Below are 230686 nucleotides of genomic sequence, written 5' to 3' on the forward strand. Positions count from 1 at the left end.
AGTTGCTATGATAATCCTTATCTAAAACTTCGAACCATATTAGACAATGAGGAGAAAGGATGGGGGAGCAATGAGCAAGAGAGCTTACAACTTTAACGCAGGACCGGCGGCCCTGCCACTTGCTGTGCTGGAACGCGCGCAAGCGGAATTTGTCGATTTTAAAGGTACCGGAATGTCCATTATGGAGATGTCGCACCGCGGCAAGGTATATGAAGAGGTTCATAATGAAGCCTCAAGCCGCTTGCTGAACCTGTTGGGGAATCCGGAGGGATACAAGGTATTGTTCCTGCAAGGCGGAGCTACGACGCAATTCGCTATGCTTCCGATGAACCTTTTGACGGAAGGCAAAACGGCCGGCTACGTGAAGACGGGAAGCTGGGCGAACAAGGCGCTCAAGGAAGCCAAGCTGATCGGGGATACCTTTGTCGCAGCTTCTTCCGAAGAAGATAAATATATGTCGGTACCGGATCTCAGCAAGCTGAACCTTCCTGAGAACGCAGCTTACCTGCATGTTACTTCCAATGAAACGATCGAAGGAACTCAATTCCAAAGCTTCCCGGATACCGGCAGCGTGCCTTTGATTGCGGATATGTCGAGCGATATTTTGTGCCGTCCTTTTGATTTGACCCAGTTCGGCGTCGTTTATGCCGGCGCACAGAAGAATCTGGGACCATCCGGCGTAACGGTGGTAATCGCCCGCGAGGAGCTTCTTCAGAACTCCCCTAAGCACTTGCCTAGCTATTTCCGTTACGATACCCATGCCGAGAATAACTCGCTTTATAACACGCCGCCATCCTTCTCGATTTATATGGTGAACGAAGTGTTGAAATGGATCGAAGAGCAGGGTTCCCTGGCAGGAATCGAGCAGAAGAACAAGGACAAAGCGAATCTTCTGTACCAGGCGATCGATGGCAGCGGCGGATTCTACCGCGGATGCGCGAATGCGGCAGACCGTTCGATCATGAACGTGACCTTCCGTCTTGCTTCCGAGGAGCTGGAGAAGCAGTTCATCAAGCAATCGGAACTGGAAGGTTTCGTAGGCCTGAAGGGTCACCGCAGCGTCGGCGGGCTTCGTGCCTCCATTTATAACGCAGTGCCTTATGACAGCGTCAAAGCACTTGTTGACTTCATGACCGAGTTTCAAAAAGCGAACGGATAAAAATTAATTAAGCAAGCTTGAAGCGGCAGCGGAGGACAATCCTCCGGCTGCCGTTTTTGTTGGCGCTTAGCTACAGACCATTCTTTTTGATGCGGCTTTTCCGGATAAACTGTTATAATAAAGAGATTGAGTTCAAAAAAGACATATAGAGGTGTTGATCAACATGGCATTGCATATTGTACTCGTGGAGCCGGAGATTCCGGCGAATACCGGGAATATTGCGAGAACCTGCGCGGCGACCGGCATTCACTTGCATCTGGTGCGGCCTCTCGGTTTTCGAACTGATGACGCTACGTTAAAAAGGGCGGGACTTGATTACTGGTACGCCGTAAATATCGAATATCACGATTCGTTTGCCGAGGTAGAAGAGAAATACAGCGGCAGCCGGTTTTTCTTCGCTACAACTAAAGCCAAGAAGCGTTACACGGATTTCGAATACCAAGATGGAGATTTCTTTGTGTTCGGTAAAGAAACCAAGGGGCTCGCGCCTGAAATTTTGGAGGCCCACCCCGAGACGGTGATGCGGATGCCGATGACCGACAAGGTCCGCTCGCTCAATTTATCGAATTCCGCGGCGATTATCGTTTACGAAGCGCTGCGGCAGCTGGATTTTCCGGGGATGGAATAACGGGAAATTGCGAGGAATAGCGGTATATAAATTGTGGAGGTACTGAACATGTCTCAACTTAGAACAGAAAAAGAAAAAATGCTCGGGGGCGAGTGGTATGACGCCAGCGATGCGGAGCTGGTCGCTGAACGGTTAAAGGCCCGCCAACTGACCCGCCAATACAATCAGACGCTTGAGGATGAAAGAGAGCAGAGAACGGCCATTCTGAAGGAACTATTCGGATCTACCGGGGAGCATATTTATATTGAACCGACATTCCGGTGCGACTATGGATCGAATATTTACGTCGGGGACCAATTTTACGCCAACTTTGATTGCGTGATACTGGATGTTTGCGAAGTGCGGATCGGGGACTTTTGTTTCATGGCGCCGGGTGTTCATATCTATACGGCGGCGCATCCTTTGAATCCGAACGAGCGGAACTCCGGGGCCGAATTCGGGAAGCCGGTGACCATCGGCAATAACGTCTGGATTGGCGGCCGTGCTGTTATTGTGCCGGGCGTCACGATCGGCGATAACGTAGTCATCGCGGCGGGGGCGGTAGTCACGAAGGATGTACCTGATAATGCGGTTGTCGGAGGGAATCCTGCGAAAATAATTAAATACGTTGAGATTTAGCGAATCAGCAGGAATCCTGAAAAAAATAGCGAATTATAAAATAGGAATAGGTATTTGGTTCTATTTTACATAATATTTTTTCAGGAGAGGTGTACGTTTTATGAAACCTGCTGGTGTGGTCCGCAAAGTGGACCAGCTGGGAAGAATTGTCTTGCCCAAATCGCTGCGAAAGAGATATCAGATGAACGAGGGGGATCCTGTAGAAATTTTGGTGCAGGGTGACCACATCATTTTAGAGAGATATCGCCCAAAATGTGTGTTCTGCGGTTCCATGGAACAAGTGAGCGACTTCAAGGAACGTTCCATTTGCCATCAGTGTCTGCTGGAAATGAACCGGTTGTCCTAACCCGTTCGGAGTGGCGAGCTGCCCGGCGGTTACGCGGGGAGACTTGCCTGCGATGCGGTCTGAAATAAATAAGCCTCCCCAGAAGGGGAAGCTCATTTATTTACAGGCCTTTTGTTTTGTCATCATTGTAGGATGAAGTCAGAATGCCGCACAGGAACATGGCCAGCACCACAGTAATAATCCAAAATGTTAGCGAAAAACTCATAGCGGAACACCTCCACGTTATACTCCTGCTCCTATTATACCCATCTCTCCATTAAAAATAAATCAAATTATGATCTATTTCATAGACAAAATAAAAGAGTCTCGTGATTACCTATTTAAAAAACAGAAAATGCGTTGGAACCGGACGGAGCTGCCCGTCGGACGGCTTGTTGACGACCCGGCCGTTCACGATCAGGGAAGAGGATCCACCTCCATCCAGGTTATAAGCGTCCTGAACGCCAAGTTTGTACAACTTCTCCTGCAACTCGGTCAACGTGGCGCCGGAGCTTCCGTTCTCATCCCTGCCGTCAATGACGAGAATCAGGAGCTGATCGTCCTTGTAGTTGCCGATGACCGTGCGGGGAGCCCGCAGCGGGGAAGTCTTCCATTTTTGCGGAATGGTCGTTTTCACGCCGTTATTCAGCAAAATCGGGACAAAGGACGCACCGAACGAAGGCTGCAGCTTGTCCAAATCGGCTTTGTTTTTATACTTTCCTCCGATCAGCTTGCCGGATTTGCTGAGACCTACAAAGAATAAATCCTTAAAGGTCGGTTCGAATCCGGTCAAATACTCCCCGTTTAATACGGTAGTGCTAAGCGGGTATCTCTTCCCTTGCGAATCTGCAAATCCTCCGGCATTGATCCCGGCTACGGCTCCATGCCGCTGAACAGCCCGGAGCGTCGTTTCCGCGCCGCCCAGCTTGTCCTTACCGAGCGACATTTTCATCGCATCCGGCGATTTCAGCTTCACCTTCATGGCGTAGCCTTTATAAGTGCCGGGATTGACTTTGTACAATTCGATCCGGATTTTATCGCTTTGAATGGTCTGGAAAGGCGTGCCCAGCTTTACGGTAATTCTTTTGTTATAAATGACCTCCGGACGGTTGGCCGACTGTTGAGCCGTCTCAACGATCGTTGACATGGTGGAAGTCGTTTTATGATAGAGTTCGGCAGTTTCCTTGATGGAGGAGGCCGTCAGTTTGGCCGCTCCTTCGGCTGCATCCAGCTTTTGGGCGATTTGCCCGGTAACCTGGGGAATCTCAGAATCCGGTGCAAAGCTTACTTTGTCCCGGTTCAGATCGATATTGGCTCCCCCGATGAACAGCGCAATTAACAGTCCCAAGAGGGGACCGGTCGCCAGCAGAAAAAAACGGTTGATTTGTTTGGTCGGTGTTATCATTTCAGCAAATCCATCTTCTTTTGCAGCTCGGCCAGCTGTTTTTTCACTTCGCTTAATTGAGTGTAGAGCTTGTTGCTGTTGTCCGTCTTATCGGTGGTGTTGTCCTTCGTGAATTCCAGGAGCTCATTAAATGTCTCCACTTTGCTTTGCAAATTGTTTACCTCGGTACTAAGCGCGGATAGCTGGGCCGTATAGTCGGTCTTGAGTTCCTCGGTCTTGGCTTGAAAATTGGCTTCCAGCTGCTGCATCATGGATTCCTTCAAATGATTGCTGTATAAGTAAGCGGAAGCGCCTCCCGCACCTATTAACAATATCCAGATCAGAACGATAAGTTTGGCGGATGGCTTGCGTGACGTTCTTCTGGCGCGAGAGGTCTCAGTTGCGAGTTCAGTATTGTATGACATGTGATCACCTCTGGGTCTTTATTTCCAGACTACATTCTATCATGTGGTTTCTATTATCGCAAAATACACTAGATTCTGACAAAGCGGCGTAAATTTAACTTCGGAAAGTGAATTGCGAACCTAATTTGTCCTCAGGTACAATCGCCTTAAAGTTGAATAACGGGGGGCGCTGACATGGAGCTATGGCTCGGAGAGATGATTCGCAGCTTGCCGGCAGGCCTGAAAAATGAGGTTGATGGTTATTTAGATGAAGGAACGTTTATTTCATTTGCCGGGCAGGTAACGGTCGGAGAAGCAAGCGACAGCGAAAACGGAATCGAGCAGAAAGGACGGGCAGGAAAGGAGGCTATTCAGGATTTGCTGAAACAACCGGCTTGGAAGGAGACGGAGTGGCGGATCCATCAGAACGGCAACTATGTAACTTTCGTCCTGCCTCCCGGACTACATGCGGAGTCGTTGTTAAGGGCTTCGTTGCTTAAGGGAACGGCATTTTGGCCGGGCTCGGTCCTAGAAAAGGATGAGGGGAAGGACGGCCCTGCCATAGAGCTGGTCCGTGATCCCGAGGTCTTTACCGTTGTTTTTGGAGGACATGACGCCTCGGCGATCCGCACGGGGCTGGACCGGATCGCCGAGGCGTTGTCGGAGTTTACCGCACGTTTCGAGTGTTGAAACCGGTGCTCGTTCTCCGGGATATCGCGAATTTATTATTCATGCGGGGATCTGTCATCAGCCGCCGGCGCAGCCTGGTGCCATCCGTCGACCACGCCCTGATAGAGCGCAATTCCTTGCTCGCCTTCGGGCGTCAGGACATAGCGGCCTCGCGCAACCCGGCGGAACCAGCCATAGTAGTTCCGCTGAAGGAATGCGGCGGCGTTGCCGATGCCGCTCCGGTCGCGGACCTCGCGCGGCGCCATCTCTCCGCCTGCCTGAAGGGCTAGGGCGACCCGTAGCGCCTTTTCGCGGTAGGCGGTGACCAGCTTCGTTCCGTTGCTGCCGCCGACATTGTAATCTCCGCTGCGTTCGTTGAACTCGTAAAGCAGCTTGGAGGCCCGTGCTTTGATCACTTTAGGTGATGGCACGATAACTTTGTCGCCCGGGGAACAGAGAATCTCCACAAAGGGCGGTTTTGTTTTATAGCGCGTTACGGTGATCAGGCCTAGACCCAGCCTGCGGCAAAGGATCGTAATTTCGTTCCAGCGCTGATTGTGGGCCCCGCGTTTGGCGCGGTTGCGTTCCACGGCGAGATAGACGTCGCTGCTTAGCTTTTGTCTTTCCAGCCCTTGCAGCAGCAGGTGGAGATTGAATGTCTTTTTCATTTCCACGATGAGAGGCTGCTCACTGTACGGCGAAATTCCAACCAGATCGCAGTGTCGAACCTCGCTTTTGACACTGTAGCCCCGCTCCTCGAAAAATGCCTTAAGCGGCGCATACAATTCCGTCTCATGCTGTACTGCCATCACGATCTTCCTTTTCAAGAAAATTTGCTTACCAAAAAATTATATCATATCCGAAGGTCAACTTATCCGCTCCCTCCGCATAGGTATGTAATACACTTTTTCCAAAAAGCGCGGCGATGTAACGCCGCATTCACACCCGGTGTAAAGAGCCGACGGGACAAAGAGCAAGGCATGAGCCCAGCGTTTCAGCCAGGATCACTAACGGGGGAATCAGAACACACCAAGCGGAGTACAGGAGGTACCGAATATGGATATTTTTGAACGTATAGCGGCATACCGGGCGGAGAGCGATTCGCTTGTCTGGAACGGAACATTCAAGCAATATATCGAATTGCTCGCCACAGACCCTGCGCCTGCCATGACAGCCCATGCCCGGGTATATGAAATGATCGAATCTTATGGCGTAGAAGAAGTGAACGGCCGGAAAAGGTATAAGTTCTTTGAACAGGAAATTTTCGGGCTCGATCGTGCGGTGGAGAAGCTGGTGGAGGAATATTTTCATTCGGCGGCAAGACGACTAGATGTTAGGAAGCGGATCCTGCTGCTGATGGGGCCGGTCAGCGGCGGCAAATCGACACTGGTGACGCTGCTAAAAAGAGGATTGGAGAAGTTCTCGCGTACCGACAAAGGGGCTGTCTATGCCATAGCGGGCTGCCCGATGCATGAAGACCCGCTACATTTGGTGCCTCATGAGCTGCGGTCCGAGGTGGAAAAGGCGCTTGGCGTGCGGATTGAAGGTAATCTTTGCCCGGTATGCCAGATGAGATTGAAGACGGAATATGACGGGGACATTGAACAGGTTGCTGTTGAGAGAGTGCTGTTGTCGGAAGATGGCCGGGTCGGTATCGGCACGTTCAGTCCTTCGGATCCGAAATCACAGGATATCGCGGACTTGACGGGAAGTATTGATTTTTCCACTATTACGGAATATGGTTCGGAATCGGACCCCAGAGCTTATCGTTTTGACGGGGAGCTTAACAAAGCGAACCGCGGTTTAATGGAATTTCAGGAAATGCTGAAATGCGACGAAAAATTCCTCTGGAACTTGCTGTCCCTAACCCAGGAAGGCAATTTTAAAGCGGGGAGATTTGCGCTCATAAGCGCGGATGAGCTAATCATTGCTCACACTAACGAATCGGAGTATAAAGCGTTTATTGCCAACAAAAAAAATGAGGCTTTGCAGTCACGGATGATTGTAATGCCGATTCCATACAACCTCAAAGTGTCCCAGGAGGAGAAAATTTACGCCAAGCTGATCGGACAGAGCGATATGAGCCATGTGCACATTGCCCCGCACGCCCTGCGTTCCGCGGCTATTTTTTCTATACTTACCCGGCTCAAGGAGACCAAGAAGCAGGGCATCGATCTCGTCAAGAAGATGCGGCTGTATGACGGTGAGGAAGTTGAAGGCTACAAGGATGCCGATTTGAAGGAGCTGCAGAACGAATATTTGGAAGAGGGCATGTCCGGGGTGGATCCGAGATATGTCATCAACCGGATTTCCAGCGCGCTGATCAAGCAGGATCTGCACTGCATGGGGGCGCTGGATATCCTCCGCGCCATCAAGGACGGCCTGGATCAGCACGCTTCTATCACGAAAGAGGAGCGGGAACGCTACCTCAATTTCATCAGCATCGCCCGCAAAGAGTATGATGAGCTCGCTAAGAAAGAAGTGCAAAAAGCGTTTGTGTATTCTTTTGAAGAGTCGGCCAGAACCTTGTTCGAGAATTATCTCGACAATATCGAGGCTTTCTGCAATTGGACCAAAATCCGCGATCCACTGACCGATGAGGAGATGGACCCGGACGAACGGCTGATGCGCTCGATCGAGGAGCAAATCGGCATCTCGGAGAATGCCAAAAAGGCGTTCCGCGAGGAAATTCTGATTCGGATCTCCGCCTATTCCCGCAAGGGCCGAAAGTTTGAATACAATCATCATGACCGGCTGCGCGAGGCGATCGAAAAGAAGCTGTTCGCGGACCTCAAGGATATCGTGAAAATCACGACCTCCACCAAAACGCCGGATGAAAACCAGTTGAAACGCATCAACGAGGTCAGCAAGCGGCTGATTGACGAGCACGGCTACTGCCCGGTCTGCGCTAATGAATTGCTGCGATATGTGGGCAGCTTGCTCAACCGTTAATCTAATGGAGTACTATGAGAGTGAGAGCCTGACGACGCTTTTTGTCGCCGGGCTTTATTTATTTGACTATAGATGTGGAATCGGGGAAATCGAAATTGGTTAAGTTATGAGGGATAAGATCGTTCACACTAAGGAGGAAATCTGTTCATGGCAAATATAAACTTGGCAGTTATCTATTACAGCTCGACGGGAACCAACCATCAATTAGCGAGTTGGGCAGCAGAAGGGGCAAAGGCGGCGGGGGCCGAAGTGAAACTGTTGAAGGTCGAGGAATTGGCGCCGGAAGCCGCGATCAACAGTAATCCAGCCTGGAAGGCGCATGTGGAATCTACCAAGGATGTCCCGGTTGCTACATTGGACGATCTGGTTTGGGCGGACGGAATTATTTTCAGCGTGCCGACCCGCTTCGGGAACGTCCCTTCCCAGATGAAGCAGTTCCTGGACACGACCGGCGGTCTGTGGGCTCAAGGAAAGCTCGTCAACAAAGTGGTCAGCGCCATGTCCAGCGCAAGCAACCTGCATGGCGGACAAGAGGCCACCATCTTGTCGCTATATACGACAATGTATCACTGGGGTGCGATCATTGCTGCTCCGGGCTACACGGACCCGGTTACCTTCGCATCCGGAGGAAACCCCTACGGTATGAGCGCCACAGTAGGCCAGGACGGCAAAATCCAGGAGAATCTTCGCGACGGCGTGATCTACCAGGCCAAACGCACCGTGTCCGTGGCGGAGTGGGTGAAGAACGGGAAGTCACAGTAAGAAGTAACTGATGTTGGTAAAGGGCTAAGGTACGAAGGAGCCAAAGTCCAAAGTGTATAATGAGTAATAAAGTGTCACGGAGCCAAAGTGTCGAGGTGCTAAGTGAATTCAACGTGCTAGGGCGCCCCAATGGGCCAAAGTGACAAGTGATGATAGATTGGTGATAGAATTAACTGTAAAACCTACAGCTAATTTTCTGGAATTCCCGGTTTGATGTGAAATAACTGTAAAACCTACCGTTAATTTAGCCTGAATGTGGTGATTTCGCCGAAAAGGGTGAATTTAGCGGTAGGTTTTACATCTAATTTATCTAAAAAGGCTAAGTCGATACATTTAACTGTAGAATTTACAGTTAATTTAACGGCAGCAAGGGTATAGCTCTTTCTTAAGTCAAGGGAAAGCCACAATGGATCAAGTGTCAGGATAGGAACGCCGAATCACGAACAAAGAAGCAGCCTTTCCGCTCTTTTAGGCGGATCGGCTGCTTCTTTGCCAGTAATTAGTTTATAGACTTATAGAATCTTCCGGTAATGCTTTTCCCCGTCATAACTGAACAGCGCGGTTTTGCCCTCCACGACAGTTTCCAAGTGGACCGGTCTGCCCCAGAGACGGAATACGTAGGGCAGCGTACGCTCCAAGTATTTCAAATCCAGCTCAATTCCTTCATACTGGTGCTTCAGCAGCAGTTCTCCGCTTCGCTGATGATCGCCGTCCTTGACGACGATATAAGGCGAGCCGCCGTTGACGCGGGAGGCGACCAGCTGGTCGCGGATGTTCTCCCACGATTTGTCGGTAATTTTCCATTCCGGGCCCTGCTTCTCAAAAATATACAGGTCCAGATCGCGCACCAGTTCTTTCGTTAAATAACTGCGAAGGAACGAAAGATCAGAGTCTAGCTCACGCACCTCGAATATCTTCTCCCTGCCTTTGCCGGGTTCCCGCCCGAACCTCTTCATTTCCTCTTCCGTCGGTCGATCCCAGCGCCGCTCGATATCCTCGAATATCTTAAGCCCGAGGTAGTATGGGTTCAGGCTTTGGCGGGACGGCTGAACGACCGAGGCGTTCAGCTTGGCGAATTCGATCGTTTCGTCGCTCGTTAAGTCCAGCTCGCGCAGGATCCGCTGATGCCAGTAGGAAGCCCAGCCTTCGTTCATGATCTTCGTCTCCATCTGCGGCCAGAAATACAGCATTTCCTCGCGCAGCATGCTCATGATGTCACGCTGCCAGTCTTCCAGCGTTTCGGAGTATTCCTGGATGAACCAGACGATATCCTTTTCCGGCTCAGGCGGGAATAAGCTCACAATATCGGCTTTTCCCTTTTTCGCCCCGCTCGCCGACTCCGCCGCCGATTCATCCAATGCCCACAAATCGTCGTAGACGCCGCGCCCGGGAGCATCACTCCGGCTGCGGTTTTCCTTCGCGCGACGGAGCTTTTCTTCCGTTTGTCTGCGCTTGTCGTACCGCATCGGCTTGATCAACTGCGGGTCCACATGCTCCTGAATGCCGAGTACGGAATCGATGAACGATTCCACGGTTGCGGCGCCATATTCCAGCTCATATTGACTGATCCGTTCCGCAGTCGCCGACATGCTCTCCACCATATTTCGGTTCGTATTGCTAAATCGCATATTGTTCTTGAAGAAATCGCAGTGGGCGAGCACATGCGCGACGATCAGCTTGTTTTGGATCAGGGAATTACCTTCCAGCAGGAACGCGTAGCAGGGATTTGAATTGATGACGAGCTCATAGATTTTGCTGAGGCCGAAGTCGTATTGCATCTTCATTTTATTGAACATTTTTCCGAAGCTCCAATGAGAGAACCTGGTGGGCATCCCGTAAGCCCCGAATGTGTATATGATGTCGGCCGGGCAAATTTCGTAGCGCATCGGATAATAATCGAGTCCGAAGCCGTCGGCGATTTCCATAATTTCCGCGATTGCGTATTCCAGCGCAGTGAGTTCCTTTGTCACGATTGGACCCCCTTTTCCCGTTTATGGAAAAAACGCTTCAAAGCGCTGAACACTTCCCCTTTTTCCTTAATGACATAGTACAAGAACCGGTCCTGCTTCAAATTCCGGTAAGCCGACATTAACGTGCTGCCCCGATTGTATTGGTTCACTTCCCCGTAACCGAACATATTGCTGCGTTTGAGCAGTTCCCCGATCAGCCGGGTGCACCGCTCATTATCTGAAGTAAGGTTATCTCCGTCCGAGAAGTGGAAGGGATATATATTGTAGCTGGAGGGAGAGTAACGCTCATCGATGATCTCCAGCGCTTTTTGATAGACAGAGGAACAGATCGTGCCTCCGCTTTCCCCGCGGGTGAAGAAGTCCTGCTCGCTAACCTCTTTGGCCTCCGTATGGTGGGCGAGAAAAATAATCTCCACCTTCTCATACTGCCGCCGCAAAAACCGCGTCATCCAGAAGAAGAAGCTGCGGGCGCAGTACTTCTCAAAGGCTCCCATCGAACCGGACGTATCCATCATGGCAATAATGACCGCATTGGATTTCGGAATACGCACGTCCTCCCACGTTTTATAACGGAGATCGTCCGGTGAAATGCCATGGATACCCGGCACGCCCGTGGTGGCGTTGCGCCGGAGGTTTTCCAGGATGGTACGCTTCTTATCGATGTTGGACATCAGTCCTTTTTTGCGGATATCGTTGAAACGGAAGGAGACCGTCTCCATTTCTTCCTTATCCTTGTCTTCGATAAAAGGGAGTTCAAGCTCATCGAACAGCAGATCCTCCAGATCCTCGATGCTGATCTCCGCCTCCACATAATCGGTACCGGCCTGGTCCCCGGCTTTTCCCCCTTTGCCCGGTTCTTTGGGACTGTCCTGCGCGAGCACATCGCCTACTTCGCTGTCCCCGTCTCCCTGACCGACATGCTTTTGCTTTTGAAAATTATGAATAAACCGGTATTCCTCCAAATTGCGGAGGGGGACCTTAATGATCTGTTTACCGTCCGACATGATGATATTCTCTTCAGTGACCAGGTCCGGAAGGTTCTGTTTAATGACTTCCCGCACCTTTTCCTGGTGGCGCTGCTGATCCTGATAGCCTTTGCGGTGCAGCGACCAGTCCTCTTTCGACACTACGAAGTTTCCTTTGTTCGGATCAAATGACGACAATGATAAGCACCTCCCCAATTGGCTTGCTTGAACGGCGAGAGTAGTTGTAAATAAAGTATATTCACGGGGACTCGCGATATGTGAGAAGGCATAGGGCGGAAATCCATAAAAGGGTGCCTGAAGTAGTATATTTGCAAATAGTTTGTTGAAAATAGGAATATAATCCCATGCGCGTTTTCCTGATACGGGAAAAATATGGTTGGGAACTGGGTGAGTGGGTATGGTAATAGAAGAAACAACCGCCTAAGGAGGAATTATATGGTTAAAAGAATGCAGCTGCCTCTTCAAACGTTAAGTCTGGTTGTTTCCTTTATGGCCTGGGTACTGATTTCCTCGTTGATTGCGTACATAGGAAGTGATATTCCGCTGACCTCGGGGGAAAAAGCCTGGACCACGGCGATACCCGTGATTTTAGGATCCTTGCTGAGAATCCCGGCAGGCTTCCTGACCAACAGATATGGCTCCAGATGGATGTATACGATCAGTTTCTTCGTTCTTTTGCTGCCGGTGTTTTATTTGAGCCGGGCCGATTCCTTTCTCGATCTGGCAATCAGCGGCTTTTTCCTGGGGATCGGCGGGGCTACCTTCTCGATCGGGGTCACTTCTCTGCCGAAATATTATCCCAAGGAAAAACAGGGGACCGTCAACGGTATATACGGGATAGGCAACCTGGGTACCGCCATTTCGACGTTCGGAGCGCCATTGCTGGCTGATGCCGTCGGCTGGAAGATGGCCGTAACCTGGTTTCTGGTCTTGCTGGTCCTTTTTGCCGCGCTGAATCTCTTGTTCGGAGACAGGAAGGAAGAAAGAACCCGCAGTTCTTGGATCAGCCAGTTCAAGCAGGTGTACCGGAATGAAAAATTGTGGTTTTTCAGCATTTTCTATTTTATTACCTTCGGCTCGTTTGTGGCCTTTACGATTTATCTTCCTGGCTTCCTTGTGAGCTATTTCGAGCTGGACAAGGTGGATGCCGGCCTCAGAACGGCAGGATTCATTGCTCTTGCAACCTTGCTTCGCCCCGCAGGCGGAGTGCTCTCGGATAAAACCAATCCATTTAAAGTTCTCATGTTCGTGTTTGCCGGTCTAACGGTATCGGGCGTGCTGTTGTCATTCGGCCTGACTATGCCGTTGTTTACAGCAGGCTGTTTTGTCGTGGCTATCTGCGCCGGGATCGGGAATGGGGCCGTCTTCAAGCTGGTGCCTTTGTACTTCTCCAAACAGGGCGGAATCGCAAGCGGGGTCGTGTCTGCGGCCGGGGGCCTTGGCGGCTTTTTTCCTCCGCTTCTCTTGACCCTGCTGTTTAATTGGACGGGCCATTATGCGATCGGCTTTATGGCTCTGTCGGAGGCCTCTCTTGCCAGTTTCATTCTTGTTCTGTGGGTATTCTTCAATAACAAACTGGAATTTTCGGCTGACATTATCAGGTCAACGGCGGATGCCATCATGGTGACCGATACGAAAGGCGTCATTCAATCCGTGAATGCGGCATTTACGCGGGTCACTGGGTATTCCAAGGAGGATGTCCTCGGTAAAAACCCAAGCTTGTTAAGCTCCGGTTATCACGACAAAGCTTTTTATGATTCATTTTGGTCCACCCTGCAGGCGACCGGCAAATGGCAGGGCGAGATCGTCAACCGAAGGGCGAACGGGGATATTTACCGGGAATGGCTCTCCGTTACCGCACTGAAGGACGATCAGGACAGCGTAAAGCAATATGTTGCCATTTTCAGCGATTTATCGCAGGCCGACTCCGTGCTTCGATCGGATACAGAGGACGCGAATGCTAGCATTGGCAACCGAATTCCAAAACCAGGAGAAAGGAAGTGAGCGGTATGTCAGGACCGGCATTAAGGAAGGTTGACAGTCATTCATCCATTCATGAAGCAGCGTTGGAGGAAGCCAGAGAGCTGACCGAACTGTTTGGACGCGCTTTGGAGCTGGGTGAAAGGGAAAGAGCCCTGGAGCTTGCATACATTACCGTGGAGCATTGGGAAACTCGTACGCTTCAGCATGCTTTAAGTGAGGAAGAGGGTCTATATATTGAAGCTTTAAATATGAAACCGGAGCTCCAACCGGTCATCATTGCCTTGACCAGAGATCATGATTTGCTGAGGGAAATTGTTCAGGAGGTCAAGATTATGCTGGCTGGCGGAGAGGTATCCAGAGAAATTCTTTACCGTTTTCAATCCCTGATCGTGCTGGATCAGCTTCATAATCGGGATGAGATGGAGATGCTGGAAAAAGAAATCGAGGGGGTGGTGCATCATGACCATCATTGAGAACAACTACTCTCTGGCTGCTATGCTGCCCGACAAGCCTTTGCAATTAATCGAACCGAGGCTGTATAACCTGCTGGTACGCGAGCTTGAGCTGCTGCACCTGCATCCCTATGACGTCAAGGCCGGGGGGAGCGCGGACGAACGCGGGGTGACCGTCAATCTGCGGTTCGGCGAACAATTGGGGCAGTTCACCAGCCGGAAATTCTCTTGGGAAGCCATTGAGACAGGCGATGACGAAATCGCTACTCATTTTCGGGAGACGGCCGAATTAATGAAGAAAACACTGATCGCGGATTATTTTAAGATGATGAAGTCTGAATCCTAGGCGCATCCAAATTACGGAAGATAGGCTGAAGTGCATAAATCCTTACGGAAGAGGTGGACCCGGATGAATCAAGCGGAAATGGAACAGTTTGCTCAGAATGATCGGGAAGATTTGCTCGCGTTATTGGAGATGCGGTTCGGCCCGGTGCCGGATGACGTTCGAGAAGTAATCGGCCTGAATGAAGACCTGAACGATCTTCAGCGCCTGATTATTGCGGCTTGTAACGCCGCGGAGTGGGAGGTTTTTGTTGAGGAACTGCATGCCGGCCAGGGCAGTTTTAAGCTGACTGGCGAAAGATTTAATCCGGTGGCTAATTCAAGCGGGAAAGGGGCGTCATTGTGAGCGATAAAAAAAACAAGCTGTTCGAGACCCTCAAGTATTTGAAGCGCGGGGAGACCATCAATGACGGTTGGACCGAGGAAAGCCCGAGAGATCGCGATTGGGAAGGCCTGTATCGGGGCCGCTGGCAGCATGACAAGGTCGTAAGATCGACGCATGGCGTCAACTGTACCGGATCATGCAGCTGGAACGTTTTTGTCAAGGACGGCATCATCACCTGGGAAACGCAAAAGACCGACTATCCGACGACCGGCGCCAATTTCCCGGAATACGAACCCCGCGGCTGTCCCCGTGGCGCGAGCTTTTCCTGGTATACCTACAGCCCGATTCGAGTGAAGTATCCATATATCCGCGGTGATCTGTACGAGATGTGGCAGCGGGAGATGGAGACGGTGCAGGATCCGGTCATCGCCTGGGAGAACATCGTCAGCGACCCGGAGAAACGGGAGAGATATGTCACGGCAAGGGGGAAAGGCGGATTCGTACGGGCAGACTGGGATACGGCCTGTCAGATGATCGCCGGAGCCACGATTCATACGATCCGTAAATACGGGCCGGACCGGGTGGTGGGCTTTAGCCCGATCCCCGCGATGTCCATGGTCAGCTATGCTGCGGGAACCCGCTTTTTGTCCTTGATCGGGGGAACTATACTCAGCTTCTACGATTGGTATGCGGATCTCCCGCCGGCTTCGCCGCAGGTCTGGGGCGAACAGACCGACGTTCCGGAGAGCGGGGACTGGTACAACACCAAATATTTTATTATCTGGGGAACCAATATCCCGCAGACCCGCTCTCCTGACGCCCATTTCATGGTCGAAGCCAGATATAACGGAACTAAGGTAGTCGGGGTCAGTCCCGATTATTCCGAGTACGAGAAGTTCGCCGATATTTGGCTGCCCGCCAGGGTAGGGACGGATGCCGCTCTCGCCATGGCGATGACGCATGTCATTCTTAAGGAATTTTATGTGGACCAACAGACTCCGTATTTCACGGACTATGTGAAGAAGTTTACCGACTTACCGTTCCTCGTTGTTTTGGAGGAGCAAGGCGGCAGCCTGCGCTCCGGCCGGTTTCTGCGGGCTTCCGATCTAGACGGGGCTTATGAGCTGGCAGAATGGAAAACCGTGGTTTGGGATGTCTCCACCGGCACGCCTGAAGTACCGAACGGCAGTCAGGGATTCCGCTGGGATCAAGGCAGCGAATGGAATCTGGATCTGGAGAAGCCGGACGGCACCACGATCGATCCTCAGCTGACGTTTATCCAGGAGGCGGACGAGTTCGGACTTGTCGACTTTCCTTATTTTGCGGAAGAAGAGGGAGCCGTGGTACAGCGCGGCGTACCGGTCAAATACCTGCAGAATGCTGAAGGCCAAACGATCAAGGTGGCAACCGTCTATGATCTGATGATGGCCCATGTAGGTGTTCCACGAAATCTGCCCGGTGATTATCCCACCGATTATGATGATATGAAGCCTTATACCCCAGCCTGGCAGGAAGCCATCACGGGCGTAAAAAAATCGCACTGCATCCAGGTCGCGAGGGAGTTTGCCGACAATGCCGCCCGTACGGGAGGCAAGTCGATGATTGCGATGGGCGGCGGAACTAACCACTGGTACCATAGCGACCAAATATACCGGTCGATTCTGAATCTCGTTCTGCTTACGGGAACACAGGGCGTGAACGGCGGCGGCTGGGCCCACTATGTTGGACAGGAGAAGGTCCGTCCGCTTGAAGGCTGGCAGCAGGTAGCGTTTGCCGGGGACTGGATCAAACCGCCCCGGTTGCAGAACGGGACTTCATTCTTTTATTTCGCCACCGAGCAGTTCCGGTATGAAACCAGAGTGAATGAAGAGCAGGAGTCGCCTTGGGGCGGACGGTTCAACAAAATGCATCCGGCGGATGTGAATGCGTTAGCCGCGAGACTGGGATGGCTGCCGTCATTCCCTCAGTTCAGCCAGAACTCCATTGACGTGGCCAAGCAGGTCCGGGAAAAGGGATTCACGGATGACCGGGATGCGGAAGCGGAAATAGCGAGAATGTTCAAGGAAGAGGAGCTGGATTGGGCGATCGAACACCCGAACGATCCGGCTAATTTTCCCCGTGTCTTCTTCAACTGGCGGTCGAATTTGTTGGGCGACAGCGGTAAAGGCCACGAGTATTTTGCCAAGCACCTCATTGGAGCGGACAACCAGGTACTTACCGATCCGAGCCATTCCTGGCAGCCGGAAACGGTGCACACCGACGAAGTGCCGCCTGAGGGCAAAACGGATTTATTCGTCAGTATGGACTTCCGTATGACCAGTACCGGTCTCTTCTCGGATATCGTGCTGCCGGCCGCAACCTGGTACGAGAAATTCGATTTGAGCAGCACGGATATGCATCCGTTCGTGCATCCGTTCAATCCGGCGATTGAGCCGCCATGGCAAAGCAAGAGCGACTGGAATGCTTTCCGGGAAATCGCGAAATACTTCTCCGAATTTGCGAAGAAGCACCTTCCGGTTTGCGAAGATGTAGTGATGACCCCGCTCGGCCATGACAGCCCGGATGAGATTGCCCAGGTTCACGGGAAGATCAAGGATTGGCGCTCCGGTGAGACGGAGGCTATTCCGGGCAAGACGATGCCGCATTTTCAATTCGTGGAACGGGACTATCCGAATGTCTACGGCAAGATGATTACGATCGGTCCGAATATTAAAAAAGGCTACGGCGCCAAGGGCGTGAAGATCCCGGGCGAGAAGGTATATGCCCAGTTGCTGGATCGGCTTGGCGTATCGAAGCGCGAGGGCATCGGCAAAGGCCAGCCGGATTTGTATGATGACCGGCAGGCGATCGAAGCGATTCTGCTCATGTCGGGAGCTACGAACGGAGAACGTGCGGTAGAGGGCTGGCGGTCCATGGAAGCGAAGACCGGCAAGCAGCTCGCCGAAATCGCGGAGCCGCGGGAGGAGGATGCCTTTACGCTGCTGGATATAACGGCGCAGCCGCGACAAGCCATTTCGGCGCCGGTATGGAGCGGACTCGAGAAGGACAATCGACGCTACTCGCCGTTTACCTTGAATACGGAATACAGCATTCCTTGGCGAACGTTGACCGGCAGGCAGAGCTTCTATCTCGATCATGAGATGATCCTCGATTTTGGGGAAGCCTTGCCGCTGTATCTGCCGCCGCTCGCGCATGTTCCTTTTCTCAAAGGGGAAAAGGAAGTTCCGAACAACGGTAAATCATTGACGATCCGATACCTGACCCCCCATCAAAAATGGGGCATTCATACGATGTTCACGGACACGAACCAGATGTCGACCTTATTCCGCGGCTGGCAGGTGGTTTGGATGAACGAGAAGGACGGGGCATCCATCGGAATCAAGGACAATGATTGGATCGAAGTGTATAACCGCAACGGGGTTGTTGCCGCAAGAGCGGTGCTGACCTACCGGATTCCGCAAGGGATCGCGTATATGTATCATGCGCAGGACCGCACTCTCGGCGTCCCCGGCACATCGATTACCAAACAGCGGGGCGGAACCCATAACAGCGTCACGCGGATTACGCTGAAGCCGACGCATATGATCGGCGGTTATTCACAGCTCAGTTATGGATTTAACTATTACGGTCCGACTGGGAACCAGAGGGATACAATGACCATCATCCGTCCGCTAAAGGAGGTCGATTGGCTTGAGAATTAAAGCGCAGGTCGCTATGGTAATGAACCTTGACAAGTGCATCGGGTGCCATACCTGCTCCGTGACATGCAAGAATACCTGGACCAACCGCCCCGGTACGGAGTACATGTGGTACAACAACGTGGAGACCCGCCCTGGCCCGGGTTATCCGAAGGAATGGGAAGACTTGAAGAAATTCAAGGGCGGCTGGGTGCTGCGGAACGGCAAACTCACGCTGCGGGCGGGAGGGCCGATCACGAAGCTAGCCAACATTTTTTACAATCCGAACATGGCGAGTCTGGACAGCTTCTATGAACCTTGGACCTATGATTACGATAATCTGATCCATAGTCCGAAAAGCAAACACCTGCCGGTCGGACGTCCCGTCTCCCTTATTACCGGAGAGTTTATGGACAAACCGGAGTGGGGGCCGAACTGGGATGATGATCTGGCCGGCGGCAGCGAAATCGTTCCGCTCGATCCAAACGTCAAGAAGCTCCAGGAGCATATCGCGATGGAGTATGAGAAGACCTTCATGATGTACTTGCCGCGCATTTGCGAGCACTGCCTGAACCCTTCCTGTGTTGCTTCCTGCCCGTCGGGAGCCCTATACAAACGGGATGAGGACGGTATCGTGCTTGTGGATCAGGACGCTTGCCGGGGCTGGAGATTCTGCATGAACGGGTGCCCTTACCATAAGGTGTATTACAACTGGAATACCCATAAAGCGGAAAAATGCAATTTTTGCTATCCGCGGACCGAAGCGGGCATGGCGACGATCTGCTCTGAAACCTGCGTGGGAAGAATCCGTTATATCGGCGTAGTGTTCTATGACGCCGATCGCGTCAAAGAAGCCGCCTCCGTGGAAGATCCACAGGCCTTGTACGAATCCCAGCTTTCCGTGTTCCTGGACCCGTCCGACCCGGAAATTATCAAGGAGGCAAGGAAAGCGGGAATCAATGATTCCTGGATCGATGCGGCCCAGCGTTCGCCGATTTACAAAATGGCCGTGAAATGGAAAGTGGCTCTGCCGCTGCACCCGGAATATCGTACGCTTCCGATGGTTTGGTATGTGCCGCCGCTCAGCCCGATCATGAATCATATCGAAGAAAACGATCTGCAGACGGACCATTACATTCCCGCAGTAGATCAGATGCGAATTCCTATGGAATACCTGGCTTCCTTGCTGTCGGCGGGGGATACCTCGGTGATTCGGAGGGTTCTGCTGAAAATGACCGCGATGCGCGTGCATATGAGAAACCAGGCCGTCGGCGGAATGGACGAGCTGAGACACAGCAAATTGCTGGAAGAGGCCGGAATTACGGTGGATGAAATCGAAGATATGGCCAGATTGTTTGCCGTCGCAAAATACAATGAGCGGTTTGTAATCCCTACGGGCAGAAGAGAAATGGATGGCGAGGAAGGACTGCATTACAAACAGGGGGCTTGCAGCATAGAATCGATTACTCCATCCTCCGACTTCATGTCGCATCTATTCGCTAAGGAGGAGTAAGAATGGACACAAAATCTATGATGCTGGCCGTGACGTCAAGAATGCTTGGCTATCCGGACGATCAATTTCTAGAGACGCGCCCGGAAATGCTGGAGGCCATTCGCTCCGGCATTGACGACCCGGTTCTGCGGGGACGCGTGGAGCAGGCGCTGGAGTCGCTCTATGCCATACCGCTTAAGGAATTGAGGGAGCTTTATGTATGGACGTTTGACTGGAAGGACAAAACGGGACTGTACCTGACCGCTCATGAGCTGGGTGACAGCAGGGAGCGGGGAGCGGCGCTTATATTGCTGCAGCATATCGTGCAGGATGCCGGATTCAGCCTGACGAACGGGGAATTAAGCGATTATATCCCGATGCTGTTCGAACTGCTCGCGGTAAGATCCGACCATATCCATGTGCGTGCGCTGGAGCTTCGACTGGCGGTAGCCAGCAAGCGGATTCGTGACAATTTGGCAGAAGACAGCCCCTATCGGGAGCTGTTCCGGATTCTCATGTCCGAAGTATTTAAGGAGCCGTCGGAAGAAGATGTCCGCAGGCTGGAAAGTAAACGGGAAGTAGCCGACCTGGACGAGCTCCCGTATCCGATTTTGTTCGGCATGGACGGAACCGCCCGCAGTGATACCGGTCTGCCGGTATACAAAATGTGCAATTGAATGGAGGTACATCGATGACCGGTATTTTCTGGTGGGTCGTGTTTCCGTATATCACCTTGGCGGTAATGATCGTGGGCCTGTTGTACCGTTTTGCCTTTCGTCAAGTTAGCTGGACTGCGCCTTCCACAGAAATTTTCGAGAAAAAATGGCTTAGAGTCGGTTCGACCGTTTTTCACTACGGGATTATATTCGCGTTCATCGGTCATGTTATGGGGGTTCTGATCCCGAGAAGCGTGTATCATTCACTTGGCGTCTCCGATGAGACCTATCACGTGTTTGCGATCGTGGGCGGAGGCCTTGCCGGGCTGATGGTCGTCGGTGGGCTGGTGCTTCTTCTGATCCGAAAAATGACCAACCGGCGGGTGCGCGTTCATACCGGGTTCGGCGATTATTTTGCCGTTATCCTGGTGTTGATCGTAGCGGCTATGGGAACCTATATGACGCTTATATACAATACAACGGTGGTTGCTTATGAATATCGAACCACGATCGGTCCCTGGTTCCGCAGTCTGTTCACGTTTAATCCGCAATATCATCTGATGGAAACCGTTCCCTTTCTGTTCCAGTTCCATATCGTTCTTGCTTTCCTGCTGTTTGCGTCAATTCCGTTCACCCACCTTGTGCACATGTTCTCTCTGCCGGCAAGGTACCCGGCAAGAGCACCTCAACAATACCGGTCCCGAGCTAACTATAAGAAACGCGAGAGAACCTGATTTTATGATAAGAGACAGCGCCCCGAAACCTGCGGGACGCTGTTTTCTATTACATGAGTTCTAGGCACAAGGACCCTATTCACCGTTTCCAGGAATCGGGTAGAATGGATGGTGATAAAGATCATAACTTGTCCACTCTACCTTAGAAGTAAAGGAGCCTTAGCCGTGGCCTATGATAAAAGCCGACTTCTGAAACAGCTCATTTCCGAGGATAGCACATACAAGTTACTGTACGAGAATCTGCCTGATGCGATCTGCATCATTGATGTGAACGGTAAATATGTGGAAGTGAATCCGGCGACCGAGAAGCTGACCGGGTACCCGGCTACGCATTTTATGCAACTGAGTCTGGATCAGCTATTTTGTGAAAAAGGGCAGCAAAAGAAGGAAGAATATTTTAGAAAAGCGTTACGCGGAGAAACGGGAAGTTTTGAAATCGCCTTTCGGCGAAAGGACGGGGAAATTCGCGACGCCTATTCAACATATATTCCGATCATTCATGATACTGGAGTGGTCGGTGTTTTTTCGATTACCAAGGACATTACTGCGGAAAAAATAAACCAGGCCCGTGGAATTACGGAGAGAAACCGGATAGAGGAAGCGCTCCGGGAAAGCGAGGGACAATACCGGCTCATTTCAGAGTATTCCATGGATTTGATCTCCAGGCATTCTGCGGATGAGAGCAACAGGTATATTTATGTTTCTCCATCCTCCACTACGCTGCTGGGGTATGATCCGGAGGAATTGATCGGAACCAGCGCTTATGACTATGTGCATCCCGAGGATGTGCAAATGGTAAAAGAGCGGATGAAAATCCAGATGAATTCCAGGAGCGTCTATACGATCACCTATCGAGTCCGTCATAAGGACGGGAGGTACATTTGGTTCGAAAGCACCGGGAGGTACCGATATTTGGCGTATTCCGGAGAGATCGGCGAAATTATCTCCATTTCCCGCGACGTAACAGAGCGCAAAGAGAGCGAGCGGCGACTTCAGGAGAGCCAGCAGCGTTATCGTTCGCTGTTCGAGTATAGTCCGTTCAGTGTGTATTCCATGGATTTAGACGGCAAATATACCTCTTTGAATTCCAATCTGGAAGCATTGATGGGTTATTCCGGGGAAGAACTTCTGGGGATGAATTCCCAGCAGATTATCGACCGGGAAGATTTGGCTCATACGCTGCATCATTTTGAACAAGCCCGAGAAGGCATCCCGCAAAATTATGAGACGACCGTGACCCGCAAAGATGGTAGCCGTCTGGAGATTGCGGTAACGAACGTACCGATTATCGTGGATAAACAGGTGGTCGGCGTATATGGAATCGCCAGCGATATAACGGAAAGAACACGGTATGTCGAACAAATTGAGAAGCTGAGCTATCTCCATTCCCTGATTCTGGGCTCCGTTTCCGAAGGGATTTACGGGCTGGACGAGAATGGCAAAACCGTGTTCATCAACCAGGCGGCCTCGGACATGCTTGGCTACGATATGGAGGAATTTATCGGCCAGTCGAATCATCTTCTGATTCATCACACCAAAAGCGACGGAGCCGCTTACCCTTTGGAAGAATGTCCGATCATCCAGACGATGCGCGACGGTACTCCGCGTATTGTGAAGGAGGACGTATTCTGGAGAAGGGACGGTTCCAGTTTCTTGGTGGAATATCGCGTCAATCCGATGATCGAGCGGGGGCAGCTGATCGGCGCGGTCGTCGTGTTTAACGATATTACCGGGGAACGGGAAATCTTGAGAGCCAAAGAATCGGCGGAGCGTGCGACCCAGGCCAAATCGGAATTCCTTGCGATGATGAGCCATGAAATCCGCACGCCGATGAATGGCGTGATCAGCATGACCGACCTGCTGATGGATACGAATTTGAGCGAGGATCAGCGTTACTATGCGGAGATCATTTCCAGCAGCAGCCGGGCGCTGTTATCCATTTTGAACGATGTTCTGGATTTCAGCAAAATTGAGGCCGGAAAAATGGCGCTGGAATACGAAACCTTCCATTTGGAGAGCTGTGTGGCGAGCGCGGTCGATTTGTTCCTGCCGGAGGCCGACAAAAAGGGACTCGAAATCAGTTATTTCATTGCACCTGATGTCCCTGACTATTTATATAGCGATCCGTCACGGGTGCGTCAAATTCTGGTCAACTTGATCGGCAATGCCTTGAAATTCACGGACCGAGGGCAGGTCAGCGTGCGTATTCAGCGTGCTCCCGGATATGGTTCGGCGGATCTGCTCGAATTCAGCATTACCGACACGGGGATCGGGATTCCCGCGGACAAGCTGCATAGGCTGTTTCAATCTTTTTCCCAGGTTCATCCGATTATGAATCGCAAGTATGGGGGAACCGGGTTGGGGCTGGCCATATGTAAAAAAATCGTTGAAATGCTGGGCGGCCACATTTCCGTGGAAAGTATAGAAGGGGAAGGTTCCGTCTTCCGCTTTACCCTGGTTTGCGATTCATCAAACAAGGAGTTGCCGGAAAGTCTCCAAAATGAGACGGGGAATTTGGAAGAAATCGCGGTAAGCAGAGAAGCAGCGGGAAGCCTGCTTCTGGAACCTTTGGAATCGTCGGAGGAGGACCTTCAGAACCGCGGATTATCGGTTCTCATTGCGGAGGATCATCCGGTAAATTGCCAGGCCTTCGTTCAGATGTTGGAGAAGCTGGGATATCAGCCGGATGTAGCTCATAATGGTATGGAAGTGATTGAGGCTTTGATCGGAAGGAAGTACGATCTCATCTTTATGGATATCGAGATGCCCGTAATGGATGGGATCAAAACAGCCAGGCTAATTCGTCAGCTGTTGCCGCTGGACAGGCTCCCTGTCATTATCGGCGTGAGCTCCTGCGGCGGAGTTGAAAACCGTGAAAGATGCATGGCGAGCGGCATGGAAACGATCATCACCAAACCGCTCAAACAGCGGGATATTCGGCAGCTGCTGGATACATGGGGCGCGGAGCTGCTCTCGCGTGAGGGCTCCCGGAAGCATTAGAGCTTACGGTTCCGCAATGCGCGAAGCGCTCGGGGCTCTGCTTCGGCGTCACAAGACGGTGATCAACCGTAATGGAATATACCAAAAATGAACGCGGCCCTTGGCTGCGTTCATTTTGCTATCCGCCTTTTTCGTCATTAGCCTGCTAACGGACATCAGTGCCGTTATTTCCATCGAATCCTCTGTTTTGAAATTCTAACGGACACAGAAGGCCTTATCCGGAGAAAAAGGGACTTTGTTCCGCAAAAAGCACCATGATAAGTGCCGTGATGTCCGTTAAAATTCAAAACCTGCTTAAATCGTCCAAATAGCGGCTTATGTGTCCGTTAGAGAAATGAAAACCCGGGCCAACCTCCGTCCGATCGGTTCGAGAATGATTTATCCGAGTGGTATTAATTAAAAATCCCCCGCCAAAGGCGAGGGATTTTGAGACGTAAATTAATGCTGCGGTATAATTAATTTAATGATTTTGTATATAGAATGCCGATGGTCTTGGCGCCGCAATGGCTTGAAATGACGCAGCCGGCGTTGGACACGGCAACTTCTCTTGCCCCTGTCTTAGCCTGAAGAACTTTTTGCAGCTGGACCGCATCCGCATCGGCTAAAGAATGCGTGATGAAAATAAGATCACGGTCCATTTCGGGGATGCGGCTAATGGCGTTCTCCAGCAGTTGGTCCAGCGCTTTCTCCCTGCTGCCGCGGACTTTATATGCCGGAGTCATTTTGCCGTCAGTCACCTTGATGACCGGGCGAATCCGGAGCAGGCTGCCGACCAGGTTTTGCATGCCGGAGCATCGGCCGCCCTTATATAAATAGTCCAGCGAGTCAATGACAAATTCGGTTTCGACATGAGAACGAACCACTTCGAGCAAGGCTATGATCTCGGTAACGCTCTTGCCATCTGCGGCTGCCCGAACCGCCTTCATGACCTGAAGGCCGATCCCGGTGGACAGATTGAGCGAGTCGAATACCGTTACTTGGCCTTCGCTAAATTCCTCCGAGGCAATCAACGCATTCTGATAGGTTGAAGACAGCTCTGAAGACAAGCTTATGTAAAGAACTTGCCGACCTTCTTCAATGAACGGCGCAAATGCCTGCATGAAATCGGCCGGAGACGGGGCGGCGGTTTTCGGGAGCCGCCCGGTTTCGTCCACTTTTTGATAAAGCTGAGGGGGTTGCAGGTCGACGCCGTCGCGGTAATTGGTATCCCCAAACGTAACGTACAGCGGGACAATGCCTATATCATATTTCTCAATCCATGCCGGCGGCAGATCGCAAGTGCTGTCAGCAAAAATTTTAATGGCTCCCATGATTCAAATCCTCCCTTGAATTCGGATATGCGGGTGCTTTAGTCGGATGCTTTCTTGGTATACATAATTGCTACGGTGTGCGGGCCGCAATGGCTCGAAATAACGCACCCGGCTTCAGCGACGGCCACTTCGCGCGCGCCGGTCTGTTCTCTAAGAATCGCGGCCAGACGCAGAGCCTCCTCTTCGGCAAGCGTGTGGGCGACGATGATTAAATCTTTATCCATCTCTCCAACGTTGGCGAGCGCATTGTCCAGCATTTGCTGAACTGCCTTCTCTTTCTTGCCGCGTACTTTATAGGCCGGAATGATGTTCCCGTCGACCACTTTTAATACAGGACGAATCTGCAGCAGGCTGCCTATGAAATTTTGCATACCTGAGCAGCGTCCGCCTTTATATAAATATTCCAGAGTATCGATGACGAATTCCGTTTCGACCAAAGGCCGGCATGTTTCCAGCAAGGACACGATTTCGGTTGCACTCATTCCCTGTTCGGCCGCTCTTACGGCTTTCATTACAAGCAAGCCGATACCACTGCAGAGGTTAAGAGAATCGACGATATGCACACGGCCTTCGGGAAATTCGGAAGCCGCTATCAGGGCGTTCTGGTAGGTGGAAGACAGCTTTGAGGACAGGCTGATATAAACGATATCCTCACCATGCTCAATATGCGGAGCAAATTGCTCCATAAAGTCTCTGGGTGACGGAGCCGTTGTTTTTGGCAAGCTTCCGCCGGATTCCACCTTAGAGTAAAGATCCAAAGGGGTAATATCCAATCCGTCCCTGTAAGTCTTGTCTTCAAATACGACGTAAAGCGGAATAATTCCGATTTGATATTGACTCTTCCATCCCGCCGGCAGATCAGAAGTGCTGTCTGCGAAAATTTTGACCTTTGACATAAGTATCTCCTTAAATTCAGATAGTCCAGCTTATATTTTATCAAAAACCTCATCTATTTAACATCGTTTTAATAAAGCGTTTCAAAAGTCGACCTTTTGATCGCAGTCTCTCGTTCGTATAGAAAAAGATCCCCTCAAACCGGGCCGGAAAAACCGCTGGTACAGGGGATCGGTGCAGAAGTGAAATCATAGGATCAAGAAGTAATGCAAGAGATACATTATAGTGAGCCTAAAGCAAACAAAATGATGAGCAGAATCAATATGCCTCCCGAAAAGGATAAGCCGAGAATAGCGAAAAGCTTTTTGCGGTTTTTAATCAGCAGGCCTATTATGCCTAGAATGAGTGCGACTAAATGAAGGATGGCGGCGACCATCATTAACAGGATGCCGAGAATCGCTCCGGCTTGCTCCATCAGGCTTTCGGTGATGGCTTCAATTGGCTGGTCCACGATGCCGATAACGGCAGCGGTGATCATTGCGATGGAAAAAATGTAGCCGACAATAGCCACTAAAATAATGATGAAAGAAGCGATGCCGGGGCCGGAATGCTTGAGCTCGGCGACAGGGGAGGCATTAGGTTCCCGGTAAGGGGGCATCCCGTTCATATTGCCTTGTTCAAATGAATTCATTTTTCGTTAGACTCCTTTTTTGAGAAAATCATCCTTTTGTTTAATTCTTCACATATTTCAGTAAAAATCAATAACTACATTTTATTAGACGGAAAAGCTCGTTGCCGCATGAGCCGCCGGTTCTCTGGATTGAACGACGATCCTAGGTTATGATAGTAGAAGTTCATCTTCTTACAAGGAGGAAAATAGATGCAGCGGAAATTTGCCGGAACCGGTGCGATTGTGATGCTGGTTGCCGTAGCGCTTGGAGCCTTCGGAGCACATATTTTGGAGCCTCAGATCGGGGAGAAGGCGATCGGTACATATGAAACCGGGGTACATTATCATATGATCCACGGGATTGCGATGATATTGGCGGCATTCGCAGCCGGTCTGGGACTGGATCAGAAACGCCTGCTGTGGGCAAACCGGTTATTCCTGACGGGAATCATCCTGTTCTCGGGCAGCTTGTATTTGCTCGCCGTTACCGGCTGGAAATGGTTTGGACCGATTACTCCGCTCGGCGGCGTAGCGTTTATCGTCGGCTGGTTGATGTTTGCATTGGCTCTGCTAAAAAAAGAAAAGTAGTAGAGGATATAAGAGGAACCTATGATAAAGAAAACGGCTGGCCCGTCTGCAAGCAGACCAGGTCCAGCCGTTTTTGTAATATAAGGGAAACTAAGTATCCCTTATTTATCGATAAAATCGATAATCTCGCTAAGGTTGAAAGTATATACCTGCTTCTCATCCACATGGTACACATTGATCGTATAAGTCTCCGGCAGGAAATTCAAGATCCGGCAGGGGATGCTCATTCGCTCTCCATTCCGGTTGACCAGCAAGCGAACCAGACGATTACCGGAAATATATTTCTTAATCCAGTTTTCAAAATCGCCGCTCTTGGCGATTTCTTCAAAGCGGGCGGATTCCACCGGAGCCGCAGCTTCTTTGACGGCAGGCTTTGGTTTCGCCGTCTGCGCTTCCGCAGGCTTCTTAGCTTGATCGGTCGCGGTGAGTCTTTTATAGGATTTGGAGATAATGGACTGTTTTTTTGCGGTGAGTAAGGATTCGATAATTTCTCCCAATTCGATCCCTGAGTTAATTCTGTAATCAATGATACTTTCGCCGGCGTTAAGTACCTGAAGCAAAGATTGCAGCGCCTTGGCATTGGAGTCGTTTCTTACAAGGATTTCTACATTGAATAAATAACCTAAATCTTCTTTCTTGTGATGATCGTTCTGATTGTCCATATAGCCCCCAAAAACACGTGTTAAATATCGTTGCATTAACCATCATAGCACCGGAGGGGGGACAAGCATAGTCCTAAACCGTTCTGATTTCGGATTATTTACTTGGAAATATATGACGGAAAGCCTGTTTGTTCAGGTTTGATCGGGTTTCTTTTCCATTTTTGCAGACATCAGTTATAATAAGAAGGACAAGCAACTTGTTTCGGCAAAACTTGGCTCGGGTAAAGTTAGAATATTGGCGTAACATACCTTTATAGAAAGCGAGGGTTTATGATGGCTAAAACGGACTCTAAAACATCCGGCAAGACAAAGAAATCCAGTTTGGAACAAGTACTTAATGAGCAGGTTGCGAACCTGAACGTGCTTTACGTGAAAATTCACAACTATCACTGGTATGTGAAGGGGGAAAACTTCTTCACTCTGCATGTTAAATTTGAAGAGCTGTACAACGAGGTTACGGAAAAAATGGATGCGGTAGCCGAGCGTCTCCTTACGATCAAGGGCAGCCCTGCGGCAACCATGAAGGAATATCTGGAGATCGCCACGATCCAGGAGGCAACCGGCAAGGAAGATCCACGAACAATGGTTCAGAATCTGATCGAGGATTTTGCAACCTTGTCCGAATCGTTCCAGGAAGGTATTGAGCTTGCCGACAAGGAAGGCGATGAGGCGACGAGCGACTTGCTGACCGGGTTTAAAGGCGAACTTGAAAAACATATGTGGATGCTGCGTTCTTATTTGGGGTAATATTTTCAAAAAGAACGACTTACATGACACGGGCTTGGCCATCATGGCCAGGCCCGTTCCTGTTTTCGACAATATCTGCAAATTCCAAATGTCTGTGACAAAGCTTATGGAAACGGCGGTTCTCCGCCAAGGTACGTTGATTAAGCTTTGAAAGTAGGTTAGAATGTAGTGAGAATCAGTGAGAATCACTTAGAATAATTCTAAAGTGATAATTAGTATGGTATAATGGCAACAGAATAAAGGCATAGATTTTAACGACTAATGGAGGGAGCAGTAAAAACATGGCTACACATTTCGTTGTTGAGGGACTTAAAGCGACAATTGAGGGCAAAGAGATTCTGAAAGGGATCGACATTGAAATAAAGGGCGGAGAAATTCACGCGATCATGGGACCGAACGGAACCGGGAAAAGTACGCTGGCTTCCGCACTGATGGGTCATCCCAAGTATGAAGTTACGGACGGCAAGGCTACTCTGGACGGCGAGGACTTACTGGATATGGCTGTTGACGAGCGTGCTCGCGCCGGCTTGTTCCTGGCGATGCAGTATCCGAGCGAAATCGCCGGGGTTACAAACTCCGACTTCCTGCGCAGCGCGATCAATGCCCGCCGCGGTGAAGGCAATGAAGTTTCGCTGATCAAATTCATTCGCCAAATGGAAGGCAAAATGAAGGATCTGGAAATGAACCCTGAGTTCGCACACCGTTATTTGAACGAAGGCTTCTCGGGCGGGGAGAAAAAGCGTAACGAGATTTTGCAAATGATGCTGCTTGATCCGAAAATCGTCATCTTGGACGAAATCGATTCAGGCCTTGACATCGATGCGTTGCGGATCGTGGCGAACGGTGTAAATGCTATGCGCAGTGAAGAGCGCGGCTTCCTGATCATTACTCACTATCAGCGTTTGCTGAACTATATTACTCCGGATTATGTCCATGTTATGATGCAAGGCCGTATTGTGAAATCTGGCGGGCCTGAACTGGCTGAACGCCTGGAGCGCGACGGTTACGATTGGGTTAAAGAAGAATTGGGCATCGTGGATGAAACCGTAGGTCAAGAAGCCTAGGCGGAAGGAGGAGAACCAAAGATGACTACACAAACCGTTCTTCCGGTAGAACCAGATGCGCTTCAAAGCACATCCGTGAACAACGGGGAACCGGCCTGGTTGACCGAAAGCCGCGTTAATGCGCTTCGGCTGGCCGCGGAACTGGATTTGCCGAAACTGGAAAAGACTAAACTCGAACGTTGGGACTTGAGCAATTTCGGAACGCTTCGTACGGAGCGTCCGTCGGTAACACAGCAGCTTCCGGAAAGCGTCGCTTCCTTGGTCGATTTGAAGGAAGACAGCAATTTGATCGTTCAGCACAATAGCGCAGCTGTATATGCGAGCCTGTCCGCCGAACTGGCGGCAAAGGGTGTTATTTTCACCGATCTCGAAACGGCGGTTCGCGAGCATGAGGATTTGGTAAAACCTTATCTTCATACTTTAGTCAAGCCGGAAGAGAACCGATTGACGGCATTGCATGCGGCACTTTGGAACGGCGGCGTATTCCTGTACGTGCCGAAAAATGTGGAAGTGGATATTCCGCTGCAAAGCATTTTCCTGATCGACGATGCCGCGTCTTCATTCGCTCCGCACGTATTGATCATTGCCGAGGCGAACAGCCGTGTTACTTACGTCGATAATTATATTTCCGGACAATACGACAACAAAGTCGTGCATAACGGCGCTGCGGAAGTATTCATTAAAGCAGGGGCCAAGGTGCAATTTGCTTCGGTCCATCATTTAAATGAACAAACGACAGATCTGATCAACCGCCGTTCGATCGTCGACAACGACGGCAGCATTGAATGGATCGTCGGTGAAATGAACGCCGGGGATTCCGCCAGCGAAACCTTGTCCGTGCTTCAAGGCAACGGTTCCTTATCCGACGCTAAAGTTATCGCTGTTGGTTCCGGTTCTCAGAAACTGAACTATACGACCAAAGCGGTACATTTCGGCAAGAGCTCCGATAGCCAAATGATTACCCGTGCGGTAATGCGGGAGCAGTCTACCGCGATTATTAACGGGATCACCAAGATCGAGAAAGGCGCAACGAAGGCGAACGGAGAGCAAACAGAGAAAGTGTTGATGCTTAGCCCGAAAGCACGCGGGGACGCCAATCCGATTCTATTGATCGACGAGGACGATGTAACGGCAGGCCATGCGGCTTCCGTAGGTCAGGTCAATCAGGAGCAAATTTATTACTTGATGTCGCGCGGGATTTCCCGCGAGCAGGCTGAGCGTTTGATTATCTACGGCTTCCTCGCTCCGGTCGTTTCCGATATTCCACTGGAGCAACTGCAACAGAAATTGCAGGGACTGGTGGAAAGGAAGTTAGGACAATGAACGCGGAACTGATCAAAGCACAGTTTCCTATATTAAATCAAGAGATTAACGGCCATCCGCTCGTTTATCTCGACAGCGCGGCAACTTCACAGAAGCCGCTCGCCGTACTGGAAGCACTTCAGCGTTATTACGAATGGGAAAACGCAAACGTGCACAGGGGCGTTCATACGCTGGGCAGCCGGGCTACGGATGCCTACGAAGGCGCCCGGGAGAAGGTTGCACGGTTCATCGGAGCTAATCGTACCGAGGAGATTATTTTTACCCGTGGTACGACAACCGCACTGAACCTGGTGGCCTCCTCCTATGGCCCCTCGGCCTTATCGGCCGGGGATGAAATCGTAATTACCCAGATGGAGCACCATAGCAACTTCATTCCTTGGCAGCAACTTGCCAAACGGACCGGGGCGACCTTGAAGTTCATCCCGATGCAGCCTGACGGCAGCATTGCGTTGGAGGATGTGGAGAAGACGGTCACCGACAAGACGAAAATCGTCTCCACCGCTTATGTATCCAACGTGCTCGGCGTGGTAAATCCGGTGAAGGAAATGGCCGAGATCGCCCATCGCCACGGGGCCGTTATGGTTGTGGACGGTGCGCAAAGCACGCCGCACATGAAGGTGAACGTACGGGACCTGGATTGTGATTTCTACGCATTCTCCGGACATAAAATGTGCGCTCCGACCGGGATTGGGGTACTATATGGTAAGAAGCAACTGCTGGAATCGATGGAACCCATTGAGTTCGGCGGCGAGATGATCGACGATGTCGGCCTTTACGAATCGACATGGAAAGAGCTCCCTTGGAAATTCGAAGGCGGAACGCCGATTATTGCCGGAGCTGTCGGTCTTGCGGCAGCCATTGATTTTCTGGAAGAGATCGGTCTGGATGAAATCCATCGGCATGAAACGAAGCTCGCGGCATATGCCATGGGCAAGTTGTCGGAAATTGAAGGAGTTACGGTGTACGGTCCCCGCGAACGCGAGGTCGGCCTGGTTACCTTTAATCTGCTGGACGTTCATCCGCACGATGTGGCCACTGTACTTGATGCGCAGGGGATCGCCATCCGGGCGGGCCATCACTGCTGTCAGCCATTGATGCGCTGGCTTCAGGCGAGCTCGACGGCGAGAGCCAGCCTGTACTTGTACAATACGGAGCAAGACATCGACCGATTGGCGGAAGCTCTAATCCAAACAAAGGAGTACTTCGCGTAATGCAATTGGATGATTTATACCGCCGCGTTATTATGGATCATTATAAAAATCCGCGCAATCGCGGAAAATTCGAAGACGGTGGACTAACGGTGGATTTAAACAATCCAACCTGCGGTGACCGCATATCGCTTCAGCTTAAAGTCGAGGACGGCATCGTGAAGGATGCGCGGTTTACAGGCGAGGGCTGCTCGATCAGTATGTCTTCCGCTTCGATGATGACGGAGGCCGTCAAAGGCCGCACTTATGAAGAAGCAATGGATCTGGCGAACCGCTTTTCTTCCCTCATGAAGGGCGAGTCGGCGGAATTCGAGGATTATGAAGATATTGAAGCATTATCGGGTGTCAATAAATTTCCTGCCCGCATCAAGTGCGCTACGTTAGCATGGAACGCGCTCAAGAAGGGCATCAACGAGGAATCATAATATTTAAGGAGGTAATGCAGCCATGGCAAAGAAAGCGCCTGAAATGGAAGAGTATAAATATGGCTTCCGGGATGAGCATAAGGCGGTTTTTCAATCGGGTAAAGGCTTGACCCGCGAAATCGTCACGGAAATCTCCCGCATCAAGAACGAACCGGAATGGATGTTGAACTTCCGGCTGAAATCCTTGGAGCAATTCGAAAAAATGCCGCTCCCGCGTTGGGGCGGAGACCTGGATGAACTCGACTTTAACGATATCCAATACTATGTAAGACCTTCCGAAAAGCAAGGGAAGACTTGGGAAGAGGTTCCTTCCGAAATTAAGGAAACCTTTGACAAGCTCGGTATCCCTGAAGCTGAACAGAAGTTCTTGGCCGGGGTATCGGCGCAGTACGAATCCGAGGTCGTATACCACAGCATGCAAAAGGATCTGGAAGATCAAGGCGTTATTTTCACGGATACCGATACCGCGCTCAGAGAGCATCCGGAAATTTTCCGCGAATACTTCGGAACGGTCATTCCACCGGCGGACAACAAGTTTGCTGCGTTGAACAGCGCCGTATGGTCGGGCGGAAGCTTCATCTACGTGCCGAAAGGCGTGAAATGTGAAGTTCCTCTGCAAGCTTACTTCCGGATCAATTCGGAAAATATGGGCCAATTCGAACGGACGCTCATCATCGCCGACGAGGACAGCTTCGTGCACTATGTGGAAGGCTGTACAGCTCCGATTTACAGCACGAATTCCCTGCACAGCGCCGTCGTTGAAATCATCTGCAAAAAGAACGCTCGCGTTCGTTACACGACGATCCAGAACTGGGCTCCGAACATCTACAACCTCGTTACCAAACGGGCGGTAGCTGAAGAGAACGCCACAATGGAATGGGTCGACGGCAACATCGGTTCCAAGCTGACGATGAAATACCCGGCTGTTATCTTGAAAGGCCGCGGCGCGAAAGGCAGCGTGCTGTCGATCGCGGTAGCGGGCAAAGGACAGCATCAGGACGCAGGGGCCAAGATGATTCACCTTGCACCGGATACCACGTCCACGATCGTTTCCAAGTCGATCAGTAAGCACGGCGGTAAAGTTACCTACCGTGGTCTGGCATCCTTCGGACGCCAGGCGGAAGGCGCCAAATCGAACATCAAATGCGATACGCTCATTCTCGATAATGAATCAACGTCAGATACGATTCCATATAACGAGATCATGAACGATAACATCATGTTGGAGCATGAAGCTACCGTATCCAAGGTGTCCGAGGAGCAGCTCTTCTATCTGATGAGCCGCGGGCTTTCCGAAGCCGAAGCGACGCAAATGATCATCATGGGCTTCATCGAGCCGTTCACCAAGGAACTGCCGATGGAATATGCTGTGGAAATGAACAGATTGATCAAGTTCGAAATGGAAGGTTCCATCGGTTAAGGAAAAGCTAATAAAAAGCCCGCTGTCCATTTAGGTCAGCGGGCTTTTCTTTGCCTCAAATTCTTCCTGAGTAGCTAGAATTGCAACGGAATAATCCGTGTTACATGTTTAATTTCGTCCAACATTACCCAAGCAGCGCCATCAATGGTTCTGATCTGAACCTTTTCCGGTTTACGCCCCCATTTAGGTAAACCCACGATGGAATTCCCGTCTTCCAGCGTTAGTACAACTTGGTGTTCCAAGGTTACTGCCATTTTTAGTTCATGCATGTTACCCATTTAAGCCACCCTTCTAAATCTGCCTTCATACTATATCGGTAGTTAAGGTGTGAAACTAAACCAGTTTTGAAAATTATGAAGACATTTTTTGTATATGAGAGGCCTCAATATTACAAGTAAACTTCCGCAATCGCGGTATCCCGCTCTTTGGACAAATCGACGAAACGGGAATCGGTCTGGACGAGCGGTCTGAAGAAATCGGACTGATTGGTCATAACGATGGAGCCGACTTCTCCGGAGCTGAGCAGTACTCTTTTGCCGATAAAATTAGGAAGTAAGTGATTGATCAGTGCTTGGGTCGGTTCCGGACTCAGTTTGCCGAAGCTGAGACTGTTCAATTCCCGCAGAACGGACAGCAGCTCCTGCTTCGACTGGTACACCCGATTGGAGGTCATGGCGCTGTATACGTCCGCTACGGCCGCAATCTTGGCGAAGGGGTGGATCTCCTTTTCCGTAAGACCCTTAGGATAGCCGCTTCCGTCATCACGCTCATGATGCTGCAGCGCTACGAGTGCCGACAATTCGTCGCCGGTCGATTTCAATATAATATCGTGTCCGTAAGTGGTATGCCGCTTGACCTCATCGAATTCTTCAGGCGTCAGCTTACCGGGTTTATGTAAAATGTCTTGAGGGATCTTGCTTTTGCCGATGTCGATTAAATAACCGGCCTTACCCGCCGCATAGGCTTCCTCTTTGGGATAACCAAGCCAGGAGGCGATATAATAAGATAGCATTCCAACCTGCATGGAATGATTATATGTATAATTGTCACTGTCGTTCAGCATCAACAGCAGAGATACCACGTCTTTTTGGACAACCAGCTGTTCGACCATGGGCTCAAGCAACTCGTCGACCTGTTTATCTTCAAAGGCGCCTGTAGTTAGCGCTTCCAGGAAAATCGATTCAAATCCGTCAACCGCGTTATCGAAGTAGGGTTTAACTTTCTGGACACTCTCCGAAAACGATTGAGCTACGGGGATTTGAACTTGAGGTGTAAAGGGTACGACATCTACGTAATCAATGCCATGCTGCATGAGTTTTACGATTGCATCACTTGTTAATTCTTTTTCCTGCTGAAGAACTAGTACCCCAAATTGATTGAAAACATCGGATTCTAAACGGTCGCCGGGACTGAGATCCATAATGTGTACTTTCAAGGAAGATGACACCTCGTTATTCTGAAGTTTCTTTCATCATAACAGGGAATAAATGGATTGACAATGCTAATTCAGGACTTGCGATCCGGTTACTTAGGAGAGCTCTCCCGGAGCCGATGGGTCCCAAGGTCCCAGTCCGTGACCCTTCCATTCGGTACCGTCTTCCCAGGATTCTTTTTTCCAAATAGGTACGATCTGTTTCAGACGTTCGATGGCGTAACGGCTTGCTTCATAGCAGCCGGCCCGGTGGGGGGAAGATACGGCGATGATTACGCTCGCTTCGGCGATTCCGACGAGACCGATCCGGTGCGTGATCGCACAGCGGGTACCGGGCCATTTTTCGCCGATTTCGCTGCCGATTTGCCGGAGCTTGGACAATGCCATAGGGATATAAGCCTCGTATTCCAAATGTACGGTGCGGCGATCCCCGGTCATTTCACGCGTTGTACCGGTGAAAGTCAGGGTTGCTCCATGGTCTGCGGTAATGACCTTCGCGGTCACCGCGTCCACGGAGAGTTCCTCGTCCGTAATTGCATATAGTCCATCTTCACTCTCATGTCTCCGGGATCCGGATACGGGTTCGCCGCCGGAAACGGGGGGAATGAGCGCTACTTCGTCTTTTTCGGTAATCGGGGACGCGCCTGCGGCATATTCCTGATTGACCGCAACGAAGGAAACAGCGATCAGCGAAGCGGCATCAGGATAAGCCTCGGAGAGGAGCTGCTTCAGGAGATCGGCGTTCAGTTCGGCTACTTCACAATTAAATTCAAGGCTTGACGTTCCGATCCGGTCGGCAAGGCCTGCAAATAGCGAAATGTTGATTATCATTTTACTTCACCTCGGAATGGTATTGAAACCATTCTAATATATCATATAAAGAAGACAACATATAAATTTAAGGTATATAATATTCTTTATAATTAAATAAGATGAGCTATTGAAATGGATGTGGGGCAAGTCCGTAAAATGTTCCTACAATCGCTGTTGATTCCAGATTTCTTGATCTTATAAGATCGGATAATGCAGAAATCCGGAATCAAAGGCGAACGCTCCGCTTCTTCGGAATCATTTTACTACCTTGCCAGCATCACATTCTTAAGTTCATCTAATATCGCGCGGATTCAGTAGGTGCACTTTATAAGGAGGAAGGGCCATGCAGCCGGAGACGGACCAGGAAACGTTAATGATTGTATATACCAATGATTTGCACAGCCATTTCGGCGCTATGGGTCGCATTGCCGCTATGGTCGATGAACTTCGCGCCACACCTCAAACTTCCGTATTGCTGCTGGACATCGGCGATCATATGGACAGGGCGGCTCCCGAAACGGAAGGAACGATGGGACAAGCTAATGTGGATGTGCTTAATCTGACCGGATATGACGCGATCACGATAGGAAATAATGAAGGATTGACCTTTACTCCAGAATTGCTGGAACAGGCTTATGCCGGTTTGACCTGTCCCGTAATTTGCGGAAACATTCGTGAACTGGATACCGGAAAGCCTCCGAAGTGGATGAAGGAGCATTTGATTGTCCGGCGGAGCGGGATGACGATCGGCTTAATTGGAGCGACGGCCTCTTATCCCGAATTTTACGAATTGCTGGGACTTGAAGCGCTTGACCCGAGAACGACCATTGCCGATTCGGTAACGCGATTGCGCGATCAGGTCGATCTGATCATCGTTATGTCCCATTTGGGAATAAAGCTCGACGAAGAGCTTGCAAAGAGCGTACCAGGCATCGACCTGATTATTGGGGGGCATACGCATCATTTGCTGGAGGAGCCGCTTAGAATCGGGACGACGATGATTACGGCCGCTGGAAAGTTCGGGCGGTATCTAGGTCATATCTCATTTCGCAAAAACACGACGGACGGAAAACCTGTTGTTGTCGAGGGACGCTGTGTAGCCGTGGAGAACGGGGAAGAGAGCGAGCGTGTGCTGAAAGCTATCTCTATTCACCAAGAAGGCGCGAAACGGAGAATGGATCGGACTGTTGCGGTCACGGAGCGGGAGCTGCCGATTGACTATACATCGGAATCGCCATTCGGAAATTTGCTGGCACAGGCGGTCAGACGATACACGGGGAGCGAACTGTCGATCATTAACAGCGGCCAGCTGCTGATGGATCTTCCCAAAGGTGAAATCAGCGAGGGAATGCTGCATGAACGGTGCCCGTCTCCGATCAATCCCTGCCGGATGAAGCTGAAGGGAGCGGATATCCTTTATACTCTGGAGGAATCCCTTCTAAGCGAGATGACGGATCGGGCGATTTACGGGTTCGGCTTTCGGGGCAAGGTGCTTGGCGGGATCTGCGTGGATGGCATGGATATTTTATATGACCCGTCCGGAGCGCCGTTCGACAAAATTATACAGGCCAGCGTCCAAGGGGTGCCGATCTCACCCGATAAGGACTATGACGTCGGTACGCTGGATATGTTTACGTTTGGCATTGGTTATGAACGGTTAAAGAACGGGGAGGAAAGACAGTATATGCTGCCCGATTTTTTACGGGATCTGTTGAAAATGGAGCTCCAAACAGCGGGGGCTGTGGAAGACAGCTTTCTTTCAAGATGGAAAAAAAACGGAGTGTAATACGGAAGATGCATTCCCGGCTGATCCATTGTATTCTATAATAATAAAAGATAGTCAAATACATCCTATGTTTACAGCAAACAATGAGAGACGGAAGTGGTTTTTTGCGGCTGATACCAGTGAGCTCTTTGAAGCCCGGAATGAAACTTGGAAAGAAGATATATAACGAGGAAGGAATCATATTGCTGTCGGAAAATGCGGAGCTGAGCGAAGCGGTTATTCGCCGGCTGCGTTTGCACGGGTTGGATTTTGTCTATGTGGCCGATTCGCGGACCGATGATGTCGTCATTCAGGATATGATCGAAGATGAGACGCGCCGTCGTGCGCTTCAGGAAATCCGGACCAGCTTCCGTAAATTGACGGAGCCTTCGGTTAAAGGGATCGTATATCCTTTTTTGGGCAAGGCCTTCACAGGTCTGGTGGAATCCATCATGGATGATCTTAGTTCCAGGGAAGATGCCATGATTATGATGATGAATATCAACAGTATGGATCAGTATTTGTACCGGCACTCGCTTAATGTTTGCGTCTATACGCTATTGCTCGGACAAATCCACGGATATAGCAAAGAAGAGCTGACCCTGCTTGGACTTGGGGCCATGCTTCATGATATCGGTAAGACCAAACTGCCCATTGAGCTATTAAACAAACCTTCCAAATTGAGCGAAGCGGAATTCAATCAAATCAAACAGCATACGCAGATCGGTTTCCAAATGCTCAAGGACGAGCCGGGAATTCCGCTCAAATCGGCGCACTGCGCATATCAGCATCATGAACGTATCAACGGCGAGGGTTATCCCCGGGGGCTTAAGGGCGATGAAATATCCGAATTTGCCCGTTGGATCGCCATTACTGACGCCTACGATGCCATGACCACCCACCGGGTATACCGGCCGGCGATGCTGCCCCATCAGGCGCTTGAAGTGCTTTATACGGGATGCGGGGAATGGTATGAAAAATCGAAGCTGGAGTTGTTCCGGGATCATGTGGCGATTTATCCGCTCGGGATGACGGTGACACTTAATACGGGTGAGAAAGGCGTAGTGGTGAAGATACATAAGGACATTCCGCATCGCCCGGTCATTCGTATTCTGGAGGATCCCCTCGGTGCGGAATTAAAGTCTCCTTACGATGTGGACCTGAAAAATCAATTATCTATTGTTATTACCAAAGTGGACGGAATGGAATTTAAAACTGAGGAGTCGGTCTCTTGAGGGGACTGCCTAAATGGGGATTCTGCACCGATGAGGTGCATTTTCTTCTTTTTTAGGTTAATAAAAGAAATAAGGTGAGTAAATGATGAAAATAGAGAATTATAAAACGGATAGAGAAATCGAAATCACACCGAGCTATGACCCCTGGGATCCGATCGTGTCGCTGCGTGAATTTGGCCGGCATGTACTGACAAGCGTGGAAATGACGGTTACCAATCTGTGCAATATGCGATGTGAGCACTGCGCAGTCGGCGACAGCCTCATGTTAAAGGAACCGGAACAGATCCCTTTGTCCGTCATGTTGAATTCATTGGATCAGGTGGAGAATTTGCGGACGATCAGCATCACCGGCGGGGAGCCTACCTTCCGTAAGCAGACGGTCGATGAGGTTATTGTTCCTTTGCTGCAATATGCCAAGGCAAGAGGGGTGCGCTCGCAAATCAATTCCAATTTGACGCTGGATTACGAACGGTATGAGAAGCTTCTGCCTTACCTGGATGTCATGCACATATCGTTCAACTATACCAGCGAGCGTGACTTTCACGAGGTCGGATTTGCCCGCAGCGGCCATCCCGTACAAGAGGAAGTCGCCAAGAGAATGTATTTCAAAATGATTGAAAATAGTCAGAAGCTAAGCGAAGCGGGCATGTTCATTTCGGCCGAGTCGATGATTAACTACCGTACTCATGACAAGCTGCCGCAAATTCATCGGCTGATTCGGGAGATGGGCTGTCAGCGTCATGAGGTCCACCCGATGTATGCGGCTGATTTTGCCGAGGGCTTGCCGGTTCTGCCTCTTGAGGATATGCGAACCGCCATTCATTCTCTCCTTGACGCACGGGATCCCGATCTGTGGATGCTGTTCGGAACGCTTCCTTTCTTCGCCTGTAACGGCGAGGGGGAGGATGCCAAACTGCTGCGCCGCTTGCGTCAGGAACCCAACGTAACGGTGAGGAATGATCCTGACGGGCGAAATCGGGTTAATGTCAATATGTTTACCGGAGATGTGTATGTGACCGATTTTGCGGCCATTCCGGCTTTTGGCAATGTGCGGGACATGCGACTGGATGACATTTTTGCCGAATGGCTGAACAACCACCCTATGAATCAAAAAGTAAACTGCCACTGCGATGCGGCGGGTTGCTGCGGGCCGAATTTGCTTGTCGCCGACATGTATTACAAAGACATCGATTTCAAGTCCCGTAAAGCGATCACACTATAGGAAAGAGGGCATTTTACATGCACTACGCCATAACAAACGCTCACACTGAAATTGAGTTCGGCCGATTGTTTTTGAATCTATTCATCGTGTTCGTTCTGGTTTTCCTGAACGGTTTCTTTGTTGCTGCGGAGTTTTCGCTTGTTAAAGTGCGTCAATCCCGACTGACCCAACTCGTCAGTGAAGGAAACAAGCGCGCCGTATACGCCCTTCGGGTCAACAAGAAGCTGGATGCCTATTTGTCGGCTACCCAGCTCGGTATTACGCTGGCCTCGCTTGGACTAGGCTGGGTCGGGGAGCCGGCCGTTTCCGAACTGCTCATTGAGCCGTTAATGCACAAAATGGGCGTAAGCGATCCTACGCTGATCTCGACCGTATCGGTTGCGATCGGGTTTGCGATTATTACGTTTCTACATATTGTCATCGGTGAGCTTGCTCCGAAATCGCTCGCGATCCGGAAATCGGAAGGTACTTCGCTTTGGTTATCCGCACCGTTGTTGTACTTTTACAAGGTGTTCCTGCCGGTCATCTGGTTGCTGAACTCGGCGGCAAACGGCTTGCTGCGGATGATCGGAATTGAACCGGCGGGCGAAGGAGAGGCAGCCCACTCCGAAGAGGAAATTCGCATCCTGATGAACCAGAGCGCCAAGAGCGGGGTCATCGATAAGGATGAAATGAAGCTGATGGACAATATTTTTGACTTCTCCGATATGTTGGCCCGCGAGGTCATGCTGCCCCGGACCGATATGGATTGCCTATATACCAATCTGACTTGGGAAGAGAATATGAAGATTGTGGCGGAGACGAAGCATTCGCGTTATCCGGTGGCCGTGGAGGATAAAGATCAGATCATCGGTTTTGTCCATATTACGGACCTGCTGCTCCCCGAAGCCGGACGCCCGCTTAATCTGGCGGAAATGGTTCGCCCGATCCTGAATGTGCCCGAGTCTATGGAAGTCAGCCATGTGCTCCGGCTGATGCAGAAAAAGCACTCCCAGTTGACACTGGTTGTCGATGAATACGGGGGAACGGCCGGTCTGTTGACGGTCGAGGTCATTTTGGAGGAGATCGTCGGCGATCTTCATGACGAGTTTGAGGACGAACGTCCCGAAATCGAGAAGCTGGGCGAGGGCGTGTACTCCGTTGACGGAAGAACTCTTCTCGAAGACGTAAACGATTTGATGGGCATCGATATCGAAGACGATGAGGTCGATTCCGTCGGAGGCTGGCTGTTTAAGGAGCTGGAAGGCGCTCCGGCGAAAGGCAAGAAGAAAGTCGTAGATAATATAACCTTTGAAGTCGCCGAATCAGGGCGATTGCGAATCACACGGGTGAAAATCAGTAAGCAAAAAGCACCTGAACCCATATCCGAGGATGAACTTAAACCCGGAACTTAGAACATAAATAATAAGAACGTCAGGCTTGGCATCATACAAGGCCTGACGTTTTTTTGCGTTTTATCACGAAATCGGGTTCATAAATTGGGCGAACGTCATATGTTAATGATGAGGATGCAGGGGACCAGGTAGTCCTTTGCATAAGGGAATTTCATAAAGGAGGAACCAAGATTGAGCTTTCCCAATGAGCATTCTTTTGCCCCGTTTATCGGTCCCTTTGATCCATGCCCGCCTATTACCTGTAAAACATACAGCACACCTCCGCACTTATATATGTGCTTTCAACCGCTGAATCTCCCGCAATTCTCTCCGCAAGAAGCATTAAGGCATGGCACGCTGTGGCCGGCATTGTACAGCCCCTATGAATCCAAATGGGGAAAAGGACGGTGTTAAAATGAGTTCCACATCGAAACCGCATTGTGATCCCGAGTATTATGAACTGTTGGAAAAACTGCAGGCGCTGGATTTCGTCCTGGTTGAGCTGAATCTTTTTCTCGATACTCACCCGGATGACTTGGCCTCGATTCAGCAGTTCAACCAGTTGACCCAGGAAAGGACACAGTTGGCCAACCATTTTCAGCAGCTCTATGGGCCGCTGCAGAATTTCGGACGCGCTTATTCAAAGTATCCATGGGAATGGTCACAGGCCCCATGGCCCTGGCAGGTATAAACTACCTGCCAGCCCTCTTAACGATAATCTAAAGGAGGTAATGCGAAGCAATGTGGATATATGAGAAGAAACTGCAATATCCGGTTCGCGTGGGTAAATGTGATATCCGAATGGCCAAATATTTGGCGGAGCAATACGGGGGTGCGGACGGCGAATTGTCCGCTGCGCTTCGTTACTTAAATCAGCGGTACACTATACCCGATAAAGTGATCGGGCTGCTTAATGATATCGGAACCGAGGAATTCGCCCATCTGGAAATGATCGCCACCATGATTTACAAACTGACCAAGGACGCGACGGTAGAGGAACTGGAGGCGGCGGGCATGGGAGCTTATTATGTAAACCATGATAAGGCCCTGTATTACCAAAACGCCGGGGGAGTTCCGTGGACGGCCACTTACATCCAGGCGAAAGGCGATCCGATCGCCGACTTGTATGAAGATATTGCGGCTGAGGAGAAAGCTCGGGCTACATACCAGTGGCTGATCGATATGACGGATGACGTTGATCTGCAAGACGGCCTGAAGTTCCTGCGCGAGCGTGAAATCATCCACTCACTGCGCTTCCGCGAAGCGGTGGAGATTTTGAAGGATGACCGGGAGCATAAGAAGATTTTTTAAGCCAAGCGGATGTTCTTGTTTAGACACTTAACAGTTAAATTTGGTTACGGAATTCGGAATGATATAGGGAAGGACCGGAAATATTTAGGCATGTTCGGCCGGCCTTCCCGATATACATAGAAAAACAAGCAAATAACATAGAGGCGAAGGTGATTTCTTATGTCTAAATCAAAGCGGGGGAAAGCTTTGTGGATTCTTCCTTCCAGAGGCCGGGGGACATGCCCCGTATGCAGAAGCACGCGGATTAAACTGCTTTATACGAAGATGAGCAGTTCCGGTCAGGCTCTTAAAGTCTGCAAGAAATGCTTCAACGCATCCCAGGAAAGAATCGATGCCGCAAACCAGATCGTCGTGAAATAAGCTGGCTATAGACCATATCAGTGGAAAGTATGGAGCAAGGATTACTTGCTCCATACTTTTTTTGTTTCCGGGCTATGTAAATGCGTAAATAATTCACTGAGTTTCTGAAAATAATGCTACAATAGAGGCCGGAAGCACTTTAGTTTTTCGTAAAGGAGCATTTGATCATGTCAACCATTCTTAAAACGCTAACTATTGCCGGCAGTGACTCCAGCGGCGGCGCGGGGATACAGGCAGACTTGAAAACATTTGAAGAATACGGAACTTACGGACTCAGCGCATTGACTACCATTGTTACGATGGATCCGGACCGCGGATGGCATCATAGCGTGTACCCGATAGACGCCAATCTGGTGGCCGAGCAGTTGAAGACCGTGTTTGCGGGCGGCCCGGTGCAAGCTATGAAGACGGGGATGCTGGGCAGCGTGCCTATTATAGAAGTCGTTGAGAAATGCATTAAGCAGCATAACCAACAAAATGTGGTCATCGACCCGGTCATGGTCTGCAAAGGGGAAGACGAAGTTTTGAATCCGGAGAGCGCGGATGCGATTCGCGATTTGCTGCTACCGCTTGCTACGGTTGTTACGCCAAACTTGTTCGAAGCCGGTGTGCTTTCCGGTTTGGGGCGTTTGTCCAGCGTGGATGACATGAAGAAAGCAGCGAAGATCATTCATGAACGCGGAGCGGCTTACGTAGTCATTAAAGGCGGCAAAGCCTTGGAAGGCGACAAAGCGATCGACCTGTTCTATGACGGCGAGGAATTTGAGGTTCTGGAGACGGAAAAGATCGAACCCGCACATAACCATGGAGCCGGTTGTACTTTTGCGGCTGCCGTAACAGGTGGACTGGCCAGCGGCTTAACTGTAAAGGAAGCCGTAGTTAAAGCGAAAAAATTCGTAACGGCGGCCATTCGTTCGGGGTATGCCTTTAACGAATATGTGGGACCGGTATTCCATGGAGGATACCGTTTGAACGGCGAGTAGGCTGACATATAGAATGAATCAGGACAAGCCGGTTTCCAGGAATGGAGGCCGGTCTTTTTTTGTTGTATTCGGCATTAATACGATGATTTATGTTGCGCGTTAATGCGGGCTCAATAATGAAGGATAATAAATGAAAGTGATGGAAGTAAGCGTTTTATCGTACTCTTTTACAACAAATAGAAGCGATTCAACGCAAATTTCGGGATTTACAGAAAATGAGAGCAGGCGTAATATTCATTCGTGGATTTGATATTCTTGATTCGCTGAATTTCCCGTAATACGGGAAAACGGGGGAACCGAATGCCGGGCGTAACAGGCAAAGCCAGCCGAAACGAACGGTAGGGGTGAATCCGCAGCATGTCATGCAGAACATGCCGCGGAGGGGTGACTCTCGCCACCCTAATCCGACAGCTAACCTCGTAAGCGTAGTCCGAGAGAGGAATGATACTGTGCCCATGTAAAGCACTCATGGACCGCAGGGGGTCTTGCCTCTGTGGTTTTTTGCTGTCCAAAAAGTCTCCAAATGAGACGATTTACCAAAATATTTAATCATAATCAGCCTTTGAATTTGCAAAAAATAAAGCACGGTGGTGTTGCATCTATGTTTTCGATAATCAAGAGAGTGCTCATCGGTCAGCCGCTGAAGTCAACCGCACTCGGCGAACAAAAATTAAACAAAACGAAAGCCCTGGCGATCCTTTCATCGGATGCCTTGTCCTCCGTAGCCTACGGACCGGAGCAGATTCTGCTCGTCCTGATGACGCTCGGCGCGGCCGCCTACTGGTACTCCATCCCGATTGCCGCGGGAATTCTGGTGCTGCTGCTGGCTCTCGTTTTATCTTACAGACAAGTGATTTATGCCTATCCGCATGGCGGAGGAGCCTATGTTGTTTCCAAGGAAAATTTGGGGGTAAACTCCGGTCTTTTAGCCGGCGGCGCGCTGCTGGTGGATTATATTTTAACCGTTGCGGTCAGCATTTCTGCGGGGACGGATGCGATCACCTCAGCTTTTCCGTCGCTGCATTCACATAACGTACTTATAGCATGCCTTTTAGTGGTTGTTATCACGGTACTCAATTTGCGCGGTATTACCGAATCGGCTTCCATCCTGGCTTATCCGGTTTACTTATTCGTGCTTGTTATATTTATCACTATTGGGGCGGGACTATATCAAATTGCAATGGGCGAAGTTCCGGCCAACCTGCATACACCGATGGGGACACCGGTGACAGGCCTTACGCTGTTCCTGCTCTTGCGGGCATTTGCCTCGGGGAGTTCGGCTTTGACAGGTGTCGAGGCGATTTCTAACGCCATTCCTAACTTCAAGGATCCGGCTCCCAAGAATGCCTCCAAAACATTGGCTGCCATGGGCGTTCTGCTGGCGCTTTTGTTTACGGGGATCGTATCGTTGGCTTATTATTACGGTATTTCTCCTAAAGCGGAGGAAACCGTCGTGTCCCAGATCGCTTCAGCTACTTTCGGCCGGGGGATCATGTATTATTTGATTCAAGGGATCACCGCGATGATTCTGGTGCTGGCCGCCAATACCGGATACTCGGCATTTCCGCTCTTGGCCGTGAACCTGGCGAAAGACAAATATATCGCGCGTATGTTCACCGTTCGCGGAGACCGTCTCGGTTATTCTAACGGAATCGTCTTTTTGGCGGTGGCCTCAATCCTGCTGATCATCGTTTTTAAAGGACAGACCGAGCATTTGATTCCGCTCTATGCGGTAGGCGTATTTATCCCGTTTACGCTGGCGCAAACCGGTATGCTTGTGAAATGGTTCCGGGAAAAACCGGCGGGCTGGGGATTGAAATTAACGATAAACGCGATCGGGGCTTTAATCAGCTTTACGGTCATGATGATTTTTTTCATTACGAAATTTCCGCAAGTCTGGCCTGCGTTAATCTTTTTGCCGGCGATCGTTTATGTATTTCATAAAATCAACCGTCATTACGAAGCTGTGGGGGATCAATTGCGGATCACTACATGCGAACAGCCACTAGCGATCGAGGGGAATGTCATGGTAATTCCCGTAGCGGGAATTACGCATGTAGTGGAAAATACGCTGAATTACGCGAAATCGTTGTCTCCGGATCAGATCATCGCTGTATATGTGGCGTTCGATAAAGAGGCGGAAAAGCAATTTGAGGAGAAATGGAACCAGTGGCACCCTGAAATTCGGCTGGTTACGCTGTATTCCCAATACCGGAGCATTATCCAGCCGCTGACGAAGTTCATCGATACCGTGGAGCATAAGGCCAAGGAAATGAATTTCCGGGTAACCGTTCTGATTCCCCAATTCATACCGAAGAAACGGTGGCATAACGCCCTGCATAATCAGTCCAGCTTGCTAATCCGCGCCTTTTTGCTATACCGGAGGGATTTGATCGTAACCACGGTTCCTTATCATTTCAAAAAATAAGATCTTTTCATCTGACCATCAAGTCAGAATTTGCCCTACCAGCTCGTTCATGCCTTGCCATGAATCCTTTAGAATAAAGTCCTGCTGAACCGGCGCATTCCAAGGACGGGGGATCATAATGGTCTGTTTGCCCGCTTCCTTGGCCGCGATCAGATTATGGGGGCCGTCGTCAATCAACAAGTCAAAATCAAGCAAGTATTTGCGCTTGGCGACGAAGAAGTTATCGAATGGAATGAAAGGCATATGCATTTGCAGCCATCTCCATTTTTCCGGAACCGATGCCGGGCGGGCGGCCGTCACGACGATGACGTCGTAATCGACGGTCATCCGCTTCACCTCTTCAATCGTATACTCGTCAAAAATTTCAAGCTCTTCGTACAGGCCGGGCCTGCCGAAGAAAATGTCGTCCGTGCATGCAGGATGCCAAATGCCGCTAAGATCAAAGCTGATGATTTGCTCCATGGTCAACGGAAGATCGGGATACATTAAATTATGATAATGAATCGCTTTCGGTATGAGATGGCAGATCGTGTCATCCATGTCGATGGCTACTATTTTTTTGCTCATGCTTCGCACTTCTCCCTGGCAGTTACTTTTTCGATATCTAAGTTGAATTTAAACGTAATTGTAATGGACACTTCGGGAAATGGCAAACTTCGGCGTCTCCCAAGGGTTTGCAAGTAATCGCCAATTGGCATATCATGGGGCTATAAATATAGACAGGAAGGAATGTGGAGATGGAGACGACCCAGACGAAATTGCAGAAACCCGAAGCTATGATTTTCGATATGGATGGGACGCTGTTTAAGACAGAGACACTGCTTATCCCTGCCTATCATGAACTGTTCGACCGGCTCAGGGAAGAGAAGATGTACGAGGGAGAGACACCTCCGGAAGAGCTGATGCTGAGTTGTCTCGGTATGCTGCTGGAGGATATTTGGAGAAAGGTCATTCCCGACTGCAGCGAAGCGGTTCACCGCCGTGCGGATGAACTGTTGCTGGAGCTGGAGCTCTCAGGACTCAAAGAGTATTCAACTGAACTTTATCCTGAAGTTAAGGAAACGCTGGAGCAGCTTAGCCGGCGGGGAGTAAGGCTGTTCGTCGCCAGCAACGGGCTGGAGCATTACGTGAAGGGCGTCGCCGAAACGCATTTGATCGCTCCGCTATTCGAAGGAATGTACAGCGCTGGCGAGCATCAGACGGCTTCGAAGGTAGACCTTGTCCGCCTTTTGCTGGACAACCATGGCGTATCCAGCGCCTGGATGGTCGGAGACCGCTCGTCCGACGTGGAAGCGGGCAAGAAGAACGGCCAGACCGTGATCGGCTGTGCCTATGCCGGGTTCGGGAATGGATATGAATTGGCCGGTTCGGATGTGCTGATCACTTCATTCAATGAACTGGTTACGCTTTATGACCAGGCGGAAGACTCCGAATAATCTCAGGGAAAAATAAAGCCGCTCCTCCTCTCTATGAGGAAGGGGCGGCTGTTTTTTGTTTGTGCAACCATAGGGCGTATTCCAGCGGTCTTACAATTGCTCTCCGGTAAGATTCCAAATCCCCCGTCTGGATGAATACTTCCCTTGCAGGCTTGGGATTGACTTCAAGGACGTAAATACGCCCGCTTTTTTCAATCGCAAGGTCCAGTGCAAGCTCGCATAAAGCACCGAACGTAGCTTCCAAATATGCGGCGACTTCCAGGCTGAGCTTCTCTGCGGCACGGCGGATTTCTTTGCGCTTCTCTTCACTGGAAGTAATCTGCCCGAGCAGAGCATTCATCGATGCCGCCTTGCCTCCGCCGTGAAGGTTGGAGGTGACGCTGCGAACGGGACCGATTCGTCCGGCGCAGCCGGTCACTTCCCAGCGGCCTTGCCCGTTCTTCTGCACGAGCATGCGGTAATCATGCACCCGACCGCTCGGCAGCTTGATTTGAATGCCTTGCTGCGCTATGAAGCGGCCGCTCCCTTTCCAGCTCATCAGGAAAGCGCCGAGCCTGGATTTATGCAGCTTCTGTGCGGATATGATTTGCCGGCTCTGCCTCCTTCCCTGGATCAGGAACATATCGCCTCCCAGCCGTTCTACCCGCAGAATCCCCCTGCCGCCGGTACCGTTGATCGGCTTGACATAGACGGAGGAATGATTTTTCAACAGCCTGAAAACATCGCTCCCGCTTTGAAACAAAACCGTCTCGGGCTGGTTGCCGCGGAACGCAGGCTTGCGGGACAACGTCTGATAAATCGTCCACTTGTTTCGCAGCGGACGGTTTAAAAAAGTCATATTTCCGTATTTCGCCCGGAACCTTAACAGCTGTTCAAACCGCTTGCTGCGTTGAATCCGGCAGCGGTCAAAGATAAGCTCCGGGAAGCTGCGCCATTTGCGCGACCATTTCTTTTGCTTCGGATCGTAAATCAGGGCGTTGATAATGCCCTTTTTGTCATCCACATCCATCGGAGTGAATACAAAAACATCAAGACCAAGGCGTTGCCCCTCTGTGATCATACGCTGATAAATATGCCGCTCTTCCAGGTGTTTTTTATCATTTAAATATAGTGTCAAAATGCCCAAGACCGGTTGTGTCATCAGGAATCACCTTCTTTGCAGGGAATGGATTGGCAAAATCAAGATCCGACATTAGCTCGGAATCCAGCGAGCAGCCATGAGTTTTCTCCAGCAGAAGCTCGGCCCGCCCGGTCTGAGACTTAATTAGGCGACTTGCGCTGAACCCCGCGCGAAAACACATCTGCAGGCTGGACAGGTTGCCGGGTGCTACCCGGCATATCAGGTTTCCAAGAACGGCATGCTGCCGGTTCAGCAGGGCGGATCCCAGCCCTCGACCCCGGTATAGCGGGTGAACGACGACAAGGCAGATTCCGCGGCCATAGTTCGTTACGCAGGATAACCCGGCGACCCGGGGGCCATCCTCCGTTTGGAGAATGGCCAGAAGGAGGGAAGAGCCGGGCAGAGTCATTTCCCGGCCGGACAGCTTCATAAGGGCACGAAAGGTCGCGGAGGGAATGCTCTTTCTAGCATAGCGATGCACGAATGCCAACATTTCCGCATGCTTTATCTCCCAGGCGACCCTGTTCCCGGGATGCCAAGCTGCAATTTCCATGCAGAATTCACCTCTTTCCCGGGCTATACCTTACCCTGCCGGTATAAGTAATGGCTGAACTGGAAAATGCGTTCCAGCGATTTTTTGCGGATATGGGGCTCGTCGAACTTCATCGGCTTGGCATTAGCCTCAAAAAACCAGATTTTCCCTTCCGTATCGATTCCGAGATCCATCGACATTTCGCCAAGCGTATAACCGGCGCTCTTTTCTATCTGCTTGGTGATCAACAGGCCGCTTGACTTCAACCGGTTCATCAAAACATTGGTCATTTCCTGGCCGAAGGTCGGAACGAGCAATTTCTCCGGGTCCTCGACACTGCCGCCTTGGGGAACGTGCGTGGTGATCCGCCGCGGACCGGCCAAGCGTGCGCCGATCCCGGTTACTGTCCAGATGCCTTTTCCTGTTTTTTGCACAAGCATCCGGATATCGAAATGCCTGCCTTTATACGAAGCGAGTTCGATGCTCTCCTGCATAATGTAAGGAACCCGGCCGGTCTCCGCCTTGATCCGTTTCCATAACAGAAGGGGTTTGCCGGTTTTATACACGACATTTTTGCGCCGAAATCCCTGAATGGTAAGCTTGTAAGGTCTTTCCTCGGCTTCGTCGAATTGAAGCAGCATAATTCCTTTTCCCGCTTTGCCGCTTTCCGGCTTCAGGTAGAGGCTCCCGTATTGCTCAAGCATGGGCAATAAAGACTTGGGCGAACGCAGCCTCTTAGTGTCGGGGACGAGAGCCTTGGTGGTCCGGTTTTTTTTCAGCCAGTCGAACAGCGTCCATTTGTTGAAAAAAAAAGGATTAAACAGCTGGATGCTCTCGTGCCGGATGCACTCTTCGATTTTGCGCCGGACTGACGGTCTCCGCTCATCCTCGCGCTGGGGAATTCGGTTGTAAATCACTTGCGGGAGAGGGACCCATTGTTTCGTCCACTGTTTTTCTTCCGAGCTGTATACATAGCCTTGTATTTTATGCGACGACAGCTTTAGATCTTTGGTCGTTACGATATATACCGGAAAATCCAGTTCCTTGCCCGTTCTTACGATATCCCGAAAGTTAGCCCGATTGCCGCGAAATTGGGTCCATTCATCATGAACGGTCAGCACGGCGATGACTGGCTTCTGATCGCTCGCAAGCTGGCTCATTAGGCTTCCCTCCTCCGGAATTTACTCAGATAGAGGCAGTGTTCCAGAATGTGTTCGACAGATGCCTTTCCTTCCGCACGGAGCGAGGGATGCTTGAAGATGGACCGGCCCGGCTTGGCGTTCGCTTCAAACATCCAGATCTTTTCATCCGTGTCGATACCGATATCGAAGCCGAGTTCACCGATTAAATGCTGATGGTGCGCCTCGATCGCTTCGGCCAATGTGATCGCCACATTTTTGGCGTTCTTCAGTACCTCATCGGCTCTGGGACCGAATGCGCGGGCCAGCGCCTGATCCGGAGTGAGCAGCGATCCGCCGTTTTTAAGATGGGTAGTTACGCTGCCTTTTCCTGCCTTTTTGGCTCCGATGCCGACTACGACCCACTGGTTCCGCCCGTTTTTGTGCATATGGAACCGGAAATCGATAGGGCAGCTGTCGATTTCGATGAGCCGGATCCCCTGCTGGGCCACGTATCCTCTTAAAGCGCGGCCGTGCCTTGCTTGCAGCGTTCGCATCATGCTATTGAAGGAGCCGAACCGCAAAAGCGCATTTCGGCCGGTTTTGCGGTACCTTGCATAATACCCGCTCTTGGGGATGCGGGAGAGCCGGTAGATGCCGTTGCCGAGACTGCCGTTGTTCGGTTTGTAATAAATCAGCGAATGCCGGTCCAGCAAATCCTTGATTTGCTCGGGTGTCGGGTTCATAATCGATTCCGGAACATACCTGTTTACTAGAGAATCCTTCTCGAGCATGCGGTAAATATCGGATTTATTAAAGAAGCTCCAGTTGAAGAACGGGATTCTCCGCCGGATGAACCGCTCCCGGAGCTGGGCAATCGAAGTAGTCGTTTCCGCCCGCCGGCTGGGAAGGCGATTGTACACGACATCCGGAAGAGGAACCTTCTTTCGGATGAAGTGTCCGGCTTCGTTGAGAAAATAGCCGTTGACCGTTTCATTCTCCCAGTGGATATCCTTGGGGGTGAAGGCGAAGATATAGGATTGTTTGCTGCCGTGTCTCAGCAATTGCTTGATGAAACCGGTTCGGGAGCCAAACGGATTGGCTGCAGACGAGGCCGGTCCATCCGACAAGACGCCAATGAGCGGTCCAATTTGCACTTCCCCTTCCTGCAGGCTGCGTAAAAATATCCCGCCGGCCATCGGTATTTTGATGTCTTTCCGGATACTGCTGCCGAGATAAAGATGCTTACCCGCTTTATTGATAGGTTTGATTACAGCGGGAATGCGTTCTCCGCCAAATCTGAGATGAACCGACTTTTTTCCGGACAGCTTCAAGTTTTTCATTAAAGAGCCGGACACGTAGACGACCCTTTGGGGCTGCTGCGTGAAATGGACGTTGCCAAAAGTCAAACTCATGAATTTTATCCTCCTAAAAAAGTCTTCCGTGCCTCATTCAAGGTTTGCTCAGCAGCAAGTGACGCGCATAGAGAATCGGATTTTCGATCGATTTTCTGGCGCTTTGTCGATCGCCGATCCGGAAAAAGGATGAACGGCCCGGCTTCGAGTTGACCTCCAGCACCCATACGCTTCCCCTCCGGTCGACGCCGAAGTCGATTCCTAATTCGGCCAGGCGGCCGAAATGGGATTCGAGCGAACCGGGAATCACCATCGACAGTTTACGGATCAGAGATAGGGCCTCTTCTGCAGCGACGGTTCCAAGCTCCCGGCTTAGAAACGGCTGCGCTCTATGCGCCGTACCTCCGCCGTGCAGATTGGATGTGAGCGTATGCTTCGGACCGACTCTTGCTGCCATCCCTGTAAGTTCCCATTCTCCCTTGTCATTCTTCTGCATCAGCACCCGGATATCGTACGGCTCACCTTGAGAGGTGCTGAGTTCCAGATAAGGCTGCAGTAAGAAGGGCCGGTCTTTAGTAAACTTATCGATCCATTCGAAGCCTTCTTTCTTGCTGGAGAAAGTATGCCGCAGCAAATCGTTGCGGCCGTCCCGGCCGGTAATTTCCAGATGCTCCCGATTGCTCGTGGTCCTCAAGCGCAGGGTTCGCTTGCCATGTGTTCCGTTATAAGGCTTTAGAAAGGCTTCGCCGCCATGTCTCGCCAGCCAATCCGCCAATTGGGAGGGAGTTTCATAAGGGACTGTCTCCGGCAAAAAAGGGGCGATCTCCGGGAACTTGCGAAGCGTTTGATGGACACGCCATTTCCCTGTCAATCCCCGTGTTAAATAAACGAAGGGATGTTTCCTCGACAATTTTTCCAAAGCTTGCCTTTTTCGCTGTTGCCGCCTCTGGTCATGGGTGAAGCAGCGGTCGTAGACTATGTCCGGATGAGGGAATAGCCGATATTGCCATCCGCCGTTTTCGAAACAATAACCGGGTACGGCATCTTGGCTCCTTCGGAGAAAAGACGGGCAAAACACGTAAACGGTCATTCCTTGTTTGCTGCCGATAATGCACAATTTGCGGCAAAATCCCGGCTCCGCAAATGGGATGGGAGCGTTGCTTTCGGCAACCAAAATGCCCATCACGCCATTTGATCGTTTGTTGATCATCCTGTACCTCCTCAAAAGCCGGACAAATAGCGGGCGTATTCAACCACCTGTTTGACGGAAGGGCGAATTTTGTTCCCTCCGATCGGGGTGTTGTCGTTCTTGGAAGGTTTGGAATTGACCTCCAGCAGCCAGATTCGTCCTGACGAGTCCAAGGCGAGATCGATGCCGAGTTCACCGAAATGCGCAGGAATCTGGGCATCGACGCCCTGGGCGATATCCAGCGCCGCTTTACGCAGGCGAAGGGCGATCTTACCTTTTATGCCGGCCGGGAGTGAGCTTCTCCCGATAGCCTCCTTCACGGTGCTGAGCGAACCGCCCCGGGCAAGATTGGACACGAAATGCTGGCTTCCGGCCGTACGGGCCACTATGGAGGTCACATTCCACTTTCCCGCCCGATTCTTCTGCACCAGCGCACGGAAATCCACCGGGCGGCGATCCGCCTGGATCAAGGTTAATCCTTGCTGGATTTGATAGCGCGTCGTCTTCATTTTGCCGGAGAGGGAGGAGTACAGCTTGGCGAGACTTGGATAAACCTGACGCCTCGTACCTCCGACCTGGGCGGTTAGGGTTTGATAGCTTCCGCCCTCAAGTTTGGAGATCCGGATGATTCCCTTTCCGAGACTGCCTCTTATCGGCTTAAGAAAGACGATGGGATGTTTGGCGCACATCGTTTTAAGTGTAAGAAAGTTACGAAAGAGGTGGGACTCCGGCAAATATCTCGATACCGCCGCATCGCGGCCCAGAGCATCGAAAACTTCCGTCTTGTCAAGAAACTTCTCGTTGAAAAAGTGGCTCCTGTACCGTGATTTTACTTCTTTCAAGAAATGCTGTACGCTAGGTTTATTCTCCAATTTTCGCGAAGTCAGGCGGTTGTAGAACACATCCGCGGCAGGCACCTGGATCTGCTTCCATCCGTCTCCGTAGACCCAGGCCGACAAATTGCTTGAACTGGTGCCGATGTGATCCGGCGTAAAAAAATAAACGTACACACCTTGATGCTGGCAGGCGTTTACGAGCTCTTTGCAGAACATCGTAATCGGCCCGAAGGGGCGTTCCAGGGATCCCGGCAGGTCGCGGCTGATCAGCACGCCGATCAGCGGCCCTAGCTGCAAAGTGGATGAGTGCGGGCGGAATGTGAGCCGCAGCACGGAACGGGCTAGAACGCCCATTTTTTCGGCCAGCTCCTGGCTGACCCGGATTCCGTCGAATCTGGCCAATGGCACGACCCGAACGGTCTGCTGAAAAGAGCCGAACACGAGCTGCAGCGGATGGTTCACAGGAATCCGCCACTGTTTGATCAGTTGTTCTCCAAGAACGAGATCGTCTTTTTCCAGCAGATTCGGGCTCATGATTTGAATTTTTAATTTTTTGGAGGGCATGAAGCGGATCTCCTTCCAAGCTTAAGCTTGATGTCTTGGATGCAATAAAAGTCATCTGCATAAGCGCATGTAATGCATCATATGAGGACATAGAATCCTTGGTGATTAACCCATTTCCGATTTGATGTCTGCGCCTGCGAACTTTTCGGCAGCCGCTGCATCGCGGCGAAAGCCGAATATACTTAAAGTGTGTGCTCAAAAAGTCGACTTTTCAGCACCGGAAGGCCTGACTGAATGCAAGATTCGATGTCGAATAAGCAACCTGAGGCACTTCGTGATCAAAAGGTGACTTTTTTGAACAACCTCTTATTTGAAAATAATTTGTTTAGCCGGGTTTAAAAGGAGGTATGCAAGGTGGCCGATTGGATTTATGTTCTGATCAGCGTGGCTGTGGCCGCCTTTGTGGGCGGAGTCACGAATCATTTTGCGATTAAAATGCTGTTTCATCCCAGAAATCCGGTATACATCGGTAAATATCACGTTCCGTTTACGCCGGGTCTGATTCCGAAACGCCGGGAAGATATCGCGGAATCTCTCGGAAATGTCGTGGCGGAATATCTGGTAACGACGGAAGGCCTTCAGGAGCTGCTGTCTCGTCCGGCATTTAAAAAGCAGGCGGAGCAATATTTGGAGAACCTGCTCGTCCGATTGGGTGCAAGCGAACTGACGTTAAAGGAAGCGGCGCTGAGGGTCTGGGAGCCTGAACGGTGGGAAGCTGCCAAATCCCGGCTTGCAGATACGGGCAGATCGGTGGCGGACCGCGGACTTAACCTGCTGTGGAACGATCTCGGCTGGGAGGATCGTTTGTTGAAGGACCTCTTGCCGGGTTGGAATGAAGAGAATCGGCAGCGTTGGAGCGGCGCAGCTGCGGAGGCGGTGCTGCTAGCGGTTGAAGAAGAGCTTCTGTCGGCTGAGGGACAGCGTATGCTGACCAAGCTGGCCGGGGACTTGGCGGATAAGGCCGGCGGATTTCTCGGCACGATGGCGGCGATCTTCATGGACGAGGACAAGTTGGTGCGCAAGCTGACACCTGCATTGGTGCGGGCGCTGCAAAGCGAGGAAGCCAAAGACAAAGTTGCGAAAGCGATCCGGGGCAAACTGGAGATGTTCGGGGAGAAACCGGCTGCAGAGCTGCTGGAAATGGTAACCGGAACGCCGGCACAGGAGTGGTTGTCGGACAAAATCAAACAATTGCCGCTCGAAAAGTGGATCGCAACTGCTGAATCCGTCCGGATTTCATCACTAGTTGCTCCGTGGCAGGCTCAGGCGCAAGCGGCGCTGCCTTCGGTTACGGATCGGCTGCTTGCTCTCGTCGTGAAGGGAATTCCTACGGCGATGAAGGCGATTCAACTGCCGAAGCTCGTACAGGAGCAGGTACAGAAGTTTCCGGTCGAACGGCTGGAAGAGGTCATTTTGAGCGTATCCGGCAAGGAATTCCGGGCCATCACCTGGCTGGGGGTCTTGCTCGGAGGCATCATCGGATTATTCCAGTCCGTAATGATCATATGGGTAAGATAATTCATAATATCGGAGGATGATCCTATTGAATATTTACGATAAAGCGAATGAATTGGCAAAAGCACTCAAAGAGAGTGAAGAAGTGAAGGAAATTACCGCGGCGATGAAGCTGGTCGACGCCGATCCCGAAAGCAAGAGAATGCTGGATGATTTCCGCAACCGGCAGAACGAGCTGCAGCAACAGATGATGACAGGTGAGATGCCTGCTCCGGATGAGATGGAAAAAATGGAGAAGCTGTTCGAGGTGCTCAGCATGAACCTGAATATTCGCCGGCTGTTTGACGCAGAACGCCGTCTCAGCATCATCATTCAGGACGTGAATAAGATCATAACGGACAGTCTGCAGCATCTGTACGGAGATCAAATGTAGGAATACAGAAGAAACTAGTCTCATATTTTCCTGACAGCCTTCATAGAATAGAAATATAGATTTGAAGATGAAGGAGCTGCGGAATATATGAAGACCGTGAAAAAAAAGAGCAAATTAAAACATGTCGTGTATCTTGTTTTGGCATTAGCGATGCTGGTGTACGCGTTACCGATGATTTCCTTCGAGCCAGGTGCAGGCTTTGTTTCCCTGTTTGGTGCAGTGTGGGCCGCCTTTGCCTTCCTCGTAATCGGGGCACATCTGCATTTCATACTGGGCGTCAACGAGGAAAAGCAACGTGCACTGGATGCCGTCCGCCGGGCCAAGCTGCGGGAATGGCAAAACAAATGGAGCGAGGACGGAAAGCAAGGCCAAAGCTTGTAAGCGGAACAATAAAGGAAAGGCTGTCTTGAAGCCGTATGGGCTTTAAGACAGCCTTTTTTTAATTTCGTTCATCCATGATCATCTTGTCATTGCTCTCTCCCGGAGGCACCATAGGAAATACATTTTGCTCTTCTTTGACGTTGAATTCCATCAACACCGGTCCCGGGATCTCCAGGCTTTGGCGGATGATGGATTCCGCCTCGTCCAAGGTTTGAGCCCTTAGTCCTGTCACTCCGTAGGCTGACGCAAAGGCTACGTAATCGGGCGACGAGATCTGGACGGAGGAGTAGCGGCGCTTATAAAACATTTGCTGCCATTGCCGTACCATTCCCAGATACCCGTTATTCAGCAAGGCAATTTTGATCGGGAGCTGATAATCTACCGCCGTCATCAATTCCTGCAGGTTCATCTGGAAGCTTCCATCTCCAGTAACACAGATGACCGGACTGCCGTCACCTGCAATCGCCGCCCCGATCGCGGCGGGAAGTCCGAAGCCCATCGTACCGAGTCCGCCTGAGGTCAGGAAAGAACGGGTATGCTTGAATTTATAATGATGTGCCGTCCAAATCTGGTGCTGGCCTACATCGGTGGCCACGACCGCGTTTCCTTCCGTAAACTTGTGGAGCAGCTGGATAACCTCCTGCGGACACAACGTACCGGCCTCTGCGGTAAAATGAGGGACCTTCTTCTGCCAGCGGGTCGTTTCCTTGGCCCATGCTTCTGCCGCAGTAAGCCGGCCGGTCAGCGGGTTTAATTTCATCAGCAGGTCCCGGATATTGCCGTGTACGGCAACATCGACAGGGATATTTTTGCCGAGCTCCGCGTCATCGATGTCAACGTGAACCTTCCAGGACTCCGGCGAAAAGGATTTGATCTTGCCGGAGAGCCGGTCATTAAATCTTGCACCCAGCGACAGCAGGACATCCGCTTGATGAACGGCCCGGTTAGCCGCATAAGTGCCGTGCATTCCCAGCATCCCGAGATAAAGGGGATGATCGGACGGGAACGCGCCGATCCCCATCAAGGTGCTGACGACCGGAATTCCGGCGTTCACCGCCAAGTCCAGGAGGGCATCCGATGAGCCCGAAGAGACAACGCCGCCGCCGGTAAGAATGACGGGCCGCTCAGCGGAACCAAGCCGGTTTGCGATCTGTGCGACGGTTTCTTCGGGAATTTCCGGCGCAGGCTCATACCCGCGGATCGAGATCTTTTCCAGCGTTTCCGGTGCCGTTTTGGCGTTCATGATATTTTTCGGCAAATCGATCAACACCGGGCCGGGTCTGCCCGTAGATGCGATATGAAAGGCCTCCTTAATAATTCGGGGCAACTGCTTCACGTCCATGACTACGTAATTATGCTTGGTTACGTCCATGGTCATGCCGAATATATTTACCTCCTGGAAGCTATCGCGTCCGATCAGGTCGGTGGAAACCTGGCCGGTCAGGACCACCAGCGGAACGGAATCCATGAATGCGTTAGCGATGCCCGTGACCGCGTTCGTAGCTCCGGGTCCGGAAGTCACCAGCGCCACACCGGGCCGGCCGGTTACCCGGGCGTAGCCGTCCGCCGCATGAACGGCAGCTTGCTCATGCCTCGTCAAAATATGACGGATATCGGAGCAATCGTAAAGGGCATCGTAAATCGGGATGACCGCGCCGCCGGGATAACCGAATATCGTGTCAACCTGTTCTCCCATCAGGCATTCAATGAGCAGCTCCGCACCGGTTATCGTTTTTTGCTGCCGAATAAGATCGTTAGCCATATGGTTCTCCCCCAGTTTTTTTTCTGACAATTCTATCTTAAATGTGAAGGACTCAAAGTGACTCCAGTCATAAGGGGGCAATAAAAATCCGGATATGATAGGTGAATACAATTGCCGGGAGATGAATGTAATGCAACCTAATTTCACTCAGGAACGGGATTATAACCACAATCCGTTCATCGTCATATGGGAAGTAACGCGTGCCTGCGCATTGAAATGTCTGCATTGCCGGGCCGAGGCGCAATATCATCCCGATCCGCGTCAGCTTACGCTGGAAGAAGGCCGAAAGCTGATCGACGATATCGCGGAAATGGATCGGCCGCTGTTTGTATTCACCGGTGGCGATCCGCTGATGCGCCCGGATCTCTTCGAGCTGGCCAAGTACGCGATCCATGAGAAAGGTCTGCCCGTCTCCATGACGCCGAGCGCAACGCCGAGAGTAACCTTCTCGGCTGTGGAAAAAGCCAAAGAAGTCGGCTTATCCCGCTGGGCTTTCAGCCTGGACGGTTCTACGGCGGAGATTCACGATCATTTTCGCGGAACTCCAGGTTCCTACCAAATGACGATGCGGGGAATAGATTACCTGCATGAGCTTGATATACCGATTCAGATCAATACAACCGTGTCGCGTTATAACCTGGGTGATCTGCCGCGAATTGCGGAGAAAGTCAAGGGAATGGGGGCCGTTCTATGGAGCGTCTTCTTTCTCGTGCCGACAGGGAGAGGAATGGTTGGCGACATGATCTCGCCGGAGGAGCATGAGAAGGTCATGGAATGGCTGGCTCGCTTGCAGAAGGAAATGCCGTACGGCGTGAAGGCGACGGAGGCTCCTCATTTTCGCCGGGTCTCTATGCAGCAAAAGAAGAGGGAGGCGCAGGAGGGACTGCAGGCTGAAGCTGTAAAGCGGGCTGATGTGCTGGGCCGCTCACCGAAGGGCGTGAATGACGGAGACGGCTTTGTTTTCATCAGCCATACGGGCGACGTATATCCTAGCGGTTTTTTGCCGGTAAGCTGCGGAAATGTCAGAGAGTCCTCTTTACCTGAAATATATCGGAATTCTCCGATCCTAAGGGAGCTGCGTGACAAATCCCTCCTGAAAGGCAAATGCGGAGTCTGCGAGTTCAAGCAGCTGTGCGGCGGCTCAAGAGCCAGAGCCTATGCGGTGACCGGTGATTATCTGGAGAGTGATCCTTACTGCGCGTATGTGCCGATGGCATATACAAATGGATGAAGTGTGTATGGGGCGTGTATGAGGAGTTGTTGTGTGAAGCGTACGGGGACGTACATTGAACAAGTATGCAACAACGTGTATGGGACGAAAAAAGCGTGTATGAGGCGTTTATGGACGAGAATAGAGTGTGTATGATGCGTGTATGGGACGAGAATAGAGCATGTATAAAGCGTGTATGGGACGAGAATAGAGCATGTATGAATGTGTAGGTATGTGTAGGTATGTGTAGGAACGTGAATAAATGGATAGTAAGCATGTAAAAGTTGTACGCGGGGTTGTATCCGAGCTGTATCCGAGCTGTATGGAGCCTATGCTGTTGTGTGAAGCGTATTAACGAACTACAGAAACGCTATTTGGCGAAAAAGCGTCATCAAAAGTTTCTAACGAACTGAGTTGGCCTTATACCCGTCAAATTCCGTTGATTCCCCTGATTTTTCACTAAATAAGCACGGTACGATTCCTTAGCCTAAATTTTGAGCGTTTATTCGGTAAATAAGAAACGTGAAGTTCTTTAGAGCTGGGACTGGGGGCCGGGGCAGGAACCGGAGGAGAGCAAGAGGAAGTAAGAGGAGAGCAAAAGGAAAGCAAAGGGAAAGCAAAGGGAAAGCAAAGGGAAAGCAAAGGGAAAGCTGAGGCAAGAGGCAGGAGCATTTTTTTGAACGCTACGAATAACAAAAAAGCAAACGACCGCACACCGGATTTCTTCGGAGGCGGTCGTTTTTGTATGAAAGAAAGAATTGATTTAGTTTGTTTGCGGAACGAAGGTAACGATCCAGTGATCGCTGCTGACCTGCTCACAAGTGCTGGAGTATCCTTTTCCCTCAAGGAGGGGGATCAGCGGAGCCGGCTTCATGATCGCATGCAGTACAAAAGTTTCGCCGGGCTGCAGGTTTTTAAACGTATCCATGATGATGCTGAACGGTTCCTCGCCCGCTCGAAGCTGCGGACGTACATCCAGCTCTACGATTCCGGTGCCGGGGTTGTTTTCCGAGCTCATCCTTCATTCACCTCCAGTTCCGTTTGCTCCATTGTCAGAACGCTGGACAGGCGGGCCATGCCGCTAAGTCCCTTCATACCGCCGTATAGCGTGTAAAAGAAAGAGTCGGGCGCATCCAAGGAAAATGACAGGTACTGCTTCGGGTCGATCCCCAGCATTTTTTCAAACAGCATCGCCGTATCGTAGGCGTAAAAGCAAAAATAAGTATATTGGAATTCAGGCATTTTTTCGGCGATCATCAGAATCTCAGCAGCGTATTGTTCCAGATTGCTCTCCGCTTCCGCTATCATGCTAAGTGCGTCTTCAAGATCCACCGCTATTTTGATGGTTTTCTCATCAATGACCGTAATGGTTGCCATGAACAGCGCCCCCCGGATTATTAGTTTTTGCCGATTTTAACTTGAAATGTCTCAGGGCCTTGTTCAAGATATTCCCAAGAAAATTGTCCGGGATGCATCGCTTCGAATTGAAAACGCAAAGGCACCGGATCGTGGTCGTTCACCAGCAGCATCGCTTCACCAGACTCAAGGCCGTTGTAGGCGGCAAAGATCGTTTTATGCTTTAATTGCGGCGGATATTCCGTTGCATTGACCGTAACTTTAATATTTTCACTCATGATTATTCCTCCTGATATTAAAAATTTTATGTTTCGCGTTCATTATATCAACGCACCTGACATGGATTGTGATACTAGTCACAAATTAGGCGTACCCATAAAAATGCTCTAACCAGCTTTGATTTTCCGTCAAGGTTAGTGTGACGAGTCTCACAATAACCAGCACAGTTCCTCTGCATAGAACAGATGACATCGATAAGGACCATTTACCTCGGTCTTCAAGCGAAGACTCGCAAGTTTAACTGCAATTACTACAGTTAATTTTCATCAAACGTCGACCAAAATGATATTAACTGTAATTACTACATCTAATTTTGCGTTTTTACCCTTCAAGTCGCATAAAGAGGTGAATTAAAGGTAGGTTCTACAGTTATTTCGTAGTAAGAGCAACTTTGTCCTGAAATAACTGTAAGTTATACAGCTATTTTAAATTCACAGGTAAGATCGGCAGGACGATAACCTCATGCGAAGTTCCTCAAGCAAAGTTGCTCAAGTGAAGGTCTTCAAGTGGATCCCCGCAAGTTTTACTGCAAACTGTACAGTTAATTTTCATCAAACGTTGATATTAACCGTAATTCCTACATCTAATTTTGAGTTTTTACCCTTCGGGTCGCAAAAAGGGGTGAATTAAAGGTAGGTTTTACAGTTATTTCGTCGTAAGAGCAACTTTATCTCGATTTAACTGTAGGTTTTACAGCTATTTATAATCGCATGGTAAGATTCGCAGGGGGAGACTCGTAAAAGGGATATCTATAAAATTAGATTCGCAAAATAAGCTCCACAAAGGAAAATCCGCGACTCCCCTCGCCTCTCCAACCGCAAGCTACCATCACACGTGCAAAACACTGCTGCCCCGGGAGTTTTCGCTCACGGAATGTCCGTTTTTTTTTAATTCCAAAACGTGTATAATAGATACAGAATAGTACAGATTTAGATGGGGGGTATAACAGTTGCAGGGACATGAGGAGAGCGTCACAAAACACGAGCAGCTGCTGCAACACATCGAGAGTCTCAAGATCGGAACGAAAATTTCGGTGCGCAAATTGGCCAAAAGCTTAGGTGTCAGCGAAGGGACGGCGTATCGTGCCGTCAAGGAAGCGGAGAATCTGGGAATCGTCATCACCAAGGAGCGGATCGGAACGGTTCGCGTGGAAAAGAAGCCGCGGAACATTTCGGATCAGCTGACGTTCGGCGATGTGGTAGAGATCGTGGAAGGGCATGTACTCGGCGGAGCGGACGGGCTTGACAAGACGCTGCATAAATATGTCATCGGCGCTATGAAGATCGAGGCCATGGCCCGGTACATTGACGCAGGCAGTCTCCTTCTCGTCGGCAACCGGGAGAACGCTCATTCTCTAGCTCTGGAACAGGGGGCGGGCGTGCTGATCACCGGCGGTTTCGGGACAAGCCGAGATGTCAAAACGCTGGCGGACCGGTTATCCCTTCCGATTATTTCCTCCCGTCATGATACGTTTACGGTAGCCTCGATGATCAACCGGGCGATTTTCGACCGTCTCATCAAGAAAAAAATCATGCTGGTGGAAGATATCGTGGTGAGCAAGCCGAAGGTAAATATGCTTAAGGTGAACAGTAATATTTCCGATTTCGATCAGCTCTCGATCGAGACCGGGTATCAGCACTTTCCGGTCGTTGACGAGTGGAATCGCGTCATCGGCATCGTCAGCCGCAAGGATGTCGAGGAATTGAGCGGAGATCAAAGCATTGAGAAATGTCTGATCCGTCATCCGATCACGGTCGGACTGCAGACTTCACTCGCTTCGGCGGCACAAATAATGGTATGGGAAGGAATCGACTTCTTGCCGGTGGTGGACCGCAACCGAAAACTGATCTCGTCTGTGACCCGCCGGGAAGTGCTGCAGGCGATGCGGGACGCCCGGAACCAGCCGCAGTTGGGGGAAACGTTCGAGCATTTGATGTGGAACGGGTTTGCGGAGGAACGGGATGAAAGCGGAAGGTTGTTCTTCCATGGGGTTATTACACCGCAGATGGCAACCGATATCGGGACAATCTCTCATGGGGTTCTGACATCGTTAATGACCCAAGCGGGATTAAGCGCGGCGAAAGATGCCAGCGGCGGCGGGGATTATGTCGTCGATAATCTGACGACTTACTTTGTGCGTCCGGTTCAAATCGAGAATTCGATCGTCATCAATCCGGTATTGCTGGAGATGAGCCGCAGAGCCTGCAAACTGGAGATCGTCATGACGTATCAGGACCATTTGGTGTCCAAAGCCGTCATGACGCTGCAATCGATCGACCATTCCTAACCAGCCGGTCCTACTCGGGGCTTTGGCGGGAAATGATGCCTAGGTTACGGATTCCGGCGAATATATTAAACGCGCCGATCACCATAAACAAGGCCCCAACCACAACGCGTACCGTCGAGCCGCTGAACATGAACATCTGGATCAATGCCAGCACGATGAGCATGAAGCCCATACTGATGTTCATTTTGGCTTGCGACAGTCCGCGGGTCCGAGGATCCAGAGAGCGGCGGGACTTTAAGCTGAAGACAATCGAACAGACGCTGGAGACGATCAATGCGGCGTACAAGACGTACAATAAACCTTCGATCATGGGAAGAGTCACTGCTCCTTTTTAAAAATAATAGTTAAAGAAAATTCAACCTAAGGTCACAGCTTGTCTGTGATCTTTTTCATTGTAGCATGAAAACTCAGCTCCGCACATAGGGCCGGATATCGACCCACACTTGCAATACGCCCTCGCTTACCAGCATCGTTTTTACCTGAATTGCGTATTCCTTGTCACGGACGGCATAGATCTTCCTGTTTAATAGGGTCCGCGCCATTTTGGCGTCGGAGTCGATTTCAAAAATACTCCGTCCGCGCAGCACCTCCAGCTCCTCATGCAGCTGCTGCACGACCTCCTTGACCGCCAGCGTGTCCAGAGGGGGATCCCTCTCTTCCACGCGTACCTGAATCTCCTTGATGACGGTGGAGCGCTTGTGGTATTTTTTCAGCGTTTTATTGTCTTCTTCCGCCTGATAGAGCTGGATTTGCAGATCCTTATTCTCAACCCAGAGCTTGTTGTAGCTTGTCTGGAAGACGATATTGAAGGTGATGCTGCCTGCGACCATACCGAGCAGGAATACGGCAGTCAATTGCAAAAACCGTTTGAAGCCTTTTAGTGTCGGCGGCGTCGGCAGATTCCGTTCATTCATCCCCGGTTTCCTCCACACATCCATCTAACCAGTTCGGCCCCCATATGAGCGCCCATGAAGGCGAACAAGAGATACAGAATTTGCTTGATGGCCGGAGACAGGTTTCCGTCGAAAAAGTTGCTTTCGATGACCCTCATAGGATCAATGGTTCCGCCTACCGCGGCGGCGAGGGCCCAGATTTTGATCCGCCCCGCGATATCAAGCATGGTATGGGTCGGCGGCTGCATGGATACGATCGCACCGAGTCCGCCCACCATCGCTCCCCCGACGACGATGCCGAAGGCCACGAAAAAGTCCATGACAGCTTTGGTCAAAAATGTGCTCATAACCGGTGAACTCCCCTTTCCAGGACTGCGCTTGTCCTCTCCATACCATTCTATGGGCGCAATTCCGCAATGTATGATAAAATATTTAAAAAGGGAACAAATGTTTTGATTGAAAGGAAGGTTACGGATGGAAAGCTTCGTTCATTTACATGTACATAGTGAATACAGTCTCCTTGACGGCGCAGCCCGGCTGGAGGAGCTGGTCGCCAAAGCGGCCGGGTTTGGCATGAAATCGCTGGCACTGACCGATCACGGTGTGATGTACGGGGCCATTCCTTTTTATAAATTATGCAAGGCGCACGGCATCAAGCCCATCATAGGCTGTGAGATGTACTTTACCGCGGCGTCGCGGAAGGAAAGGGGAAGCCGGAAGGATCAGCCGATCCATCATTTGATCCTGCTTGCCAAGAATGAAACCGGCTATCAGAATCTGATGCGCCTCTGCTCGATCGGTCATCTGGAGGGATTCCATTACAAGCCTCGGATCGACTGGGAGGTACTCGAGCGCCATAAAGAAGGGCTGGTCTGCCTCAGTGCCTGTCTTGGCGGAGAAGTGCCGCAGCACCTGCTGAACGGCCGTATGGAAGAGGCGAAGCGCGCTGCGCTCCGGTACAGGGAGGCGTTCGGGGAAGATTTTTATCTGGAGCTTCAAGACCATGGAATGGCCGAGCAGAAAAAGGTGAATACGCTGCTGGTCGATTTGGCCAAGGAAACCGGAATTTCCCTCGTGGCTACGAATGATGTGCATTATCTCGGAGAGAGCGATGCCGAGGTCCAGGATGTGCTCATCTGCATCGGGACGGGCAAATCGGTGGATGACGAAGACCGATTCAAAATCGGAACGAACCAGCTATATTTGAAAAGCGGGGAGCAAATGGCGGCGCTGTTTCCGCATCTTCCGGAAGCGATCGCGAACACAGCGGAAATTGCCGATAAATGTCGGTTGGAGCTGGAATTCGGCCGTCATATTTTGCCGGCATTCCGTCCTATTCCCGATGGGATGACTCCCGAGAGCTATCTGGCATCGCTTTGTGAACAGGGGCTGGCCGAGCGTTACGGGCATCTGGAGGAATGGCGGGAGGAGGCCGAAAAGGCCAAACTGAAGGAACGGCTTGATTATGAACTTAAAGTTATCGCGAGTATGGGTTTTTCCGATTATTTCCTCATCGTTTGGGATTTCATCGCCTATGCGCATCGTCATGATATAGCCACCGGGCCCGGGCGGGGATCCTCCGCAGGCAGCCTTGTCGCGTATGTATTGCATATTACGAATGTAGACCCGATGAAATACAAGCTTTTGTTTGAACGGTTTCTTAACCCGGAGCGGATCACAATGCCGGATATCGATATCGATTTCAGCGACGAGCGGCGGGATGAAGTCATCGCCTATGTGGCGGACAAATACGGACCGGAGCATGTCGCGCAGATCATTACCTTCGGTACGATGGCCGCGCGGGCGGCTGTCCGCGATGTGGGCCGGGCCTTGAACGTACCTTTCGGCGAGGTGGATAAGGTCGCCAAGCTGATTCCCGGGAATATGGGGATGACGATCGAACGGGCTATCAAGGAAAGCCCCGATTTGAAGCAGCTTTACGATTCGCAGAACCGGGTCAAAGGATTGCTGGATATGGCGCGCAAGGTAGAGGGGATGCCTCGGCACGCCTCTACGCATGCCGCCGGGGTGGTCATCTCGCGAGATCCGCTTACGGACGCCGTACCGCTTCAGACGGGCAGCGAAGGTACGGCCTTAACCCAGTATTCCATGGAAAATCTGGAGGCGGTCGGGCTGCTGAAAATGGATTTCCTGGGTCTTCGCACCCTCTCCATTATTGAGCGCTGTATGCGTTGGATCGGGGAACAGACCGGACAAACGCCCGATTTTCGCCTCATTGCCGACGATGATCCGCTGACCTATGAAATGCTCGGGCATGGCGAGACGACCGGGGTGTTCCAGTTGGAGTCCGCCGGCTGCCGCCGGGTTCTCCGCGATCTCAAGCCGTCGGTGTTCGAGGATGTCATTTCGGTCGTGGCGCTGTACCGTCCGGGACCCATGGATTTTATCCCGAAATTTATTTCGGCTAAACACGGCCAGACGACCGTGGACTATCCTCATCCGGACCTGGAGCCAATTCTAAAGGATACTTATGGCATCATCGTTTATCAGGAACAGATCATGCAAATTGCATCGCGTATGGCCGGTTTCTCCCTCGGGGAAGCGGATTTGCTTCGGAGAGCCGTTTCGAAAAAGAAACGCGAAGTGCTGGATGAACAAAGAGAGCACTTCGTAGCCGGCAGCATTAAGCAGGGATATCGCGAGGAGGATGCTAACGCGGTATACGATATGATCGTACGCTTCGCTAACTATGGCTTCCCGCGCGCCCATGCTGCCGCTTATGGGGTGCTGGCCTTTCAAACGGCTTATTTGAAGGCCCATTATCCGGTGCATTTCATGGCTTCGATGCTGACGGCCGTCATGGGCAGCCACCGCAAGGTGGCGGAATACATCGTCGAATGCCGTCGAATGGGCATTACCGTGCTTCCGCCCGATGTCAATGAGAGCCGCGTGCTGTTTACACCGCAGGCTGAGGCGGGCATCGGCTTTGGTACGGCATCTCTGGAGGTTCAATCTTCTTCTGACTTGGAAGGGACGGCTGCACCTTCACTCGGCGTGATCCGATTCGGCCTGGCCGCGATCAAGAATGTCGGGACCCAGGCGATGGAAAGCATTTTACAGGAACGCGAGGAGCGCCCTTTCGACAGTTTGCTCGATTTTTGCCGCCGTGTCGATTTGCGCGTGTGTAACAAGCGCGTGATCGAATCGCTCATCCAGGCCGGAGCGTTTGACGGGCTGCCCGGCCACCGGGCGCAACTGCTGGCGATGCTGGACGAGACGGTCGAAGCGGCGATGAAATGGCGCAAAGAGCGGGAGGATCTGCAGATTCAGCTGTTTGATTTCGTGGAGACACCGAATTGGGATATCGAATATCCCGACATTCCTAAGTTTTCCGGTACCCAGCAATTGGAGCTGGAAAGGGAATTGCTCGGACTTTATTTGTCGGGCCACCCGCTGGACGATTACGATGAGCTATTGGAACAGGAAGGCGCCGACCGGTTGATGGATTTGGCCGAAGCTCCGGACGACAGCAAAGCCATCGTTGCGGGTATGGTCGTTTCGGTGAAGGCGATTACGACCAAGCAAGGAAAAGCGATGGCCTTCATGGAGCTCGAGGATCAGATCGAGCGCTGCGAGGTCGTGCTGTTCCCTGAAGTGTGGCGGCGCTGCTCGCCGCACGTCGGCAAGGGCGCTCTGCTAGCACTGCGCGCCACCGTCCAGCAGCAGGACGAAGGCTTCAAGCTGCTGGCCGACGAGGTGGCGCCGCTCAGCGCGCAGAGCCTTGCGCAGCTGAAGCGAGGCCTGGCTGCGCGCTCGGGCCGCGCAGCGGCCGGGACGCCGCCGGGCGCCGCCGCCAAAGGCGCCCGCAGCACCGGCACCGCTGCGCCTAGCGCGGCGCCAACGCCAGCGCCGCCTGCACCTGCGGCGGCGCAGCCCCGGCCCGCGGCCGACGCCGCAGGCGCGGCGGGCGGCCGCGATCGCAAGACGCCTGCGGAGCAGCGCGTCTTCGTCAAGATCACGGCGGCGGCGGAGAACGCCCGCCTGCTGGAGCAGCTCAAGTCGCTGCTCGAGCTGCACCACGGTCCGGTAGGTACCGTGCTGTTTTACGAGAGCACCGGCAAGCTGCTCGCCTTGAATGAACGGTACAGCATCAAGCCGTCGCCGGAGCTGTTCCGGCAAATGGAACAGCTGCTCGGACCGGATACGGTAAAAGTGAAGTAAGCGGCAATGGCCGGGATCCTTAAATCCCGGCAAGAAAGATTGAAGCTTTTAATTAGAAGGAATCCTCTCCATACGGACAAATAGTTAAAATGTCCACCTAAAAGTGGACATAAGGGTCATCCTGACGATCTTTGGAGTAAATCACTATCTAGTTAGTGATAAGACTCACAGTTACTATATGTAGAATTTTGAGACGAAGCAGAGATTCTTTCATCTATGGAGTTTTGTCCAATATTTGAAAGACATTTTCATAGTTCGTCCACCTATCAAAGACAATCCTTGATTTCGATCGCTGGTTTTTAATGAACATTTTACCATCCCTTTGCATACACTTAGGAACACGATGGACATAAAACCCCAGTAACTAAGTTCGGAGAAATGCGGCTCGGACAGATGCTTACACGCTGCTGCGACCGAAGTTCCGGGGAGTGTTTATCGCTATCCGGGAGGGATGCTCATGTCATATGAAATCGCGGTGGAGCAGCTGCAAAGACGGGGAGTCCGGCTGGAGGAAATCGCCGAAATCGTGTATGCTCTGCAAATCCCCTATCATGATGGTCTGGAGATGGAGCAGTGCATGGACAGTGTTAAAGCCGTGCTGCGTAAGCGCGAGGTACAGTACACCTTATTTACGGGTATCGCATTGGATGAGTTAGCGGAGAAAAAGCTGCTGCCCGAGCCGCTTCAATCGATTCTTGAGGCGGATGAGCCGTTATATGGAGTGGACGAAACGATGGCGCTGGGCATAACGAGCGTATTCGGAATGATCGGACTTACCAGCTTTGGTTATTTGGACAAGGAAAAGCCGGAAATTATCGGGATGCTTAATAACAAAGGGGATAGTATCCATGTTTTTCTCGATGATTTGGTAGCCGGTCTCGCTGCTGCCGCTTCGGCAAGAATTGCCCACAGGGACAGCAACGCAGCTACTTACCCTTCCGATTGATGCGGCCTATGCCGGAAAGCGTCTGAATACAGGAATTCCATTTTCTAGCGGAACTGCCGCGGTCAAGGCCTCCCTGACACTTTCTCCTTTGTTGCGGTATTTTTGAAAATTATGTTATCATAGCTCTATTATATAGGCTCAAAGATAAGGTCAGGAGTTGGGGGGCTTAGAAAAGGACATGTGGACTGTAATGTACATTGCGCCTACCGCAAAAGTTGCGGATATGATCAAGACGAAACTCACCGAAGAAGGCTTTCTTGTCCAAACACGTCCTGTTAATTTATCCAAACAACAGTTTGAAATTTTAGTTCCGTCTGGTGAACTGGAAGAAGTTCAGGAAGTTCTTAATTCGATATTGCATCCTTAGAGGCAAGGAAATAGGCCGGCTTATCGAAGCTATATTTCCTTGTCTTGCTGTGATGCGGCCAATAAATTAACGGCTGAAGAGGTGTAGTAGTGTTTAAAGACTTGTTTCAGAAAAAAAGAAAATACGCGACCATTCCTTCAGAACGTTTGGGGAACGATCTCAGTTCGCAGCCGGGGGACCGGCCGAAGCGTGAAATTCCGGAAGGTCTGATGAATAAGTGCAGCCGCTGCGGCACCATACAATACAGCAAAGAATTGGAAAAGAATCTTAAAGTGTGTCCTTCTTGCGGACATCATATGCGGCTGAACGCTTTGGAACGGATTCGCATGACTATGGATGAAGGAAGCTTTTTGGAATACGACGAGGACTTGGTTTCCGTCGACCCCTTGAATTTTCCGGGGTATGCCAGCAAGCTGGAGCAGCAAAAACTCAAATCCGGACTGCGCGAAGCGGTGGTCACCGGAGAGGGGACGATCGGCGGCTTTCCGGCCGTCGTGGCCGTGATGAGCTTTGACTTTTTCACCGGCAGCATGGGTTCCGTCGTCGGAGAGAAAATTACCCGCGCGATCGAAGCGGCCACGGAGAAGCGTCTCCCGATGATTATATTCTCTACTTCGGGCGGAGCGCGGATGCAAGAGAGTATATTAAGTCTGATGCAAATGGCTAAGACGAGCGCGGCCCTGGCCCGCTTGGACGAGCAGGGCGGCCTTTATATCTCGGTCATTACGGACCCGACTACAGGGGGCGTCTCGGCCAGTTTTGCTATGCTTGGCGACGTAATTATCGCCGAGCCGGGAGCGGTCTTCGGGTTTGCCGGCCGGATCGTTATCGAACAGACGATTCGCCAGAAGCTGCCCGATGATTTCCAGACGGCCGAATTCAATTTGCAGCATGGTCAACTGGATATGGTTGTCCACCGCAAAGAACTGAGAGCCACGCTGTCACAATTGCTAGATTTGCACGGAGTGAAGGGAGGAGCAGCCAATGGCGGGTGAATTGCCTTTTGAATCGCCTCTCGTGAAACTCCGCGAGAAGATACAGGAACTGGAGCAGTTCGGCAATGAAAAAGGGATCGATTTCAGCGAGGAAATCGCCCGGTTGGAAGAGCGATATAAGCAGCTGGAGCAGGAAATTTACAGCAATATCTCGCCCTCGCAAAAAATGCATTTGGCCCGGCATCATCAACGTCCGACTTCGCTCGATCTGATCTCTCTTATTTTCGAAGATTTCATCGAGCTGCACGGCGACCGGCTCTTCGGAGACGATCTTGCCGTTGTCGGCGGATTGGCCAAGCTGAGCGGTGTGCCGGTGACGGTGCTAGGTCAGCAGCGGGGCAAGGATACGAAGGACAATATTGCCCGCTTCTTCGGCAGCGCGCATCCGGAAGGCTTCCGTAAAGCGTTGCGTCTGATGCATCAGGCGGATAAATTCGGCCGTCCGATCATTACCTTCATTGATACGAAGGGAGCCTACCCGGGCATCACGGCGGAGGAGAGAGGGCAGTCGGAAGCGATTGCGCGCAACTTGCTGGAAATGGCCAGACTGCGCGTGCCCGTCATCTGCGTGGTTATCGGGGAAGGCGGCAGCGGCGGGGCACTCGCGCTTGGCGTCGGCAACCGGGTCCTAATGCTGGAAAACGCGATTTACTCGGCGATTTCTCCGAACGGAGCGGCTTCGATTCTTTGGAAGGATGCTTCCAAAGCGGACCAAGCGGCTGAGGCAATGAGAATTACCGCTCAGGATCTTCTGGAAATGGAAGTGATCGAGGAGATCGTACCGGAGCCGAAAGGCGGCGCTCACCGGGATTATGAGACTACGGCATCGGCGATCAAGGACGGGCTAATCCGACATTTGGAAGAGCTTACCGTAATGAACCCGGACGAGCTGGTAGAAGACCGTTACCGCAAATTCCGCAAAATCGGTGAGTTCGCCGAAGGAACGCCAAAAGAGAATCCCGTACAGGTGGAAGAATCCATTATAGATTCGTCCCTAGTGGGTAATGACTAGGTAGACTGTTACAATATGAGAAACTTCCTATACAAAACGGGTATTTTGTAGTAAATTTAGTTGTTGGAAAAGATGTATAGAGAGAACTTAATAAACGGAGGAAACCCAAAATGCGCAAAACAAAAATCGTCTGTACTATCGGTCCTTCAAGCGAATCGTTAGACAACACCAAGAAACTGATCATGGCCGGGATGAATGTCGCTCGCCTGAACTTCTCCCATGGAGATTTTGAGGAGCATGGCAACCGGATCAAAACGATCCGCCAAGCGAGCGAAGAGCTGGGGAAATCAATCGCCATACTGCTGGACACAAAAGGTCCTGAAATCCGCACCGGCAAATTGAAGGAAGAACCGATTGAGCTTGAGCAAGATGAGTTCATCACGCTGACTACAGAAGAAATTCTCGGCGACAAAGACCGCCTCTCCATCACATACAAAGAATTGCCTGGAGACGTGGAAGTGGGTTCGACCATTCTGATCGACGACGGTTTGATCGGTTTGACTGTAGTGGATATTCAAGGAACGGAAATCAAGTGCCGCATCGTCAACGGCGGTACGATCAAGAGCAAGAAGGGCGTAAACGTACCCGGCGTAAACATTTCCCTGCCAGGCATCACAGAGAAAGATGCTAACGATATCAAATTCGGGATCGAACAAGGCGTCGATTTCATTGCGGCTTCCTTCGTTCGTAAAGCCAGCGACGTGCTCGAAATTCGCGAGCTGCTGGAAAGTCATAATGCAACTCATATCCAAATCATCTCCAAAATCGAGAACCAGCAAGGTGTCGATAACCTGGATGAAATTTTGGAAGTGTCCGACGGTCTGATGGTAGCGCGCGGTGACCTTGGCGTGGAAATTCCAGCTGAAGACGTGCCTCTCGCGCAAAAACGCATGATCGAAAAATGTAACCGCGCTGGCAAGCCTGTAATCACAGCTACTCAAATGCTGGATTCCATGCAGCGCAACCCAAGACCTACACGCGCTGAGGCGAGTGACGTAGCGAACGCGATCTTCGACGGTACAGATGCTATCATGCTGTCCGGAGAAACAGCTGCAGGGAAATATCCTGTAGAATCCGTTCTGACGATGTCCCGCATCGCAGAAAAAGCGGAATCCGCTTTGGAATATCGTGAAATTTTCATTAAACAAAGCAATGCACAACAAACAACGGTTACCGAAGCGATCAGCCAAGCGGTTGCTAACTCCGCTCTGGAGTTGAATGCCAAAGCGATCATCACTTCGACCGAAACCGGCTATACGGCTCGTATGGTATCGAAATACCGTCCAAAAGCCCCAATCATCGCTGTAACTACCGTTGACCAAACTTGCCGCCGTCTTGCCCTTAATTGGGGTGTGACACCGGTGAAGGGTCAAGTAGCTACTTCCACCGATGAGATGTTTGATAACGCCATGAAGGGCGGATTGGACTCCGGCCTCGTTAAAGAAGGCGACCTCGTTGTTATTACAGCGGGTATTCCGCTGGGCCGTTCCGGCTCGACGAATTTGGTTAAAATCGGCCAAGTCCGTAAATAATAGCAACCATATACTTGAAAGCAATGGGACGTCCGGAAACGGTCATCCCATTGCTTTTTTGATATATTAAGAACTATGGATTCATAATGCGCTGAAAAGCGGATATTCTCGGCAAAAGGGGCGTAATCATGATGTATATCAGTGAATTGAAAATCAAGCCTAAATATTTTGAATTCGATATGATGGGGATTATTTATCATGCTCATTATCTGGGATGGTTTGAAGCCGGCCGAACCAAGCTGATCGAGGATTTGGGCTTCAATTATATCCATATGGAACAGGCTGGCTATATTTCACCCGTGCAGGAAATGCGGATCGAGTACAAGAAAGGCATCCGTTACGGAGACGAAGTCCTGTTAAAGACATGGATCAGAAATAACGGCGGGGTAAAGACCGAATACGGTTATGAAGTCTGGAACGGGGAAGGGGAGTTATGCGTAGAAGGCGTCTCCACTCACTATGTGGTCCGGCGAGAGGATTTTAAACCGGTCCAGTTTAAAAAGGTTTTCCCTGATTGGTATGCGGCTTTTGAGGAAGCGAGTAAATTTTGATTCTGCTAAACCAAAACGGTACAATACTCTTAGAATCGATTGTCGGCATCATAAAGTAGATATGCTGCAAGAAAAAGGAGTTATTATATGCGTAAATGGATAGCCGTTTTGATTGTTGTGGTCCCGATCGTTGAATTTTGGGGTTATGTGGAAGTTGCGGAAAGACTGGGCGTAGGCAAAACGATCTTCTTGACATTGGCCACATCGGTTATCGGCGGCTTAATGATGCAGTTTGAAGGGCGAAAAGTGCTTGCGGATGCGAAGGCGCAGATGAACGGCAGGCAGATTCCGGGCAAGACTATGATTGAGGGAATGTGCGTATTCGGCGGAGGAATTTTGCTGCTGATTCCGGGTTTCGTGACCGATATCATCGGATTTACAATGGTCTTTCCGTTGACTCGGCCGCTATATCGGCTATTGCTAATGAAGTGGATCGGCAAAAAAATCAAGGACGGCTCGATCACTTTTTTCCGGCGTTGACTTTTCTTTGATTTTGCTATATATTAAGTTCCAATTATTTTCTTAATATCTGTGAACGGGATAGTATGTTGCGTGAATCCATGACAGCGAGCCGGAAGGGTGGAAGCCGGTATGGAGGCCGCGAAGGAATCGGACCCGGGAGATGGTTTGCCGAATTGAAGCCGGTATTGGGCGGCTTAACGTAGGCAAATCCGGTGGTTGGCCGTTATCCTACAGAGTGGCTGATGCAAGTTTCAGCACTTAGAGTGGTACCGCGGGAATTTCAAGCTCTCGTCTCTTATTTGAGACGGGGGCTTTTTGTATTTTAACAATTGGAAGGAGCGTCGCTGTAATGGAGTTGTTCAAAAAGACGATTGCCGCAAAATTGTCCCCTTTGCTGGACGGAATTTCTGAGGAAGAGGTGCTCGCGTTGCTGGAGTACCCGCCGGATAACACGATGGGCGACATTTCGCTGCCTTGTTTCAAATTGAGCAAACGTCTCCGCAAGTCCCCAGCGGCCATTGCGGATGAACTGGAGGCCGGTATTCAGGGAAGGGATGAGAAGCCCGGTGAAATAGCCCGGACCTCCTCGGTGTCGGGGTACTTGAACTTTTATTTGGATCCGGCAGTTATTGGAGACCAAGTTATTAGCGGAATTTTGTCCTCCGGGGATCGCTTTGGCTCGCAAAACATCGGAAAGGGAAAAACGATTGTTATCGATTTTTCTTCTCCCAATATCGCAAAGCCATTTCATGTCGGACATCTTCGGTCCACGGTGATCGGAAACGCGCTCTATCACATATTTTCGTTTCTGGGATATACCTGCATAGGGGTCAATCATCTCGGCGACTGGGGTACCCAGTTCGGCAAGCTCATCACGGCTTATCGGATGTGGGGAGATCCGAAAAGGCTGGAGGAGGGGGCCATCGATGAACTTCTGAGTCTGTATGTTCGTTTTCATGAGGAGGCCGATAAGAATCCCGGACTGGATGACGAAGCAAGATCGTGGTTCACGAAAATAGAGCAGGGCAATCCGGAGGCGTTAAAGATTTGGCGTGAATTCGTGGAACTTAGCCTGGCCGAATTCGAAAAAATTTACGATCTGCTCGGCATTCGGTTTGATCACGTCACCGGGGAGAGCTTTTATAATGACAAACTGGAGCCCGTCATCCGCGAACTGAAGCAAAAGGAGCTGCTTGAAGAAGACGGAGGAGCCTGGCTGGTCAGGCTGGAGGATTACGAGATGGCCCCGGCTCTCATGCTGAAACAGGACGGGAGCTCGCTCTACCATACGCGGGATGTAGCGGCGGCTTTGTACAGGAAGAGTGCCTATCAATTTCATAAGGCTGTTTATGTTACGGATTACTCGCAGAGCCTGCATTTCCGCCAGTGGTTTAAAGTTGTGGAATTGATGGGCTACGAGTGGGCGGAGGACTTGGTCCACGTTCCATTCGGACGTGTAAGCCTGGAAGGGGCAAGCCTTTCGACGAGAAAGGGCAATGTCGTCAAGCTGGAGAATCTTTTGCACCAGGCTGTTTCGAAGATCAGGGATATTATTGAACAGAAGAACCCCGGGCTGAAGAGCAAGGAAGAAGTGGCAAGACAGGTCGGGGTCGGCGCGGTCATTTTCAATGATTTGAGCGCGAACCGGATCAAGGATATCGTGTTCTCCTGGGAGGATGCGCTCAGCTTTGAAGGAGAGACCGGGCCTTATGTTCAGTATACCTATGCGAGAGCCTGCAGTGTGCTGCGGAAAGCGGTGGGGGAAGCGGGGCGGAAGACGGCTGCGGCGCCGGGCCAATTCTTAGACTTTAATTCTTCGCTTGTCACCGGGGAAGCCGAGTTTGCTCTTGTCAAGCAACTGTCTCTTTTTACCGAGAGAGTCGAGCAAGCCGCAACCAAAATGGAACCGTCCATGGTCACCCGTTATCTCGTGGATACGGCCCAGGCTTTTAACCGGTTTTATCATGATTGTCCGATATTAGTCGAAGACTCCGATTTACGCACGGCAAGGCTTGCTTTGGTGGAAGGGGTGCGAATTACGCTTCGAAACGGACTCAAGCTGATCGGGCTGCAGGCTCCCGAAGAGATGTAGGTCTATCGTACACGATTATCGCAGCCTTCCGTTTACGATGTAGTTACGCAGGTCGCGAAGTACGCCCGCACGAACGATTGCCCCAAAAACAACGAAAGAAACCGGGCCGATAATCAGTCCGAGCACTCCGAACAGCTTCAGGCCGACGAACATGGAGATCAGGGTGGGCAAAGGATCGAGCCCGACGCTGCTGGCCAGTACTTTAGGCTCGATCAATTGCCTTGCCACCAGGATGATGCCATACAGAATGGACAATCCGATGCCGAAGCCCGTGTCGCCCGACATATAGGCATACACCAGCCAGGGAACCATCACCGTTCCGACGCCAAGATAAGGAAGCAGGTCCACAAAGCCGATCAGGATCGCGTAGGTGAAAGCCGAATCCACGCGCAGAATGAGCAGTCCGATTAGAACGATAACTGCGGTAATCGATATCATGATGAATTGGGCGCGAAGATACCCGAAGAGCGCTTTTTGCAGGTCTTTCCATACCTCGCTTCCGGTTTTTCGGAACGGGGAAGGAACTAGGCCGACAAGAAAACGCATGTTTCTTTCCCAATTTTTACTGATAAAAAAAGTCGCCAGCAGGATGACGATCAGAATGACACCCAAATTCGGCAGCGAGGTGAGCAGGTTCACGATCCCGCTCAGAAACCCGCTGAGGAGGCGTGAAATAGCGGAGCTTACCGTTGCTGTAGTGTTGTCGATATTTTTGTTGATCGTATTTTCATAGCCGGGATTGCTTGCGATAAAACTGTTGATCTCATTAATAATATTTTGAATTCCCTCGCTCTGGCTCCATTCGACGAACCAGCCTCTCCATTCCTCTATGTGGAGGTCCAGCGACTCGGCCAAGGTAATCAGTTCTTTTACAAGCCGGGTAACGGCCGCGGAGAGAACGATGCCGGCACTGCCGAAATATAGAAGCAGCGAGGCGGTAACAGCCAGCCATCGAGGCAGCTTTGCCGCGGACTGGAGCCAGCGGACGAGCGGATTCATGGCGTAGGCGATCAGCCAGGCGATCAGGAACGGATAAATTAACGGCAACAGCCAATAGAATAGAGCGGTCAGCGCGATCAGTACGATACATACCCAACTGCCGCGCAGCAGGCGCTTTGTCATCACATGATCCAAACGACATCCCTCTTTTCCGGACAGGTCCTCTTCTACCCTATTACTTAGCCTATTTTTATATTCCGGAAACAAGGATCACGGTTACCTCTCTCAAAAAAATATTACTATATATACATAAATTGGAATTTGGTATGTGACAATTGTCGTTGCTAACGAAAACGATTACAAAAAAATATTTATATACGTGATAAAACAATTTGATGCAGATGTCCGCGTTGAACGTGTTCCTTTGATCTCTAAAATCCAGTATGATTATTTTGCAGGCCATAAATGTTTCATTTTTTTGTCATTACGGGCTACGTATTGCGCAGCTCTGAAAATTTTAAACTTTTAAATTGAAAATGTTTTCATTGGCTTGTTTGGCTCATATTTCGGTTCCAAAGGAGAGATGTATTATGACAGCTACCAAAGGCCTCGAAGGTATTGTGGCAGCTACTTCATCGATCAGTTCCATCCACGACGGGGTTCTCGCTTATCGCGGGATTAACATTGACGACCTGGCGGAACGTGCGAGCTACGAAGAGACTGCTTATTTGCTTTGGTACGGCAAGCTGCCTTCCAAAAACCAATTGGCAACCCTGCAGGAGCAGCTAAGCGATTATGCTCCGGTTCCTGAAGCGGTACTAGAGCAAATGAAGTTGTATCCAAAAGACGCCAACACGATGGCTGTCCTGCGTACGGCTGTGTCGGCTCTTGCTTTGTATGATGAGCTTGCTAACGACAATACCCGGGAAAGCAATCAGAAAAAGGCGATCAAGCTGCAAGCCCAACTGCCTACATTGATAGCCGCCTTTGCCCGGATCCGCGAAGGGAATGAGCCGGTCGCTCCGCTGAAAGGCGTATCCATCGCTCATAATTTCCTTTACATGCTGTCCGGTCAAGAACCGGACCCGGTAGCCGTTCACGCACTGGATCAAGCACTCGTGCTGCATGCGGATCATGAACTGAACGCATCCACCTTCTCGGCTCGTGTTACGATCGCTACGTTGTCGGACATCTATTCCGGCGTGACCTCCGCAATCGGAACGCTGAAAGGGCCGCTTCACGGGGGAGCTAACGAAGCCGTCAGCCGGATGCTGAGCGAAATCGGCACCCTGGATAAGGCTGAGCCTTACATTCAGAGCAAACTCGCAAACAAGGAGAAAATCATGGGCTTCGGCCACCGCGTTTATAAGAACGGGGATCCGCGGGCGAAGCACCTTCAAAAAATGTCCCGCCAGCTCGGGCTGATGAAGGGAGACACCACGCTTTATGACATCTCGGTCAAAGTGGAAGAGCTCGTTACCGGCCAAAAGGGACTGAAGCCGAACGTCGACTTTTATTCTGCTTCCGTTTATACGATGCTGGGCATTCCGATGGATCTGTTTACTCCGATTTTTGCGATCAGCCGCCTTTCCGGATGGACCGCGCATATTCTGGAGCAGCTGGACGACAACCGCATTATCCGCCCGCGCGCGGAATATACGGGAGCGACCAATCAGCAGTACATTCCGATCGATCTAAGATAAACACTTGGCCAACCCGGGTAACCGGGTTGCCATTTATGTTAAAATGAATACCGTAACGAGAAAATTGAGCTACGCCAAATTATTATGAGGAGGAAACCATAGACATGTTGCAATTAGAAAAGTTCAGCCTTCCTACCGAAGGGGAAAAAATCGTTATCGAGAACGGCAAGCTGCAAGTACCTAACAATCCGATCATTCCTTTTATCGAGGGTGACGGCACAGGCCGTGATATTTGGAAAGCTTCCAAACGCGTACTGGATGCTGCGGTCGACAAAGCATATGGCGGCGAGAAAAGCATCGCCTGGTACGAGGTATTCGCGGGAGAGAAGGCCTTCAATACATACGGTGAATGGCTTCCGGCGGATACGCTGACTGCTATCCGCGAGTATATTGTGGCTATCAAAGGACCTCTTACAACACCGATCGGCGGCGGTATCCGCTCCCTGAACGTGGCGCTGCGCCAAGAGCTTGATCTGTACGTATGTCTTCGTCCGGTACGTTACTTTGACGGCGTACCATCTCCGGTTAAGCGTCCTGAGCTTGTGGACATGGTTATTTTCCGGGAGAATACGGAAGATATTTATGCCGGAATCGAATACAAAGAAGGCTCCGAAGAAGTGAAGAAGGTGCTTCAATTCCTTCAAAACGAAATGGGCGTCAATAAAATCCGTTTCCCTGAAACGTCCGGAATCGGCATCAAGCCGGTATCGGCAGAAGGTTCGAAACGTCTGGTCCGCGCTGCTGTCGAATATGCGATCAAGCACGGCCGTAAGAGCGTGACGCTGGTTCACAAAGGCAACATCATGAAGTTTACCGAGGGTGCGTTCAAAAACTGGGGTTACGAAGTGGCTGAAGCCGAGTTCGGCGATAAAGTGTTCACTTGGGCACAGTACGACCGGATCAAGGAAGAGTCCGGCACCGATGCGGCTAACCAGGCTCAGAAGGAAGCTCAGGATGCAGGCAAGATCATCATCAAGGATGCGATTGCTGATATCGCGCTGCAACAAGTTCTGACGCGTCCGACCGACTTCGACGTAATCGCTACATTGAACTTGAACGGCGACTACTTGTCCGACGCTTTGGCGGCTCAAGTCGGCGGGATCGGTATTGCGCCTGGAGCGAATATCAACTATGTGACGGGTCATGCGATTTTCGAAGCGACGCACGGTACGGCTCCTAAATACGCAGATCTCGACGTAGTAAATCCGGGTTCGGTTATCTTGTCCGGCGTAATGCTTCTTGAACACTTGGGCTGGAATGAAGCGGCTGACCTCATTTATAAAGGCCTGGAGACCTCCATCAACAACAAAACGGTAACCTACGACTTCGCCCGCCTGATGGAAGGCGCAACCGAAGTGAAATGTTCCGAATTCGCGGATCAGGTCATTAAGAATATGTAGGAGGTCCTGTTTAACGTGGCCATTCAACGCAAAAAAATTACGGTTGTCGGCGCCGGCTTTACCGGCGCGACGACCGCGCTGATGCTGGCGCAAAAAGAACTCGGCGATGTCGTATTGCTCGATATTCCGCAACTGGAGAACCCGACCAAGGGGAAGGCGCTCGACATGCTTGAAGCGAGCCCGGTTCAAGGCTTTGACAGCAACATTATCGGCACTTCTTCTTATGAGGACGCTGCCGGTTCCGACATCGTCATCATAACAGCCGGCATCGCGCGCAAGCCGGGTATGAGCCGGGATGATCTTGTGAACACGAATGCGGGTATCGTGGCTTCCGTTTGCGAAAACGTGAAGAAATATTGCCCGGATTCCATTGTCCTCATCCTGAGCAATCCGGTCGATGCGATGACCTATGCGGCTTATAAGGCGCTGGGCTTCCCGAAAAATCGCGTCATCGGCCAGTCGGGCGTGCTCGACACCGCGCGGTATTGTACGTTTATTGCCCAAGAGCTTGGCGTTTCCGTTGAAGACGTGCGCGGCTTCGTGCTCGGCGGACACGGTGACGACATGGTTCCGCTCGTCCGGTATTCCAGTGTCGGCGGCATTCCGATCGACACGCTTATTTCGCAGGAGCGGATCGAGGCTATCGTACAGCGTACGCGCGTCGGCGGCGGCGAAATTGTGAGCCTGCTGGGCAACGGCAGCGCTTATTATGCTCCGGCTGCCTCGCTCGTGCAAATGACGGAAGCGATCCTGAAGGACAAGAAACGGATTCTGCCCGTCATTGCTCTGCTGGAAGGCGAATATGGCTACGACGGATTGTTCATGGGCGTACCGGCTCTCCTGGGCGGCGAAGGCATCGAGAGAGTATTCGAGCTGGAGCTAACGGCGGAAGAAAAATCGGCCTTGGACAAATCGGCGGTATCCGTTCGCAACGTAATTGCGAGCATTAAAGGCTAACCATGTCCGAAATGTGAACATATGAAAATGAGGAACCCTTCCGGAATGGTAGGGTTCCTTTCTTTTGAGGTAAACAATGGGTATAATAGATTATAATAAATCTAATTGACTGAGAAAGGGTGGTGTGATATGGAAACGATGTTTGTGATTATGTTGTTCTTGCATATCGTAGGGGCATTGGCACTGGGCTTTTACCTGATTTTGCCGATCGTATTCAGTAAAGTGACCAAATTGACTCCGGCTGCGCAGGAAGGCACGGTATCTGCCGTAAAGACACTGAATACATACGCTCAGATCGGACTGGTTATCCAATTGCTGACTGGCGGATATTTGATGACCAAGGGCGAATATTCGACGGCTTGGATGGTTATCGTTGTGATTCTTTTTCTCGCAATCGGCGCATTCAGCGGCATTATGGGCAAACCTCTTCGCCAAGCTTTGGAGGGAATTCGCTCCAATAAAGGAATTGCGGAAGTCGCAGGTAAACTCCGTATGTTCGGTACGCTTTTGTGCGTATGCGTTTTGTTAATTTCGTTCTTCATGGTTTACAGAGTAATTTAATCTGGATATATTGCAATTGCAAAAGCCTGCCGGTAATCCGGCAGGCTTTTTTGTGTGCATAGCGATTATGATGGATCCATATCGTCCAGGTGGGCAAACATCAATTTGATGACGTCCAGCGCAAGCTGTTTTTCTTTAGGCGACCGGCTCAGCATAATTTGCCGGATTTGATTCATAAACCGGTCATCGGTGATCTCAATCGAATCATGCAGCAAATAATCAACGGTTACCCCAAGTTGGTTCGCCAGCTTGACCAGAGTTTCCAAAGACAGGCTCCGCTCGCCACGCTCGATTTGTCCTATGTATGCGTCGGAAACCTCGACTTTTTCAGCGAGTTTTTCCTGGGTCCAATTCATTTTATGCCGTTCCTGCCGCAATCTTCTGCCTAGAGCATCGTAGTCCATAACACCCCTCCTGTATTTACCATAGTTAGTATGAGAGGTAAAGATAATAAACTATCAGTTTTGTTTTTGTTTACTGAAAGCACGAAATGGGTTATTATGGAATCCAGAAGCAGTTATACTAACTCATCCTAATGTCGCGCATAATTTATGATTTCCGACCCTAAGGAGAATTATCATGCCTTCCCAAGCCCAGGTATCAATCATTATTACGGTCAAAAATAGCGGAGTAGATCTCCTCATGACGATGGAATCGCTAAAGGTTTCTATGACCTCGTTCCGTTATGAAGTGATCATTGTAAACGAAGGCTCTGTAGACGGATGCTGCGATTTTTTGATGAATTACAATTTCCCCCGGCCTATCAAGCTCCTAAAAGGCCAGCCCGGTCTTCCTTCGCGCAATCTGGCTGCCGCTCACGCCTCAGGAGATTATCTGATCTTTTGCAGCCCCCGACTTTATTTCGAAGATCATTGGATGGAATCGCTGCTGGAACCAGTAATCCTTGGAGAAGCGGACTGCGTTTCGCCCGAAGTGAAACTTCACGAAACTTCCCGGATTGAGCCCGAGTATCGCTACGAAGGAGCGCTGCTTCAGTCGCTCCAAGTTTTTTCGGAGAACAAAGCGCTTGGCGAAATACCTTGGTTATCTAGGGAATGTTTTGCCGTCGGTCACGCCAGATTTCAGGAGATCGGAGGAATGGAGGAAGGATTTCTTGGCAAAGAGCTGGAGACGGCCGAGTTTTCCCTCCGGCTCTGGTTGCTTGGAGGAAGCTGCCGGTTCGTTTCCGGAGTTTCGTTAAAGGTGGTCTATCGGCAAAATTATCCTTGCGACGACAGCGGCAGCAGATGGGGGGAAGACCTGCTGAATATCGCTTATCTTCACTTCACCAGTACGCGAATCGAGCGTTGCAGAGAGCTGGTTTCCCGGATCTTTGGACCGGCAATATTACAAAATGAAAGCGAAATTTTGGAGCGGACGGCTTTGTCCAGAAGTAAATACGAAGAGAGACGAATTCGGGATGACTCCGCGTTTTTTCAGCATTTTGACATATCAGCTTAAAGTCTGTGAATGTTTGGCTTTTTCCTTCCGGTGGTAAGTTAGTTCTTGAGTGGGAATAATCCATTTGTATGATTCCTGTCTGTGTATGCTTTGGCATAAGCTTAAGCATGCTGGCTTATCCTAAGACGTGCAGATGATCATGGACTACTAGACAGTGGAAGGAGAATGAATCATGTCAGGAAATGGACAAGGTAAACAAACAATGCCTCCACAGCATCAGAACCAGCAGCCCGGAATAGAATCGGAAATGCATCCACGCCCCGAATATGAAGGGGTTTATCTGGCCGCAGGGAAATTGCGGAACAAGGTCGCGCTGATTACCGGGGCCGACAGCGGAATCGGGCGTGCGGTTGCCTTGACTTATGCCAAGGAAGGCGCCGATATCGCGATTGTATATTTAAATGAACATGAGGATGCCAATAAAACAAAGTCGGAGATTGAGCAGGAAGGGCGTAAATGTCTGCTGATTCCAGGCGACGTCGGCGACGAGAGTTTTGCCGGACAAGCTGTGAAACAGACGGTGGAAACGCTCGGCGGCCTCGATATTCTGATCAATAACGCGGCCGAGCAGCATCCGCAGAAAGGCATCGAGGATATTACCTCGGACCAGCTGGAGCGGACGTTCCGCACGAACATCTTTTCGATGTTTTATTTTGTGAAGGCCGCGCTTCCGCACTTGAAGAAAGGCAGCGCCATTATTAATACGGCTTCGGTTACCGCCTATAAAGGAAACCCGACCTTGATCGACTATTCTTCAACCAAGGGGGCCATTGTCAGCTTCACACGCGCGCTCTCGATGAACATCGTCGGCAAGACGGGGATCCGCGTCAATGCGGTAGCTCCCGGTCCGATCTGGACGCCGCTCATTCCGTCCACGTTTGACGCCGAGCAAGTGTCCAAGTTCGGCGGAGATACGCCGATGCAGCGCCCGGGTCAACCGGAAGAGCTTGCTGCAGCCTATGTATATCTGGGCTCTGACGATTCCTCCTATATGAGCGGACAAGTGCTTCATATCAATGGCGGCGAAATTGTAAATGGCTAGAAAACTATGATGAAAACCTCAACAGGCCTGTCTTCGGATTTGAATTCGAAGACCAGGCCTGTTTTTTGATTAACCTTATAATTCGTAATGATCTGCTTCGTCGTAGACAGATGACTCTTTGAACAACCTCTTATAATGCCGAGGAAGGTCCATCCTCTGAAAGCTCATCCAGCGTCATTTCGAAGCTGGGAGCGAAATGCTCCAGAAAATAAGCGGTCTCAGGCAGATTCAAGCGATCCAGCTTGTCCAGAAGCTGCTGCTTGGCGACAGCGAATTCGCGGTTGCCGGCAGTCAGCTCCCAAGCGCATTTCAAGTAGGCATCCAGCGTGTCGGCAGCCTTCACCATCTTCATTAATTCCGCATCTCCCGTTGGTCCGGAGTGATCTCCCGGGGAGAGAAGCGGGGCGTACGTTTCCTGCAAGGCGGGAGGGACCATGGATAAGAGCCGTTCCGCAGCGATGCCCTCCATTTCCCGAAAATTGGACAGCAGCTTCGGATTGTGGTGCTTGACGGGTGTGGGAATATCTCCGGTGAACACCTCGGTCGCATCGTGAAACAAGGCTAGGGTGGCCGCACGTTCTGCATTCAGATGGCGTCCGAACATTCCGTTTCCGATTTCGCACAGGAGATGCGCGAGCAGGGCAACATGGAAGGAATGCTCCGCCACGTTTTCGGGAGCGGTGCTTCGCATCAGGCTCCAGCGCCGGATGGAACGAAGGCGATACATATAAGCGGAAAAATGGTAGCTCATCAGTGAGAAACCTCTCTTTTCGGGATGATATATTTGACTATATTTTCAACCTCTGATTAGGTACTATGATATTATAAAGCTATTGAAGAAGAGAATGCTATCCGCAAAAATACGTCAGACATAACTGCAATGAATTCGAAGACAAGAGAGGGGAACTTGGATCATGCATCAGTTTGAAGAGAGCGTATATCAATTAATTGTGGAAACGTCTACGAACCTGCCCGGGGATGTCCGGAGGGCGGTAAATCGCGGCCGGGCGATGGAAAACCAGGATACTCGCGCAGGACTCGCCTTGTCGACCATTACCCGGAACATTAATATGGCCGAGGAGCAAATTTCCCCGATTTGTCAGGATACCGGGATGCCGACATTTATTGTGCATACTCCGGTTGGCGTGAACCAGATCGAACTGAAAAAAGACATTAAATCGGCCATTCAACGAGCAACCAAGAACGGCAAACTGCGGCCGAATTCAGTCGATTCGCTTACCGGCGAGAATAGCGGCGACAATTTGGGTTCAGGCACACCGGTGATTCATTTTGAGCAATGGGAAGAGGACTATATCGATATGCGGCTGATCCTAAAGGGCGGCGGCTGTGAAAATAAAAACATCCAATACAGCCTGCCGGCTGAACTTGAGGGGCTTGGCCGCGCGGGCCGGGATTTGGACGGCATCCGCAAGTGTATTCTGCATGCGGTTTATCAGGCTCAGGGGCAAGGCTGCAGCGCCGGATTTATCGGCGTAGGTATCGGCGGCGACCGGACGACCGGTTATGAATTGGCGAAGCAGCAATTGTTCCGTGCGGTGGATGACGTCAATCCGGTTCCGGAGTTGGATCAGCTGGAACGGTATATCATGGAGGCGGGCAACCAGTTGGGCATCGGTACGATGGGCTTCGGCGGCGAGGTAACGCTGCTGGGTTGCAAAATCGGAACGGCGAACCGCCTTCCGGCAAGCTTCTTCGTATCCGTAGCGTACAATTGCTGGGCTTTCCGCCGGCAAGGCGTAAAAATGGATCCCGTAACAGGAGAAATCGGTGGCTGGTTATATCCTTCCGGCAGCGAAGTAGCCATGGAAGAGCCGGTGCAACAGAATGAAACCGCCGCCGCGGGTTCCGTTCCGCCTAAGGGACGGGAAATCGTGCTGCAAACGCCGATTTCGGAAGAGCAGATCCGCAGCCTCCGCGTTGGGGATGTCGTAATCATTCAAGGTGAAATGCATACAGGACGCGATGCGCTGCACAAATACCTGATGGATCATGATGCGCCCGTCGATTTGAATGGCGCGGTTATTTACCATTGCGGACCGGTCATGCTTAAGGATGAAGAGGGCTGGCATGTCAAAGCGGCCGGGCCTACGACGAGTATCCGGGAGGAGCCTTATCAGGGCGATATTATTAAGAAGTTCGGCATCCGTGCGGTCATCGGCAAGGGCGGGATGGGCGCGAAGACGCTTGCCGCGCTTAAAGAGCACGGAGGGGTATATCTGAACGCCATCGGCGGAGCGGCTCAATATTATGCGGAGTGCATCAAGAAGGTTAACGGCGTCGATTTCATGGAATTCGGCATTCCGGAAGCGATGTGGCATTTGGAGGTCGACGGTTTTGCGGCGATCGTTACGATGGATTCGCATGGGGAGAGCCTTCATGCCGGAGTAGAGAAAGAATCTTTAGAAAAGCTGGCCACGTTTAAAGAAGCGGTGTTCAAATAACATGAAAACATTTCGTTCCCGCCTGATTTTCATCTTAATGAGTTTAATCGGAGTCTCAATGCTTGCGGCGGGATTGTCGATGGCGCAGGTGTTCAAGGATTCCCACATCCGTGCCCTGGAAGAAAATATGGCACGGGAAATCAATTTGCTTGAAAGTACATTTTCTTTTATTCCAGTGGATGACCCGGGAGCAGTATCATACTACACTGCCAAAGCGCAGGAACTGGACCAACTGATCGATTCCCGGATCACCTTTATTAATCTGGACGGCACAGTCATCGGTGATTCGGAAATGCTGCCCGGGGAGATGGACAACCACAAAAAACGCAAGGAGATCGAGTCGGCGTCCAGCGACAAGGTCGGCAGCGCGATCCGGCATAGCGAGACGATCGGCGAAGACATGCTCTATGTCGCCCGGCATGTGAAAACCGATGCCGGATTCGACGGTTATATTCGCCTATCGATGAGTTTGGCGGCCGTTGGCAAAGAACTGAATAAAGGATGGTACCTGATGGGAGGAGGTCTGTTGCTTCTTTTCCTGGCAGCAGCCTTCGTCAGTTATCGGGTAGCCTCAGGGCTAACCAGACCATTGGAGCATATCACCCGGGTTGCGAACCGGATTTCCGGGCTTGATTATGACGCCAGGGTGAATTTGGACCGCCGGGATGAAATCGGGCAACTGGGCCAGGCTATTAACGGAATGGCCGACAGTCTTCAGCAGCAGCTTAAGGTCATCCATGACAATGAAGACTTGATGCAAAGCGTGCTGGCTAATATGACCGGCGGCATCATGATGATCGATTGTGCCGGTAAAATTGCCTTGATCAACCGTGAAGCGGAATCCATCCTGCATGTCCGCAGCGAGCATATTCTTGGAATGCCTTATGAGGACTTGAAGCAGAATTACGAGTTCATGAAATTCGTTGAAGAAGGAATTTCTCGCAAGGAGTTCCTTCGCGTCGAGCGGAATGTATATGCGCCTGAGGAGAGGGTCCTTCAATTTGACGGGGTCCCTATGTTTGAAGATGACAATAGCTACAGGGGTATGCTGTTTCTCCTTCAGGACGTGACGGACATCCGGCGCCTGGAAGGCATGCGAAGCGAGTTTGTCGCTAATGTGTCCCATGAATTGAAGACGCCGATTGCGGCGGTCAAAGGGTTCGCGGAGACGTTGCTGGCCGGCGGCGTGCCGGATGAGGAAACCCGGCGCTCCTTCCTGCAGATCATCCATGATGAGGGAGAGCGTCTGAACCGGTTGATCGGCGACATTCTGGAGCTGTCCAAGATCGAATCGAAGCGGGTGCCGCTCGAATATGCGCCGGTCCATTTGAAGGAGCTGTTCGGCAGCATTTTTGAAATGATGCAGCCTGCCGCCGCCAAGAAGTCGATCGTTATGGTGCAGGATATTCCTGAACATCTGTTCATTGAAGGCGATGAGGACCGATTAAAGCAAATTTTCATGAATCTGCTCTCCAATGCGATCAATTACACGCTGGAAGGCGGCAGGGTTAAAGTTGATGTCGATGTTATCGACGTCGACGGGGATGAGGAGAAAGTCCGGATCGCAGTCAGCGACACCGGCATCGGGATTCCTAAGAAAGACCTGCCGCGGATCTTCGAAAGGTTCTACCGGGTAGACAAGGCGCGGTCGCGCAGCTCCGGGGGAACGGGCCTGGGACTGTCCATCGTCAAGCATTTGACGGAGCTGCACCACGGCACGCTCCGTGTAGAGAGCAAGGTCGGCGAAGGCTCCTCCTTTATTCTGGAGCTTCCGTTTATGCAGCAGCATGAAGAGGAGGGCTATGAGGCCGAATAATTACATCAAGAAAACATAGTATGCGACTTTTCAGTATTTTTATATTTTTACACCCCGTTAACATATCCATGTTATGCTTGGCTTGTTTGATAACGTGTAACGGATAGGTCGTAACTTTTGGAGAAAATGGGGGTAACTATGACGCAGCGATTGTTGGTAATAGAGGATGAACCGACGCTTTCGAGACTGCTGTCTTACAATTTAACGAGTGAAGGATACCAAGTGGTTGTGGCCGAGCATGGGCAGATCGGCTTTGATACGGCGATGCAGGAGGAGTTTGATCTCATTTTGCTGGACCTGATGCTTCCCGGCATGAACGGGTTTGAAATCATGTTCAAGCTGCGGGGAGAAGGCGTAAAGACGCCGATCATCATTCTGACAGCCAAAAATGCGGAGGAAGAGGTCGTCGAGGGATTGAAGTCAGGTGCGGATGACTACATCACCAAGCCGTTCGGCGTTGCCGAGCTTTTGGCCAGAGTAGCTGCCGTTCTCCGGCGTTCGAATGGGCAGGAAGAGCGGGAGCCTTCCCCAGTGCAGTCTGAGGCTCAAATATCCCTTGGCGCATTGACGGTTTATCCCGAGAAATACGAAGTGACTCTTAACGGAGAACAGATCACGCTTCGGCCTAAGGAGTTTGAAGTGCTGCTGTACCTGGCCCGCAAGCCTGGGGTGGTAATGACCCGGGACGATCTGATGAACGCGGTCTGGGGATTTGATTATATCGGTGGCCAGCGCACGGTCGACGTACATGTCAGTTCGCTCCGCAAAAAACTTGAGCTCGATCCGGGATCCGTTCATATCGATTCGATCCGGGGAGTCGGGTACAAGCTTGTGGTTAATAAGAAAAAAACGGTCCATCATTGATTTTGGAATGATGGGCTTTTTGTTTATCAAACCAAGGAATATCGGCCTATTTTACATAGTGCTTTCGTCCTGCAAACATTCCCCTAACACTATTGGTCTATCATTCAGGCATACTCTAGTTTTATTAGGGATGAGGAGTGGTAGAATTGAGCAACCAGGCAGTCCTTGAATTAAAAAGAGAAAGTGGGGTCTCAGCGGAGGCTTATTGCCGGACCGTGCCGGTAATAAATCCAAGGGAACTGTGCCAAGAGGTGCTGCGGATGTTTCAAAAACAGCCGGATCTTCCCTGTATCGTAATCTGTGATGATTATAGCTCCCCGGTCGGCCTGATTATGCGGGATACGTTTTACCGCCACCTGGCGGGAAGGTTCGCAGCCGAACTGTTCTATGAACGGCCCGCCAAGGACTTCTCGGAGCGGCGCCCGCTTGTATGCGAGCTGTCCATTTCCGCTGCGGAGCTGCTGGATGCCGCATTAAACCGTGAAGGCCATCAGTTCTATGACAGCATGATCGTAACGGAGCAAGGTCGGTTTAGGGGCATATTGACCGTTCAGGATTTGATGCTGCTGTCGAGGGATCTGCAGCGGGAAGCTGAGCAAGCCCGCCGATCGGCGATAAGCGAGACGCGGAATCGGGTGGAGGAAATATTGCGTGCGGTGGAAGAGGCTTCGGGAGCATCGAAGCGGAGCTTAACGGAATCGGGAAGAATGACATCACTGGCCTCCGCAGGCAGGCTCGAGCTTGAGGAAGTGAAAGCTTCATTTACCCGGGTAGCGGACATGACCCGTTCGCAGGAGCAGCAGGTCACCGAGCTCAGCGCACGTGCTGCAGAGATATCACAGGTTGCCGCAAGAATCCGGGAACTGGCTGACCAAAGCGGTATGCTGGCGATGAATGCTTCCATCGAAGCGGCGCATGCCGGGGAGCATGGGCGCGGTTTCGCGGTTGTAGCCAGCGAAGTACGAAAGCTGTCCCAGCAGACGAAGAAGCTGTCCGGGGAAATCGGAACGACGCTGGAGCAGGTAGGCGGCCTGGTCGATCAAACCGCCAACTCCGCAGTGTCCACCGCTAAAGAAATGGAAGAGAGTCTAGGCAGGGTGGAGAAAGCCGAAAATACTTTCGGACTGCTTGTCGAGTCTGCTTACCAGAACGAGAAGCGGGGAGAAGAGGTTGTACGTTCATCCGGGACCGCTACGCTCACCACCGGTTTGGTGCGCCGGGAATTATTGAGACTTGCCGAAACGGGAGGAGTATAAATTTTACACAGCGTTTACAATTCAGCTTAATCCTCTTTACATAAGAAAGGTAAAATCGTCATGTACCTAATTACCTAAGATCCGGCACGGGCTCGCTTTTGGGCGATGTCCGTGTTTCATATTTGACAATATACTATGGGAGAAATGTCATGACGCCGATTATTCATATTGAAAATTTAAATTTGTATTATGACCAGTTCCATGCGCTGAAAAATGTAAAGCTCGATATTCCGGAAAAAGCGATCACCGCCTTCATCGGACCGTCGGGATGCGGGAAGTCGACCTTGCTCCGGACCTTGAACCGGATGAACGACATGATTCCGGCCACAAGAATCGAAGGGTCCGTTAAAATCGCAGACAAAGAAATTTACGGCGACGATGTCCAAGTGGAAACGCTGCGCAAACAGGTAGGAATGGTGTTCCAACAGCCCAATCCTTTTCCTAAGTCCATCTATGACAATGTGGCTTACGGTCCAAGATTGCACGGAACGAAGAACAAGGCCGAACTGGACGAAATCGTCGAGCAAAGTCTGCGGCAAGCGGTGCTTTGGGATGAAGTGAAGGATTTCCTCAAACGCTCTGCGCTGAGCTTGTCAGGAGGACAACAGCAGCGGCTTTGTATTGCCCGGGCAATCGCGGTTCATCCGCAAATTTTGCTGATGGATGAAGCGACCTCTGCGCTGGACCCGATTTCCACACTGAAGATCGAAGAGCTCGTCCAGGAACTGAAAGATAAATTTACGATTGTTATGGTTACGCATAACATGCATCAGGCAGCTCGTATTTCGGATCGAACCGTCTTCTTTCTGAATGGGGAAATCATTGAGGCTGACGATACGAGAACCCTGTTCTCGACCCCGCGGGATTCGCGTACTGAAGATTACATTTCCGGCCGGTTCGGATAATAAAGGAGGCAACTTGAGATGATTCAAAGAAAGGAATTTGATCAGAATCTGGAGGATTTGCGGCAATTACTCAGGCAAATGGGTGAGCATGTGGAGCGTGCGCTGACCGAATCGATTACGGCTCTTCAAACCTTTGACGCCAAGGAAGCAAAGAAAATCGTTGAGCGGGATATCATCCTCAATCAAATGGAAGAACAGGTGATGGATCTAGGATCAAGGCTGATCGTTACCCAGCAGCCGGTAGCCAAGGATCTGCGTCGTATTATCGTGGCTTTCAAAATTTCCAGCGACCTGGAGCGGATGGGCGATCTGGCCATCGATATCGCGAAGGTGACGATTCGCCTGGAAGGCCAGTCATTAATCAAACCGCTAGTGGACATTCCGAAAATGGCCGAACTGGTCGTCGTCATGGTTCAGGAGTCGCTGCAATCCTATTTGGACGAGAATACGGATTTGGCTTATAAGATGGCAAAGGATGACGATGAGGTTGACCATTTGTACAGTCAGATCATCCGGGACTTGTATGCCCATATGGTTGAGCATGCCGGCGAGCTTCAGCAGGCGATGCTTTTGACTCTGGTAGGACGTTACATCGAACGGATTGCCGACCATGCCACCAATATCGGGGAAAGTACGGTTTATCTCGTGACGGGACACCGCCCTGATTTAAACCAATAATCGCATCGACGGGAGCTCCAACGATGAACATGGAATAGATCCTCCTCCGCTTGCCGTATAGACCGACCTTCCTGACGAATCCAGGCATCATGCACGAATGCTTCGGCAACGTGTCTTGATTCGCCTTGACTGAGAAGGGTAAGTAAATTAACGGATCATACAGCATCTCATGAACATAAGGAGGAATATCATGTTTTTTCACATCAAAGAACTCCAGTTCAAGGCGAAACCCGAAAGACCCGATCCCGCTTATGCAAGGAAGTTGCAGGAAGTATTAGGCGGTCAGTACGGAGAAATGTCGGTCATGATGCAATACTTGTTCCAAGGTTTTAACTGCCGTGCGGACCGCAAGTACCGCGATATGCTGCTCGATATCGGCACGGAAGAAATCGGGCACGTTGAAATGTTATGCACGATGATCTCCCAATTGCTGGACGGAGCTCCCGCGGATCAGGTCGATGAACTCGCGAAGGACCCGTTGATCGGAGCGGCGCTCGGCGGTATGAATCCGCAGCACGTGATCGTGTCCGGTTTGGGAGCTACGCCTTCCGATAGTAACGGATTTCCGTGGAACGGGCGTTACATCGTCTCCAGCGGCAATCTGCTGGCGGACTTCCGCGCCAATCTGAATGCCGAATCCCAAGGTTTGGTTCAGGTGGTGCGGTTATACGAGCAGACGACGGATCCCGGGATTCGGGAAATGCTTTCCTTTATGATCGCCCGCGATATCCTGCACCAAAACCAATGGTTAGCGGCTATCGAAGAGATTGAACAAATGGACGGACCGATCGCGCCGGCTTCATTTCCAAGAGAACTGATCGTGGAGGAAGCCAGCCGTCAATTCTTGAACTTCTCCGAAGGGGAAGAGAGCAGTCAGGGCCGCTGGGCAAACGGGCCGCTCTACGACGGCACGGGGAACTTCGAGTATGTGGCGAAGCCGCAGCCTCAAGGTCAGGCTCCCGAGCTTAAGCCTGCTGCGGATCATCAGCATTCCACTCCGGGCAAAGCCCCTTACATTACGAATCCTCCGACATCTTTTTAATTATTAAATCTCATTTCCGGCTCCTGTCTTTGACAGGGGCCGGTTTTTCGTTGGGGCTAACTCTTGATTACAAAGCGCCAGAGGCTCCGAACGCCAAACAACGCTGATTTTTCGGCGTTCTTTCTTTTTAAAGTCTGTTTTTTATAAAAGGAGTCCATGTGTTAGAATAGGTACAGGAGTATGCTGAAGGACGAGGTGTCATATGGAAAAATTGATTCTTATAGACGGCAACAGCATTATTTATCGCGCTTTTTTCGCAATGCCCCCGCTGACTAATTCCAGCGGCCTACACACGAATGCCGTATACGGTTTTACGAATATGCTGCTGCGCTTGATTCAGGAGGAGAATCCGACTCATATTCTGGTCGCGTTTGATGCGGGTAAGGAAACTTTCCGGCACGAAGGCTATCAGGAATATAAAGGCGGACGCGAGAAAACTCCGTCCGAGCTGTCGGAGCAATTTCCGCTGATGCGCGAGCTGCTGGAAAGTCTCGGCATCGCCTGGTTTGAGTTGTCCGGGTATGAGGCGGATGACATCATCGGCACGATCAGCAAACAGGGAGAAGACTCGGGACGCGAGGTGCTTGTCGTTACCGGGGATAAGGACATGCTGCAAGTAGTCAGCGATAAGGTCACTGTAGCGTTGACCCGGAAGGGCATCAGCGAGGTTGAGCCTTACGGTCCTAAAGAGATTGAAGAAAAATACGGGCTTAGTCCGCTTCAAATCATTGATTTGAAGGGTCTCATGGGCGATGCTTCCGACAATATCCCCGGGGTGCCGGGCATTGGAGAGAAGACGGCGCTGAAGCTGCTGCATCAGTTCGGTTCCGTGGAAGAAGTGCTTTCGCATACGGATGAACTGAAGGGAAAAATGAAAGAAAATCTGGTGAATCATGCAGAGGATGCCCGGATGAGCAAGCGGCTCGCCACGATTTTCCGGGAAGTGCCGGTTGAGCGTTCTTGGGAAGACATGACATTCACCGGTCTGAAGGAAGAAACCGCTGTTCCGATGCTGCGTAAGCTGGAATTCAAATCCTTGCTGGAGCGTTTGTCATTTACGGGCGGAGACAGCGAAGCCGGCCATGAAGCGGCCGAACCGGTCAAAGAATTGGATGTTACGATCGTGAACGCTGCCGTGATGCCGGAATTGGGTGAATTGCTGCCGCAAATCAAGGACTTGCACGTGGAATCATCCGGTGAAAATCCGCATCACGCCATTCTTATGGGTATGGTGTTGTCCACTCCGGAGCGCCACTTTTACATTTCGCCGGAGTTTTTAAAGAGCGAGGAAGCGGGTCCCATTCTGGCTTGGCTCAAGGACGAAAATGTACCGAAGCGCGGCTATAATTTACACCGGACCGACCTGACCCTGCATTGGGAAGGGATTCCTTTTGCCGGCGCGAATTTTGATATCGAGCTTGCCGCTTATCTGCTCGATCCGACCGAAAACGACCAGACGCTAAGCGCCCTGTCCACGAAGTACGGGATTTCCCGCCTGGCCTCGGATGATGACGTATATGGAAAAGGCGCCAAGTTCAAGGTCCCTAATGAAGAAGTGCTCAGCCAGCATTTGGCGCGCAAATGCGATGCCATTATAAAGCTGGTTCCTCTACAGGAGGCCGAACTGGAAAAGAACGAGATGCGTTCTCTCTTTTACGATCTGGAAATGCCGCTGTCCCGGATTTTGGCGGACATGGAGAAGCAGGGAGTGGCGGTCAACCGCGATGATTTGGTGGAATTGGGCAAGGAGTTTGAAGCTCAGATCAGCAAGCTGGTTTCGAAGATTTATGAAATCGCGGGACAAGAATTTAATCTGAATTCACCGAAGCAATTGGGTGAAATTCTGTTTGATAAGCTGGGATTGCCAGTGATCAAGAAGACTAAAACGGGGTATTCCACCGATGCGGAAGTGTTGGAGAAGCTGGCGCCTTATAACGATATCGTCCAATATATTTTGGAGTATCGCCAACTGGCCAAGCTGCAGTCCACCTATGTGGAGGGTCTGTTGAAAGAAATCCGCAGCGAAACGGGTAAGGTGCATACGTATTTCCGGCAGACCGTTGCGGCTACCGGCAGACTGAGCAGTCAATATCCGAATCTGCAGAACATCCCGATCCGTATGGAAGAAGGGCGGAAGATCCGTAAGGTGTTCGTTCCTTCAGAGGAAGGCTGGCTCATTCTGGGGGCCGACTACTCGCAAATCGAATTGCGCGTTCTCGCCCATATTTCGGGTGACAAAGGCCTGCAGGAAGCGTTCCTGCACGATATGGATATTCACACGAAAACCGCGATGGACGTATTCGGGGTTTCCGCGGATCAGGTTGACGCCAACATGCGCCGCTCGGCCAAAGCCGTCAATTTCGGAATTGTGTACGGGATCAGCGATTACGGATTGTCACAGAACCTGAATATTACCCGGAAGGAAGCGGCCCGGTTTATCGATCAGTATTTTGACGCTTTCGAGGGCGTGCGCAAGTACATGGACGAAATCGTCCGTGATGCCAAGCGTGACGGGTATGTCAAGACGCTGCTGGAGCGCAGACGGTATTTGCCGGAAATCAATGCGTCCAACTTTAATCTTCGTTCCTTTGCCGAGAGAACGGCAATGAATACGCCGATCCAGGGAACGGCCGCCGATATTATCAAGCTGGCGATGGTGCTGATGGACGAAGCGCTTAGCAGCCATGGATTAAAGAGCCGCATGCTCCTTCAGGTACATGACGAACTTGTATTCGAAGTGCCGCCGGAAGAACTTGAAGTAATGACCAAGCTTGTGCCGGAAACGATGGAAAAGGCGCTTAAGCTGTCCGTGCCGCTTAAGGCGGAGGTAAGCAGCGGTCTCAACTGGTACGAAGCCAAATAGAAAGGTAGTTCAAAAAGTCAGCTTTTGATCACGAAGTGTTGCTGTGTGGCGTATTCGACATCGAATCTTGAATTCAGCAGGGCCTTCCGGTGCTCACGTAGGAATATCCTACGCTCCGCTCCTCAGTCCCTGCCTCATCCAACCTTCTCGGTGCTGAAAACCCGACTTTTTGAACCTCCATTGAAGTTAGGTAGTTCAAAAAGTCAGCTTTTGATCACGAAGTGTTGCTGTGTGGCGTATTCGACATCGAATCTTGAATTCAGCAGGGCCTTCCGGTGCTCACGTAGGAATATCCTACGCTCCGCTCCTCAGTCCCTGCCTCATCCAATCTTCTCGGTGCTGAAAACCCGACTTTTTGAACCTCCATTGAAGTTAGGTAGGTCAAAAATTCAGCTTTTGATCACGAAGTATTGCTGTGGCGTATTCGGCATCGAATCTAGATATATCAATCATTAGAGGTGAAATTGGCATGCCGGAATTACCGGAGGTAGAGACGGTCAGACGAACATTGACCGGGTTAATTGTCGGCAAAACGATACAATCCGTAACGGTGTCGCTGCCGCGGATCATTCAGCGGCCTGACGATATTCGGCGTTTTGAGATGGAACTGGCGGGACATCGGATTCTCGATGTCGGCCGCAGAGGCAAATTTTTAAGAATTATAATGGATGGACTTGTACTGGTCTCCCACCTGCGGATGGAGGGCCGGTACGGGCTGTACCGCAGCGAGGAACCCGTTGAAAAGCATACGCATGTCATTTTTCATTTTACGGACGGGACCGAGCTCAGATATAAAGATGTCCGTCAGTTTGGCACGATGCATCTATTTCTTCCGGGTGAGGAATTTAACCATAAGCCGTTGGCCAAACTGGGATTGGAGCCGTTGGACGAGGGCTTTACCAAGGAGGCTTTCCGGGGTGCGATTGCGAAACGGACATCGAAGATCAAGCCTGTCCTCCTGAACCAGGAATATGTAGTGGGACTAGGGAATATTTATGTAGACGAAGCGCTCTTTCGCGCGGGGATTCATCCGGAGCAGCCTGCGAACACCTTAAGCGATACAGCCCTGGAGTCTCTGTACGAAGCGATACTTGCTACTTTGAATGAAGCGGTCAATGCAGGAGGATCCTCGATCAAGTCCTATGTCAATGGCCAAGGCGAGATGGGAATGTTTCAGCATTCACTGCGGATTTACGGGCGGCAGGGAGAGCCATGCCTCAATTGCGGACAACCCGTCGAGAAGACGGTAGTGGGCGGAAGAGGGACGCATTATTGTCCAAACTGCCAGCCGTCGGATCGTACTGGAAGTTCCGTCAAAGCCGGCCATGGAGGAGGGAATGCGGTCAAAAAGCGGTTCGACAACGTCCGTGCGTCATCCGGCCGCAGTACCGGAAATGGAGTGAAGCCATGAATATCGGGTTGACCGGCGGGATCGCCACCGGGAAAAGCACGGTTTCGCAAATGCTCGTCCAGCGGGGAGCCGCATTAATTGATGCCGATGTCATCGCCAGGGAAATCATGGAGCCGGGTCACCCGGTCCTTGCCCAAGTGGCGGAGCATTTTGGACAAGACGTCCTGCTTCCCGGAGGGCAACTGGACCGGAAGCGGCTAGGGAGTATCGTGTTCTCCGATCCGCAGCAGCGAAAAGCGCTGGAGAACATTACGCATCCGGCCATTCGCAGCGAAATGAAGAGACGGATGGCGGAGCTTGAAGCCAGCGATCCGAACAGGTTGGTCGTTGCGGATATTCCGCTTTTATACGAATCCGGTTTGGAAAGTCTCTACGACGAGATTATGGTTGTTTATGTGCCGCGCGGATTGCAGCTTGAACGGTTAATGGCCAGAGACGGATTGACCCGTGAAGAGGCTGAAGCGAGACTTCGGGCACAGATGGACATCGAATTAAAAAGAGAGAGGGCGGATATTTTGATTGATAACAGTCTCGGCAGGAAAGAGACGGAACTTCAAATAGACGACTTCTGGCGGAAAAAGGGACCGGCATGAGGTTTCTGCGAAAAAAGCGGGTCCTGCTTCTGCTGCTCCTTGGCTTTATACTGATTTTATTTTTTAATTCCGCTTGGTTATCATTGTTTTATCCGATTCATTACAAAGACGAAATCCGGTATCATGCCCGGAATAACGGTCTTGATCCTTTGATGGTCGCAGCGATCATCAAGGTCGAGTCGAAATATAACTCGGAGGCCGAATCAAGAAAAGGCGCGCTTGGAATTATGCAGATTATGCCGGATACGGCAGAGTGGATTGTTGAAAAGGCGAAAATGGAAGATGTGCCGCTGGACCGCTTAAAAGAGGAAACCGCAGCGAATATTCAGATCGGAACCTGGTATTTGAGGTGGTTGTCCGAGCAATTCGACGGTAATATGATTGAAGTTATAGCCGCCTATAATGCAGGACCGACAAACGTAAAAAATTGGATCAAGAGCGGACGTTGGGACGGCCGGTTGGAAACGGCCAAAGATATTCCGTTCGTTGAAACCCGTCATTACGTACAACGGGTATCCCATTATTATAATCAGTACTCCAGTATTTATGAGAATTTCTGACGCAAAAAAGGAAGCTTAGACAGCGTTAGCTGTCTAAGCTTCCCGGTGATCGGTGTTTATTGGAATTGACCTGCCAGTTGTTGCTCGGCCAAAGTTACCAGACGTTTGGTAATGTAACCACCGATCGAACCGTTTTCGTAAGATGTCAGGTTACCAGCATATCCGTCTTGCGGGAAGTTAATCCCAAGCTCTTGAGCTACTTCATACTTCATTTGCTCCAGGGCTCCGGTAGCTTGTCTAACCACCAGGTTATTCGAAGAACTATTGTTGTTTTGGGCCATGATTGTTCACCTCCTTGCGGTTGGTACAAGTATTATGCTCGGGGAACGCGAAGTTCATTACGTGTTTTTAAAGTAATTTATTGGAATTATTATAAAATGAGATTATAGCTTATTTAGAAGGGAGGGCATACATATGAAATGCCCCTACTGCGATTATTTAGGGACCAAGGTACTGGACTCCAGACCCGCCAATGAAAACAGGTCGATTCGCCGCCGCCGTGAATGCGAAAAATGCAGCCGCCGTTTTACAACTTTTGAAATGGTGGAAGAAATGCCGCTGATCGTGATTAAGAAAGACGGCAGCCGGGAAGAATTTAGCCGTGAGAAGATGCTGCGCGGTCTCATCCGGGCTTGCGAGAAAAGACCGGTCTCAGTTGAACAACTGGAAACGATCGTTTCCGAGGTGGAACGGTCGATGCGCCACTCGGCTAATGCCGAGGTGGAGAGCCGGGAAATCGGCGAACTGGTGATGGAGCAATTGTATCCGGTCGATGAAGTCGCCTATGTCCGCTTTGCATCGGTTTACCGTCAGTTTAAGGATATCAATATGTTTATGAAAGAATTAAAGGGACTTTTGTCCAAAAATACGGGAGAGGACCTCTGATTGGAGTGTCAGAAAGTCTGATCTGTGATCGTCCTGATTCCCAAGGAAGGAGCGGCAACGAGTGAAAACAGACGCTTTGAACGGACCGGCCATCGGCTTTTTGGCAGGAACGACCTTCGGCAGCGGACTGGCCTTTCTGTTGGGATGGCAGGCGTATCAAGTGGTGTCTTCCGTTTCGATATTCGGAGTGGCAGGAGTTTTATTAGGTGTGATTGCCGGTCAAAGGATTCGTAGGCGGAAGACGGGCGTATCATGATGAATTGAATACATTATAAGTTTACAGACGGTTGTATTAGGGCATTGTCCTATGCAATCGTCTTTTTTATTTTTAACACTGCGTTTACAAAACGAAAACACGGGATTGATACTTGCTTTTTATAATCAGGTTATACAAACAAATCAAGGGGGAAACCTTCACAATGAAAAAGAGCTTGATGCTGGTTATGGCACTGATTTTAACATTTACTTTGGCTGCATGCGGTCAAGGAAACAAAACGAACAATTCTGCTACAGGAAATAATGCGGGGACAAACAGTTCGGCAAACGGTGGAAATGACAAGGCGAGCGAGCTTTCCGGTTCTATCCTGGCCGTTGGTTCTTCCGCTTTGCAACCATTGGTGGATCAGGCTTCCAAAAGCTTTATGGACAAAAATCCGAAAGTATCGATTCAAGTTCAAGGCGGCGGCAGCGGTACCGGCTTGACTCAAGTATCGGGCGGACAAGCGGATATCGGTAACTCTGACGTATTTGCAGAAGAAAAGCTTGAAGCCGGACCGGCCGGCGAATTGGTTGACCACCAAGTCGCAGTCGTAGCTATGGCAGCTGTAGTCAACCCCGATGTAAATATCGATAATCTGACGAAAGATCAGTTGGTCCAAATCTTCACAGGCAAAATTACGAACTGGAAAGATGCAGGCGGTCCGGATCAAGCGATCCAAATCGTCAACAGACCATCCAGCTCCGGTACCCGGGCCACTTTTGAAAAATATGCGCTTGGAACGAAAACCGAAGATCTTGCGGGCGCAATCCAAGAGGATTCCTCCGGTACGGTTAAGAAGCTTGTAGGCGAAACACCTGGGGCTATCGGCTACCTTGCTCTTTCTTACCTGGACGATTCCGTGAAAACATTGAAATATGAAGGCGTGGACGCAACGGAAGAAAATGTGGCGAATGGTACTTATCCGGTATGGGCTTATGAGCATATGTACACGAAAGGCGAGCCGAATGAAGTTGTAAAAGCATTCCTGGATTACATGACATCCGAGGAAGTGCAAAACGGCGATGTTGTTGAGCTTGGTTACATTCCGGCCAGCAAAATGCAAGTTAAACGCGACGTGGACGGTAACATCACGAAATAATTCCGGAGAACATCATACAGCAGGACAAGAGGCGGAACCATCTGCCTCTTTCTGTGCTGTAAAAAAGGAGAGGTCTCATGGCTCAGTCCAGAGAAAAACGCAAACTAAAACAGCATATTATTGAAGAGTGGACTGGTAAAGTATTTACCTCCTTATGCATCGTGCTATTGGTGGTGACTATTTTTTCCTTAGTCTATTTTGTCGCTACCAAAGGTTTTAGTTCCTTTATTAAAAATGGAATCTCGTTAGGAGAAATTTTCGGAGGTACCAAGTGGAAACCGGAAGGGGAGCCGCCGTTATTCGGTGCGCTGCCGTTTATTATAGGTTCATTCAGTACGTCGATTTTGGCGGCGATCATCGCCGCCCCGCTCAGCATTTGCGCCGCCTTGTTCATGGTGGAAATTATGCCGAAGATCGGTAGAAAATATCTTCAGCCGGCGATTGAGCTGCTGGCGGGTATTCCGTCCGTTGTCTACGGGTTTGTTGGACTCAGCGTTATCGTACCGTTTTATAGGGACATTTTTCCCGGACAAGGTCTAGGGATCGCTGCCGGGGCTAGCGTATTGTCGATTATGATTCTTCCGACCATGACATCCATTGCTACGGATGCTCTAGCCGCACTTCCACCGGGGCTAAAAGAGGGCTCTTATGCGCTTGGTGCTACACGCTGGCAAACTCTTGCACGTACGGTCATTCCAACTACATTGCCGGCTTTAATGACCGGGGTGGTGCTGGGGATGGCTAGAGCGTTTGGGGAAGCTCTTGCCGTACAGATGGTTATCGGGAATGCGCCGCATATTCCAAAATCCCTGTTTGAATCTGCGTCGACGCTAACAAGCGCGATTACACTCAGTATGGGGAACACGGTTATGGGCTCGGTTCAAAATAACGTCCTCTGGACACTGGCCTTAATTCTTATGTTAATGACCTTCGTCTTCGTCTTCATTGTCCGGTTTCTTGAAAGGAGAGCAAATCGATGAGCGCAAAAACCGCAGATAAAATCGCTACCGCAGTCATTATATTTTTTGCTGGTATCATCGTTCTGATCATGGCCGGTTTGCTCGGATTTATTCTCGTGCGCGGCATTGGACACATCAGTTTTGATTTCCTGACCTCGCCTCCCGAAACCATTAAGAAGGGCGGGGGTATCGGACCGCAATTATTCAACTCTTTGTTCTTGTTAGTATTGACGATGTTTATCACAGTTCCGCTCGGATTGGGTGCGGGCATTTATATGAGCGAATACGCTAAGCCGGGAAAAGTTACGGATTTTATACGTCTGATCGTTGAGGTGCTGTCCTCTTTTCCGTCGATCGTGGTTGGTTTGTTCGGTTTGCTTGTCTTTGTCAATGTATTCGGCTTTGGGTTCTCGCTGTTCTCAGGCGCGCTCGCGTTGACGGTATTTAACCTGCCGCTTATGGTACGGATTACGGAGCAGGGTATGCAAAGCGTTCCCCAGGCCCAAAAAGAAGCCAGTCTGGCGCTGGGCTTGTCCAAATGGAAAACGATCAAATCCATTATGCTTCCTATCGCTCTGCCGATTATTCTGACCGGTACGATTCTGGCCGCCGGCCGCGTGTTCGGTGAAGCCGCAGCCCTGCTGTTTACGGCAGGCATGAGCAGTCCGCGACTGGACTTTTCGGATTGGAATCCGCTCAGCCCGATGTCGCCGCTGAACCCGTTCCGTCCTGCGGAGACGCTGGCCGTCCACATCTGGAAGATCAATTCCGAGGGACTTGCGCCGGATGCGCCGGAGATTGCCGCAGGAGCTTCCGCAGTACTGATTCTTATGGTGCTGCTGTTCAACCTGTTGGCACGATGGATCGGCCGTCTGTTGCACAAGAAATTTACGGCTACGAAATAGGAGGACTCCCATGCAAAATATAGAATTGTCCACCAAGGATTTGAGCGTGTTCTATGGGGAAAAGCAAGCGGTCAAAGGAATCTCTCTCGACTTTGCATCCAGACAGGTAACGGCTTTGATCGGCCCGTCAGGCTGCGGGAAATCGACCTTTTTGCGCAGCTTGAACCGGATGAATGATTTGATCGGAGGCGCCCGGATCACCGGGGAAATCTGGATCGGGAATGAAAATATCAACGATCCCAAGACCGATGTGGTTCTGCTACGGCAAAAAATAGGAATGGTTTGGCAACGGCCGAACCCGTTTCATAAGTCCATTTATGAGAATATTGCCTTTGGTCCGCGTTACCATGGTATCCGCGATAAGAAGAAGCTGGATCAGATCGTGGAGGAATCGCTTACGAAGGCTGCTTTGTGGGAAGAGACGAAAGACAGGCTGAACCGTTCGGCGCTCTCCCTGTCAGGCGGCCAGCAGCAGCGTCTTTGCATTGCGAGATCGATTGCGGTCAGTCCGAGCATCATCTTGATGGATGAGCCGGCGTCCGCCCTGGACCCGATCTCGAGCGCAAAGATCGAAGAGCTGATCGCGGAGCTCAAGCGCGATTATAGCATCATTATCGTGACCCACAATATGCATCAAGCGGCCCGCGTATCGGAGAAGACGGCGTTTTTCCTGATGGGCGAAGTGGTTGAATACGATGATACGAGCAATATTTTCACGAACCCGTCGGATAAACGGACGGATGATTATATTTCCGGACGTTTCGGCTGATACGAAAAAGGATAAAAAAAACAACCCGGCTGGCTCAGTGCCTGCCGGGTTGTTGTATGTTCGGATGGTGTTAGTGTTAGATGGATCGTGCCACTTTGGCGCCTTCCCAAACCGCGTTGAGGGCACGGCGGGCCTGTTTGGCGTCGCCGATGACATGGTAAGGGATGCTGCATTCCTCAAGACAATCGGTAAGCTTTTGTTTGTCCAGGGCCCGGGAGCCGGCGGCGAGAACGACGTAATCGGCAGGGATGGATACTTCCTCTTCGCCTTGGAGGACGACGACGCGGTCCGATTCAATAGCGAGGCACTTGGTGTTCGTCATAAGCTGTACACCGTGGCCGTAAAGACTTTCCATCACGCATATTTTGCGAAGCAGTCCAAGATCCGCGGCCACCTCGTTTTGCATTTCAACCACGGTCACCTTCTGGCCGCGCTCGACGAGCAGCTCGGCGACTTCAAGGCCGACGAGGCCGCCGCCGATGATGACGATGTTGCCTACCGGGCGTACCGTGCCCCAAAGGACATCATGCGAGCCTACGACATGTCCGCGGTCCACACCTTTCACAGGAGGGATGACCGGTGTTGAGCCGATGGCGAGGATCACTTCATCCGGTTGAATCTCCCGGATCAATTCCGGCGTGACCTCCGTGTCCAGGCGAATCTCCACGCCAGCCCGCTTCGCAGCCTCGCCCATGCCGAGCGCCGCACTGGCCATCTCTTCTTTGCGCGGAGCCGCGCCGGCGATATACAGCTGTCCGCCGAGCATATGGCTCTTCTCGCAAAGGATCGGCTCATGTCCGCGCCGCTTCAATGTTACGGCCGCTTCCAGCCCGGCCGGTCCTCCTCCGGCGATGAGGACCCGTTTCGGCCGCTCGGCTGGTACAAGCTCATATTCGCTTTCCCGGCCGGTGGCGGGGGTGAACATGCAGCTGATAAACGGCACGTTCGGGTTGACGAACCCGTCGAAGCAGCCCTGGTCGCAGCCGACGCATTTGATGATCTCGGCTTCGCGGCCGCTTTCCGACTTCGCGCAGAATTCCGGGTCGGCAAGCTGAGCCCGGCCGATAGCGACAAAGTCGGCCAGCCCTGCGGCGATGATCCGGTCGGCGACCGCAGGATCGTTGATGCGGCCTACGGCAATGACGGGAATGCCGACCACCGATTTGATCTGGGTTGCATTATCAACGTTAAAGCCTACCGGCAGATCGATCGGAGGCACTTCATATTTGATCGCGGCCCCGGAAGGAACTCCGCGCGACACGTTAATCGCGTCGATCCCGGCCTGCTCTGCGAGCACAGAAAATGCCTTCATATCTTCCAGTGTCAGTCCGCCCGGCAAATCCTCAATAGCGGAGATGCGCATCAGAATCGGAAAGTCCGGGCCGACCGCCCGGCGAATGGCTCGAATACATTCCAGCGGGAATCGGGTACGGTTCTCCCAGGAGCCGCCGTATTCATCCTGCCTGAAATTCATGGCAGGGCTCAAAAATTGCTGAGGCAAATATCCGTGTCCGGCATGGAATTCCACGCTGTCAAACCCCGCTTGCTTGGCACGGGCCGCCGTTTCCGCATAGGCTTGAACCATTTCCGGGATTTCCGCAGTTTCGAGTTCTCTCGGCACGATGGCAACGCCCTCGAACGCGATCGGAGATGAGGAGACCTGGTTCGGATTGTAGGCGACTTTTCCACCATGCCATAGTTGCAGACAGCTCTTACCGCCGGCTTCGCGGATACTATCGGCCAATTTTTTCATGCCAGGGATAAATTTATCGTCAAACAGCGCTGGCGAATCTTCAGTGAAAGCCGTCGGATGCACGGTGGTAACTTCTACGGTGTTCAAGCCGCATCCGCCTTTGGCGCGGGCCACATGGTAATCGATCAGCCGCTGGCTTACGAAGCCGCCGGGTTCATTCATTTTGGTACCCATGGCAGGCAGAATAATGCGGTTCTTCAACTCCATACTTCCGATCTTATGCGGACTGAACAAATTTGGAAATGCCATGCTGCATCTTCCTCTCGAGATTAAGAATGATATAACATAGGTTAATTTAACCTAATTATAAAATTGAGTAGAAGACAAATATGTGAAAAGTATCACAACCAATGTGAAAATCCTCCTATAAACAAGTGATTGGCACGTTATGGCGAATAGAGTAAAATAAAGGGATATGAAACGATGTAATTGATTCGAGGGTTCGGAGGATTTGCATGGAAATCGAGTTATTGATATTGGCCCAGTTAATGCAGGGGCCTAAGCATGGTTATGAGATTAAGAAAAATATCGTATTTGTCATGAATAATAAAAAAATCATCAATAACAATTCGCTTTACCCGAAATTAAGGCGGTTTGAAGAGCAGGGTATGGTCAGCAAAACGATGGAAGAACAGGAAGGCAGACCGAACCGGCATGTCTATGCCATTACCGAAAAAGGCCGCAAGGACTTTTACGATAAAATTAACTGCTTTACGCCGGAAATGATCGAAGTGGATGATGAATGGAGTATCCGCCTGGCATATTACAATCTTCTGAATGAGCAAACCCGCACCAGATTGTTTGAATACCGTATGCAGATGATACAGGACCGGATGAGCCGGCTGGAAAAATTGTCTCTTTCGGTCGGGGACAGCAAATACTTGATGTATTCGCCTGAATTGTATTTTTATACGCAGAACATGCTGGAGAAGGAAAAAGAATTGATCTCAGCGATGGAAGAGCAAATGAAGGACAGGTTGTCCAATTCGGACTAAAGTCCGGGAAAGATTACGACCGGAGTCTATTTTGAATTATCGCTTCGCCGTTCATACTAATAACGAACGATCAGGCGGCGTGTTCCGGAAAGGGCCTTTGGAACAGAGAAAGAGGAGACAACCTAAATATGAACCTGCTGGAATGGATTGAAGGGATGTTCCGGGAATACGGATACTTCGTATTACTGCTTGGACTTCCTGTGGATTTTATTGCATTGCCCCTGCCTCCGGGGCAGACTACCTTAACATATACGGGATATCTGGCCTATAAAGGGGTTCTTTCTTTATTTCCCGCAATATTAGTCGCGTTCGCGGGCTCCGTGATCGGCATTACTATTACCTACCTCATTGGACATCATGTAGGGGCGCCGCTGGTTCAGCGTTACGGCAAGTGGTTTTTCCTGAAGCCTTCCCATCTTGAGAAAACGAGGAAGACCTATGACAAATACGGGAACAGGATGCTGCTGATCAGCTTCTTTATTCCGGGGGTCAGACAGTTCTTTGGCTATTTCGTCGGCATCATTCAGGTGCCTTTCCGTACTTTTGCGCTGTATGCATATCCGGGAGCGGCCCTATGGGTTGTCGTCTTTGTCGGTATCGGCTACATATTTGGAGAGCAATGGCAGCATGTCATCCTGTTGGTGGAGAAGTACCTGGTTTATTTCTTCAGCGGGTTGGGAGTGCTTCTGATCGGACTCCTGTACTTGAGATGGCGCAGATGGAAAAAATGGCGGCTAAAGCATGCCGGCCCGAAAAAGGAGCTCGGATAGAAAAAGCGTCGGGATGAGAGTCCCCACGCTTTTTTTATTTCTCTTTTCCGGCTGCCGCATCTTTTTCTTCTTGTTGAACCTTGATCAGTGATAAAAAAGCAAACAGATCTCCCAGGACAGCCAATCCTGCCCCGATAATCGCCAAATCATCCGAAGTAATTTCGTCACTGATGATATTGCTGCTGCTGTTGCCGCGGTTCTTGTTTCTATTTTTATTTAACGGTCTTCCTCTGTTGGGCAAACGTACCACCTGCTTCAAATCGTCTTTATTTATGATATGCGGGCCGGATATGACTTGAATAGGCTACTTTTAAAATATAGGCGCGTGAAGAAGTAAGGTACCTCTGCTAAGCGGCATTATTTTTATTGGAACTATGCATATGCCGTTTCCTCAGTCCGGAGAACATAATATGATACCGTATATTAAAAAAGGGAGGGAAAGCCATGTCGGGCTGCGATAACGGAAATCAGGGTGGATACGTAGGCGGAATCTGGACTTCTACCGGCGTTATTTTGGTATTGTTCATCCTTTTGGTTATTGTATCTAGAACCTTCGTGTAAATACGATCTGAGTTCAACATGAACCCAAGGACTCTGCCGCGGCAGGGTTCTTTCTAATTTATCGGGATTATAGCAGTTATTTACATATTTATCTCCTTGGACTATGATTTAGTAAGATGATTTTAATTTAAGTGTGAGTTCAAAAAGTCGCTTTTCAGCATTTGCGCAATAAGGAGGATTTAAGTGCCTAGTTTAGTATTGGAAGGGGGAACCCTCCGTCCTATTTTCAGTGCCGGGGTCATGGATGCACTTCTGGATCATGATCTAATGTTCCCGTACTGTATCGGAGTGTCCGCCGGAATCAGCAACGGGATTTCCTATATTTCGAAGCAAAAGCGGAGAAATCTTGAAATTATGGAGAAGTATCGTCATGATCGCAGGTACATAGGTTATCGAAACTTTTTGAAGAGCCGCAGCTTGTTCGGACTTGATTTTGTATTCGGAGAAATTCCGGCCAAGCTGATTCCGTTTGATACATTAACCTATCGTAATTATACAGGCAGACTTCTGGTCGGTGTTACGAATGCACATACGGGAATGGCGGAATATATGGATGGAATGGAAGCGGACGAGCGATGGACTATGCTTAGGGCCACTTGTGCCATACCGCTTGTATTTCCGGCGATCGAGCTGAATGGTCAAAAGTATTATGACGGCGGGTTGAGCGACCCTATACCCATCCGCAAGGCCATCGCAGACGGAAATGATAAGCATTTGATTGTGTTGACGCAACCTAAGGGGTACAGAAAATCGTTCAGCAAACGAAATACGCACGTGGCGCGTCTTCTTCGCCGCAAGTATCCGAACCTGGAGGAAGTGCTGCTTACGAGGCATGAGCGATACAATGAAACGGTGGCGTTTTGTGAACAGCTTGAACGAGAGGGGCGGGCGATTATTCTTCGTCCCGAGACACCTTTAGACAGCTTCGAAAAGGATATCGGCAAACTGAGGGAGACCTGTCAACAGGGCTACGAATTGGCGAGCGGGCGAATCGAGGACATCCGGAGGCTGTTTGAGATCTAGTGAACGACGAATAAAATATCTTTCTACCCTAAGCTCCGGACTCTGTTCGGGGCTTATTTTACATTTGTGAGACAAATATAAATAAGTTAAAGCGAGAGAAATTATAAATAACTACAATTTTTGTTAAAAATCACCGTTTTTCAACGATAGTTCACACAAAGTTCATAACTAGCGTTATAATTGGACAAGAATACAATATTTACTTTTTTCTTCCTCTTTTTATAGAATCTCCGGTTTTGTCTATTTGCTTCCGATTCAGCTTCTTCTCTATTTTCTTACCCTATTTCCAGCAATCATCCACGGTATCTTTGTCATGTTGTATATAAACCTATCAAGGTTTATATAAATTTGCTTAGAAGGGAGTGCGCGGCCATCGAGTTTGCCTGAGATTTTTTCATAACGGCTAATTCAGAGACGGGAGGGGGAAGGCGTTTGGTCGTTAAGAGCGACAGGAAAGTATAACTATACAGCGCTTTAAAATGATAAGACATGTCCAAATTATAAGGAGGTATTTGATAATGACTTCTATTCGTTTATCGAATTCTTTGTTATTGAAGGCGCTTACTTCTTTCGGGATTATGTTGATTGCTGTTTTTTGTATGTTCCTGTTAGCTGAAAAAGCTTCTGCTCACGGATATATAGATTCACCGGGTAGCCGGGGTTATCTCTGCAAACTTGGTCAGAATACGGACTGCGGTGCGGTAGTCTATGAACCTCATAGCTTGGAAGCGCCGAAGGGATTCCCTGCTGCAGGACCGGCTGACGGCAAAATCGCCAGTGCGGGCGGCATCTTCCCGAAACTGGATGAGCAATCGGCAAACCGCTGGACCAAAGTCAATATGTCTTCGGGGACGAATACGTTCCACTGGACGTTGACCGCGGCCCATGCAACGTCTAGTTGGAAATATTATATTACCAAACCCAATTGGAACCCGGATGCCCCGTTGACTCGGGATTCTTTTGATCTGACACCGTTCTGCTCCGTGGATTACGGCGGCGTACGGCCTCCGTTTACGTACTCGGATACTTGCAATGTACCGGCTCGTACCGGTTATCATGTCATTTTGGCGGTTTGGGAAATCGCAGACACGGCTAATGCCTTCTACAACGTTATCGATGTTAATTTTGGCGGAAGCAATCCGGTGGATACGCAAGCGCCAACTGCTCCATCTTCCCTCGCATTCTCCGGAGTTACTTCAACCAGCGTTAATTTATCCTGGAGCGCTTCCTCGGATAACGTAGGCGTAACGGGTTACCGGATTTACAATGGAACTAATCAAATTGCAGCGGTCTCTGGATCGACTTTGAACTATAATGTAACCGGCTTGACCGCGAATACGGCTTACTCCTTCCAGGTGAAGGCAGTGGATGCTGCGGGCAATTTGTCCGCTGCCAGCAATACCGTGAACGTTACGACAAGCCAGGTTGTAAATGATACGCAGGCGCCTACTGCTCCAGGCAATCTGCATGTCATGGGAACTCCCACTTCTTCCAGCGTTACGCTCATGTGGAGTCCTTCCACCGACAACGTTGGGGTAACCGGCTATAAAATTTACCGCGGAACTACGCTGGCGGGAACCGTATCCGGCACGACGACCGAATACACCGTTTCCGGCCTGAGTGCCAGCACGTCGTACACCTTTACGGTTCGTGCCGTGGACGCGGCCGGAAACGAGTCGGCGGCCAGCAATTCGGTGAGCGCCACGACGGCAGCACCACCTGCCGCGCAGCCTTGGGCGCCGAATGTAGCTTACACCGCCGGGACGCTCGTAAGCTACAACGGAAACACCTATGAATGCCGCCAGAGCCATACCTCGCTGACAGGCTGGGAACCTTCCAATGTGCCAGCCCTCTGGTTGTTGAAATAATAGATATGATATAAACATCTGCTTTAGAACAATATATTGATTGAGTAGAGCTGTGCTTCAGTAGGGTAACTACTCGAGTACAGCTTCTTTTTGTAGCTTCTGATTGTAACTTAATAATAATTTATTAATTACTTTAAAAATCACTGACCGAATCTGTCAGTGATTTTTTTATATACTCGGTTTGTACAAGATCCCTTAACTAATGGAGGAATGATGATGTTCGTGAAAATCAATGACTTTGCAAAGGAATGGGAAGAGGAGCTTAAGCTAACGGAAAAGGTAATGGCGGCGCTCACGGACGATTCGCTGTCCATGGAAGTGATTCCCGGCCGGAGAACGCTTGGGGATATCGCCTGGCATCTGGTTCTTTCTCCGCACTATATGACAGGATGCGGTCTGGTTTTTGACGGACCGGCGGGCGGAATGGAAGTTCCTGCTTCGGCGGCAGTGATTGCGGAGGAATACGGCAGGATCAGCCGGGCACTCCTTGAAGCGGTGAAGACGCAGTGGAGCGACGATAGTCTGCTGGAAACCGTAGATATGATGGGAGAAAGTTGGGCGAACGGGGTAACTTTACGGTTTACGCTAATGCACCAGGCCCATCATCGGGGACAGATGACGGTTCTTATGAGACAAGCGGGACTTCGTATTCCGGAAGTATACGGACAAACTTATGATTCCTGGATTGAAGCAGGAATGGAACCGCTAAAGTAAACAAGTTACAATGGAATAAAATAACGGGGATTGGCTTGCGGTTCCCGGCAACAACCGAAAGGAATCCGACATGTCCAAATCCGACCACATGCTGTCCATTCTGTGGCTGCTCCGCTCCGGGAGGAAACTGACCGCTAGGGAGTTGGCAGACAAGCTGGAAATTCATATTCGAACAGTATACCGTTGCATAGATTCATTGTGCGCAAGCGGTGCCCCGATTATCGCGGATTCGGGCCCGGGCGGCGGATACCGCATATTAGGGCGGTTTGCTGAATCCCCCTTACTGTTTGATCAGGAGGAACAAAAAGCCTTGGTCCATGCATCGACCTTTGCCAGGGAGGCGGGCTACCCCCATTCGGAAAGCCTGGAGCGGGCGATCGACAAATTGAAGCTTTATACGAATGATGAGCAGCTTCTTCGGCTGGAGCTCCATGACCAAGGGGTGTCGGTGATTTATCCGCCTTTGGAGGAGCGGGAACGATCCTTTCTTCAACAGCTTGAGGAAGCGGCGGCCCAGGGAATGACTCTTGAAATGGTTTATGATAAAGGCCGGAGCGAGCCGCCGGTTTCAAGAGATTTCGATCCCTATGGTATTGTCCATTGGAAAGGCTGCTGGTATACGGTTGGATACTGCCGGCTGCGGCAAACGATACGGAGCTTTCGGGCCGACCGGGTCGTGGAACTGCGGCCGACGGAGCAAAGGTTTGATAGGCCTGGCGGCTTTTCCGCCAAGGCCCACCTGCTGGAGAGCCTGCTTCCCGGCTCACTTGATGGAGAGACGATGGTCAATGTGCGGATTGCCGGGCCCGAACAGGCCTTGAATGAGCTTGGCCGCCACTGGTTGTTCGGACACGCGCTGATCTCCCGTGAACCGGAAGAGGCGCTGTTCCGGATTGGACAAGCCGCTTTGGTATCCTACGTTCCGTATTTTTTGTTGCCTTACGGCAAAGCGCTAAGTATTCTCGAACCATTATCCTTGATTGAACGATTGGTTCAGGTCAGCGCGGAGGTGGCGGCGTATTATGCCGAGATGAAAGGGAAAGTTGGAGAGAAACCTCATTAAGACGCAATACCGCTGACGATCTGTAATCTGATCGCATTCATACGATTTAAATTAAAAAAACGGTTGGAGCAGAGGGGATTTCCCTTTGTCCAACCGTTTTTTGCATGTGCGGTTTATTTTTGATTGACTACTTCAACAATCGGATCGGTGTCCGCTTCATAGTCCACGCCATCGACTTCAAAGCCGAACAGCTGGAAGAACTCGCGACGGAAGCCTTCGAGATCGGACAGATCATAAATATTGTCCGTCGTCAGGTTATCCCAGAGCTTTGTGACTTCCGTTTGCACGTCCTCGCGCATCTCCCAATCATCGAGACGGATTCGGCCTTCTTCATCGACCGGAACGGCTTGCGACCCGTATAGTCTGTTGGAGAATAACCGGTACATCTGCTCGATGGTCCCTTCGTGAATCCCTTTTTCTTTCATCGTTTTGTACAGCGCCGACATATACAGCGGAACGATTGGAATCGCCGAGCTGGATTGCGTAACGAGCGCCTTGCTCACGACGACATAGGCATGCCCGCCACCGTTCGCTGAGAGCCGTTCGTCCAGCTTCCGGGCGGTTTCCTCCAAATGATCCTTCGCCCGGCCGATCGTGCCTTCCCGGTAGATCGGCATCGTAATTTGCGATCCGATGTAAGAGTAAGCGACGGTGACAGCATTCGGGGCCAGCGCTCCGGCATTTTCCAGAACGTTGATCCATTCCTGCCAATCCTCGCCTCCCATCACAAATACCGTATCCTCGATTTCTTGGTCTGTGGCGGGTTCAAGAGTAATATCGCTGATTTCTCCGGTATGGAAGTTCACCGTTTTATTCGTATACGGTTTGCCGATCGGTTTCAGCACGGAGGTGCGAGGCTGCCCGGTAACCGGGTCGGTCCGGCGGGCGGTAGCCACGCTGTATACGACCATATCAACTTGGCCCAGCTCGCTTCGGATTAATTCGGCGGTTTTCGCCTTGGTCTCTTCAGAGAAGGCGTCTCCCGTCACGCTGAAGGACTTAAGTCCGGCCGCCTGAGCGGCCTTTTCGAATGCAGCGGAATTGTACCAGCCTGCCGAGGCAGTCCGGGTTGCGCTGGCGGCGCTTGGACGGTAGACGCCCACTGTGTTGGCCTGCGCTCCAAAAGCGGCAACAATGCGGGAAGCAAGGCCATATCCGGTCGAAGCTCCGATGACAAGCACATTTTTCGGCCCCTGAATGGCCGTTTGGTTTTTGACGTAATCAATTTGCTGCTCTACCTGGCGCTCGCATCCTGCCGGATGCGACGTCGTACAAATAAAGCCGCGTGTCCGTGGTTTAATGATCATAGATTGATGTTTTCCTTTCTAATGTGAGTACAGCATTCTTTAAATTTTTATTAATCTTATCTATTGTACCTGTATTTTTCATTTTGAAAAAGAGCGCACGGATTCAGGGGGTCAAATGATGGAATTTTGCTGCTAAAGACTTTGTGCGCCCCTAAACCCCGACTGAGCAGATGAAGGAACAACTAAAGTTTTTGGGATATAACCTATACTTTCATGAATTCACAGGATACTGTTTATCTGATACGATGAAAACGCATGCATTTCAGTTAAATAGGAGGAAAAGACGTGACAAAACCTGCACAACCCAATGAGCCTATCGTGACTCATATTTATACCGCAGATCCTTCGGCTCATGATTTTGAAGGTAAAATCTTTATCTATCCTTCCCATGACTTAGACCATGAGAAGCTTTCAAATGATAACGGGGACCAATATGACATGGAGGATTATCATGTTTTGTCCATGGACGATGCAGGGGCTCCGTGCGTGGATCATGGTGAGGTGCTTCATCTTAAGGATATTCCTTGGGCCAGTCAGCAGCTATGGGCCCCTGATGCCGCTTATAAGAACAATACCTATTATTTATTCTTCCCGGCTAGGGACCATGAAGGCGTGTTCCGAATCGGCGTAGCCAAGAGCTCTTCCCCTGCGGGTCCGTTCACGCCGGAGCCGGAGTATATTCCTGGAAGCTTCAGCATCGATCCTGCCGTTTTCATTGACCAGGACGATAGAGCCTATATGTATTTCGGTGGACTATGGGGAGGTCAGTTAGAGAAATGGCAAACCGGCACCTACAATCCAGATGCTGAAGGTCCGGCTCCTACGGAACCAGCACTTGGTCCGATCGTTGCGGAATTAAGCGAAGACATGCTTACATTTAAAGCACGGCCACAGGAGATTTCGATCGTGGATGAGGACGGCAATCCGATCCTTGCCGGAGATGAAGAGAGACGTTACTTTGAAGGACCGTGGGTTCACAAGTATAACGACTATTACTATCTGTCCTATTCTACAGGTACTACACACAGTATTGTATACGCTATCAGTAAGAATCCGATGGGTCCTTATCAATATCAAGGAAAAATCCTTACTCCAGTAGTTGGGTGGACCACTCATCATTCCATCGTCCAGTTCAAGGAGAAATGGTACTTATTTTATCATGACAGTTCCTTGTCCGGTGGAGCCGACAATAAGCGCTGCGTCAAGTATACCGAATTAAAATACAATGATGACGGTACGATCCAGACGATTGAGCCCTATAAAAACGAAGAATAACAAAAGCAAGCAGCTGCTCCGAATCTTGTATCGGGGCGGCTGTTTTTTATTTATTTGCCCGGATAAAACAAAAACATCCAGCATTTCTGCTGGATGTTTCATATAAACTCGGTATGGATCGTCAGGGACTCGAACCCTGGACCTGTCGATTAAGAGTCGAATGCTCTACCAACTGAGCTAACGATCCGTAGAAGTAATATGGTGGAGCCTAGGGGGATCGAACCCCTGACCTCATCGCTGCCAGCGATGCGCTCTCCCAGCTGAGCTAAGGCCCCTTGTCTCATAAGCGACTATTTTATTTTATAAAAATGGTTGCTTGATGTCAAGAATTTTTTTTGAAAAAAATATCCGGCTACCTTGCCGGATAAAATACTGCCCTAAAATTAGAAGCGGACTGCGGTAATTCTCGGAAATGGAATCATTACGACTTGTCCGGAATCATCGATCAGTTCGAGAGATTCTGTTTGGACAGATACGAGAGTTCCTTGAATCACGGATTCTCCGGCGATAACCGTCAAAAACCTTCCTTCCGACTTGGCTAACTTCTCGTAGGTTTCGGCATCCGGAAATTTAGAGGCCTCGATGGTCGATTCTAATTGGTCAATCCTGTTCTCCAGCAGCTCGAGCCTGGCCTGGAGTGTCCGCATTCGTGTGCGTAGCGGGGTATTCAACAGAAATTGCAATGTGCGCATGTATATCACCCCCTTCACTATATGATATGTTTAATAGTTTGATAGGGTTTGGACAACGCTAAGAAAGATGATATGCCGGTGGTCTTTCGGTGTGGTTACTTTGGAAAACATTCAGGTTTGCAACGCTATTGTGCGGTCATATAGGGTGTGGTTCAATAGACAGGTAAGGCGGATTTTGATGTTTGCTTTTATATAAAGCGATTTACATGGGAGCAAAAGGAGGAATTAAGGTGAAGCCTTCGACTTCGTCTTCGCTTCATATTCAGCCGGACCAAATAATCTTGCCGTCAAGGTTTCCGCTCTCGATTTCGAGCTCCAAGGGGGTGACACCTTCCTTTCAGCGGCTGCACTGGCACCGGGCGCTCGAGATTAACTGGATTACCGGCGGCAGCGGGATTTATACGATCAATGGCCGGGAATATCATTTCGAGCAGGGGGATCTGTTTCTGATCGACTCCCATGATCTGCACCGTGCCTATGAAAGCAAAAACCTGGAGATGGTGATCGTGATGTTTGAACCCGCATTACTAGGAGCGGAACAGAGATACGATCCGGATATTTTGCAGCCATTCAGACATACGGGAACGAGATTCTCGAATCACATTTCTCATACACATCCGTCCAGTCCATTGCTGGGCGAATATATTGAAAAAATGCAGCGGGAGTATGAGTTGGGCCAGCCTTCCTTCATCTCGGCTGTCCGCGGGCTGCTACTGTTGTTCATGGCGGAAATTAACCGGCGTTTCCGCACGGAGCAAGACACATTCGGGTACGCCAGCACGAAACATTTGGAGCAAATCCGCGAGGTGATCCAAACGATGGATGCAGACTTGGCGAAGCCCTGGTCCTTGAAGGAGTTAGCCGATCTGGTTCATTTAAGTCCCTCTCGCTTCAGTGTGTTATTTAGTCAAATCGTCGGATCGTCGCCGATGAATTATCTGGTTCAACTGCGGCTTGAATACGCTGTCAAGCTGCTGGAGGAAGATGATCTGAGTGTACTTGAAATTGCCGAGGCCGCCGGATTTCGCAACTTATCCAATTTTAACCGGTTATTTCTTCATCATATCGGGGTAACGCCGAGCGTTTTAAGAAGACGGCTTCGCGGTAAAACCGAATAAGACTCGAAACAGTAAGATAGTATCATTATAGAGGACTATTGCAGAGGAATTGCGATAGTCCTTTTTTGTATGCTAATGGTGAAGGAGAGATGCGGGATGAAGTTTTATATGGGTGTTGATGCAGGAGGAAGTAAAATTTTTTGTTTGCTGGTGAACGAGAAGGGTGAGACCGTAGGTCGGGGAGTCTCCGGTAACGGAAATCACCAGACCAATCCGCTGGATGCAGAGAAGAATATAGCATCAGCGTGTTCCAACGCGCTAAGGGAAGCGGGTCTGAAGCCGGCTGAGGTGGAATTTGCTTATTTCGGGCTTGCCGGGGCGGACCGGGAACCTGATTATGCCATTCTCCGGCCGATGATCGCCAAGCTCGGCTTTCCGAGACACGCCATTGCCTGCGATACCATGATCGCTATGCGCGCCGGAACGGACCGTCCTTACGGAGCCGTTGTCATCAGCGGCACCGGGTTTAATGCGGCGGCAAGGAACCGGGCGGGAGAGGAACTCCAATATGGCGGTTTCGGTTATTTATTCGGGGATGGGCAGGGATCGGGCCGGGACATGGCCAACTTTGCGTTCCGTTCGGCGGTACGTGCTTGGGACGGCCGCGGCAGACCGACCCTCCTGCATGACATGGTCTTGGAGACGACAGGATTTGCAAGCGTACCGGATATGCTGGATGCAGCCTTGGATGAGGGTTATGCGCCTCCGCTGCACTTAGCTGAGCTGATCTTCCGGGCAGCGGGAGAGGGTGATGAGGTGGCGGTCGGTATTCTTGCCGAGCAGGGGGTTGAGCTTGGCAATGCCGCAGCCGCATTGATCCAGCGTCTTGGGATGGAGAATGAAGAATTCGACGTCGTTTTGGGCGGGAGCGTGCTGGCCAAAAGCGTGCCGGCTATTATGCAGGATGCGCTGGCAAAGAGGATACGCCTCACGGCTCCGCAGGCGAAAATCACGAGAATCACCATGGAGCCGGTTGCGGGCGCTGTACTAAGCGCAATGGATCAGGCGGGAATTCAAGCCGGGACCCAAGTGATGAATAATCTGAATACTGTTTCATTTGACGATTTGAAAGGGGATGCGAGATAGTGAAGGATCAACGGAAAATCAAAATTGCTGTCATTGGCGGGGGCTCATCCTATACGCCTGAACTGGTGGAAGGCTTGATCAAAGGCTACTCGGATATGCCGGTATCCGAATTATGGCTCGTTGACATTGAAGAAGGCAGACACAAGCTTGAAATCGTAGGAAGTCTGGCGAAACGGATGGTAAAAAAATCAGGACTTCCCATGCAGGTCCATTTGACGCTGGACCGGCGGGCGGCGATTCAGGGCGCTGATTTCGTTACTACCCAAATGCGCGTAGGCCTTTTGGAAGCCCGGAAGCTGGATGAGCATATTCCGATCCGTCACGGAGTTATCGGCCAGGAAACGACGGGTCCGGGAGGCATGTTCAAAGCGCTCCGTACCATTCCGGTCATCCTGGATATTTGCCGAGATATCGAAGAATTGGCTCCGAACGCATGGATGCTGAATTTTACGAATCCGGCCGGAATGGTAACGGAGGCGGTGACCAAATATTCCCGCGTGAAAACCGTAGGCTTATGCAACTCACCGATCAATTTCAAGAAATTTCTTGCCGAAGCCTACCAAACGCCCGAAAGCCAGGTTTTACCCGAATTTGTCGGAATCAACCACCTGCACTGGGTAACCTCGGCACTAGTGGACGGTAAAGAAAGATTGCCGGAATTGCTGATGGGCAAGGGCGAATATACAGCCAAAAACGTACCTACCATGGGCTGGGATCCGGAATTTTTGCAATCCCTCGTCTGTATTCCGACGTATTATCTGAAATATTACTATATGACGACGGAAATGCTTGAAGAGGAGAAAACAGCGCTTGAAAAGGATGGGACACGGGCCGATGTCGTGAGCCGTGTAGAGAAAGAATTGTTTGAGCTCTATGCCGACGAGACCCTGGAGGACAAACCGAAACAATTGGAGCAGCGGGGCGGAGCGTTCTACTCCGAGGCAGCGGTTCATTTAATGCAGTCGCTTTATCTGGGCCGGAACGATATTCAAACCCTCAATGTGCGAAACGGCGGAATTTATGATTTCCTGCCGGAAGATGCCAGTATCGAAATTAACTGTGTCGTTACCTCGGGGGGCCCGATTCCACTTGTGCCGAAGCATGTTCCGCAGCAAATCAAAGGATTGCTGCATGCGGTGAAAACCTATGAAAGCCTGGCGATCGACGCGGCCGTCAGCGGAGATCGGGGGCTTGCCCTGCAAGCGATGGTTCATCATCCGCTCGTGCCTTCGGTCTCCATCGCCAAGGTGCTGCTGGAAGAATTGCTGGAGGCTCACAAGCGTTATCTTCCGAACTTCTTTGCTTAATTTAATCAGTTTTGCATGACCACAGCAGCCTTGGGATCATCTGGCCCCGGGCTGCTTTTTTTGCGGGCTTATCTCGTTCCTGATTCCACAGTACAAAAGCTTCCTTCCTTGCTTCTGACCGTTATGATATATTTTGATTAGAGCAGTTGGACAAGCATAGGCCGAAACGGCCACTATCGTTGAAGGAGAGATTGCGGAATGATCAAGCATATCGTGTTGTTCAAATTGAAGGACTCCTCCCCGGAAAGCATTGCAACTACGGCCGGCGTGCTGCGCGACCTGAAGGGAAAAGTAGAGCAGCTCCGGGAGCTGGAGGTCGGGATCGATGTGGTTAAATCCGCGCGTTCCTACGATATCGCACTAGTGGCAACATTTGATTCTCTGGAGGATCTGGAAGGCTATCAGGTTCATCCCGAGCACAAAAAAGTAATCGAGCATATGACGCAGGTCCGGGAAAGCCAGGTAGCCGTCGATTTCGAATTTTAGATCTTAATTAAACGGATTTCATAAGTTCATCTATTGATCACGAAGGAGAACATGCCATGTATTATGTGAACCGGGAACAAATCGAACGCCGGCTGAATGTAATTCCTGAGCTTGTGCAAGTTGTCGAAGCTGCCGGCTCCGCCCGCGAAGCGTCATTGCTCGAACGGTTTGCCGAAGAGAGAGCGCTTCATTTGGCGATTGAGATCGTAACGGACGTAGGGAGTTATTTGATCGACGGCTTTATTATGCGAGATGCAAGCAGCTACGAGGATATCGTTGACATCATGCATGACGAAAAGGTGATCGGCGAGGAGTTGTTTCAAATGCTGACCCGCCTGGTCCGGTTACGGAAGCCGCTCGTTCAGGAATATTTCGATTGGGACCGGAGCGGCGCTCATGCGCTGGCGGGACTTCTTCCGCAACTGCTGGATGATTTTGCGGGCAGAGTTCGGGCGTATTTGGATAAGGAAGGGATCACAGTCTGACCGGAGCCTCTTTTTTTCTCGGGATGTGTGACGGGATAAGCCCAAGGTGCTTATAATACATTATCGATATAGGCATTTGCCCGGTAAACACAGGGATCGCCGTTTACGTCAGGGAAGATCCGGGATAATGCCGACAAGGGAGAGATGAAGCGTGAAAAAAGAAACTAAAGGCTTGATCTGGGGTGCCGCCATTGGTACGGTTCTTGGCGGGGTAACTGCGTTGCTGTTCGCTCCGAAACCGGGACGCGAGCTCCGCAAGGATATCGCCGACGGGGCGCGTCAGGTTAGCGAGAAAACGCAACAGGTCGCTGAGAAGGTTGGCGAACAAAGCAGCCAACTGGCAGGCAAGGTAAAGGAAACGGCCGAAGGACTGGTTAATGATTTCCAAGCATGGCGTGCGGCCAAGGGGAACACGGAAATCGAAGACAAGGAAGTGCTGATTTCCTCGTTCGGGGAAGAAGAGGTTACTTCCGATGAGACGGCCGTAGTCGGTATAGCCGAAGAAGCGGAAGTTGAGGCGGCGGCTGCGGTAGAGCCGGAAGAGGCCGAAACTACAGTGGAGACAGCCGCTGCAGTCATCGAAGGGGAAACGGAACAAAAATTATAATATGTAATTCAAGCATAAGAACAAGGAGACCCGAAAGGGTCTTTTTGCTTTTTTACGGTTAAATATGGAAAGAGCCCTTTTAGTTGTACGGCTTCATAAATTGAGTTAAGATTTAGGTACGCTTTATGGCCGCAAAACATAAAGTAGGTAGAGAAAACGAAATACAAATCTTTTGGCAAAAGGAAGCGGTATGTTCGTGCAGCAAGCCATCGCAATATTAGACTCGGGCGTAGGAGGTCTCACTGTCGTCAAGGAAGTTATGAGACAGCTGCCTAGAGAAAAAATTATTTATTTCGGCGATACCGCGCGCTCTCCCTATGGTCCTCGCTCTTCGGAAGAGGTGCGCCTATTTACCGAGCAAATCGTAGATTTTTTAGTTCAATTCGACCCTAAAATGATCGTAATCGCATGTAATACCGCAACTGCGGCTGCTTTGGATTATATCAAGGCGAAGGTTTCCATTCCCGTCATCGGCGTCATTCATCCGGGAGCCCGGGCTGCCATCAGCGCTACAAAGACCGGCAGAGTCGGAGTCATCGGAACGATCGGAACGATTCGGAGCGGCGCATACACCTCTGCTCTTAAAGAGCTGAATCCGGCGATTGAAATCGTCAGCGAGGCTTGTCCCACACTGGCTCCGCTTGTGGAGCAAGGACGGTATGAAATGCCGGAAGCGCTGGAAGTCGTTGAGGATGCGCTCCGCGATATTAAGCAGTATCCGATTGATTGCTTGATTCTGGGTTGTACTCATTATCCATTTTTGAAAAGAACCATGCATAAAGTGATGGGGCCCTCGGTTAAACTGATCAGCTCGGCGGATGAAACGGCTCGGGAGATCAGTACGGTCCTTCATCAAAAAGGCCGGCTTGCCCGCGGAAGCGAAATTCCGGTTCACCAGTTCTTTTGCAGCGGGGAACCTGAAATATTCCGCAGAATTGCACTGCAGTGGCTGGGAAGGCAAATTGAACTGACACCCATCGTCTGGCAGGTTTCCAACCCTTCCCGATGAAGCAAAAAACCTTTGGACGGGATTTGTTCCGCCAAAGGTTTTTTTGTACATGTAGGTCTGGGCTATACAGCCAGGGAGTCCGGACACATCACCCGCAAAGCTCCCGGATCCGCGGATGCGGTGAGCGGAGTGGATGCGACATGTTCCCCGTCCCCCAGCGCCAGTCTCGGCAGGCTGCTGTGAATGGTAACGTTGCTGCCGCGGAGCATCGTCACGAAGGGGAAGCGGGTATGCTTGCCGAACAGCAGCGTCGGGAACAGCAGCATAAGCTTCAGCCGAGAACAACCGTGGACGATGCAAATGTCCAGGAGACCGTCATCGGTTTTCGCATCGGGACAGATCGCCAGTCCTCCGCCATAAGTGGTTACATTGTTCACGGCGGCGAGCCAGGCGGATGGGAAAGTGTGCTCGATCCCGTCGCATTCGACGCTCAGCGGTGCGGGACGGAAGGTAAGCAGCGTGTGGAAGACGCCGATAATGTAAGCGAGACGGCCCATGCCGAGTGCATTGCAAATTTTTTTGTAGCGGCTGTTGTTTACGTTATGGGCGACCTCGGCGTCAAACCCGACCGCCAGCGCAGTCAGCGTGCTGCCGCCGGAAATCGAGATGAGGTCGGCGTTCCGCGGCATCCCTTCCAGCATGACGTCCAAAGCGGCGGCAGTTTTTCTAGGAATCCTGAAGCCGCGGGCAGTATCATTACCCGAGCCGGCGGGGAAGACGGCCAATGGAATGCCCGAATCCCGCATGGCGGGGAGAAGGCTGTGAATCGTGCCGTCGCCGCCCACCACACCTACCGCTCTCCAGTCGGATTTAAGGGCGAATTGCTCCTTTAAATATGAATGCGCTTCCTCTGCGCTGCGGGTATATATATAATCATAAGGAATATTCCGACGTTGCAGGATATCCCGGATCTTTTTCCAAACCCGGTCCCCTCCGCCGTTGCCGGAATTTTGATTTACGATAAATAAATACATGACCATTCCCCCATCAATTTAGCAAGCAATCACCTGTAAATTCAGTGTAAGCAAAATAACGTTAAAAAGAAATCATTATTAATTAAAAGTGTGTGTTCAAAAAGTCGACTTTTCAGCACCGGAAGGCCCGTCTGAATTCAAGATTCGATGTCGGGTAAGCAACATGAAGCGCTTCGTGATCAAAAGATGACTTTATTGAATAACCTCTTAAAAGGAGTTTCGCGTATGCAGTTGATTGCCATGATTACGATGCTGATCGATCATATCGGACTGCTGTTCTTCCCGGGCGAAATGGCCTGGAGAATAATAGGGCGGATCGCGTTTCCGATTTACGCTTATGCGCTTGTTCAGGGCTACACCCACACTTCCAATTTTAAAAAATATGCCCTCCGGCTGCTGTTAATCGCAGTCTTATCACAAATCCCTTATCAAATTGTCGTCAACGAAGGCGGTTTGAACGTGGTGGCCACGTTGCTGGGAGCTGTGCTAGTGCTGCGAATGCTGGACAGTGTTAAACCGGGTCCGCTCTCCGCCTTGCTCATTGCGGGTTGCTGCATTGTGATGGAGGTACTGCCGTTCGATTATGGGGCATATGGACTGCTCCTCGTGCTTATATTCAAATATGCGCGTTCAACGCAAATCCTGCTGATGCACCTGCTGCTGAATCTGGTTTATTTGCTGTCTTACGGCTGGGTCGTTCAAATGGTCAGCATATTGCCGACCCTGGTCATCGTCTTTGGTCCGCAGCTTTGGAAGGCGATGGAGGCCCGGCGTGTGCCGGCCTGGGTTTGGCGTTCCTTTTACCCGGCGCATCTGGCGATCCTTGCCGTCATCGTTTATATGGCGGGAACCGGGTAGGTATCAGCCTGTTTTCGAACGGGTGGTACGTTTGGGAATACAGATGACGTTCCGGCGAAACGCATTAATGGATTGAGAGAGGGGGCTTGGAAATTCTGACTGCTGCCGGCAATCACGTCCATCGTCCTATCGTCGCCATTGAGCGCGGCGGATTCCGCAATGCAGATTATGTAGATCAAATGAGTCGCCTGTTGCAAAAATATGATGTCCTGAGAAGCAGGCAGATCGGCACAAGCGTGCTGGGGCAGCCTTTGTTTGCCCTGATTGTGGGCGATGGCCCGGAAAAGGTTCATATCAACGCCGCGGTTCATGCTAATGAGTGGATTACAACGCCGCTGCTGCTGCGCTTTGTGGAGGAACTGGCAGCGGCGAGAAGCGCTGGCGACCCTTGCGGCCTCGATGCGGTCACGCTGTGGGCGGTGCCGATGGCCAATCCGGACGGCGCGGACCTCGCGCAGGACGGAATCCCGCCCGGCTGCGCCTGGGCGGAGGAGCTGGCCGCGTGGAACGGCGGCAGCGGGGATTTTCGCCGCTGGAAGGCCAATATCCGCGGCGTCGATTTGAACGACCAGTTCCCGGCCTGCTGGGAACTGGAGCGGGAACGCCGGGGACTGGCTGCCCCGGCGCCGCAGGATTACGGCGGGCCGCATCCGCTCAGTGAGCCGGAGGCGGCCGCGCTGGCCGGGCTAACCCGCGCCGAGCGGTTCAGCCGGGTCTTGTCCTTGCATACGCAGGGCAAGGAGATTTACTGGAACTACCGCGACCGCGAGCCGCAGGAAGCGGAAGCGATGGCGGAACGGCTCGCGGCGGCAAGCGGCGAAGGGAGCGATGGCAGCAATGGTAGCAATGGCAGCGGCGGCGGATACCGCGCAGTCAAGCTGAGCGGCAGCGATGCCGGATACAAAGACTGGTTCATCGACGAGTTCCGCCGCCCCGGCTTTACCGTGGAGGCGGGGGAGGGCGTGAATCCGCTGCCGGTGGAGCAGTTTGACGACATCTACAAGGGATTGGCGCCGATTTTGGCGGAATTTATCCGGGGGTAATCTGCCCTCGGATTTTTGCCGTGAGCCTGGCCTTTTCCACATGTAATTGGAAATATCCAATCATTTTAGCTCGATATTGCTCAAAGACATGTTTTGATTGGAAATATCCAATGAAATTATCAAAATGGCACTTGTTTATAGCAAAATCGGCAATTATGATTGGAAATATCCAATCAAACTCACAAATTAGCTTCTTGTGTCTTTCTTTAATTGGAAATATCCAATAGGCACGGCTAGCCGATTTTTGATTTCACTAAAAATAGGGTATCTTATCGTATAAAGTATTTAAGGGGGAATGTCGATGAAATGGTCAAAAATATGGTCGCTGCGCCACTGGGGACATGTTTTTCGCCGGCTTCCCGCACTGTTGAGGTCGCCCCGGATTCCGCTCATGGACAAGCTGCTGCTTGTAGTGCCCGCTATTTTGTACTGGGTCCTGCCGGATGTGCTGCCATTCATCCCGATTGACGATATGGCGGTGACGATGCTGCTGATGAACTGGTTCGTGTCGAGAGCTGAGCGGAAAGAACAGGCCGGCATGAAGCAAATCGGGAAATGAGTAATCATGCGAGCGGAGCTCGGATTTAGCGAACATGACTTATATGTGACGGTCTTGCGCGATAGACGATGATTATTTACAATAGGAATATTGAAGATGTTACTCTGGATAGAGATAGGAGAGGTTCTATGAGCGTCAAGATTACCCGCAATGCGGCGAAAGTGATAAAGAAAGAACTGGACAAGGAAGAGAACAAAGGCCTGGTGTTGAAAGTAGTCATCACGCATGCCCATGGCGACCACGCTCACTATGGCATGGATTTGGTCAAGCCCGGAGACAACGATAACGTCATCTCGACCGATAAAGAGATCGATGTAATCATTGATAAAGACGAGCCGCTGCTGGATGGCGTAAAAATCGATTATTTGTATTTTCCTCAAGAAGGATTCGTGATTACGAACCCGTCCAAAGGAAATCACGGGGATCACTAATCAGCATGGAACAAAGAAGGGAATAGCATGGCAAACGATATTCGTATATGCGATAAATGCAATCATATCCGTATGAAGACATTTGTGCCCAAGCTGCAAAAGCTGGCACCGGACGCCGAGATCAAAATCGGCTGCAAGTCCTACTGCGGACCGTGCGGCAAGAGACCCTTCGTTTACGTGAACGGCCGCTATGTCAGCGGACCTACGGAAGACGAAGTGCTGGCCAAGGCCGCACCATTTGTGAAGAAGCCAAAGGAATAAATCAAAGCCGCTCCGGTCGACAGATCAGAGCGGCTTTATTAATACCTACCTACCCGCTATCCCTCATCTCTGCGATACAGTTCACGGCTCTTGTAGCCCGCGCCAAGAATAGCCTTCATCTCCTCCCGGCGCTTGGCTCTCGTGCTCTCTTGTTTGGCGCTGTATACGTATCTGGCCCAATCTTTCCGGTATCCCGGTGTAAGGGAACGGTAAAAGGCAAGGAGATCCGGCGCATCCTGCAAATCTTGTTCCACTTCCGGGACCAAGGCCTCGTAATCATCGACACGCTGGCTTGCTCTTGAAGGGGACTGAGAACGATTCCGGTTTCGGGCGTCTTTCTTCAGGCCAACGACAGTGAAAACCTCGTCCATTCCCACCATGCGGGAAAACTTGATGGGGCTTGTCCCCACATATCCATCCTCGTCAGCGTCTAACCCGTCCAGTAAATCATCGCGATGAATAAAGGTAGAGTATTTTTTATTGCCCTTTTTCGGATAAGCCAGATATAAGTAACCGCCCTGTTCAAGGCGATCTTCTTCGATCACTGTGCTGACCGTCGCCTTCAAGGCATCCATGTCCAGGACGAAAGCAAAAATAAGATCGTATTTGCTCTTCGTAAGCTCGCTGTCATAGGTCAGTCCCGCCAGATCCCCGGTTTCCGGCGGCAGATTTAATACGGCGGCTCTTTTATATTTTTGCAAATTCAGCTTTTCAACGATTGATTTTGTCATAGAATTACAGTCCTTTACCGCCCACGGGACGGATTTGACAGGACTCCACCCCCGCGATCAATGGCATGGCTTGCTGGATCGAGGCTTTGCTTGCTTCCTGATCGAGGGAGGCTTGATGCGCTTCCGCATTACTCCAAACTTCATTGACCCAAATCGCATCCGGTTCGGTGTCCGAAATGCTGACGATATATTTTTCGCAATCCGGCACCCCCTCCGCGACCGCCGCAGCTCCCAGCAAGATTTGCACCAGAGCGTCCCGTTGCCCGGCTTTTGCCGTAAACTTTACATTCATTCCGAATTTGCTCATATTGAACACACCTCCGTATGGAATAATCTTAATATTTACAGTATAACGAAAATAGTTTCAGTTGGTAGCGCCGCCTATCGTTTTTCTGATTTCATTGATAATTCTACCGAGAGATTGTATAATTTCTATGAATTTCTGCAATCGATGTCACATACAGTTATAACACTTTGAAAGCGCCTCTAACAGGCTCGAAAGAACGGATAGGACCGCGAAGGAGGGCAGTATGGGTGCATGTGGACGAGAATTAAAAATGCAAAGCTTCGAAACAAACTGATGCTTTTGCTGACCCTGTTTATCTTGATGCCGCTTGTCTTTGCCGGCATTATTTTTTACCGAAGCTCCAGCAACTTCGCCGCGGAACGGTCAGATCGGGAAGCGCTCCAGTCGCTGCATCTGATCAAGAACAATGTGGATCAGTTGCTGTCCGAAATGGAAAACCGGATGCTCGACGTCTACGAGAATAGTCAGTTGATCGACCAATTGAGCAGAATGGACGGAAGTTACCCGGCCGATAAGTTTATGTCCGCGGAAGATACGATTAACCGTTTTCTCCGCAGTTCGCTTCGCGGCAAGGAGGATATCGACTCGATATACTTGCTGGCAGGCAACGGAAATTTGTATTTTGCCGATATCAAGGGCTCGGGCCTGTTTAAGCCAATTTTTGAGAGCCATCCGGAATGGAAGGAAGCGATTTCGGAAGGGGGCGGACAAATCCGCTGGTTGCCGACTTATGAAATCGGACCGAACAACTATTTCTCTTATCCGACTTACTATATTCCCGCAGGGATGAAGATCAAAGATGTGTCCAATGCGCTGCAACAGATCGGAACGCTGGTCATGAATGTGAAAATATCGGCGCTCGACAACATTATTAATGAGGTCAGCGTCAGTCCGAACGGTATTGTGATGATTGCCAACGAACAAGGGGATGTAATATGGCATCGCAATCATGAAGCCTATGCTTTGAAGCTTGCCGATCAACCCTTTTTCCGTGAGATGCTGACCAAGCAGCGGGACCTTGATTTCCGTGAATTGAACGGGAGGAAATACAGAATCGGCATGGTGCATTCCGATTATAACGGCTGGTATTATTTTTCCCTGATTCCACAGAGTGACGTACAGAAGCAGTCCGGATCGCTCAAACTGTTCTTTATCGTGACTTTAAGCGTGTTTGCCTTATTGTTCGTAGTATTGGCATTTTCGACGACCCATTACATTACCAAGCCGATTCGCCAGATGGCGGTAGCGATGAAGCGGATCCAGAAGGATAACTTCGAATATCGGCTGCCCGCGCAATCGGAGGATGAGATCGGGCTTTTGCAATCGTCTTTCAACAGTATGAGCAGCCGGATCAATGAATTGATCCAGGAGGTCAAGGTGATTTCCGAGCAGGAAAAAGAGGCGGAAATGAAAGCGCTTCAGGCCCAGATCAATCCGCATTTTGTCTATAATACCCTGGATGCTATGAACTGGATAGCCATTGAACGGGATCAACTTGATATCAGCAACATGATTACTTCTTTGAGCGACATCATGCGCTATGCGATCCGGCCCGGTGAGCCGTTGGTGACGATTGAGGAAGAGCTGAAGTGGGCGAAGAATTACGCTTATCTTCAGGAGATGCGGTTTGAGGAACGGTTCGAGGTGAGGTTCGATGTCGATCCTTCCCTTTACGGTTACAAAGTTCCCCGCTTGCTGCTGCAGCCTTATTTGGAAAATTCTATTCTGCACGGGATGGAAAACATGGAATCCGGCGGAAGAATCGAAGTCCTGTTCCAACAGGAAGAGAGAGGGCAGGCCATCGTGATCGAAATTCGCGATAACGGCAGCGGAATCGCGGACGAGAAGCTGCAAATGATTCGGGAAAGGATGACGCACGGCATCGGATTATTCAATTTGAACGACCGTTTGAAGCTGGAATACGGTCCGGAGTTCGGCGTCAAGGTCAATTCCGTCTACGGTGTCGGGACGACGATTACGATCATTATTCCCGCTATCCGCTAATTAAAGGATTTGGGAGCAGAGGGAGGACACGAGCATGTATAAAGTGCTAATTGTGGATGACGAGCCGAAGGTCCGCAACGGATTAACCAAGCTGATCCCCGCGCTGGACGCGGAATGGAGCGTGATCGGCCAAGCCAAAAATGGAGTTGAAGCGCTTGAAATGGTTCGAAAGGAAATGCCCGATCTGGTAATCACCGATATCCGCATGCCCCAGATGAACGGATTGGATCTGCTGAATCTGTTGCGCGAATATCCGGTTCAGGTGGTGATTTTGTCCGGCTACGGTTATTTTGATTACGCCAAGACGGCAATCCGGTTTGGAGCCTTCGATTATTTGCTTAAACCACTTAAGCCGGAGGAAATTCGCGATTTGCTGGGGCGATTGAAGAAGGAGATCGGCAACCGGCGGGAACGGCCAGAGGTCATTTCGTCGGAATTTCACTACTCCAAGCTTTGGAAAGACTGGTTGCTAGGCGTAGAGGATTCCGCGGATTGCTCGGAACGTTTGCAGAGCCGCTTGCCGGCGGACAGTGCCAATTTTAGAATGATCGCCGTGGAGATCGACGATTTCGATGACCTGGTCACCGAAGAAGGTTGGGGCGACCGGCAGCTCGTTGTTTTCGCGGTCCGCAACATTGTGTACGAAATATTGAACAACAATCAGGAGCAGTCTTGCCGCTTCCTGTTCGCCAATGCATCGCATATTTATTTTTTGCTCCTGAATCCGCCGCCTGCGGATAACGAGGTGTTTATCCAACTGATTCGCGAAGTCGGTCATTGGGTGAAAATTTCTATTTCCGTCGGGATCGGAAATCAGGTGGCAATGTTCTCTCAACTGCCGGAAACGTTCGCCCAAGCCAAGGAGGCGCTGCTTAACAAATGGATATACGGTAACGGCCAGGTTTACGAATATCGTGGCGCCTATGATCCAGGGAACCGGGAGCCCGGTTATCCCCATGAACTGGATGAGGCGCTGGTGCTCGCTCTGCGAGAAGGCAACGCGGACAAAGCCAAAGACAAGCTGCGGAAGTTCGCGTCCGAAGTGTTGGAGAAAAGTGCGGGCTATACTATTTTTCATAACTACTGTTTGCAGCTGTTATCGGCGGTTGTCCGTTTTGTCCATGAACAAAGAATTACCGGGCTTGTATTTCAGGGTTCGCTTAAACCGTACGAATGGTTCCACCTGAATTTTACGGCGGATGAATTTATAAGGTTTATGGATGAATTGATTTCCTCCAGTGTGGACAATGCCGAGTGGAAAAAGCAGCAGAAGCATAATCATACGCTGGAAAGCGCGGTGGCGTACATTCGCCAGCATTACATGAAGGATATTTCGCTCGCTGATGTAGCCGGTCAGGTCGAGATGAGCAGCAGCTATTTCAGCTCTTTCTTCAAGCAGGAGCTCGGAATCTCGTTTATCGAGGCGCTGACCCAGGTGCGGATGGACAAAGCGAAAACGTTGATGATGGATCCGGATTTGAAGTTGTATCAAATTTCGGAAATGGTGGGCTATCAAGATGTTAAATATTTCTCCAGACTGTTCAAAAAAGCGGAAGGGGTGACGCCGGGTGAGTATCGGCAGTTTTTTTACCGCAAGGAAGAAGACGAGAAGTAAACACTCGCTCCGTACCCGGAAGCTGCTGGCCGCATGCGGTCTCGTCCTTCTGCTGGCCTCTTGCGGAAGTTCCGATCCCGGCGCAAAGAGCGACCTGGACATTTTGCTGAAAAATACCGGTGTGGCCCCGTCCGACCCGGACCGGATCGAGCTGCACTTGCTTTCTTTCCATACCGGCCGGGAATTCGAATTCTGGAGCTGGCTCGGGGAGGAGTACGCCAAGGAACATCCTCATGTGGAGGTGAAGGTGGACTTCATCTCCAGCGACGATTACTTTACCGATAACAAGCTGCTGGCTTCATTCGCGTCCGGCCATGGACCCGATCTGTTCTTTGTATCGCCGGGCACGATTCGCCGGTTCGAGGATGCAGGTATATTGGAGCCGCTGACCTCGCGGTTCGCGCCGGATATCCGTGAAGATTTCTATACATCGGCACTGGATTCGGTGACCGTGAACGGGGAAATTTATGCGGTTCCGATTGAAACGGAACTGCTTGGCTTGTATTACAACAAGGAGCTGTTCAGTAGTAAGGGTATCCAGCCTCCGACGACCTGGAAAGAGATGGCGGAAGCTGCCCGGGTGCTCAAATCGCCCGGAGTCAGCGGATTAACGCTGGAGACTTTCAAAAGCGTCTATCAGAATTTCACCTGGCTCCCTTTCCTATGGCAAACCGGGGCCGATCTAGTAACAGAGGACGGCGAAGCCTTGGGTCTGGATGGGACGGAGGCGAAAGAGATGTTTGCCTTTTTCCGCGGCATGATCGATCAAGGGCTGCTGAATATGCATCCTTCCCGTCCGACGACCGATATCGGGATACTGGCCAGTGGCGAAACGGCGATGCAGGTAAGCGGAACCTGGAATATCAGAATGCTGGAAACGATGTATGCCGATCGGCCGATCGGTGTCGTCCCGCTGCCGGTGCCGGAAGGCGGAGACCGCGTGACGATTGCGGGCGGCTGGAAGATCGGCGTCAACCACTACAGCAAATACGCCGATGAAGCGGCCAAGTTCGTCATGTGGGCGTTCGCGGAGAAGCCCGATATCCCGCTCCGCTGGGTCAGCGAGGTGAAATTCGCCTATTCGCCGCGCAAATCCGTAATGGAAGCCGGCGGCGAACTGTATCAAAAGGGCTTGCGCAAGGTGTTCACCGACGAAGTATTCGGCACCGAGCGCCCGGAGCCGCAATACCCCGCTGAGATCAGCGGGATCTTTACCGAATCGCTGCAACAGCTTCTGTACAACGGCGGACAGCCCGGAGATCTGGCCGAGTGGACCAGCGAAGCGATCGATAATTACTTGAAGGATACCGAAAAATAATCCACCCTCCCAAATTATTTCCCGTTACGGACATGAATCCCCTGCGACTATACTGAAGTCGACCACAAATGAAAGGGGATTCATAACGGATGAAAAAGAAAAGCTGGAAAATCGTTTTACCATTGCTGATGGCCATTTTGCTTCTTCTCCAAGTTGGATGCGGCTCGAATAATTCGGGCGGTAGCGCCACCAATAACGACGCCGACGGCGCCGTATCCAATGCGGGGGGAACGAAGGACAAGGTCAAACTTCAGTTCTGGGATATGCACACGGAAGCCGAACAGAAATACTTCGAGGACCTGGTCAAGGAATATAATTCTTCCCAAGACCATGTGCAAATTGAATACTCCACTTACAATCAGGCCGACTACACGGCTACCAAACTCCCCATCGCTTTTTCCGGCGGCAACGGTCCCGATATTTACATGATCAGCCCCGGAGACTTCATGAAATTTTCCAATTCCGGCTATTTGGCCGACCTGTCTCCCTATTTCCCTGAAGGGGTCAAAGAGGACTTTCTTCCTTCGGCGCTGGAAGCCGTAACTGTGGATGGCAAAGTGCTTGCACTTCCTTACGAGATGGAGCTTCTGGGGCTTTACTACAACGAGGATATGCTGAAACAAGCCAATGTCGAAGTTCCCAAGACATGGGACGAATTGCTGGATGCCGCACGCAAGCTGACTACCGATAAAGTGGCCGGACTGGTACTGCCTCCGGATAAAGGAGCTTACTTTAACTTCAACTTCTATCCGTTCCTGTGGCAAGCCGGCGGTCAAGTGCTGGCGGAAGACGGCAAGACATCGGCGTTTAACTCGCCGGAAACCGTCAAAGCGCTCGACTTCTGGGGCAAGTTTTTCCAGGAAAATCTGTCGCCTTCCAAGCTTCAATACGGACCTTGGGAAATCGACAACCTGGGCAAGCAAACGGCGGCCATGCAAATCTGCGGAACTTGGGCGATCAGTAGGATCGAAGAAGTGTTCGGAGATGTGCCTATCAAGCTCGCGCCGATTCCGGTACCGGAAGGCGGCAAAGCTGTAACGACGGCGGGCGGCTGGAAATTTGCCGTCAATGCCAAGAGTAAGAACATGGATGAAGCCGCCAAATTCGTGATGTGGGCGTTCGGGGATCAGGATCCTGCCCGTCCGCTGAAATGGGCCACGGAAACCAAATTCGCCTATCCTGCACGCCAATCTGTGATCGAAGCCGGCGAAGAGATTTACAATAAGGGGCTGCGCCAAGTATACACGAACGAGATCTACAACAGCGGGGTTCCTGAGCCGGTGTATAACCCGGCCGTCGTGGAAGCGATCGGCGACGCGATGACCCAGGTGATGTTCGGCAACATGACAGGCGAGGAAGCTGCGAAAGCGGCCGACGCCAAAATCAACGAAGCAATGAAATAGAAATGCATGGAGCCGGGGGCGACGAATAGAATCGCCGTCCCCCGATTCTTTTGCCGGAGGAGGGTTTACGGTGATTCTCAAAAAACTGCGCACAAGAGCTATGCAAGAAAGGATCACGGCCTACTGTTTTTTACTGCCAGACATGCTTGGGTTGTTCATTTTCGTATTTCTTCCGATCATTTATGCTTTCTACGTGAGTCTTCATGATTGGGATGCGCTGAATCCAATGAAATTTATCGGCTTCGATAATTATACGTCACTGTCCAAAGACAAGGACTGGTGGCACTCGGTGGGCAAGACGCTACAATACAGCGTGATTTACGTCCCTCTGCTGTTTTGCTTGTCACTTGGCTCGGCCTTGCTGCTGAACGGTTTGAAAGGGAAAATCGTTTCTCCGGTCAGGACGCTGTTCCTGATCCCTTATGCCATTACTTCTGTCATTTCCGCCATTATCGGAATGTACATGCTCGACCCGCGCAACGGCATTATTAATGAAATTGTGAAGTTTTTCGGCGGTTCGCCGCAGCAATTTCTAGGCTCCCCTTCCCAGGCGCTGTACAGTATCATCGCTGTGCTCCTGTGGATCAATATCGGCTATAACATGATTATTTTTCTGTCGGCGATTAAAGAAATCCCCAAAGATTATTTTGAGGCGGCCCGGATCGACGGAGCTTCGCACTGGCAGATTTTTCGGAAAATTACGTTTCCGCTGCTTAAAGAAACCAACACGTTTATTCTCGTTGTCACGACGATCGGTTCGTTCCAAGTGTTCGACCAGATCATGGTCATGACCAAGGGAGGACCGGCGAACAGTACGGAAGTAAGCGTCATCTATATTTTCAAGCAAGGCTTTCAACTGCTGAATATGGGATATTCCTCAGCACTGGCGTTCGTGCTGTTTCTGCTCATTTTCTGTTTGTCCCTTTTCCAAATGAAACTATTTTCTTCCAAAGATTAAGAGGTGACCTAAGATGAGGATACTCCGTTTCGATACTCGAAAGTTGTTGGCTTTGCTGGCTGTCGTTATCGGTTTGGTTATGATTTTTCCGATTTACTTGCTGGTGGTCAGTTCGATGCGCTCGGAAGCGCATGTGCTGGATGTAACCTGGTTCCCAGTAGAATTTGCATGGAACAACTTCAAGGAAGCCGTGCAGAGTACGCATTTGTTGCGCTCGATCGGGAATTCGCTGATCGTGAGTGTGACCGTGACGGTCGTGGCTATGATTTTTCACGCGATGTCCGGGTACGCATTGGCCAGACTTCAATTTCCGGGCCGTAAATTTGTTTTCGCCTGGATGCTAAGTACGCTCATGGTACCTTTTGCCGTAATTACGATTCCGCTCTATTTGATTACAAAAAGCTTCGGCATGCTGGATTCTTACGCCGGACTGATCATTCCTTCGATCTTCAATGCTTACGGTATCTTCCTGTTTCGCCAATTTTACCGCGACTTTCCGAAAGAGCTGGAAGAAGCGGCTTATATCGAGGGTTTGTCCATCGCCGGAACTTTTTTCAGGATTGCTCTTCCTTTATCCAGGTCAATCATTATTCCACTAACGATCGGATTTTTCGTAGCCAACTGGAATGCCTATTTATGGCCGCTCATTATTACGCAGAGCGAGAAATTATGGGTCGTCCAGCAGCAGCTTGCCAACCTGGTCGGCGGCGGGTACTACACGCCATGGAACGTCGTTCTGGCGGCGGCGGTCATTGCCGCTTTACCCACGTTGCTGCTATTCTTCGTGGCCCAGCGTTATCTGGTGGAAGGCATTAAAATGACAGGCATCAAATAAACCGGATCGATTTATTTCATCTTGAAGAGAGGCGGAGAGAACGATGATTGATGAATGGGTAAAAGAAGCGCTTGAAAATGAGGCGAATGCGCTGATTTCTACCAGCCGCAAGGTAGGTGTCGAATATGTAAAAGCAGTGGAAATGCTGCAGGCTTGCACGGGTAAAGTCGTAGTTACGGGGATCGGTAAATCGGGCCATATCGGCAAGAAGATCGCCGCCTCGTTGTCCAGCACCGGTACGCCGGCCTTCTTCGTCCATTCGGCTGAAGCCGTGCATGGCGACAGCGGGATGATCGAGAAGAAAGATATCGTTATCCTTCTGTCCAACAGCGGGGAAACAGCCGAGGTACTGAACGTGCTGGAGATCATTCGAAAAATCGGCTCCAAGTGCATCTCGATTACGAAAAATCCGGAGTCCACGCTCGGACGGAACAGTGACGCGGTATTATCGTACAGTTATGAACGCGAAGCCGATCATTTGGGGCTGGCTCCGACGACAAGCGCCCTGCTGCAGTTAGCCGTGGGCGACGCACTGGTCGTGACGCTCTGCAAGGTCAAGGGATTTACGAAGGAAAGCTTTCATCTGTATCACCCCGGCGGGAGCCTGGGCAGCCAGCTGTCCCGGGGAGATGGCGGCGATCGGCACGAAGACCGGGACTAGGGGGTGAGTTTGTGGGAATTATGGTGATCGGCAGTTTTATGATGGATCTCGTCATTGGCACCGAGCGGGCTCCCCATCGGGGAGAAACGGTGATCGGAGGTAGCTTCGACCGCTTTCCGGGCGGCAAAGGCGCCAACCAGGCGGTAGCAGCGGCGCGTCTCGGCGCAGATGTCATAATGGCGGGTAAGCTCGGCATGGATTCGTTCGGAGAGGAAATGCACGCCGTACTTGTCAGGGAAGGAATCGAGAGCAGCCAAATTTTGTTTGATAGAAGCGCACCGACTGGCGTCGGTTCGATCGTTCTTGAAGCAGGCGGGCAGAATCGCATTATCGTCGTTCCGGGAGCCAATCTGAAATTTACAGCTGAGGAGACGCTGCGTCTGGAGCCGTGGATTCAAAAGTCTCAAATTCTGGTCATGCAGCTGGAAATGGATCTTGCGGTCGTGGAGCAAGCCGCAGAAATCGCCAGTAAATACGGAGTTCCCTTTATATTGAACCCGGCGCCGGCCCGGGCGCTTACCCCCGATTTACTGAGCAAGGTGACTTATTTGACACCGAACGAAACCGAGCTAGAGCTTTTGACCGGAATATCCGCGGACAGCGAGGAAAATTTGCGGAAAGGTGCGCAAATCCTGCTGGATCAGGGCGTGGGCCATGTGGTGGTGACGCTGGCCGAAAAGGGCGCACTGATCGCGGACAGGAACGGATTTACCCGGGTCGAGGGTTTTCCGGTACAAGCACTCGATACAGTGGCCGCCGGCGATTCCTTCAACGGGGCATTGGCGGTCGAACTGACGCGCGGCGCTTCCGTGCCGGAAGCGGTGCGGTTCGCCAATGCGGTGGGCGCGATTACGGTAACTCGCCGCGGGGCGATCCCTTCACTGCCCGGGCGCGAGGAAGTGGAGGCTTTTCTGCAGGCAAGGCTTACAGTTTAGGATCATACCAATCTAAAGTATGTATAAAACATCAAGCAAAGGCAGGGATCTTATTATGGACATCGTACAAAACATCGCAAGTTTGTCGCGTGCCCGTCAGGGCAAAAGCAAGCGGGAATCAAGTTACGACCGTTCGGGCGGAAATAAGGACTATTTTACGATCTCTCCCGGTGAAAATGTGCAGATCTGTGATATTGCCGGGGCGGGCTGCATCAAGCATATCTGGATGACGATGGCAACGGATGCGCCGGCGGAGGAGGCTTTCCTGCCCCGCAAAATCGTACTGCGCATGTATTGGGATGGAGAAGACGCCCCGAGCGTGGAGGCTCCGATCGGCGACTTCTTTGGCCTTGGCCATGGAGTCACCAAAAATTATACTTCCGCTTGTCTGATGATGAGCCCGGAAGACGGCAAAGCCTTCGTCAGTTATTTTCCGATGCCGTTCGCATCTCGGGCCAGAATCGAGATCGAGAGCGAAGCGGACGAGGTGATCAAATTTTATTTTTACGTGGATTATGAGCAATATGAATCTCTGCCTGCCGACGAGCTGCGGTTTCATGCGAAATGGAACCGGGAATGCCCGACAGAAGGGATCGAAGATCGAGATGTGGATAACGCGTTTTTCGAATTCGGCGGAAAAAACACGACGGGCGACGGAAACTACGTCATACTGGACGCCGTCGGCAAAGGACACTATGTAGGCTGCAACCTCAATGTGCACAATTTGCGGCCGACGATGGAATGGAACTGGTACGGCGAAGGGGACGACATGATATTTATCGACGGCGAGCCATGGCCTCCATCCATGCACGGGACCGGAACCGAGGATTATTTCAATACGGCCTGGTGTCCCCAGCAGGAAGTCTGCACCCCTTATCACGGCATCATCCTGGGGGGCGGACCGAACTGGAGCGGTAAAATAGCGGTCTACCGTTATCATATACAGGACCCCGTTATGTTTGACGAAAGCATTCGTGTAACGATCGAGCATGGTCATAACAATCACCGAAGCGACGATATGTCCTCCACGGCCTATTGGTATCAATCGGAGCCGCATCAGGCGTTCGGTCCGCTCCCTAAGGTCAAGGAGCGATTGCCGCTGCCCGATATCCGTCCGTTTGACGAGGAATCGAACCGCAAACAGTTTGAACATAAAAATCCTTAAATCGTCTGCAAAGGAAATACGATTGATTCATTCTGTATTATATTCTAAAATATGGATATCACGTATGGAATCGATTCCAGACTTAGAGGTGAATCAATTTGGCGACCATTTATCACATCGCTGAGAAGCTCGGAATTTCTCCTTCCACGGTATCTCGGGCTTTATCCGGACGCGGCTATTGCAAGGAAGAGACCCGGCAGCGCATTTTGCAGGCGGCGAGCGAACTGGACTATGCGCCGGACCATTCGGCCAAAATGTTGAAAACCCGGGTATCCAACAAAATCCTGTTCGCGGTCCCCGATATATGCAATCCTTTTTATTTCGATATGATCCGCGGCATTAACAGCTTGATCGAGCCGCTCGGGTATTTGCTGATTCTGATGGACACCAAGAACAGGCTGGATGAGGAGCTTCGGGCGATCCAGACATTGCGTGAAAAATATGCGGACGGCATGATCATGGTCTCTTTTCATTTTTGCGACGAAAATATTGCGGCAATCAACCGGGTAGACGCCCCGATCATCCTCACGAACCGGTATGAATCGCCATCCGGCGACGACCGCTTTCGTTATGTATTCGTAGATACTTATCAAGGAATTAAGGAAGCGGTCCGCCACTTTATCGGGCAAGGACTGGAGCGGATCGCCTATATCGGCGGCCCGCTGCTGGAACAAACCGGTCATGAGAGGTATTGCGGTTACCGGGATGCGCTGCAGGAGGCCGGTTTGAAAGAATCGCCCGGCATGGTGCAGGAGGCCGACTTTACGGAAACGGGCGGGTACTTGGCGGGGAAGGAAATCTTGTCCGGGGCTGTGCTGCCTCAAGCCATTGTGGCTGCGAACGATCTGATGGCGTTCGGGGTTCTCAAGGCTTGCGAAGAACGGGGGCTCCGGGTTCCGGATGACCTGCTTTTATCCGGAATGGATGATTTGAGCGTATGCGACAGAATCAGCCCCAAGCTGACCTCCGTGTCGCTGCAAGCGGAAGAAATCGGCCGGGCCGCGGCTGAGATGTTACTGCTGCGGATGCAGGATCGGGAGCAGGAAATATCCAATGTGAGACTTCTACCGCGGCTGATCGTGCGTGAGTCAAGCTTGAATCCGATTAAATCTGCACCGTCGATCTGATGATGATTGGCGATGGCCACATACAAGCGGCAAGGGCCTGAACTCCCGGAAACGGGGTTCAGGCCCTTGCTTTTGGTTCTGTCAGAGATGGTCGATCAATAGTTTCATTGGGCGCTGGCAGCGCCGCTTTTCAGCTCAGGAATCAAATTGCTCATGATCAGATTATCGGAAATTTGCAGCCGTTTTTTGGCTTCTTCATGAGGAACCCGGCATTTTTCAATATCCGTCTCCACTTTAGATGAAAGGTCGTAGCAGGTGCCATTGTCGAACAAATTGTCCGGCGAAGGAATGTAATATAATTTACCGTCCGTAAAAGCGCCCGACCTTAAGACGACAAATTTGTCTCCGTCGGCAAACAGATTGTTGCCCATCATGTAGTAAGGCTTCGATGATATTCCCAGCAGATGCAGGAGCGACGGGGCCATGTCGAGCTGACCAGCCGGCTGATCGTAGACTCCGGCGGCCTTGCCGTCAGGCAAGTGTACCAGTAGCGGCACCTGGTTCATGATTTGGTGCATATCGAGCTCGGTCAGCGGTTTGCCGAGGAACTTCTCGTAATCCGCTTGTTCCGGGATCGAGTTATCATGGTCGCCATAAACGTAAAGGATCGTATTGTCCCAGAGTCCATCCCGTTTCATGCCTTCCACCAATTCGCCCAAGGCGGCGTCCGCATAATGGATCGATTCCAGATAATTTCCGAAGATGGTGTCCTTGAATTCGCCGGTATCCAGTTGGCGGACCGATGCCGGAAGAGAGTAGGGATGATGGCTGGACAGCGTAATCAGGAAAGAATAAAAAGGCTGCTGTTCTTCGGACATCTTGACGAGTGATTGGCGGAAGAAGGATTTGTCACCCAACGACCAGCCGAGCGATTCGTCCATCTTGAAATCTTTTTTACTGTAAAAATGATCGTATCCCATCGCTTTATACATATTGATCCGGTTCCAGAAGCTGCCCTCGTAAGCATGAAATGCGCCGGTCTCATATCCGTTTTGGTTAAGGATTTGCGGCAGCGTGTCATACGTATGGTCCGGATAACGGACGAATACCGATCCTGTCGGAAGCGGGTGCAGCGAGCTTTGCGAAGAGAAGTCGGCATCGGAAGTTCGTCCTTGGCCCGTCTGATGAAAGTAGTTGGAAAAATACAGGCTATCTTGCATCAGCTTGTTGAAATTCGGAGTGATCTCCTGGCCGCCGATTTCCTTGCCGATCATGAAATTCATGAAGGCTTCCACCTGCACTACCAAAACATTGCTTTCCTTATAAGCGCCAAAAGTCCCGTCATTTGCACGTTCATCGCCGGCTTTTTGAAACCATTCCCGGATCGTGTCTTTCTCCTGATCCGACAGCTCGGGTTTGTCGCCGTGATGTTCCTTCGCGTAGCGATAAGCGTCATAATAATGGAAGCCCAGCAGGCCGGTGACATTGTACAGCGAAATATTCCACCAGCCGCCTTCGAACAGGCCGACCGCCCACGTTTTCGCATAGAACCGGATCGGGCCCATCGTAATAACGAAGCCGAGTACAAAGACGCCTAGGCCGGTAACGAATCGGGATAACCGGAGGGAATTTCGTTTTGAACCGTGGCGGGATGCCTGAGAATATGGGGGTTGGTTTCCGGATGTTTGTTTCCGGGCACGGGTTCGGCGGTAGAACAAGAGGCCGATATGAATTGCCAGCCAGATGATCCAGTCCGCAACAAGCCAAAGATCCTTCAAATGGATCAGTGATTGGATGCTGTCCCCTAGTTCTCCGACTTGGCCGGCCTGAAGCAACACCGGAACCGTGATGAAATCGCCGAAATAACGGTAATACACCAGGTCCGAGAAAATGATCCCCGTCAGCAGCACATTCAAGATGATTAGAGCAATGGCTCGTCCCCGGCGGGGCAGCCAAAGCGTCCAGAACGACACCAGCAGGATGGAGCCGATGGCGATTACATCATCCAGCAAACTCATGTCGATATAGCGCGCATGGAGATTATCGTGAAGAAAATGCAGTTTGAAAAAAATAATCAACGTGAACAAAATATATTCAAAATTGCGGTAATTGATCAGTTTCTTAAAGAAGTTTTTCGGTTTATCGCCTGATGATGCCATGCTGGATTTCTCCTTTCCATTCCAAAACGGAGAAACCCTCCACCCGGGCATTAATGCCGTGGGGGAAGGGGTCCGAGATACTGCAGATATTGGCATTCGATCCGGCCGTTGAACAGCTTGCGGCGTTTATCCGCCTTGCGTTGGAAATCTTGCTCGAATTGCTTGGTCGGCGTCAGCGCAAAAAACGACCAGGTCGGCAGCTCGGCGGTAACGCGGCCTAACTGGGAAATCAGGCGGCGCACCTCTTTCTCTTCACCGATCCGTTCTCCATATGGAGGGTTGGTGATCATGCAGCCGTAATCGCCTTCCGGCTGAATTTTGATGGCCGGCAGCTGGCGGAAGGTAATCTCTTTGGAGAGCCCGGCCGCTTTGGCTGCCGCTTCGGCCACTTCGATGGCCTGCGCATCGATGTCGCTGCCGGCGATGTTCAGCGGAATATCGTCTTTCACGGCGTCGATCGCTTCGTCTCGAGCCTCTTGCCACATCGATTCTGGCAGTACCGGCCACGCTTCCGAATTGAACGTGCGCCGCAGCCCCGGAGCGATGTTCCAGGCGATCATGGCCGCCTCGATCGGCAGCGTGCCCGAACCGCAGCAAGGATCGTAGAACGGCCGGGACGGGTTTTGGTGCCAACGGCTGAGCAGGATCATCGCGGCGGCCATCGTTTCTTTCAATGGCGCTTCGGTCGCTAACTTCCGGTAACCGCGTTTATGCAGCGCAGGTCCGGTTGTATCGAGCGTCAGCAGCGCCTTGTCGTTAAGGAGGATGATTTCGATGACGTAGCGCGGGCCGTCCTCATCGAACCATTCATTGTGGTACGTTTCCTTGAGCTTCTCAACGATTGCTTTCTTAACGATCCCCTGGCAAGCGGGTACGCTGCTAAGCTGGGATTTATGCGATCGGCCCTCGACCGGGAATTCGCCGTCTACAGGAATCCACTCCTGCCACGGCAGCGCCTTCGTACCTTCGAAGAGTTCATCGAACGTGAGCGCGGTAAACTCGCCCATTTTAATGAGGACCCGGTCGGAAGTGCGCAGCCATAAATTGCAGCGGCAAATGTCACTTAAGGTGCCTTTAAACGTGACCCGTCCGTTCTCGACGACGGTATCATGGTAACCCAAATCTTTAAGTTCGCGGGCAACGACGGCTTCGAGACCCATCGGTGCGGTAGCAATCAATTCTAATTGTTGTCCTTGTTCTGGCATATGATCATATCAACTCCGTGAAATACTTGTGGTTATAGTGCAAAAACCATACAATTCAGTATAGGACAATGTTAAATAAGATACAAACGGCTTTTTGACAACACGGAAAAAGGAGTGTACCGGGAAATGACCCCTGAACAATATAGTGAGGAATTATATACCGAGGATGGAATGCTGAAGAGCGTTACGGAATCCATCCTGGAAAGCGGTATAAACGATGTCTCGATCGCTCCGGGATACGGCAGGCTCTTGACGATGCTTGCGGCCATATCGGGAGCGGAGTCGATTCTCGAAATCGGGGCTCTGGGCGGTTATAGCGGCGTTTGTCTGGCGCGGGGAATGAAGCAGGGGGGAAGACTCGTCTCTCTCGAGCTGAAAGAGGAGAACGCCGTCTTGGCCCGTCGGAACCTGGAGCGCGCAGGTTTTGGCGAGATGACTGAGTACATGATCGGTCCGGCGCTGGACAGTCTGAGTCAATTGGAGAACCGGGGCGAGCGATTCGATTTCTTCTTGATCGACGCCGATAAAGAGAATTATCCCGCGTACCTGGAATATGCGATCCGGCTTGCCCGGCCCGGGGCGATCATCGCCGGGGACAACACGTTGCTGCGCGGGCGAACGCTGAATCCGGACAAAAACGGACCTTCGGTCCTCGCAATGCGGAAATTCAACGAATCGATCGCTAACGACGAGCGGCTGATCAGCACCATGCTGCCGGCGTACGATGGCCTGGCCCTGGCGATGGTGAAGTGAAGTAGCCGGAGTGACTCTCCGGCTTTTTTTGTCAAGGCGTACCCAGATAAGCAAGTATCTTGTAGTCAGTGAAAGTCTGTTTGCGGTGCTAATTGGTTTTACTTACCTCATTGTCAATATCCTTATCATTCATACTTAAAAATCCATAATAAGTGGCGTAGGGAAAATAAATGTAAGATTTATTATCAAATTTATAAGTGATTTTAGGCCGGATAATGTAGAATTTGTTATCCTTATTTAAGCTAGAGGCTTCTAACAATGTATTTAGTTTACTATACGGATCAATACTTAAACTATAATTTTTAAGCTTTGCTTCAAATAAATTAATTCCTAAATCTATTATTTCGATTTTTTTACTGGAATTATTTTTAAAGTTAAAATTGTATCCATTAAAATCATTAGTAACAAGAGGGAACTCTTCTCCCATTTCGATATAATTGGATTCTTCATTATGATTAGAAACGTCAAAGTACCAGTGTCCAATCGAATATTCCCGAACAGTATTGTCATTAAAAGTTACTACTAAATTATTCAGATTCTCTTTTCCGCTATTTATAAAATTCACTTTAAGTGCAAGATTCCTAATATCATATTTTTTTGATGAGTCACTTTTTTTATAATTTATACTTTCTATATTTGTGGTATTTGAATTTTTGAACTTGATTTGTTTTATAAGTTGTGGATCCAGAATATTCTTACTTCCCTTTACTACGAAATATGCTAGATCAATAGTATAGGAAGAGCCGCTTGGAGCGGAAAAAGAGGCATTGTATTGAACAAAATGAGGCTTACCGAATACACTTTTTTTTGGAAGTACTATAAAAGTAATTATTATAATGACTAATATAGTGAAACTTATGTACAATACTTTTTTCTTCATTTTTTTCAACTCCATCGGATTATTAGAAATTTAATTAATTTGGAATTCACTTGTAAACTACATAAAGATAGGTGGTACTTGTCGGTTCTTTATAACTAATATATTTTCTAGGATCTGATGATGAATGGCAACCGTCGTAAATAGTACAGTAACTGATACTTCTTACATAAGAGAGATTTTGTGTATAAAAGTCCGATCCATAAGCCAATTTGCTAAATTTTGTTGAGTCAGCGGGTAAAGTTATAGCGACTGAGTAGGTTGTTGTAAAGCCTCCACTTAGTCCAAACTGTATCTTGATTTTATCTGTCACTTCACCAGTAACATTCCCACTAAATGTTAAATTTGTGGAGTTGGATTTGGACCACGTATATGAGCTAGCTTGAGCCCAGCTTTCTGTTAGGTATTTAACTAATAACTTTTTTTGCAACGTTTTCGGAGTTTCTTCTTTAAATTCATAGGTAACGGTACCACTTCCACCGCTTAATGGTCCAATGTTTGACGGTAACGTGGAGGAGAAATCCTCGGTTGCTTGAGTCTCCACTATTGCACCAATATTAGTATTTTCAGTTGTTAAAGAGAGATCACTTGCAAGTGCCTGACTTGTTAAAGAAAAAAAGAATGTACATACAGTTAATAGATAAAGAACTTTTCTCATCAAAACCCTCCTCTTAGTAAAATAGTTATTGGCCAACAATTATTCCATATAATACCACATTTAAACTATTAATCCACTTTTTTAATATTTTTCAAAAAAAGTATATTAAATCCAAATAAAATTCAGTGGGGTTACTCTATCGATTCATTGACGAGTATTTTAACGTAGTAATAAAATCTCTTTGTATATCATTGAGTTATAGACAATTATAGTTATCTTATAAATAATGATTAAAAAACCGCTCGATAAATCGAACGGTTTTACCTTTATACTCTGTTTTACTTAAAAGGAGTCAGTTTCGGCTTGCCGTAAAGCTTCCACCGCACCCAGAGGGTGTTGAAGAGCAGCATTATGCCGGAGACGATAAAAATTCCCTCGATTCCGATAAAACCGGACAGGAAACCGCCGATCAAGGAGCCCATCATGTTGCCGAGCGCCAGCGTGCTGCTGTTAAAGCCGAAGGCCCGGCTTTCCATGCCGTCCGGCGTGTAGAAACGAATCAGTGCATTGACGCTTGGCAATAGGCCGCCCATGAAGACTCCCATCAGGAAGCGGATCAGAATGAGCTGCCACACTGTATGCACGAAGGCTTGCGGAATGAGCGTAGCAGCCGCGCCGATTAAGCAAAAGGTCAATATTCGATGCGCCCCGACTTTGTCGCTTACCCGTCCCAGTACTGGAGAGGTTACCATATTGGAAATTCCCGTTACGGCGGTAACGAACCCGGCCCAGAAGGGAACATCGGTCGGAACGCCGTGCAGTTTCTCAACATAGAGCGGGAGCAAGGACATCGGGCTGAGCATAGCGAATTGCAGAAGGAACGTCACCGCGAACAGGGCGGTTAACTGCGGGGTTTTATTAAGCTCGACAAAACCTTGCAGCACGGAAATTTGCGGGGCATGAGCCGCTTCTTCCCGGTCGAATTTCTCGCGGACGAATAATAAAGCAAGCATGGAAGCCACGAATAGCAGGGCCCCGGTGATATAAAAAATAGGACGGAAGCCGATGTATTCCGCCATAAGTCCGCCGATCAACGGCCCCAGGATCGTTCCGGCCACATTTCCCGACTGAATCGTGCCCATGGCAAATCCCATCCGCTCTTTCGGGGCGGTGCTCGATATGAGCGATACGGCCGCCGGATTAAAGCCGGATATCGTACCGTTCAGCAATCGGAGAACGAGAAGATGCCACGGCTGCGTCGCAAAACCCATCAATGTAATGACGATGGCCATACCGAAACCGGAGCGAAGCAGCATGATCTTGCGTCCGTATTTATCGGAAAGTTTGCCCCACAACGGTTGAAAGATAAAGGACGTCGCAAAGTTGGCGGCAAAGATGAGGCCGGCCCAAATCCCGATGGCATGCTCGCCTTGCACATGCAGATTTCTGGCCAGATACAGCGATAAAAACGGAGTAATCATCGTCATTCCGGCATTGACGAAAAACAGTCCGAACCAAAGCACAATGAGGTTCAACTTCCATGATTTCAATGTGCTTTCACTTCCTTTCGGGTTCATCTAGTTGAAAACAAAGTCTAATTAGTATAGCACAGTTTTCCGAGCACTTCGGTGGAGGAATGTCATACGATTGTCATGGGACGAGCTGGTGTGATAGTTGTTACTTACTTTTAAAAAGGGCATAATGTATATTAGAGATTTTAGTATAGGAGGCCTGTAGACGTGGCTTATAATGATCGGTTCATCCGAGCCTGCAAAAGGCAGGAAGTGGATCGTCTCCCTGTATGGTACATGCGCCAGGCGGGCAGATATGATCCCGAATACCGCAAGGTCAAAGAAAAATACAGTCTGCTCGAAATTTGCCGGCAGCCTGAACTGGCAGCGGAAATTACGCTGATGCCTGTCCGCAAGCTGGGCGTGGACGCCGCTATTTTATATTCGGATATTATGAATCCCGTAGCTTCACTGGGCATTGACTTTGATATCGTCAAGAATATCGGCCCTGTCATCGACAATCCGATTCGGTCTAAGGAAGATATCGACCGGCTGAAGCCGATTGATGTCGAGAAGGATCTTTCGCATATCCTGGAAACGATCGCTATTTTGGATCGGGAGCTTGAAGTGCCGTTAATCACTTTTGCCGGTGCTCCGTTTACGATTGCAAGCTATCTGATCGAAGGACGACCTTCGAAAAGCTATATCCGCACGAAAAGCCTGATGTACGGGGAACCGGAATTATGGGACAAGCTGATGGGCAAGCTCGGCGATATGGTCATCACTTACTTGCGAGCCCATATCAAGAGCGGCGGGAAAGCGTTCCAGCTGTTCGACAGCTGGGTGGGTGCGCTTGCGCCGAAGGATTTTGAGCGGTTTGTGCTGCCGACGATTACCCGTATTTTTGCCGAACTTAGCGATTTGGATGTACCGAAAATATATTTTCCAGGCGTAAGTTCCGGAGAACTGTTGCCGACACTAACGCAACTTCAAGCCGATGTCATCGGTCTCGATTGGCGGGTATCTATTGCTGAAGGACGCCGTCGCATCGGGGAGAAGTTTGCCGTTCAGGGGAACCTGGATCCGTATATTCTTACCGCACCTATGGACACTATTAAACAGTATGCCAAAGAGTTGATCGATCAGGGATTAGAGGTTCCCGGATACATATTCAATCTCGGCCACGGATTGTTCCCGGAAGCATCGCTCGAGAAGCTTAGCGAACTGACTGCCTTTGTACACGAGTACTCGGAGCAAGTGATTTCTCAGCGTCATCATATTCAATTGAACTCATGACACGAACTTATTGGGGTGAATAAGACCATGAAAACAAAAATCGGCGTATTGGTGATGTCCTACGGCACACCTGAAAGTCTGGATCAAGTAGAATCTTATTACACGCATATCCGCCGGGGGAATCCGCCGACCGCGGAGCAGCTGAAAGAGCTGAAAGACCGTTATGAGGCGATTGTCGGCGGCGTATTTCCGCTTCGCGCGAACACCGATAATCAGGTGGCTGCGCTGCAGGACACGTTAAACCGGTTAAATCCTTACGCAGAACATGAATTCGTTTGTTATCAGGGCTTGAAGCATGCCCGCCCGTTTATCGAAGACGGTGTCGAGGCTATGGCCGGGGACGGCATTACGGAGGCGATCGGCATCGTGCTGGCACCGCATTACTCTGTGATGAGTATCGGCGGTTATATCAAGCGGGCCGAGGCCAAAGCGGCCGAATCCGGAATCGCGATGAAGTTCGTCCGCAGCTATCATTTGCATCCGAAGCTGATCGAGGCGCTGGCTGCAAGAGTATCGGGCAAACTGGATTTGTTCGAGGAAGCCGGGGCGGAGCGGGAGAAAGTAAGAGTCTTGTTCAGCGCGCACAGCTTGCCTGCGAAGATCCTCGACATGGGCGACCCCTATCAGGATCAGCTGCTCGAAACCTCTAAGGCGGTTGCCGAACGGGCCGGAGTAACTTCCTGGCAGTTTACGTGGCAGAGTGCGGGACGTACGGCCGAGCCTTGGCTGGGTCCGGATATTCTGGATACGCTCCGCTCTTTGAGCCTGGAGCAAGTCGAGGATGTTCTGGTAGCTCCGGTCGGATTCGTATCGGACCACCTGGAGGTACTGTACGATCTCGATATTGAAGCCAAAGCGATCGCAAAAGAGCTGGATATGCGGCTGGAGCGGATCGATTCGCTGAACACCGATCCTTTGTACATGGAAACGCTCAGCGATGTGATTTTTCAATTGCGTAAAGAGTAGAAATTAAATATCGGCTTATCAGGCCGAAGTCGTCCTAACCGACTAGGCCCCAAGATACCCTTCGCTTAAAATAGGCGAGGGGTTCTATTTATTTCAGGTTACCTGATATAATAAAATCAATCATGTTCAAGAATTAAGGCGAGTATGAGGGAAAAAGGAGTTTACCATGTATCCACCACGTTCGGAGAAATACAGTAAGAAGAAAAAGGATAAGCAGCGGGGCCAAAACCGTTTTTGGCTTGGGTTGAACGTATCGCTTATTCTGATCATCGTTGTTTTGGGAACTTATTTTTATTTATCGGATCTTACGACACAAAGCAGTCCTAAGTCAGGAGATGCGGACTATTCGTCCGATGTAAATGGTGACAATGGAAAAGGCGGAGAGGTCGGCAGCCAAATTCCGGACCAGGAAAATCAATCGCCGGACGTAAATAACGCCGTACAGGAACCTGACGGTTCAGACTCAGCGGCGGAGCCTGACGAAGCAGGGAATCGAACCGGTAATAGCGGACAGAAAGAAATAGTGCCGGATGAGACTCAGGATCCGGATCCGGTGCAAAATACCGATCCCGATGAACGGCTTCTCATTCATTTTGCGGGGGATACGATCTTTTCCAGCAAAGTGGCGGAGAAACTGCAAAAGGAAGGGTATGATTACCCTTATCGTTATGTGAAAGATCTGTTTCTGAACGATGATCTCAGCGTCGTGAACCTGGAAACGCCGGTGACGGAACGAGGTACGGCGGCCGAGAACAAACAGTTCGTGTTCAAATCGTCGCCCCAGGCGCTGCCGGAGCTGGCCAAAGCGGGAGTGGAGGCTGTAAACCTGGCCAACAACCACATTCTTGATCAGGGTGTGGAAGGTCTGCTGGATACGATAGATCATTTGAAGGAGAGCAAGCTGCATTACGTCGGAGCGGGGAAGAATAGCACGGATGCGTATGCCCCGGTCTATATTGAGCGAAAAGGGATTAAAATTGCGCTTTGCGGCTACACAAGAGTGATTCCCGAGTCGCATTGGGTAGCTGGAAAGAACCCTGGCGTAGCGGCCGTGTACGATTCCAAACAGGCTCTGAAGGCCATTCAGACGGCACGTCAAAATGCCGACCTTGTGTTTGTCGTTGTTCATTGGGGTAAGGAACGTACAACGAAGCTGGAGGAGCATCAAACGACGCTGGCCCGGGAATTTATCGATGCCGGCGCTGATCTGGTTGTTGGCGGCCATCCGCATGTGCTTCAGGGACTTGAGAAATATAAAGGAAAATGGATCGCTTACAGCACGGGGAACTTTATTTTTACGAAATCGAAGGATCCGAAAACTTGGGAAACCGCCGTTTTTTCTGCGGAATGCACGCGTGGGGGCGATTGCGACCTGAAGCTGATTCCTTACAAAACGGAGCTTGGGCAACCGATTCCGATGAGTGATGAGGAAGGTAGTAAATTGTTTAAAGAGGTAGAGAGCTTCTCACCCGGAATTTCGATCGGAGCATCGGGCGAAGCGAAGGCAGACAATACCTGAACCATAGAATACAGCAGGGAGGGAGCGTGGTTGTGTGTCCAACCTTTGCGTTGCGCACCGTGGATTTTCGGGAATTGCGCCGGAGAATACAATGGCTGCCGTCTCTCTCGCGATGGAGCAGCCTTATGTTGGGTGGATTGAAATTGATGTCCAGCTGTCTAAGGACGGCGTGCCCCTGCTGATTCATGATTTCACGTTAAACCGTACTACCAACGGGCGGGGGCCGGTCAAGGACAAAACATGGGAAGAGCTGCAAAGACTGGACGCCGGCCGATGGAAGTCCAAGGCATATACCGGGGAGAAACTGATCAGTCTGGATGAATTTCTGGATAAAATCAAAGGCCGGTTGCAAGCGAATATCGAAGTGAAAACCCAGGGTAACCTGTATCCCGGCATTGAGGAGAAGATTATTTCGGCCGTGCGGAAACGGCGCATGGAGCAGGATGTCGTTCTAACCTCTTTCGAGCCGCGAATATTGGCCAAGATCAAAGAGATCGGCCGTGGAATCCGTACAGGCCTGATTGTCAACGGCAAGGCGAGGGATGTGCTGCTAAGGCTGCAGATGCTTCAATGTTCATTCTTGTCCATGAATCATCGATATTTAACGGCCGAGATCGCCGGCAAGGCCGCCAGACGCGGGATTGAGGTCATGGCCTGGACGATGGATGATGTCCGTAGAATGCGGCGGGTGGCCGCCATGCACGGCGATATACTTCTCTGCACGAACCGGCCCGATGTATGGCGCAAGGCAATAATAGAAAACTGAACTTTTGACCAGGTATCCAGGAGGCTTAATGAATGAATAAAATGATTTCGAACGTCTATTGTGTTGGACGCAATTACCGGCTGCACGCCGAGGAGCTCGGCAATGAAGTGCCGTCCGAGCCGATGATCTTTCTAAAGCCTTCCCATGCGGTAGTTTCGATGGAGGGTGCCGGGCTGGCGCTCCCCGAGGACCGCGGGGAAGTTCATTATGAAACCGAGCTGGTCCTGCGGATCGGCAGACGGTATGAATCCGGCATGACGGTGGACGAGCTGGTGGATGTAATGGCGTTCGGCATCGATTTCACGCTGCGCGATGTACAGAGCGAATTGAAGAAAAAGGGGCAGCCTTGGACGGCGGCCAAAGGATTTAGAAATTCCGCTCCGATTACGCCTTACATCGCTTTTCCCGGAGCCGAAGGAACAGCCGGAGAAGATTTCACGTTGCGGAAAAACGGGGAGCTGGTACAGCGCGGAAATATTAAGAATATGATTTTTTCGCTGCAGCAAATCGTGGATTATATAGCCGACAGATATGGATTGGATGAAGGGGATCTCATCTTCACGGGAACTCCGGAAGGGGTGGGGCCTGTGTACCAAGGAGACCGTTTGGAAATTGCTTACGGAACCAAGGTGCTGGGCAGCTTTGAAGTTTCGGCGGGTCCCCGGGCAAAACAATGATGATGGACTGGATCATAGGGGCGCTAGGCGCCCTTTTGGTCTCTACGGCCGCTTACCGTAAATCGTCCCTTTCCTTATCGGGCATGATCGCCGCCACTATAATGGGGATGGTATATTACGGGGCGGGCGATTTGTTCTGGTTCGGTATTTTGCTGCTGTTCTTCATTACGTCTTCGATATTCTCCAAATTCCGCGGGGAGCGGAAGCGGGAACTGGAGAAATCCTATGCCAAAAGCGGCAGGCGGGATGCTGGACAAGTGTTTGCCAACGGCGGGTTGGGGATGCTTGCCTGCATCGGCAATGCGATTTGGCCCGATCCTGTTTGGGCCTATCTATTCGTAGGCACCATGGCAGCGGTCACCGCGGATACGTGGGCGACCGAATGGGGCGGGCTTAGCCGCAAGCTCCCGCGGTCGGTGCTGACCTGGAGGCAGTTGCCCGCCGGAACTTCCGGAGGGGTATCGCTGCTTGGCAGCACCGCCTCACTGGCCGGCGCGATGCTGATCGGCGGGGCCGCCTGGCTGCTGCTGCGTTGGACCGACGGGACAAGCACCGGAACGTCCGTGCTTCCCGCCCTATCCTTGTGGCAGTGGCTTATCGTTGGCGGCATCTCAGGCTTTGCCGGCGCGTTTGCCGACTCCCTGCTAGGCGCAACCATCCAGCGGATGAACCGCTGTCCGGTATGCGGCAAGAGCGTGGAGGTGGACAAGCATTGCGGGGGAGATACCGTACCCCTGCGGGGACTGCGCTGGATGAGCAATGATGCGGTAAATATGCTCAGCTCCCTTGCCGCAGGCCTGATTGCTTGGGGACTTGCCTCCGCGCTTTTGATATAATTAGCCGTAGACTGTCCTAGAACCCGAAGCATTTCGGACCAAAGGAATTTTTTTTGGACAACCTCTTAAATGGCTTAGAGAGTAGGTAAAACTTAATGAATATATTGACTGTGGAACATCTAACGAAAAGCTATGGCGAAAAGGTTCTGTTTCAGGATGCCTCGTTCGGCATGGATGAGCATGACAAAATCGGCGTGATCGGGGTCAACGGTACGGGGAAATCCACTTTTCTCCGCGTGATTGCCGGGTTGGAACCGGCCGATGAAGGCAGGGTTTCGGTAAACCGGGACACTCGGATTACTTTTCTATCCCAGAACCCCGAATTTGATCCGGGTATCACCGTATTACGCGGGGTGTTCCAAAACGGCGGTCCCGAGCTGGAGGTCGTCTCCGCTTACATGGAGGCTATGGAGGAGCTGGATTTGCTGCCGACGGATGAGGGTCTTCAGGCCAAAGTGACGAAGCTGAGTCAGGAAATGGACCGGCTACAGGCCTGGAGCCTGGAGAGCGACGCCAAAAGCGTGTTGTCCAGACTAGGAATTACCGACTTCGGCCGAAAAATGGGCGAATTGTCCGGAGGACAGCGCAAACGGGTCGCTCTGGCGTCCGCGCTCATCGTTCCTTCGGAGCTGCTGATCATGGACGAGCCCACCAACCACATCGACAACGATTCGGTCGCCTGGCTGGAATCGTTCCTACAGAAACGGCGCGGCGCGCTGCTGCTGATCACGCACGACAGGTATTTCCTGGACCGGGTCTGCAATGTCATGTTAGAACTGGATCATGGCCGATTGTTCCGCTACGAAGCGAATTACAGCCGCTTTCTGGAGCTGAAGAGCGAACGCGAGGAGCGCGAAGCGGCCTCGGAGCAGAAGCGCCAGAATTTGCTGCGGAACGAGCTGGCCTGGATCCGACGCGGCGCTCAGGCTCGTTCGACGAAGCAAAAGGCCCGGATCGAACGCTTTGAGAAGCTTCAAAATATGAAAACGGAATTCAAGAGCAATTCGCTTGATATTTCCGTGGCTTCGACCCGGCTGGGACGAAAAATATTGGAGATTTCCGGGCTGCGCAAATCCGCCGGGGAACGGCTTTTGATCGGTGAGTTGACCTATACGGCGGTCCCTGGTGACCGCGTCGGCATCGTAGGTCCGAACGGCAGCGGGAAATCCACGCTGCTCAACATGATCGCCGGTCGGATTCAGCCGGATGCGGGGGAAATCGAGCTCGGCCAGACGGTAAAGCTCGGTTATTTCACCCAGGAGCATCAGGAGATGGACGGCAAGCAGCGGGTGATTGAATATATCAAGGAGGAAGCCGAGGTTGTGGAAACCGCAGACGGCTCGCGGATTACTGCGGCTCAGATGCTGGAGAGGTTCTTGTTTCCGCCGGCCATGCAGTGGACTCCGATTGCGAAGCTGTCCGGGGGAGAGAAGCGGCGTCTGTATTTGCTCCGCGTCCTGATGGGCGCCCCTAACGTGCTGTTGCTGGACGAACCGACTAACGATCTGGACATTCAAACTCTGACCGTCCTAGAAGCTTACTTGGACGAATTTCCGGGCGCCGTATTCGTGGTATCCCATGACCGGTATTTCCTTGACCGTACGGTCGATAAGATTATGGCGTTCGAGGGCGGCGGCGTAGTAGCCGTGCATGTCGGGGATTATAGCGACTATGAGGAGCGATTGCAGGCGGCTGGCAAAGACGTGGTGAATCCCGGCTTATCGTCCGGTGCTGCTGGCGGCAAGAGTCTGGCGGGCAAGGCGGCGGATAGCAAGAACGCAGGAGGTGCGGACAGTTCTTCCGGCGCTGTATCCGCTTCAACCGCTGGAAGCAGCAAAGATCCGGCCCGCGGCGAGAAGCTTAAGTTCAGTTATAATGAGCAGCGGGAATATGAGACGATCGACGAGAAGGTGGAAGCCGCAGAACAGCGGCTGACCGCAATTACGGAAGGGATGGCAGCCGCAGTGAGCGACGCGGTCAAGCTGCAGGAACTGATGCAGGAGCAGCAGGAAGCCGAAGCGGAGCTGGAGCGGCTGATGGACCGCTGGGCCTATTTGAACGAGCTGGCCGAGAAAATAGACAGTCAGCGGAACGGGTAGGCGTTTCTTTGTAATCCCGATGACCTGTGGATAAGGGACTTTTAGGGCGTTATTCTCATTATATTGAGCTTTCGGAGAGAAATAAGGGCTTTTTAGGTTCTTATTAATAGGGAAATCGCGAAAACAGACTGTTTTTATATAAACCTAGGAAATAGGGCCCCTCATGTCCCTTATTTTAGGCGTAATGCGTCATTCAAGGCCAAATAAGACCCGTTTTGTCCCTTAATCATGACCCTAGATTAAAACCGCCCCCGGATCCAATATGGATTTTGGGGGCGGTTTTGCTGACTCAGCACAACACGCCGTTCGCAATCGACATCATCAGCTTGATCCGGTTGATCTGGTTGACCTCGCTGGCCCCGGCATCGTAATCGATCGCAGCGATGTTGGCTTCCGGGTACATTTCCTTCAGGCCCTTGACCATGCCGCGGCCGGTAATATGATTCGGCAGGCAGGCGAACGGTTGAATGCAGACGATATTGTTGACGCCGTGATCCAGCAGTTCCATCATTTCGGCGGTCAGAAACCAGCCTTCTCCCATCTGGTTTCCGACGGATAAGAGCCGGCTGGCTTTATCCGCCAGATCATAGATACTCTCAGGAGGCGTGAGGAAGCGGCTATGTTCAAGCGCTTTTTTTACGGGCTTACGGTACATTTCCAGATAGCCGATCACCATAGGATTGACCAGTCCCAGCATTTTGCTCTTGCCGAGCTGATCAGCCTTATAGATCGGGTTATACAGGCAGTAGAACATAAAATCCAGAAAATCCGGCACGACCGCTTCGCCGCCCTCGGCCTCGATTACCTCTACGAGCCGGTTGTTGGCATCGGGATGGAACTTGATGAGGATTTCGCCGACGATGCCGACTCGGGGTTTAGTCTTCCCAGTTAGGGGCAATGCCTCGAATTCCTCAACCATCGTGGCAATATACTCTTTATATTGTGCAAAGGAAAACCGCCGCAGCGAGTGACGGCATAAATTCATCCATTTGCGAAACAGCAGTTCCGTATCCCCGGCATTGAGCTCATATGGACGGAAGCGGTAAAGCAGCCGCATCAGCAAATCGCCATAACAGCAAGCGGCGATCAGCCGGTTGATGATTTTTAGATTCAGCTTGAAGCCGGGCTGGTTCTCCAGTCCCGAAACATTGAGCGAGATGACCGGGATTTGCTCCATCTTCGCTTCCTTCAGCGCTTTGCGGAGGAGGCCGATATAATTGGTGGCCCGGCATCCGCCTCCGGTCTGCGTCAAAATGACCGCAGTCCGGTCCGGATCATAATCCCCGCTTTTTAACGCGGCCACGATTTGTCCGATGGTCACGATGGCGGGATAGCAGGCGTCATTATTGACGAATTTGAGCCCTTCTTCCGTCGTTTCTTTACTTGCCGTCTTCAACACCTTAAGCCGGTATCCGACTTCCCGGAACACCGTTTCGAACAACTCGAAATGAATCGGGGAAACTTGCGGCGCCAGGATCGTATAGCTATCTTTCATTTTCTTCGTAAAAGGGGCCGGGTGAACCGGGGCAGGCATACCGTCCAGTGGCGATTTAACCGTTTCCCGTTCCTTCATGGCAGCCAACAGGGAGCGCAGCCGAATCCGCGCGGCTCCCAGGTTGCTGATCTCATCCACTTTGATAAGGGTAAACGTTTTGCCTTCCCGTTCCAGAATTTCCTGGACCGCGTCGGCGGTGATCGCATCGATGCCGCAGCCGAAGGAAGTAAGCTGTACCAACTCCAGATCGTTCCGCTCTGTAACGACATAGGCGGCCCGGTACATTCTTCCGTGATAGGTCCATTGATTAACGACCGGCAGCGGATGCTTCACTTCGCCGAGATGGGAAATCGAATCCTCGGTCAGCACGGCGAGACCCATTCCCGTAATCAATTCGGCGATTCCATGATTGATTTCCGGGTCCGTATGATACGGATGACCGCATAGAACGATCCCTTTTGTCCCTGTGCTTTGCAAATAATCGAGTGTTTCCTCGCCTTTGGCCCGGATTTCGTCCTTGGCCCGTTCCGCTTCCTCCCAAGCGTCTGCAAACGCGGATGCCAGCTCTTCTTTTGGAATGAACGGAAACGTCTCCTGCAGGCGTTTGCGCAACACCGGTTCCGAATCGAAATTGAGGAAGGGGCTAACCAGCGGAGTTCCGCCTTCTTTTAACGCATCGACATTCGTACGGATGACCTCCGGGTAACTGGCCACCACCGGACAGTTAAAATGATTGTCCGCGGATTCATCTTCCTTTTTCTCATATACGACGGCAGGATAGAAAATAAAGTCCACCCGGTTCCGGATCAGGCTTTGAATATGGCCGTGCGCCAGCTTGGCAGGATAACATACGGATTCGGAGGGAATCGTCTCCATTCCGCTTTCATACAGCTTTTTCGTCGATTTCGGCGATAACACTACCCGGTACCCAAGCTTCGTAAAGAAGGTGTGCCAAAAAGGATAATTCTCGAACAGATTCAGCACCCGCGGGATGCCGACAGTACCTCGGACGGCCTGCTCGGGCTCCAGGGAAGCGTACCTGAACATCCGGTCATATTTGTAGGCCGTCAGATTCGGCAGCCCGTTCTTCTCCATCTTCTGGGTTGCCCCGCGTTCGCAGCGGTTCCCGGTCACATGGAAGCTTTTGTCGGGAAACCGGCTTACGGTCATGGCGCAATTATTGCTGCACAGATAGCATCTGGCATGAGAGACCTCGCAAGCAAAAGTATCCAGCGCTTCCCGCGACAAAATTGTGCTAGATCCGGTCCCGGCGTGGCCGGTCCGTGCGATCAAAGCACAGCCGTAGGCGCCCATCATGCCGGCGATATCGGGCCGAACCACTTCCCGGCCGGTAAGCTGTTCAAAAGCACGCAATACCGCGTCATTCAGGAAGGTACCGCCCTGTACGATAATCCGTTCTCCCATGTCTTCGGGATTGCGGATTTTAATGACTTTTTGCAGCGCATTCTTGATTACGGAATAGGCGAGGCCGGCGGAAAGATCGGGGAGGGTCGCACCTTCCTTTTGTACCTGCTTGACCTTGGAATTCATGAATACCGTGCAGCGGGAACCGAGATCGACGGGCGCTTTAGCCTGCAGCGCTTGGTCGGCGAATTCGGTGATGTTCAGACCGAGCGTGCCGGCGAAGCTCTCCAGGAACGAGCCGCAGCCGGCCGAGCAGGCTTCATTCAGCATCAGGGTATCGATGGCGCCGCCTCGGATTTTGATGCATTTCATGTCTTGGCCGCCGATATCCAGAATAAAGTCGACTCCCGGCAGAAAGGAAGAGGCCGCTTTATAGTGAGCAACGGTTTCAACTTCGCCGCCGTCAATCCGGAACGCGGCTTTAACCAATCCTTCCCCATAGCCGGTAACATATGCGTGAGCTATGAAGCAATCGGCAGGAAGGATGTCGTAGATTTCTTTAAGAGCCTCCCGGACGGTAGCCAGGGGATTGCCTTTATTACCTGCATAGAACGTATGCAGGATTTGATCCTCGCTGCCGGTCAGGACGAGCTTCGTCGTCGTGGATCCGGCGTCGATACCGAGGAAGCAGGGACCTTCGTAGTTTGCCAGCTCAGCGCGTACGGCAGATGCGGCGACATGGCGCAGCTGGAACGCAGCCAGCTCCGCTTGGTTTGCGAACAGGGGCGGGAGCAGCGGGTCTTTGCCGCCGCCATACGAGCCTGAGGCAGCAAAGTTGACGGCCTGCAGCCGCTCCAACCAAGCGGACAGCGGAAGCTGCTCGCCACTCGCGCTGTGCAGACAGGCGCCTAACGCCACGAAGTATTGACTGCGTTCGGGGAAGAGGACCTCTTCCTCTGTGAGACCCAGCGTCAAGGCAAACCGCTCCCGCAGCATAGGCAGGAACGTCAGGGGGCCGCCAAGTAATGCCACTTTGCCGCGAATCGGGCGGCCGCAGGCCAGCCCGCTGATCGTCTGGTTGACAATGGCCTGGAAGATCGAGGCGGCGATATCTTCCCGCTGTGCGCCTTCGTTTAACAGTGGCTGAATGTCCGTCTTGGCGAATACCCCACATCGGGAAGCGATGGGGTAGATCGTCTCATAACGGCTTGCCAGTTCATTAAGCCCGGCCGGGTCGGTCTCCAGCAAGGCCGCCATCTGGTCGATAAACGCGCCGGTGCCCCCGGCACAGGCGTTGTTCATTCTTTGCTCGATGCCCCCGCGGAAATAAATAATCTTGGCGTCTTCGCCGCCCAATTCGATGGCGGTATCGGTCTCCGGCGCCAGAAGCTTGACGGCCTTCGTGCAGGCGACTACCTCTTGCAGAAATGGAATCCCGGCAAGCTCCGAGAAGGAAAGGCCGGACGACCCGCTCATGCAGACAGTCGCTTCCGCATCGGGATGTAAACGCATCAATTGTTCCCAAAGAGATAGAACCGCGTTCTGAATGTCCGAATAATGGCGGATGTAATGCTCATGTACAATTTCCGACCCTTGCATTGCGATTATTTTGGCCGTTGTCGATCCGATGTCCAGTCCGATTTGCAGCAGCATCTATTCACCTAATCTCATAAAGATTGACTTTGCATTTGCAGCGGGTGCTGCGTGTAACCCGTAGTAAACTTCTCCTGAATCACCCTCAGCGACCTCAAAAATATAGTCAGGTGCTCATCCGAAAAATCATCTAGAATATTTTGAAATACAAGGTTGCGTTTTGCGATCATTTCAGCCAGGGCCGATTGGCCGGCCGGGGTGATTTCAATCCAGCAAATTCGTTTGTCCTGTTTGTCTTTGACCCGCTTCAATAGACCTTCCTTGTCCAGTTTATTCACCGCGATCGTGTTGGCACTGGAAGAGAGGCCTACCCGGTCGGCGATTTGAGTGACCATGCAGGGTCCGCCCCGGGAAACCGTCAGAAGTATGAAGAACTTGCTGGGCAAGACTGAATCGCCTTCATTAAAAAATAATCGGCCCATATGATGGGCTATGGCCAAGGTAGACTCGCAAATTTCATTTACGGCGTCCTGGCCTGGAGGGTCACTGTCATTCATGTGAAAAACACGACCTTTCTCGGGTTCGAAGAAAGTTTTATGATAAAGCTTTATATACAAACTTTAACAAATTAGGTATTCAAGAAGCTGTGTTATATATAACAACTGGATATATTTTGATGCGAACGAATCCGTTATGGATTGAGTGCCCGTGTTAGCAGAACAGCGAACCTGGAAGAATGGCCAAGGTAAGACAATTTAAGAACACAAAAAAACCGCCCGATTTAACGAGCGGTTTAAGCAAGTAATTAGCCGAGAGCCAGCTACAGAGTTATAGCTATCAATGGATCACGATAATCTGCTGCAGATCTCGTGAATCACCGTACAGCGATACTTCGGCGGATTTCAATTGAGCGGAGCCGTCGCCGTCCAGAAAAATACCTTCTTTGGCGGAGCCGGGCGCAATCACTTCAAGAATCGCCGAGCGAAACTCGGCAGCGGTACACCGGTCCGGCGTTACGATCAGCCACAGAAGCCCAGCGTCGTCGTATACGAGGCCGGAGCGGAGGCGCCGTTCGTCAGGGTTAGGCAGATGCTCGCGGAGCATAGCTTCCTCCCAGGCGTTCTCATCGCCCAGATTCATGCTGACACCGCCTTGGGCAAAATACCGGCTGCGGTCCTGCACCTGCAGCTCGTCGGCGGACGAGGCGACTTGGACAGAGAATCTGTCAGCGGCTTCGTCCCAAACCAACGTACCGCGGGCGTATTTGGCGTTGAACCAGCCGGAGCCGTATTCGCCCGCCTGTCCTTTCACCGGCTCATCTCCGTTCACTGCGATAGACAAAACGGTGTCCTGGTAGAAGAAGCCGCCGTTGATACCGTACACACGGTAATCGCGCAGCGGCCGATCCGCGGCTCGAAGCTCGATCCGCTCAGGCTTAACGGCCATTGCGTGGATCTCGAGACCGCTGCTAGCGATAGCCTTATGATAGGTGTAAGGGTGGGGCAGCAAATAGCTCCGTCCCCAGGCCAGCATCCCGATCACACATAACGCGAGCAGTGCCGCGGCCGAAGCTGCCAAGGGCCAGCGGCTTCTTACCGTCGTAGCATTAGCCGGCAACATAAGCGGCCAGCAGTCTGGTCGTATTGAGAATCGCCTGCTTGTGCGTTCTTTCCATCGCGTGCGAGGCATGCACGCCTGGACCAATCAGAGCGGCCCGGATGTTATGGCCGCCGTGGAGTGCGGCAGAGGCGTCCGAGCCATAATGCGGATAAATATCCACCGCAAAGGCGATGTCCAGCCCTTTTGCCAGCTCGATCAACCGGCCGGTCATATCATAGTCATAAGGACCGGTGGAGTCTTTCGCGCAGATGGAGACATCGGTCTCCTTACAGCTCAAGTTATCGCCCATCGCGCCCATATCGACGGCGATCATTTCATGGACGCCGTCCGGGATCCAGGACGCCCCATGACCGACTTCCTCATAGTTGGAGATGAGGAATACAAGATCGTGCTTCGGCGTCCAGCCTTCGCGCTTGCTGGATTCCAGCAAGCCGAACAGCGCGGCGACGCTGGCCTTGTCATCCAGGTGACGGGACTTCACATAGCCGCTAGGCGTGATTACCGCCCGGGCGTCGAAGGAAATGAAGTCCCCCACCGAGATGCCCAGCTTCAGCACATCGTCCTTGTTCTCCACGAGCTCGTCGATACGCACCTCCATGTTCCGTTCCTCGCGCTTGAAGTCCCGCGCGTCGCTGTACACATGGACGGAGGGATGGGACGACAGAATCGTCCCGGTGTAGACTTTGCCGCCGCGGGTGTGAATTTGGCAGTACTCGTTCTCGATACTGTTCATCATAAAGCCGCCGACGGATGTGATCGCAAGCGTCCCGTTCGAATTGACGGCGCGGACCATGGCTCCGAGCGTATCGACATGGGCGCTGATCGCGATCTTGCGTGAAGAGTCGCTGCCTTTCAGGGTCAGTAATGCTCCGCCTTTTTCATTTTGCGAGAACGGTACGCCCAATGCTTCCGCTTCTTCGCGTACCAGGTTCATGACTTCCCGGGTAAATCCGCTTGGGCTGGGGGTATCGAGCAATTTTTTCAGTAATTCCAAAATATAAGTCTCATTGGGTTGAATGTTCATGGATAAGCCTCCTATGAATTCGTGTAGGTAAGTTAGTCTTGGAGTGGAGTCGTATCTTCAGCCGGTACGGCCGCGGTTGCAGGTTCCGGAAAAACATACCCCGTAGCCTCCTGGATATGTACGAGCTTTGCATTCAGTGTCTTTATTTCTCTTTGCAGTCGGTAGCCGCGATAAATGCCGAAGGCTCCGACAATAATGCCGCCGAGCAGCGTGGAGCCCAGGATCAACAGGATCAAGGGAAGGCTGATCGAGCCGAAGAGCAGATTCACGGGCACGGGATCGACATTGATTACGGCGAAAACTGCGGTAATTAGCGCAAAAACCATGGCTAAAATTAAGGACCATTGAATTTTCATGACGAGGAACACCTCCTTCTTATGACAGTATAAAATCCCTTGCCCGCAAGGAGCAAGGGATTCTCTGTTAAAGCCAACTTTATTTCGTCAAATTCTCCATTTGTTCAATGATGTCTTCGAACACGCTCATCGCTTCGCGGACCGGTTGCGGGGTGGACATATCCACGCCGGCCTTGCTCAGGATATTGATCGAATAGTCGCTTCCGCCGCTCTTCAGGAAACCGAGATAACGGTCGATCGCCGGCTGGCCTTCTTCCAGAATCTGTTTCGAGAAGCTGGTGGCCGCGGAGAAACCGGTGGCGTATTTGTACACATAGAAGCTCGTATAGAAGTGGGGAATCCGCGCCCATTCCATTTCGATATCCTGATCTACGGTCATCTCTTTACCGTGGTATTTCAAGTTGAGATCGTAGTAGATGGAAGACAGTTCCTGCGGTGTGAGCGATTCGCCCGCTTCAGCCCGTTCATGGATAAGCTTTTCGAATTCCGCGAACATCGTCTGCCGGAACAGGGTGGTCCGGAATTGATCGGCGTAATAGGTGAGCAGGTACATTTTTTGCTTCGGATCGGTCGAATGCTTAAGCAGGTAATCCATCAGCAGCGCTTCATTCGTCGTCGAGGCTACTTCCGCCAGGAAGATAGTGTACTGCGCGTCCCGGTACTTCAAGGCTTCGTCGGAAAAATACGAATGCAGTGCATGACCCATTTCATGGGCCAGCGTGAACATGCTGTTCAAGTTGTCCTTATGGTTCAAAAGCACGTATGGATGCGTTCCGTAAGCGCCCCAGCTGTAGGCGCCGGTCCGTTTGCCTTCGTTCTCGTAAACGTCGATCCAGCGGTTGTCGAAGCCGTCCTTCAGCACGCTGAGATAGTTATCCCCAAGCGGCTTCAAGCCCTCTTCCACCATTTTTTTGGCATCCTCATAAGTGATGTCCCATTTATACTCTTCCACGAGAGGGGCAAAAAGGTCATACATATGAAGCTCGTCGACGCCGAGCAGTTTTTTGCGCAGTTTCATATAGCGGTGGAGCAACGGAAGGCTCTCGTGCACCGTGTCAATGAGGTTGGTGTAAACTTCCTTCGGAATGTTGTCGCCATACAGGGACATTTCGAGAACCGAAGGATATTTGCGTACTTTGGAGTAGAACATGTTTTTGTTGACGTTGGCGCTCAAAGTAGCCGCAATCGTATTTTTTTGCTTGCCGTAAGTTTCGTAGACCGCCTTGAAGGCACGGCGGCGTACATCACGGTTCGGATTTTCAAGGAATTGAATGTAGCTGCCGTGTGTAAGCTCCACTTCTTTTCCGTTCTCGTCCTCGATCTTCGGGAACTTGATATCCGCATTGTTGATCATGCCGAAAATATGCTGAGGCGCTTGCGATAAGTTACCGACCTGGGCCAGCAACGCCTCTTCGGTTTTGCTCAGGACATGCGCTTTTTCCCGCTTGATTTCCTGCAGCGTAAATTTGTAATCCGCCAGCTCGGGATTGTCGATCAGGGCATCCAGCTCGCTCTCAGGCAGGGAAAGGATTTCCGGCGTAATAAAGGACAGCGCTTCGCCGATTTCCACGTTCAGTTTCTTGGCCTTTTGCGTCAGCGCCTGGTATGTAGGGTTTGTCGTATCCTGGTCATGGTTCAAATGGGCATACACATACAGCCGCTCCAGGTTTTGCGAGATTTCATCCTCCAGGGCAAAAATAGCTTTGACGCTCTGGGGATTATCCAGCTTGCCTTCGTAATCGGCTACTTTATTCTTCTGCTGTTTCAGTCCTTCAAGGGCCGTGTCCCAGGCTTTTTGATCAGGGAACATGTCTTCCAGCTTCCATGTATTCTCGGTTTGGACTTCGGAACGTTTCGGTAATGTGCTCATCGGAATCCTCCTTTGGTTTGGGTAAACTGAACCGGCAGCTGCCGGATGACCGGCTGCGGCCGCACTCGGCAAGGCGGTAGCCATGACGCAAACGGTCAACAGCAAATGGAGCAGACGGGGTCTTTGCATATTTAAATAGGAAACCTCCCTTGAAAAATAGAGACATTGTCCTATCATACCCTTTGTCGTCCGCTGTTATTTACCATTTCACCGGCCCATATTATAAAAACTGTAAACCAATAAAAAGAACGCAATTACGACCATCACGAGGGCAGTAATGGCATAGCCGCGCCGCAGTTTTGGAGGGATACTGTTCTTGGTCAATATAAGTACGACTCCCAATGCAAACGCGCAAATAATGAAAATTAGCAGGTTAGAACTGTCCATGACTTGGCTCCATCTCTCTTGTGTTTTTGGCGCGGTGCAGGGCTTAGACCTGCTTGAAGGCGTTCATGATGTCATGCCATTCTTCTTCCTTGCCGGCGAATTCCTCCTTGGGAAAACGGTTCTGCGCCCATTGCATCAATGCCGGACGACTGAGAAAAGTATGGGTTTCTTCGCCCCACTGGTCGGAAATTTCGCGTAAAATGATGTATTTTCCCTGTACTTCCACAGTCATCATATTCCACTTGTCTGTTTTGTATATTTCGTGTTTTTTGATCATGGCAATGGCTCCGATCTTTGGCTTCTTCATTTGCAAAATCAAGATGTCAAATTGTTCTGCTTAAATGAAATATTTTTATGTAAAATGATAACTCACCCCCTTAAGGAAAGCAAATGATTATAGGCACTTCATGAAAGAAATGGCGGGGAAACTTTGGGGAAAATGACACGTTGCATTGTCATGGGTCATAGAGTATAATATGGGTATTCGTCAATGATGACGATTATTTTTAGGAGGTTGTTCATTTGAAAGGTACAGTTAAATGGTTTAACGCAGAAAAAGGCTATGGCTTCATCCAAGTTGAAGGCGGCGAAGACGTATTCGTTCATTTCTCCGCGATTCAAGGCGACGGTTTCAAAACTCTAGAAGAAGGCCAAGCTGTTGAGTTCGAAATCACTGACGGCAACCGTGGTCCTCAAGCTGCTAACGTAATCAAATTATAAGACCTCTTCCGGGTTACCGGATCACTTATAAAGTTTGGTTCCAAGCACGATAATGAAGAACACAGCTCTTTTGGGCTGTGTTTTTTTTGCATCTACCGGAAGGGTTGGAATGGCGGGTGAAAAGGTGTTTGAGATGGTTGCAGATTGTTGTGGATATATGTGGATGGTTGTGGAAGGAGCGGTACCAATGAGCTTTGATTGGAGTAATTTGGGTGATATGAGTGATTGGTGTGTTTGGTGATGTGATTGATTAGGGTGATTGGAGAATTTCCAATGAGAATGCTCTTAATCCAGGTCCCTGTCGGGATCATTGGATAAATTCCAATGAAAAGGCATTATTTTCGGCAGAGGGAGGCATTTGCGGGATTTTTATTGGAAATTATCCAACCAGAGCGCGGAATTCGGCTAAATTAAACTTTTTTATTGGAAAAAATCCAATCCATACATAAGAAAATTGACTCGAGCTGCTGCCCGGCGCGTTGGCGGATCTGTTTCGAGCCTCAAAAGGAATCGGAAAATATTTGGAGAAGAGTATTAGGAATAACCTTCAAAAATTAGTGACAGTCAGTTGTCACCAATGCCATGGTAAGGTGAAATTGAGCGGGAGGAACTGAACAGTAATGAAGCGAATGGACCGGATGATGGCGATTGTAATGGCGCTTCAACAGCGGGCGGAGACCGCGAAGTCGTTGGCGGACAAGCTGGAGGTATCCAAACGGACGGTGCTGCGCGATATGCAGGCCCTATCTGAAATGGGGGTACCGCTGTATGCCGTATCCGGTCCGGGAGGGGGCTATCGCCTTATGGACGGTTATCGGCTTGCGCCCCTACAGCTTACCGCCGACGAGGCGCTAACGCTGCTGCTGGCCTTGGACGGGATGACCAAATACAGCGACGGACCGTTTCAGCAGGCAAGATGGACGGTGACGGACAAAATCCGGTCCGCTCTGCCGGAGCAAACTTTAGGTGAAATCGCGCCTTGGCTTGCGCATATCGGTCTGGAAGTGCCGAATCGCCCCACAAGGACTCCGCATTTAAATGCGCTGATGAAATATGCGGCAGAAGGTGCCTGGTTGCATGTGCTGTACCGTTCGCAAAACTACCGGCGCTATCTTGATTTACGTCCCGCCCGGATATATGCGGCGCACGGCTTTTGGTATTGCGAGGCTTATTCTCACCAGCACGAAGAAACGCGGACCTTCCGGGTAGACCGGATCGAGGAGTTGGCTGCGTTGACCCCTGAGGAAGCCGCGGGTTTGGAAGGTACGGCGGCACGGCAGGAATCCGTTGGCAACGGTAACGCATCCTCTGGACAGGCGGTTCGAATACTCGCCAAGCTTACTTATCGGGGAGCGCTTCAGGCGGAGCAGGATCCCGACATCGGGCATTTTGTCAGACAGACGAGTGACGAAGAATGGGAGGTTGGCTTTGATTGCCCGCCTTCGGAATGGAATTGGGCGATTTCTTTTTTCTTTCGTCTCGGTTTGGATGCGGAGGTGCTTGAACCTCGCTTGCTGCGGGACCTATTAAGGCAACAGGCAACGGACCTGATGGAAAGATACGAAGCTTAAGGAGGAAGCAGGTTGGAGAATTGGAAGCAAGGCATTATTTTGGCTGAACGGCTAAAAAGACAGGGGCTTGCGCACCCGCTCGTCAGTCCGGGGGATGAGGATGCCTACAAGACATTGTTCCGTAGGCTGCAGCCGGTCGCTCCGGTTCATTTTACCCGTCCGGGAGACCCTCCTCGGCTCGTTCATCGTACGGTCTATCCTGATTTTGGGGTATCGTCGGCCATCCGGGAACGGGGGGAACTGGTAAAGGCACGTTTTCAGGGCGGACGTATCGCTTACGTGCTGGAGGAGGATTTGAAGCTGTATGCGACGGCGTTCAAGAAAAAAATGACCCGGTCGGGAAATATCCACCAAGAGATTTTGGCGCTGATTCAAGAATCGGGAGGATTATCCAAAGACCAGTTAAAGGAGGAGCTTCCTTACCGGGCGGGAGATATCGGCAAAGCGCTGGAGGAACTCCAAAAGGCGTTTATCCTTTACGAACAGCAAACCGATACTGATTGGGATACGGGTTGGCTGGATTTTGCCGGGGAATGGTTTGAAATTCCGGGAGATCCGGAGAGCCGCCTTCAAGCGATGGAAGAAGTCGTGCTGCGTTTTACGGAAGGTATGGTGTTTGCAACGGAAGCCCAGATGAAAAGCTGGAGCGGCTGGACGGGGAAGCAGATCCGTGCTCTTGTTGAAGGACTTGTGGAGCAGGGACGAATGATTAGAACCGAAGTGGAAGGCTGGGGCGCAGGCGTGATCTGTGAGGGGGATCCTATTTTGACTGACCGGCTTGCCGCAGGTAGTGATCCTTCGTCTGTTCCGAAAAGAATATGGATGCTGGACAAGTCGGATTTTCTCGTTCGTACCGAATTAGATGAGCTTAAGAAGCGATACGAGGGCCGCGAAGTACTGCAGTACTTGTTGGTTGACGGAGTGTTTCAGGGTGCGGTAACCGGTCATTGGGGATTCAAAGACTACGATATCGAAGACATCATTCTGGATTTGCCGGAGGAAGAGGTCGCGGCGCGTCGTGATGAAGCCATTTCGGCAGTAAGGGAAGTTTATGATTCGAAGCATCATGCGATACTGAGATACAATGGGATACCACTTTAATAGTGAAAGAGGGGTTGAAATGGCGGATCACAAACCAACGGAAGTACTTGAACAAGCCCGCAAATTTATATATAGCAGTGCTAGGCTGCTGGATCGGATGCGCTTTGCCTATCATTTTGAGAATGGAAGCAAAGAACAGGTGCTGAATGCGCTGCTCCCTTATCAGAATACAGACGGCGGCTTCGGGAATGCGCTTGAGCCGGATATGCGCTGTCCGCAAAGCCAGCCGGTCACGACAGAGATCGCTTTAATGGTCATCAAGGAAGTCGAAGGCTGGGATAGTGACATCATGGATGGAGTGCTTTCCTATCTGAAAGGAATTACGCTGGACAACGGAGGACTTCCCAGAGCCACGACAAAGGTCAACGATTATCCCCATGCCCCGTGGTGGACTACGGAGCAAGATGGAATTCCTTCGCTCAACCCTACGGGCAGCATCATCGGAATGCTATTGGGACAGCGAGTACGGACCGACTTTTTGAACGAAGACTGGTTCGCAAAAAACATCTCCTTCCTGTGGAATTGTCTCGAGGATTCTGTCCCCGGCGATTTTCATGATGCGGCTCAGTGGATGTCCTTCTTGGGGAATGTGGAGGGGCTAGAAGCAGATGATCGGGGTTGGAAGAATCGGAGGGTGCTCGATGAATGGCTGGCCGGTCCGAACGGGATCGAGAAGAACCCCCACGCCGAAGGCTATGTGCACAAGGTGCTGGATTATGCACCGTCTCCCGACTCCTATGCTTCCAAGTTGATTCAGTCAGAGGAACTTAACCTGCATCTCGACTGGATGATCGGCAATCAGCTGGAGGACGGCGGATGGGACATCTCGTTTCCGGCCGTCAGTACCGCCGGGCACCAGGAATGGCGGGGCTGGCTGACCGTGGAAAATTTGAAGACGCTGAAGGCATATGGGAGAATTTAAAAATTATAAGAAGAATCTCTTAAGGCTGTGGCTCAAGAGGTTCTTCTTTTGAATAGAGAATGCGGTTAAGGCTGTTGTTCAAATAGGCATTGAAAGTCATGAATCTAATGGCGAAGGAACGTATTATACGGACGATTTATTTTTTGGTGTATGACTAGGGCTAACTTTATACTCTAGAAGTTTATAAGAGTCGAATACTGGAGTATATGGGCATGGAGCTAGTCTTCACGCTCTAAATTGTTTTAAAAAACAGGAGTGGGGAAATGTATTATTTAAAAAGATATCTTGCTTTTCAAGTTGATGTTATTTTATCGGGATTTCTTTTTGCTCCCTTATTAATCTTACTTACGTTTACATATCCTGAGTTTTTCTTTATTATGAAAAGTCAAATCTTTATTACCCTTACATATGCAATTATTATTATTTCATATTTTATTATTATGGATCTGATCGCCGGTAGATCGATCGGTAAAATTCTGTTTAAGCTAAAAATTGTTTGTTTGAATAACAAAGAATTGCCTAAATATCGAATTCTCTTAAGGGATCTCACTCGTATAGTCGATTTGTTATTTCTTGTACCTATGTTTTTAATGCTTTTTAATGAAAATAAACAAAGCCTACCGGATAAGATAATGAAGACAATGGTGATAGGTGATTTGGAAGTGAGTAGTAGTAAGTAATGGAAGGGACGTATGAGGACAAAGCGCTTAATAAAGATGAATTTCATCTTTAAAAGATAAAATTGAGAAACCTTGATTTGCCTAGTGCAATTCAAGGTTTTCTTGGTAATAGTATATTTTAATTGCCTTTCGCGGTACTCCATGCTATACATCCCATCTAACGGACATAGGAGCCGTTACTGCCTGCTTTTTTGAGTATTTTGAAATCTAACGGACACCAGAGACCTTAAATGGTGGATATGAGCTAATTTCACCTACAATTCAGATGGTTAGAGGCGGCTGTGTCCGTTAAAATCGAAAAACTGCAAAATACGGGGGATTAAGGGCCGTGGTGTCCGTTAGAGACAGGCGAACTAGCGAACAGCGAATTAGCGAACTTGCGGAACTAACTCAATCAGCAGCAACTTACTTTCCCACACTCTCTTCCTCAGCCGAAGCGGCGGTAGCCGCTTGTGCCGCAGATAGCTGGGCCCCTGCTCCAGCAACTGGCTTCACCCGCGGGCCCCGATAGAAATACCGGCTCGCAAAGCCGAGGGAGGCAAACAGCGCGAATGACATGGCGACGATGTAGAAGTTGTGGCGTCCGAACTCTTCGAAGATGACGCCGCCGAAGGTGCCGCTCAGCAGGCCGGAGGCGCTCGACCAGACGATGGTGTAAAGCGCCATCCCTGTTGCCCGGTAATGGTCCGGAATCAACCGGGTCAACATCCGGATGGAGGTGACATAGAATACGCCGAACGACACGCTGTGCAGCAGCTGAATCGCAACGATCATGCCTGCCGAATCCGCAATGCCGACCAGCAGGAACCGGGTGGCGAACATCAGACTGGCGAAGACGAGCAGCGGAAGCTCCTTGATTTTTTCCCCATAAAGGCTCAATAACAAGAAGATCGGAATTTCCGACATCGAGGAGGCGAGCTGTGACCAGCCGATGATGTTCTCGCTAGCTCCCAGATTATTTAACGTGACTGTCAGAAAAGCATCGTTCATCCGCACGGCGATGGCCAGGGAGAAGACGCACCCGAAAAACCAGAGCAGCTCTTTTTGCTTCAGGATGCCCCAGATCCCCGACATGTCCATTTTGGCGACCGGGCTGTCCTGGTCCTTAATGAACAAGGTAATCGCCAGCGCGATGGCCGCGATCCCGATCGCTACCCACATCGTTTGAGAGGAGCCGATCACGGAGAGGACATAGCCAATGAACAGAGCGAAAAACGCATAACCGATAGACCCGAAAATCCGCACGGTAATAAAGTTCTTGTTATGCCGTTTGGCGGCGTTGATGGCGATGGTGTCGGACAACGGAAATACCGGGTAAAAGAAGAAATAAAATATCGTAATGACGAGCACGATGACGGAAAACTTGGTGGATACCGATAACACGGCGCTCATGATGATTTGTCCGATCAGCAAAATGAGCATGATTTTTTTAATGGTCCTGTATTTGTCGCTTGCGACGCTCCACAGCAAGTTCGCCACAAGGGATATCATGGGACCAAGTGCGTACAAAAGCCCGATTTGGCTGCTGGAGAAGCCCAACTGGGAATAAAAAAGCGGGAAGTACGATGAAACAAGGACACTCGTACCGAATATGGTAAAAGTAAAGGCCCGCAGCCATGGAAGCTCAGGCCGGGCCGATGTAGAAGATCTCATAAATTTCGCAGACTCCGTTCCGATAATTTTGCAATAATCTCTGACATATGCAAAAGATAGTGATAAGTATAGCATAGTCTATTGAAAAAGGGTTTAGATTCTGCGCCGCTTCTGTGTATAATGTGAGGCATAGGCAGTTTAAATCGTATTCTAATAAGTTGGAGGCATTGTTCATGAGTCATTCCTGCTTTGTATATGATGAAAGGCTGGATATTCACGTCCCCTCGCTGGATCGTCCTTTTGAAGACTATCAGCTTAGCGAGCGTCTGGCGATGATAGAAAAATGGGAGGATACCCGCGGCCGGATTCCCACTAAAGTGAAAAAGCTGGAACGTGAAATTGAAGGCAAGCTGGCGAATTTGAACGAAGAAGAAGATTTTGACCTGAGCTGCGAACTGAACGGAGAAATCGCCGAACTTGCCAGCCGGATTAATGATTTGCATATTTGGTACCGTACGAGCCAAGACGAACATTCGATTTCCGTCAAACGGCACTTGTGATTTTGTTTATTTGTACAAAAAGTTGGATCATATTATAATATAGAATGATTTTTTAATAATGCGATTTTTAACAACGTAGCGGAGGCAGGCCATTGATTGAACTAGAGCAAAGCCGAAACCAGTTTCCGAAAGAGCCGATCCGGTTGATGAGCCGCGTCTATAAGTTCATTTTGCCGGATGTCCGGAGGGAACTGGACGGTTGGAGACAGGAAGCGGCTTCGATTCCCGATCCCGAGCTTAGAAAACAGGCGCTTGCCAGCATAAAGGCAAAAGAGTTTCATTGCCAGGGCGGTTCGGTATACGCCGCTGCTAATTTGGCCAAGCGTGAGATATTGATCCCTCTTATCGTAGCTTTTCAAACGATCAGCGACTATTTAGACAATTTGTGTGACCGAAGTACTTCCATGGATGCGGATGATTTTCGCCTTCTGCATCAGAGTATGCTGGATGCGGTTAATCCCAGCAGCGAGTTGCAGGATTATTATGCGCTTCGTGAAGAAAGTGATGATGGCGGGTATCTCCATCACCTGGTGCAGACTTGCCGCGATAACATTGAGCAGCTTCCCGGTTACCGCGCTGCCAAGCCGCATATTCTGGATTTGGTCGGGCTGTATACCGACTTGCAGGTGTACAAGCATATTGACCCGAGTCTGCGTGAAGCGGCGCTGCTTCGCTGGTGGGAACAGCATCGTAATCGTACCCCTCAGTTGCGGTGGAATGAATTTGCCGCGGCTACCGGCTCTACGCTGGGTGTGTTCATGTTGTTTCTGGCGGCCAGCAATCCCGAATTGGATGACAGCAGCGCTGAAATTATTCATGACGCCTATTTCCCCCATGTTTGCGGACTACATATCATGCTCGATTATTTAATCGATCAGGAGGAAGATGAAGTAGGCGGAGATTTGAATTTTTGCAGTTACTATGAGAATAAGGAAACGATGCTTAACCGGATTGCCTTCATCGTGGAAGGAGCGCGCCGGGATATCAAGCGGCTTCCCGCTTCATCGTTCCATCGTATGATCATCGAAGGGTTACTGGCGCTGTACTTATCCGATCCAAAGGTAAGCGAGCAGCAGGAGATTCGTGAAGTATCGAGGCGTCTAATGAAAAGAAGCCCGCTCATGAGGTTGTTCTTCTTCGTGAATAGCCGTTGGATCCGCAAACATCTTTAATAACATTTAGGAGGAATCATCATGTCAGCAGTTAAAAAAATCGCAGTTCTTACCAGTGGGGGAGATTCTCAAGGCATGAACGCGGCGGTACGTGCCGTCGTGCGCAGTGGATTGTACTACGGACTGGAAGTATTCGGGATTCAGCGCGGATATCAAGGATTGCTTAATAACGATATTTTCTCCATGGATATCCGCAGCGTAGGCGATATTATCCAACGCGGAGGCACGATCCTTCAATCGGCTCGCTGCCTGGAATTCAAAACGCCGGAAGGCCAGCAAAAAGGCGCGCAAATTTTGCGTGACCGCGGTATCGACGGATTGGTCGTTATGGGCGGCGACGGTTCTTACCAGGGCGCAGAGAAGCTGAGCAAACTCGGAATCAAAACGATGGGACTGCCGGGTACGATCGATAATGATATTTCGTTCACGGACTATACGATTGGATTCGATACGGCTGTAGGCATCGTAGTGGATGCAGTCAATAAATTGCGCGATACGATGTCATCCCATGAACGCGCGTCCGTTGTTGAAGTTATGGGTCGTCATTCGGGGGATATCGCTCTCCATGCGGGCCTTGCTGCCGGAGCGGAAACGATTCTGGTACCGGAAGTGCCGTTCGATTTGAACGAGGTAGCGGATCGGATGAGACAAAACTTCGATAACGGCAAAAGACACAGTATCGTTATCGTAGCCGAAGGTGTAGGCAAGGGCGAAGAAGTCGTACAAGCCATCAAGGAGCGCCAACCTTCCCTGGAGCCGCGCGCAACCGTGCTTGGACATATTCAACGCGGAGGATCGCCGACGCCGTTTGACCGTAACTTGGCGAGCCGCTTGGGAGACTTTGCCGTACGGAGTCTGATCGCGGGCGAATCGAACAAAGCCTGCGGCATGATCGGCGGAGAAATGATTCTGACCGATATCGAGAAGGTCGTAGCCACCAAGAAAGAGTTCGATATGGACTTGTATGAGCTGGCATCGCGTTTGTCCCAATAAGAAAGTACGCGAAGAACTTGAATTAATTTAACTGGATTTACTACAGTTAAATTACTCATGCTTCGAAATCTTGGACCAATTAGATGTAAATACTACAGTTATTTCAACTGAATTGGTCCCTTTAGCCGTAAAAACGTGGAAATAGCTGTAGGTTATACAGTTAATTGCACGCCAAGGCTAACAAACGCTGAATTACCTGTAGGTTTTACAGCTAATTCTTTAGATGTACAAGTAAAAGGGCTGTTCCCGTCGTCATGATTGTTATGACGCGGGAACAGCCCTTTTTTATGATGGTTCATGAGATCGGGAGAACTTCTTCTGTATCACGAACAACCGCCGCAGAAGCAGGATAGCGGCCACGCCAAGTCCGGTAATTAGTCCTATCCAGTATCCGTACGGTCCCTGGTTCGTGAAATTCGCTAGGACGTAACCCAGAGGTAGCCCGATGATCCAATAAGCCAGCAACGAGATCCAGAAGCCGGGATTGACGTCTTTGTAACCCCGGAGCACGCCCTGGATCGGGGTGGCGATCGCATCGGAAATTTGAAAAAAGATGGCATAGACAAGGAAATGCGTAATCAGCACAATGACCTCTTCTTCGTTGGAATACAGGCCGGCCACCCCTCTGCGGAACAGCATGAGTATAACGGCGGTAAACAAGGAGAGAGCCACGGCGGTGCTGATGCCCAGAATACCGTACTGTCTGGCATCCTTTTGTCGTCCCGCGCCGACTTCATACCCGACGAGAATCGTTAGAGCCAGGCAGATACTTAACGGAATCATGTACAGTGTGGAAGCGAAATTGTTTGCGGCCTGATGCGCAGCGATTGTAAGCGTGTCGAACCGGCTCATCAGCAAAGTTACGGCAGCGAACACCGCGGTCTCAAAAAAGATGGCGAACCCGATCGGAACGCCGATCTTCATCAATTCCTTCCACTTCGCAAACGAAACCCGGTGGAATTTACGGAAAATGCCGTAGCCGGCAAACGGTTCCGATTTATGTGCGATCCATAACGCTATCAGGAAGATACACCAATAGGTGAAAGCTGTAGCGATGCCCGATCCGATACCGCCGAGCCGGGGAAATCCGAGCCGTCCAAAGATCAGAATATACCCGGCGCCAACATTCAGTGGAAGGGAGGCGAGTGTAATGAGCATGGAAACTCGGGTCTGGCCGAGCGAATCGATAAAGGAGCGGATTACGATATACCCGAATAGAGGGAGGACGCCCGTAGATATCGATACGAGAAAATAAAAAGCGATATGATGTACTTTCGGTTCAAGCTGCATACTTCCCAGCAGCGGGGAGATGGCCAGCCCGCCTATGAGAAGGACTGCGGCACTGACGGCGATAGCCAGCCAAAGCGCCTGCATCACGTGATATCCGACTTTGTTCTGTTGTCCGCCACCGACAAGCTGGGAGACAATGGGCGTAATCCCCATTAAAATTCCGCTAAGCCCGGTTTGCACCGGAATCCAGATGCTGGACCCGATCGCAGCCCCGGCAAGATCGGCGGGACTGGCATGGCCGGACATCATCGTATCAAAAAAGGTCATCAATGACATAGTAACTTGAGTAACCAGGATGGGAATCAGGATTTTGAGAAATTGAATGTACTTTTGCTTCAAATTGTGTGTTTCTTTCATGTCGAGAACTCCATTTCATCGTCTAAGACCCGGGCGGATTGCCCGGGTCTTCTAGAACATTCATCAATTATAGGTTAAGGAATAATGCCGGATATGTCTTAGATAATCATTTATGATAGCTTAATAATCTACGCCTTCCGTATAGCGGTTGGACGCATTCCACAGCAGATATTCATCGATCTTCATTTCGCTAAGGGCCCGAATTTGTTCTTCGACCTCATGCTTGCCATATTTCGTATAATGGCCTTTTCCGAGCCAGCTCGCCGTAAAATCCTGAATCCAAGGCCGGATAATGGGTTTCTCTTCTCCCAGCGGGTCGAGTTTCTTCTGCGTATCAATAATAGCTCCCTTGATCGTCTGGTAAGGAGCTTTGTCGGGATCTTTGGCATTGAACCATCCGGTTGTATAGTGGCTCGGATAAATCATTGGACAGATGATATCGACCTGGTTAGAGATCTTCACAAAATCCTGACCGATGCCTTCCGCCGCCGGAACCGAAGCAGCGTACCCGAAAATATCGACCGATACCTTGATACCCAGCGGCTTAAGCTGTTCGCGGGCATATTCTACGAAAGCGGCGACGGCGTCAATCCGGCTGAGCTCGTTCTTTGTATACTTCAGTGAGTCGGCTCGTTTCTCGAAGCCTTCCGGAAAACGGACATAGTCGAATTGAATTTCTTTAAAGCCATGCTTGGCTGCTTCTTTGGCGACCTCTATATTATAGTCCCAAACTTCTTTGCTATACGGATTGACGAAACTGTCGCCTTTTCCGTTGCTCCATACGGTACCATCACTGTTTCTGAACGAGAGTTCCGGGTTCTTCTTGGCGAGAATCGTGTCTTTAAATACAACTATGCGCGCGATTGGATAAATTTCATGCTTTTCCAGACGAGCCATCAATCCGTCGAGGTCCCGAATGAAAGGCTGCGGCTTGCCCAGCTTTTGCAGTTCAGGGTTATCCGTTTTGTAAGTGATATAGCCTGCGTCATCCTTAATGTCGATGACCATGGAATTTAATTCGGTGTTGTCGACGAGGTCAATCAGGGTGTTAAGCCGTGATCCGCCGGCGCTGTAGGCCGTGACGTATATTCCTTTGACTTTTGGAGCTTCGGCCTGCTGAACAGGGATCACCATTTCGGATGGAGATAAAGGATCGTCTCTTCTTCCCTCTGCGAGATTTGTTTTAAAAGTTTGATAGGTTGATTGCATAATGGTGGGCATTTTGCCGGTGTCAGCCTGGTCAACCGGCGTTCCTCCGGAGCCCGTACCCAAGGCCAGAAGTAAAAGTGTCCATAGGATGTTCATTAAAATTCCTCTCCCTTGATTGCATTTCGATTTGATTATATCCGATGGTCCGTTTGCAGAAAGAACATCATTGTTACCATTAAATCGTTCGCGATACTTTTGTTTCTTTAAACCTAATGACCTTATCTTAAACTATTAATTTTGAGAGGAAAGGTGCAATACTCATAGTTTATGTATGAGAACAAGAAGGCCGCTTCTTCCGCTTATGCAGAAGAAACGGCCTTGGTGGTAAAGTGCTTATTTAATGAAGGAAACCCGTGCTTTGATGCTCGCAGATGCTGAACTGGATAATTTCCATCGCATCTTCCGGTTCCAGGATGGTCAGACCATCACGAAGGACAATCATGGAGTTCAGTTCCCTTTGATTGAAAAAAGGCAACATATCCGGAAACCACTTCATGACGATTTGCTCCAGTTTTACCGTTTCCATTTCCACATCCATCACCCTTTCCTACAAGAATCATTCGTTCCGGAATCATTCCTACTTCGGAAAAGCAGTACAGCCTGTGAAATAAAGGTAAAGCTGATGACTATATTCAGTTGTTGAAGGAACCGCTTGTTATGATTATACCACAATCCGATGCAAATGGAACGCCGAACGCGTGCCCACAGGCTTATCTTCTCCGGAAAGAGCCCATAACGCCGACCGTTTCGACGATATTTACGAATGCCGCCGGATCGGTCGATTTAATGATTTCTTTGAGCTCGGTGAGCTCATAGCGGGTGGTGACGGTCATAAGCATGTCCTTCTCCTTATGGGAGAAAGCCCCTTGTGTCTTTATCAAGGTTACCCCGCGGGGACGGCAGAGGAGCCGCTCGAGCAGCTCGTCCGTTCGGTCGGTAATAATGAACAGGGTCACTTTGAGATGGTTGATGTGGATGAAATCAAGTATTTTACCGGCCAGATAGATGGACACCATCGATGCAAGGGCCAGATTCCAGTTTCCTTCCAAGTATCCCATAGCCAAAATAACGAGTCCGTTCATCCCGACGAGAATATTGCCGATCGGAAAGTCGCGGTAGCGGGTCACAATCGATCCGATGATATCAAAGCCGCCGGAAGAACCGCCTACGCGAAACGAAAATCCGCTGCCCATGCCAACGAGCACTCCGCCGAATACGGCGGATAACAACGTATCCGAAGCGAGCGGCTTCTCCGGAATGAGGGCCATGAAACACGTTACGCCGATTACGGAAAGGATACTGAGTCCGACAAACCGCTTACCGAGCAAAAACCAGCCGGCAATCAGAATCGGGGCATTATAAACCAAGTACATCGTTTTGATGCTGAGCGGAGAGAAGTAGCCGGTGAGCATGGCCAGCCCCGATACACCGCCGCTGAGCAGATGATGCGGAACGAGGAACAAGTTGAATCCGGAAGCGATCAACGCGGCTCCGATCAAGATGGCGATGCAGTTCCTTATTTCCTTAAACACAAAATTTCACCTCGCGTTGAATATGGAAGTATCCCAACCTGCTTGCTGGTATTCTCAAACTGTTTTGTGCTATAATGTTTGAGATATTCTTGAGTAGGGATCCATTTCCAATTTTAAACGGTCGTTTAACCGTCAAGAAGTTTTCTCGCGTTCCAATCCCTTATGTAACTTTTATGGGGAGATTGGATAGTCTATAAACGTTTGAATGCTACTTAAGAATACAGTCAAGCTTGTGGAATGTCCACTATATAGAAGGAGTATGAACAATTTGAACACATTTGCAGATTTCGGCTTAGAGCCTAAAGTGTTACAAGCAATTACGGAGCTCGGTTTCGAAGAAGCGACACCGATCCAATCCAAATCCATTCCGATTGCCCTCACCGGGCGCGACCTGATCGGACAAGCACAAACCGGTACAGGTAAAACGGCGGCATTCGGCCTTCCGCTGATCAACAGAATTCCTAAAGAAGAAGAGCGTATCGTGGCGCTGATTATGACGCCGACACGCGAGCTGGCCATTCAGGTGGCTGAAGAAATCGGTAAACTGGCCCGTTTTAAAGGCACGCGTTCCCTTCCTATTTATGGCGGTCAAGATATCGTCCGTCAGATTCGCGCTTTGAAGAAGAAGCCCCAAATTATTATCGGTACTCCGGGCCGTCTGCTTGACCACATCAACCGGAAAACGATTAAACTCGACGATGTCCAGACCGTAGTGCTTGATGAAGCCGATGAAATGCTGGATATGGGCTTCATGGACGATATTCAGTCCATTTTGAAGCTGGTTCCGGAAGAGCGCCAGACAATGCTATTCTCCGCTACCATGCCTGCAAATATCCAAAAGCTGGCCCAACAGTTCTTGAAAAACCCTGAGCATGTCTCCGTTATTCCTAAACAAGTCAGCGCTCCGCTGATTGATCAAGCTTATATTGAAGTGCATGAACGTCAAAAATTCGACGCTCTGACCCGTTTGCTGGATATGGAATCCCCTGAACTGGCTATCGTTTTCGGCCGTACGAAGCGCCGGGTAGACGAATTGTCGGAAGCCCTGCAAAAACGCGGATATTCTGCCGACGGTCTGCATGGTGATTTGTCGCAGAACCAACGCGACAACGTAATGCGGAAATTCCGCGACGGCAGCATCGACGTGCTGGTGGCAACGGATGTAGCTGCACGCGGTCTCGACGTATCCGGCGTTTCTCATGTCGTCAATTTCGACCTGCCGCAGGATCCTGAGAGCTATGTTCACCGGATCGGCAGAACCGGGCGCGCAGGTAAAGAAGGCGCAGCATGGTCTTTCGTAACGCCGCGTGAAATTGACCACCTGCACTTTATCGAGCGAATCACCCGTCATAAAATTGCCCGCAAACCGTTGCCGAGCATCGCGGAAGCGATTGAAGGCAAGCAACGGATTACCGCGGAACGTATTCTTGAGCTGGTAGAAGCCGGCGAATTGAACGAATACAAAGGTATCGCCATTCAGCTCCTTGAGCAATATGATTCGGTGAACCTGCTATCTGCAGCCTTCAAGCTGATTACCGGCGAGAAGAACGACAAGGCGAACATCGAGCTTACTCCAGAAGAACCGATCCGCGTAAAACGCCGGAATCCGGATATCCGCTCCAGCGGACGGAAACCGTCTGGCTACGGCAATCGCAGCGGCGGCAGCGGTTATCGCGGTAATAACCGCGATGGCGGTAGTCGCGGCGGATACGGCAGCGGCAAAGGCGGATACAGCAAGGACGGAGGACGTGATTCTTACCGTTCTTCCGATCGCAAGCCGCGCCCTTCGAACCAAAGCGGAGACCGCAGACCGGTTAAGCGCGACGACAGCTCGTTCGACAAATAAGACCGGGGTTATGAAATAAATCATTGGCAAAGAAGACGAAGCGGGGCTTCGTCTTCTTTGCTTTTTATTTTCAATTAATACAGAATCGTCCGGCTGACGATGACAAGCAAAATAAACAAGACCAAAATCGTACCCGTGGATGTCCACAAACCTCCATATCCTCCACCAACTTGGGACATGAGATTACCTCCTTTGAAATTGTGGATGATTGAATTTACTTAATATAGTATGGCGAAGAGGGCGGACCAGACTAGACGCTGACCTATATCCGTCAAAATAGGCGCTGGATAGTGATGAAGCAATCGTGCTATAGTAATACTTATAGACAAACTTATCATTTGCGGAGGGAGATCTTTACTTGGAATCTAAAGGTTTAATGGGCGGATTTTATAAAATTACGGAATGGATTATGAGGATATCGGGAAGTAACCTGCTGTGGTTGGTATGTTCCCTGCCTTTCTTGTTTTTCGCGTTTGTGGCGTTTCTAATGCCAGGTGCGGATGCCGATTTTACACGACTTAATTTGTGGATTATGGCGATTTTGGCACCGTTTACATTTTTTCCTGCCACGTCGGCTCTGTTTTCGGTAGTACGGAAATGGGTGATGGGGGAAGCGGACGTAAGTATCATCAAGACGTATTTCAAAGGATACAAAGAGAATTATAAGCAAAGCATGCTAGGCGGTATTTTCTATACTTTGCTCACCGTTATTATGGTTGTCGATTATGAAATGTACATGAAGCAGTTTAACAACCTGCAATTTATCGGGATTGTTATCCTGGTTTTCCTGGTACTGCTGCTTGTTTCTTTGTTCCACTTTTTCTCTATGGTGGCTCACTATTATTTAAAGGTGACCCAACTGATCAAAAACGCGATTTTATTGACGATCCTCAAACCGTTCAGAATGTTGTCGACGGTGATTTGTACGGGGGTTTTGGTCTTCCTGACCATAAGATTCCCATGGCTGATCTTTTTCGGATTAGCGAGTCTTACCGCGCTTGTCGCTTTCTTTAACTTCTATGCTGCATATAATAAGGTTCAGGAGAAAGTGGAGAAAATGCGTGCAGCCGAAGATTCGGGCAATGAAGGCAGCACCGATGCGGATGACGACGAATCGCCGCTTGAACTTCCTTCCGGCGGAGAAAAGGAAAAAGATTAAGTGTAACCGGATTGAAAATTGGATGGAATTTCCTTGCTCGTCAAGTTTACATTCAGCTTACAAAGTTCTATAATAGGTTTACGTCCTGCGATGTACGTTTCGGTTCTATGTTGTTTTGAACCAATGACAAAGTCTCGGGAGACTTACATTGCGTCATAGCTGAAAGGCCCTATCCATGTTGATGAGGGGACTTCTAATATGTCGCTGCGGTCACCCACCTGCTAATGCAGGTTCGAGACAATGTAACCGGACGGCATAGGCGGGTCTCTTTTATTAAAAATGCGGCACTTTGAAGACTTTGGGATTATCCGGTCTTTGAAGTGCTTTTTTGTGCATAAGTGAGTGATCTCTTCCCTTTTGTTTGTTACTGAACAATGATAAACTATAGTTATATAGGTTGTTCAAAAAATCATCTTTCCAAGACGAAGCAGATCATGATGAGGATTCGACGTCGAATCTTGAATTCAGCCGGGCCTTCCGTTGCTCACGTACCTCATGTACGCTCCGCTACTCAGTCCCTATCTTCATCCAACCTTCTTGGTCCTGAAAACCTGACTTTTTGAACACGAATTTATAGAGAAAGTTTATAAAAACCATTATGAAATCGCATTTTTGGTTGTGTCAGTAGGATAAAGGAGGAAGAACAGGTTGTCATTAAAAAGAACATTAACCGGCATATTCCGCAGTCAGGAAGGAACGAGCGACCGCGCCAAAGTGCCCGAATTGAAAACAAGATATTACCAATTATCGAAAGATAAGATTTGGGAGGAAGTCTCCTCGACTTTAAAGAAAGTTCCCGGTTATAAAGTGCTGCACGAGGTCCCGTCCGTTGGAGAGATTACGTTGGAAAAACGCAGCGGCTTCGGGCGGACGATGGATATCACGGTTTCGATCGTTTCCACCGGACCAATGCGCAGTGCGGTCGATATTTATTCGGCTACGCGCGGAAGTTTCGGCGACTTGGGGGCCAACTACCGCAACATTATCCACTTGTTCACCATGCTCGATAAGAAGCTGTCATCGTACAAGGTTAAGTCTTAGGAACGGTTGTATGAGAAAAGCGAGCAGGGAGGGGTTCCCTCCTTACTCGCTTTTCGTTTATCGCAATTATTTATATTACTTGTTCGAGGTGATTAAGACAGCAATTCTTTTACGGCGGCTACCGGCTTTTCGTAATCCGGATGCTCGGACATTTCCTTCAGCACTTCGACATAACGGATTTTGTTGTCTTGATCGACAACGAAAACAGCACGTTGGTCAAGCGCGAATTCTTTGATGAGAACGCCGTAAGACTTCCCGAAGGAATTGTCTTTATAATCGGACAAAGTGACTACGCGGTCTACGCCCGCAGCACCGCACCAACGGGCTTGTGCGAAAGGAAGATCGGCGCTGACGGTCAAGATCACTACGTTATCGCCTAGGTCTGCGGCTTCTTGGTTGAAGCGGCGAGTTTGCGCGTCGCATACACCTGTATCCAGGGAGGGCACGACACTGATCAGCTTGATTTTGCCCGCGAAATCCTGCAGGGTAACTTCTTCGAGCAGGTTCTTATTCAACCGGAAATCCGGCGCAGTGTCGCCTACTTTGAGTTCCGGACCCACCAAGGTAATGGGGTTGCCTTTGAATGTTGCCACGCTTGCGCGTTCTTGTGTCATTTGATTCTCCTCCTAAACATGAGATAATGGGATATTCAGTCTTCATTATAGACGTTTTAAAAAGTGATTGTCCAACTTTAGGAAATCCTGCACGAAAAGGAATGGTACGATGATATTTATCCGCTATGAAAATTGGAAAAGTTATCTCCGTTATTACCCGGTGACCGTACTGATTTTGGCCGCCAACCTGGTTATGTTCTTGCTCGTTATGTTTAACGGAGGTTCGGATAATCCCTATACCCAGCTAAAATTCGGGGCCTTAACCAATGTCGAGCCATATGCAAGCGAATATTGGAGGCTTCTGGCATCGATGTTTTTACATCATGACTTTGGCCACCTGTTCTCCAACAGCTTCGCCATACTGGTATTCGCTCCGCCTCTGGAGCGGTTGCTAGGCCATTGGCGTTATGCGCTGCTATACATCGGCAGCGGCCTTGTCGGTAATCTCATCAGTCTTGAGGTTTATCGGCGCTCAATGGACATCCACCTTTCCGTAGGGGCTTCAGGAGCCGTGTACGGGGTGTACGGCGCATTTTTGTACATCGCGCTGCTTCAGCGTCAGCTTATGGATGAAAGCTCGCGAAAAACACTGTACAGCTTGCTGATCATCGGTGTCGTTTTCTCCGTTATTGTGCCGCAGGTGAACTGGATGGCTCATTTTGGCGGACTGGTCGGAGGCTTCTTCCTGTACGGAATCATCATCAGAGTATTAAAACGGCGTTGAACCCGGAAGGTGTCCATGGTACATTAGAAATGGAATGTAAGCCCTTTTATAAATCTCAGCCCTAGTTCGGATTTTATCAGCAGATGCGAAATGGAGCGATCAGATTCGTGGAATTAAGACAATTGCAATATTTTTTGAAAGTAGCAAGGAAAGAACACGTCACTCAGGCGGCTGAAGAGCTGCATGTGGCTCAATCGGCAGTAAGCCGGCAAATTCATCAACTGGAGCAAGAGCTTGGCGTCAATCTGTTTATGCAAAAAGGAAGAAACCTGCAGCTGACTGCCGTCGGACAGCTGTTCTGCAGCCGGGTCGAGACCATCCTTAAGGATCTGGACCGTGCCGTAAATGAAGTCCATGAATTTCTGGATCCGGAACAGGGAGAGATCCGGCTCGGATTCCCCAACAGTCTTGGGATTCATATCATTCCAAGCGTGGTAGCGGAATTCCGGAAGCTGTATCCTAATGTCAAATTCCGCTTCAGACAAGGGACCTACCCGACATTGATTCGTGACGTCGTGTCTGGCGAAGTGGACTTGGCATTCATCTCGCCATTTCCGGAGAATCATGATCAAGTAGTAGGAAACGTGGTGCTGACGGAGGATTTGGTCGCGATTATGCCGCCAAGCCACCCGCTGGCCGGAGAGCAAAGCATCAAATTGAATCAATTGAAGGACGATAAGTTTATTTTATTCAGCAAAGGTTATTCGCTTCGACCTATCGTATGGCAGGCTTGCTTGGAGGCCGGATTCACGCCTAAGATAGCTTTTGAGGGCGAAGAAACAGACACCATCCGGGGCTTGGTTGCCGCCGGGATGGGGGTAAGCCTGCTGCCGGAGATGGCCTTGTTCCAGAGCTTTTCCCTCCAGCCTAGCAGGGTCCGCATCTCGGATCCGAAGGTAACCCGAACGGTCGGACTGATTCACCGGGCGGATGAGAAGCTGCCGCTGGTCGCCCAGTCGTTTAGAGTGTTTCTTCTTGAATATTTTGGACTTCAAATCGATACTCCGCCGAGTCAATGAGACCGGCGGTTTTTTTTCGCGAAGATAGTAAACCGGGCTCAACGCCAAAAAAAGCTCCTCCCAGTATAGCTGGGAGGAGCTTTTTGCACTTTAATCGCGGTTACCGACAAAAATGAGAACGTAACGGAGCAGTTCCAGCAAGGAAATCAGAGCAGCCGCTACGTAAGTCAGAGCCGCGGAATTAAGCACTTTAGCTACGCCGCGCTCTTCTTCGTGAGTGACAAAGCCTTGCTGAAGCATGATCTTGCGTGCACGGTTGCTGGCATTGAATTCGACAGGCAGCGTAACCAGTTGAAACAGGACGGCTGCCGAGAAGAAGATGATGCCCAGACCGACTAAATTGAAAAATCCGAACAAGAAACCGGCCAAGATCAGAAAAGGAGCTACCCCGGACGCAAAATTCACGAAGGGGAACATTCTGTGGCGCAGGACCAGCATCGGATACGCTTCTTTGTGCTGGATGGCGTGCCCGACTTCATGGCAGGCTACGGCAACGGCTGAGATCGAGTTTTCGTAATAAACCGGCTCCGATAAACGGACGACCCGTTTGATCGGATCGTAGTGGTCGGATAGCATACCGCGTACAGGTTCGATCGGAACATCCCATAGACCGTGGGAATCGAGCATGCGTCTTGCTGCATCGTGGCCGGTCAATCCATACATATTCGGTACTTTCGCCCATTTCTTAAAGGTTCCGGAGACCCGGAATTGAGCCCATAACGACAATCCGAAAGCCAACAATATGGGGATGAGCATTAAGTTAGAGTACATGATGAATTCCTCCATAGTCAGATAAGTAAGTTCAGGAAAATCGGTTTAACTGAATGGTCCGTGATTCAATATAATCCGAAGCGCCTCGATACAGGCGAGGCTTTGCGGCATCAGGTTTGAAAATGCCCGGCGTGCCTGCCCCGGCTTCAGACTGGAAATCAGCGGCTCAAGTTCCTTAACTTCGCGTTCAAGCTGCTGCATATGGATTTCGAGCGAATTTAACTTCTCGGTCACATGCTCCTCGGGTGTGACTTTGTTCCATTGCTCCAGCTTTTCGCGAATTTCCTCGAGTGAGTATTTTTCCTGCTTCATCTGATTAATACGGTCCAAACGCAACAAGGTTTCAGAACTGTATAAACGGTAGTTTTTTTGTGTCCGTTTCTCAGCTGAGATCAGCCCAAGCTTGGTGTAGTAGTCGATGGTACGTTCGCTGACATCTGCGGCTTTCGCCAGTTCCCCAATCCGGTAAAGTTTCATTAACTCCAATAGGATCACCTCTCTCCAACGTTTTATCCTTTTTAGGAGCGATAAAGCATTCCGTCAAAATGCAATATCTTTGTATAAAATATGATAACTGAACAGCAACTATACAGTCAAACGTCACGCTTTATATTTATCAGTAACTTAAATAAATGTTCATAAATACATAACATGATATGTAAGTTTATTTACACTTTGTGTAAGGTTATTTGCACTTTATGGTATTTTACGAAAAAATGCATTGTAATTTCTGATTAATAGGTCTTATAATCACCTTAACATTTTATTTTGTGTTAGAAAATATGACATTAGGGAGTGGGTTTCATGAAAAAGAAATGGTTGTTCGGATTGTTTAGTGCTATCGCAGCGTTTGCATTTCCTGTATCTGCTTTTGCGGCTGAAGGAGAAATAACCGCGCCCGTGCTCGAAATCGGATTGAATTCCTTGTTCGTATTCGTAGCGGCTATGCTGGTGTTTTTTATGCAAGCTGGCTTTGCACTTTTGGAGGCGGGAACCGTTCGAATGAAAAATGCCGGGCATGTTGCCGGCAAGACGGTACTGACGCTGGGCATTTCCGTCATTGTCTGGTGGGCTGTCGGCTTCGGCTTTGCTTTCGGGGACGGAAACAGTTTCCTGGGAACCACGGGATTTTTGTTCGGCGGGGATCAAGCTATCGGGTCGTTTGGCGTATTCTCTGAAATTGGCGTTCCCTTAAATCTGATGTTTCTTTTCCAAATGGCCTTTGCGGCCGTATCCCTGGCGATTGCCTGCGGCGGTATGGCTGAACGTGCGAAGCTCAGTGTCTACATTATATTCGGCGCACTGTTCCTTACGATTATTTATCCGATTGTTGCTCACTGGGTATGGGGCGGAGGTTGGCTTGGTTCGCTGGGCATGCAGGATTATGCCGGATCGACGGTTGTCCATCTTACCGGTGCTACGGCAGCGCTCGCAGCTACGATTCTGTTGAAACCCCGGCTTGGAAAATACAATAAGGACGGAAAACCGAACAGTATTCCGGGTCATAATCAAGTGCTGACGGTACTTGGCGTAATTATTCTTTGGATTGGGTGGTTTGGCTTTAACCCGGGTAGTGCTCTGACACCGCTTGGCGACGGATTCTTCGGTTACGTCCTGATGACAACAAACCTCGCGGCAGCAGCTGGGGCGGTAGCAGCTCTTCTTATTTCTTGGGCAGTCATGGGAAAATCCGATATTCCGAGTATGCTAAACGGCGTCCTGGCCGCACTTGTTGCGATTACCGGTTCTTGCGCCTTTGTTGATGCCTGGGCCTCTATCGTGATCGGTGCGGTAGCCGGGGTACTGACCTTCTTTACGGCAAGATGGTTTGAACGCGCAGGGCTGGATGATCCGATCTATGCCTTCTCCGTACACGGCATTGCCGGGGTTTGGGGAGCGATTTCCACTGGTTTGTTCGCTACTCCCGAGCTGGCCGACAAAACCGGAGTAGGTACGGCAGGATTGTTTTATGGCGGCGGCTTAGGACAATTGGGAGTACAGCTCCTGGGGGTTATCGGTACATTCGCATTTGTCCTCGCTATCTCGTTCCTGCTGCTTGGCGGCATGAAGTGGCTGATGGGTCTGCGAGTTACTGAGGAAGAAGAAATGATGGGTCTGGATATCAGTGAACATGGAACCTACGGATATCCGGAGCAAATGAACATTCTAAATCAACCTGTGTCCGCAGTGCCTGGGACGGGTACGAAAACCGTGACCGACGGGCCGAGAATCGTGAAAAGCGATACGGCTTTGTAATGGGGATTCCCCTTTTGTTAAATAAGTGAAGAAAGGGAGTCGGCCCATGAGTTACGAAACGGCGGCAGATCATGTCAGCTTTCAAACGATCCGGTCGGCTTCCACTCCGGAATTGCTCCGGTCGGCGCGCTTGGAGGAGCAGTTAAGTCTTTTTGGCAGATTTTCATCTACTAAGATCGAAGAGTGGAACCGGAATGCGGGAGAACTTCAAGATGCCGTAATGTCACAGGCCGCAATTTTATGTCAGCGGCAGCTCATTGAGGAGGGCTTCGGCTCTCCTCCCGCCGCTTATGCGTTTGTTGCCTACGGCAGTGCCGGCAGAAATGAACAAACATTGTGGAGCGACCAGGACAATGGCTTGATTATTGGAAAAGGAGATGGACCGGAGGTAAAAGCCTATTTTGACCGCTTCGGAGTGCGGTTATCACAGTTGCTCGAACAAGCCGGATACCCGCCTTGCCCGGGCAATGTAATGACATCAAATCCTTTATGGAGAAAATCAACTGAGGATTGGATCAGGCAGCTTGAAAGCTGGAGAGAGCAGCTGGGCTGGGAGCAGGTCCGTTACCTGATGATCGCGGCCGATATGCGCCATATTTCCGGCGACTCGAAGCTCACGGGGGAATTGAGGCGGACGACGCATGAGATTTTCGAACAGGATTCCGGCCCTGAAGGGAATTTGGCGGCAGCCGTGCTGCGCAATACCATTCGCCACAAAGCCGCTCTCAATGTGCTGGGCCAGGTGATTACGGAGCAAACCGGCGATCACGCCGGGGATTTCGATGTAAAATACGGGCTCTACCTGCCGCTGGTGAATGCGGTTCGGTACTTGGCCGTAGAATACGGGATCAGCGCATCATCGACGCAGGAGCGGTTGGCCAGGCTGATTAAGCTGGAGGTTGCGCCTTACCGGTGGCTGGAGTCCTGTCAGAACGCATTTTATACCGCACTCAGGTTCAGATCGATGACTTCTTATCTGGAAGAAGACGGTACGCTCTCGGGAACCGGATATTTGCCCCAGTCGATGCTCAAGCAAAAAGAGATCCGACGCGAACTGCGTGAAGCGCTCGGTACGGTAAAGTTGATGTACCGAACCTTACAACGGCAGCAACGATACGCGGAAAGGAAATGGCTATGAAGGAACCGATGAAGGGGAATGGCGGGTTTTGGGATGTCTTGAAAGGCGGGGGATTGTCCCCGCGGATCGCGTCCATGCTCGGAGCGCCCAGTGCCCAACAGATTGCGTTTGTACGCTCGCTGACCAAGGGGCAGCGCCGTCCGGAGACGCTTCACGTTCCGTTAAGCCAGTTGAGGACAGCGGTATTTGATCTGGAGACGACCGGATTTCATTATCATTATGGGGACGAAATTTTGTCATTCGGAGCCGTTAAGGTCGATGGGGAGCAAAGCACGGGAGAATATTATTATTCGCTGTGCAAGCCGGCTTGCAATGTTCCGCAGCGCATTGTTGAACTGACGGGGATTACGCCCGAGATGGTCCAGGACGCGCCGCCCTTGCTTCAGGCCTTGCGGGAATTCATGGCGTTTGTCGATGATCGGGTGCTGATCGCTCATGGGAGCGCTCATGACAAAGCCTTCTTGGATGTGGCGCTTTGGAAAACTACGAAGGCGCATCTTGGCCACAGGGTATTGGACACGATGATGATCGCGCAAAAGCTGGAACCGGGGCGAAAGGTTTCTTCGCTAGATGAGTGGCTCCAAGCGTATGACATTCCGGTCACGCAGCGCCACCATGCGCTGGAGGATGCCAAAATGACCGCCGGATTGTGGAAGGCCATGATCGGGCGTCTGAAGGATCGAAACGTCATCACCTTGGGCGATCTTTACGGATTTCTCAGTAAGACATAATCAGATTCTCCAGAAAGTACGATCCGTTACTCCTTCTGGCAATCGCATAGGCGTTAAGGAGGAAGCCGTCCGGGGTACCGGGCGGCATTTCGTCTTGAATCGCTCCGCCGTTCGCCGGGAATTTGCTTCCGATGAGATACAGCGAGAGCAGACCGCCAAAATGCTGAAGTCCTTCCATATCTGAAATGGAAGGGAGCGGAGGCGATGTCGGATGACTATGAAAAATTCCGATCAAACCGGAAGTGTAGCAGCAGCGAACCCATTCGGCCGGGTCAAATGTGAAGGTGTGTCGTGGATTCTCCGCCATATTCGTAAGAGGCATATAACTGTCGACCGTAATCACTTCCGGGGAGAGGCGGCCAAATAACGCTCCGCAGGCCTCGTCGGGATCGCGGTCAAGACCGTCCTTTGCCAGAAGAACCCGGATTGATTCAGGAAGTTCCAATATGCGATTACGGGGCTCAACATCTTTGAAATCATGCATCGGACAATCTCCTTTATTCAATCAATTGTAACTATTCGCGAAATCGGGGTACAATAGTTAGGTAACTGCAAATGACAGCAGTATATATACCACGATAACATAAAGGAAGTTGTAAAATGAACCGGAATAGATGGATTTTGGCCGCACTGCTCGTATTGCTGATTGCGGCAGTATACGATAATTACGGCAATGAACTAAAGACGCTGTTGGGATTTGAGAACAAATCGGCCCCCACTGCCGGGGAAGAGCAATCCGTCAGTGCGCTGGTCGCTAAAAATGCTCCGAAGCCGGGAACGAAGGCCCCGAAGTTTTCCCTGGTCGGCTTGGATGGACAAACCTATGAAGTGGGAGGGAAGCGGGACAAACCGCTCCTGGTCAATTTTTGGGCTTCATGGTGCGACCCCTGCAAAGAAGAAGCTCCGGACTTGGTTAAGATGGCCGACAAATACAGTGATCAGCTAGATGTGTATGCGGTCAATGTCACGTTCTATGACAAGCTGGAGGATGCCAAGGGGTTTGTTGAAAATTACGGATACAAGTTCCCGGTTCTGCTGGATGAGAAGGAAGAGCTGTACCGGAAATATAACGGCATCGCTTTTCCGACCAATGTGTTGATCGACGCGGACGGAACCATCCGGGATGTCATCGTCGGTACGCTTTCTCCGGAGGAGCTGGAAGCAAAAATAAAAAAGCTGCTGAATGTTTAGCGAAGTGGACGCGGATAAAAAAACGTCAGGGATAAAGGCGAGGGCCTTCCCTGACGTTTTTGTTATTAATGATTTACTAAACCCCGCGTTGACGATTGGATTTCTGTATAATCCTCGCGCTTCGTCTGTCCGATCAGGGCATAACGAAGGCTGTCGACGAGCGCTTCCCAGCTGGCTTCAATCACATTGCCTGAGACGCCCACCGTGCTCCACGAGTTTTCGAAATTTCTGGATTCAATAAGTACGCGGACCTTGGAAGCCGTGGCGTCCTTGTCATCCAGTACGCGAACTTTATAATCCGACAAATGTATTTCCTGCAAGCCGGGGTAATAAGTAATAAGCGCTTTGCGAAGCGCATTATCAAGCGCGTTGACCGGGCCGTTTCCTTCGGCGGCCGTATAGATGCTTGCCCCGTCGATTTTCAGCTTGACGAAGGCTTCGGAAATAACCGGTCTTCCCGCAGACTTCTCCACCAGCATTTTAAAAGATTCAAAGACAAACAATTCCTTGAGGTCGCCGTTCGCTTCCCGGAGCAGAAGTTCCAGCGAAGCGTCCGCACCTTCGAATTGGTATCCCTGATGCTCGAGGTCTTTGATTTTTGAAATGACGGCACGGGTACTCTCGTTCTCTGGATCGAACGGAATGCCCATTTCCTGAGCTTTGGACAAAATATTGCTCTGTCCGGCGAGCTCCGAGACAAGAACCCGCTGGCGGTTTCCGACGATTTCGGGAACGATATGCTCGTACGTACGGGAGTCGCGCAGGATCGCGGATACATGGATGCCGCCTTTGTGAGCAAATGCAGCGGTCCCGACATACGGTTGATTAATCGGCATGTACACATTGGCAATCTCGCTGACATAGCGGGCCGTGTTGGTCAACTGCTTAAGCTGTTCGGGTTCAAGCACTTCATAACCCATTTTAAGCTGGAGATTGGGGATAATAGAGCATAGGTTGGCGTTCCCGCAGCGTTCGCCGTAGCCGTTCATTGTCCCCTGAATTTGCTCCGCACCCGCACGCACGGCGCTAATGGCGTTGGCCACCGCGAGCTCGCAGTCGTTGTGGGTGTGGATGCCAAGACGGGAAGTGGTAACCTGGCCGGCAAGGACGCTGACGATATCATGGACTTCATGCGGCATAGTTCCGCCATTGGTATCGCACATCGTCAGCCAATCGGCCCCGGCCTCTTCCGCTTTGCGCATCACCGCAAGCGCGTACTCGGGATTGTTCTTGTAGCCGTCGAAAAAGTGCTCGGCATCAAAGATGACTTCCATGCCCTGACGTTTCAAATACGCAATGGAATCGTAAATCATCGCCAGGTTTTCTTCCAGTGTTGTCTGGAGAGCCGTGTAGACGTGGAAATCCCAGGATTTGCCGACCAGTGTCGTCGCTTGGACGCCGGCTTCGAGCATACGCTTCAAATTGGCGTCATGTTCAGCCACGCTGTCCTTTCGGCGGGTGCTTCCGAAGGCCGTAATCTTGGCGGACAGGTTAAGTTCCTGAACGCGCTTGAAAAATTCGATATCTTTGCTGTTGCTTCCCGGGATGCCGCCTTCGATATAATGGACACCCAGCTGATCCAGCTTCTTGGCTATCTTCAACTTATCGTCGGCAGACAGGCTGATGCCTTCGCCTTGGGTACCGTCACGCAATGTTGTGTCGAAGATGGATAAAGCCTTTGACATGTTGGATGTCTCCCCCTTTTGGATGTCCTCAAATAGAAGCTCCGATTTGGTATAATTTCTTATTATAACATCTGTCTATAAAATGTAACACGGTTTTTAGTGGATGTTCAATAATCGGAGCGGTGGCATGATGGACGGGTTAAATCGAGCGGGTTATGCGGGATATTGTCCAGGCCTTGTTGACCGGCATTTGGAATAAAGAGTATGCTGGAAGAACAATGTTAAAAGAGGGGACGGTCTTGAAAGTGCCTGGCAATATCGATGAATACTATCCCGCCCGCGGCCGGGTTGTGCTGCATGTCGATATGAACGCATTTTACTGCTCCGTACATGAAGCTGAGGAGCCCGAGAAATACCGGAATCGGCCGACAGCGGTAGCGGGCAGCGTGGAGCTGCGCAAGGGCGTAATCGTAACATGCTCGTATACAGCCCGTAAACGTGGCATATCCACGGGCATGACGGTAAGCCAAGGGTTGAAGAAATGTCCCGACCTGATAGTGATCCAGCCGAATTTCCATTTGTACCGGAGATACTCCAGGGCGTTCATGGATATTGCTTACGGGTATACACCCTTGCTGCAAGCCGTTTCGATCGATGAATGCTATTTGGATATTACCGGGTCTAAGCAGTTCGGTACTCCGTTGGATATCGCGCAAGAAATTCAATCCAGAATTGCCCATGAGCTTGGGCTTCCCTGCTCCATCGGGATCGCTCCCAATAAGCTCCTTGCCAAAATGGCCTCCGATATGAAGAAGCCGAACGGGATTACGGTTTTACGAATCCGAGACGTCCCCGCCCTATTATGGGATAAACCCTGCAATGAGCTGTTCGGTATCGGTAGCAAAACGGCGGAGAAGCTCAAACGGATGAGGATCTTTACGATCGGCCAGCTTGCGGCAGCCGACGAACGTCAGCTTGTCGAGAAATTTGGCGTAACCGGCCACTGGATGAAGCAGGCGGCCCATGGACTCGATGATTCCCCTGTGATGGAAGACCGCGAGAAGAACAAATCGATCGGCCATACGACGACCCTGCCGCAGGATATCCGAAATTTGGACGAGATCCAGCGGGTATTTCTCAATTTGGCGGATCAGGTAACCCGCCGGCTGCGGCGGCAGAAGATGATGGCGCAAACGGTTCAAATTACGATCCGTACGCCGGATATGAAGACGATCACGCGCTCGCAAACTCTGGAAACGGTCATTGACCGGGCAGAGGAGGTATACCGTGAAGCCTGCAAGCTGTACCAGCGGCATTGGAACGGGGAGAAGCCGGTCCGCTTGCTTGGAATTACGCTGCAAAACCTGGTGATGAAAGAGGAATCTGCTCTGCAGCTTGATCTGTTTGATTATGAGGAGCAGCCCCGAAAAGAATCGTTGACGAAAACCATGGATTTGTTGCGGGATAAATTTGGCGAGAATGCGGTTTTGACCGCGGGAATGCTGACGAACGATCCTTCCGCGCTAATCCGGAACCATAAAATTCGCGGGACGTCGCTCCAGACTGACTTCTTGCGGAAGCCGCAGGACGAATCCTGATTTTCGATTGGTATAATACGGAATTTGAATTGAAATTGCTTTCACTTTATATTATATTGAACTTGGTGACAAACTAAGAACCGGACTTGTACCGTTTATTCAGGAGGCAGAAGAGATGGCTAAATATACTTGGGTTGAAAAAGATACTTGCATCGCTTGCGGCGCATGCGGCGCTACGGCACCCGACATCTACGATTACGACGATGAGGGTCTGGCCGAAGTCATTTACAACAGTGACGCTAACCGAGGCGTAACCGAAATTCCAGACGATTTGTTTGATGATCTGCAGGATGCTTGCGATGGATGCCCGACCGACTCCATCAAGATTGCGGACACTCCTTTCAATAAAGAAGGCTAATTCTCGTCGGCAAATCAAGTTTCCCAAGAAGGCCCCCGCGTTTTAAGCGGGGGCCTTCTTTTTATGATGCTGGCTTTTTAGGTCCTAAGTCGTGATTTTCACTCCGCTGGCTTCATAACTTTGCAACGGCCATTTCTTTGCCGATATAGTTAATAGTGATATTAGGAGATTATAATTTTGTCCATGTGGAGGATGACGATGAGCCATTCGGGTTATCTCAAGAAATACGTGGAGAATCACCCTAAAAATAAAATGGCCTGGTATCTGCTGGGAAAGGAATACGAAGCGACCGGCCAAGAAGGCAAAGCGCATTATTGTTACATACAGGCGGGAAGTGTATACGAGGCCTTTGAATCCAGCAAGCTACCGGCCGACCTTTGGAAGGAATACCAGGAGAACCTGCTGCGAGAATCCAGACGTAAGGAAAAACATATTCAGTTGCTGAGAAAAACCGGGCTGGCCTTCGTGCTGCTCTTATTAATCTGGTTGCCGTCCGCGTATGCTCCGGGACATATCATGTCAGCGGGAGGTGCCGGAGATAAACAAGAGGAAGAAGCCGAGCCTTTGAGCCAGGATTCCGTCCCGCCTTCGAGTAGTAAACCGGCCGGGCAATCACAATTGGACAAGCCTCCGGCGAAGCTTGCTTATACGGCGGAAACTTATTTCGGCGAAGCCGGGGATAAGCACAAGGCATTGGGAAATGTTTTTGAGGACGGGAAGGCTGAGGAGGCCCTGGAGACCGCGGTGCTTGGAATGAAACGGTCCGGAAAGTGGGCCATATGGTCCGAAGACATGCCTGTCGTTTACGGGTTGACCCAAAGCTCGGCAAGCGGCATGTTGGAGGTTCAATCCTACGACGCTAAAGCCTGCGATTGCGAGCCGCCGGATGTATCCAGGCTCCAGAAGGACGCCTCGGCGTGGATCGCCCGCCAGGAGTCATTGGCTGTTCTTGCTTCGGCCATACAGCAGTTCAAGCAATCGGAAGGCAAATGGCCTGAAAACCTGAAGGGGTTGACGGGAACTTTTCCGAATAACTGGATTGCAGGCAGCGACCCAATCATGCAGGAAGCGTTCGAGCCAATGCTGGGAATGCTTAAGAAGCAGAGTGTGAACGGGGATAAGGATGTAAGTACTGCCGGCGGTGGTCAAGAGGGAGAAGCTGCGGGAAAACCGCTGAACGGGTATTGGAGTTCGGGGGAAGAACCTTTCTTCACGAAACCGCTGGAGGCAATTGTGGACTCGAAGACCCATACTTTGGCGGTTGTAAGCGGAAATATTATCATTAGAAGTTATAAGGTAGGTCTCGGGGGTGACAAGACGCCGGAAGGAAGTTTCCGAATTTCGGATAAAGTCGTGAATCCGAACGGCCGGGATGACGGCGAATTCGGGAGTCGCGGCATGCAGCTTTCGGACACGAATTATGCGATTCATGGGACGAATGAGCCGGATAGCATTGGCAAGGATCAGTCCCTGGGCTGTGTCCGGATGTCGAAGAAGGATGTGGAGGAACTGTTTGATCTGCTTCCAAGGGGTTCGAAAGTAACGATTGGAAAGGGGATTCTTCCGAAGCTGGAATTGGTTCCCGAGGAGCGTTTTGCCCTTAGTGACCGCCAGGATCAGACCAATCCCCATCGTACATACCACTGGCTGGATTAAAGCTGCGCGATCACGATGACGGCGGCAACTACGATAATCAGAGCGGCGATGACCGAGCTTGTCCAGATGAGCGCCTTTTTGTTGACTTCATCCTTCTTCTGTTGCAGTGTTGGAGGTTTGCGTTTCGTTGACATCGGTTAATCCCCTTCCTTAAATTACAGAAGTATATTCTTCATTGTAATGGCTTTCATAACAAATTTCCATATTCATGTTTCCGCATTTTCGGCAGAGATAAACTTTTCTTTTGCGCCGGAAACCGCTAAACTGGATATGGAGTTTTTTTGTGAGGACAGAAATGATCGGAGTGAAATGAAACAGTGTTGTATCGCCATTTGGGGAAACCTATATTTTTTAAATTGGATCCGGAAAAAGCCCATCATCTTGTGATCGGCGGTCTACATACAGCGGCTAAAGTCCCGGGCATGGTTCCGCTGATGCGCGGCATGTACGGAACCTCAAAGGCGCCGGAATTGTCAACGGAATTGTTCGGCGTTCCTTTTCCTTCACCTGTAGGACTTGCGGCAGGGCTTGATAAAAATGCCGATGCGGTGGAAGGTTTCTCCGCAATCGGATTCGGTTTTATGGAAGTGGGGACGGTTACGCCCAAAGCCCAGCCGGGCAACGAGCAGCCACGGTTGTTCCGGCTTCCTCCGGAAGAGGCTTTAATCAACCGCATGGGCTTCAACAACCGCGGGGCGGAAGGGATGGCGGAGCGGCTGGCAGCACTAAAATCCAGACCGATTCCGGTTGCGGTCAATATTGGGAAGAATAAGATCACCCCGAATGAAGACGCGCATCTGGACTATAAGCATTGTATCTCCGTGTTATATCCTTACGCCGACTTTTTCGTGGTGAACATCAGTTCACCGAATACCCCGGACTTGCGTAATCTGCAGCATGGGAACGAGTTGTCGGTTCTTCTGGAAGCGGTAAAGGAAGAAATGGCGGTCCAGGCCAAGCGTCATGGAAAGAGTAAGGCCGTGCTCGTAAAAATCGCTCCCGATGTAAGCGATGACGAGTTGGAATTTATGGTCGCTACGATCCAAAATAGCGGGGTATCCGGCTTGATCGCGACGAACACGACGATTTCCCGCGAGGGCTTGACCCACGCGAACGCAAAGGAAACCGGAGGCCTCAGCGGGAAGCCGCTGCGCGATAGGTCGACCGACATCATTTCACGGGTTTACCGCCAGACCGGAGGCAAGCTGCCGATTATTGGATCGGGCGGCATATTCACTGCGGCCGACGCGTACGAGAAAATCCGTGCCGGCGCCAGTCTGGTGGAAATATATACAGCTTTGATTTATGAAGGACCTGAAATTAACCGCAAACTGCATAGCGGGCTGCGGGAACTGCTGAGACGGGACGGCTTCGCTCATATATCCGAAGCGGTCGGGGCCGACCATCGCTAACAGCAGAGAAGACAGGAGGCACACGCAATGGACAATAGAGATTGGGGAACTTTTTTGCTTCCTTACGAGCAAACGGTTGAGGAACTGAAGGTTAAATTCAAAACGATGCGGTCCGAGTTGAAGAAGCGTGAGGAATACGCTCCAATTGAATTTGTGACCGGCAGGGTCAAGAAGATTTCAAGCATTCTCGATAAGGCTAAAAGATTGGACGTCTCGATGGACGATCTGGAGACGGGGATCGAGGATATCGCAGGTATTCGGATCATGTGCCAGTTCGTGGAGGACATCCGCCGCGTAGCGCAATATATCCGACTGCGCAAGGATCTGACCGTACTGTATGAGAAAGATTACATTACGAACTACAAGGAAAGCGGATATCGCAGCTTCCATATGATCGTGGAATACCCGGTACAGACGGCGCTCGGCCAAAAAAACGTGCTCGCCGAAATCCAAATCCGGACACTGGCGATGAATTTCTGGGCGACGATTGAACATTCCCTGAACTATAAATTTAAAGAGAGTCTTCCTGATGAGATGAGGAAGCGTCTGAAGAAGGCTGCCGAGGCGGCGAATGTACTGGATAATGAAATGTCCAGCATCCGTCAGGAGATTCTGATCGCGCAGAAGAGCTTCGAGGACAATTCGAATATCGTCTCCCAGTTGCTTGCAGCGATTCATCAGTTGTATTTTTACCATCTCGTTTCCGAAGCGATCGATGCGCAGGAGCGGTTTGACCGCTTGTGGCAAAACCATGATATGGAAGGGATGAAGGATCTGCTCGCCGGGGTCAAAGGCTTGATCAAGGCTTCCAAAAAAGTGGAGGAGCCCGGAGATGAGCTATGAGCCGCTGTACGTGGCTTACCTGATCTATTTTAATCGGGACCGGGATTATTTCGAGTGCCATGAGGTGCTGGAAGAACTCTGGCTTAAGCTGGACAGGGAGCCGCTGTATAAAGGGCTGCTTCAGGTAGCGGTCGGTTTGTATCATTTCCGGAACGGTAACGTCACGGGCGGGAGAAAGATGCTGCGCTCCGCAACGGAACGGCTTGCGCCGTATCCCGCAGACGCGCTTGGGATCGATCTTGGCCGCTTAAGAAGCGAGGCGGAGGTCTATGCGGGCAGGCTGGAGAATTATGACCGGGAGCCGTTTGATTATTATGACCTGAGCATCGAGTTGCGGGACCCCATTCTGATCCAGGCGGTAGAGCAAGCGTCTCCGCATATCGCGCCGAATATTCCGCAGCAGCGCGGCCCCCGCCGGGGAGCCAAGCATGAAGCGCGTGAAGCCAATAAACAACGGAATTGATTCATGCGGAATCGGAAAGATGCAGCTACTCCCCAGGAGCGGCTGCATTTTGCATGTTTATGTTACAATACATCTGTTGGCTGGAGGTGGAACTAAGTCTATGAGTGAAGGAAAAAAGACGCAACGCATCGATAAGATCCTCGGTAATTTGGGATACGGTTCCCGCTCCGACATTAAGAAAATGGTGAAGCAGGGAAGAATTTCGCTCAATGGTACCGTGGTCAAGGACAGCGGAATCCAGAGCAACCCGAACACGGATGTGATCGAGGTTGACGGAGAGAAGATTTTTTACCGGGAATTTGTTTATATTATGCTGCACAAACCGCCGGGTGTAATCTCGGCGACCGAGGACTTGCGCGAGAGAACGGTGTTGGACTTGCTGCCCGTGGATTTTCGGGTGTTTTCGCCCTTCCCGGTCGGACGGTTAGATAAGGATACCGAAGGATTGCTGCTTTTGACGAATGACGGGCAGCTCGCACATGATCTGCTCTCTCCGAGAAAGCATGTACCCAAAACGTATTTAGCCGACTGTGTAGGCCGGATCGGGGATCGTGAAGCCGAATTGTTCGCCGCAGGCGTTGAACTGGACGACGGATATGTAACGTTGCCGGCCCGAATGGAAGTGGCTGAGCATGGCACCTATGAGGATGGTCAGGCAAGAACGCGAATCTTCCTCACGATCTCGGAGGGGAAATTCCATCAGGTCAAACGGATGCTTGAGGCTGTTGGCTCGAAGGTGACCTATCTGAAGCGGATATCGATGGGCCCGCTCTTGCTGGATGAAGAGCTGCCGATCGGTGAATTCCGCGAGTTGACCGGGCAGGAATTGGAGTCGCTGCGTTCCTATAAAAATAAACAGAACATGATTTGAGCGGCGTGACAGGGGGTGCCCTGCGCTGGGATCATGCACGAAGGAGTTTAGAGATGAAATACAAACTGATTGCTCTGGATGTCGACGGTACTCTTTTGAATGATGACCATGAACTGTCGCCGGGAACGGCGGAAACGATCAAGCGGATTGCGGAGCAGGGGACGGAATTTGTGCTTTGCACCGGGCGCGCTCCGGTCAACTCGATTCCTTTTATGCGGGAAATGGGCTTAAAAGGGTATGTAATAACCCATAACGGAGCTGCAACCGTTGATGTGCAAACCGAGGAGATCGTGCATGAATTCGCCTTGGACCCTAAAGGGCTGGACCGGTATATTGATTATTGCCGCGAGAAAGGCGTGCATTATGACGTCAACACCACATTTTCTTTGTATGTACAGGGGGCGTCGGGTCTCAGCAAGGAAGCGCTCGATATGTACCATCTCTATATGATGGAACCGAAGGATCTTCCGGAATGGGCCGATTTCAAGGAACCGATCGTGAAAATGACGATTACGGCGGAAATGCAGCAACTGGATGCGATACATGCGGACTGGAATCTTTGGCCTCAGGAGTTTAACGTTTTGCGGAGCGGCGACTTTTTTATCGATATCATGCATAAAGAAGCGTCAAAGGGCGCAGCTCTGAAAAAACTGGCCGAAAAACGCGGCATCCCGGCGGAAGAAGTGATGGCGATCGGCAATTATTACAACGATTTAACGATGTTGACCTTTGCCGGACTCGGCGTGGCTATGGATAATTCCCCGCTCGAGGTTAAAGCGGCGGCAAATGCAGTGACGGCATCCAACAATGAAGAAGGGGTCAAGCTGGCCTTGGAAAAATATTGCCTTGAGGAGTCCGTTAAATAATCAGCGATAGCAGGTAACTAAAAAAAAGACCGCCGAGCCATAAGCTCCGGCGGTTTTTCAATCTCAGGTGGTCTGTGCGTTACAGGACCCAGGCACGGGAAACGATAACCAGCAAGATGAAAAGTACCAAAATAGCTCCTGTCGAAGTGAAGCCGCCGCCATAAATTTCACCCATTGTTATTCCTCCCTTGTTTTACGAATGTTGATCCCGTCGTAATGCGGGATATCGTATAGTATGCAAAGCGTGGTAGACGGTATGGACAGAAGTCCTCTTTGTTACGGAATTAGGATATGGCCTTGCCTCCTGTCCCTCTAATTGCCTAATTGGCTCACTGCCATTCAAGAAAATTGGAGGTTTCCGGAACTTCTTGCGAGGTTGAAACGTCATATTAATGTGTGTATGGGTTGGGTTTCCTAATTTTCATAATGGAGGTATTGCTCGATGGTATTCAAATCAAAAATTCACGCCATGGTGTCCATTGCCGCCCTGGCCGTCACGATCGCCGGTTCGCTTCCGTTCTCATCTCCGGCGTCGGCAAGCGGTTCTCTTGCTCAAGTCTCAAGCGGGATAAAGGTCACTATGAACGGCGATGAATTTCAGCCGAATTCTGCTCCCTACATCAAAAAAGGCACGGTTTATTTGCCATTGCGGGATATTGGAGAGCTGCTCGGGAGCGTTGTATTCTGGAACTCCTCTTCCAAAACAGTGACGATGACTTATCCGGAGTTGACGGTTAAACTGAATTACGGCTCAGAGAAAGCGACTGTGAACGGCAAAGCGAAAACCTTGACGGCGCCGCTCGGTTTGGTCAATGGAAGGATTTATGTTCCGCTGCGCTTTTTGTCCGAAGCGACCGGAGCTGATGTTAAATGGAATGCCAAGACACAAACGGTAAGCATTTCCCAATCGAATGAAATCGTGAAGGGGATTGGGGTCAACAGCAACATTTGGTTGAAGCGGGGAACCGGAGAACTTTATATTGCCCACCCATATGAACAAGCCCCGGTTAAGGTCGGAAAAGTGGATGCGGATTTCAAGGAATTGATATCGCTGAATATGTTTATGACAAGCAATGGAAATATGCTGTTGACGATTATGGATAATCACGGAGAGCCTCATATCAATTACGACGTATATGGAGTTCTCGTGCGTAACAACGCCATCGTGAGCCAAAAGAAAGCAAGCTATTTCCAGCGTTATGAAGAAAATGAGATTTACTATCAATATTTGGACGAGGCAAAGAATGAGTATGTTGAGCGTACTTTGCTGACGGACGGCAGGACGCTGAGCGTGTTCGATTCCGAAGGCAAAGAGGTTGAGAAATATGATCTGCCTACCTTGGCCGGCAAAGATGAGAACTATGCGGTTCTGGGAGCGGGCAAGGATTATCTGGTCGTCAGGCCGAACCGAAGTGGATTTGTTACGGTTATTGACCTGAAAAACAACACGAAGGTGGAAATGTACGATAAGGTGTTGACAGGCGATGATCTGGACTACGCCCGGAACAATGATGTCCCTTACCATGGAGATATCCTGGGGTATCTGGGCGAAGATACTTCGACCGGAAACCTTCTGTTCAGTTACGACAGTCCGTTCGACAATAAGCCGATTAAAGTGTTTACTTATAACCTGAAAACCGGGAAAACGGGTACCCATTCCGAATGACATATGTATAGCGGTATTAAATTCAAATAAAAATGACGGTGCAGAGATGATAAATCTTCGCGCCGTCATTTTTATGTTGAGAATGCGATTCAAAGCCGATTATCCGGGCCACCGCAGGCCTTTGGGCAGGTGATTTTTGAGCTGGCCACCGCTCGCCTTGCCCCAGCCGAGCGGGAAGCACTCCCCGCCGCAGGCGATGGCGACCAGGCACCAGCCGCGCAAATCTTCAGGTACGGGGAGCGTTTCCCCGTGGAGATAGGCGGTGACGGAAGGTGAGTCCGCCGCGAGTGTCCAGACGCGGACGGCATCGTCACCGGCGGCGCTTGACGCCATGGCCAGTGCGTGTGCGGGCATAAACCGGCCCTTGTGATACTCGCCGAGCTGGAGACCGGCACGCGGAATCTTTAGGCCGGTGAGACGCTCCGCATTCAAGGCGAGCCCCTCGCTGCGGGGCAGCAGGTACAGCGCTTCGCCGAACAGGATCGGCTCGCCGTCCGCGGCGAAGCCGGGAAGCTCGTCCGCGGCAAAGGCGCGGAACGCGTCCAAGGCAGCAGCGGTATCGCGGCCGCCGGCGGACTTGCCGCCTTGTCCGGCGCGATGGCGGCTGCCTGCACGCTCGGAACGCTTCTTGCTGTCCTTGTCTCGCCCAGGCTCCGCCTGCAGCGAGTTCTCGGCCACCGCCCCGTCGGCGGTTCGTTCCAGCAAGGCAACATAATGGCCTTCGCCTTCCTGGAGATGCGGCCAAATTCGTTTCTCGGCGCTCAGCTTGAGGAAGGGATACTCCGTCAGTAAACGGGAGATCGTGTCTTCATTTTCGCGCCGGTTGAAGGTGCAGGTGGAATAAGCCAGCTTGCCGCCCGGCTTCAGCATGGCGACCGCGTCACGCAGGATATCCCATTGACGCGCGGCGCATAGCTCCACTGCGTCCGGAGACCATTCTTCTACGGCATCAGGGTCTTTGCGGAACATACCCTCTCCGGAGCATGGGGCATCCAGCATAATGCGGTCAAACGTGAGCGGAAAGCGGGAGGAAAGCTCTGCCGGGGTTGCGTTGGTAACCACGGTTCCTCGGATCCCCATGCGCTCCACATTCTCGGCGAGAATCCGTGCGCGCTGCGGATGGATTTCATTGCTGATCAGCAGCCCTTCGCCCTTCATTTTGGCGGCGATTTGCGTTGTTTTACCGCCGGGGGCGGCCGCCAGGTCCAATATGGTTTCACCGGGCTGAGGATTTAACAGTTCAACGGCCGACATGGCCGAGGGCTCCTGAATATAATAAAGTCCGGCCGCATGATACGGATGCTTGCCTGGGCGGTTGTTGCCCTCATAATAGTAGCCCGAATCGCACCACGGCACTGGACGAAGCCCGAACAGCCCCGATATTTCTCCGACTGCGGCCGAATCGGGGCTCAGTTTCAAGGTGTTGAAGCGTAGCCCGTAGGTCCGCTGAGCTTCGTAACTGCGGAAAAACGACTTACTATCGGCTTCCCCCAGCATAGCTGAGACCTGGGCGCGAAATGCGTCAGGCAGGGTTGGCTTGGTCATCGGCGATATGCTCCTTTTTAAAGGTTGTTCAAAAAGTCATCTTTCCAGGACGAAGCAGATCATGAAGCGGATTCGACGTCGAATCTTGAATTCAGCCGGGCCTTCCGTTGCTCACGTACCTAATGTACGCTCCGCTACTCAGTCCCTATCTTCTTCCAACCTTCTCGGTCCTGGAAACCTGACTTTTTGAATCTTGATCTTTTACAAGAAATGTTACTTTCGCAGTTTAACATAACCTTTTTTATTCTCAAAAGGGGAATGGATGTTCCGTCCTGCCTATGGCATAATGGAGAAGCAAGCGGTTCATCCGCAAACTAGAAAGAGAAGCAAAGGAGAACCCTTATGAAATTGCTGCAAGCTTTGTTTTTTCCTCCGGAACAGCCGGGGGGCGTATCGTCGATGATTCCTTATCTGCAAGAGCGGTTCAAGGCTCCCCATTGGGAGATGGAGCTGTTCTCGCTGCCCAAGCGGATTCGCTCCAAAGGCAGCGGTCCCGTCGAATTTCAAACGTTCGATTGGCATGAATTTGAAGAGAGCCCGATCGTGCAAAAATATGTTCAAACGTACCGTGATTATCTCTGGTGGACGAGGCTGCGGCTTCAACGCTCCTATGATCTGATCCATGCCCATCACCCGATCGCGGGTTTGGCGATGAAAGAGGTTTTTCCGGAAACGCCGGTGATTCAGAGCATTCATTCCAGCTATGAGCGGGAATTGATTCTGAACGGACGGATAGAGGAGAACGGCCTCGAACACCGGTTTCTTACTTCCCTATATAAAGAGATGGAGCACAAAACTGACAGAATGTATACGGTCTCCCGCTCTTTTCGCGATTATTTAAGTCCCTATGTGACTCAGCCTGAAAATATTGGCATTATCCCGAACGGTTTCGATGAGAAACGGTTCAAACCGGTGCCGCATGAGAATGAAGTCGCACAATTGGTTACTGTGTGCCGTCTCGTCCCTGCAAAAGGGCTCGATATCCTGCTGCAGGCTTGTTCCGAGCTCAAGTCGAGAGGGCTGAATTATGTCCTGCATATTATCGGCGACGGTCCGATCCGCAAGGAACTGGAAGAATTGGCCCAACGGCTCGGCATTTATGATGAGACGATTTTTTATGGATATACGCTGCATCCCGAAGAATTTATGCCCTTTTTCGATATATTTGTGCTTCCTTCCCGTGCGGAGGCGTTCGGGTCGGTATTTGCGGAGGCTGCGCTTTGCTCGCTGGCCCTCGTAGGCTCTGAGGTCGGCGGGATTGCGGAGCAAATCGTAGACGGCTCGAACGGGCTGCTGGTACCGCCTGAGGATCCCGTCCGTTTGGCAGACGCACTGGAGAAGGTCATCGTCGATCCCGCCTATCGCTATGAGTTGGCCCGGTCGGGATCGGATTATGCGAAAAACCATTATTCCCTGAATCGGGTAGTTCACGAGCTGAAAAAACTGTATTTGCAATTTGACCGATGAAAGAGTGAATTATATGCCAGCATTTCGATTTATTCATGCGGCCGATCTGCATCTGGACACCCCGTTCTCGGGAATGACCGGGTTGCCGGACCGGCTGCGCAGCCATATTCGGGAGTCCACCTTCGCCGCGCTCGGCGATTTGGTGGACCTTGCCGTGTCCGAAGCGGCGGATTTCCTGGTGGTCAGCGGCGATATATATGATGCGTCGGATTCCTCGCTCCGGGCCCAACTGCGGCTCAAGGAAGCATGGGATAAGTTAGAGCGGCACGGAATTCCGGTGTACATCATCCATGGGAACCATGATCCGCTAAGCAGCAGCCGGATGCGCCTCTCCAGCCCGTCTAATGTGACGGTCTTCGGAGGCAGCCGGCCTGAAAGCGTTACGGCACGACGGCGCAGCGACGGACAACCTGTCGCGGTGGTTAGCGGGATATCCTATCCGACGGCATCGGTAACGGAGAATACATCGCTTCTTTTTCGGCGGGATCCCGATTCCGCTCTCTTTCATATTGCGCTTCTGCATGCCAACGTGGACGGACAGGAAGGCCACGATGCCTATTCCCCTTGCTCGCTGAAGGATTTGCGGGACTCTGGCTATGATTACTGGGCGCTTGGGCATATTCACAAGCGTCAGGTACTTAGTATGTCCCCATGGGTGGTATACCCAGGCAATCTGCAGGGCCGAAGTTTAAAAGAAACAGGGCCGAAGGGCTGTTATATCGTGGATGTCCCGGAGGACGGAGAAGCCATTCTCCATTTCCGCGAGCTGGACCATGTCCGGTGGACCGAACTGGAAGTGCCGATCGGAGATCTGTCCACGGAAGAGGCCTGGAAGGAGCGGGTGGAAGAACTGCTGGAGGAATCGAGGGATCCGGCGGGCGGCAAAACCGGTATTATCCGGTTTACGTTTACCGGACGCGGACCGCTGCATCATATGCTCCAATCAGGCCGGGAATGCGCTGATTTGCTGCTGGAGCTGCAGCGCCGGGAGAGCATGCGGATGGAGGACGATCCGTCGTCGGCTCTTCATGGTGTGGTGTGGCCCGTCGGTTTTAAGGTAAAGACGGGCGTGGATTTTGACAGGAGCCAATTGGTCCAGGAGGACAGCTTCCTCGGCGAACTGCTGAGGCTGGCGGACGAGGCCGAGATGAGGCCGGAACTGAGGGATTCACTGGTGGATTCCGCGCTTGCGCCTCTCCAGGAGCACCGTTATTTGCGCGGACTGATGAAATCGCTGGGTTCCGAAGAGCGGCTGGATTTGTTACAGCGGGCTCAGGAGCTGGCCTCCTCCCTGCTGACCGAAGAGGGACCTAAGGGAGGGAACCCCTGATGCGATTGGAGAAGCTGCAAGTTAGCGGATTTGGCCATTTGCATGGCCTTCAGGTGGAGCTCGGTGGTCCGGTAACCGTGCTATACGGCCCGAACGAAGCCGGGAAGAGCACGCTGCTGGGCTTTGTCCGGGCCATGCTATTTGGTATCCCCTCGCGGACGTACGGACCGCAACGGTATGAACCGGTCGGCGGTGGAACGCACGGCGGAATGCTTGCCGTTTCCGGCGACGACGGAAAGCGCTGGCTGATCGAGCGCTACGCCCAGCCACCGGAAGGAGCCGGCCTATCGGGCGCACGGGGGGACCGGCTGCGGATTACCCGCACCGGCGCGGACGGGCAGCTCCTTGAGCTGTCTCAGGAGGAGATGCAGCGCGAGCTGCTTGGCGGCATGTCCAAGGAAATGTTCCGTCAGCTGTTCGCGGTCTCCCTTACGGAGCTGCAAGAGGTGTCGGCGCTTCAATCGGAGGAGATGAGCCGCTTCCTGTTCCACGCGGGGATCGGCGGAGGCGCCGCCGTCCTGCGCGGCGAGAAGAAGCTTGTCCAGGAAATGGACAAGCTGTACCGGCCGCGGGGACGGAACCAGGAGATAGCGCAGATCCTGCAAGCCGTGGAACGGCTCGAGCGCCAGGCCGGCGCGGCCAAATCGCTGCTTCCGCGCTATCAGGAGGTGCTCCGGGAGCTTAAGGAGGTCGACGCCGGTTTGGCAACGGTCGAAGCGGCACTGTCCGAACGAGGACGGACGGCCTCTCTCCTGAAGAAGGCGGCCTCCAGCCGGCCGGATTGGATCAGGCTGGAGGCGCTGCGGGGCGAGCTGGACGGGCTGCCGGAGCGTAGTCTTTTTCCTGAGCAGGGGCTGTCCCGCTGGCAGAGCTTGCAGGAGGAGAAAGAACGCCTGCGGCTTGAGTCAGGCGAGTTGAGAAGGAGAATCGCCGCGCTGCAAAGCGAGGAAAAGGCTCTCGCTTTACAACCGGGTGTGCTTGAACGGGAGGCTGGACTTCGCGCTTTGGCCGGTCGGCAGCCTTCGTATGAGAGCGGACTGCAGGACCTCGCCGGGCTCCGGGCGGAAGCGGAGCAGATGCAGGGCAAGCTGGACCAGGTTTTACGGAGCATTCATGCCGACTGGACGGCAGAGCGGCTGCGGGCTTTTGCGGGAACCGTGGGTGAGCGGGAGACGGTGCGGCAGTATATGAGCCGTTTTCATGCTTATGACAAGGAAATGGACATGCTTCACAATGAGCGGTACAAGCTCGAACGCGAAGCGGCTGGTCTGAAGTCCGCATATATTCAGGCTGCCCAGCGGCTTGAGGAGAGCAAGGAGGCCGGACGCCGTCAATTTGCGGACCTGGTCCCGGCGGAGCGATTGCAGATCCGGGAGTTGTGGAACGAGATCAGCGTGCTGCTTGACCGCTGGCGGGCAGCGGCGGCTTCCCGGCAGGAGGACCGGCGAGCGGCGGAAGCGGAGGCGGCTGCACAAGCGCGTGTTCGTTCCCTGTACGGCCGGTTGCTGGCCGGGACGGCTATCCTGACGATATTGCTCCCCGCTGCGCTGTGGTTCACGACGAAATCCGGCTGGAGCGCTTTGCTCGGCGGAATTGTCCTCTTGGGCTTCGATGTGTATCTGGCATCCGGTTTATTGTCAGGAAGCCGGAATCAAGCGGATGGCAGGAGAATGCGTCGCCGCAGCATTCACGGCGAGGCGCCCCTATCGTCCTCACCGGATGAGCGGAGACTGCGGGAGCTGTTGCCCCGGCTTATCACGCACCCTCTGTCGGCTGCGGGGCGTGTAGATGCCGGCTGGGTCGACGTCGAGCCTCAGGCATTGGAAGAGGAGGAACGCGGGCTCCGCAAGCTGATGGAGAATTGGCAGCTGTGGGATCAGCGGCATGAAGCTTTGGAAACGGCAGCCGAGGATTGCCGGTTTAAGGCGGAAGGAAAAGCGCGGGAACTGGAAGGATTGGAGCGAGAAATGTCCCGAAGGGAATCCCATCTTGCCGGGCTCTCGCAGGAATGGGAAGAATGGCTGCAGGAGCGGCATTTACACGGCGAGCTGTCCCCGGAGGCGGCGCTGGATGTGTTCCGGCTCGCCGAGCAAGGCCGGGATTGGCTCGGACGGCTGGATTCTCTGTCCCTCAAGATGACCGCTTTGCAGGAAGCGGCCGATGCATTCGAAAGGGATTGCCGGGAATGGACCGGAGATCGGAATGGATCCCCTGTCTGGAACGCTTCCTCCGAGCTGCGCAGAGCTCTGGCCGAGCTGGAAATTCAGCTTGACTTGAAGGCAAGGCGCGAGCGGCTTGCGGACAAGCGAATCCCTTTGGAAGAGGAGCTTGGACGAAACATGGATCGGCAGGAAGCGGTTCAGGCCGCCGAGCGCCACCTGCTCGAGGAAAGTGGAGCGGCAGATGGAGAAGCATATTTGCGCTACGGGGCCGAAGCGGAGCGAAAGCAGCAGCTTCAGTCCGAGCTGCGACAAGCGGAGCTTGTGCTGTTCAGTTCGATGAGTGAGCCTCAGCGGGTTGAATTGGAGGAGTTGCTGCGCGGTCAGGAGGAGGAAATACTGACACGGTCCGCGGAAGCGGCTAGGATGAAGCTCGAGGAAGCAGAAGCCGAGCGCAGGCAGCTGCAAGAACGGCGAGGCCGGCTGCTGCAAGAGCAAGAGAGCCTGGAGACAAGGGGCCTTCAGGAGGATCTGCAGCAACAGCTAGCGGAACAGCAGGCCGCGCTGGACGGGGCGGTTGACCGCTACGCGGTCATGGCGGTATGCAACGAGTTGATTACGCGTGTCCGCAAAATTTACGAGGAAGAGCGCCAGCCTCAGGTTCTTCAGGCCGCGTCAGCCTATTTGGCGGAAATGACCGGCGGGACTTACCGGCGCATCCTGATGAAGATGGGAAGCCAGGAATTGATGGCGGAACACCGGGATCATGGCCCGATCAGCAGCTCGTACTTAAGCCGCGGCACGGCCGAACAATTGTATCTGGCCATGAGGCTGGCTCTCTCTGGCGCTGTGTCGGGCCAAGCCGCGATGCCCGTCCTGCTTGACGACTTGTTTGTGAATTTCGATGCGGCTCGCATGGAAGGCACTTTGTCGGTGCTGAAGCGAATTTCGGAGCGGCACCAAGTGATCATGATGACATGCCATGCTCATGTGGTTGATAGCGTTAAAGCCCAGTTTCCGGGAGCGCAAATCATTGAGATGTCTTAATCCGCGTAAAGAGCGCATTGTGCGGCCGGATGCTACGATCTATCGTTTGACCGATACAATCCTAACATGACCGCCCAGAGCAGGCTGAACAAACCAAACGCGGGATAGAGGATAGACAAGAGCGCGCTGAATCCGAACTGGCTTGTCAGATAGCAGATGATCAGAATACTGATGGAGATCAGTTTCGGAGAGATTTTCAGGCGTTGCTTCAATTGGAGGGTTACCCCGTATACATCGGCGACGAACGTACTGAAGATCTCCATAAAAATGAGAACGATATAAATGAGCTGAATGAGGGTGCCTAGCTGTTGGGCGATGCTGCCCATTGGAATTTCGAACTGGACGATGCCGGGCATGTAGGCCGAGAGGGCGAAATGTCCCGCCATCAGCATAAACCCGACGCCCGCACCGCCGAGAATGCCGCCCCAAACGATGGTTCTGCGGCTCTCCGTATGGCTGCCGATCGGGACCAGCACGGCTTGGGCCATCGACAAATTAAAGGCGGTATACATCAGCGGTGAGGCCCAGGCGGCGAGCAAAGGAGCATCTGTGGTAATGGTGAAGAACCGCGACGCCCCCGGGGAGCCCGCGGTATTGAAAATGATGGCCAGCGACAAGGTCAGCATCATGGGAACGACAATGGAATTCAGCTTCATAACGCCCCCGATGCCTCGTCCAAGCAACAGATAGGTACAAATGAGTGTAATCCACAAGCCGATCTGATAATGCATTCCGAAATGCTCCATAAATACCGATCCGGCTCCAGCCAGCATCACGCTGTTGACGCCGATCAGAACAACCATGGTAAACAGGCTTAGACTTTGGCCGATCCGGTCGCCGAATAGCTTGCGGTTGAGATCCTCATACGATTCCGCTTTGATTTGTCTCGCCAGCAGCATCATTTTGGTGCCCAGCCAAATGAACAGAACCGTTGACAGGAGGATGGTCAAGGCCGCCCATTTGCCGTATCGGGTAAAAAACTGGAGTATTTCCTGGCCTGTAGCAAAGCCGGCGCCGACGACGGTGCCGATATAAGTGAAAGCGATTTGCATAACTTTTACGGCATTTTTCATGGTTTTCCCCCCGGCCGATGTGCTATATATAGTACAAGGTATGTTGTCCGGGAACGGGACATGACTCAAACTCTAAATGAGATCTAGTTCGGGAGGAAATGGAATGGAGAAATTGAAACAAGCAATCGTGGAGCAGGGCGTGGTCGTATCGGATCAGGTATTGAAGCTGGATGCGCTGTTGAATCACCAGGTCGATCCGGCGCTGACGATGGAAATGGGCAAACAATTTGCGGAACGGTTCCGGGATGACGGCGTAACCCGGGTAGTTACGGTTGAATCCTCAGGAATTGCCGTCGCTTTTGCTACGGCCTATGAGCTTGGGGTGCCGCTGGTATTTGCCCGCCGCAAAAAAACGCTGCTCGCTGAACCGGACATGCTATGCGAACGGGTTCCTTCGTTTACGAAGGGCATCGTGACGGATATATTGATTTCCCGGGAATTTATTTCGCCGGATGACCGGATTCTGTTCATCGACGACATTATCGCTAATGGAGATGCAGCAAGAGGTCTCGTGAAAATCATTGAACGTTCCGGAGCAACGTTGGTCGGCGCAGGTATCGTGGTCGAAAAATGCTTCCAGCTCGGTGCGAATGCGTTGCGCGAGCAGGGAGTGCGTTTGGAGTCGCTCGCTAAAATCGCTTCGCTGGAGGGCGGAGACATCATTTTCGCGGACTAGAACGAAAACATGAAAATTAATTGGTTCCAATTTTGCAACAGTTCTTTGCAGGCCTCTTTTTTTTCGTTATAATGAGGATTACTAGGGAGAGGAGGCTTACAAAATGGGGAATGAATCTGTAGTGAACGCGGAATTTTTTATTTCAAAATTGTCCGAAGCCAAGGTGACTTTCGAGCGTGCCCTGGATTGCAAACATACGGAATTTGATGACCTTTATCCCTATATGCTTGAGCATCCCCAGTTCTTCTGGTATAAGCGCTACGTGGCCTGGTCACAACTGCTGACGATCGCGGGGCTGTGCGAGGAACTCGGTGTTGCCTGGAAAGAGGAGTTCAGTCCGCAGCAGGTTGTTTACTTGCAGCAACGGGTCATGTCCGCGAAAGTGCTTGATTTCTGGTTTGAGAAGAACGACAGCAAGGAGCATGCTCAGCGTTAAGGGTGTATCACAATTAGCCGCAGGCTGGTCGGTCGGTTCTTGATGAGACTAAGTGATGCCGGATAGAAAGTATGGAATATTCAAGGACTCCGTCAGTTTGCTGCGGAGTCTTTTTTTGTTAAGATAATGAATGTAAGTTTCTTATAAGGCGGTGATTTCAATGATTTCCGATGAAGAGTTGAATGAATATAGACTGTCCGGGGAAAAGGTGCGCGTTGTGAGGGACGCGATCCCCGAGAACGATATCCGGGGCATTGTCGTCGCGTGGGATGAAACTCATGTATTGATTCGAAGACCGAACCGGAATGTAGTCAAGCTGGACCGGAGCTATAGCTACCGTCCTTCCCGGGAACCGAGGGTTTTGCCGGAGGAATAGCATATTTTTGGCATGGCGGGACAACGTAAGGTAGGAAGTTAATCTCCTGCAGAAAGGAAGCTAATACCTTATGTCACTCGTCAACGACAAAATCAAGGCTTATAAAGATCAGATCAGTCATTACGGAGAAGCGGTTCCCGGTGCGACGGAGGCTTACCATGCCTTTACCGGAGAAAGCTTTGGCGACGGAGTGCTGGATGCAAAGACGAAGCAACTCATTGCCCTAGGCATTGCGTTGTCCACAAACAATGAAGTGTGCACGTATTATCACGCCTCTGAAGCCAAATCCAAAGGAGCGTCCGAAGCGGAGCTTCTGGAGACCGTAGCCGTCGCCTCGGCGGCACTGGCCGGAAATGCTTTGTCTCAGGGCGTGATCCGGGTTCAGGAAGCCTTGGGGGAAACTCCGATTAACTAGCGCCGTGGCAAGATACTAATGTGTTTACCGAAGGAAGCCGTAATGAAAATATATAAATTACCGGTTCAAGGTGCCCCTGCAGATGAAAATATTGGTCTGTAGGGGTGTTTTTTTTACGATCAGAACGACGACTTGTTGATCACATTGGAAGAGGAACCCCAGCGCTTCCTAAATAGGCTCGGATCCGGAAAGAAGTTTCCCTCTGGAGAGCTTGCCACGATATTTTCATGTGACCACGATATTCTCTGCAGAGATATTCGGCTTCAACCCCGTGATCGTCCTGGCGTAGTCCGATTAATGTGATTCCGAGTTGTTGGAGCTCCGCCCCAATCTCTTCCTGAATCAAACATGCGCGTTGTTCTGCGATATGGATCATATCTGTATAAAGTTCTGGATTCCTCAAAGTGCTGCATTCTTTTAAAACACGGGCATCACGCTGCAAAATACGTCGGGTGATTAGGAGTAGAATTACGCTTCGAATTAGCACCAATTCTTCTTCCGTCATGCCGGGAACCTTCATTTGAACACCACCTTTGTATACATATTAAATCTCTAAAGGGAACTTGTGTTCCTATTTTAACCCGATTCCCATGAGATTAAAAGTGCTTGAACAAAATTTCTGTTGACTCGAAATAACCGGCGTGGTATATTATATCTTGTCGCTGCGGAAAACACTTTCCTGCAAGTCAGACAACATGCGGTCGTGGCGGAATTGGCAGACGCGCACGGTTCAGGTCCGTGTGGGCTAACCCCCGTGGAGGTTCGAGTCCTCTCGACCGCACCATACATAACATGCTAAACTCCAGAGAAATCTGGAGTTTTTTTGTTTTTCTTCCGCAAGAACGGAAGGTGAATTGCCCTTTTCTTGAAGGAAATGTCCCGACGGATCAAGACATTTATGACATTTACGGAGCGCTGGACGACAAGATCAGAGGAGAAGTTTGGAAAAAGCTTTTAATAATCCATATATTGACAACAACGCAAAATCATGATATTTTCTTGTTGGAAAACCGGTTTCCCTTTGTGGTGAAATTATATGAACCTGGAAGGAGCTGAGCGGAAGCGTAAGGTTCGCGAAAGGAATAAAATCGGAAAGCCGGAGTTCTCAGCCGGACAAACAGTAGCATACAACAGTGGCAGGTTGGCAGATAAGAGTAACGGGAAGAGAGACGAACTACCTTTTGTAAGCGCTTTATAAATCAAAGGAGGGATTAAATTGATGATTAATAAGCGTCGCTTAACTCAAATCTTTATGGTCGCCATCATGTTCCTGTCGATTACCGTGAATGCGTTCATTGTTGCACCGAAACAAGCGCACGCCGCAAGTATTGGCACCGTGGATGAGAACGACACCATCTATCAAATCATGGTGGACAGGTTCCACGACGGTGATAAGTCGAACAATGCCACGGGAGCTGCCATCCGGTATGCCGAGAACGGCGAGGAAGATTTCCGCTACATGAAGGGCGGGGATTGGCAGGGAGTTATTGATAAGCTTCCGTATATTCACAACATGGGCTATACGGCAATCTGGATTTCTCCTGTCGCCGAGCCGCAGATGACGAACCGGGACAATAACGGAACCGGCCGCAACACGGCTTATCACGGTTACAACGTGAAGGATCCCAACGCCGCGAATCCATACTTCGGTACGAAGGAAAAGCTGAAGGAACTCGTGGACAGCGCGCACGCGCTCGGGATCAAGGTCATCATCGACGTCGTGCCGAACCATGTCGGTGACTACATGCTCGGGACACAAGCTTACTATGACATTCCGAGCCTGCAGCCGGCAGCTCCATTCAATAATCCTTCCTGGTATCATCACAACGGGGATATCGACTGGTCGCTCGTTGACGGCAACTACACACAATGGGCCCAGGACTACATCGAGAATCACGACTTGGCCGGACTCGACGATATTGACTTCGACGTGCCTGCGGCCAAATCCGCCATCTTTGGTTCGATTAAAGGCTGGTTCGATTATACGGGAGCCGACGGAGCACGCGTGGATGCGGCGAAGCTGATAAAGCCGACGGACATCGGCGAACTGCAGAACTTGCTCGGCGTGAATACGTTCGGGGAAAATTTCGACGGCAACGCGGAATTCGTCTCGCGCTGGGTAGGCCAGAACAAAGAATGGGGAATGCTCGACTTCCCGCTGTTCTTCTCGGTTCTGAACAGCTTCGCTTACGGTCAGTCTTTCGAATCCAACATCAAGAGCACATTGGCTCAGGACTCATACTATAACGGCAACGCCAATCATATGGTAACGTTCATCGACAACCACGACCGTAACCGGTTCTTGACCGAAGCGGGAGGAAGCGTCGAAAAATTACAAAACGCGCTGACCTTTATCTTTACGGTACGCGGTGTACCTGTGGTCTTCCAAGGTACCGAGCAGAACAAGGGGAACGGCAACGGCTCCATTATTACCGGAGGCATCGCCGATACGTGGAACCGCTGGTCTATGGTGAAGCGCGACGCCAACGGCAATGTCATTCAAGACTATTTCAACGAAAATACGAGCACCTATAAATATGTGGCGAAGCTAAATCAGATTCGCAAAAATCACGAGGCTCTGCGCAAAGGCACCCAGCGTGAAATGTGGTCGGCTCAGAATCTGTACGCCTTCTCCCGCCGCATGGATAGTGGTGCCAACACGGGTCAAGAGGTCATTTCCGTCTTCAGTAACGCTTCCAGCGGTACACAGACGGTGACGATCCCGCTTCGCGCCGAAAGCACGCTTGCTGTCGGAACTGTGCTGGTGAATCAGCTCAATACTTCCGACACGGTAACCGTGGCCTCCGGGGGAGTGACGGGCAAGCAGATTACGGTCAGCATCGGAGCCAACTCGTCCAAAATATATGCGAAGGTGCAATCGGACACGACAGCTCCGACAGTTCCGGGTAATGTCACGGCAACCGTTCAAAGCTCTACTAGCGTGAAGCTAACCTGGACAGCATCGAGCGACAATGTCGGGGTTACCGGCTATGAAGTTTACCGGGACGGCGTCAAGGTCGGAACGGCGAACGGCACTTCTTATATCGATAGCGGCCTGTCGGTAAATACGACATACTCCTATACGGTAAAGGCTTATGATGCCGCGGGCAACAAGTCCGCAGCCAGCTCGCCACCGGCAACGGTTAAGACGGGAGCACCGGACACGGAGGCGCCGAGCGTGCCGCAGAATGTGAGCGCTACTGCATCTTCGTCTTCTTCAGCAACCATTACATGGAGCGCGTCGAGTGACAATGTCGCCGTCACAGGCTATGAAGTTTACAGAAATGGGGTCAAGGTTGGAACTACGGCTACAACTTCTTATACGGATACGGGGCTAGCGGCAAGTACGTCTTACTCCTATACGGTGAAGGCTTACGATGCGGCGGGCAACTTGTCGGCGTTCAGTGCAGCAGCGCTTGTTACGACGGCAGCAGGCAATAATGTGACGATCTATTATAAACAAGGCTTTACGACACCGTATATTCATTATCGTCCGGCAGGAGGAACATGGACGACGGCTCCGGGCGTACCGATTCCAGCCTCAGAATATGCGGGCTATAACAAAATCACGATCAACATCGGTACGGCTACCCAGTTGGAAGCCTGCTTCAATAATGGCGCCGGAACGTGGGACAGCAACAATTCGCAAAACTATCTTTTCGGCGTGGGCACATGGACATACACCCCGACCGGCCATATCACGGCGGGAGGGCCAATCGTTGATGGGAACGCCCCGAGCGTGCCGCAAAACGTGAGCGCGACGGCATCCGGTACTTCAGCAACCGTAACGTGGACGGCGTCAACGGACGACGTGGCGGTGACCGGATACGAAGTGTACCGCAACGGCACGAAGGTCGGAACTACGGCTACAACAAGCTATAGTGATACTGGCTTGGCTGGAAACACAACTTACAATTACACGGTGAAGGCCTACGATGCGGCGGGTAATGTATCTGCTGAGAGCGCGGCCGCTACCGTCACGACTCAAGCGGGGAATACGGCAACGATCTACTACAAGAACGATTCGTTCTCCTCCAAATACATTCATTACAAACTGGACGGATCTACGACCTGGACGACGGCACCGGGCGTGCAAATGAGTTCTTCACCGTTCGCCGGCTACAGCGTCGCCACGATTGATCTTGGCTCAGCTACGGGATTGACGGCAGCGTTCAATAACGGAGCGGGCTCGTGGGACAATAATGGAGGAAATAATTATCACTTTGGAAGCGGACCGTCGAGCCTGGTGAACGGGAATTTGAGCCCGGGCGAACCGCAAGCGGACAGTGTGACGTTCCGGGTATCAGTGCCGACGAACACACCGGTTGACAGTCCGGTGTATATCTCCGGCAGCTTTAACAGCTGGAATGCGGCCGATCCTGCATATCAGTTGACGAAGGAGAGCGACGGAACTTATAGCATTACGTTGAACTGGCCGACGGGGACGGCGGTTCAATACAAATTTACAAGGGGCTCATGGACAAGCGTAGAAGTTGGAGCCAATGGGGCTGACGTCAATAATCGGACGCTGAGCCCGTCCGGAGGCGCGCAGACCATCCCGGTTACCGTCGCTCGTTGGAAGGATTTATAGTAATAAAGGAAAGAAAGAGCCGGACAGGAGTCTCACTCCAGTCCGGCTTTTCTTTTGAGGGTTGATTCCCGTATATTAAGTTTTGGTTGAAGAAGTAAGGAAGGATAAGGAAGGTCAGGTTGGTTCATTACTTCGATCAGCATTCTGCCCGCCGTAGCGCCCAACTGGAATGTATCGATGAAAAGGCTTGTAAGCGGCGGATTCGTATGCGGCGAGAACGGATAATCGTCAAACGTCGCAATACCAATTTCACGGGGGATGGCTATACCCGCTTGTTGAATTGCCTTTAGTGCCCCAAAGGCGGAGTAATTGTTCATGCACACGAGCGAGTCCGGCGGATGATCGCTTCTTAGCAATTCCAGCACGGCTTGATAGCCGTGATTCTCATCGGCTACACCGTGAATGGTGCGGTCTTCCCGATACGGTATTCCGGCTTCCAGCAGGGCTTGCCTGTATCCTTGGTGGCGTTTGGTGAAGATTCTCTCTAACGGTTCCCCTCCGATAAAAGCGATGTCGCGATAGCCTTCATCAAGTAAATGACCGGTAAGCATCCGGCCCCCTTCGGCATTATCATAGTCCGCCCATGGTACAGGCAAGGAATGAAATTCACCGATCGTCACGAAAGGGAAGTCGAGGCTGTTCAATGTCTTGACCATATCTTCGCTCATAATAGCATTGTTAGCAATCAATCCGTCGATGCGTCCGCTACGGACAAGCCGGTTTATTACGTTACGTTCCGGGTCGTCCTGCTGCATATTGGCAATCGTCAATTCGTACTTCATCGGGCCGATGACGCTCTCGATACCGGATATGATATTAAGGAAGAACGGGTTCATATACTCGCTCTCCCGGGCCATATCAATGAGCATCCCTATATTATGACTACTCCGCTTAGCCAAGCGCGTTGCGATGCTGCTGGGTGTGTAGTTCATTTGCTCCATGATCTCCCGTACTCTGGTTTTGGTCTCCTTGGAGATCTTCGGAGAATCGTTAAGTACTTTCGATACGGTGGATTTCGCTACGTTGGCTGCCTTTGCAATATCTTGGATCGTAACTTTCATGAGCATTCCTCCCGGCATTAGGTTAGGGAAACCGGTTTCACAACAAAACATAAAAATTGAACCCGTTTAACCACAATATACCATATCCTGCATGGAACGACCATGAAGTTTCTCATGAAAGGCATTTCCGTCCATGCTCTAGCACTAACCTGGCAGGGCAAGCAGCCGGGTGTATGCACTGCTCGGCTTACCAGTACAAGTAAATGCTTGATGACCTTAGTTTCCTTCCCATGACTGAAGAATCATAATGGCCGCTCCGGTGGCTACTGCCTCATCGGTAAGCACGCCCTGAGTAAAGACCGGGCTGTATTCCGGAAAGTGGTAAATGTTCTTCTTGGCGACCTCCAGCGAGACATCCAAGACCAGTTGATGCGCGCTGACGAGAGGCCCTCCTAAAATCACGTACTCCGGATGCAGGGCATTAATCAGGTTAGCCAGTCCAATCCCCAAGTAAGCTGCCGTTTCTTTAAATTGTTCCGTGACCAGAAGATCGCCTTGCGAAAGGGCGTCGACCAAGGTGGCAAAGTTGACCTGCTCCGGAGAAAGGCCGGACAGCAGGCTGCTGCGTCCTATTTTCAACTGCGTGCGGACACGCTCCTCAAGGGACGGTACCGACACGAATGCTTCCAATGCCCCGTAGTTGCCTTTGCCGCTAAGTCTTGGCCCGTTAGCCTGAATGATCATTTGGCCGACCGCCCCTTCGGTATCGACAGCACCCCGAAGAATTTGCCCGCCTGACATCATGGCCGAACGAATGGTAACCCCTGCGTGGACGTAGAGGGCGTGCTGGATGTTTTCGGTCCGGAGCGCCCAATGTTCACCGATTAGGGCCGTGTTTGCACCATTGTCGAGTTTGGCCGGAATCCCCAGCGACTCCCTCAGCATTTCGCAAATCGGGACGTTTGTCCAGGATGGAGCCGGGAATAATTCCGGTTCAAGAATGATTCCTTTCTTTTGATCCAGCGGGCCAACCGCGCCGATTCCTATGCCTAGAACGTCGCTAGTCGAAATTCCGTGCTCGGAGAGAAATCTCCGAGCTCCATTCGTGACATGTGAAACTAGCCGCTCGGGCGTCATAGTGCCGTCCATTTTCCAGCGGGTCACGGATATGGTATTGAGGTGCATGTCATATAAGCCGAGCGTGGAGTAAATGCGGGATATTTCCAAACCGAATATATAACGGTATTTCGGATTGGTCTGGAAAAGAATCGGCTTTCTCCCGCCAGTGGAACTGCCCAGTCCGGAGACAACGATCAAACCTTGTGAGGACATTTCATCTAGCAGGCGGGTCATGCTGCTGCTGGTCAAAGAAAAATGAGTCAACAAATCGGCCTTGGAGACGGTCCCGAGATAGGAAATCCGATCGTAAACCTGTTTTTTTATCGAAGAATTGGAATGAGGCATCATATGTACTTTCTCCATTTCCAAGTTAATTAGTCGGGATATCACAAGTATAACGGCATCAATAAGTTATTTCCAGCTAATATCATCAGAATAGTCGACATAATATCAAAATGGAATTTTCTCGGGCTAAAATCTATATTATATAGACCTATTATGAGGTTTTATCGGATTATTTACAATTGTAGGCTAAAACTTTAATCCAAAATGAAATTAATGTGCTATAATGCTAATAGCTTCTTATAGATGAGCATAACGAGACAATAGAGGGTGAAATGGGATGAACCATACGGTTACCCGGCAAATGAAACTAATCTTTAATATTTTTGGTGTCTTTCTGAAAATCGGTCCTTCCACTTTTGGGGGAGGATATGCGATGATCGCCACGATCGAACAGGAGATCGTTTGTAAGAGGCGATGGATGGATGAAAAGGAAATGGGAGACATGGTGTCCGTCTCGGGCTCAGCTCCCGGGGGAGTTGCGGTGAACTGCGCCGCATTTATCGGCTATCGTCTCGGAGGTGTACTGGGGGCGGTGGCTGCTGTAACGGCGATAACGCTGCCTACTTTTTTCATTGTTTTTCTGCTAAGTTTTCTTAGTGTCATTTTTAAAGATAACGCAAAGGTGGAAGCCGCGCTGAAAGGCATTCATGCCGCGGTCATTTCTTTAATTATTTTAGCAGCCTTCAAGATGTGGAAATCATCCGTTCTGGATACCGCCACGCTGATCATTGCGGCCTCTGCGGTAATTCTTCTGTTATTTACGGGAATTCATTCTTTCTATCTAATCCTTGGCGGTCCGATTGCCGGGATAGCTATCGTCTTGTTCAAGCGAAGTAAAGGGATGTTCGTAAAAACGGAAAAGGAGCAGACCGAAGAGAAACGGGAGTTGCATTTCCCGGAATACTACATCTGAAGGGTGATCATCGCATGTTGTGGCAGTTGTTTTTGGTTTTTATCAAGGTTGGGCTCATTTCGTTCGGAGGTGGCTATGCGGTAATGACGCTAATTCAGCGGGAGGTGGCAGGCAAAGGTTGGGTGGAGGCCGGAGAGTTTCAGGAGATCGTATCTTTGGCGGGTATGGCACCCGGCTCCATTGCGACGAATACCGCCACATTGATCGGATACTCGCAAAGCGGTTTTTTGGGGGCCGTGGCGGCCACGGTCGGCATCATTTTGCCATCCTTAATTATCGTAATTATTTTAACGGCTTCCTTCATAAGATTGCAGAACAATGATTTGGTCAAATCGTCGTTTTACGGATTGCGTCCGGTTGTGACGGGGTTAATTATTTACGCCGCGATCCACTTCGGTCTTAGCGGGCGGAGCGAATCTCTGTTGAGCTGGTCTATGGCCGGGACGCTGCTGATCTGTGCCGGGTGCCTCACCTTAGTGACCAAATACAAGGTCCATCCCTTTGGTGTGATTTTGCTGGCCGCTGTGGCAGGTATCGTTATTTTTTAAAAAAAGCGTGAGCGAAGGGGCAATGCCCTTACGCTCACGCTTTTTGCATTCAAATAGGTTTCCCGGCTTCCACTCGACTTCCACTCAGACGAAACAACCGGTGACATCACGCATGATGAATTCTCGGCATAGGCAACGGTTCTTTGCCGAGTTCGGCCCAAATGTATTTAAGCAGCAGCTCGCTTTTCAAGGATTCACATCCCGGTTCGCTCCATAAGTTATGAAGCTCTGCTGGGTCTTCCTGAAGATCGAAAATTTCCCCATAAGTCTGATTGTAGTAAACCGTAATTTTATACCGATTATCGACGTACGTCTTTTGATGAATTGTCGACGGCTCATGCCTAAATTCGCAAATAGCGTGGTCTCTCGCCAGTTCCTTGCTGCCAAGCCATACGTCTTTTTGGTCGACGCCGGTCATGGACGATGGAATCGGGAGATTGCAAAACGATAAGAAGGTCGGCGCCAAATCCACCAAGGACTGGATTGCGTTTGAGACTTTGCCGGCGGGTACCTGGTCAGGATAGCGGACGATAAACGGCAGCTTGATCAAGTCCTCATAATGGAATCCGCCCTTGGCCTGGAGACCGTGCTGACCGAAGAAGTGGCCATGATCGGTCGTGAAGACGACGAGCGTATTGTCGGACAGCCCCAGTTCATCCAGCTTATCGAGGATTTTGCCGATATATTTGTCCATCATGCTGATCATTCCGTAATAAACGGCGACCAGCTTCTTCTTGTCATATTCGGTTAATCTCGCTTTTTTTCCGTATTCGTAATAATGATGGGAACGGTAGCCGTGAATACCGAACCCCGTCTCCATCAGATGGGAGAAATCCGGATTCTCTTCCTGCGTTAAGCCAAAATGCGGAGGATTCTTGTCGTGCTCTCCAGGCACCAGGGCAGGAATGGTCAGGTTATCCGGATCGTACATCGTATCCCAAGGCTCCGGCACCAAATATTCGGGATGAGGATCGAAGAAGCTGGCCCATAAGAAGAAGGGCTCTCCGGATTTCTTATGCTCCTCAAGACGTGCATTGCTCCGCTCGGCGATCCAGGTGTTGTAGTGGTATTTCTCGGGGATCGGCCATTTGTACGTTTGCGCCGGGTCCATCGTTCCGGTTGGCGGAAGGAAATAATCCCTCCAATTGGTGCAGCCCTGTTCCTCCATCCATAGCGCGTAATGTTGGCCGATATGGGCTTCATTCGTATGGTTGCGGGCAAGCTCCACATGGTCGAAGCCATAGAAAGGCTCATTGAATCCCTTCCAATAATCCAAATCCTGCAAAATCGGATAAGCTTCCTTCGAAGGATATTCCGGCGTGGATTTCAATGGCTGGAAATGAGCTTTGCCGATCAGAGAGGTCTTGTACCCCGCTTCGCTGAAATCCTCTCCGACGGTATGACGGTCCTCCAGAAGCTTCGTCCCCAGCGTCCATGCTCCGTGCTGGCTTGGATACATCCCTGTAACGATGGAGGACCGGCTCGGGGTACAGGTCGGATTCGGGCAATAGGCCCTTCCGAATGTCGTACCTTGCCGGGCCAGCCGATCCAAGTTCGGCGTGGATATTTCGGGATTGAACGCACCGATCGTATTCCAATGCTGTTGATCGCTTGTGATTAGTAAAATGTTAGGTCTACTGGACAATTTCAATCGCCTCCTATTATTATAATATTGTAATGTAAACGATTTATAAATAGCTTAGTGTTAGATTGAAATTGTCATTTTGTTATATTTTAGGAGGGGGATTATGTCTCAGGCGGTATGGAATATGCAGGAATACGATTACGAATACGCCGAGTTTATCTATTACACGCCCGGAGATTTGGATCGGGAAGGACAGCTATGGCCTGTTCGGGCGGGCCGCAGTCTCGCTAAGCCTAATTACAAGGTAGGGCCGAAAAGAATTGAATGCTACAGCCTTCATTTTGTTCTGGAAGGAAAGATCAGCTTCGAATATGAGAATCAGCAGGTGGAATTGCAGAAGGATGATCTGTTCTGCCTTTTCCCGGGTCAGACTTACCATTACTATTTGCTCCCTTCGGAACAGCCTTTGCGTATGAACTGGCTGGCTCTGGACGGAGGCCGGGTCATGCCTCTGCTGAAGCTTGCCGGAATCACACCGGAGCGGCCGTTTGCAAACGACAAAATGACGCCGCCGCTTAAGGATGCATTGGACCGCATGCTCGGCGCGATGGCGCGATTCGAGCGGTGGAATCCGGCGGTTTCACTGGAGCTCCAAGGATTGGCCTGCGAATTGTTGGCCGGTCTGATGACGGAATCGCCCGCTATACATGCTTCGGAACCTTCCGGCTGGATTCGCGAATGCATGGATTTTATGGAGCTTCACGCTACCGAGGGGATATCGGTTCAGCAGGTCGCGGCGTTTGCCGGCGTTCATCGTTCCTATTTTTCCTCTGCTTTTACCAATCAGGTCGGTGTCTCCCCGCAAAAATATATTCAGAACATCCGCATGGAGAAGGCCAGGCGACTGCTGGTCGAAACCGATGCGAGCGTGACGGAAATCGCTTTATCGCTCGGTTATCCGAACCTGTATACGTTTACGCGGGCGTTCAAGTCCTTTTACAACAAGCCGCCGCTATACGTTCGCTCGGCCAGCAGCGGCTGAAGAATGAATCGCTTTTTTGATAGCGCTTACTTCATGTGATTTTCCCTGATACTTGATAAGGAGGGGCCAACTTGAAATTCACATCAATATTCAGCAAAATTTCGCCGAAGCTTGGCATTCAGGGGAAAATATTTCTTGCCTTCGGTTTGCTCAGTCTTCTCTCCATCGTGACGATTGCCTCGATTGTCTACATGAACATGCGCGAGACGATCAAGCATAACGCCGTCACTTCTGTTGCGGACAGTATCCGCCAAGCCGATGAATCGCTCAACCTCATGCTGGAGGAGATCGATCGTCTGAACACGGTCGCAGTCACGAACAAGAACACGGTGATCGATACGGTGCTGAGCCCCAGTGAAGAAATCAGCTACGAATGGTTTCAGGAGCAGAAGAGGCTTACTGAGTTTCTATCGGGACTGTTCTCTTACAAGCCTTATATATCCCGAATAGCGGTGATCGGATTAAACGGCAAAGTATTCTTTACGGGCAGTCCGTGGATCGACCGCAGTTTTCTGGACACGAAGACGATGGAATTCATGTTGAACAACGGAGAACGCCATGCCTATTTCAAGCAAAAAGGCACCTCGGATGCCATTTCCGTCGGGCGGGTCATTCGGTATAACCGGGAGACGATCGGCGTGGTGATGGTGGATTTGAAGTATGATTTCATCCGCAATACGTACGGGGTGAAACCGACCGCCGACAGCATTCTATATGTCCTGGACGAACAAGGGGAGCTTGTGTACCAGTCCGATTCCGCCCCGTCCTCGGTCTCGCCGCAAATGCAGCAGGTCATTGATGGAAATACGGGAACGTTTCAAGGAGCTAAGGAGCAAAAGATCGACGGCAAATCCTATATCGTCGTAACCCAACGCTCCGAGCATACCGGCTGGGTTACCCGGGCGCTTGTCCCCCTTGACTCGCTGCTGAGCGAGTCCGTCCGAATCCGTAACCTGATGATCGAGGTCTCGGTCATTGTCTTCGCCGTGGTTCTGCTCGGGTCGCTGCAAATGTCTTCGCGTACGACCCTGCAAATCAGGCGGTTAAAAACGATGATGATGCGGGTCAAGGACGGAAATCTGTCTTTTCCGAAAACGGAAATCAAAACGAAGGACGAGATCGGCGATCTGTACCGGGTGTTCATTAGCATGATCGATGATTTAAAGCGTTTGATGCAGGACATCCGGATCAGCGAGCAGGCGAAGCACGAGGCGGAGCTGACGGCGCTGCAGGCGCAGATCCGCCCCCATTTTCTCTACAATTCGCTTAATACGATCAAGTACCTGGCCCATTTGAACGGAGTACCGAATATCGAAGAGGTATCCGGCTCCTTAATCGAACTCATGCGAAGCGTGCTTGGCAATTCCAACGAGTTCCTGACCGTCAGGGAGGAGCTGGATTATGTGAACTGTTATGTCTCCATCGTGAAGTATAAGTACATGGAACCGATTCCTGTCCATATCGAGGTTGAGGATGACGCTTTACTGGAATGCCGGGTATTGAAGCTAATGCTTCAGCCGATCGTGGAAAATGCGATCCAGCACGGAATAGGCTTGGCCGCGAAGGGCGGATTCATTCTCATCCGGGTGTACGGGGAAAGAGGGGACTTAATGATTGAAATTGTGGATAACGGGCCGGGAATATCCAAGGAGAAAATCGATTCGATTCTGGGGGATACCAGCAAGAATGAGAGCCCGTCCCGCTTTAGCGGCATGGGTGTGCGCAACGTGCATGAAAGAATCCGGATCATGTACGGGGAGCCCTACGGAATTCAGCTGTTCAGTGAAGAAGGGCTGTACACCAAGGTTGTAATCCGGTTCCCTCAAATAGATCAGGTCCAACAATCTCCAAGGGAGGTGAGCTAGCAGATGCTTCAAGTAATGTTAGTAGATGACGAACCGCTGGTGCATCACCATTTGGGGGCGATGTCGGATTGGAAGAGCCATGGTTTTGAATTAAGCGGTGAAGCGTACAGCGGGTCTATGGCTCTTCAGGCTATGGAACAATCGCAGCCGGATATTGCCATCATTGATGTAAACATGCCCGGCATGAACGGAGTGGAGCTTCAGCGGACGATCCGGGAACATTATCCGGCCGTAAAGACAATTATGCTCAGCAGCTATGATGACTATGATTATGTGCGCGAATGCCTTAGAAACGGAGCCGTCGATTACTTGCTCAAACACCGCCTGGATGAACAATCCCTGATCACCATTCTGAAAAAAGCGGAACAGGAGCTGCAGGAAGAAGCCAAGCAGCTTGGTTCCAGGGTGGCAGGCGGAGAAGCGGACGAGGGGAAAGGGATGGAATCTGTGCGCGAATTGGTAGCTCAGATGCTTATCGGCGTGCCGGGCGCTGCGCAAACGCTGGAGGAGGAGGTAAGGCAGAGCCGGCTATTCGCCGATTCGGTGCGGTTTGCGGCAGCCGCGGTCCAAATCGTCCCGTTCCGGCTTCTGACAGAATCGCGCAGCGATATGCAGATCAACCGTCTGGTCCGCCAAGCCGTGGAACTCGTACAGCAGAGTCTTGGAGATCCCGCTGAGCGGATGGCGGTATATGTGGAGAACGGCCGCCTGGGCGTGGTGTTTGCCTTCAAGGAGCGAAGCGAACAAGCCGCCGCCAGCGAAGCTGCAAGGCTCATGAGCAATGTCAGCCATTCGCTGGAGCTGTTCCTGAATTTGAAATGTATTTATGCGGTCGGGCATATTTGCGGCAGCATGTCCAAGCTCGAAGCCAGTTACCGCGGGGCGGAGCGGTCCATCGATGCGTCCCCCTCCTCCTTGAAGGAGGAGGACCGCGGTTCAAGCAGCCCGCGTCTTTCGTTGACCATTGAGGAACAGAAGCAGCTTCTTCTATCTATTGAAAGACTTGATAAGGAAGAGGTACATCGGTTGATCTCCGCCGTCTTTACCTCCATTCGGAAGCTGCCGCTTCATTCGCAAAGCGTCCAGATGGTCGTCAGCGAATTACTCTCGATCGGAGAGAAGACCGTGCCTATGGACGATGCCGCGGCGGTCGGATTACCTTCCCGGGAAGAGTTGGAGAATATCGGAAGCATGGCGGAAATCGAACAATGGCTCCTTACTTACTTTGAGAGCTTACTGGACCGGCTTCGCGAGCGTCAGGCATCCGGTCCATATTCAAGGCATGTCTCCCAAGCGATCATGCTCATTCTGGAACGGTATCAAAGCTACATTACGCTGGAGCTGGCAGCGGGGGCAATCGGGCTGAATACTTCTTATTTGAGCCGGATTTTCAAGGAAGAGACCCGGATGACCTTCTCCGAATATGTGAATCGGGTTCGCATTGACGCAAGCTGCAAGCTGCTGGAGAGCGGCCGGTTTACGGTTAAACAAATCAGCAGTCAGGTAGGCTTCACCACATATAACTACTTTTTCAAAGTGTTCAAGGAATCCACCGGCATGACGCCGCATGCTTATATGAGCCGGCCGGCCCGGGTGAGTAAATCCGTAAAATAAGTATAGTAAATAGTCAAATATGTAGAATTTGCAGTTCGAGCGGCTGAACTATAATGGGAACACATCAAAGGAAACGCTTACAACACGAGGCAAGGAACAAGATGAAGGAGGTCGTATTCGTAATGCAAAGACAATGGAGAAGAACGGCGATGAGCTTGATGATTATTGCCGCTCTGGCGCTCGGGGGCTGCAGCTCGGGCAACAATGGCAACAATGGCAACAAAGCTGCTGAGCCATCCAAGGGGACGGGAAATCAGACGGTAAGTAAAGATGGGTTCCCGATTGTACAGGAGCCGGTGAAGCTGAAAATGTTCACCCGGATCGCTCCGGTCAACGGACCTTTCAAGGAGATGCCGGTATTTCAGGATTACGAAAAAATGAGCAACGTCCAGATGGAATTCATTGAAGCGCCGACAGACGGATTCCCGGAGAAGAAAAACTTGCTCTTCGCATCCAATGAGTTGCCTGACATCATGTACCGCTCGAATATTACTCCATTGGAAGCCGTGCGTTACGGAGCCGGCGGGCAACTGATTCCATTGGAAGATTTGATTAAGGACTATGCACCGAATCTTAACAAACTGATGGAAGAGTATCCTGAAATTCGCGCATCGATCACTACGCCGGAAGGTCACATTTATACGATTCCCGGCATTGTTACGCTGGATTCGGCACGGACAGACAAGAGATGGATTAATACGGCCTGGCTGGAAAAGTTGAACCTGAAGGTGCCCGAAACCCTTGATGAGCTCTATGATGTGCTGGTTGCTTTCCGCGATCAGGATCCGAACGGAAACGGACAGAAGGATGAAATTCCTATGACCTCCCGTGTGGTTGGACTTCCTATTGTGGCTGCTTTCAGCGGATCGTTCGGTCTCGACCTCCAGTTCGGCTATAACGTCAACATTGCAGACGACAAGGTCGAAATCTGGATGGGAAGCGAGCGCAACAAAGAACTGCTTATGTACCTGAACAAGCTGTATGCGGAAAATCTGCTGGATCATGAAGTATTCTCTCAAACCGAAGCCCAATATTTGGCGAAACAAGGTTCCGGCAATACAGGGATATTCTTTGACCAGACGAATAATAACTTCCTGCCGATTTCCGATCAATATACCGGTATCGCTCCGTTTGAAGGACCGCATGGCGATCGACTGCAAAGCCAAAACGCTCCGGTTCCGCGCGACCAGGGTGCATTTGCCATCACTTCAGTCAATAAATATCCGGAAGTGTCCATGCGTTGGATCGACTATTTCTTTAGCGACGAAGGCTCAACCCTGCTAAGATTCGGCCGGGAAGGCGAGCACTACGAGCTGGTAGATGGAATTCCAACCTACAAGCCTGAGTTCTCGACGGCTGAGACTCAACCGAAGCTTACGCCATATGCCGGCGGAGGCGCGCCTCACCTGATCAGTGAATACGTCGGTTCGTACATCAATCCTCCGCAAGTTCAGGAAGCGCAAAAGGCGCTGGACCCGTACATGCCGAAGATCCGTTATGCGGCTCCGATGTTTGACGAAGCAACAGCACAAAAGGTGAACATGCTCCGCAATGATATCGACAAGTATTATGAAGAACAAAGCACGAAATTCATCGCAGGCTCATTGAGCTTCGACAAGTGGGATGAATTCCAGTCCACTTTGAAAAAGATGAACATTGAAGAGCTTCAGCAAATTTATCAAGACGCATATGACAAAATGGCTAAATAAGGCAGATCCTCTATGGGATAGGAGTGGATGTTCATGAAGAACGCAGAAATCCATGAGACTGCCGCGGCGCCCCAGTTCCGACCGGAACGGGGCAGCCGCCTTATCCGGCAGATCGCCAAGAGATACGATTTGTATCTCATGCTGCTTTTGCCGATCGCATGGTATTTGCTGTTTCATTACGGCCCGCTTTACGGGCTGCAGATTGCATTTAAAAATTTCGCCCCGGGCAAAGGAATCCTTGGCAGTAGTTGGGTGGGGCTCGAGCATTTCAAGCGTTTTTTCGATTCTTACTATTTCGGGCGATTGCTCTGGAACACGCTGTCCATCAATCTGATTTCTTTACTGGTTGCTTTCCCGATTCCGATTATGCTGGCATTGATCATTAACGAAATTCGCAGCAAAACGTACAGCAAATTGTTGCAAAACATTACTTACATCCCGCACTTTATTTCGGTTGTAGTCATCGTAGGTATTTTAACCGTATTCCTCTCGCCTACCGGCCCGATCAATACACTGATTCAGGCTTTGGGAGGATCGCCGACCCGCTTCATGGAATCGGCAGGCTGGTTCAAGACGATTTTTATCGGCTCGAACATTTGGCAAAACATGGGCTGGCAATCGATCATTTACATCGCGGGGCT

The 230686-nt window shown here is 51.0% G+C and carries 219 protein-coding genes, 3 tRNA genes, 1 other RNA gene, 1 pseudogene, 1 riboswitch and 1 other annotated feature (1 of these 226 running past the window's edge); of the genes and pseudogenes, 153 read left to right on the forward strand and 71 right to left on the reverse strand.

All coding sequences use genetic code 11. The annotated features are described in order from the left end of the window. Window positions 1-70: 70 nt before the first annotated feature. From serC to NYE70_RS00285, 4 genes are all read left to right on the forward strand, one after another. On the forward strand, window positions 71-1159 hold the full coding sequence (gene serC, locus NYE70_RS00270) for a 3-phosphoserine/phosphohydroxythreonine transaminase (RefSeq protein ID WP_211025251.1): 1089 nt from the start codon (window positions 71-73) through the stop codon (window positions 1157-1159). Between the two features lie 163 nt (window positions 1160-1322). Further along, window positions 1323-1787 (forward strand): tRNA (uridine(34)/cytosine(34)/5-carboxymethylaminomethyluridine(34)-2'-O)-methyltransferase TrmL, encoded by a 465-nt coding sequence (gene trmL, locus NYE70_RS00275; RefSeq protein WP_211025253.1) that lies wholly within the window; start codon window positions 1323-1325, stop codon window positions 1785-1787. A 48-nt stretch (window positions 1788-1835) separates the two neighbouring features. After that, window positions 1836-2405 carry a maltose acetyltransferase domain-containing protein gene (locus tag NYE70_RS00280; RefSeq protein WP_211025255.1) on the forward strand — a complete coding sequence of 190 codons (570 nt, stop codon included), beginning with the start codon at window positions 1836-1838 and terminating at the stop codon, window positions 2403-2405. A 100-nt stretch (window positions 2406-2505) separates the two neighbouring features. After that, on the forward strand, window positions 2506-2751 hold the full coding sequence (locus NYE70_RS00285) for an AbrB/MazE/SpoVT family DNA-binding domain-containing protein (RefSeq protein ID WP_211025257.1): 246 nt from the start codon (window positions 2506-2508) through the stop codon (window positions 2749-2751). Window positions 2752-3067: 316 nt separating this feature from the next. Here the strand turns inward: NYE70_RS00285 and NYE70_RS00290 are convergent, their stop codons facing one another. Both NYE70_RS00290 and NYE70_RS00295 read right to left on the reverse strand, forming a co-directional pair. Further along, window positions 3068-4135 (reverse strand): phosphodiester glycosidase family protein, encoded by a 1068-nt coding sequence (locus NYE70_RS00290; RefSeq protein WP_341044644.1) that lies wholly within the window; start codon window positions 4133-4135, stop codon window positions 3068-3070. Beyond that, complete coding sequence (locus tag NYE70_RS00295) at window positions 4132-4539, reverse strand: hypothetical protein (RefSeq protein ID WP_341044645.1); 408 nt, start codon at window positions 4537-4539, stop codon at window positions 4132-4134. Before NYE70_RS00295 ends, NYE70_RS00290 begins: the two co-directional genes overlap by 4 nt. Before the next feature lie 174 nt (window positions 4540-4713). Between NYE70_RS00295 and NYE70_RS00300 the strand changes: the two genes are divergently transcribed. Next, window positions 4714-5208, forward strand: coding sequence for a hypothetical protein (locus NYE70_RS00300; RefSeq protein WP_341044647.1), 495 nt, complete (start codon window positions 4714-4716; stop codon window positions 5206-5208). A 35-nt stretch (window positions 5209-5243) separates the two neighbouring features. On the opposite strand, the gene NYE70_RS00305 is transcribed toward NYE70_RS00300, so the two are convergent. Continuing rightward, window positions 5244-5996: a DUF2161 domain-containing phosphodiesterase gene (locus NYE70_RS00305; RefSeq protein ID WP_290407540.1), complete on the reverse strand. Its 753-nt coding sequence runs from the start codon at window positions 5994-5996 to the stop codon at window positions 5244-5246. A 247-nt stretch (window positions 5997-6243) separates the two neighbouring features. On the opposite strand from NYE70_RS00305, the gene NYE70_RS00310 reads away from it, so the two are divergent. Continuing rightward, window positions 6244-8139 (forward strand): PrkA family serine protein kinase, encoded by a 1896-nt coding sequence (locus tag NYE70_RS00310; RefSeq protein WP_211025268.1) that lies wholly within the window; start codon window positions 6244-6246, stop codon window positions 8137-8139. Window positions 8140-8286: 147 nt separating this feature from the next. Further along, window positions 8287-8901 carry an NAD(P)H:quinone oxidoreductase gene (gene wrbA, locus NYE70_RS00315; RefSeq protein ID WP_341044648.1) on the forward strand — a complete coding sequence of 205 codons (615 nt, stop codon included), beginning with the start codon at window positions 8287-8289 and terminating at the stop codon, window positions 8899-8901. Window positions 8902-9413: 512 nt separating this feature from the next. Here the strand turns inward: wrbA and NYE70_RS00320 are convergent. Both NYE70_RS00320 and yhbH read right to left on the reverse strand, forming a co-directional pair. Beyond that, the gene (locus NYE70_RS00320) at window positions 9414-10871 is read right to left on the reverse strand and encodes a SpoVR family protein (RefSeq protein ID WP_341044649.1); all 1458 of its coding nucleotides are present in this window, start codon (window positions 10869-10871) and stop codon (window positions 9414-9416) included. After that, window positions 10868-12034, reverse strand: a complete 1167-nt coding sequence (gene yhbH, locus NYE70_RS00325; RefSeq protein ID WP_211025273.1) for a sporulation protein YhbH — start codon at window positions 12032-12034, stop codon at window positions 10868-10870. The genes NYE70_RS00320 and yhbH overlap by 4 nt, the downstream gene beginning before the upstream one ends. Before the next feature lie 258 nt (window positions 12035-12292). On the opposite strand from yhbH, the gene NYE70_RS00330 reads away from it, so the two are divergent. From NYE70_RS00330 to NYE70_RS00370, 9 genes are all read left to right on the forward strand, one after another. Beyond that, a complete protein-coding gene (locus tag NYE70_RS00330; protein ID WP_341044650.1) occupies window positions 12293-13861 on the forward strand; it encodes a nitrate/nitrite transporter in 1569 nt (522 codons plus the stop codon). Between the two features lie 5 nt (window positions 13862-13866). Further along, window positions 13867-14313: a hypothetical protein gene (locus NYE70_RS00335; RefSeq protein WP_211025376.1), complete on the forward strand. Its 447-nt coding sequence runs from the start codon at window positions 13867-13869 to the stop codon at window positions 14311-14313. Beyond that, window positions 14300-14638 carry a hypothetical protein gene (locus NYE70_RS00340; RefSeq protein WP_211025278.1) on the forward strand — a complete coding sequence of 113 codons (339 nt, stop codon included), beginning with the start codon at window positions 14300-14302 and terminating at the stop codon, window positions 14636-14638. Before NYE70_RS00335 ends, NYE70_RS00340 begins: the two co-directional genes overlap by 14 nt. A gap of 63 nt (window positions 14639-14701) precedes the next feature. Next, window positions 14702-14980, forward strand: coding sequence for a hypothetical protein (locus tag NYE70_RS00345; RefSeq protein ID WP_211025280.1), 279 nt, complete (start codon window positions 14702-14704; stop codon window positions 14978-14980). After that, window positions 14977-18660, forward strand: coding sequence for a nitrate reductase subunit alpha (locus NYE70_RS00350; RefSeq protein WP_341044651.1), 3684 nt, complete (start codon window positions 14977-14979; stop codon window positions 18658-18660). Before NYE70_RS00345 ends, NYE70_RS00350 begins: the two co-directional genes overlap by 4 nt. Beyond that, window positions 18650-20149 carry a nitrate reductase subunit beta gene (gene narH / locus NYE70_RS00355; RefSeq protein ID WP_211025284.1) on the forward strand — a complete coding sequence of 500 codons (1500 nt, stop codon included), beginning with the start codon at window positions 18650-18652 and terminating at the stop codon, window positions 20147-20149. Before NYE70_RS00350 ends, narH begins: the two co-directional genes overlap by 11 nt. Before the next feature lie 2 nt (window positions 20150-20151). After that, window positions 20152-20805: a nitrate reductase molybdenum cofactor assembly chaperone gene (narJ, locus tag NYE70_RS00360; RefSeq protein ID WP_211025286.1), complete on the forward strand. Its 654-nt coding sequence runs from the start codon at window positions 20152-20154 to the stop codon at window positions 20803-20805. 14 nt (window positions 20806-20819) lie between these two features. Continuing rightward, window positions 20820-21518 carry a respiratory nitrate reductase subunit gamma gene (narI, locus tag NYE70_RS00365; protein WP_341044652.1) on the forward strand — a complete coding sequence of 233 codons (699 nt, stop codon included), beginning with the start codon at window positions 20820-20822 and terminating at the stop codon, window positions 21516-21518. 165 nt (window positions 21519-21683) lie between these two features. Next, window positions 21684-24518 carry a PAS domain S-box protein gene (locus NYE70_RS00370; RefSeq protein ID WP_341044653.1) on the forward strand — a complete coding sequence of 945 codons (2835 nt, stop codon included), beginning with the start codon at window positions 21684-21686 and terminating at the stop codon, window positions 24516-24518. 455 nt (window positions 24519-24973) lie between these two features. On the opposite strand, the gene NYE70_RS00375 is transcribed toward NYE70_RS00370, so the two are convergent. The 3 genes from NYE70_RS00375 to NYE70_RS00385 all read right to left on the reverse strand — a co-directional run bounded on the left by NYE70_RS00375 (window position 24974) and on the right by NYE70_RS00385 (window position 27353). Then, window positions 24974-25828 carry a DegV family protein gene (locus tag NYE70_RS00375; RefSeq protein ID WP_341044654.1) on the reverse strand — a complete coding sequence of 285 codons (855 nt, stop codon included), beginning with the start codon at window positions 25826-25828 and terminating at the stop codon, window positions 24974-24976. Between the two features lie 38 nt (window positions 25829-25866). Continuing rightward, window positions 25867-26724: a DegV family protein gene (locus NYE70_RS00380; protein ID WP_341044655.1), complete on the reverse strand. Its 858-nt coding sequence runs from the start codon at window positions 26722-26724 to the stop codon at window positions 25867-25869. A 218-nt stretch (window positions 26725-26942) separates the two neighbouring features. Further along, the gene (locus tag NYE70_RS00385) at window positions 26943-27353 is read right to left on the reverse strand and encodes a hypothetical protein (protein ID WP_290407530.1); all 411 of its coding nucleotides are present in this window, start codon (window positions 27351-27353) and stop codon (window positions 26943-26945) included. A 189-nt stretch (window positions 27354-27542) separates the two neighbouring features. On the opposite strand from NYE70_RS00385, the gene NYE70_RS00390 reads away from it, so the two are divergent. Continuing rightward, window positions 27543-27920: a DUF423 domain-containing protein gene (locus NYE70_RS00390; RefSeq protein ID WP_290407529.1), complete on the forward strand. Its 378-nt coding sequence runs from the start codon at window positions 27543-27545 to the stop codon at window positions 27918-27920. 101 nt (window positions 27921-28021) lie between these two features. On the opposite strand, the gene NYE70_RS00395 is transcribed toward NYE70_RS00390, so the two are convergent. Continuing rightward, the gene (locus tag NYE70_RS00395; RefSeq protein WP_341044656.1) at window positions 28022-28582 is read right to left on the reverse strand and encodes a hypothetical protein; all 561 of its coding nucleotides are present in this window, start codon (window positions 28580-28582) and stop codon (window positions 28022-28024) included. A 273-nt stretch (window positions 28583-28855) separates the two neighbouring features. Between NYE70_RS00395 and NYE70_RS00400 the strand changes: the two genes are divergently transcribed. From NYE70_RS00400 to sufB, 6 genes are all read left to right on the forward strand, one after another. Next, the gene (locus NYE70_RS00400; RefSeq protein WP_211025303.1) at window positions 28856-29329 is read left to right on the forward strand and encodes a Dps family protein; all 474 of its coding nucleotides are present in this window, start codon (window positions 28856-28858) and stop codon (window positions 29327-29329) included. A 281-nt stretch (window positions 29330-29610) separates the two neighbouring features. After that, the gene (sufC, locus tag NYE70_RS00405) at window positions 29611-30393 is read left to right on the forward strand and encodes a Fe-S cluster assembly ATPase SufC (RefSeq protein WP_211025305.1); all 783 of its coding nucleotides are present in this window, start codon (window positions 29611-29613) and stop codon (window positions 30391-30393) included. 21 nt (window positions 30394-30414) lie between these two features. Beyond that, window positions 30415-31716, forward strand: coding sequence for a Fe-S cluster assembly protein SufD (gene sufD / locus NYE70_RS00410; RefSeq protein ID WP_341044657.1), 1302 nt, complete (start codon window positions 30415-30417; stop codon window positions 31714-31716). Continuing rightward, window positions 31713-32927: a cysteine desulfurase gene (locus NYE70_RS00415; protein WP_211025309.1), complete on the forward strand. Its 1215-nt coding sequence runs from the start codon at window positions 31713-31715 to the stop codon at window positions 32925-32927. The genes sufD and NYE70_RS00415 overlap by 4 nt, the downstream gene beginning before the upstream one ends. Continuing rightward, window positions 32927-33349: a Fe-S cluster assembly sulfur transfer protein SufU gene (sufU, locus tag NYE70_RS00420; RefSeq protein WP_211025311.1), complete on the forward strand. Its 423-nt coding sequence runs from the start codon at window positions 32927-32929 to the stop codon at window positions 33347-33349. Before NYE70_RS00415 ends, sufU begins: the two co-directional genes overlap by 1 nt. Before the next feature lie 22 nt (window positions 33350-33371). Next, window positions 33372-34769: a Fe-S cluster assembly protein SufB gene (sufB, locus tag NYE70_RS00425; protein ID WP_211025313.1), complete on the forward strand. Its 1398-nt coding sequence runs from the start codon at window positions 33372-33374 to the stop codon at window positions 34767-34769. Between the two features lie 74 nt (window positions 34770-34843). Here the strand turns inward: sufB and NYE70_RS00430 are convergent, their stop codons facing one another. From NYE70_RS00430 to NYE70_RS00440, 3 genes are all read right to left on the reverse strand, one after another. Further along, the gene (locus NYE70_RS00430) at window positions 34844-35047 is read right to left on the reverse strand and encodes a hypothetical protein (protein WP_244861654.1); all 204 of its coding nucleotides are present in this window, start codon (window positions 35045-35047) and stop codon (window positions 34844-34846) included. 110 nt (window positions 35048-35157) lie between these two features. Next, window positions 35158-36204, reverse strand: a complete 1047-nt coding sequence (locus NYE70_RS00435) for an HD-GYP domain-containing protein (RefSeq protein ID WP_211025315.1) — start codon at window positions 36202-36204, stop codon at window positions 35158-35160. 93 nt (window positions 36205-36297) lie between these two features. After that, a complete protein-coding gene (locus NYE70_RS00440) occupies window positions 36298-37032 on the reverse strand; it encodes a molybdenum cofactor biosynthesis protein (RefSeq protein ID WP_290407525.1) in 735 nt (244 codons plus the stop codon). Between the two features lie 325 nt (window positions 37033-37357). Between NYE70_RS00440 and NYE70_RS00445 the strand changes: the two genes are divergently transcribed. The 10 genes from NYE70_RS00445 to NYE70_RS00490 all read left to right on the forward strand — a co-directional run bounded on the left by NYE70_RS00445 (window position 37358) and on the right by NYE70_RS00490 (window position 47691). Further along, a complete protein-coding gene (locus NYE70_RS00445) occupies window positions 37358-38800 on the forward strand; it encodes a bifunctional metallophosphatase/5'-nucleotidase (RefSeq protein WP_341044660.1) in 1443 nt (480 codons plus the stop codon). Between the two features lie 104 nt (window positions 38801-38904). Further along, window positions 38905-40014 (forward strand): HD-GYP domain-containing protein, encoded by a 1110-nt coding sequence (locus NYE70_RS00450; protein ID WP_211025321.1) that lies wholly within the window; start codon window positions 38905-38907, stop codon window positions 40012-40014. Between the two features lie 85 nt (window positions 40015-40099). Further along, window positions 40100-41236, forward strand: coding sequence for a radical SAM/CxCxxxxC motif protein YfkAB (yfkAB, locus tag NYE70_RS00455; RefSeq protein WP_211025324.1), 1137 nt, complete (start codon window positions 40100-40102; stop codon window positions 41234-41236). A 17-nt stretch (window positions 41237-41253) separates the two neighbouring features. After that, a complete protein-coding gene (locus tag NYE70_RS00460; protein ID WP_211025326.1) occupies window positions 41254-42630 on the forward strand; it encodes a hemolysin family protein in 1377 nt (458 codons plus the stop codon). A 171-nt stretch (window positions 42631-42801) separates the two neighbouring features. Continuing rightward, window positions 42802-43023, forward strand: coding sequence for a spore coat associated protein CotJA (locus NYE70_RS00465; RefSeq protein ID WP_211025328.1), 222 nt, complete (start codon window positions 42802-42804; stop codon window positions 43021-43023). Between the two features lies 1 nt (window position 43024). Beyond that, entirely contained in the window at window positions 43025-43300 is a 276-nt protein-coding gene (locus NYE70_RS00470; RefSeq protein WP_211025331.1) for a spore coat protein CotJB, read from the forward strand. Window positions 43301-43350: 50 nt separating this feature from the next. After that, window positions 43351-43920 (forward strand): manganese catalase family protein, encoded by a 570-nt coding sequence (locus tag NYE70_RS00475; protein ID WP_211025333.1) that lies wholly within the window; start codon window positions 43351-43353, stop codon window positions 43918-43920. A 159-nt stretch (window positions 43921-44079) separates the two neighbouring features. After that, complete coding sequence (locus NYE70_RS00480; protein ID WP_211025335.1) at window positions 44080-44280, forward strand: hypothetical protein; 201 nt, start codon at window positions 44080-44082, stop codon at window positions 44278-44280. A 167-nt stretch (window positions 44281-44447) separates the two neighbouring features. After that, the gene (pdxK, locus tag NYE70_RS00485; RefSeq protein ID WP_290407521.1) at window positions 44448-45263 is read left to right on the forward strand and encodes a pyridoxine/pyridoxal/pyridoxamine kinase; all 816 of its coding nucleotides are present in this window, start codon (window positions 44448-44450) and stop codon (window positions 45261-45263) included. 251 nt (window positions 45264-45514) lie between these two features. Beyond that, a riboswitch (cyclic di-AMP (ydaO/yuaA leader) is annotated at window positions 45515-45705 on the forward strand. Between the two features lie 159 nt (window positions 45706-45864). Further along, window positions 45865-47691, forward strand: a complete 1827-nt coding sequence (locus NYE70_RS00490) for an APC family permease (protein ID WP_211025341.1) — start codon at window positions 45865-45867, stop codon at window positions 47689-47691. 18 nt (window positions 47692-47709) lie between these two features. Here NYE70_RS00490 and NYE70_RS00495 read toward each other — a convergent pair whose 3' ends face one another. Further along, the gene (locus NYE70_RS00495) at window positions 47710-48258 is read right to left on the reverse strand and encodes a 5' nucleotidase, NT5C type (protein ID WP_211025344.1); all 549 of its coding nucleotides are present in this window, start codon (window positions 48256-48258) and stop codon (window positions 47710-47712) included. Between the two features lie 170 nt (window positions 48259-48428). Between NYE70_RS00495 and NYE70_RS00500 the strand changes: the two genes are divergently transcribed. Next, window positions 48429-49127, forward strand: coding sequence for an HAD family hydrolase (locus NYE70_RS00500; protein ID WP_341044664.1), 699 nt, complete (start codon window positions 48429-48431; stop codon window positions 49125-49127). Window positions 49128-49158: 31 nt separating this feature from the next. On the opposite strand, the gene NYE70_RS00505 is transcribed toward NYE70_RS00500, so the two are convergent. Genes NYE70_RS00505 through NYE70_RS00530 form a run of 6 tightly spaced genes read right to left on the reverse strand, consistent with a single transcriptional unit; the run spans window position 49159 to window position 55841 of the window. Continuing rightward, window positions 49159-50268 carry a YheC/YheD family endospore coat-associated protein gene (locus NYE70_RS00505; RefSeq protein ID WP_341044666.1) on the reverse strand — a complete coding sequence of 370 codons (1110 nt, stop codon included), beginning with the start codon at window positions 50266-50268 and terminating at the stop codon, window positions 49159-49161. Then, window positions 50225-50800, reverse strand: a complete 576-nt coding sequence (locus tag NYE70_RS00510; protein WP_211025350.1) for a GNAT family N-acetyltransferase — start codon at window positions 50798-50800, stop codon at window positions 50225-50227. Before NYE70_RS00510 ends, NYE70_RS00505 begins: the two co-directional genes overlap by 44 nt. A 23-nt stretch (window positions 50801-50823) precedes the next feature. Continuing rightward, window positions 50824-51939 carry a YheC/YheD family endospore coat-associated protein gene (locus tag NYE70_RS00515; RefSeq protein ID WP_341044669.1) on the reverse strand — a complete coding sequence of 372 codons (1116 nt, stop codon included), beginning with the start codon at window positions 51937-51939 and terminating at the stop codon, window positions 50824-50826. Then, a complete protein-coding gene (locus NYE70_RS00520; RefSeq protein WP_213656257.1) occupies window positions 51939-53312 on the reverse strand; it encodes a YheC/YheD family endospore coat-associated protein in 1374 nt (457 codons plus the stop codon). The genes NYE70_RS00515 and NYE70_RS00520 overlap by 1 nt, the downstream gene beginning before the upstream one ends. A 37-nt stretch (window positions 53313-53349) precedes the next feature. After that, on the reverse strand, window positions 53350-54462 hold the full coding sequence (locus NYE70_RS00525) for a YheC/YheD family endospore coat-associated protein (RefSeq protein ID WP_341044672.1): 1113 nt from the start codon (window positions 54460-54462) through the stop codon (window positions 53350-53352). An 11-nt stretch (window positions 54463-54473) separates the two neighbouring features. After that, window positions 54474-55841: a YheC/YheD family endospore coat-associated protein gene (locus tag NYE70_RS00530; protein WP_290407516.1), complete on the reverse strand. Its 1368-nt coding sequence runs from the start codon at window positions 55839-55841 to the stop codon at window positions 54474-54476. 354 nt (window positions 55842-56195) lie between these two features. On the opposite strand from NYE70_RS00530, the gene NYE70_RS00535 reads away from it, so the two are divergent. The 3 genes from NYE70_RS00535 to NYE70_RS00545 all read left to right on the forward strand — a co-directional run bounded on the left by NYE70_RS00535 (window position 56196) and on the right by NYE70_RS00545 (window position 58110). After that, a complete protein-coding gene (locus tag NYE70_RS00535; protein WP_341044673.1) occupies window positions 56196-57359 on the forward strand; it encodes a DUF445 family protein in 1164 nt (387 codons plus the stop codon). Window positions 57360-57384: 25 nt separating this feature from the next. Continuing rightward, window positions 57385-57729, forward strand: coding sequence for a YlbF family regulator (locus NYE70_RS00540; protein ID WP_211025362.1), 345 nt, complete (start codon window positions 57385-57387; stop codon window positions 57727-57729). Between the two features lie 87 nt (window positions 57730-57816). Next, window positions 57817-58110, forward strand: coding sequence for a hypothetical protein (locus tag NYE70_RS00545; RefSeq protein ID WP_211025364.1), 294 nt, complete (start codon window positions 57817-57819; stop codon window positions 58108-58110). Window positions 58111-58168: 58 nt separating this feature from the next. Here the strand turns inward: NYE70_RS00545 and ilvB are convergent, their stop codons facing one another. Beyond that, complete coding sequence (ilvB, locus tag NYE70_RS00550; protein ID WP_341044677.1) at window positions 58169-59872, reverse strand: biosynthetic-type acetolactate synthase large subunit; 1704 nt, start codon at window positions 59870-59872, stop codon at window positions 58169-58171. 130 nt (window positions 59873-60002) lie between these two features. Between ilvB and NYE70_RS00555 the strand changes: the two genes are divergently transcribed. Further along, window positions 60003-61103 carry a TIGR04053 family radical SAM/SPASM domain-containing protein gene (locus NYE70_RS00555; RefSeq protein ID WP_341044679.1) on the forward strand — a complete coding sequence of 367 codons (1101 nt, stop codon included), beginning with the start codon at window positions 60003-60005 and terminating at the stop codon, window positions 61101-61103. Between the two features lie 742 nt (window positions 61104-61845). Here NYE70_RS00555 and NYE70_RS00560 read toward each other — a convergent pair. From NYE70_RS00560 to NYE70_RS00570, 3 genes are read right to left on the reverse strand one after another with little or no spacing between them, the layout of a single operon-like run. Further along, entirely contained in the window at window positions 61846-62100 is a 255-nt protein-coding gene (locus NYE70_RS00560; protein ID WP_341044681.1) for a DUF2249 domain-containing protein, read from the reverse strand. Further along, window positions 62097-62459 (reverse strand): hypothetical protein, encoded by a 363-nt coding sequence (locus NYE70_RS00565; protein WP_211025372.1) that lies wholly within the window; start codon window positions 62457-62459, stop codon window positions 62097-62099. The genes NYE70_RS00560 and NYE70_RS00565 overlap by 4 nt, the downstream gene beginning before the upstream one ends. A gap of 20 nt (window positions 62460-62479) precedes the next feature. After that, entirely contained in the window at window positions 62480-62716 is a 237-nt protein-coding gene (locus NYE70_RS00570) for a DUF2249 domain-containing protein (RefSeq protein ID WP_290407511.1), read from the reverse strand. 950 nt (window positions 62717-63666) lie between these two features. Between NYE70_RS00570 and NYE70_RS00575 the strand changes: the two genes are divergently transcribed. Then, window positions 63667-65004, forward strand: coding sequence for a DRTGG domain-containing protein (locus NYE70_RS00575; protein WP_211020989.1), 1338 nt, complete (start codon window positions 63667-63669; stop codon window positions 65002-65004). Window positions 65005-65014: 10 nt separating this feature from the next. Here NYE70_RS00575 and NYE70_RS00580 read toward each other — a convergent pair whose 3' ends face one another. From NYE70_RS00580 to NYE70_RS00590, 3 genes are all read right to left on the reverse strand, one after another. Continuing rightward, entirely contained in the window at window positions 65015-65314 is a 300-nt protein-coding gene (locus tag NYE70_RS00580; protein ID WP_211020990.1) for a YtpI family protein, read from the reverse strand. A gap of 97 nt (window positions 65315-65411) precedes the next feature. Further along, entirely contained in the window at window positions 65412-65918 is a 507-nt protein-coding gene (locus NYE70_RS00585; RefSeq protein WP_211020991.1) for a hypothetical protein, read from the reverse strand. Further along, the gene (locus NYE70_RS00590) at window positions 65915-66244 is read right to left on the reverse strand and encodes a YtrH family sporulation protein (RefSeq protein WP_211020992.1); all 330 of its coding nucleotides are present in this window, start codon (window positions 66242-66244) and stop codon (window positions 65915-65917) included. The genes NYE70_RS00585 and NYE70_RS00590 overlap by 4 nt, the downstream gene beginning before the upstream one ends. A 127-nt stretch (window positions 66245-66371) precedes the next feature. Here NYE70_RS00590 and NYE70_RS00595 point away from each other — a divergent pair, with 127 nt between their 5' ends. The 9 genes from NYE70_RS00595 to argS all read left to right on the forward strand — a co-directional run bounded on the left by NYE70_RS00595 (window position 66372) and on the right by argS (window position 78036). Then, window positions 66372-70079 carry a DNA polymerase III subunit alpha gene (locus tag NYE70_RS00595; RefSeq protein WP_341044686.1) on the forward strand — a complete coding sequence of 1236 codons (3708 nt, stop codon included), beginning with the start codon at window positions 66372-66374 and terminating at the stop codon, window positions 70077-70079. Between the two features lie 457 nt (window positions 70080-70536). Then, window positions 70537-71025 (forward strand): phosphatidylglycerophosphatase A family protein, encoded by a 489-nt coding sequence (locus NYE70_RS00600; protein WP_211020994.1) that lies wholly within the window; start codon window positions 70537-70539, stop codon window positions 71023-71025. A gap of 178 nt (window positions 71026-71203) precedes the next feature. Then, on the forward strand, window positions 71204-71392 hold the full coding sequence (locus NYE70_RS00605; RefSeq protein ID WP_036624401.1) for a hypothetical protein: 189 nt from the start codon (window positions 71204-71206) through the stop codon (window positions 71390-71392). Between the two features lie 89 nt (window positions 71393-71481). Continuing rightward, window positions 71482-72387: an acetyl-CoA carboxylase, carboxyltransferase subunit beta gene (gene accD, locus NYE70_RS00610; protein ID WP_211020995.1), complete on the forward strand. Its 906-nt coding sequence runs from the start codon at window positions 71482-71484 to the stop codon at window positions 72385-72387. Beyond that, entirely contained in the window at window positions 72377-73399 is a 1023-nt protein-coding gene (locus NYE70_RS00615) for an acetyl-CoA carboxylase carboxyltransferase subunit alpha (protein WP_213656325.1), read from the forward strand. Before accD ends, NYE70_RS00615 begins: the two co-directional genes overlap by 11 nt. Window positions 73400-73509: 110 nt before the next feature. Then, a complete protein-coding gene (pyk, locus tag NYE70_RS00620) occupies window positions 73510-74931 on the forward strand; it encodes a pyruvate kinase (protein ID WP_211020997.1) in 1422 nt (473 codons plus the stop codon). 128 nt (window positions 74932-75059) lie between these two features. After that, the gene (locus NYE70_RS00625; protein WP_341044691.1) at window positions 75060-75482 is read left to right on the forward strand and encodes an acyl-CoA thioesterase; all 423 of its coding nucleotides are present in this window, start codon (window positions 75060-75062) and stop codon (window positions 75480-75482) included. An 87-nt stretch (window positions 75483-75569) separates the two neighbouring features. Further along, entirely contained in the window at window positions 75570-75962 is a 393-nt protein-coding gene (locus tag NYE70_RS00630; RefSeq protein WP_211020998.1) for an FxsA family protein, read from the forward strand. Between the two features lie 42 nt (window positions 75963-76004). Beyond that, window positions 76005-76243, forward strand: a binding site (T-box leader). A 50-nt stretch (window positions 76244-76293) separates the two neighbouring features. Next, entirely contained in the window at window positions 76294-78036 is a 1743-nt protein-coding gene (gene argS, locus NYE70_RS00635) for an arginine--tRNA ligase (protein ID WP_341044692.1), read from the forward strand. Between the two features lie 15 nt (window positions 78037-78051). Here argS and ytvI read toward each other — a convergent pair whose 3' ends face one another. Next, on the reverse strand, window positions 78052-79170 hold the full coding sequence (gene ytvI, locus NYE70_RS00640; protein ID WP_341044693.1) for a sporulation integral membrane protein YtvI: 1119 nt from the start codon (window positions 79168-79170) through the stop codon (window positions 78052-78054). 395 nt (window positions 79171-79565) lie between these two features. On the opposite strand from ytvI, the gene NYE70_RS00645 reads away from it, so the two are divergent. From NYE70_RS00645 to NYE70_RS00660, 4 genes are all read left to right on the forward strand, one after another. Further along, window positions 79566-80678: a citrate/2-methylcitrate synthase gene (locus tag NYE70_RS00645; protein WP_211021001.1), complete on the forward strand. Its 1113-nt coding sequence runs from the start codon at window positions 79566-79568 to the stop codon at window positions 80676-80678. A gap of 104 nt (window positions 80679-80782) precedes the next feature. Then, window positions 80783-82078, forward strand: a complete 1296-nt coding sequence (gene icd / locus NYE70_RS00650) for an NADP-dependent isocitrate dehydrogenase (RefSeq protein WP_211021002.1) — start codon at window positions 80783-80785, stop codon at window positions 82076-82078. Between the two features lie 15 nt (window positions 82079-82093). Next, window positions 82094-83035, forward strand: a complete 942-nt coding sequence (mdh, locus tag NYE70_RS00655; RefSeq protein ID WP_213656322.1) for a malate dehydrogenase — start codon at window positions 82094-82096, stop codon at window positions 83033-83035. Between the two features lie 138 nt (window positions 83036-83173). Further along, window positions 83174-83596: a hypothetical protein gene (locus NYE70_RS00660; protein ID WP_211021491.1), complete on the forward strand. Its 423-nt coding sequence runs from the start codon at window positions 83174-83176 to the stop codon at window positions 83594-83596. A gap of 65 nt (window positions 83597-83661) precedes the next feature. Here NYE70_RS00660 and NYE70_RS00665 read toward each other — a convergent pair whose 3' ends face one another. Then, the gene (locus NYE70_RS00665) at window positions 83662-84000 is read right to left on the reverse strand and encodes a helix-turn-helix domain-containing protein (RefSeq protein ID WP_211021004.1); all 339 of its coding nucleotides are present in this window, start codon (window positions 83998-84000) and stop codon (window positions 83662-83664) included. A 175-nt stretch (window positions 84001-84175) separates the two neighbouring features. Here NYE70_RS00665 and NYE70_RS00670 point away from each other — a divergent pair, with 175 nt between their 5' ends. Then, entirely contained in the window at window positions 84176-85057 is an 882-nt protein-coding gene (locus NYE70_RS00670) for a glycosyltransferase family 2 protein (protein ID WP_341044697.1), read from the forward strand. Between the two features lie 172 nt (window positions 85058-85229). Next, window positions 85230-86099 (forward strand): SDR family oxidoreductase, encoded by an 870-nt coding sequence (locus NYE70_RS00675; protein WP_341044698.1) that lies wholly within the window; start codon window positions 85230-85232, stop codon window positions 86097-86099. A 130-nt stretch (window positions 86100-86229) separates the two neighbouring features. On the opposite strand, the gene yfbR is transcribed toward NYE70_RS00675, so the two are convergent. After that, a complete protein-coding gene (yfbR, locus tag NYE70_RS00680) occupies window positions 86230-86850 on the reverse strand; it encodes a 5'-deoxynucleotidase (protein WP_341044699.1) in 621 nt (206 codons plus the stop codon). Between the two features lie 163 nt (window positions 86851-87013). On the opposite strand from yfbR, the gene NYE70_RS00685 reads away from it, so the two are divergent. From NYE70_RS00685 to NYE70_RS00735, 11 genes are all read left to right on the forward strand, one after another. Further along, window positions 87014-88561 carry a fumarate hydratase gene (locus tag NYE70_RS00685; protein ID WP_341044701.1) on the forward strand — a complete coding sequence of 516 codons (1548 nt, stop codon included), beginning with the start codon at window positions 87014-87016 and terminating at the stop codon, window positions 88559-88561. A 1-nt stretch (window position 88562) separates the two neighbouring features. Then, entirely contained in the window at window positions 88563-90377 is a 1815-nt protein-coding gene (pnpS, locus tag NYE70_RS00690; RefSeq protein ID WP_211021009.1) for a two-component system histidine kinase PnpS, read from the forward strand. A gap of 138 nt (window positions 90378-90515) precedes the next feature. Next, entirely contained in the window at window positions 90516-91241 is a 726-nt protein-coding gene (locus NYE70_RS00695) for a response regulator transcription factor (protein ID WP_341044702.1), read from the forward strand. 146 nt (window positions 91242-91387) lie between these two features. Beyond that, a complete protein-coding gene (locus NYE70_RS00700) occupies window positions 91388-92497 on the forward strand; it encodes a methyl-accepting chemotaxis protein (protein WP_341044703.1) in 1110 nt (369 codons plus the stop codon). Between the two features lie 149 nt (window positions 92498-92646). Beyond that, window positions 92647-93402 (forward strand): phosphate ABC transporter ATP-binding protein PstB, encoded by a 756-nt coding sequence (gene pstB, locus NYE70_RS00705; RefSeq protein ID WP_211021012.1) that lies wholly within the window; start codon window positions 92647-92649, stop codon window positions 93400-93402. A gap of 18 nt (window positions 93403-93420) precedes the next feature. Beyond that, window positions 93421-94080: a phosphate signaling complex protein PhoU gene (gene phoU / locus NYE70_RS00710; protein WP_211021013.1), complete on the forward strand. Its 660-nt coding sequence runs from the start codon at window positions 93421-93423 to the stop codon at window positions 94078-94080. A 190-nt stretch (window positions 94081-94270) separates the two neighbouring features. Further along, window positions 94271-95122 (forward strand): manganese catalase family protein, encoded by an 852-nt coding sequence (locus NYE70_RS00715; protein ID WP_211021014.1) that lies wholly within the window; start codon window positions 94271-94273, stop codon window positions 95120-95122. A gap of 202 nt (window positions 95123-95324) precedes the next feature. Further along, window positions 95325-97985, forward strand: a complete 2661-nt coding sequence (gene polA, locus NYE70_RS00720; RefSeq protein ID WP_341044705.1) for a DNA polymerase I — start codon at window positions 95325-95327, stop codon at window positions 97983-97985. A gap of 469 nt (window positions 97986-98454) precedes the next feature. Continuing rightward, window positions 98455-99396: a DNA-formamidopyrimidine glycosylase gene (gene mutM, locus NYE70_RS00725; protein WP_341044707.1), complete on the forward strand. Its 942-nt coding sequence runs from the start codon at window positions 98455-98457 to the stop codon at window positions 99394-99396. Continuing rightward, window positions 99393-99989 (forward strand): dephospho-CoA kinase, encoded by a 597-nt coding sequence (coaE, locus tag NYE70_RS00730; protein ID WP_290407762.1) that lies wholly within the window; start codon window positions 99393-99395, stop codon window positions 99987-99989. Before mutM ends, coaE begins: the two co-directional genes overlap by 4 nt. Beyond that, on the forward strand, window positions 99986-100549 hold the full coding sequence (locus NYE70_RS00735; protein ID WP_211021018.1) for a lytic transglycosylase domain-containing protein: 564 nt from the start codon (window positions 99986-99988) through the stop codon (window positions 100547-100549). The genes coaE and NYE70_RS00735 overlap by 4 nt, the downstream gene beginning before the upstream one ends. A gap of 56 nt (window positions 100550-100605) precedes the next feature. On the opposite strand, the gene NYE70_RS00740 is transcribed toward NYE70_RS00735, so the two are convergent. After that, on the reverse strand, window positions 100606-100830 hold the full coding sequence (locus NYE70_RS00740) for an alpha/beta-type small acid-soluble spore protein (protein WP_211021019.1): 225 nt from the start codon (window positions 100828-100830) through the stop codon (window positions 100606-100608). Window positions 100831-100963: 133 nt separating this feature from the next. Here NYE70_RS00740 and nrdR point away from each other — a divergent pair, with 133 nt between their 5' ends. From nrdR to pstB (NYE70_RS00770), 6 genes are all read left to right on the forward strand, one after another. Continuing rightward, window positions 100964-101434, forward strand: a complete 471-nt coding sequence (gene nrdR / locus NYE70_RS00745; RefSeq protein ID WP_211021020.1) for a transcriptional regulator NrdR — start codon at window positions 100964-100966, stop codon at window positions 101432-101434. A 61-nt stretch (window positions 101435-101495) separates the two neighbouring features. Further along, window positions 101496-101690, forward strand: a complete 195-nt coding sequence (locus NYE70_RS00750; RefSeq protein ID WP_211021021.1) for a hypothetical protein — start codon at window positions 101496-101498, stop codon at window positions 101688-101690. Window positions 101691-101853: 163 nt separating this feature from the next. Continuing rightward, window positions 101854-102792, forward strand: coding sequence for a phosphate ABC transporter substrate-binding protein (locus tag NYE70_RS00755; protein WP_211021022.1), 939 nt, complete (start codon window positions 101854-101856; stop codon window positions 102790-102792). A gap of 77 nt (window positions 102793-102869) precedes the next feature. Beyond that, window positions 102870-103772 (forward strand): phosphate ABC transporter permease subunit PstC, encoded by a 903-nt coding sequence (pstC, locus tag NYE70_RS00760; protein WP_211021023.1) that lies wholly within the window; start codon window positions 102870-102872, stop codon window positions 103770-103772. After that, window positions 103769-104656 (forward strand): phosphate ABC transporter permease PstA, encoded by an 888-nt coding sequence (gene pstA, locus NYE70_RS00765; protein WP_341044710.1) that lies wholly within the window; start codon window positions 103769-103771, stop codon window positions 104654-104656. Before pstC ends, pstA begins: the two co-directional genes overlap by 4 nt. A 10-nt stretch (window positions 104657-104666) precedes the next feature. Further along, the gene (gene pstB, locus NYE70_RS00770) at window positions 104667-105425 is read left to right on the forward strand and encodes a phosphate ABC transporter ATP-binding protein PstB (protein WP_211021025.1); all 759 of its coding nucleotides are present in this window, start codon (window positions 104667-104669) and stop codon (window positions 105423-105425) included. Window positions 105426-105501: 76 nt separating this feature from the next. Here the strand turns inward: pstB (NYE70_RS00770) and baiCD are convergent, their stop codons facing one another. Next, complete coding sequence (gene baiCD, locus NYE70_RS00775) at window positions 105502-107427, reverse strand: bile acid Fe-S flavoenzyme BaiCD (RefSeq protein ID WP_341044712.1); 1926 nt, start codon at window positions 107425-107427, stop codon at window positions 105502-105504. A gap of 206 nt (window positions 107428-107633) precedes the next feature. On the opposite strand from baiCD, the gene NYE70_RS00780 reads away from it, so the two are divergent. Both NYE70_RS00780 and NYE70_RS00785 read left to right on the forward strand, forming a co-directional pair. Beyond that, entirely contained in the window at window positions 107634-108173 is a 540-nt protein-coding gene (locus tag NYE70_RS00780; RefSeq protein ID WP_211021027.1) for a PadR family transcriptional regulator, read from the forward strand. Window positions 108174-108301: 128 nt separating this feature from the next. After that, window positions 108302-108943 (forward strand): DedA family protein, encoded by a 642-nt coding sequence (locus NYE70_RS00785; RefSeq protein WP_211021028.1) that lies wholly within the window; start codon window positions 108302-108304, stop codon window positions 108941-108943. Between the two features lie 34 nt (window positions 108944-108977). Here NYE70_RS00785 and NYE70_RS00790 read toward each other — a convergent pair whose 3' ends face one another. After that, window positions 108978-109202 (reverse strand): hypothetical protein, encoded by a 225-nt coding sequence (locus NYE70_RS00790; protein ID WP_341044714.1) that lies wholly within the window; start codon window positions 109200-109202, stop codon window positions 108978-108980. Between the two features lie 185 nt (window positions 109203-109387). Between NYE70_RS00790 and NYE70_RS00795 the strand changes: the two genes are divergently transcribed. The 5 genes from NYE70_RS00795 (at window position 109388) to NYE70_RS00815 (ending at window position 114172) form a co-directional block, all read left to right on the forward strand. Further along, window positions 109388-109504, forward strand: coding sequence for a sporulation protein YjcZ (locus NYE70_RS00795; protein WP_211021029.1), 117 nt, complete (start codon window positions 109388-109390; stop codon window positions 109502-109504). A gap of 183 nt (window positions 109505-109687) precedes the next feature. Next, window positions 109688-110527 carry a patatin-like phospholipase family protein gene (locus NYE70_RS00800; RefSeq protein ID WP_341044716.1) on the forward strand — a complete coding sequence of 280 codons (840 nt, stop codon included), beginning with the start codon at window positions 109688-109690 and terminating at the stop codon, window positions 110525-110527. Window positions 110528-111045: 518 nt separating this feature from the next. Then, on the forward strand, window positions 111046-112395 hold the full coding sequence (locus NYE70_RS00805) for a lytic polysaccharide monooxygenase (RefSeq protein ID WP_341044718.1): 1350 nt from the start codon (window positions 111046-111048) through the stop codon (window positions 112393-112395). 216 nt (window positions 112396-112611) lie between these two features. Next, window positions 112612-113109, forward strand: a complete 498-nt coding sequence (locus NYE70_RS00810; RefSeq protein WP_341044719.1) for a DinB family protein — start codon at window positions 112612-112614, stop codon at window positions 113107-113109. A gap of 70 nt (window positions 113110-113179) precedes the next feature. Continuing rightward, window positions 113180-114172 (forward strand): helix-turn-helix transcriptional regulator, encoded by a 993-nt coding sequence (locus tag NYE70_RS00815; protein ID WP_341044720.1) that lies wholly within the window; start codon window positions 113180-113182, stop codon window positions 114170-114172. A gap of 113 nt (window positions 114173-114285) precedes the next feature. Here NYE70_RS00815 and fabV read toward each other — a convergent pair whose 3' ends face one another. Beyond that, window positions 114286-115479: an enoyl-ACP reductase FabV gene (fabV, locus tag NYE70_RS00820; protein ID WP_341044721.1), complete on the reverse strand. Its 1194-nt coding sequence runs from the start codon at window positions 115477-115479 to the stop codon at window positions 114286-114288. A gap of 285 nt (window positions 115480-115764) precedes the next feature. Here fabV and NYE70_RS00825 point away from each other — a divergent pair, with 285 nt between their 5' ends. After that, a complete protein-coding gene (locus NYE70_RS00825) occupies window positions 115765-116754 on the forward strand; it encodes a glycoside hydrolase family 43 protein (protein ID WP_341044722.1) in 990 nt (329 codons plus the stop codon). 114 nt (window positions 116755-116868) lie between these two features. Here NYE70_RS00825 and NYE70_RS00830 read toward each other — a convergent pair. From NYE70_RS00830 to NYE70_RS00840, 3 genes are all read right to left on the reverse strand, one after another. Beyond that, a tRNA-Lys gene (locus NYE70_RS00830) sits at window positions 116869-116941 on the reverse strand. A 12-nt stretch (window positions 116942-116953) separates the two neighbouring features. Continuing rightward, window positions 116954-117029: transfer RNA gene (locus tag NYE70_RS00835), tRNA-Ala, on the reverse strand. A 108-nt stretch (window positions 117030-117137) separates the two neighbouring features. Beyond that, window positions 117138-117446 (reverse strand): hypothetical protein, encoded by a 309-nt coding sequence (locus NYE70_RS00840; protein WP_290407756.1) that lies wholly within the window; start codon window positions 117444-117446, stop codon window positions 117138-117140. Window positions 117447-117676: 230 nt separating this feature from the next. Here NYE70_RS00840 and NYE70_RS00845 point away from each other — a divergent pair, with 230 nt between their 5' ends. From NYE70_RS00845 to racE, 7 genes are all read left to right on the forward strand, one after another. Next, window positions 117677-118564, forward strand: a complete 888-nt coding sequence (locus NYE70_RS00845; RefSeq protein WP_341044723.1) for an AraC family transcriptional regulator — start codon at window positions 117677-117679, stop codon at window positions 118562-118564. A gap of 96 nt (window positions 118565-118660) precedes the next feature. Further along, a complete protein-coding gene (locus NYE70_RS00850) occupies window positions 118661-119650 on the forward strand; it encodes an N-acetylglucosamine kinase (protein WP_341044724.1) in 990 nt (329 codons plus the stop codon). Further along, the gene (locus NYE70_RS00855; protein ID WP_445323821.1) at window positions 119647-120957 is read left to right on the forward strand and encodes a 6-phospho-beta-glucosidase; all 1311 of its coding nucleotides are present in this window, start codon (window positions 119647-119649) and stop codon (window positions 120955-120957) included. The genes NYE70_RS00850 and NYE70_RS00855 overlap by 4 nt, the downstream gene beginning before the upstream one ends. 198 nt (window positions 120958-121155) lie before the next feature. Next, the gene (locus NYE70_RS00860) at window positions 121156-121443 is read left to right on the forward strand and encodes a Dabb family protein (RefSeq protein ID WP_213654769.1); all 288 of its coding nucleotides are present in this window, start codon (window positions 121156-121158) and stop codon (window positions 121441-121443) included. 56 nt (window positions 121444-121499) lie between these two features. After that, window positions 121500-121928, forward strand: a complete 429-nt coding sequence (locus NYE70_RS00865) for a DUF86 domain-containing protein (protein WP_211021042.1) — start codon at window positions 121500-121502, stop codon at window positions 121926-121928. A gap of 151 nt (window positions 121929-122079) precedes the next feature. Continuing rightward, window positions 122080-122535: a YtxH domain-containing protein gene (locus NYE70_RS00870; RefSeq protein ID WP_213654770.1), complete on the forward strand. Its 456-nt coding sequence runs from the start codon at window positions 122080-122082 to the stop codon at window positions 122533-122535. Between the two features lie 190 nt (window positions 122536-122725). Then, complete coding sequence (racE, locus tag NYE70_RS00875) at window positions 122726-123544, forward strand: glutamate racemase (protein WP_213654771.1); 819 nt, start codon at window positions 122726-122728, stop codon at window positions 123542-123544. Window positions 123545-123606: 62 nt separating this feature from the next. Here the strand turns inward: racE and NYE70_RS00880 are convergent, their stop codons facing one another. Then, window positions 123607-124518 (reverse strand): diacylglycerol/lipid kinase family protein, encoded by a 912-nt coding sequence (locus NYE70_RS00880; RefSeq protein WP_213654772.1) that lies wholly within the window; start codon window positions 124516-124518, stop codon window positions 123607-123609. A 147-nt stretch (window positions 124519-124665) separates the two neighbouring features. Between NYE70_RS00880 and NYE70_RS00885 the strand changes: the two genes are divergently transcribed. The 5 genes from NYE70_RS00885 to NYE70_RS00905 all read left to right on the forward strand — a co-directional run bounded on the left by NYE70_RS00885 (window position 124666) and on the right by NYE70_RS00905 (window position 127670). Further along, on the forward strand, window positions 124666-125376 hold the full coding sequence (locus NYE70_RS00885; protein WP_341044728.1) for a TraX family protein: 711 nt from the start codon (window positions 124666-124668) through the stop codon (window positions 125374-125376). A gap of 86 nt (window positions 125377-125462) precedes the next feature. Then, window positions 125463-126419, forward strand: a complete 957-nt coding sequence (locus NYE70_RS00890; protein WP_341044729.1) for a M14 family metallopeptidase — start codon at window positions 125463-125465, stop codon at window positions 126417-126419. A 301-nt stretch (window positions 126420-126720) separates the two neighbouring features. Then, on the forward strand, window positions 126721-126978 hold the full coding sequence (locus tag NYE70_RS00895) for a hypothetical protein (RefSeq protein ID WP_211021047.1): 258 nt from the start codon (window positions 126721-126723) through the stop codon (window positions 126976-126978). A 128-nt stretch (window positions 126979-127106) separates the two neighbouring features. Further along, complete coding sequence (locus NYE70_RS00900; protein WP_211021048.1) at window positions 127107-127409, forward strand: HesB/IscA family protein; 303 nt, start codon at window positions 127107-127109, stop codon at window positions 127407-127409. Window positions 127410-127436: 27 nt separating this feature from the next. Next, window positions 127437-127670 (forward strand): DUF1450 domain-containing protein, encoded by a 234-nt coding sequence (locus tag NYE70_RS00905; protein ID WP_341044730.1) that lies wholly within the window; start codon window positions 127437-127439, stop codon window positions 127668-127670. A 56-nt stretch (window positions 127671-127726) separates the two neighbouring features. On the opposite strand, the gene NYE70_RS00910 is transcribed toward NYE70_RS00905, so the two are convergent. Together NYE70_RS00910 and NYE70_RS00915 are read right to left on the reverse strand one after the other, a co-directional pair. Continuing rightward, the gene (locus NYE70_RS00910; RefSeq protein WP_341044731.1) at window positions 127727-128401 is read right to left on the reverse strand and encodes a YdeI/OmpD-associated family protein; all 675 of its coding nucleotides are present in this window, start codon (window positions 128399-128401) and stop codon (window positions 127727-127729) included. A 4-nt stretch (window positions 128402-128405) separates the two neighbouring features. Then, window positions 128406-128708 (reverse strand): putative quinol monooxygenase, encoded by a 303-nt coding sequence (locus NYE70_RS00915; protein WP_341044732.1) that lies wholly within the window; start codon window positions 128706-128708, stop codon window positions 128406-128408. A 231-nt stretch (window positions 128709-128939) separates the two neighbouring features. On the opposite strand from NYE70_RS00915, the gene NYE70_RS00920 reads away from it, so the two are divergent. From NYE70_RS00920 to NYE70_RS00965, 10 genes are all read left to right on the forward strand, one after another. Continuing rightward, entirely contained in the window at window positions 128940-130712 is a 1773-nt protein-coding gene (locus NYE70_RS00920) for a cache domain-containing sensor histidine kinase (protein ID WP_341044733.1), read from the forward strand. 34 nt (window positions 130713-130746) lie between these two features. After that, window positions 130747-132327, forward strand: coding sequence for a response regulator (locus NYE70_RS00925; protein ID WP_341044735.1), 1581 nt, complete (start codon window positions 130747-130749; stop codon window positions 132325-132327). Further along, complete coding sequence (locus NYE70_RS00930; RefSeq protein WP_341044737.1) at window positions 132281-133645, forward strand: ABC transporter substrate-binding protein; 1365 nt, start codon at window positions 132281-132283, stop codon at window positions 133643-133645. The genes NYE70_RS00925 and NYE70_RS00930 overlap by 47 nt, the downstream gene beginning before the upstream one ends. Before the next feature lie 89 nt (window positions 133646-133734). Continuing rightward, window positions 133735-135048 carry an ABC transporter substrate-binding protein gene (locus NYE70_RS00935; protein WP_341044738.1) on the forward strand — a complete coding sequence of 438 codons (1314 nt, stop codon included), beginning with the start codon at window positions 133735-133737 and terminating at the stop codon, window positions 135046-135048. A 70-nt stretch (window positions 135049-135118) separates the two neighbouring features. Beyond that, on the forward strand, window positions 135119-136006 hold the full coding sequence (locus NYE70_RS00940) for a carbohydrate ABC transporter permease (protein WP_341044739.1): 888 nt from the start codon (window positions 135119-135121) through the stop codon (window positions 136004-136006). Between the two features lie 13 nt (window positions 136007-136019). After that, the gene (locus tag NYE70_RS00945) at window positions 136020-136841 is read left to right on the forward strand and encodes a carbohydrate ABC transporter permease (protein ID WP_341044740.1); all 822 of its coding nucleotides are present in this window, start codon (window positions 136020-136022) and stop codon (window positions 136839-136841) included. Between the two features lie 43 nt (window positions 136842-136884). Beyond that, a complete protein-coding gene (locus NYE70_RS00950; protein ID WP_341044741.1) occupies window positions 136885-137502 on the forward strand; it encodes a KpsF/GutQ family sugar-phosphate isomerase in 618 nt (205 codons plus the stop codon). A 20-nt stretch (window positions 137503-137522) separates the two neighbouring features. Continuing rightward, a complete protein-coding gene (rbsK, locus tag NYE70_RS00955; RefSeq protein WP_341047474.1) occupies window positions 137523-138437 on the forward strand; it encodes a ribokinase in 915 nt (304 codons plus the stop codon). Between the two features lie 19 nt (window positions 138438-138456). Next, entirely contained in the window at window positions 138457-139602 is a 1146-nt protein-coding gene (locus NYE70_RS00960; RefSeq protein WP_341044742.1) for a glycoside hydrolase family 172 protein, read from the forward strand. A gap of 98 nt (window positions 139603-139700) precedes the next feature. Continuing rightward, window positions 139701-140729, forward strand: coding sequence for a LacI family DNA-binding transcriptional regulator (locus NYE70_RS00965; RefSeq protein WP_341044743.1), 1029 nt, complete (start codon window positions 139701-139703; stop codon window positions 140727-140729). Window positions 140730-140833: 104 nt separating this feature from the next. On the opposite strand, the gene NYE70_RS00970 is transcribed toward NYE70_RS00965, so the two are convergent. Then, entirely contained in the window at window positions 140834-142828 is a 1995-nt protein-coding gene (locus NYE70_RS00970; protein ID WP_341044744.1) for an LTA synthase family protein, read from the reverse strand. Between the two features lie 50 nt (window positions 142829-142878). Further along, complete coding sequence (locus NYE70_RS00975; protein ID WP_341044745.1) at window positions 142879-144033, reverse strand: THUMP domain-containing class I SAM-dependent RNA methyltransferase; 1155 nt, start codon at window positions 144031-144033, stop codon at window positions 142879-142881. A 126-nt stretch (window positions 144034-144159) separates the two neighbouring features. Between NYE70_RS00975 and NYE70_RS00980 the strand changes: the two genes are divergently transcribed. Further along, entirely contained in the window at window positions 144160-144786 is a 627-nt protein-coding gene (locus NYE70_RS00980; RefSeq protein ID WP_341044746.1) for an O-methyltransferase, read from the forward strand. Between the two features lie 88 nt (window positions 144787-144874). On the opposite strand, the gene NYE70_RS00985 is transcribed toward NYE70_RS00980, so the two are convergent. The 3 genes from NYE70_RS00985 to NYE70_RS00995 form a co-directional block, all read right to left on the reverse strand. Next, window positions 144875-145681 (reverse strand): hypothetical protein, encoded by an 807-nt coding sequence (locus NYE70_RS00985; RefSeq protein WP_341044747.1) that lies wholly within the window; start codon window positions 145679-145681, stop codon window positions 144875-144877. A gap of 31 nt (window positions 145682-145712) precedes the next feature. Next, window positions 145713-146321, reverse strand: coding sequence for a hypothetical protein (locus NYE70_RS00990; protein ID WP_341044748.1), 609 nt, complete (start codon window positions 146319-146321; stop codon window positions 145713-145715). 278 nt (window positions 146322-146599) lie between these two features. Continuing rightward, window positions 146600-147838, reverse strand: coding sequence for an MFS transporter (locus NYE70_RS00995; protein ID WP_341044749.1), 1239 nt, complete (start codon window positions 147836-147838; stop codon window positions 146600-146602). 162 nt (window positions 147839-148000) lie between these two features. Between NYE70_RS00995 and hemE the strand changes: the two genes are divergently transcribed. From hemE to NYE70_RS01030, 7 genes are all read left to right on the forward strand, one after another. After that, complete coding sequence (hemE, locus tag NYE70_RS01000) at window positions 148001-149068, forward strand: uroporphyrinogen decarboxylase (RefSeq protein WP_341044750.1); 1068 nt, start codon at window positions 148001-148003, stop codon at window positions 149066-149068. Window positions 149069-149095: 27 nt separating this feature from the next. Further along, the gene (gene hemH, locus NYE70_RS01005) at window positions 149096-150034 is read left to right on the forward strand and encodes a ferrochelatase (protein ID WP_341044751.1); all 939 of its coding nucleotides are present in this window, start codon (window positions 149096-149098) and stop codon (window positions 150032-150034) included. A gap of 166 nt (window positions 150035-150200) precedes the next feature. Beyond that, complete coding sequence (locus NYE70_RS01010) at window positions 150201-151553, forward strand: CapA family protein (protein ID WP_341044752.1); 1353 nt, start codon at window positions 150201-150203, stop codon at window positions 151551-151553. 34 nt (window positions 151554-151587) lie between these two features. Further along, complete coding sequence (locus tag NYE70_RS01015; protein ID WP_211021060.1) at window positions 151588-152319, forward strand: glycerophosphodiester phosphodiesterase; 732 nt, start codon at window positions 151588-151590, stop codon at window positions 152317-152319. A 32-nt stretch (window positions 152320-152351) separates the two neighbouring features. Beyond that, window positions 152352-152996: a fumarylacetoacetate hydrolase family protein gene (locus NYE70_RS01020; protein ID WP_290407496.1), complete on the forward strand. Its 645-nt coding sequence runs from the start codon at window positions 152352-152354 to the stop codon at window positions 152994-152996. 2 nt (window positions 152997-152998) lie between these two features. Further along, entirely contained in the window at window positions 152999-153832 is an 834-nt protein-coding gene (locus NYE70_RS01025) for a DUF92 domain-containing protein (protein WP_341047475.1), read from the forward strand. A 95-nt stretch (window positions 153833-153927) separates the two neighbouring features. After that, a complete protein-coding gene (locus NYE70_RS01030; RefSeq protein ID WP_341044754.1) occupies window positions 153928-155931 on the forward strand; it encodes an ABC-F family ATP-binding cassette domain-containing protein in 2004 nt (667 codons plus the stop codon). A gap of 289 nt (window positions 155932-156220) precedes the next feature. Here the strand turns inward: NYE70_RS01030 and NYE70_RS01035 are convergent, their stop codons facing one another. From NYE70_RS01035 to NYE70_RS01070, 8 genes are all read right to left on the reverse strand, one after another. Further along, entirely contained in the window at window positions 156221-160441 is a 4221-nt protein-coding gene (locus NYE70_RS01035; protein ID WP_341047476.1) for an acyl-CoA dehydratase activase-related protein, read from the reverse strand. A 17-nt stretch (window positions 160442-160458) separates the two neighbouring features. Beyond that, a complete protein-coding gene (locus tag NYE70_RS01040; RefSeq protein WP_341044755.1) occupies window positions 160459-160941 on the reverse strand; it encodes a MarR family winged helix-turn-helix transcriptional regulator in 483 nt (160 codons plus the stop codon). 280 nt (window positions 160942-161221) lie between these two features. Then, window positions 161222-162004: a hypothetical protein gene (locus NYE70_RS01045; protein ID WP_211021065.1), complete on the reverse strand. Its 783-nt coding sequence runs from the start codon at window positions 162002-162004 to the stop codon at window positions 161222-161224. Further along, a complete protein-coding gene (locus tag NYE70_RS01050) occupies window positions 161991-163028 on the reverse strand; it encodes a M42 family metallopeptidase (protein WP_341044756.1) in 1038 nt (345 codons plus the stop codon). Before NYE70_RS01050 ends, NYE70_RS01045 begins: the two co-directional genes overlap by 14 nt. Before the next feature lie 32 nt (window positions 163029-163060). Beyond that, window positions 163061-163384, reverse strand: a complete 324-nt coding sequence (locus NYE70_RS01055; protein ID WP_211021067.1) for a LapA family protein — start codon at window positions 163382-163384, stop codon at window positions 163061-163063. Window positions 163385-163463: 79 nt separating this feature from the next. Continuing rightward, a complete protein-coding gene (gene pepF / locus NYE70_RS01060; protein ID WP_211021494.1) occupies window positions 163464-165254 on the reverse strand; it encodes an oligoendopeptidase F in 1791 nt (596 codons plus the stop codon). Between the two features lie 207 nt (window positions 165255-165461). Continuing rightward, window positions 165462-165641, reverse strand: coding sequence for a hypothetical protein (locus tag NYE70_RS01065; protein ID WP_290407491.1), 180 nt, complete (start codon window positions 165639-165641; stop codon window positions 165462-165464). Window positions 165642-165684: 43 nt separating this feature from the next. Beyond that, window positions 165685-165918 (reverse strand): hypothetical protein, encoded by a 234-nt coding sequence (locus NYE70_RS01070; protein WP_290407490.1) that lies wholly within the window; start codon window positions 165916-165918, stop codon window positions 165685-165687. Window positions 165919-166163: 245 nt separating this feature from the next. Here NYE70_RS01070 and NYE70_RS01075 point away from each other — a divergent pair, with 245 nt between their 5' ends. The 5 genes from NYE70_RS01075 (at window position 166164) to NYE70_RS01095 (ending at window position 170635) form a co-directional block, all read left to right on the forward strand. Continuing rightward, window positions 166164-166361 (forward strand): cold shock domain-containing protein, encoded by a 198-nt coding sequence (locus tag NYE70_RS01075; RefSeq protein WP_018750471.1) that lies wholly within the window; start codon window positions 166164-166166, stop codon window positions 166359-166361. Window positions 166362-166981: 620 nt separating this feature from the next. After that, the gene (locus NYE70_RS01080; protein WP_213654786.1) at window positions 166982-167932 is read left to right on the forward strand and encodes a helix-turn-helix transcriptional regulator; all 951 of its coding nucleotides are present in this window, start codon (window positions 166982-166984) and stop codon (window positions 167930-167932) included. Between the two features lie 12 nt (window positions 167933-167944). Continuing rightward, complete coding sequence (locus NYE70_RS01085) at window positions 167945-169033, forward strand: DNA glycosylase AlkZ-like family protein (protein ID WP_341044757.1); 1089 nt, start codon at window positions 167945-167947, stop codon at window positions 169031-169033. 19 nt (window positions 169034-169052) lie between these two features. Next, entirely contained in the window at window positions 169053-169955 is a 903-nt protein-coding gene (locus tag NYE70_RS01090) for a hypothetical protein (protein ID WP_341044758.1), read from the forward strand. Window positions 169956-170218: 263 nt separating this feature from the next. Beyond that, window positions 170219-170635: an RDD family protein gene (locus tag NYE70_RS01095; protein ID WP_341044759.1), complete on the forward strand. Its 417-nt coding sequence runs from the start codon at window positions 170219-170221 to the stop codon at window positions 170633-170635. A gap of 405 nt (window positions 170636-171040) precedes the next feature. Here NYE70_RS01095 and NYE70_RS01100 read toward each other — a convergent pair whose 3' ends face one another. Beyond that, a complete protein-coding gene (locus NYE70_RS01100; RefSeq protein WP_290407485.1) occupies window positions 171041-172288 on the reverse strand; it encodes an MFS transporter in 1248 nt (415 codons plus the stop codon). Window positions 172289-172461: 173 nt separating this feature from the next. Between NYE70_RS01100 and NYE70_RS01105 the strand changes: the two genes are divergently transcribed. The 3 genes from NYE70_RS01105 to pfkA all read left to right on the forward strand — a co-directional run bounded on the left by NYE70_RS01105 (window position 172462) and on the right by pfkA (window position 174953). Continuing rightward, complete coding sequence (locus NYE70_RS01105; protein ID WP_211021074.1) at window positions 172462-172788, forward strand: hypothetical protein; 327 nt, start codon at window positions 172462-172464, stop codon at window positions 172786-172788. 146 nt (window positions 172789-172934) lie between these two features. Next, window positions 172935-173960, forward strand: coding sequence for a tetraprenyl-beta-curcumene synthase family protein (locus NYE70_RS01110; RefSeq protein WP_445323822.1), 1026 nt, complete (start codon window positions 172935-172937; stop codon window positions 173958-173960). Window positions 173961-173981: 21 nt separating this feature from the next. Continuing rightward, complete coding sequence (pfkA, locus tag NYE70_RS01115) at window positions 173982-174953, forward strand: 6-phosphofructokinase (RefSeq protein ID WP_211021076.1); 972 nt, start codon at window positions 173982-173984, stop codon at window positions 174951-174953. Window positions 174954-175238: 285 nt separating this feature from the next. Here the strand turns inward: pfkA and NYE70_RS01120 are convergent, their stop codons facing one another. From NYE70_RS01120 to NYE70_RS01135, 4 genes are all read right to left on the reverse strand, one after another. Continuing rightward, entirely contained in the window at window positions 175239-176600 is a 1362-nt protein-coding gene (locus NYE70_RS01120) for an MATE family efflux transporter (RefSeq protein WP_211021077.1), read from the reverse strand. 120 nt (window positions 176601-176720) lie between these two features. Next, complete coding sequence (locus NYE70_RS01125; protein WP_211021078.1) at window positions 176721-177905, reverse strand: putative glycoside hydrolase; 1185 nt, start codon at window positions 177903-177905, stop codon at window positions 176721-176723. Between the two features lie 241 nt (window positions 177906-178146). Beyond that, the gene (locus NYE70_RS01130; protein ID WP_211021079.1) at window positions 178147-178347 is read right to left on the reverse strand and encodes a hypothetical protein; all 201 of its coding nucleotides are present in this window, start codon (window positions 178345-178347) and stop codon (window positions 178147-178149) included. Window positions 178348-178519: 172 nt separating this feature from the next. Then, on the reverse strand, window positions 178520-179341 hold the full coding sequence (locus NYE70_RS01135) for a YitT family protein (RefSeq protein WP_211021080.1): 822 nt from the start codon (window positions 179339-179341) through the stop codon (window positions 178520-178522). A 268-nt stretch (window positions 179342-179609) separates the two neighbouring features. Here NYE70_RS01135 and NYE70_RS01140 point away from each other — a divergent pair, with 268 nt between their 5' ends. Beyond that, window positions 179610-181187, forward strand: coding sequence for a DEAD/DEAH box helicase (locus NYE70_RS01140; protein ID WP_211021081.1), 1578 nt, complete (start codon window positions 179610-179612; stop codon window positions 181185-181187). Window positions 181188-181261: 74 nt separating this feature from the next. Here NYE70_RS01140 and NYE70_RS01145 read toward each other — a convergent pair whose 3' ends face one another. After that, window positions 181262-181366: a sporulation protein YjcZ gene (locus NYE70_RS01145; protein WP_211021082.1), complete on the reverse strand. Its 105-nt coding sequence runs from the start codon at window positions 181364-181366 to the stop codon at window positions 181262-181264. A gap of 179 nt (window positions 181367-181545) precedes the next feature. Between NYE70_RS01145 and NYE70_RS01150 the strand changes: the two genes are divergently transcribed. The 3 genes from NYE70_RS01150 (at window position 181546) to NYE70_RS01160 (ending at window position 183387) form a co-directional block, all read left to right on the forward strand. Beyond that, a complete protein-coding gene (locus NYE70_RS01150) occupies window positions 181546-182346 on the forward strand; it encodes a YesL family protein (RefSeq protein ID WP_341044763.1) in 801 nt (266 codons plus the stop codon). A 79-nt stretch (window positions 182347-182425) separates the two neighbouring features. After that, window positions 182426-182616, forward strand: a non-coding RNA gene (gene ssrS, locus NYE70_RS01155) — 6S RNA. Between the two features lie 378 nt (window positions 182617-182994). Then, window positions 182995-183387 carry a DUF1499 domain-containing protein gene (locus NYE70_RS01160; RefSeq protein ID WP_211021084.1) on the forward strand — a complete coding sequence of 131 codons (393 nt, stop codon included), beginning with the start codon at window positions 182995-182997 and terminating at the stop codon, window positions 183385-183387. A 92-nt stretch (window positions 183388-183479) separates the two neighbouring features. Here NYE70_RS01160 and tpx read toward each other — a convergent pair whose 3' ends face one another. Continuing rightward, window positions 183480-184001: a thiol peroxidase gene (gene tpx, locus NYE70_RS01165; protein WP_290407480.1), complete on the reverse strand. Its 522-nt coding sequence runs from the start codon at window positions 183999-184001 to the stop codon at window positions 183480-183482. Between the two features lie 109 nt (window positions 184002-184110). Here tpx and NYE70_RS01170 point away from each other — a divergent pair, with 109 nt between their 5' ends. Together NYE70_RS01170 and NYE70_RS01175 are read left to right on the forward strand one after the other, a co-directional pair. Then, the gene (locus NYE70_RS01170; protein ID WP_341044765.1) at window positions 184111-184725 is read left to right on the forward strand and encodes a rhomboid family intramembrane serine protease; all 615 of its coding nucleotides are present in this window, start codon (window positions 184111-184113) and stop codon (window positions 184723-184725) included. A gap of 107 nt (window positions 184726-184832) precedes the next feature. Continuing rightward, complete coding sequence (locus tag NYE70_RS01175; RefSeq protein ID WP_211021087.1) at window positions 184833-185744, forward strand: LysR family transcriptional regulator; 912 nt, start codon at window positions 184833-184835, stop codon at window positions 185742-185744. A 90-nt stretch (window positions 185745-185834) separates the two neighbouring features. Here NYE70_RS01175 and NYE70_RS01180 read toward each other — a convergent pair whose 3' ends face one another. Together NYE70_RS01180 and NYE70_RS01185 are read right to left on the reverse strand one after the other, a co-directional pair. Beyond that, window positions 185835-186515, reverse strand: a complete 681-nt coding sequence (locus NYE70_RS01180) for a zinc metallopeptidase (RefSeq protein WP_341044766.1) — start codon at window positions 186513-186515, stop codon at window positions 185835-185837. A gap of 45 nt (window positions 186516-186560) precedes the next feature. Next, entirely contained in the window at window positions 186561-186992 is a 432-nt protein-coding gene (locus NYE70_RS01185; protein WP_213654969.1) for a MerR family transcriptional regulator, read from the reverse strand. A 327-nt stretch (window positions 186993-187319) separates the two neighbouring features. On the opposite strand from NYE70_RS01185, the gene NYE70_RS01190 reads away from it, so the two are divergent. From NYE70_RS01190 to NYE70_RS01200, 3 genes are read left to right on the forward strand one after another with little or no spacing between them, the layout of a single operon-like run. Next, complete coding sequence (locus NYE70_RS01190) at window positions 187320-188771, forward strand: ammonium transporter (RefSeq protein ID WP_341044767.1); 1452 nt, start codon at window positions 187320-187322, stop codon at window positions 188769-188771. A 46-nt stretch (window positions 188772-188817) separates the two neighbouring features. Next, a complete protein-coding gene (locus tag NYE70_RS01195; protein WP_211021091.1) occupies window positions 188818-189909 on the forward strand; it encodes a DUF294 nucleotidyltransferase-like domain-containing protein in 1092 nt (363 codons plus the stop codon). Beyond that, window positions 189906-190640 carry an exonuclease domain-containing protein gene (locus tag NYE70_RS01200; RefSeq protein WP_211021495.1) on the forward strand — a complete coding sequence of 245 codons (735 nt, stop codon included), beginning with the start codon at window positions 189906-189908 and terminating at the stop codon, window positions 190638-190640. The genes NYE70_RS01195 and NYE70_RS01200 overlap by 4 nt, the downstream gene beginning before the upstream one ends. Here NYE70_RS01200 and NYE70_RS01205 read toward each other — a convergent pair. Next, complete coding sequence (locus tag NYE70_RS01205) at window positions 190627-191124, reverse strand: Mov34/MPN/PAD-1 family protein (protein WP_341044768.1); 498 nt, start codon at window positions 191122-191124, stop codon at window positions 190627-190629. The two genes, NYE70_RS01200 and NYE70_RS01205, sit on opposite strands and share 14 nt — an antisense overlap. Window positions 191125-191240: 116 nt before the next feature. Here NYE70_RS01205 and NYE70_RS01210 point away from each other — a divergent pair, with 116 nt between their 5' ends. Further along, the gene (locus NYE70_RS01210; protein ID WP_341044770.1) at window positions 191241-191831 is read left to right on the forward strand and encodes a TlpA family protein disulfide reductase; all 591 of its coding nucleotides are present in this window, start codon (window positions 191241-191243) and stop codon (window positions 191829-191831) included. 65 nt (window positions 191832-191896) lie between these two features. Here NYE70_RS01210 and cimA read toward each other — a convergent pair whose 3' ends face one another. Then, window positions 191897-193516: a citramalate synthase gene (gene cimA / locus NYE70_RS01215; protein WP_211021094.1), complete on the reverse strand. Its 1620-nt coding sequence runs from the start codon at window positions 193514-193516 to the stop codon at window positions 191897-191899. A 218-nt stretch (window positions 193517-193734) separates the two neighbouring features. On the opposite strand from cimA, the gene NYE70_RS01220 reads away from it, so the two are divergent. The 3 genes from NYE70_RS01220 (at window position 193735) to NYE70_RS01230 (ending at window position 197068) form a co-directional block, all read left to right on the forward strand. Next, entirely contained in the window at window positions 193735-195054 is a 1320-nt protein-coding gene (locus tag NYE70_RS01220; protein ID WP_341047479.1) for a DNA polymerase IV, read from the forward strand. Between the two features lie 115 nt (window positions 195055-195169). Beyond that, window positions 195170-195412, forward strand: coding sequence for a ferredoxin (locus NYE70_RS01225; RefSeq protein ID WP_211021095.1), 243 nt, complete (start codon window positions 195170-195172; stop codon window positions 195410-195412). A gap of 183 nt (window positions 195413-195595) precedes the next feature. Then, window positions 195596-197068 (forward strand): L,D-transpeptidase family protein, encoded by a 1473-nt coding sequence (locus NYE70_RS01230; RefSeq protein WP_341047481.1) that lies wholly within the window; start codon window positions 195596-195598, stop codon window positions 197066-197068. On the opposite strand, the gene NYE70_RS01235 is transcribed toward NYE70_RS01230, so the two are convergent. After that, a complete protein-coding gene (locus tag NYE70_RS01235) occupies window positions 197065-197202 on the reverse strand; it encodes a hypothetical protein (RefSeq protein ID WP_211021096.1) in 138 nt (45 codons plus the stop codon). The genes NYE70_RS01230 and NYE70_RS01235 overlap by 4 nt on opposite strands. A 183-nt stretch (window positions 197203-197385) precedes the next feature. On the opposite strand from NYE70_RS01235, the gene NYE70_RS01240 reads away from it, so the two are divergent. The 5 genes from NYE70_RS01240 to NYE70_RS01260 all read left to right on the forward strand — a co-directional run bounded on the left by NYE70_RS01240 (window position 197386) and on the right by NYE70_RS01260 (window position 201523). Beyond that, entirely contained in the window at window positions 197386-198480 is a 1095-nt protein-coding gene (locus NYE70_RS01240; protein WP_341044772.1) for a quinone-dependent dihydroorotate dehydrogenase, read from the forward strand. A 27-nt stretch (window positions 198481-198507) separates the two neighbouring features. Then, a complete protein-coding gene (locus NYE70_RS01245; RefSeq protein WP_211021098.1) occupies window positions 198508-199323 on the forward strand; it encodes a GTP pyrophosphokinase in 816 nt (271 codons plus the stop codon). Then, a complete protein-coding gene (locus NYE70_RS01250; RefSeq protein ID WP_211021099.1) occupies window positions 199313-199786 on the forward strand; it encodes a DUF309 domain-containing protein in 474 nt (157 codons plus the stop codon). The genes NYE70_RS01245 and NYE70_RS01250 overlap by 11 nt, the downstream gene beginning before the upstream one ends. Window positions 199787-199886: 100 nt before the next feature. Then, window positions 199887-200657, forward strand: coding sequence for a pseudouridine synthase (locus tag NYE70_RS01255; RefSeq protein WP_211021100.1), 771 nt, complete (start codon window positions 199887-199889; stop codon window positions 200655-200657). A gap of 53 nt (window positions 200658-200710) precedes the next feature. After that, complete coding sequence (locus tag NYE70_RS01260; RefSeq protein WP_211021101.1) at window positions 200711-201523, forward strand: Cof-type HAD-IIB family hydrolase; 813 nt, start codon at window positions 200711-200713, stop codon at window positions 201521-201523. Between the two features lie 79 nt (window positions 201524-201602). Here the strand turns inward: NYE70_RS01260 and NYE70_RS01265 are convergent, their stop codons facing one another. Then, on the reverse strand, window positions 201603-201698 hold the full coding sequence (locus NYE70_RS01265; RefSeq protein ID WP_211021102.1) for a YjcZ family sporulation protein: 96 nt from the start codon (window positions 201696-201698) through the stop codon (window positions 201603-201605). A 267-nt stretch (window positions 201699-201965) separates the two neighbouring features. Between NYE70_RS01265 and NYE70_RS01270 the strand changes: the two genes are divergently transcribed. Next, the gene (locus NYE70_RS01270; protein ID WP_213654805.1) at window positions 201966-203189 is read left to right on the forward strand and encodes a copper amine oxidase N-terminal domain-containing protein; all 1224 of its coding nucleotides are present in this window, start codon (window positions 201966-201968) and stop codon (window positions 203187-203189) included. Between the two features lie 99 nt (window positions 203190-203288). On the opposite strand, the gene NYE70_RS01275 is transcribed toward NYE70_RS01270, so the two are convergent. After that, complete coding sequence (locus NYE70_RS01275) at window positions 203289-204734, reverse strand: RsmB/NOP family class I SAM-dependent RNA methyltransferase (RefSeq protein WP_341044774.1); 1446 nt, start codon at window positions 204732-204734, stop codon at window positions 203289-203291. Window positions 204735-205076: 342 nt separating this feature from the next. On the opposite strand from NYE70_RS01275, the gene NYE70_RS01280 reads away from it, so the two are divergent. Genes NYE70_RS01280 through NYE70_RS01290 form a run of 3 tightly spaced genes read left to right on the forward strand, consistent with a single transcriptional unit; the run spans window position 205077 to window position 210737 of the window. Further along, window positions 205077-206201: a glycosyltransferase family 4 protein gene (locus NYE70_RS01280; protein ID WP_211021105.1), complete on the forward strand. Its 1125-nt coding sequence runs from the start codon at window positions 205077-205079 to the stop codon at window positions 206199-206201. Between the two features lie 13 nt (window positions 206202-206214). Then, window positions 206215-207531 (forward strand): metallophosphoesterase family protein, encoded by a 1317-nt coding sequence (locus NYE70_RS01285; protein ID WP_341044775.1) that lies wholly within the window; start codon window positions 206215-206217, stop codon window positions 207529-207531. After that, complete coding sequence (locus tag NYE70_RS01290) at window positions 207531-210737, forward strand: AAA family ATPase (RefSeq protein WP_341044776.1); 3207 nt, start codon at window positions 207531-207533, stop codon at window positions 210735-210737. The genes NYE70_RS01285 and NYE70_RS01290 overlap by 1 nt, the downstream gene beginning before the upstream one ends. A 32-nt stretch (window positions 210738-210769) precedes the next feature. On the opposite strand, the gene NYE70_RS01295 is transcribed toward NYE70_RS01290, so the two are convergent. Continuing rightward, window positions 210770-211810 carry a YkvI family membrane protein gene (locus tag NYE70_RS01295; RefSeq protein WP_341044777.1) on the reverse strand — a complete coding sequence of 347 codons (1041 nt, stop codon included), beginning with the start codon at window positions 211808-211810 and terminating at the stop codon, window positions 210770-210772. 103 nt (window positions 211811-211913) lie between these two features. Between NYE70_RS01295 and NYE70_RS01300 the strand changes: the two genes are divergently transcribed. The 4 genes from NYE70_RS01300 (at window position 211914) to NYE70_RS01315 (ending at window position 213713) form a co-directional block, all read left to right on the forward strand. Next, on the forward strand, window positions 211914-212486 hold the full coding sequence (locus NYE70_RS01300) for a xanthine phosphoribosyltransferase (RefSeq protein ID WP_211021109.1): 573 nt from the start codon (window positions 211914-211916) through the stop codon (window positions 212484-212486). 103 nt (window positions 212487-212589) lie between these two features. Further along, a complete protein-coding gene (locus NYE70_RS01305; protein WP_211021110.1) occupies window positions 212590-212922 on the forward strand; it encodes a hypothetical protein in 333 nt (110 codons plus the stop codon). Between the two features lie 160 nt (window positions 212923-213082). Continuing rightward, window positions 213083-213298, forward strand: a complete 216-nt coding sequence (locus tag NYE70_RS01310; protein ID WP_211021111.1) for a hypothetical protein — start codon at window positions 213083-213085, stop codon at window positions 213296-213298. 70 nt (window positions 213299-213368) lie between these two features. Beyond that, window positions 213369-213713 (forward strand): carboxymuconolactone decarboxylase family protein, encoded by a 345-nt coding sequence (locus NYE70_RS01315; protein WP_211021112.1) that lies wholly within the window; start codon window positions 213369-213371, stop codon window positions 213711-213713. Between the two features lie 139 nt (window positions 213714-213852). Here NYE70_RS01315 and NYE70_RS01320 read toward each other — a convergent pair whose 3' ends face one another. Then, entirely contained in the window at window positions 213853-214233 is a 381-nt protein-coding gene (locus NYE70_RS01320) for a hypothetical protein (RefSeq protein WP_341044778.1), read from the reverse strand. Between the two features lie 177 nt (window positions 214234-214410). Between NYE70_RS01320 and NYE70_RS01325 the strand changes: the two genes are divergently transcribed. The 3 genes and pseudogenes from NYE70_RS01325 to NYE70_RS25970 all read left to right on the forward strand — a co-directional run bounded on the left by NYE70_RS01325 (window position 214411) and on the right by NYE70_RS25970 (window position 218304). Beyond that, a tRNA-Leu gene (locus NYE70_RS01325) sits at window positions 214411-214497 on the forward strand. A gap of 582 nt (window positions 214498-215079) precedes the next feature. Continuing rightward, window positions 215080-216291, forward strand: a pseudogene (locus tag NYE70_RS25965) (alpha-amylase family glycosyl hydrolase); the annotation flags it as partial. 63 nt (window positions 216292-216354) lie between these two features. Next, complete coding sequence (locus tag NYE70_RS25970) at window positions 216355-218304, forward strand: carbohydrate binding domain-containing protein (protein WP_445323823.1); 1950 nt, start codon at window positions 216355-216357, stop codon at window positions 218302-218304. A gap of 32 nt (window positions 218305-218336) precedes the next feature. Here NYE70_RS25970 and NYE70_RS01335 read toward each other — a convergent pair whose 3' ends face one another. Continuing rightward, entirely contained in the window at window positions 218337-219365 is a 1029-nt protein-coding gene (locus NYE70_RS01335) for a LacI family DNA-binding transcriptional regulator (RefSeq protein ID WP_290407468.1), read from the reverse strand. 216 nt (window positions 219366-219581) lie between these two features. After that, a complete protein-coding gene (locus NYE70_RS01340; protein ID WP_341047483.1) occupies window positions 219582-220772 on the reverse strand; it encodes an ROK family protein in 1191 nt (396 codons plus the stop codon). A gap of 274 nt (window positions 220773-221046) precedes the next feature. Between NYE70_RS01340 and NYE70_RS01345 the strand changes: the two genes are divergently transcribed. Both NYE70_RS01345 and NYE70_RS01350 read left to right on the forward strand, forming a co-directional pair. Continuing rightward, window positions 221047-221682 (forward strand): chromate transporter, encoded by a 636-nt coding sequence (locus NYE70_RS01345; protein ID WP_211021115.1) that lies wholly within the window; start codon window positions 221047-221049, stop codon window positions 221680-221682. Between the two features lie 14 nt (window positions 221683-221696). Next, complete coding sequence (locus NYE70_RS01350; protein WP_211021116.1) at window positions 221697-222230, forward strand: chromate transporter; 534 nt, start codon at window positions 221697-221699, stop codon at window positions 222228-222230. A gap of 106 nt (window positions 222231-222336) precedes the next feature. Here NYE70_RS01350 and NYE70_RS01355 read toward each other — a convergent pair whose 3' ends face one another. Next, on the reverse strand, window positions 222337-223875 hold the full coding sequence (locus tag NYE70_RS01355; RefSeq protein WP_341044780.1) for a sulfatase family protein: 1539 nt from the start codon (window positions 223873-223875) through the stop codon (window positions 222337-222339). Between the two features lie 103 nt (window positions 223876-223978). Here NYE70_RS01355 and NYE70_RS01360 point away from each other — a divergent pair, with 103 nt between their 5' ends. From NYE70_RS01360 to NYE70_RS01380, 5 genes are all read left to right on the forward strand, one after another. After that, complete coding sequence (locus NYE70_RS01360; protein ID WP_341044781.1) at window positions 223979-224857, forward strand: helix-turn-helix transcriptional regulator; 879 nt, start codon at window positions 223979-223981, stop codon at window positions 224855-224857. Window positions 224858-224928: 71 nt separating this feature from the next. Continuing rightward, window positions 224929-226722 carry a sensor histidine kinase gene (locus tag NYE70_RS01365; RefSeq protein WP_341044782.1) on the forward strand — a complete coding sequence of 598 codons (1794 nt, stop codon included), beginning with the start codon at window positions 224929-224931 and terminating at the stop codon, window positions 226720-226722. A gap of 3 nt (window positions 226723-226725) precedes the next feature. Further along, window positions 226726-228336, forward strand: a complete 1611-nt coding sequence (locus tag NYE70_RS01370; RefSeq protein ID WP_341044783.1) for a response regulator transcription factor — start codon at window positions 226726-226728, stop codon at window positions 228334-228336. A gap of 122 nt (window positions 228337-228458) precedes the next feature. After that, a complete protein-coding gene (locus NYE70_RS01375; protein ID WP_211021119.1) occupies window positions 228459-230045 on the forward strand; it encodes an extracellular solute-binding protein in 1587 nt (528 codons plus the stop codon). Window positions 230046-230078: 33 nt separating this feature from the next. Continuing rightward, window positions 230079-230686, forward strand: the 5' portion of a protein-coding gene (locus NYE70_RS01380) for an ABC transporter permease (protein WP_341044784.1). It continues 352 nt past the right edge of the window; only the first 608 of its 960 coding nucleotides appear in the window; it begins with the start codon at window positions 230079-230081; the stop codon falls past the right edge of the window.

It is taken from the genome of Paenibacillus sp. FSL R5-0407 (genome assembly GCF_038009185.1).
GTDB classification, from domain to species: Bacteria; Bacillota; Bacilli; order Paenibacillales; family Paenibacillaceae; genus Fontibacillus; species Fontibacillus vini.

Excerpts from the sequence above, each read along its gene's own strand:
- serC (WP_211025251.1), top strand. The coding sequence starts at position 71 with ATGAGCAAGAGAGCTTACAACTTTAACGCAGGACCGGCGGCCCTGCCA.
- trmL (WP_211025253.1), top strand. The coding sequence starts at position 1,323 with ATGGCATTGCATATTGTACTCGTGGAGCCGGAGATTCCGGCGAATACC.
- NYE70_RS00280 (WP_211025255.1), top strand. The coding sequence starts at position 1,836 with ATGTCTCAACTTAGAACAGAAAAAGAAAAAATGCTCGGGGGCGAGTGG.
- NYE70_RS00285 (WP_211025257.1), top strand. The coding sequence starts at position 2,506 with ATGAAACCTGCTGGTGTGGTCCGCAAAGTGGACCAGCTGGGAAGAATT.
- NYE70_RS00290 (WP_341044644.1), bottom strand. The coding sequence starts at position 4,135 with ATGATAACACCGACCAAACAAATCAACCGTTTTTTTCTGCTGGCGACC.
- NYE70_RS00295 (WP_341044645.1), bottom strand. The coding sequence starts at position 4,539 with ATGTCATACAATACTGAACTCGCAACTGAGACCTCTCGCGCCAGAAGA.
- NYE70_RS00300 (WP_341044647.1), top strand. The coding sequence starts at position 4,714 with ATGGAGCTATGGCTCGGAGAGATGATTCGCAGCTTGCCGGCAGGCCTG.
- NYE70_RS00305 (WP_290407540.1), bottom strand. The coding sequence starts at position 5,996 with ATGGCAGTACAGCATGAGACGGAATTGTATGCGCCGCTTAAGGCATTT.
- NYE70_RS00310 (WP_211025268.1), top strand. The coding sequence starts at position 6,244 with ATGGATATTTTTGAACGTATAGCGGCATACCGGGCGGAGAGCGATTCG.
- wrbA (WP_341044648.1), top strand. The coding sequence starts at position 8,287 with ATGGCAAATATAAACTTGGCAGTTATCTATTACAGCTCGACGGGAACC.
- NYE70_RS00330 (WP_341044650.1), top strand. The coding sequence starts at position 12,293 with ATGGTTAAAAGAATGCAGCTGCCTCTTCAAACGTTAAGTCTGGTTGTT.
- NYE70_RS00335 (WP_211025376.1), top strand. The coding sequence starts at position 13,867 with ATGTCAGGACCGGCATTAAGGAAGGTTGACAGTCATTCATCCATTCAT.
- NYE70_RS00340 (WP_211025278.1), top strand. The coding sequence starts at position 14,300 with ATGACCATCATTGAGAACAACTACTCTCTGGCTGCTATGCTGCCCGAC.
- NYE70_RS00345 (WP_211025280.1), top strand. The coding sequence starts at position 14,702 with ATGAATCAAGCGGAAATGGAACAGTTTGCTCAGAATGATCGGGAAGAT.
- narJ (WP_211025286.1), top strand. The coding sequence starts at position 20,152 with ATGGACACAAAATCTATGATGCTGGCCGTGACGTCAAGAATGCTTGGC.
- narI (WP_341044652.1), top strand. The coding sequence starts at position 20,820 with ATGACCGGTATTTTCTGGTGGGTCGTGTTTCCGTATATCACCTTGGCG.
- NYE70_RS00375 (WP_341044654.1), bottom strand. The coding sequence starts at position 25,828 with ATGGGAGCCATTAAAATTTTTGCTGACAGCACTTGCGATCTGCCGCCG.
- NYE70_RS00380 (WP_341044655.1), bottom strand. The coding sequence starts at position 26,724 with ATGTCAAAGGTCAAAATTTTCGCAGACAGCACTTCTGATCTGCCGGCG.
- NYE70_RS00385 (WP_290407530.1), bottom strand. The coding sequence starts at position 27,353 with ATGAATTCATTTGAACAAGGCAATATGAACGGGATGCCCCCTTACCGG.
- NYE70_RS00390 (WP_290407529.1), top strand. The coding sequence starts at position 27,543 with ATGCAGCGGAAATTTGCCGGAACCGGTGCGATTGTGATGCTGGTTGCC.
- NYE70_RS00395 (WP_341044656.1), bottom strand. The coding sequence starts at position 28,582 with ATGGACAATCAGAACGATCATCACAAGAAAGAAGATTTAGGTTATTTA.
- NYE70_RS00400 (WP_211025303.1), top strand. The coding sequence starts at position 28,856 with ATGGCTAAAACGGACTCTAAAACATCCGGCAAGACAAAGAAATCCAGT.
- sufC (WP_211025305.1), top strand. The coding sequence starts at position 29,611 with ATGGCTACACATTTCGTTGTTGAGGGACTTAAAGCGACAATTGAGGGC.
- sufD (WP_341044657.1), top strand. The coding sequence starts at position 30,415 with ATGACTACACAAACCGTTCTTCCGGTAGAACCAGATGCGCTTCAAAGC.
- NYE70_RS00415 (WP_211025309.1), top strand. The coding sequence starts at position 31,713 with ATGAACGCGGAACTGATCAAAGCACAGTTTCCTATATTAAATCAAGAG.
- sufU (WP_211025311.1), top strand. The coding sequence starts at position 32,927 with ATGCAATTGGATGATTTATACCGCCGCGTTATTATGGATCATTATAAA.
- sufB (WP_211025313.1), top strand. The coding sequence starts at position 33,372 with ATGGCAAAGAAAGCGCCTGAAATGGAAGAGTATAAATATGGCTTCCGG.
- NYE70_RS00430 (WP_244861654.1), bottom strand. The coding sequence starts at position 35,047 with ATGGGTAACATGCATGAACTAAAAATGGCAGTAACCTTGGAACACCAA.
- NYE70_RS00440 (WP_290407525.1), bottom strand. The coding sequence starts at position 37,032 with ATGATAATCAACATTTCGCTATTTGCAGGCCTTGCCGACCGGATCGGA.
- NYE70_RS00445 (WP_341044660.1), top strand. The coding sequence starts at position 37,358 with ATGCAGCCGGAGACGGACCAGGAAACGTTAATGATTGTATATACCAAT.
- yfkAB (WP_211025324.1), top strand. The coding sequence starts at position 40,100 with ATGAAAATAGAGAATTATAAAACGGATAGAGAAATCGAAATCACACCG.
- NYE70_RS00460 (WP_211025326.1), top strand. The coding sequence starts at position 41,254 with ATGCACTACGCCATAACAAACGCTCACACTGAAATTGAGTTCGGCCGA.
- NYE70_RS00470 (WP_211025331.1), top strand. The coding sequence starts at position 43,025 with ATGAGTTCCACATCGAAACCGCATTGTGATCCCGAGTATTATGAACTG.
- NYE70_RS00475 (WP_211025333.1), top strand. The coding sequence starts at position 43,351 with ATGTGGATATATGAGAAGAAACTGCAATATCCGGTTCGCGTGGGTAAA.
- NYE70_RS00480 (WP_211025335.1), top strand. The coding sequence starts at position 44,080 with ATGTCTAAATCAAAGCGGGGGAAAGCTTTGTGGATTCTTCCTTCCAGA.
- pdxK (WP_290407521.1), top strand. The coding sequence starts at position 44,448 with ATGTCAACCATTCTTAAAACGCTAACTATTGCCGGCAGTGACTCCAGC.
- NYE70_RS00490 (WP_211025341.1), top strand. The coding sequence starts at position 45,865 with ATGTTTTCGATAATCAAGAGAGTGCTCATCGGTCAGCCGCTGAAGTCA.
- NYE70_RS00495 (WP_211025344.1), bottom strand. The coding sequence starts at position 48,258 with ATGAGCAAAAAAATAGTAGCCATCGACATGGATGACACGATCTGCCAT.
- NYE70_RS00500 (WP_341044664.1), top strand. The coding sequence starts at position 48,429 with ATGGAGACGACCCAGACGAAATTGCAGAAACCCGAAGCTATGATTTTC.
- NYE70_RS00505 (WP_341044666.1), bottom strand. The coding sequence starts at position 50,268 with ATGACACAACCGGTCTTGGGCATTTTGACACTATATTTAAATGATAAA.
- NYE70_RS00510 (WP_211025350.1), bottom strand. The coding sequence starts at position 50,800 with ATGGAAATTGCAGCTTGGCATCCCGGGAACAGGGTCGCCTGGGAGATA.
- NYE70_RS00515 (WP_341044669.1), bottom strand. The coding sequence starts at position 51,939 with ATGAGCCAGCTTGCGAGCGATCAGAAGCCAGTCATCGCCGTGCTGACC.
- NYE70_RS00520 (WP_213656257.1), bottom strand. The coding sequence starts at position 53,312 with ATGAGTTTGACTTTTGGCAACGTCCATTTCACGCAGCAGCCCCAAAGG.
- NYE70_RS00525 (WP_341044672.1), bottom strand. The coding sequence starts at position 54,462 with ATGATCAACAAACGATCAAATGGCGTGATGGGCATTTTGGTTGCCGAA.
- NYE70_RS00530 (WP_290407516.1), bottom strand. The coding sequence starts at position 55,841 with ATGCCCTCCAAAAAATTAAAAATTCAAATCATGAGCCCGAATCTGCTG.
- NYE70_RS00545 (WP_211025364.1), top strand. The coding sequence starts at position 57,817 with ATGAAGACCGTGAAAAAAAAGAGCAAATTAAAACATGTCGTGTATCTT.
- ilvB (WP_341044677.1), bottom strand. The coding sequence starts at position 59,872 with ATGGCTAACGATCTTATTCGGCAGCAAAAAACGATAACCGGTGCGGAG.
- NYE70_RS00555 (WP_341044679.1), top strand. The coding sequence starts at position 60,003 with ATGCAACCTAATTTCACTCAGGAACGGGATTATAACCACAATCCGTTC.
- NYE70_RS00560 (WP_341044681.1), bottom strand. The coding sequence starts at position 62,100 with ATGAGCTCGGAAAACAACCCCGGCACCGGAATCGTAGAGCTGGATGTA.
- NYE70_RS00565 (WP_211025372.1), bottom strand. The coding sequence starts at position 62,459 with ATGGCAACCATTACGGTCATTGATGAGAAAACCATCAAAATAGCGGTG.
- NYE70_RS00570 (WP_290407511.1), bottom strand. The coding sequence starts at position 62,716 with ATGAGTGAAAATATTAAAGTTACGGTCAATGCAACGGAATATCCGCCG.
- NYE70_RS00580 (WP_211020990.1), bottom strand. The coding sequence starts at position 65,314 with ATGATCGAAGGTTTATTGTACGTCTTGTACGCCGCATTGATCGTCTCC.
- NYE70_RS00585 (WP_211020991.1), bottom strand. The coding sequence starts at position 65,918 with ATGAATGAACGGAATCTGCCGACGCCGCCGACACTAAAAGGCTTCAAA.
- NYE70_RS00590 (WP_211020992.1), bottom strand. The coding sequence starts at position 66,244 with ATGAGCACATTTTTGACCAAAGCTGTCATGGACTTTTTCGTGGCCTTC.
- NYE70_RS00595 (WP_341044686.1), top strand. The coding sequence starts at position 66,372 with ATGGAAAGCTTCGTTCATTTACATGTACATAGTGAATACAGTCTCCTT.
- NYE70_RS00600 (WP_211020994.1), top strand. The coding sequence starts at position 70,537 with ATGTCATATGAAATCGCGGTGGAGCAGCTGCAAAGACGGGGAGTCCGG.
- NYE70_RS00605 (WP_036624401.1), top strand. The coding sequence starts at position 71,204 with ATGTGGACTGTAATGTACATTGCGCCTACCGCAAAAGTTGCGGATATG.
- NYE70_RS00615 (WP_213656325.1), top strand. The coding sequence starts at position 72,377 with ATGGCGGGTGAATTGCCTTTTGAATCGCCTCTCGTGAAACTCCGCGAG.
- pyk (WP_211020997.1), top strand. The coding sequence starts at position 73,510 with ATGCGCAAAACAAAAATCGTCTGTACTATCGGTCCTTCAAGCGAATCG.
- NYE70_RS00625 (WP_341044691.1), top strand. The coding sequence starts at position 75,060 with ATGATGTATATCAGTGAATTGAAAATCAAGCCTAAATATTTTGAATTC.
- NYE70_RS00630 (WP_211020998.1), top strand. The coding sequence starts at position 75,570 with ATGCGTAAATGGATAGCCGTTTTGATTGTTGTGGTCCCGATCGTTGAA.
- argS (WP_341044692.1), top strand. The coding sequence starts at position 76,294 with ATGGAGTTGTTCAAAAAGACGATTGCCGCAAAATTGTCCCCTTTGCTG.
- NYE70_RS00645 (WP_211021001.1), top strand. The coding sequence starts at position 79,566 with ATGACAGCTACCAAAGGCCTCGAAGGTATTGTGGCAGCTACTTCATCG.
- icd (WP_211021002.1), top strand. The coding sequence starts at position 80,783 with ATGTTGCAATTAGAAAAGTTCAGCCTTCCTACCGAAGGGGAAAAAATC.
- NYE70_RS00660 (WP_211021491.1), top strand. The coding sequence starts at position 83,174 with ATGTTTGTGATTATGTTGTTCTTGCATATCGTAGGGGCATTGGCACTG.
- NYE70_RS00665 (WP_211021004.1), bottom strand. The coding sequence starts at position 84,000 with ATGGACTACGATGCTCTAGGCAGAAGATTGCGGCAGGAACGGCATAAA.
- NYE70_RS00670 (WP_341044697.1), top strand. The coding sequence starts at position 84,176 with ATGCCTTCCCAAGCCCAGGTATCAATCATTATTACGGTCAAAAATAGC.
- NYE70_RS00675 (WP_341044698.1), top strand. The coding sequence starts at position 85,230 with ATGTCAGGAAATGGACAAGGTAAACAAACAATGCCTCCACAGCATCAG.
- yfbR (WP_341044699.1), bottom strand. The coding sequence starts at position 86,850 with ATGAGCTACCATTTTTCCGCTTATATGTATCGCCTTCGTTCCATCCGG.
- NYE70_RS00685 (WP_341044701.1), top strand. The coding sequence starts at position 87,014 with ATGCATCAGTTTGAAGAGAGCGTATATCAATTAATTGTGGAAACGTCT.
- pnpS (WP_211021009.1), top strand. The coding sequence starts at position 88,563 with ATGAAAACATTTCGTTCCCGCCTGATTTTCATCTTAATGAGTTTAATC.
- NYE70_RS00695 (WP_341044702.1), top strand. The coding sequence starts at position 90,516 with ATGACGCAGCGATTGTTGGTAATAGAGGATGAACCGACGCTTTCGAGA.
- pstB (WP_211021012.1), top strand. The coding sequence starts at position 92,647 with ATGACGCCGATTATTCATATTGAAAATTTAAATTTGTATTATGACCAG.
- phoU (WP_211021013.1), top strand. The coding sequence starts at position 93,421 with ATGATTCAAAGAAAGGAATTTGATCAGAATCTGGAGGATTTGCGGCAA.
- NYE70_RS00715 (WP_211021014.1), top strand. The coding sequence starts at position 94,271 with ATGTTTTTTCACATCAAAGAACTCCAGTTCAAGGCGAAACCCGAAAGA.
- polA (WP_341044705.1), top strand. The coding sequence starts at position 95,325 with ATGGAAAAATTGATTCTTATAGACGGCAACAGCATTATTTATCGCGCT.
- mutM (WP_341044707.1), top strand. The coding sequence starts at position 98,455 with ATGCCGGAATTACCGGAGGTAGAGACGGTCAGACGAACATTGACCGGG.
- coaE (WP_290407762.1), top strand. The coding sequence starts at position 99,393 with ATGAATATCGGGTTGACCGGCGGGATCGCCACCGGGAAAAGCACGGTT.
- NYE70_RS00735 (WP_211021018.1), top strand. The coding sequence starts at position 99,986 with ATGAGGTTTCTGCGAAAAAAGCGGGTCCTGCTTCTGCTGCTCCTTGGC.
- NYE70_RS00740 (WP_211021019.1), bottom strand. The coding sequence starts at position 100,830 with ATGGCCCAAAACAACAATAGTTCTTCGAATAACCTGGTGGTTAGACAA.
- nrdR (WP_211021020.1), top strand. The coding sequence starts at position 100,964 with ATGAAATGCCCCTACTGCGATTATTTAGGGACCAAGGTACTGGACTCC.
- NYE70_RS00755 (WP_211021022.1), top strand. The coding sequence starts at position 101,854 with ATGAAAAAGAGCTTGATGCTGGTTATGGCACTGATTTTAACATTTACT.
- pstC (WP_211021023.1), top strand. The coding sequence starts at position 102,870 with ATGGCTCAGTCCAGAGAAAAACGCAAACTAAAACAGCATATTATTGAA.
- pstA (WP_341044710.1), top strand. The coding sequence starts at position 103,769 with ATGAGCGCAAAAACCGCAGATAAAATCGCTACCGCAGTCATTATATTT.
- pstB (WP_211021025.1), top strand. The coding sequence starts at position 104,667 with ATGCAAAATATAGAATTGTCCACCAAGGATTTGAGCGTGTTCTATGGG.
- baiCD (WP_341044712.1), bottom strand. The coding sequence starts at position 107,427 with ATGGCATTTCCAAATTTGTTCAGTCCGCATAAGATCGGAAGTATGGAG.
- NYE70_RS00780 (WP_211021027.1), top strand. The coding sequence starts at position 107,634 with ATGGAAATCGAGTTATTGATATTGGCCCAGTTAATGCAGGGGCCTAAG.
- NYE70_RS00785 (WP_211021028.1), top strand. The coding sequence starts at position 108,302 with ATGAACCTGCTGGAATGGATTGAAGGGATGTTCCGGGAATACGGATAC.
- NYE70_RS00795 (WP_211021029.1), top strand. The coding sequence starts at position 109,388 with ATGTCGGGCTGCGATAACGGAAATCAGGGTGGATACGTAGGCGGAATC.
- NYE70_RS00805 (WP_341044718.1), top strand. The coding sequence starts at position 111,046 with ATGACTTCTATTCGTTTATCGAATTCTTTGTTATTGAAGGCGCTTACT.
- NYE70_RS00810 (WP_341044719.1), top strand. The coding sequence starts at position 112,612 with ATGTTCGTGAAAATCAATGACTTTGCAAAGGAATGGGAAGAGGAGCTT.
- NYE70_RS00815 (WP_341044720.1), top strand. The coding sequence starts at position 113,180 with ATGTCCAAATCCGACCACATGCTGTCCATTCTGTGGCTGCTCCGCTCC.
- fabV (WP_341044721.1), bottom strand. The coding sequence starts at position 115,479 with ATGATCATTAAACCACGGACACGCGGCTTTATTTGTACGACGTCGCAT.
- NYE70_RS00840 (WP_290407756.1), bottom strand. The coding sequence starts at position 117,446 with ATGCGCACATTGCAATTTCTGTTGAATACCCCGCTACGCACACGAATG.
- NYE70_RS00850 (WP_341044724.1), top strand. The coding sequence starts at position 118,661 with ATGAAGTTTTATATGGGTGTTGATGCAGGAGGAAGTAAAATTTTTTGT.
- NYE70_RS00860 (WP_213654769.1), top strand. The coding sequence starts at position 121,156 with ATGATCAAGCATATCGTGTTGTTCAAATTGAAGGACTCCTCCCCGGAA.
- NYE70_RS00865 (WP_211021042.1), top strand. The coding sequence starts at position 121,500 with ATGTATTATGTGAACCGGGAACAAATCGAACGCCGGCTGAATGTAATT.
- racE (WP_213654771.1), top strand. The coding sequence starts at position 122,726 with ATGTTCGTGCAGCAAGCCATCGCAATATTAGACTCGGGCGTAGGAGGT.
- NYE70_RS00880 (WP_213654772.1), bottom strand. The coding sequence starts at position 124,518 with ATGTATTTATTTATCGTAAATCAAAATTCCGGCAACGGCGGAGGGGAC.
- NYE70_RS00885 (WP_341044728.1), top strand. The coding sequence starts at position 124,666 with ATGTCGGGTAAGCAACATGAAGCGCTTCGTGATCAAAAGATGACTTTA.
- NYE70_RS00895 (WP_211021047.1), top strand. The coding sequence starts at position 126,721 with ATGAAATGGTCAAAAATATGGTCGCTGCGCCACTGGGGACATGTTTTT.
- NYE70_RS00900 (WP_211021048.1), top strand. The coding sequence starts at position 127,107 with ATGAGCGTCAAGATTACCCGCAATGCGGCGAAAGTGATAAAGAAAGAA.
- NYE70_RS00905 (WP_341044730.1), top strand. The coding sequence starts at position 127,437 with ATGGCAAACGATATTCGTATATGCGATAAATGCAATCATATCCGTATG.
- NYE70_RS00910 (WP_341044731.1), bottom strand. The coding sequence starts at position 128,401 with ATGACAAAATCAATCGTTGAAAAGCTGAATTTGCAAAAATATAAAAGA.
- NYE70_RS00915 (WP_341044732.1), bottom strand. The coding sequence starts at position 128,708 with ATGAGCAAATTCGGAATGAATGTAAAGTTTACGGCAAAAGCCGGGCAA.
- NYE70_RS00920 (WP_341044733.1), top strand. The coding sequence starts at position 128,940 with ATGTGGACGAGAATTAAAAATGCAAAGCTTCGAAACAAACTGATGCTT.
- NYE70_RS00925 (WP_341044735.1), top strand. The coding sequence starts at position 130,747 with ATGTATAAAGTGCTAATTGTGGATGACGAGCCGAAGGTCCGCAACGGA.
- NYE70_RS00935 (WP_341044738.1), top strand. The coding sequence starts at position 133,735 with ATGAAAAAGAAAAGCTGGAAAATCGTTTTACCATTGCTGATGGCCATT.
- NYE70_RS00945 (WP_341044740.1), top strand. The coding sequence starts at position 136,020 with ATGAGGATACTCCGTTTCGATACTCGAAAGTTGTTGGCTTTGCTGGCT.
- NYE70_RS00950 (WP_341044741.1), top strand. The coding sequence starts at position 136,885 with ATGATTGATGAATGGGTAAAAGAAGCGCTTGAAAATGAGGCGAATGCG.
- rbsK (WP_341047474.1), top strand. The coding sequence starts at position 137,523 with ATGGTGATCGGCAGTTTTATGATGGATCTCGTCATTGGCACCGAGCGG.
- NYE70_RS00960 (WP_341044742.1), top strand. The coding sequence starts at position 138,457 with ATGTATAAAACATCAAGCAAAGGCAGGGATCTTATTATGGACATCGTA.
- NYE70_RS00970 (WP_341044744.1), bottom strand. The coding sequence starts at position 142,828 with ATGGCATCATCAGGCGATAAACCGAAAAACTTCTTTAAGAAACTGATC.
- NYE70_RS00975 (WP_341044745.1), bottom strand. The coding sequence starts at position 144,033 with ATGCCAGAACAAGGACAACAATTAGAATTGATTGCTACCGCACCGATG.
- NYE70_RS00980 (WP_341044746.1), top strand. The coding sequence starts at position 144,160 with ATGACCCCTGAACAATATAGTGAGGAATTATATACCGAGGATGGAATG.
- NYE70_RS00985 (WP_341044747.1), bottom strand. The coding sequence starts at position 145,681 with ATGGAGTTGAAAAAAATGAAGAAAAAAGTATTGTACATAAGTTTCACT.
- NYE70_RS00990 (WP_341044748.1), bottom strand. The coding sequence starts at position 146,321 with ATGAGAAAAGTTCTTTATCTATTAACTGTATGTACATTCTTTTTTTCT.
- NYE70_RS00995 (WP_341044749.1), bottom strand. The coding sequence starts at position 147,838 with ATGAACCCGAAAGGAAGTGAAAGCACATTGAAATCATGGAAGTTGAAC.
- hemH (WP_341044751.1), top strand. The coding sequence starts at position 149,096 with ATGAAAACAAAAATCGGCGTATTGGTGATGTCCTACGGCACACCTGAA.
- NYE70_RS01010 (WP_341044752.1), top strand. The coding sequence starts at position 150,201 with ATGTATCCACCACGTTCGGAGAAATACAGTAAGAAGAAAAAGGATAAG.
- NYE70_RS01020 (WP_290407496.1), top strand. The coding sequence starts at position 152,352 with ATGAATAAAATGATTTCGAACGTCTATTGTGTTGGACGCAATTACCGG.
- NYE70_RS01025 (WP_341047475.1), top strand. The coding sequence starts at position 152,999 with ATGGACTGGATCATAGGGGCGCTAGGCGCCCTTTTGGTCTCTACGGCC.
- NYE70_RS01030 (WP_341044754.1), top strand. The coding sequence starts at position 153,928 with ATGAATATATTGACTGTGGAACATCTAACGAAAAGCTATGGCGAAAAG.
- NYE70_RS01040 (WP_341044755.1), bottom strand. The coding sequence starts at position 160,941 with ATGAATGACAGTGACCCTCCAGGCCAGGACGCCGTAAATGAAATTTGC.
- NYE70_RS01045 (WP_211021065.1), bottom strand. The coding sequence starts at position 162,004 with ATGTTGCCGGCTAATGCTACGACGGTAAGAAGCCGCTGGCCCTTGGCA.
- NYE70_RS01050 (WP_341044756.1), bottom strand. The coding sequence starts at position 163,028 with ATGAACATTCAACCCAATGAGACTTATATTTTGGAATTACTGAAAAAA.
- NYE70_RS01055 (WP_211021067.1), bottom strand. The coding sequence starts at position 163,384 with ATGAAAATTCAATGGTCCTTAATTTTAGCCATGGTTTTTGCGCTAATT.
- pepF (WP_211021494.1), bottom strand. The coding sequence starts at position 165,254 with ATGAGCACATTACCGAAACGTTCCGAAGTCCAAACCGAGAATACATGG.
- NYE70_RS01065 (WP_290407491.1), bottom strand. The coding sequence starts at position 165,641 with ATGGACAGTTCTAACCTGCTAATTTTCATTATTTGCGCGTTTGCATTG.
- NYE70_RS01070 (WP_290407490.1), bottom strand. The coding sequence starts at position 165,918 with ATGATCAAAAAACACGAAATATACAAAACAGACAAGTGGAATATGATG.
- NYE70_RS01080 (WP_213654786.1), top strand. The coding sequence starts at position 166,982 with ATGAAGCGAATGGACCGGATGATGGCGATTGTAATGGCGCTTCAACAG.
- NYE70_RS01090 (WP_341044758.1), top strand. The coding sequence starts at position 169,053 with ATGGCGGATCACAAACCAACGGAAGTACTTGAACAAGCCCGCAAATTT.
- NYE70_RS01095 (WP_341044759.1), top strand. The coding sequence starts at position 170,219 with ATGTATTATTTAAAAAGATATCTTGCTTTTCAAGTTGATGTTATTTTA.
- NYE70_RS01100 (WP_290407485.1), bottom strand. The coding sequence starts at position 172,288 with ATGAGATCTTCTACATCGGCCCGGCCTGAGCTTCCATGGCTGCGGGCC.
- NYE70_RS01105 (WP_211021074.1), top strand. The coding sequence starts at position 172,462 with ATGAGTCATTCCTGCTTTGTATATGATGAAAGGCTGGATATTCACGTC.
- NYE70_RS01110 (WP_445323822.1), top strand. The coding sequence starts at position 172,935 with ATGAGCCGCGTCTATAAGTTCATTTTGCCGGATGTCCGGAGGGAACTG.
- pfkA (WP_211021076.1), top strand. The coding sequence starts at position 173,982 with ATGTCAGCAGTTAAAAAAATCGCAGTTCTTACCAGTGGGGGAGATTCT.
- NYE70_RS01120 (WP_211021077.1), bottom strand. The coding sequence starts at position 176,600 with ATGAAAGAAACACACAATTTGAAGCAAAAGTACATTCAATTTCTCAAA.
- NYE70_RS01125 (WP_211021078.1), bottom strand. The coding sequence starts at position 177,905 with ATGAACATCCTATGGACACTTTTACTTCTGGCCTTGGGTACGGGCTCC.
- NYE70_RS01130 (WP_211021079.1), bottom strand. The coding sequence starts at position 178,347 with ATGGATGTGGAAATGGAAACGGTAAAACTGGAGCAAATCGTCATGAAG.
- NYE70_RS01145 (WP_211021082.1), bottom strand. The coding sequence starts at position 181,366 with ATGTCCCAAGTTGGTGGAGGATATGGAGGTTTGTGGACATCCACGGGT.
- tpx (WP_290407480.1), bottom strand. The coding sequence starts at position 184,001 with ATGACACAAGAACGCGCAAGCGTGGCAACATTCAAAGGCAACCCCATT.
- NYE70_RS01170 (WP_341044765.1), top strand. The coding sequence starts at position 184,111 with ATGATATTTATCCGCTATGAAAATTGGAAAAGTTATCTCCGTTATTAC.
- NYE70_RS01180 (WP_341044766.1), bottom strand. The coding sequence starts at position 186,515 with ATGTACTCTAACTTAATGCTCATCCCCATATTGTTGGCTTTCGGATTG.
- NYE70_RS01185 (WP_213654969.1), bottom strand. The coding sequence starts at position 186,992 with ATGAAACTTTACCGGATTGGGGAACTGGCGAAAGCCGCAGATGTCAGC.
- NYE70_RS01190 (WP_341044767.1), top strand. The coding sequence starts at position 187,320 with ATGAAAAAGAAATGGTTGTTCGGATTGTTTAGTGCTATCGCAGCGTTT.
- NYE70_RS01195 (WP_211021091.1), top strand. The coding sequence starts at position 188,818 with ATGAGTTACGAAACGGCGGCAGATCATGTCAGCTTTCAAACGATCCGG.
- NYE70_RS01200 (WP_211021495.1), top strand. The coding sequence starts at position 189,906 with ATGAAGGAACCGATGAAGGGGAATGGCGGGTTTTGGGATGTCTTGAAA.
- NYE70_RS01205 (WP_341044768.1), bottom strand. The coding sequence starts at position 191,124 with ATGCATGATTTCAAAGATGTTGAGCCCCGTAATCGCATATTGGAACTT.
- NYE70_RS01210 (WP_341044770.1), top strand. The coding sequence starts at position 191,241 with ATGAACCGGAATAGATGGATTTTGGCCGCACTGCTCGTATTGCTGATT.
- cimA (WP_211021094.1), bottom strand. The coding sequence starts at position 193,516 with ATGTCAAAGGCTTTATCCATCTTCGACACAACATTGCGTGACGGTACC.
- NYE70_RS01220 (WP_341047479.1), top strand. The coding sequence starts at position 193,735 with ATGTTAAAAGAGGGGACGGTCTTGAAAGTGCCTGGCAATATCGATGAA.
- NYE70_RS01225 (WP_211021095.1), top strand. The coding sequence starts at position 195,170 with ATGGCTAAATATACTTGGGTTGAAAAAGATACTTGCATCGCTTGCGGC.
- NYE70_RS01230 (WP_341047481.1), top strand. The coding sequence starts at position 195,596 with ATGTGGAGGATGACGATGAGCCATTCGGGTTATCTCAAGAAATACGTG.
- NYE70_RS01235 (WP_211021096.1), bottom strand. The coding sequence starts at position 197,202 with ATGTCAACGAAACGCAAACCTCCAACACTGCAACAGAAGAAGGATGAA.
- NYE70_RS01245 (WP_211021098.1), top strand. The coding sequence starts at position 198,508 with ATGGACAATAGAGATTGGGGAACTTTTTTGCTTCCTTACGAGCAAACG.
- NYE70_RS01250 (WP_211021099.1), top strand. The coding sequence starts at position 199,313 with ATGAGCTATGAGCCGCTGTACGTGGCTTACCTGATCTATTTTAATCGG.
- NYE70_RS01255 (WP_211021100.1), top strand. The coding sequence starts at position 199,887 with ATGAGTGAAGGAAAAAAGACGCAACGCATCGATAAGATCCTCGGTAAT.
- NYE70_RS01260 (WP_211021101.1), top strand. The coding sequence starts at position 200,711 with ATGAAATACAAACTGATTGCTCTGGATGTCGACGGTACTCTTTTGAAT.
- NYE70_RS01265 (WP_211021102.1), bottom strand. The coding sequence starts at position 201,698 with ATGGGTGAAATTTATGGCGGCGGCTTCACTTCGACAGGAGCTATTTTG.
- NYE70_RS01270 (WP_213654805.1), top strand. The coding sequence starts at position 201,966 with ATGGTATTCAAATCAAAAATTCACGCCATGGTGTCCATTGCCGCCCTG.
- NYE70_RS01275 (WP_341044774.1), bottom strand. The coding sequence starts at position 204,734 with ATGACCAAGCCAACCCTGCCTGACGCATTTCGCGCCCAGGTCTCAGCT.
- NYE70_RS01280 (WP_211021105.1), top strand. The coding sequence starts at position 205,077 with ATGAAATTGCTGCAAGCTTTGTTTTTTCCTCCGGAACAGCCGGGGGGC.
- NYE70_RS01285 (WP_341044775.1), top strand. The coding sequence starts at position 206,215 with ATGCCAGCATTTCGATTTATTCATGCGGCCGATCTGCATCTGGACACC.
- NYE70_RS01290 (WP_341044776.1), top strand. The coding sequence starts at position 207,531 with ATGCGATTGGAGAAGCTGCAAGTTAGCGGATTTGGCCATTTGCATGGC.
- NYE70_RS01295 (WP_341044777.1), bottom strand. The coding sequence starts at position 211,810 with ATGAAAAATGCCGTAAAAGTTATGCAAATCGCTTTCACTTATATCGGC.
- NYE70_RS01300 (WP_211021109.1), top strand. The coding sequence starts at position 211,914 with ATGGAGAAATTGAAACAAGCAATCGTGGAGCAGGGCGTGGTCGTATCG.
- NYE70_RS01305 (WP_211021110.1), top strand. The coding sequence starts at position 212,590 with ATGGGGAATGAATCTGTAGTGAACGCGGAATTTTTTATTTCAAAATTG.
- NYE70_RS01310 (WP_211021111.1), top strand. The coding sequence starts at position 213,083 with ATGATTTCCGATGAAGAGTTGAATGAATATAGACTGTCCGGGGAAAAG.
- NYE70_RS01315 (WP_211021112.1), top strand. The coding sequence starts at position 213,369 with ATGTCACTCGTCAACGACAAAATCAAGGCTTATAAAGATCAGATCAGT.
- NYE70_RS01320 (WP_341044778.1), bottom strand. The coding sequence starts at position 214,233 with ATGAAGGTTCCCGGCATGACGGAAGAAGAATTGGTGCTAATTCGAAGC.
- NYE70_RS25970 (WP_445323823.1), top strand. The coding sequence starts at position 216,355 with ATGGATAGTGGTGCCAACACGGGTCAAGAGGTCATTTCCGTCTTCAGT.
- NYE70_RS01335 (WP_290407468.1), bottom strand. The coding sequence starts at position 219,365 with ATGAAAGTTACGATCCAAGATATTGCAAAGGCAGCCAACGTAGCGAAA.
- NYE70_RS01340 (WP_341047483.1), bottom strand. The coding sequence starts at position 220,772 with ATGATGCCTCATTCCAATTCTTCGATAAAAAAACAGGTTTACGATCGG.
- NYE70_RS01345 (WP_211021115.1), top strand. The coding sequence starts at position 221,047 with ATGAACCATACGGTTACCCGGCAAATGAAACTAATCTTTAATATTTTT.
- NYE70_RS01350 (WP_211021116.1), top strand. The coding sequence starts at position 221,697 with ATGTTGTGGCAGTTGTTTTTGGTTTTTATCAAGGTTGGGCTCATTTCG.
- NYE70_RS01360 (WP_341044781.1), top strand. The coding sequence starts at position 223,979 with ATGTCTCAGGCGGTATGGAATATGCAGGAATACGATTACGAATACGCC.
- NYE70_RS01370 (WP_341044783.1), top strand. The coding sequence starts at position 226,726 with ATGCTTCAAGTAATGTTAGTAGATGACGAACCGCTGGTGCATCACCAT.
- NYE70_RS01375 (WP_211021119.1), top strand. The coding sequence starts at position 228,459 with ATGCAAAGACAATGGAGAAGAACGGCGATGAGCTTGATGATTATTGCC.